We start from the raw sequence: 226,520 nt of genomic DNA on the forward strand, positions 1-226,520 counted from the left end.
AGGCGCGCGCCTTCAGCTCCGCATTCTCGGCGAAGGTATGGCCCGTTTCCTCCGGCTCCGGCAGGCCGAGCTCGCCCGCGGACTTAACGGTGGTGCCGAACGGTTCGAGCAGTTCGGCGATTTCGCGGACCTTGCCCGGGTTGTGACTGGCGATGACGAGGGTATCGGCGCCTAGTGGCATGGCGGTTGGAGTCCTCACGAAGGTCCCGGTCCATAACGACATAACGCCCCTCTCCCGCGAGGGGAGAGGGGTCGCCGACGCGCGGGTCGAAATCGGCGCGACGGGCGTTAGAGACCGACGCCCAGGGCCTGCAGCTGCTTGCGGCAGAGCTGGGACACACCGCCTTCGGCAAGGTCGAGCAGCTTGTTGAAGGTGGCGCGGTCGTAGGGCTCGCTCTCCGCGCTTGCCTGGATCTCGACGATTCCGCCGCGACCGGTCAGGACAAAGTTGGCATCGGCGTCAGCGCTGGAATCCTCGTCGTAGTCGAGGTCGAGCACCGGCTCTCCCTTGTAGATCCCAGCGGAGATCGCGGCGACCTGGTCGGTCAGCGGGATCTGTTTGATCGCCTTGGCCGTCTGCATGAACTGGAAGGCCTGATAGAGCGCGACATAGGCGCCGGTGATCGCGGCCGTCCGGGTGCCGCCATCGGCCTGCAGGACGTCGCAGTCGATCTGGATCGACCGCTCGCCGAAGGCGGTCAGGTCGGTCACCGCGCGCATCGACCGGCCGATCAGCCGCTGGATTTCCACCGTACGCCCGCCCTGCTTGCCGCGCGCGGCCTCGCGGCCGCCGCGGGTGTGGGTGGCGCGCGGCAGCATGCCGTACTCGGCCGTCACCCAGCCGCGTCCGCTGCCGCGCATGAAACCTGGCACCGAGTTGTCGACCGAGGCGGTGCAGAGCACGTGCGTGTCGCCGAACTTGGCCAGGCACGACCCTTCGGCGTGCTTGCTGAAGTCGGGCTCGAGAACGACGGTGCGCAGCTGGTCGGCGGCGCGTCCGGAGGGGCGCATGAGAACCGCGGGCTCCTGTGATTGTGGTGGGGACTATTCCGGCCATTGCCGGGCGTCGAGCGGCGCGCACGCTATCCGATCACCCCCGCAGCGTCCACCCGCGCCCCCTCGGCGGTATCGGGGCCGTCCGGTCGCGGCGGTCAAGTTGACCGCCTGCCCGGCGGTTCCTATCTTCAATGGGTGTAGACTGGTGGTGAGTTTCCCCATGACAGAGCAGCGACGCGGTCTGAGCGGACGCACGGATCTCAGCGCGCTGGATCAGCGTTCGCGCGAGATCTTCCGACATATCGTCGATGCCTATGTCGCGACCGGTGCCCCGATCGGCTCGCGCACGTTGGCGCGTCAACTGGGCATGGGCCTGTCGCCGGCCACGCTGCGCAACACGATGGCGGAGCTGGAGGAACTGGGCCTGCTGTATGCCCCGCACACCTCCGCCGGGCGACTGCCAACCGATCACGGCTTGCGGCTGTTCGTCGACGGCCTGCTGGAAAAGGGCAATCTCGACGCCCGGGAACGCGAGAGCATCGAGGCCCGCTGCGCCGCCAACGGGCGCAGCCTGCCGGACACCATGGCGGAAGCCAGCCGGATGCTCTCCGACCTGTCGAAGTGCGCCGGCCTGGTCGTCGCCCCGAAGTTCGAGGAACCGCTGAAGCACATCGAATTCGTCGCGCTCGGTCCCGGGCGAGCGCTGTGCGTGCTGGTCACCGATTCCGGCGCGGTCGAGAACCGGATCATCGACGTGCCGATGGGCCTGCCGCCCTCCTCCCTGGTCGAGGCATCGAACTACCTGTCGAGCAAGCTGGTCGGGCGCACGCTGAGCGAGGCGCAGCACGTCGTGCAGCAGGAACTGCAGCAGGAGCGCCAGGAGCTGAACGCGCTTACCCGCCGGCTGATCGAGCAGGGTGTGGCCGATTGGTCGGAAGCGAACGAGGGGGCGCTGATCGTGCGCGGTCAGGCACACCTCTTGGAGGACGTCAGCGCGCTGGAGGATCTGGAGCGCGTGCGCAATCTGTTCTCGGCGCTGGAAAAGAAGGAGTCGCTCAGCAAGCTGCTCGACCTCGCCGACGACGCGGACGGCGTCCAGATCTTCATCGGGGCGGAGAGTTCCCTGTTCGGCATGACCGACTGTTCCATGGTGATTGCGCCCTATGCCAACAGCCAGCAGCGCTTCGTGGGCGCGATCGGGGTGATCGGTCCGACCCGGATCGACTACGCCCGGATCATCCCGATGGTGGACTATACGGCGAAGGTGATGAGTCGGCTGGTCGGCTGACGCCGCGCCTGCTTTTCCAGGCAGCATGTCTTTTCATTCGCGCCTCTCATCCACAGATGAGGGGGCAGCGAACGGCACATACCCAACCAAGACATCGATCAGAGCAGACGGACCCGATACATGACGGCGAACAACAACCGCGCGAACGACGAGCATCAGGATCAGAACGCCCAGAGCGCGAACGCGCAGGGCCAGGACCAGGATGCCGGCCAGGGCGGCCAGGATCCCGAGCAGGCCAAGTCCGAGGCGAACGCCAAGGCCGCCGCGCAGGAGGCCGCGCGCCTGGCCGAGGAAGCCGCGCGCAATGCCAACGCGCAGGGCGAGGGCGATCCCGAGGCGGAGGCGCCCGAGGATCCGCAGGCCGCCCTGCAGGCGGAGATCGACGACCTGAAGAACCGTCTGCAGCGCGCCATGGCGGAGACCGAGAACGTTCGCCGGCGCGCCGACCGTGAGCGCCAGGAGGCGATGAAATACGCCGCCGCGCCGCTCGCCCGGGATCTGCTGGGCGTGGCCGACAACCTGCGCCGGGCGCTGGAGAGCGTGCCGCAGGACAAGGCGGAGCAGGACGAGACGCTGAAGAACCTGCTCTCCGGCGTGCAGATGACCGAGAAGGAACTCGCCGACGCCTTCGCCAAGCACAGCATCCAAAAGTTGGCGCCGGCGGCCGGTGAGAAGTTCGACCCGCACTATCACGAGGCGATGTACGAGGTGCCGACCGACGATCACAAGCCGGGCTCGGTCGTGCACGTCGTGCAGGAAGGCTATGTCCTGAACGACCGCCTGCTGCGCCCGGCGCGCGTCGGCGTCGCTAAGTCCGCCGGCGGTGGCCAGGGCGGTGGCAGCGGCGCCAACGGTCAGGGCGATAACATCGATACGAAGGCGTAACGACTACCGTTTTTCAGGTTTGGCGTAGAAACGCCCGCCGTGCAACCCACGGCGGGCGTTTTCTTGGGATCATCGCCGAGCGCGCGCACGGCGCGCGGGTTAGCGCCGCCTGGACCTACGACGTCCCCCGTCGCCTGGGTTCCCGGCTCAGCCCGCGCTGATCCAAGGCATCCAGGTAACGCTGCCAGATCTCCTGCTTGTTCTCGCCGAGCTGGCGCAGATAGGCCCAGGAGAAGATGCCGGTGTCGTGCAGATCGTCGAAGTGGATCTTGATGGCATAGTTGCCGACCGGCTCGATGGTCATGATGCCGACGTACTTACGCCCCGAGACGGTCTGCTTCTCCGCCGGGCTGTGCCCCTGCACCTCGGCCGAGGGGCTTTCCACGCGCAAAAGCTCGGCCGGATAGACGAACGTCTGGCCGTCGTCGAAGTCGATCTCCAGCTCCTTGCGCGCCTGGACGTAGCGGATTTCCAGCGGCCAGTGCTGGGTGCCATAGGGTTGGGCTTCGTCGGACTGGATGTCCTTCGCCATCGTCGGCGGTTCCAACAAGTTGGGTAAAAACGCGGCGGCATCCGACAGTCCCCATCTCCCTTGGGCAGAAGGGAGCCACGGAGGCTGTGAACCATCGCTTTGCCAGACGGCTTTCAGCTAACGCCTGCCGGCCTTCAAGCCAAGGACTACGCGTCGATCTGGCGGGCCTCGTCGGGCAGCATGATCGGGATGCCGTCCCGAATCGGGTAGGCGAGCTTGGCCTGCGGGCTGATCAGCTCCTGGGACTTGGCGTCGTACTCCAGCGGCCCCTTGGTCAGCGGGCAGACCAGGATTTCCAGCAGCTTGGGATCGACCGTGCTGCCGGCCCCGGCATCTTGCGTACCGGTGTCGGGCGTCTCGTTGCTCATTTTTGGTATGTCCTCGCAGATCCTGTCTGTCGTCGACCCGTCGGTATCCTGCCGCGCTGGTACAAGCCCGTCCAGCCGTCCCAGACCCACTAGTGGCGCGAGGCGGCGCGACCTTCCGGCGCGGGACGGTCCAACACCGCCATTTCCAGGATCGCGGTCATCGTCTCCGCGCGCCGAATGGCGTCTTCCGCTTCCAGCAGTGCCTGTTTCTCCGCGCTGGAGAAGGGGCAGACCATGGCGAGCGAGGTCACCAGCCGCTCGTTCGACGCTTCCCGAATGGCGTCCCAGTCCGCCTCGATGCCCTGCTGGCTGAAGTAATAGGTCAACGCCTCCAGCAGCCGCTCGCGGTCGAACGGCGCGCCCTGCTCGGGCTTCAGGTCGCCGGCGAAGCAACTGTAGTCCGGCACGACGCGGCGGTAGCCGTCATAGAGCGGCAGCTCCTGCTGGATACGAAACCGCAGTAGCCCCTTGAGCGTAACCAGGTAACGCCCGTCATCGGTCTCGGAGAAGGAGACGATCCGGCCGGCACACCCGGTCAGGTAGACCGGCGCGGCACCGGCATCGGAACGGGCGCCCTGAGGGTCCGGGGTGGTGTAGGCGGCTTCCTCGTCATCCTCGGCATCGAAACAGCCGAAACGGGCCGTCTGGTCGGCGTCATCCACGGCCGGCTGCACCATGCCGATCATGCGCTGATTACGCAGCGCATCGCGGACCATGTTCAGGTAGCGCGGCTCGAAGATGTTGAGCGGCAGCCGGCCGCCCGGCAGCAGCAGGACGCCCGAGAGCGGAAAGATCGGCAGTTCGCCCGGCAGCTCGTCATACTCGGGGTCGAAGGGGTGAGAGGAGGACATGGGCGCCCTTACTTAGGAGAACAGGATCGAGGACAGCCGGCGCCGGGCGCTCAGCGTGACCTCGTCCTTCGGCCCCCAGGCCTCGAAGAACTTGACCAGCTGCTGGCGCGCAGCGTCTTCGTTCCATTCCTTGTTGCGCTTGATGATCTCAAGCAGCTGGTCGCAGGCCTCCTCGCGCTTGTTGGCCGCGTTATAGGCCAGTGCCAGATCGTAGCGCGCCTGCAGATCGTCCGGGTTCTGCTGCACCGCCTGCTCCAGCTCGCCCAGGTCGCCGCGCGCCTTGGCGGTCTCCTCGGCTAGGTCGATCGCCGCCTTGGCGGCCGCCAGCTCGCCGGACTGCTGCAGCTCCTCGGTCAAGCTGTCGTAAATCTCGCGTGCGCCCTGGAAGTCGTCGTTCGCCAGATGGCAGCGGATCAGGCCAGCCAACGCGCCGGCGTTCTGCTCGTCGATCTGCAGGACCTGGCCATAGATCTGCTGGGCGGTCGAGACCTCGCCCGCGTCGAGCGCACCCTTGGCCTGCTGCAGGGCATGGTCGATCTGGGCCTGCTGATCCTGGCCGCCGCCGCCCTGCTGGGCGACCTGTTGGACGAACTGCTGGACCTGCTGCTGGCCGGCCTGCGCACCGGCGAATCCGTCGTAAGGCTGCCCCTGCACAAAGGCGTAGACGGTGGGCAGCGACTGCAGACGTAGCTGCTGGGCCAGTTGGCGGTTCTGGTCGACGTCCACCTTGACCAGCTTGACCGCGCCACCCTGCTGGCGGACCGCCTGCTCCAGCGCCTGTCCGACGGTTTCCGCCGAGCCGTCGCGCGGCGAGTGGAAGTAGCAGATCACCGGGGTCTGCTGGGACCCCTCGATTACTTTCTGGGTGAAGTCTTGCTGGCTGGCGGTCGTCACCGGGTCGCCGGCGCCGCTGCGCTGGCCACCGCCGCCGGTGTTTTGGCCGATGATCGTTTCCATCGCGTTTGCCCGTCCTATCTGCCGAAGTTGATCGGATATGCGCGTCAGCGCGTCCGAGGGTCGTCGGTTCTGTGTGGTCCGGCAGCTGCCGCCAAGGCGCGCCGGGTGGGCGGATGCGTCTCGTGAGGCGTTCAATTGCCCGCGCAGGGCATCCACCGAACGTCTAAATGGCGGCCGGGCGCGGATGTGACAAGTCCGCTGCGCCCGGGCAACACACGGTGGCGCCGGCTGGCACACGTGTGGATTGTGTCAGGTCAGATCCAGGTAGTCTGGCGCGTGGTCGACCGCGTTCAGGAAGCGCACCAGATCGTCCGGAGCGATGCCGGTGGTCATGGCATTGTCCAGCGGGTGAAAGTTCAGGCGCTCGTGGTCGCGCAGCATGCCGCGGTCGAGCATGACCTGAACCTTGCCCATGCTGTCGTTGAGCGCGGCAAACGGAGTCACCGCGCCTGGCACCACACCCAGATAGCTCATCAGCCGATCCGCGCTGCCGAACGACAAACGTCCGCTCTCCAGCTGCTCGCCCAGTGCCTTCAGGTCGATCTCCCGGTCTTCCAGGCAGACGACCAGCCACATCCGGCCTTTCTTGTTGCGCAGAAAGAGGTTCTTGGTGTGCCCGCCCGATAGCTCGCCGCGCAGCTGCTTGGCCTCTTCGACCGTGAAGACGGGATCGTGCCGCTTCGTCTCGGTCTGAATGCCAAGCGTGTCGAGCTTGGCGAACAAGGCGTCGGGACCGGCCGGCGTGCCGCCATCGGCCAAGCTGCCCGAACCGCCAACGCCGGCGTGACCATCGCCGGCCGGGGTCGGTTGGGTGGACGCGGAGTCGCCGGTCTGCTCGCTCATCGCGGTCTCGGTTCTCATTCTACGTGGGACCATGGACGTGACACGGCGGGATGGCCGCCGCACGCCCGCGCCAGCACGGCGGAGCGGGCGGAGCCTACGCGACCGGGCAGGGCGATGTCACCACCGCGTAAAAATCCCCTGTTGCAATGCGCGCACGACCGTATTATGTGCCGGGGTGTCGACGCGGCGGATGCCGCTGCGGACGGCACACACGACGGATGCGGGCGTAGCTCAGGGGCTAGAGCGTCTGCTTGCCATGCAGAAGGTCGTGGGTTCGAATCCCATCGCCCGCTCCATCCTGCCGGGGGCTCAGCCGAGAAGGCTGAGCCCCCGTTTTCGTTTCAGGGGTCAACGCAGTTCAAACGGGGGTCGCTGGACCATGCTCTCGGCGCTTGCGCTCGCTTTGCACGCCCTATCCGCCGTCGTCTGGGTCGGCGGGATGGCGTTCGCTTACCTGTTCGTCCGGCCAGCCCTCGGCGCGCTTGAGGGGCCGCAGCGCCAGACGCTGTGGCGCGGCACCTTCGCGCGTTTCTTTCCGGTTGTGTGGGGCACGGTCGGGCTGCTGCTCCTGACCGGCTATTACATGGTGTTCGGGACCTATGGCGGGTTCGCGAACGTCGGCGTGCACGTCCATATCATGCACCTGCTCGGGCTGGTGATGATGGCGATCTTCGCGCACGTCTTCTTCGCCCCCTGGCGCCGCTTCGCCAAGGCGGTCGACGCTGGCGATCGGGAGACGGCGGCGCAGAACATCGAGACCATCCGCAAGCTGGTCGCGCTCAACCTGACGTTGGGCGTCATCGTGGTGGTGGTCGCCTCCGGCGGGCGTTTCTGGGGATAAGCGGCCGGGTTGGATAAGGCGGAATAAGATTGGCCCCGGCGCCGTTGGGGTCGAGGCGGCGGCCGGGGCCAGGCACAACCGACGCGGAGCGGGCGGGACAGAAACCTCCGGGCCGGTACAACCGAGGCTGGCATCGGAATCGTAAAGTTGAAATTAAAACTTCGATGTCAAATTAGCCCTCGGTCGGAGTCACGGTTCCGCCACGCCTGCGCCATTTCATCGCTTGCCGGATCGCGCTAGCGTGCCCGTTGGCGGCCCGGCCGCGATTGCCGCGCGGGCGCCCAAAGAAAACCGATCACGCGGGGGAGCGTCAGCCGTCATGTCCATGGGCGCCGAACAGCTGAAGACCGATCTGATCGACCGCATCGTCGAACGGGCCCAGGCGCGCCTGAACCCCGAGCGCGCCGAGATAGCCGAACGTTTCGCCCGCCAGTTCTACGCCCACGTCCCGCCCGACGACCTGCTGGGCGAGGATGCCGATAATCTCTACGGCGCGGCGGTGGCGATGCTGAACTTCGCCACCAGTCGTCCGCCGGGCAAGGCCAAGGTCCGCGCCTACAACCCGCAGATCGAGGAACATGGCTACGGCTCGTCGCACACGATCGTCGAGGTCGTGAACGACGACATGCCCTTCCTGGTCGACAGCGTGACCCAACGCCTGGCCGACCTGGACGCGCAGGTGCATCTGGTGATCCACCCGATCCTGGAGGTCGCGCGCGACGCCGACGGGAAGCTGCTGGACATCCACAGCGCTGCCGGGACAGTGGACAGTCCCGAAGGGCAAGCCGCCGCGGCGCTTGGCAAGAAGGCCCCGGCGCCCAGCCGCGGCGCGGCGCGTAAAGCCGCGACCAATGGCGGCGACACTGCCACCAAGACCCGAGACAACACCAAGGCCGCCAACACCAAGGCCGATGACGCGGGGCAGACGCTGCGCGAATCGGTGATGCACGTCGAGATCAGCGAGCAGCCGGCGAGCCGTCTCAGCGAGCTGGAGCAGGAGCTGAGCCGGGTGCTCACCGACGTGCGCGCGGCGGTGCGCGACTGGCGGGCGATGCAGGATCAGGCGCGCCAAGTGATCGACGGGCTGAAGGCAAGCCCGCCGCCCTTGGCCAAGGCGGAGCTGGACGAGGGCGTCGCCTTCCTGGAGTGGGTCGCCGACGACAACTTCACCTTCCTTGGCTACCGCGAGTACAGCTTCGAGGGCACGGGCGCGGGCGCGGTGGCGCAGGTCAATCACGACAGCGGCAAGGGTATCCTATCCGACCCGGAATACCGCCTGTTCGATGGTCTGCGCGACCTGGGTAAGCTGCCGCAGGAGGTCCAGGCCTTCCTGCATCAGCCCGAACTGTTGCGGGTGACCAAGGCGAACCGACGGTCGACCGTGCACCGCGCGGTCCATCTGGACACGATCGCGGTCAAGACGTTCGATGGCGACGGCAACGTCACCGGCGAAAAGCTGATCGCCGGGCTATTCACCTCCACCGCCTATTCGCGCAGTCCGCGCGAGATTCCCCTGCTCCGCCGCAAGGTCGATCGGGTGTTGGAGCGCAGCGGGTTCCGCCCCGACAGCCACGACGGCAAGGCGCTGCTGCACATTCTGGAAAGCTACCCGCGCGACGAGCTGTTCCAGATTGGCGAGGACGACCTCTATCGCATCGCGATGGGCATCCTGCACCTGCAGGAACGCCAACGGATCGCCCTGTTTACCCGCCAGGACCCGTTCGAGCGGTTCGTCTCCTGCCTGGTGTTCGTCCCCCGCGACCGGCACGACACCCATCTGCGCCTGCGCTTCCAGGAGATCCTCGCGCAAGCGTTCAACGGCGAGGTTTCGGCTTTCTACACTCACCTGACCGAGGCCGTGCTGGCGCGCACCCACATCATCGTGCGCACCACCCCGGGCGAGATCCCGGACGTCGACAAGACCGCGGTCGAGACGCGCCTGGCGGAAGCCGCGCGCTCCTGGTCGGACCAACTGCAGGAAGCCCTGATCGAGGATCGCGGCGAGGAACCCGGCTTGGCGACCACTCGCCGGTTCGGTACGGCCTTCCCGGCTAGCTACGAGGAACACTTCCCCGCCAAGGCCGCCGTTTACGACATCGTTCGGATCGAACGCGCGATCGACACCAACGATCTGGCGATGAACCTCTACCGGCCGATCGAGGCGTCGGAGGACCAGGTCCGCTTCAAGATCTACCACGTCGACCAGCCGATTCCGCTGTCGGACATCCTGCCCATGCTGGAGAACATGGGCATCAAGGTGATCTCCGAGCATCCCTACGACGTGCATCCAACCGACCGGCGGCTGCCGGTCTGGCTGCACGATTTCGAGATGCGCACGGCTGGCGGCGAGCCGGTCGACCTCGGTCGGGTGCGCGACAAGTTCCACGAGGCGTTCGCCCGCATCTGGCGCGGCGAGATGGAGAACGACGGCTTCAACCGGCTGGTTCTGCTGGCCCGCCTGACGGCGCGCGACGTGATCGTGCTGCGCACCTACTGCAAGTACCTGCGTCAGGCCGGCATTCCCTTCTCACAGGCCTACATGGAAGACACGCTGGCGGAGAATCCCGCGCTGGCGCGTCTTCTGGTCGAGTTGTTTCGCTGCCGGTTCGATCCCGATATGCAAGCCGATCGGGCCGATCGGGAGGAGCAGGAAGGCCGGATCGTCCAGCACCTGACCGACGGTCTGGAACAGGTGGAAAGCCTGGATCAGGACCGGATCGTCCGGCGCTTCCTGAACGCCATTCAGGCGACCCAGCGCACCAACTATTACCAACCGATGCCCGACGGCGGCGAGCGGCCCTGGCTGTCGATCAAACTGGCCAGCGAACAGATCGACGAACTGCCGCTGCCCAAGCCGTTCCGGGAGATTTTCGTCTATTCCCCGCGGGTCGAGGGCGTGCACCTGCGCTTCGGCATGGTTGCGCGCGGCGGCCTGCGCTGGTCCGACCGGCGGGAAGACTTCCGCACCGAGGTGTTAGGGCTGGTCAAGGCGCAGCAGGTCAAGAACGCGGTGATCGTGCCGGTCGGCTCCAAGGGCGGCTTCGTGCCCAAGCAACCGCCGCCGCCCTCGGCCGGCCGGCCGGCGATGCAGGAGGAAGGCATCGCCTGCTACAAGACCTTCGTCCGCGGCCTGCTCGACATCACCGACAATTTCGTCGGCGGCGGCCAGGTCCGTCCGCCGGAAAAGGTCGTGCGCTGGGACGGCGACGATCCCTACCTCGTCGTCGCGCCCGACAAGGGCACGGCCGCCTTCTCCGACATCGCCAACGCGGTCAGCCAGGAGTACGGCTTCTGGCTGGACGACGCCTTCGCCTCCGGCGGGTCCAGCGGCTACGACCACAAGGTGATGGGCATCACCGCCAAGGGCGCCTGGGAGTCGGTCAAGCGCCACTTCCGCGAAATGGGGCACGATACCCAGCGCGAGGACTTCACCGTCGTCGGTTGCGGCGACATGTCGGGCGACGTGTTCGGCAACGGCATGATCTGTTCCGAGCACATCCGGCTGATCGGCGCGTTCAACCACCTGCATATCTTCGTCGATCCCAACCCCGACGCCGCCGAAAGCTATCAGGAGCGCAAGCGCCTGTTCGACGCCGCCAAGGGCTGGGACGCCTACGATACCTCCAAGATTTCCCAGGGCGGCGGGGTGTTCGAGCGCAAGGCGAAGTCGATCACGCTGACCCCCGAGATCCAGCAGCTGTTCGGATTGCAGAAGGAGCAGGTGGCGCCCAACGAGCTGGTCCACGCGATGCTGAAGGCAAACTGCGGCCTGCTCTGGTTCGGCGGTATCGGCACCTACATCAAGGCGTCCGACGAAAGCCACGCCGACGTCGGCGACCGCGGCAACGATGCCATCCGCGTCGACGCCGATGAGCTGGGCTGCAGCGTGATCGGCGAGGGCGCCAACCTGGGCGTCACCCAGCTTGCCCGGATCGAGTTCGCGCTGAACGGCGGGCGCTGCAACACCGACGCGATCGACAACTCCGGCGGCGTCGACTGCTCCGACCACGAGGTGAACATCAAGATCCTCCTCGGCATGGTCGAGGAGGCCGGCGACATCACCCGCAAGCAGCGCAACGAGCTGCTGCAGTCGATGACCGACGAGGTCGCGCACCTGGTATTGCGCGACAACTACCTGCAGACCCAGGCGATCTCGGTCACTGAGCGGCTGGGCGCGCACCTGCTCGACCGCTCGGCCCGTTTCATGCGCGCCCTCGAGCGCCAGGGCAAGCTCAACCGGATGATCGAGCACCTGCCCGACGACGAGACCATCCTGGAGCGGCGCAAGGCCGGCATCGGCCTGACCCGCCCGGAGATCGCGGTGCTGATGAGCTACGCCAAGATCGTCCTGTACGAGGAGCTGCTCGCATCCGACCTGCCGGACGATCCCTACATGGCGGCCGATCTGAAGACCTATTTCCCGGAGCAGCTGCGCCAGCGCTACCCCGGGCAGATCGAGGAACACCGCCTGAACCGCGAGATCGTGGCGACCTCGGTCACCAACTCGATCGTCAACCGCTGCGGCATGACCTTCGTGCACGAGACGCGCGAAAAGACCGGCATGCCGAGCCACGAGGTCGCGCGCGCCTACACGGCGGCCCGCGAGATATTCGGTCTGCGCGAGGTCTGGGCCGGGGTGGAGGCGCTGGACAACATCGCCCCGACCGAAACGCAGGCTGACATGCTGACCGAGGCGGGCCGCCTGATCGAGCGGGCGACCAGCTGGTTCCTGCGCAGCTGCAACCAGCCGATCGACATCTCCGAGGTGACGCAGACCTTCACCGACGGCGTGGCGACGGTTGCGGGCCAGCTGGATGAGCTGCTCGCCAAGAGCGACCTGCAGGACCGCGACCGTCGGGCCCGGTATTACCTGAAGCAGGGCGCGGGCGAGGAGCTTGCCCTGCGCGTGGCGTCACTGCGGCTGCTGCCCCCCGCGCTCGACATCTGCCGGATCGCCAGCACGCTGGAAATGGAGGTGGCGTCGGTCGCGCGCACCTTCTTCGCGGTCGGTCAGCGCTTCGGCTTTGATTGGCTGCGTCAGGCCGCCAATCAGCTGCCGACCGACGATGCCTGGGACAAGCTCGCCGTGGGTGCGATCATCGACGACTTCTACGGCCACCAATCGGACCTGACGACCCGCGTGCTGCAAACCTACGCGCCCGGCAGCAACGGCTCGGACGCGGTCGAGGCCTGGGCGCACAGCCGGCAGGCGCTGGTAACCCGCACCGAACAGCTGGTCACCGAACTCCGCTCGGCCGGCAGCCCGGACCTCGCCATGCTTGCGGTCGCCAACCGGCAGTTGAAGTCGATGGTGAGCGGCGGGTAACGCGTATGGTGCCCGTCAACATCTTCGCAGAGCCTGGCGGCGGGGTACCTAGGCCGTTGCCTCCCACGGGCCTGCCGCCAGCAGCTTCGCGAGTGCGTCCGGGTCGTCGTGCTTCTGTTTCGGGCACAGCCGGCGGAGTTGCAGGCGGTCGGGGCGGTCGCCGATGCGCTGGTCGGTCGAAAACGCGAGGTCGGTGTGCCGGCGGGCGGTTTCAACCACCCGCGTGCTGATCTTGCCCTGTGGATAGGCGAAGGCGAAGGGCCGGGCGCCCAGCAGGTCGGAGAGCCAGGTAAGCGCGCCGGCGATCTCGTCCTCCAGCTCCGGCTGTTGCAGCGAATAGAGCGAATCGTGGCTCAAGCTGTGCGCGCCCACCCGCCAGTGCGGCTCTTGAGCGAGATCGCGGAGGCCGCTTTCCGACAGGTGCGTGGCGCCGCCGCGCTGGATCTGATTGCGCGCGGCGAACAGGCCGGCGGCGATCCCGTGGCGTTGCAGGAGCGGTGTCGCCAGCTCCGCGACTTCCGCGTAGGCGTCGTCGAAGGTGATCGCGGCGACCGGCCGGTCGCGTCCGGCGAAGTCGTCGGTATCCCACAGCCGCACCGCCTGCTCGATCCCGACCAGCTCGAACGTCTCGCTGAGCACGTCCAGCTGACGGGCGAACGCCTCGGCACGGGTGCGGAAGGGATAGTCGTCCAACTTGTCCGACAGTGCGTGGTAGCACAGGAGCACGAGCCCACGCCGGTGTCCCAGGTCCGTCCAGATCGTCGCGTTCATGAGCCGGCCACCTTGGTGCCGGGCGCGATCAGAAACTCGGCTTCCGGATCGTGCAGCTGATAGCGGCGCTTGGCGAGCTCCGGGCGCTGCACCGCGTAGCAGTAGCAGCAACCGTGCGGGCAGGTGTCGTAGGCGCCGATGTCCTTCGCCTGCGCGCAGTAGCAGCCGGGCCGGTTGCCCTTGGTCGGCGCCGACACTTTTTGTCCGGCGACACGGCCCAGCCGCGCGGCGTCGATGCAGCGCGCGGCCTGCAAGCGGGTGAACAGGGGGTCGGGCAGCAGCTCCGGCTGGGCGCACAGCTTGGGCGTAAAGCCATGGGCCTGCGCGGTAGCCGCGAGGTCCTCCAGCAGCGCCGTCTTCTCGTCCGCTGGTGGGTCCCACCAGGTAAAGCCGTGACGTTCGGCCGCGCGGTCGGTGTTGCGCTTGGTCTTGGCGTAGATGGTGGCGAAAGAGAGCACGACCTCGTCGCCCGCGCCCGCCAAGGCCTCGGCCAGCTTGGCGAACGTTTCCCGGTGCCAGTCGGGTGGGGTGAGCGCGGTCAGGAACACCGGATCGTAGCGCCAGACAACCGTTTCGGGGCCGTAACGCTCTGCGATCGCATGCATTTGCGCGACCGCGCGGCGCCAGTCGATCACCGAGGTCTCCAGCGCGCGCGGATAGGCGGTGATGGTATACTGCACGACGAACGGGAATCCCCGGTCGGCGACCTCCGCTAGCGCGTCCGTGAACGGTCCGGCGTTCTTGGTCCAGAAGATGAAGCCGTCGCAGCCCTGCTGGCTCAGATCGACGGTGTAGACCTGCCCGCCATAGGGATTGACCATCTTGGCATAGCCGGCGCGCAGCCGAGTTTGGAACCATGTCGGGTAGAACGCCGGGATGTCGGTCTTGTAGCTGGCGGAGACGATCAACGGCCAGTTTCCCGACGTGCCTAGCTCTGCCCGTCGTCGTCCTGTGGGTCGCGGGCGAGTTCGCGCCGCGCCTGCTCCTTCTGGATCTTGGCGGCGCGGATTCGGCCCCAGGTGCGGAAGGCGAAGTAGCAGGCACCGGCGACCAGGGCGATGTAGAAGCCGCCCTGCTTCATCGCCTCCGAGTCGTACAGGTAGTCGCCCACGAGCGCCATGCCGGCGGCGGTGAACACCGTCGCCATCAGCGCGATCAGGATGCCGAGATAGATCTTGTCGTTACGCAGGTCGCCAGGCGGGAAGGGGCTGCGTGGTTGCGGGCTGTCGGGGGACTCGTCGTTACGCTCGGGGCCGGCCATGGCTGGGGTCGTGTCCTTGAAACAGGGGCGTCGTTTTGGCGCGCCGGCGTGTCGGCCATCTGTCCCGACGCGTTCGCTGGTATGCATATCGTGCATTCGCTGCGCGAATAAAACCGCTGCCCTGCGCAATTTGACGGCTTGATGGTGGTGTAAGGGTACTTACATAAGCGGTCGAACGCGAGATAGCGGCGCACTTTCGACGCACGCGAAAACACCAGGGACGCTCGTGCGGCGCTTCGGCGAAGAAGGCTGCGGGCGATCTGCTGAAAGGAGAGAGGATAAAATGAGCAGGACCATCGGCATCGATCTCGGCACCACGAACTCCTGTGTCGCGGTCATGGAAGGCAAGGAGGGGAAGGTCATCGCGAACTCCGAGGGGTCGCGGACGACACCCTCGATGGTGGCCTTCACCGAGGACGGCGAGCGCTTGGTCGGCCAGGCCGCGAAGCGCCAGGCGGTCACCAACCCGACCAACACGCTGCACGCGATCAAGCGCCTGATCGGCCGCCGGTTCGACGACCCGACGACCAAGAAGGACATCGATCAGGTCCCCTACAAGATCACCAAGGCGGACAACGGTGACGCCTGGGTCGAGGCGCAGGGCAAGCAGTACAGCCCCTCGCAGATTTCCGCCTTCATCCTGCAGAAGATGAAGGAAACGGCCGAGGAGTACCTGGGCGAGACGGTCGACAAGGCCGTGATCACCGTCCCGGCGTACTTCAACGACAGCCAGCGCCAGGCGACCAAGGATGCCGGCCGGATCGCGGGCCTCGAGGTCGAGCGTATCATCAACGAGCCGACAGCCGCTTCGCTCGCCTACGGCCTGGACAAGCAGAAGTCCGGAACCGTCGCGGTCTACGACCTGGGCGGCGGCACGTTCGACATCTCCGTCTTGGAGATGGGCGACGGCGTGTTCGAGGTGAAGGCGACCAACGGCGATACCTTCCTCGGCGGCGAGGACTTCGACCAGAAGATCATCGAGTACCTGGCCGACGAGTTTAAGAAGGAGCAGGGCATCGACCTGCGCCAGGACAAGCTGGCCCTCCAGCGCCTGAAGGAGGCCGCGGAGAAGGCCAAGATCGAGCTGTCCGGCTCGCAGCAGACCGAGGTCAACCTGCCGTTCATCACCGCCGACCAGAACGGCCCGAAGCACCTCAACATCAAGCTGACCCGGGCGAAGCTCGAGGCGCTGGTCGAGGATCTGGTGCAGCGCACCGTCGAGCCGTGCAAGGCGGCGCTCAAGGACGCCGGCATGAAGGCCAGCGAGGTCGACGAGGTGATCCTGGTCGGCGGCATGACCCGGATGCCGAAGATCGGCGAGACGGTGAAGACCTTCTTCGGCAAGGAGCCGCACAAGGGCGTCAACCCGGACGAGGTCGTGGCGATCGGCGCGGCGATCCAGGCCGGCGTGCTGCAGGGCGACGTCAAGGACGTGCTGCTGCTCGACGTGACGCCGCTGTCGCTCGGCATCGAGACGCTGGGCGGCGTCATGACCAAGCTGATCGAGCGGAACACGACCATTCCGACCCGGAAGTCGCAGACCTTCTCGACCGCCGAGGACAACCAGACCGCCGTCACCATCCGCGTCTTCCAGGGTGAGCGCGAGATGGCCGCGGACAACAAGCTGCTCGGCAACTTCGATCTGGTCGGCATCCCGCAGGCGCCGCGCGGCGTGCCGCAGATCGAGGTGACCTTCGACATCGACGCCAACGGCATCGTCAACGTCTCGGCCAAGGACAAGGCGACCGGCAAGGAGCAGTCGATCCGCATCCAGGCCTCTGGCGGCCTTTCCGAGGACGATATCGAGAATATGGTCAAGGAAGCCGAGGAGCACGCGGACGAGGACCGCAAGAAGCGCGAGCTGGTCGACGCCAAGAACCAGGCCGAGAGCTTGATCCACACCACCGAGAAAACGCTGAACGAGGTGGGCGATCAGGTCGAGGCCGACGACAAGAAGGCCGTCGAGGACGCCGTCAGCGAGCTGCGCACGGCAGTCGAGAACGAGGATCTCGACGACATCAAGCAGAAGACCGAGACGCTGTCGCAGGCGTCCAGCAAGCTGGGCGAGGCGATGTACCGCAACGCCCAAGAAGCTCAGGGCGCCGAGGGGGCGGCCGGCGATGGCCAGGACGCCTCGGACGGTCAGCAGTCCAGCGAGGACGTGGTCGACGCCGACTTCGAGGAGGTCGACGAGAACGACCAGAAGCGTGGCGGTCAGTCGCAGTAACTGACCGGCCGGCGGCAACGAAACGGGCGGGGGTCGAGCGGCTCCCGCCCGCTTCTCTTGTCCGCCCGCCGATCGACGCGCGCACGCATGTGCTCAAAAGCACGTCAAGAGTTGCCGGGAGCGAGCCGGCGGCGACAGAGGCGACACCAGAAACCGGGACCGTCGACGCGCCATGGCGAAACAGGACTATTACGAGCTGCTTGGGATTTCCCAAAGCGCTGGCAAGGACGAGATCAAGAAGGCCTACCGCAAGCTGGCCATGAAGTATCACCCGGACCGCAACCCGGGGGATGAGGAGGCCGAGGCCAAGTTCAAGGAGATCGGCGAGGCCTACGAGGTTCTCTCCGACGAACAGAAGCGCGCGGCCTACGACCGCTTCGGCCACGGCGCCTTCGAGCAAGGCGGCGGCATGGGCGGTGCTGGCGGTATGGGCGGCTTTGGCGGCTTCGGGGGCGGCGGCTTCGCCGACATCTTCGACGAGATGTTCGGCGACATGATGGGCGGCGGCCGGCGCCGTTCGTCGGGCCGTGGCGCCGACTTGCGCTACGACATGGAGATCACCCTGGAAGAGGCCTTCCAGGGCAAGCAGGCGACCATCAAGGTGCCCACCAGCGTCAAATGCGACAGCTGCGAGGGCACGGGCGCGGAGCCCGGCAGCAAGCCGGTCAATTGCCCCACCTGTAACGGCGACGGCCGGGTGCGCCAGCAGCAGGGCTTCTTCACGATCGAGCGCACCTGCCCCAGCTGCGGCGGCGCCGGACAGTCGATCGACAAGCCCTGCAAGGCTTGCGAGGGCGCCGGCCGGGTGCATCGCGAGCGCTCGCTGCAGGTCAACATCCCCGAGGGTGTCGAGGATGGCACGCGGATTCGTCTGGCCGGCGAAGGCGAGGCCGGCATGCGGGGCGCGCCCACGGGCGATCTGTACATCTTCCTGAGCGTCAAGCCGCACCGGATTTTCGAGCGCGAGGGCGCCAACATGGCGTGCCGCGTGCCGATCCCGATGACCACCGCCGCGCTCGGCGGGACCATCGAGGTGCCGGTGATCGACGGCACGCGCGCCAAGATCAACATCCCCGAGGGCACCCAGTCCGGCAAGCAGTTCCGCTTGAAGGGCAAGGGCATGACGGTCGTGCGCTCGAACAGCCGCGGCGACATGTACGTCCAGGTCGAGGTCGAGGTGCCCAAGAACCTCTCCAAGCGCCAAAGGGAACTGCTGCGCGAGTTCGAGGAGGAGAGCGAGGGCAAGCACACCTCGCCCGAAAGCCACGGCTTCCTCTCCAAGATCAAGGAGTTCTGGGAAGACCTGACTGACCAGAAGTAGCGCGGCGCTCCTCGTGCTTAGACGTCACAAGCCGGCGATGGCCAATGCCATCGCCGGCTTTTTTTAACCAGTTGGCATAAAAGATATCATCCGCTCTTGGCCCGCGTATGGCGACTTAGGCGCGCCGGCGTTCGCGCCCGGCCAGCCAGCGGCTGATCTTGTGCCGGCGCGGCGCGAACCAAGCGTAGCCGCGTTCCAGCACGCCGAGCGCAGGGCGGCTCCCGGCGATCGGCGCCACGGCCTTGAAGCCGGGCAACCGGCGCCACATCGCAACGAACGCCTCTGCGCCGGTGATGATCGACCCGTCGGCTTCGCGGGCGTGGATGCGGTCCAGCGCCTGCTTTTGCGTGACCGCGTCGCAGGCAAGGTCGCCGATACCCTGGCTGACGTCGTGCCAGCGGATCACGCCCTTGCGGTCGAGGCGTTGGTAGAAGGAGATTTCGCGCGTGCACAGCGGGCACTGCCCGTCGTAGTAGACGGTCAGTGGCTTGTTGGTCGGGTGTTTCATAGCCGGCGAATTAGGGCGCTTGGGCCGCAGGTCAAACGCGTGCTACAGGGCGGTCGGTTTTACCTTCAGGGAGGTGCGGGGGATGAGCGGACAGCTGCGCATCGGGGTTGCCGGCTGTAAGGGCCGGATGGGCCGAACCATCGTTGATGCGGTTGCGGCCGCCGAAGGCGCCCAGCTTGCCGGCGGCAGCGTGCGCCCGGACGATGCCTGGGTCGGTCAGGACCTCGGAAGCCTGACCGGTCATGGTCAGTTGGACGCGCCGGTCGTCGGTGATCCGATGGAGTTGGTCCAGCGGGCGGATGCGGTGATCGACTTCACCACGCCCGAGTTGACGGTCAAGCATGCCGAACTGGCCGCGCAGGCCGGGATCACGCTGGTGATCGGCACGACCGGGCTGAGCGATGAGCAGCAGGAAGCGATCCGCCGGGCCGCCCGCCACGTTCCGGTGGTGCAGGCGCCGAATATGAGCCTGGGCGTCAATCTACTGCTCAATCTGGTGCAGCAGGTCGCGGCGGCGCTGGACGACAGCTTCGACATCGAGATCACCGAGATGCACCATCGCCACAAGAAGGACGCGCCCTCGGGCACGGCGCTTGCCCTCGGCCGGGCGGCGGCGGAGGGGCGCAAGGTGGTGCTGGAGCAGGTTGCCGACCGGGGTCGCGACGGCGATACCGGCGAACGCACGCCGGGCAACATCGGGTTTGCCGCGCTGCGCGGCGGTGACGTGGCAGGCGAGCACACGGTGATTTTCGCCGGCGCGGGCGAGCGGATCGAGCTCAGCCACAAAGCGTCCAACCGCGGCATCTTCGGCCAGGGGGCGGTCAAGGCGGCGCTTTGGGCGCGCAGTCAGGACCCGGGCCTATACTCGATGCAGGATGTGTTGGGGATCGGCTGAGCAGCAGCACAGCGGCTGTCGGATCGATATGAAAAAAAGCCGCCGGCGCGATCAGGCGTCGGCGGCTTTTCCGTAGCTGCGGGGCGTGGGGACGTTAGAACATCGTCTCCAGCACGCGATCCGGCGGCGTATGGCCGTCGACGAAGGTCTTGCAGTTGATGATGACCTTCTCGCCCATGGCGATCCGGCCCTCGATCGTGGCCGATCCCATGTGCGGCAGCAGCACGACATTGTCCAGCTTGAGCAGCTTGGGACTGACCGCCGGCTCGTTCTCGAACACGTCCAGACCGGCGCCTGCGAGTTCGCCGCGCTCCAGCATCCGGGTCATGGCATTTTCGTCGATCACCTCGCCGCGCGAGGTGTTGACGATCGTGCAGTGCGGCTGCAGCAGCTTCAGCCGCCGGGCGTTCAAGAGATGGAAGGTTGCCGGCGTGTGCGGACAGTTGATCGAGACGATGTCCATCCGGGCCAGCATCTGATCCAGGCTGTCCCAGTAGGTCGCCTCCAACTCGTCCTCGATCTCCTCGGCGACCGTGCGACGGTTGTGGTAGTGCACCGACAGCCCGAAGCCACGCGCCCGGCGCGCGACCGCCTGGCCGATCCGGCCCATGCCGACGATCCCCAGGCGCTTGCCCCACAGCCGGTGGCCCAGCATGTGGGTTGGGCTCCAGCCGCCCCAGTCGCCGGCGCGCACCAGCCGCTCGCCCTCGACCAGCCGGCGCGAGGTCGCGAGGATCAACGCCAGCGTCATGTCGGCGGTATCCTCGGTCAGCACCCCCGGCGTGTTGGTCACCGTGATGCCGCGCTGGCGCGCCGTCTTCAGATCGATGTGGTCGACGCCGGTGCCGAACGAGGCGATCAGCCGCAGGTTGTCGCCCGCTTGCGCCAGCACCGCCGAATCCACCCGGTCGGTGACCGTGGGGACCAGGACGTCGGCCGTGCGTACCGCCTCGATCAGCTCGTTCTGGCTCATCGGGTGGTCGTCGGTGTTCAGACGCGCGTCGAACAGCTCCATCATGCGCGTCTCGATGACATCGGGCAGGCGGCGTGTGACGACGACGACCGGCTTCTTCTTCTGCGGCATGAACCTCTCCCGGCTGGCGGAGGTCTTAGGACTGCACCAGGCTTTTGCGTCGCTGCCATAGCAGCCCGCTCCGGGGTTGTCTAGCAGACCCCGCGCGCTTGACCGGTACGTCGCAGCCCGGCTAAAGCGCAGGCGCCGACGCCCGTTGTCTGCCGGAACGTTTCGATGCGCCGCTCCCGCCTCTTTGCCGTGCTCTTGATCGCTGTGCTGCTGGCCTTGGCCGGGCTGCCGGCGTCGCTGTCGCACGCGCCGCTCGGCTGGCTTGCGCCCGCGTCCGCCCAGGCCGAGGCGGGCACGCGGGGGCGCGTCACCGGCCTGCCGATTCCCCGTTTCGTCTCGCTGCGTCCGGATGAGGTCAATCTGCGCACCGGCCCGGGCCTGCGCTACCCGATCGAGTGGGTCTACAAGCGCGCCGGCATGCCGGTCGAAGTGATCGGCGAGTACGGGACCTGGCGTCAGATCCGCGACTGGGAGGGCGATACCGGCTGGGTCCACCAGGTGATGCTGCAGGCCGACCGCACCGCCCGGATCGTTGGCGAGCGTCCGCGGCCCCTGGTTGCCGAGCCGGATGCCGACGCGCCGCCGGTGGCCTTGCTGCAGCCGGGCGTGATCGCCGCGCTGGAGCGGTGCCGGGACCGCTGGTGCTATCTCACCGCCGGCGGCCACAGCGGCTGGATGCGCCGGGAAGCGTTTTACGGGGTCTATCCGGGCGAACGGGTAGCGGACTAGGAACCGAGAGCACTACTCGTCCAGCGTATCCAGCGTCCGTCGAAAGCGGTTGACGTGGCTTTTCTCCGCCTTGGCAAGCGCTTCGAACCAGCGGGCGACATCTTCGAAGCCTTCCGCGCGGGCGACCCGGGCCATTTCCGGATACATCGATTCCGATTCCCGCGCCTCGCCGGCGATCGCTGCCTTCAGATTGGATGCGGTGTCGCCGAATGGCTCGCCGCTCTCGGGGTCGCCCGCGTCCTCCAGGAATTGTAGCGTGCCATGGGCATGGCTGGTCTCGGATTCCGCCGTCGCCCGAAACACTTGGGCGACATCGTTATAGCCTTCCTTGTCGGCGTGCTGGGCGAAATACAGGTACCGCCGGTTGACCTGACTCTCGTGCGCAAAGGCAGCTTTCAGGTTGGCCTCGGTTTGCGAGCCCTTGAGCTTGCTCATGGGGAAGACGCCGGCGCGCTGTCTGGATCGGGCGAAGAGGAGGACGGTGTGGGCTAGCCGTTGCGCCTGACGCGCACGATCACATCGACCCGGTCGACGCGTGTACCATCCGGCGCCTGAGGCAGTTCCGCGAGGCGCACCTGCTCGCCGGGGATATCCTGCAGCGAGCCGTCGTCCTGGTAATAGAAGTGATGGTGATCGTGGATGTTGGTGTCGAAGTACGAGCGTCCCGGTTCGACCACCACCTCGCGCAGCAGGCCGACCTCGGTGAATTGGTTCAGGGTGTTGTACACCGTCGCCAACGACACCGGCAGATCGGCGTCCTTCGCTTCCTTGTGCAGCTGCTCGGCCGTGACGTGCTTGTCGTCGCCGTTGAACAGCAGCCGGGCGAGCGAAACACGTTGACGCGTCGGGCGCAGTCCCGCGCGCTTGACGCGTTCGGCCAGCTCGCGATCGGTGCCCCGGCGCGTGGCCTGCGTGCCGACAGGAGGTTGTGTGGTTGTCGTCACCGGATCCAGGTCCTTTGACCTAACTGCTGCGTGACGGCGTGAGCAGAACTCACCCCATTTATTCCTGACATCCTTTCCATATAATGCCAAGGAGATGCGTCAAAAAGGCCCGTGTCCGCAGGTTGTCCGGCAAAACCCAGCGGATGCGGCCGAATGTGCCGGAAATGCGCGCTCACGCGCGCTTGCCCGGCCGGACGCGATGGTGTAGGCGGATGTTGTCGCCGGGCGGTCACGTGTTAACGTGCCGTTCGGTCAGGCGTGGGCGGTCGGTCGACGGGCGGCGCGGGTCATCCGGTTGGCGGCCCTGGCGGAACGTGGTCCACGCGGCACACCGCTTGAGGGCAGGCGTCGGAGGTGTCCGGGCCGGAGACTGGATCGCGCGCACGCACGCTTTCATCGAAAACCCGATCTCGCGGCGCCGGCGCATGCGCCGACCGCCGCCAGCCTCCCGCGAGACGCGCGTGGCGAAGAACCCGACGCGCGGCCGCCGGCCGCCGCACCGCGGATCGCAAGGGGGCGCTGGGCCAACGCGGTCGGGACGTTCAAAGACAACACCCGGGGGCGGATAGCTACGTGAACGAGCGGAAGACCAGTTACGGGTACGAGGACCTGCTGAGCTGTGGCCATGGCGAGCTGTTCGGGCCCGGCAACGCCCGTCTGCCCCTGCCACCGATGCTGATGTTCGACCGGATCGACCGGATCACGGAAGAAGGCGGCAATCACGGCAAGGGCGAGGTTGTGGCCACCCTGGACGTCAAGCCGGACCTGTGGTTCTTCGGCTGCCATTTCGAGAGTGATCCGGTGATGCCGGGCGCCCTCGGCCTGGATGCGATGTGGCAACTGGTCGGCTTCTTCCTGGGCTGGATCGGCGCTCCGGGGCGCGGCCGCGCGCTGGGCGTCGGCGAAGTCAAGATGTCGGATCAGGTGCTGCCCACGGCCAAGCAGGTGGTCTACCGGCTCAACCTCAAGCGGGTGATCCGGCGCAAGCTGGTCCTCGGCATCGCCGACGGCACGATGGAGGTCGACGGCAAGACCGCCTACGAGGCCAAGGACCTGCGCGTGGGTCTGTTCACGCAGCCGGAGACCCAGGCACAGGGGGCGTAAATGCTGGGTCCGCCTTGGCGGTCGCAGCGACCTGACTTGCGCGGTACCGCGCTGAGGCACACGGTTCCGAGCAATCCGACCACGGAGCATCGATGCGACGCGTAGTAGTCACCGGTCTGGGCGTGGTTTCCAGCATCGGCAACAACAAGCACGAGGTCATGGAGTCGCTGAAGGCGGGTCAGCCCGGCATCACCTTTGCCGAGGAATACGCCGAACGTGGCTTCAAAAGTCAGATCCACGGCTCGATCAGTATCGACCTCGAGCAGCACGTCGACCGTAAGCTGCGCCGCTTCATGGGCGACGGCGCGGCCTACAACTATGTGGCGATGAACGAGGCGATCGCGGACGCCGGCCTGGAGAGTGGCGACGTCTCGAACCCGCGCACGGGTCTGATCATGGGCTCCGGCGGCCCGTCGACCTCGAATCAGGTGCAGGCCGCCGACATCGCGCGCGAGCGCGGCGTGCGCCGGATCGGCCCCTACATGGTGCCGCGCTGCATGTCGTCGACCAATTCCGCCAACCTGGCGACGGCGTTCAAGATCAAGGGGATGAGCTACTCGATCTCGTCCGCCTGCTCGACCTCCGCGCACTGCATCGGCTCGGCTTACGAGCAGATCCAGCTTGGCAAGCAGGACGTGATGTTCGCCGGTGGCGGCGAGGAACTGCATTGGACCCTGTCCATGCTGTTCGATGCCATGGGCGCCCTGTCGACGCACTACAACGACACGCCCGAGTCCGCCTCGCGCCCCTACGACAAGAACCGCGACGGCTTCGTGATCTCCGGCGGCGGCGGCGTGGTCGTGCTCGAAGAACTGGAGCATGCCCGGGCGCGCGGCGCCAAGATCTATGGCGAGCTGATCGGCTACGGCGCAACCTCCGACGGCGACGACATGGTCGCGCCCAGCGGCGAGGGTGGGGTGCGCTGCATGCGCCAAGCCCTGCACGGGCTGGGCAACAGCAGGGTCGACTACATCAATGCCCACGGCACCTCGACTCCGGTGGGCGACATCTCGGAGCTGCGGTCGATCCGCGAGGTGTTCGGCGAAGACCTGCCCGCGGTGACCTCGACCAAGTCCCTGACCGGACATGCTCAGGGGGCTGCCGGGGTGCAGGAAGCGATCTATTCGCTGTTGATGCTGGAGCACGATTTCATCGCGGCGTCGGCCAACATCGAAGAGCTCGATCCCGAGGCCGAAGGCATGCCGATCCTCACCGAGCGCAAGGACGCCGCAGGCTTGACGTGCGTGTTGTCGAACAGCTTCGGCTTCGGCGGCACCAACTGCTCGCTGGCGTTCCGCCGCTTCGAGGCGTAGCAGCCGACACCGCCTTGGCGGAACGCGGGACCTGCAGCGTTCTTACCGCGGGCGCCGGTCCCGGCGGTCGAGATGGGCGGCACGCCGTCGACAGGCGACCAAGATAACTCCCGCGCCGCCGGCGGCATCCGGACGGACGGGCGAAGGCATAGGAAGGACGAACCAGGATATGACGTCGCAAGGCGGAGTTCTGGCCGGCAAACGCGGCCTGATCATGGGGGTGGCGAACGAGAAGTCGATCGCCTGGGGCATCGCCAAGGCCGCCGCCGATCAGGGCGCGGAACTCGCCTTTACCTATCAAGCCGATTCGTTCGCCAAGCGCGTCCGCCCGCTGGCCGAATCGGTCGGCAGCGATCTCCTGGTGCGTTGCGACGTTTCGGATGATGCCGATCTGGATCGCGCCTTCCAGGAGATTGCCGAACACTGGGACGGGCTCGACTTCATCGTCCACGCGATCGCTTATTCCGATAAGACCCAGTTGAAGGGCCGCTACCTCGACACCACGCGGCAGAACTTCCGCCATACCCTGTCGATCTCGGCCTATTCCTTCACGGCCGTTGCCCAGCGCGCGCAGCCGCTGATGCGCGAGGGCGGAAGCCTGCTGACCCTGACCTACCTTGGCGCCGAACGGGTCGCGCCAAACTACAACGTCATGGGGGTCGCCAAGGCCGCGCTGGAGGCCAGCGTCCGCTACATGGCCGCCGACCTGGGGCCACGTGGCATTCGGGTTAATGCGCTCTCCGCCGGGCCGATGCGCACGCTGGCCGGCTCCGCGATCGCGGATGCGCGCTTCACCTTCCGCTGGTCGGCCGAACAGGCTCCCCTGCACCGCAACGTCGACCTGGAAGAGGTGGGCCAGTCTGCGCTCTACCTGTTGAGCGACCTGTCGGCTGGCGTGACCGGCGAGGTGCACCATGTCGACGGCGGTTACCACGCCATCGCCATGCCGCATCCCGATCGGGTGAACACCAAGAAAGAGTAGCGGCTTCCGCTGGGCGGTTGCGCCTGAGCAATCCGTCGGATTGTTGTATGTGGCGGGCGGCAATCGATGGCCTGTGCCACTGTCGCCACGAGTTCCCTCTACAGATCGTTTGGTATCAGGTCGGGGCGGTCGGTGATGATCGCGTCGACCCCCCAGCCGCGCAAGCGGGCTGCGGTGCCGCCGTCGTTCACGGTATAGGCCGCGACGGCCCAGCCAGCGTCCGTGACCTCCCGACTCTCCGCCGGTAAGAGATGATCGGCGGCCAGATGCAGGGAGACGCAGTCTAGCTCGCGCAGCACCTCGGACCAGCGCACCGGCCGGTTCTGCACGATCAGACCGCGCGGCAGCTCCGGTCCCTTGTCGCGGGCGGCTGCGAGACTGTCCCGCTGGAACGACGACAACAGCGGCTTGGGCCGGTCCTCGGGCCAGAGGTCGCGCACCGTGCGCACGGTTGCTTCCGCCGTTTCGCGTGCCGCGCCCGGGGCGGGCTTGATCTCCAGGTTCACCTGCAGATTCAGGCGGACCATCTCCGCCAGCGCCTCCGCCAGGGTCGGGATGCGCGTGCCGGCAAACGCCGGGTCGAAGGCCGCGCCGGCGTCCAATTCGGCTAGCTGCGTGGCGGTCCACTGATCCAGCCGTCCCGCGATCCCCTCGATCCGTTCCAGACTGACATCGTGGTGCAGCATCGGCGTGCCGCAGGCGGCCAGCATGACGTCCACTTCGACCCAGCGACAGCCGGCTTCAGCGGCCGCGCGCAGGCCAGGCAGGGTGTTTTCTGGCGCCAGCCCTGCGGCGCCACGGTGACCGATCACGGGCGGTAGGGCGATCCGCGGCGTCGGGGCATCCGGTACGGTGGCGAAACGGTCGGTCACCCGACTAGCCCTCGACGTCCTGGCGGATCATCTCGGCGATCCGTGGGGCCCCGGCGGACGCCGCGACGTGGTCCACGTGACCGCCGTCTGGACCCATCAGAAAAACGTAGGACTGGTGCTGCATCAGATACGCCCCGTGGTCCATCGCGGCATGGTCGGCGGCCGACATCTGCCCGTCGCCGTTTTGCGTGTCCTGTTGCGCGGCGGCGACCTCCTCCGGGTCCACCTTTTTATAGGACACGTGGTAGGCCTGCGCCGCTTGCTGGATGGCTTGCTTGTCGCCGGTCAGGCCGATCAGGCGGGGATGGAAATTGGCGACGTAGTCACGCATCCGCGCCACGTCATCGCGGGCAGGATCGATGGTGATGAACACCGGGGTTATCCGCTCCGCCTTGGCTGGGTGGTTGTCGGCGACGACGTCAAGGGCCTGGGACATCGCCTGCAGGGTCATCGGGCAGACGTCCGGGCAATGGGTGTAGCCGAAGAACACGAGCGTATAGCCGCCCTCTAGATCCTGGGCAGTGACGGTGTTGCCTTGCGTATTGGTCAGTTCGAACGGCCCGCCGATCGCCTGGTCGGCTTGCGGGCCCGAACCTGCCATCTGGGACCTGCCGTCGTCGTTCAACCAGACGTTCCAGGCCACCGCGGCGACCAGGGTCACACTGGCGAGGGTGCTGACGACGGCGGTGATCCGCGCGACTTTCGATTTCGGCAGGATGCCGCTCATAGCTGTGCGCCGCCTTTTTTTGCTTTATGTCGGTGTCGGGGACATAAGCCAGCGAACGGCGAAACGGAAGGGTCGTGCTGCGTTATCGTGCCGTATGCTGCCGGGCGATGGTCGGCAATCCGGGTGGGCCGCGTAAGTTTGAGTGTGTGCGCCGTTGACCGGGCTTGCGGGCCGGGGCACCGTCGCCCCCGTCATGACCCCATCCCCACCGCTCGGCGCGTATGGTGCCAACGATCCCCTGTTCCTGCTGCTGGCGGCGCTGGCCGTGGAAGCCTACGTCGGCGATGTGATCGCGCGTTTGCCGCGCGTGCCGCATCCGCGCGCCCTGCTGGCCCGGCTTGCCGGGCGGCTGGGTTTCCGATTGAACCGGCCGCAGCGCGGGCGCCGGGCACTGGTGCTGCGCGGGCTGTTTGTGGTGATCGCGCTCGCGCTGGGCGCGGCCGTGATCGGCTGGGCGTTGGCGGCCTTCACGCGGGTCTACCCGTTCGCCTGGATCATCGAGTTGTTCCTGCTGGTCGCGCTGATTGGTCAGAACGGCGTGTTGAGCGGACTCAAGTCGGTGGCCGACGGCCTCGCCACCGGCAGTGCCGAGCGCACGCGCGCGGCGTTGCGTCCGCTGGCGGGCGAACGGTTGGCGCCGGACCAACTGGAGCGCCTGGACTTGCGGGGGCTGTCGATTGCCGCCCTGGACGGCGGGGCGCGTCGGGCGGTCTCTGCCGCCTTCGCGCCGGTGCTGTTTTACATTCTGTTGGGTCTGCCAGGGCTGATGGCGCAGCAGACCGTCTGGACGCTCGCCTGCGTGGTTGCCAATAGCAACAAGCCGGGCGGTTCGGGTCTGGGTTTCGGGCGGGAAGGCGATTTCGCGCTTGCCGCTGTCAAGCTGGATGCAGCGCTCGCCTGGGTGCCGGACAAGGTCGCCGGGCTACTGTTCGCCGGGGCCGCTGCCTTCGTGCCGGGCGCACATCCTGTGACCGCGCTGCGGCGCTTGCCTCGGGCGACCTCGTGGGCGGTTGGGGCGATCGGCGGGGCCCTGCGCCTGACCGGTCGGAAGGATGGCACGTTGAGCCGCGTCGGCGCACCGGAGGCCACACAGCTGAAACGGGCGGCGATGCTGCTGGGGGTCGCTCTGTTGATCCAGGGCGGGCTGATCGCGGTATTGGTGCTGTTGCGTCAGACAGCTTAGTCCGACAGAGCGCGAGGCGCTGTGCGCAAGATTTGAGCGGATCGTCAGCGGGCTGGTCGTTTTAAGCGGCGTCGTCAATCGATCGCTCTTAGGGGCGGGGCATCGCTGGGCTGGAGCTTTCGTAGCTCGCCTCCGGTGTGGCGTGTAGGCGCGCCAGGAGGCACCGCAGGTCGCTCAAGACCTGTGGCTCGGCTTGGGCGCGCTTCCGGGCGATTTGGTGGATTGTCTGGCCGTATAGAAGCGCGCGCAGCAACGCGCGCTCGTCGGAGGTGATCGATGCCTGGGTGCGCTCGACCATAACCTGCTCAATCTCCGAAATAGACTGCGTCCTGCCGCTGGACCATGGCTTCCGGCTCGCGGAACGGTTTCCATCACGCGAGCTGGTCATAAAACAATACCACATGACGCCGTCGATATAAGCCTTCTTACATTCAATATAAACGGCGACTCAGTTTAGACCAACTCAAAATTGGCAAGATACCCCTTCGGGGGTATCGCTTCATTCAATCGAGTGGATTTAGAATCCCGGACTTGCTCCGACGAGGCGGGTGCGGAGGTGGGCTTCCGCCGGTCGGTGCTATGCGAACGGGATGGAGAGGTATGTCCGGAAATTTGATCGAGCTCGATGGGCGCTGCGCGGCCTGTGGTGACGAACAGGCGGAGGTTTGGGTAAAGGCTCGGTCGGTCGCGCCGTGCTACGCGATCATGGCCGTTTCGGGCGATTTCCAGGATCTGATCCGGGCGGAATGTCCGCGGTGCCAGACCGGTACCGGGAGCTGTCTCGTGGCGCGGTTGCGCGCGCTCGCCGCTGGCAGCGAGACCACTTAAAAGCTAGGGCTGGACCGTCTGGGTCCAGGGGCCATCCTGCTCACGCCCGCGGCACGTGATTGACCAGTGCCACCCGCCAGGCCGGCGGGGTATCCGGCGCGCTGTCCGCTGGCGGTGCGATGTGGTCGATGCGTGTGAGAGCGCAGTTATCGACGACGAACGACAAGGCCCGTTCCGGCTCCAGGTCGAGGGCGCGCGCCAGGGCGGCGCGAATCGTCCCGCCGTGGGTCACGGCGACGACGTCGCGGCCGGCATGCGTGCGCGACAGGCGATCCACGACGGTGCCGACTCGCTGGATCAGATCGGCGAAGCTCTCGCCGCCCGGCGGCGCCTCGTGCGCGGGCGCCAGCCAGAAGCGATTCCACTGCTCGCCGCGTTCGGCGATCAGCTCGTCGCGATGCCGGCCCTGCCAGTCGCCGAACGACTGCTCGGCCAGTTCCCGTTCGGGGTGCAGCTCGGGCGCCGGGTCCGCCCGGCGTGCCAGGATCGCTTCGGCGGTTTGAGTTGTGCGGATCAGGTTGGAGGTGACCCAGATGGCGTCCTGCGGCAGTAACGCGGCAAGGCCGTCGTAGATCGACGTATCCGAGGTGTCGCAGTCCATGTCCATCTGGCCGTAGATGCGCCCGTTGGCGCTGGTCACCGGCGCGTGGCGGATCCACCACCAGCGTGTGGTCGCCGACATCCGATCCCCTCTCTTATGGTCACGGGCCAGAGCGAAGTAGCGCGCGCTTCGCGCACTTAAATGAACGCGGGACCGGTTGCCGCCAGCAGGCTGGCGGCCGTTAGCAGTACGACTGTCTCGACCGTCTGCTCCACCGTTCCCAGCACGTCGCCGGTATAGCCGTGCACCTGCCGGGCTGCAAGGCGGGCGACCAGTCCAGTTGCCAGTGCGCTCATGCCGAGGGCGACCATCCCGGCGAGCGGTCCCAGCGTCAGCAGGATCGCGCCGGTGCCGAGCAGGAGTGCGGTGGCGACGACACCCCGCGAGGGGCGACCGGCTCCGTGACCGAGGCCGTCGGCGCGGGCTGGCTTCAAGCCGCGCATGACCGGCAGCATCGCCGCGCGGCCCAACGCGTGCGCGCCGATCAGTGCCAGCGCGCCGCCAGGCACGGCTGCCAGCGCTGCCAGCGCGCCGACGCGCAGCAGTAGCGAGAACACGATCGCCGCGACACCATAGCTGCCCACCCGGCTGTCGCGCATGATCGCGAGCTTGCGCGCGACATCCTCTCCGCCGCCGAAGCCGTCGGCGACATCGGCCAGGCCATCCTCGTGCAACCCGCCGGTGATCGCGAAGCTGACGGCGAGCGCCAGTCCAGCCGAGACGAGCGGTGGCAGGTGGAGGCCGGTCGTGAGGATCAGGGCAAGGGCGCCGGCGGCGCCCACCAGCACACCCACCAGCGGTGCGCAGCGCAGTGCACGGGCCAGTGCAGCCAAGCCGTCCGGCTCGCCGGCGGCAGCCTCAGGCCAGCGCACCGGCAGGCGGGTTAGAAAGACGATCGCGCGCGCCAGGTCCTGCCGCCAGACGCGCCAAGCGCCTGACTTGGACGGAGCAGCATCCGGGGCCAAGTCGCAACTCCATGGATTGCCGTCGCAGGGCGTCGGCGGTGCGGCCAAAACGCCCTTTGCCCGGGTGGGCAGGGCGCGGTTATAGGACAGCCAGACCCTCGCGCGAAAGCGCGCCCACTTGAACGCTGTGCGCAAGCGCGGCCCCTGTTCGCAACAGGGCGCGCACGCGTGCGCCGATGATCCCAGTGAAGGAGTGACCGTCCAGTCATGGCAGGCAGTAACGGCGACGACCGATCCTCGCACGCCGGTCCCAACAACGGTGCAGCGGCCGGCGCGCAAGAAGCCCCGGCGACCTTCGACGAAATCCGCCAGCTCCTTGGCGATCTGCCGGGGCCGGATCTGGAGAGTCGCTCGGCCGCGACGACCCGGCAGCAGCAGTTGACCAAACCGCGTGGCTCGCTTGGCCGGTTGGAGGAACTGGCGGAATGGCTGGCGGCCTGGCAGGGCGCGCATCCCCCGCGCATGGACCGCCCGCGCGTGGCGGTGTTCGCCGGCAACCACGGCGTGGCGGCGCGTGGCGTGTCGGCCTACCCCCCCGAGGTGACGCAGCAGATGGTCCAGAACTTCATCGACGGCGGGGCGGCGATCAACCAGCTGTGTGCCAACTGCGACGCCGACCTGCGGGTTTACGAGCTGGCGCTTGAGGAGCCCACGGCGGACTTCTCGCAAGCCCCCGCGATGAGCGAGGACGAGTGCGCGCGGGCCATGGCCTACGGCATGCTCGCCGTCGAAGAAGGCTTCGACGTGATGGCGCTGGGCGAGATGGGTATCGCCAACACTACCAGCGGCGCGGCGCTCTGCTGCGCCCTCTTCGGAGGCACGGCGTCGGATTGGATCGGTCCCGGCACGGGGATCGACCGGTCGGGGCTCGGCCGCAAGGCCGAAGTGGTCGACCAAGCGATGCAGTACCACCAGGGCCATCTGGACGACCCGCTGGAGGTTCTGCGCCGGGTCGGCGGGCTGGAGTTGGCGGCGATCGTCGGCGCCATCCTGGCCTGTCGGCTGGCGCGCACGCCGGTGCTGCTGGACGGCTTCACCTGCACCGCTGCTGCGGCGGTGCTGTACAAGCTGGATCCTCACCTGCTGGACCATTGCGTGGTCGCGCACGTCTCTGCCGAGCCGGGGCATCGGCGACTGCTGCAGGAGATCGGGAAGCGTGCGCTGGTCGATCTGGACATGCGCTTGGGGGAGGCCTCCGGCGCGGCGGTGGCAATCCCGCTGCTGCAAGCGGCGGTTAGCTGCCACGCCGGTATGGCGACCTTCGACGAGGCCGGGGTCTCGACCCCGGACTGACGGACATGGGACTGACGGACGTGGGATTGGTGGCGTAGCGAGGTTCAGGCGTTGCGTCGCGTCCGGGCGGGCTGCGAAACTGGAATGCAGTCAACGTCAGGAGCGTGCGAGATGCGAGCAGTCGTACACGCCGTGGTCCACCGCGGCGCGGTGCGCTCCGGCAACGAGGACACGCTCGCTGTCGGCGATTGGGTCGCCCCCGATGACATTGAGCGGCCCAAGCGCTTCACCCATGAGCTGACGACACCGCTGCCGGTGATCGTGGCCGACGGCATGGGCGGCCACGCGGCCGGTGACGTGGCAAGCCGTTACGTTACCGAAACGATTCTGCAGGGCGCGGCCGATGTGCAGGGTGCTGGCGACGCGGGCAACCTGCTGCTCCACGTCAACCGGCGCCTGTACGAGGCGATGGCGCAGGGCCTCGGTGCCTCCGGCATGGGGACCACCGTGGCCGGCGTGATCCTGCGCGAGATCGGCGCGGTGGTGTTTAACGTCGGCGACAGCCGAATCTACCGGATGGATCCGGGCGCGCGGGCGCTGACCCAGCTGTCGGTCGACGACACGCCCGGCCCGAAGATGGCGAACGGTCGAACAGCCCAGCAGATCACCCCGATGGTCAGCCAATCGCTGGGCGGGCAGCCGAGCTATACCGCGATCGAACCGCATGCCGAAGACGATGCGCCGCCGGTCGATGGGACCTGTTACCTGGTGTGCAGCGATGGCCTGAGCGATCTGCTGTCGGCGGGCGAGATCGAGGAGATCCTGGCGCGCGCGGACGATGACGAAGGTGATTTTTGCGCGGTCGACCGATTGTTTCAGGCCGCTCTCGACCGTGGTGGCAAGGACAACGTGACGATCGCCCTGGTGCGCTGCCTCGCCTAGGCGCTGGTGAGCGAACGCGTGTGGCCGCGGCTTGGCGGTAAGCGTTTCGAAACCATGCGTGTGCCATCTGTGGCACGGTGGCCGGTTTGACGTAAGTGGGGCTGTACGCCGTGACAGCGCGTCGGTCTTGTTTTGCCCTAAAGCGGGTCGCGGGCCTATCGTGCGCAACCGACCGGGGTATACCAGCCGTGCTCACTCTACCTAGCCCGGATCGCCAGCTGTAACAGCATTGGGAATGGCCCGCCGTGCCCGAGGGCGACAGCAAAGACATTCACCCGACCCCACGCCGTTTGGCGATCAAAGTGGCAGGGCAGTTTTTGGCCGGCGGTTTGGTCATGGTCGCCGCGCTTGCCGCTCTGGCGGAATTTGCCGGTGTGCCGTGGCACGGGCGTTTCCTGCCCGAGACGGCACGCAACGCGATCTTTGTTTCCGTCGGCGCGGTGGTCGTCGTGCTGCTGGTTTGGCGTCAGGCGCGCCGGGACTGGCCGATACCGGCCACCGTGATGCGGGCGCAAGCAGCCGATCCCTGCACCCGCGACGTGCTGACCGGCCTGCCTAACCGCGAGGGGCTGCGTGCGGCGATCGACGCGCGGCTTGCCGAGGGCTGCGATATCAGCCGCGGTGTGCTTGTGTTGGTGGAATTGCGTGGACTGGCGGTGGTCAACGACACGCGCGGGATCATGGTCGGTGATGCCTTGCTGGAGGAAGTTGCGGAGCGTTTGAACACGGCGTTCGGTCCGGACTCCCAGATGGCCGGTATGGTTGCGCGGTTGAGCGGCGACGAGTTTGCGCTGTTCTTTGACGCGCCGGAGGGTCTCGATGCGAGCGAAGCCGGTTTGCGCGTGGGCCAGCAGGCGGTGGCGCAAGTTGATCAGCCGGTGATCGTGCCCGGGCACACGCTGCACGTTGGGGGCCGCGCCGGTGTCGCCATTGGCGACAGCGAGATCGTCGGGGCGAGTCTCTGGCTGCAGCGGGCCGATCTGGCGCTGAGCCAGGCGTGTTCCGACAGTACCGATCCGATTTGCCTGTTCGAGCCGGTATTTGCCGAGAATGCGCGGGCGCAGGCGCAACTGGAGACGGAACTGCGCGCGGCGGTCGAGCAGAAGCAGTTCGAACTGCACTACCAACCGAAGGTCGACCTGTCCGACGGGCGGATCGTCGGGGCGGAAGCGCTTATCCGCTGGCGTCATCCAGCCTTCGGCTTGCAGATGCCCGGGCGGTTCATCGACGTTGCCGAGCGCAGCGGCCTGATGGTTCCGATCGGCGCCTGGGTGCTGCGTGCCGCCCTCAGGGAAGCCGCGGCATGGCCGCCCGTGGCCGGGCATCGGCCGCACATTGCGGTGAACGTCTCCGCCGTGCAGTTCGCCGACCCGTACTTCGAAAGCTACCTCGACTCCGCCCTGGCCGAGAGCGGCATCGACCCGCAGCGGGTCGTGCTGGAAATGACCGAAAGCATGCTGCAACTCGACGGCCAGGCGCTGGTCGATCGGCTGAAGGGGCTGCGGGCGCGTGGCTTGGGACTCTCGATCGATGACTTCGGCACCGGCTACTCCGCGCTTGCTTACCTGAAGCGCTATCCGGTGAACGAGATCAAGATCGATCGGGCGTTCGTCACCGCCTTGCAGGACGACCCTTATGACCGTGCCCTGGTCGACGCGATTCAGCGGCTTGCCGCCGCACTGGACATGCCGGTGACGGCGGAAGGCGTGGAGACGCTCGCCCAGGGAGACGTGCTGGTCCGACTGGGATGCACGCGGGCGCAGGGCTACTTCTATGCAATGCCGCTGGGATCGGCGGATTTCAGGTGGTTGCTGGGCAACCATTCCCATCTGCCGGTTCCCGAGCAGCCGCAAGCCTCGGCGATGGGGAGCCGTCTATGATGAGGCGTTTGCCGAGGGCGCTGGACAGCCAGGACGCGCGACATGTAGATCGCTCGACGATCAGCAGATCCTTCGGTCTAGGCAGGGGACAATGACCGATTGCACAGAGCCGCGAAGCGGTGGACCGACCGACAGGCCCATGGGCAAACGTCCTACCGGGATTGTCGGGTTCGATCAGTTGAGCCGCGGGGGGCTCCCCGCCAATGCTGCGACCCTTTTGCTGGGCGGACCTGGTGCCGGCAAGACGGTGTTTGCGCTCCAGACGGTGGTGAACGCCGCGCACCAAAGCGGCACCCGCGCCGTTTTCGTCGCGTTCGAGGAGACACCTGAAGAGGTCCGGTCGAACGCCGCCGCATTCGATTGGGCCCAGAACGGCGAACTGGAAAAGCTGCACTTCATCGACGCGCGCGGCCCGCTGGCCGCGTCGGCAACCGGCAGATTCGATCTCTCCGGCCTGCTGGCGCAGCTGGGCGAATTGGCGCGGCGTGAGGATATCGGCTGGATCGTGCTGGACGGGCTGGACAACGTGCTCGATCTGCTGCCGGACGAGGTGTCGCACCGGCGCGAGATCTTCCGGCTCTCCGATTTCCTGTCCGAGATCAGGGTGCCAGCGCTTGTGACCGGCAAGCTTAACGGCGAGGAGGCCGCGCTTAGCAGTTACGACGCCATGCAGTTCGCCGCGCGGATGGTGGTCAAGCTGAGTGGTGGCCTGAACAACGGCGTATTCGGGCGGTCGCTGCGCATCGTCAAATACCGCGGCAGTGACCACGATAACATCGAAGCGCCGTTCGTGATCGATGCCGGTGGGATCGCGGTGGCCTACCACGGGGCGAATGTGCCGCAGCACAAGCTGAGCAGCGACCGCTTGCCGACGGGTGTTTCGGGGCTGGATCAGGTGCTCGGCGGTGGCTATCAGCGGGGATACGCCGTTCTGCTCTCCGGTGCGCCGGGCACAGCCAAGACGACGCTGGGCGCCTGCTTCCTGTCGGCCGGTGTGGATGCCGGCGAGCGGGGGCTGCTGGTCGCCCTGGACGAGACGTACGAGCAGATCGCCACGAACGCGGCCGGCATCGGCCTTCATCTGCAAGAGCAGATCGCCGATGGTCGGGTGATGGCGCTCTCCATGCGCTCGGCTCCTTTGGTGCCAGAGGCCTTTTTCTTGAGGATCGAGCGGGCGATTCGCGAGCATTCTCCGACCATCGTCGTGATCGATCCGATTTCCGCGGTGATGGAGCGACGCCTGCAGCGCGCCCCGTTCGACGCGGCGGCGCGGTTGGTCGACCTTTGCAAGTCCCGCGGCATCACCTTGATGACCACAACCTTGGCCTCCGGTGTCGACGATCCGGAGGCGCGCAGCCGGATTTCCACCCTCGCCGATGCTTGGATCGCGCTCTCCTATCAGGTGCAGACGGGTGCGCGGAAACGCGCCCTGTCGGTAGTCAAGGCGCGCGGGATTCTCCACTCCAATCAGGTGAGCGAACTGGTGATTGGGGCGAACGGCGTGCATTTGGCAGAGATCCATCCCGATGAGGGCGCGGCGCGCATTACCCGATCACCACAAGACGACTCGAATGAAGCCGAGCGTCGGCGGCGGGGGGACGGCGAGACATGAGCGATGGCGGCTCCGAGCGTCAGCCCGCGGCGCAGGTTGACTCCCTGACGGTGTTCATTGCCGGGGACGCGCCCAGTTCGCGGCAGGCGATGACCAATCTAACCGGCGTGCTGGATTCCCTGGATATCCCGCCCGAACGCCTCGAGGTGGTTGATGTTTTGACCAACCCGGCCGCGGCGCTGAAGGCGGGTGCCCTGGTCACCCCGTCTCTGCAGGTCAAACGTGGCCAGCAGGTGTACTGGTTCCTGGGCGACCTGACAGAGCAACGCGACCTGCTGGCGTTCCTGGTCTAACCGTCTTGTTCCCGTCGTCATGCGCCCTGGCATCTGCATGGATCGCTGGTGCTGTAAGACGCGCCTTGTTGACGACGCCGTCCCGGACGCCATCGGACATATCCGAAGTGTGCTGCATCGCCGCATTGACCACGCGGGCGCCCTTGCCCGGGGGCGGCAAACGCGTTACCACCCAACCCACGATTTCGGGCACCGGGCCCGCACGATCCTGAGCCGGGCCTCCGCCGGATCAGCCAGGCGGAGAACAGGCGAATGCGTTCGGGCGTTCGGCCTGGGGCCGATCCGTTCCCATTCCTCTCGTCTCGGGGATCACTCATGGCACGCAATAAGATCGCCCTGATCGGCGCTGGACAGATCGGCGGCACGCTCGCGCTGCTGTCTGGGCTTAAGCAGCTGGGCGACGTCGTTCTGTTCGACATTCAGGAAGGCATTCCCCAGGGCAAGGCGCTGGACATCGCCGAAGCCGCGCCGGTCGAGGGCTTCGACTCGCGCCTTCAGGGGGCGAACTCCTACGCCGACATCAAGGATGCGGACGTCGTCATCGTCACCGCTGGGGTGCCGCGCAAGCCGGGCATGAGCCGCGACGACCTGGTGGAGACCAACTCCAAGGTCATGCACCAGGTGGGCGAGGGTATTAAGAACAACTGCCCGAACGCCTTCGTGATCTGCATCACCAACCCACTGGACGCCATGGTCTACGTCCTGCAGCAGGCCGCTGGCCTGCCGCCGGAGAAGGTCTGCGGCATGGCGGGCGTGCTGGACAGCGCGCGCTTCCGCCACTTCCTGGCAGAGGCGATGGATGTCTCGGTGGAAGACGTGAACGCCTTCGTCCTGGGCGGCCACGGCGACACCATGGTCCCGGTGACGCGCTATTCCACGGTCGCCGGCATTCCGCTGCCGGACTTGGTGGAGATGGGCTGGATCACTCAGGACAAGGTCGACCAGATCGTCGAGCGCACCCGCAAGGGCGGCGGCGAGATCGTCAATCTGCTGAAGAGTGGCAGCGCCTTCTACGCGCCCGCATCGAGCGCGATCCAGATGGCCGAGAGCTACCTCCTGGACAAGAAGCGCGTGCTGCCGGCCGCCGCCTACCTGACCGGTCAGTACGGCGTGAACGACATGTATGTCGGCGTGCCGGTGGTGATCGGCGACAAGGGCATCGAGCGGATCGTCGAGCTGAAGTTCACCGATCACGAACAGGAGATGTTCAACCATTCGGTGGAGTCGGTGCGCGAGCTGGTCGACGCCTGCAAGAAGCTGGGCGCGCTGTAAGGCGCGTCGGCAAGGACGGAAGATACGCACGGACGCAACGGTCGTTCGAATGCATCCGAGGCGTCCGGTTGAACCCAGGTCGGGGGCTGCTAAGGTGACCCACCCCAGTCCCCGGCGCGACCCGGCTTCAACCGGGCGATCGGGACCTGCGCCATATCCGATGAGCCACAGCGGGATCCCACTGCCATGAACATCCACGAATACCAGGCCAAGACCCTGCTGGCGAAGTACGGCGTGCCCGTGCCGCGGGGCGGGGTCGCCTATTCGCCCGACGAGGCGCGGGAGGTGGCGAACACGCTGCCCGGCCCGGTCTATGTCGTGAAATCGCAGATTCACGCCGGCGGTCGCGGCGCCGGGCGGTTCAAGAACGACCCCGACGGCAAGGGCGGCGTGCGCGTCGTCAAGTCGATCGATGAGGTCGGCGAGAACGCCAAGGCGATGCTGGGCCAGACGCTGGTCACCAAGCAGACCGGCGCGGTCGGCAAGGACGTCAAGCGCATCTACATCGAGGAAGGTGCGGACATCCAGCGCGAGCTCTACCTCGCGCTGTTGGTCGACCGGGCGACCAGCCGGGTGACCATCATGGCCTCCACCGAGGGCGGCATGGAGATCGAGGAGGTCGCCGCCGAAACGCCGGAGAAGATCCTGCAGCAGGCGATCGATCCGGTGTCCGGCGCGATGCCGTTCCATGCGCGCAAGATCGCCTTCGGCCTGGGGCTGGAAGGCAAGCAGATCGGCGCCTTCGTGAAGTTCCTGAACAGCCTGTACCAGGCCTACGTCGGGCTCGACGCCTCGCTGGTCGAGGTCAACCCGCTGATCGTCACCGGCGACGGCCAGGTGCTGGCGCTGGACGCCAAGATGACGTTCGACGACAACGCCCTGTTCCGCCAGTCCGAGGTCGTCGACATGCGCGACCTGGACGAGGAGGACCCGGCGGAGGTCGAGGCGTCCAAGCACGAGCTGAACTACATCAAGCTCGACGGCAACATCGGCTGCATGGTTAACGGCGCGGGCCTCGCGATGGCGACCATGGACATCATCAAGCTCTACGGCTCCGAGCCCGCCAACTTCCTGGACGTCGGCGGCGGAGCGAACAAGGAGCGGGTGATCGCGGCCTTCAAGATCATCCTGCAGGACGCCGCCGTCGAAGGCATTCTGGTCAACATCTTCGGCGGCATCGTGCGGTGTGACGTGATCGCGGAAGCGGTCGTCGCCGCCGCCCAGGAGGTCGAGCTTCACGTTCCGCTGGTGGTGCGCCTGGAAGGCACCAACGTCGAACGGGGCAAGGAGATCCTTCAGGACTCCGGGCTCAAGATCACCGCCGCCGACAATCTCGCCGACGGCGCCGAGAAGGTCGTCAAAGCCGTGCAGGAGAACGCGTAATGGCCGTCCTGATCGACAAGGACACCAAAGTCATCTGCCAGGGCTTCACCGGCGCCCAGGGGACGTTCCACTCCGAGCAGGCGATCGCCTACGGCACCAAGATGGTGGGCGGCGTCTCGCCTGGTAAGGGCGGTCAGACCCATCTGGACCTGCCGGTGTTCAACACCGTGGCCGAGGCCAAGCAGCAAACCGGCGCGACCGCCAGCGTCATCTTCGTGCCGCCGCCGTTCGCCGGCGACGCCATCCTGGAAGCGATCGACGCCGGGATTGAGTTGGCGGTCTGCATCACCGAGGGCATCCCGGTGATGGACATGGTCAAGGTGAAGCGCGCGCTGGCGCACTCCAACACCCGTCTGGTCGGCCCGAACTGCCCGGGCGTGATCACGCCGGACGCCTGCAAGATCGGCATCATGCCGGGGCACATCCACACCCGCGGCAAGATCGGCATCGTCTCGCGCTCCGGCACCCTGACTTACGAGGCGGTCTCGCAGACCACCGCGGCCGGTCTGGGCCAATCGACCTGCATCGGCATCGGCGGTGACCCGGTCAATGGCACCAACTTCGTCGACTGCATCGACATGTTCCTCAAGGACGACGAGACCGAGGGCATCGTGATGATCGGCGAGATCGGTGGCACCGCCGAGGAGGAGGCCGCCGAGTTCCTCAAGCAGTCGAGCGTGAAGAAGCCGACCGTCGGCTTCATCGCCGGCCTGACCGCGCCTCCGGGCCGCCGGATGGGCCACGCCGGCGCGATCATCTCCGGCGGCAAGGGCGGTGCCGAAGACAAGATCGCCGCGATGCGCGATGCCGGCATCCACGTTGCGGATTCGCCGGCGTCGATCGGCTCGACCATGGTCAAGGCGCTGGGCGGCTAGACCGCCCGGTTCCCGGCAGGTCACGGTCCCCGCGGGCCGGATTCGGCGCGCGGGGAAACCGGGGGGATAATGGCATCCGCGTGTCGGCCCGGGGCAGGGCCGGGATCGTCACGCGGACGTCAGCATCGGAAGGCCGCACGGCGTTAACGCAGGGGTGTTAACGTTTTGGCGGCAGGTGGCGTGTTTCGTGTAACGTGTCACGCCCGACACATCGGTGGCCAGAACCGGGCCACGGACCCCCGCCAGCCGGCGTGCGCGACGTCGGCGCAACCGCGAAAGACGTACCAAGGCCATGACGGCACAGACCCAGCAGACCAACGCCCTCGACGGCGCCAAGGCCGCCGCTGTCGCTAACCTGTACACCCGCTATCAGCAGGACCCCGACGCGATCGACCCGGCTTGGCGGGAGTTCTTCGATCAGCTCGACGCCGAGGCGCGGGAAGTCCTGGAGAGTTTGGGTCGGCAGTCCGCCGACCCGCATGCGAGCGGCCAGGCGATGGGCGAAGTCGCCCGCTCGGTCGGGGCGCCGCAGGCGGGGGCGGCCGGCGAGCTCACGCCAGAGCACATCCGCGCGGCCACGCTGGATTCGATTCGCGCGCTGATGATGATCCGCGCCTATCGCGTGCGCGGTCACCTGGAAGCCGACCTCGATCCGCTGCAGTTGAAGCCGCGCGAGCCGCACCCCGAGCTCGATCCCAAGTCCTACGGCTTCACCGACGCCGACATGGATCGGCCGATCTTCGTCAACTACGTGCTGGGCTTCGAGACGGCGACGCTGCGCCAGATCATGGAGCGGCTGCACGCGACCTACTGCGACAAGATCGGCGTCGAGTTCATGCACATCCAGGAGCCCGACCAGAAGGCCTGGATCCAGGAGCGCATCGAGAACATCGCCAACCGCACCGAGTTTACCGAGCGCGGGCGTAAGGCGATCCTGGAGCGCCTGACCGCCGCCGAGGCGTTCGAGCTGTTCCTCGACAAGAAGTACACCGGCACCAAGCGCTTCGGCATCGACGGCGGCGAGTCGATGATCCCGGCGCTGGAGCAGATCCTGAAGCGCGGCGGGCAGATGGGCCTCAAGGAGGTCGTGCTCGGCATGCCGCACCGCGGCCGACTGAACGTGCTCGCGAACTTCATGGGCAAGCCCTATCGGGCGATCTTCCACGAGTTCTCCGGCGGCGCCTCGCACCCGGAGGACATCGGCGGCTCCGGCGATGTGAAGTATCACCTGGGCACCTCCTCGGACCGCGAGTTCGACGGCAACATGGTGCACCTGTCGCTGACCGCGAACCCATCGCACCTGGAGGCGGTGAATCCGGTCTGTGTCGGCAAGGTGCGCGCCAAGCAGGCGCAGCGCGGCGACACCGACCGCAACGAGGTGGCCTGCCTGTTGCTGCACGGCGATGCCGCGTTCGCCGGCCAGGGTCTGGTGCCGGAGACGCTCGACCTGTCCGAGCTGAAGGGCTACCGGATCGGTGGCACGATCCACTTCATCGTCAACAACCAGATCGGCTTTACGACCAATCCGGTGAACGCCCGCTCCGGGCCGTATTGCACCGAGGTCGCGAAGTCGGTTCAGGCGCCGATCTTCCACGTCAACGGCGACGACCCCGAGGCCGTCGTCCACGTTGCCCGGATCGCCACAGAGTTCCGTCAGACGTTCAAGAAGGACGTCGTGATCGACATGTTCTGCTACCGGCGCTACGGGCACAACGAGGGCGACGAGCCGTCGTTCACCCAGCCGGTGATGTACGACGCGATCAAGGCGCATCCGCGCGTGCGCAAGATGTACGTGGAGCAGCTCGTCCGCGACAAGGTGCTGACCCAGGAAGAGGCCGACGGCTACGTCAATACCTGGTACGAGACCCTGCAGCAGGAGTTCGATCAGGCCGACAATTACCGGCCGAACAAGGCGGACTGGCTGGAAGGTGTCTGGTCGGGCCTGCACGTGCCCCAGGATTTCGGCGCCCGGCGCGGCAACACCGACGTGCCGATGGACCGCTTACAGGAGGTGGGCGGCGGGCTCAGCCGCGTTCCCGACGGCTTCAAGGTTCACCGCAAGATCAACCGCGTGCTGGACGCCCGGCACAAGATGATCGAGGGGCAACAGCCGGTCGACTGGGCGACCGCCGAAGCGTTGGCCTTTGGCACGTTGCTGGTCGACGGGCATCCCGTGCGCTTGAGCGGTCAGGATAGCGGCCGCGGCACCTTCTCCCAACGCCACGCTGTGCTGATCGATCAGGAGACGGAGGCGAAGCACGTTCCGCTGAACAACCTGCGCGCCGATCAAGCCGCCTTCGAGGTGATTGACAGCCCGCTGTCCGAAGCCGCCGTGGTTGGCTTCGAGTATGGCTACTCCCTGGCCGAGCCGCGCGCACTGACCCTGTGGGAAGCCCAGTTCGGCGACTTCGTCAATGGCGCCCAGGTGATTATCGACCAGTTTATCGCGTCCGGCGAGGCAAAGTGGCTGCGGATGTCGGGCCTGGTGATGCTGCTGCCGCACGGGTACGAGGGGCAGGGGCCGGAGCACTCCAGTGCCCGGCCGGAGCGCTTCCTGCAGCTGTGCGCCGAAGACAACATCCAGGTGGTCAATTGCTCGACCCCGGCGAACTTCTTCCACGTGCTGCGCCGGCAGCTGCACCGTGACTTCCGCAAGCCGCTGATCGTGATGACGCCGAAGTCGCTGCTGCGGCACAAGCGCTGCGTCTCCGACCTCAAGCATTTCGGCCCGGACAGCTCGTTCCACCGCGTGCTGTACGAGGACAATCTGCCGTCCAAGCCGTCGGAAGCGCGCCAGCTCGTGCTGTGCACCGGCAAGGTGTTCTACGACTTGATCGAGGAGCGCGAGCGCCGGGGCATCACCGACGTGCACATTCTGCGCATGGAGCAGCTCTACCCGATCCCGGAAGACGCCTTGCGCGCGGAGATGGAGCCGTACAAGCACTGCGATCTGGTGTGGTGCCAGGAAGAGCCGCGCAACATGGGCTACTGGTTCCACGTCGAGCAGTTCATCGAGGAAGTGGCCGAGGAGATCGGCTTCGAGAGCCCGCGTCCGCGCTACGCCGGCCGGCATGCCGCGGCGTCGCCCGCCACCGGTATCGGCGAGCGCCACCGCCGCGAGCAGGCCGCCCTGGTCGAGGATGCGCTGACCGTCGGTAAGCGCCGGGTTGGCCGGATCGAGAGCCGTCGCATCCAGGAGCGCGAGCGCGCCGGCGGCAACGGCGCTGGCCCGCAGAAAGCGGCGGCCGCGTCGAGTGGGACGGCCGGCACGCGGTCCAGCAAGACCGCAAGCAAGACGACCAGCAAGAGCAGCAGCAAGCAAGGTGGTGGCCGGACGGGCGCGAAGCAGAGCGCCCGCTCCAGCAAGAAGCCTGAGTAAGCGACGCGACCAAGACCGCCCGCCCGGCTGCGGCTCAGGGGAGGCGGCGAAACGGGGACGGATATGGCGACCGATATTACGGTTCCGAGCCTGGGCGAATCGGTGAGTGAGGCGACCGTCGCCAACTGGTTGAAAAACCAGGGCGACCCGGTTCAGGCGGACGAGGCGATCGTCGAGCTGGAAACCGACAAGGTGACCCTTGAGGTCAACGCGCCCAGTGCCGGCACGATCAGCGAGGTGCTGGTGCCCACCGGCGAAACGGTGGAGGTCGGCGCGGTCCTGGGCCGGATCGCCGAGGGGCAGGCCGCGGAAGCGCCGGCACAGCCGCAGCAAAGCAAAAGCGCCGAGCAGCCCGCGCCCGCAGCCAGTGGTGGCACCAACGGCAGCAGCCAGCCGGCCGCCTCTGGAAGCGCGGACAGTGGCGATACCGGCGGCGGCAATACCGGTAGCGGCGAGAGCGTCGATATCCCGGTGCCGACGCTCGGCGAATCGGTGAGCGAAGCGACGGTCGCCAGTTGGCTGAAGAATCCGGGCGATGCCGTGAAGGCCGATGAAGCCGTGGCCGAATTGGAGACCGACAAGGTCACGCTCGAGGTCAATGCCCCAGCCGACGGCGTGCTCAGCGAGCAGGCGGTCGCGCAGGGCGAGACGGTCGCGGTCGGCGCCATTCTGGGGCGGATGACCAAGGGCGCCGCGCCTGCGAGCGGTGGCCAGGCGGCGGCGTCCGCGCAATCGGCGCCGGCGGCATCCGAGGCGCCAGCGCAAGGCCAAGGCCAGCCAGCCGCCGCTGCCGGTCAGAGCGCGGAAGCCACGCTTGATCCGCGTCATGCCCCACGGACCGATGGCCGGGTGACGCGCAACGACCTGATGCAATTCCTCGGGGGCGGGGCCGGCAGCATTCGCCCCGAGGATCTGGCGCCCTCCGTGCGTACGGCGGTGGAGGAACATGGCATCGATCCCAGCCGGGTGCCTGGCACCGGCAAGGACGGTCGGATCACCAAACAGGATGTTATCGACGTCGCCGAAGGGCGCAAGCAGCCGCTCCCTCTGCCCGGGGCCAGCGCGGTCCAGGCCGCCGCGGCGACCGGCCCGGCCCCGTCGCCGGCCGCGCAGCAGCAGCACGCGGGCGCGCAAGGCGCGGGCACCGCACCTCAGTCGCAGCAGCCGGCCCAGCAGCAGGCCGCGCCCGCAACCGGCGCGGACGGCAAGCCACGCGAAGAGCGCGTGAAGATGTCCAAGCTGCGCCAGACGATCTCCAAGCGGCTGAAAGAGGCGCAGAACACCGCGGCCATGCTGACCACCTTCAACGAGGTGGACATGACGGCCGTCAATCAGATCCGGGCCGAATACAAGGACCACTTCGAGAAGGTCCACGGCATCCGCCTGGGCATGTCCTGCTTCTTCGGCAAGGCGGTCTGCCAGGCGTTGAAGGAATTGCCGGCGGTCAACGCCCGGATCGAAGACGACGAGATCGTCTACAACAACTACTACAACGTCGGCATGGCGGTCTCGACGCCGCAGGGCCTGATGGTCCCGGTGATCCGCGACATCGACCAGAAGTCGTTCGCCGACATCGAGAAGGAGCTGCGCGACCTCGCCAAGAAGGGCCGCGATGGCAAGCTGACGATGGACGAGATGTCCGGCGGCACCTTCACGATCACCAACGGCGGGGTGTTCGGCTCGCTCTTGTCAACGCCGATCCTGAACCGACCGCAATCCGGCATCCTGGGCATGCACAAGATCCAGGAGCGTCCGATGGCGATGAACGGTCAGGTCGAGGTGCGCCCGATGATGTACCTGGCGTTGTCCTACGACCACCGCATCGTCGATGGCCGCGAGGCCGTGACCTTTCTGGTGCGCATCAAGGAATGTCTGGAAGACCCGCACCGCATGCTGCTGCAGATGTAGCTGCGAAATTCGCGGGCGCGCGCAAGCTTCGGATAGGCGCGCGCCCGCGGCCGGGGATACGCTCCGGACCATGAGCGACCCAATACGCCAAAACGATCGCCCATCCGAAGGTCAGCTGGAGCTGGTCCGGCGGGCGTGCGCCTGCTTGGACGCGGCCGCCGCGAACGAGACGGGCATCCCGACCCTGGCCGAGCTTGCCTCCGAGCTTGGCGTCAGTCCCTGGCATCTGCAGCGGGTGTTCCGGCGCCATGTCGGCGTCAGCCCGCGCGACTACGCTGACGCCCGACGGGAAGCGCGGCTGCGCGACGGCTTGCGCGCGGGCGAATCGGTGGCGTCGGCGAGCTATGGGGCCGGCTACGGTTCGTCCAGTCGGGTTTACGAGGACGCCGCCCGGCGGCTCGGCATGACGCCGGCCAGCTACGCCAAAGGGGGAGCGGGCGCGCGGATCGCCTACGCGACCGCCGAGAGTCCGCTCGGTCGCCTGTTGGTCGCGGCGACCGAACGGGGGGTGTGCTTCGTGGCCGTGCGCGACGACGAGGCGACGCTGGTGGCCACGCTCGAGGCGGAATTCCCAAGCGCCGATCAAATCGTCCGCGACGAGGAGGCGATCCTGCCGGCCATCGAGGCGGTGCTGGACTACCTGCATGGCCACTCGCCGCATATCGACTTGCCGCTCGACGTGCGCGCCACCGCGTTCCAGCGCCGGGTCTGGCAGGGGCTGCTGGCGATCCCGCCGGGCGAGACCCGCAGCTACGGCGAACTGGCGGAAGATCTGGGCGTTCCCCGGGCCTCCCGCGCGGTCGGCGGGGCCTGCGCCAACAATCCCGTCGCCCTCGTCATCCCCTGCCACCGCGTCACCCGCGCCGATGGCGGCTTGGGCGGCTATCGCTGGGGCGTGGCGGCGAAGAAGGCGCTACTGAAGCGCGAAGCGACCGGTCAGGTCTCGGAGCCGTCCTGAAGTGTAGCGGTCAAGCGATCGACGGCGGCGTTGATATCGAAATTTTCGTCCAACAAATCGTCGAGATCGAACGGGCAGGAGACCGGCTTCGGTAGCGTGGGCTCGCCGTACGCCGCGAGTTTGTCGTCCGCGAGCAGCCAGGCTTCCCGCCATTCCCGTTCAGGATGCAGGTGTTGGCGCATGCCAGGCGTAAAGGTCCGCCGCGCCTCTCTGAGGTGGTTGCGGATCTCGGCGCGCCAATGCCCTGCGGGCGCGTTCGCACCCTGAAATCGTCATCGAGCATTCAGGCCTTCGAGGCTGTCGGCGAGCGACAGGATATCAGTTCCGAGCTTGGTGCTGTACTTCCGATCCAATTTGGCCTGTCGCGCCAGATTGACGAACTGCTTTTCGGCAATGACTTCGTCCGCGTATGGAACAGCCGCACAGAAGGATTGCATGTCCCGCAAATCGTTCTCCTCGATACACCTGCTCTGTGCTTCAAGCCTCAGCGCGATCTCGCGTTCGACATAGTAGGTCGGCACATCTTCGACGATCCGGCGTGCAACCTTGTCGCCGATATCACTGACTGTTTTCCAGGCAAATCCTGCCCTGTTCGCGAAGGTGAGGATGAGGTCGATCTCGTCGATCATAAGCAGGGCACTGTGGATTCGGCGGCGCATGGCGAAGCTTTCACCCGCATGCTGACGGCGCCGTTCTTCGATCCGCCGACACAAATCGTCCGAACTGCGCGAAAAGGTCTGTACGGCGGTAGTGCGGACCTCATTCGGCATTGTCATCAGATAGTCGTACAGCGTGCGGGCGGGCTCTCTATGGACTAAGCCCACGAGATCTTCCGAGATCATGGTGCCGAGACGACCATCGTTCCAGTCGGCGAAGGCCTCAAAGAACACGTCGGACAGGAACCAGCCGGGCGCGCGAGGCATCGGAGCGTTGCCGTGGATTGCTTGCAACAGGTCGATCAGCTCGGCCTCGAGCCGATGATGGCGGCCGCGAAATACCAATCCCTGACTTGCCGTCGCTAGCAATATTGCCAGGTTGTGACGTTGCGCTGGATCGTTCGTCTTCTGGGTTTCATATATATTTGCAGCGGTGAGCGGCAGAACCAGGCGACCAGTCTCCACATTACGCGACAATGCAGTCAGCAGCGCATGATGCGCCGGATGATCGGACGGGGATTTTACGGCCCGCGCCAAATCCACCCATTTGTTCTGATCGAGATAGACGACATATGGGCGGGCGCGCATTTTCTAGCTTACAAGCCTCGCGTTTTAAGAAAAGCTTCCCTGGTGCGGATTTGCAGCGCAATTCTCTGACTAAGTATCTGCGTGTCGGCATCGGGCACATCAAGAACCAATACAAAAATCTCAGAGACATCTAACGGATTTTGTCGACCGTGACGCATCTGCAATTCGACTGAAGTTGAGCCGCCGAACACAAGAACGCTTGCTCCGGCGTGGGATGTGGGACTATACAAAATCCATGTCGTTGCAGACGCTCGGGACCCAGATGTTGCGCGTCGACGCCCGTGAGGTGCCGGTCGAGTTGGCGCTGCATCCGCGTGCGCGGCGGATCACGCTGCGGGTCGACAAGGCGCGCGGGACCTTGCGTCTGACGCTGCCGCCGGGAGTGTCGGAATCCGAAGGGTTGCGTTTCGCCGGCCGGCAGCAGGCCTGGTTGCGCCGGCGTCTTGCGGAGCTGCCGCAGGCGGTGCCATTTGCCGACGGTGCGCAAGTGCCGGTCCTGGGCGAACTGCATACCATCCGGCACGTGCCGGACGCGCGGCGCGGCGTCTGGCGGACGGACGGCGAGATCCTTGTCTCCGGCGAGGCCGCGCATCTGCCCCGGCGGGTCCGCGATTTCCTGAAGCGCGAGGCCAGGCGCGAGATCACCGAGCGGGCGGCGCCGCTCGCCGAGGCGGTTGGACGCCGGCACGGGCGGATCACCATCCGCGATACGGCCAGCCGCTGGGGCAGTTGCTCGGCGCGCGGTGATCTGTCGTTTTCCTGGCGGCTGATCATGGCGCCGGAACGGGTGCTGCACTACGTGGTCGCCCACGAGGTCGCGCACCTGCGGCAGATGAACCATTCCCCGCGCTTCTGGGCGGTGGTCGATCAGTTGATGGACGATGTCGAGACGCCGAAGGCCTGGCTGCGCCACCACGGCGCGGGCCTGATGCGCTACGGCTGAGCCTGCGTTCCCGGTGTCACGCCCCTACTCCCCAGGGCGGCCACGGTTCAGGAAGCGGTTATCCGTATTGCCGGAGGCGTCCCGCTCGACCCGCGGGGCGTATTCGCCCGCGTTCTTCTTTTGGGCGGGCGCATTGCCGGATTGCTTCTGACCATTCGATGCCGAGCCGCCGCCCAGGGAGCGGATGATCCGCCCGATCAGGCCTTCGTCGCCTTCCGATTCCTGGAGTTCGTTGGGATCGCGCCGGTCGGCGATCTGGACCGTCAGGCCGGGCAGGGGTTTGGCCGGCACGCCTTCGAGCGCGCGGGCCATCGTCTCCCGCCAGATCACCGCCGGGAGGGAGCCGCCGGTGACGCGGTCCATCGGATGCCCGTCGTCGTTGCCGGTCCACACGCCGGTCACCAAATCCGCTGTGAAGCCGACGAACCAGGCATCCCGGAAACCCTGGCTGGTGCCGGTCTTGCCCGCGGCTGGCCGGTCCAGCGCGGCGGCCTTGCCGGTGCCCCATTCGACATTGGCGCGCATCAGGTCGGTGACCCGGTGCAGGTTGTCCTTGGAAATCACGCGCCCGGTGCCTTGGCCGCTGCGGCGGTAGAGTACCCGGCCTTCGGAATCGACGATCCGCTCGATGCCGTAGGGGAACACCCCCCGGCCGCCGTTGGCGAAGGCGGCGTAGGCGCCGGTCAGCTCAAGCAGCGTCACTTCCGAAGTGCCGAGCGCGAGCGAGGGCTGTGCCTTGAGATTGGAGGTGATGCCGAACCGCTGAGCGGTCTCGACCACGTCGCCGGCGCCTGCCGTGCGCAGCATCTTGACCGCGACCGAATTCAGCGAGCGGGCGAACGCCTCGCGCAACGTGACCTCGCCGTAGTAGCGCCCGGCGTAGTTGTCCGGCGACCAGCCGTCGACCGAGATGGGCTCGTCGACCACCCGGGTGTCCGGGGCGATCCGGCTGTTGCGCATCGCGGCCAGGTAGACGAACGGCTTGAATGCGGAGCCCGGTTGACGTTGGGCCTGGGTCGCGCGGTTGAACTGGCTTTGAACGTAGTCCTTGCCGCCCACCATCGCGCGCACCGCGCCGTTCGGGGTCATCGTGACCAGCGCGGCCTGACTGGCATCCTGCCGCTCCCCGCTGTGTTCCAGCGCGCGGCGTAGCTGGGTGTTGGCGATCCGCTGGACCCGGGGGTCGAGGGTGGTGTGCACCCGCAGGTCGCGGTCGTGGTAGCCGACGTAATCGCGGACCTCGCCCAGCACCCAGTCGGCGAAGTAGCGGCCGTGCCAGCCGTTGGACGGCGTGCCGCTGCTGCGTTCGCGGGCGGCCTGCTTCGCTTCGGCCTGGGTGACGAAGCCCGCTTCGACCATGTCCTGCAGCACGGTCAATGCGCGGGCGTGCGCGGCCCGCCGGTCGGCGGCGGGGTTGTAGCGTGACGGCGCTTTCAAAAGCCCCGCCAACATCGCGGATTCGTATAGGTTCACCGCCCGGGCCGGCTTGTTGAAGTAGCGCCGGGCGGCCGCATCGACGCCGTAGGTGCCGGCGCCCAGATAGACGCGGTTCAGATACAGGCTGAGAATCTCGTCCTTGGTGAACTTCCACTCCAGCCAGACGGCCAGGATCGCTTCCTGTACCTTGCGCTTGATCGTCTGCTTCGGCGTCAGGAACAGGTTCTTGGCGAGCTGCTGGGTGATCGTGGACCCACCCTGCACGATGTGACCCGCCTGCAGGTTAGCCACCATCGCGCGTGCCAGTCCGAGCGGGTCCAGGCCGGGGTGGTAATAGAACCGCCGGTCCTCCACCGCCATCACGGCTTGGGGGAGCGTTTTCGGCAGGTCGGCCAGGGAGACTTGGTCGCCGTAAAGGTCGCCATAGGTCGCCAGCGTCGCGCCGTTGGCCGCGAGCAGGGTCACGCTCGGCTTGCGGCTCGCTTCCGCGACCTGGTCGATCTCCGGGAGGTCGTGGGCGTAATAGACGATCACCCCGCCGGCGATTACGCCCAGCCAGATCGCCAGCACCAGCGACCAGATCGCCAACGGCCGGAGCCAGGAACGCCGGCGCGCCTTCCGCGCCGTCTTGCGGGCGCGCCGCGATGTGCTGCGCCGCCGGCCGCCACCATTGCCGCCTCCCTGTTTGCCATTCGCGGCTGTGCGCTCGTGCGGGGCCCGGGGAGCTTCCGGTTTGGGCTTCTGGCCGCCATTGGAAGCACGCGACCCGCCGCCGTCGCGGGCGCGGTTTGGGGCGCGCTGGCGTTTACGGTCGCTGGCGGGACGACGTGGCGGAGTCTTACGGCTCATACGCTATATCTAGCTTCGATAGTCTCAACAAACCATAAATCTTCTAATCATCCGACGCGAACTTGCCGAAAAGCCCGACCCTTCCATTTAGACAGGGAAAATGACCGATCGGTGGCACGTGCGGTGTTGTCTTATAATCGCCGCCCGAAGACATCGGCATCCTTTCGACAGCCCGACGGTCTGCGAGGTGTGTCATGACCGACGATCCCTACCGTCTCGTCCGGCGACGCGGCAACCGGCATCCTGGGAACTGCGGCCGGCGCCGTCTGCTGGCCCTGATGGCCTGGTTGCCGCTGGGGGCGGTGGTTCTGCCCGGTCGCGGTATGGCGCAGGACGGCCGGCGTCTGGTCGACGTGGAACTGGTTCTGGCGGCTGACGGGTCCGGGTCGATCGACGATGACGAGTTGGCGACCCAGCGTCGTGGCTATGCCGATGCGCTTGCACATCCCCGTGTCCTGCAGGCGATCCAGGGTGGGTATCACGGGCGCATCGCGCTGACCTACATCGAATGGGGCGGACCGCGTTCGCAGCATACGATCGTCGACTGGCAGGAGATCGCGAATGGCGATGATGCCAAGGCGTTCGGCGACGCGCTGGTGACGGCGCCCCGTGCCGCGCGTGGCTGGAATTCGATCTCGGGCGCGATCGCCTACGGCCACCAAAAGATCGACGAGAACCGCTTTGCCGGCCACCGCAAGGTGATCGACATCTCCGGCGACGGGCCGCAGCGCGGCGGTCCCTCGCTCGGTCTCACCCGCCAGCAAGCTGTCGAGGCGGGCATCACCATCAACGCCCTGGTGGTGCGTCGGCCCGGTGGCGGCTACCCGGGCCCCGGCGGAATGCCGCTGCATACACACTACGAGCGCGACGTGATCGGCGGGCGCGGCGCGTTCGTCATGACGGCGGATACCGAGATCGGCTTCACCGACGCGATCCTGAACAAGCTAATCCAGGAAATCGCGGAGGGCCGGCCGACGGGGGCGGCTCGGGGGTAGCGCAGACCCGAGGTTATCCCGCGATGGCCGTGCCCTCAGATGGGATGGGCGCTTCGAACCCGCTCAGTTCCCAAGCAGGTTCTTGAGCGCGTCCTTCGCCTTTTCCTCGGCGGACCCACCGTCGGAATCGCCGCTATCCGTGCCGGCGCTGGAGCTGCCCGAGCCGCCGCCGGTCAGGCCTTCCAGGACCTTGCGCGGATCGGTGCCGCCCTCGACGCCTTCCTTGACCTTCTCGAAGGTCTTCTTGATTTGCTCCGGGTTCTTCACCGCGTCCCGGATCACGCTCTGCAGGTCCGGGCGATAGCTGATGTTGTGCCAGGGGCCTTCGATGATCACCGGCACGGCGACCCCCTGCTCCTGCACCTGGCCGCCCTGGCCTTCGGTGGTTGCGACGGCCTTGGGCGTCAGGCGGTAGTTCACGGTGCGCGCGCCGATGTCGGCTTGGCCTTCGCCGCGCACCCGCAGCAGCGGATTGAGCAGCAGCAGGTCCTGGTTCTTCAGGACGCCGTCGGTGATGTCGAACGTACCCGACAGTTCGGCGAAGTCGGTCTTCTGCGTGCTGCCAGCGTTCTGGAAGGCGGATTTCACGTTACGCACCATCTGGGCCAAGTTGACCCCGCTGATGGCGCCGTCCTGGAAGTTGATCGCGCCGGTGCCGTTCAGGTTCTCGACCAGCGCCTTCTGCGACTTGCCGCTGGCTTGCACGTCGAACTGCATGGCGCCCGTGCCCTCCAGCCGCTCGAATCCGGCGACATCGGTCAGGAACGGTTGGGCGTTCAGGCCCTGCAACTGGAAGGTATTGGCGAGCGACGGCGTGTCCTGCCGGGCGTTCACCACGACGCGGCCCTTGCCGGTGCCGTCGTAGAGGTTGAGCTCGCTAAGGTCGGCCTGCAGCCGGCCGTCCTGCAGCTGCATCTGCATGGCGGTGCGGCCGACCGTGACCTCGCGCGCCTGGATGCCCTCGACCGACAGGTCGAAGTCGACATTGACGGCGTGCAGGGCCGACAGATCGATCGGATCGTCGTTCCACTGCGCCGGGTCTTGCGCACCGCCGCTCCCAGAGCTGTCGCCCGAGTCCTCCTCGGAGCCGCCGCCTTCGGCTTTCTCCGTCGGCGCGGGCAGGTAGGGCGTCAGATTCATCTCCGCCAACGCCAGCTTGCCCGACAGCCATGGCTTGTCGCCGGTCAGGTCGGCGGCGAACTGGCCTTCGCCGGTGATCTCGTCGAACACGATCTCGTTGGCGGAAAAGCCGTAGGTCTGGCCCTTGGCGTCAACCGTGCCGGCGAGCCTGAAGGTTTCCAACGTGCCTTCCGGCGAGCTGATCGGGCTGCCGGCCCAGTCGGCGAGCTGCTTGATCGACGGCACGTCGAGTTCGACCTCGCCCTGGATGCGCCGCGGCGGCGCGTTCACCAGATCGCCGTCGAAGCTCAGATTGACCGGGTTCGAGGAGATGTTGGCGACGATGTCTGCCTGGTTGCCCGCCATCAGCTGGCGGGGTGTGGTCACCTCGGCTTCCAGGTCGATCGTCTCACCGTTCCAGGTCAGGGCGCCGTCCGCCGTCATCGGCGAATCCAGCGAGCTGAGCGAGACGGTCATGTTGACGTCGGTGATTTCGGTCGTCTGGCCGGTTTGCGCATCGCGGTAAGTGACCGTGCCGTCGACCAGGCGAACGTCGTTCAGCGTGATGTCCTGCAACGGGCCGGTACCGCTGCCACCGCCACCGGTCCCCGTGTCGCGGGCCGGTTGGTCGCCACCTGTCGGCTCGCCACTGGCCTGGCCGCTGCCCTCGAACTGCCAGTTGACCTCGCCCTGCGCGTTCTTCGCCAGGTGGATCACCGGCTGCTGCAGCACGAAGCTCTCGATCTCCAGCTGACTGGACAGGAGGGCGAAGGGGTTCACGCGCACCTGCAGCTGCTCGAGCTCCGCCATCTGCGGCGCGTCGGCCCAGGCCGCGTTGGCGAACTGGACCTGATTCGCGGTCACCTGCGTGCGCGGCAGGATCGACAGTGACAGGTCGCCTTCGATGGTGATCTGCCGGCCGGTGGCGGCTTCCACCTGCCTGGCGATCTGCTGCTTATAGGTGTCCATCGGGATCAGCATCGGCGCGATCAAGGCGACCGCCACCAACAGGACGACAACGGCGGCAACGATCAGCAGGAGCTTCTTCATAGCCTTGGCAACCCTTCGGAATGCCAGCACCGCCCAGGCCTGACGCGCGTTGCCCGCGGCCGGCGTTGCGGCAGATTCACATAGTTGAACGTAGGCAACGCCGGAACAGCGATGCCGTCAAGCGGCAAAGTCGTGGTCCGCACAGCCGTCACACGTGTGACTCGGCCCCGGGCGGGTACGCCGACTCACACGTCCAGGTTCGAGACCTCGAGGGCGTGCGACTGGATGAACTCGCGCCGGGGGTCGACGACGTCGCCCATCAGGGTGGAGAACAGGCTCTGCGCCTCGTCCTGGTGCTCCACGCCGACCTGCAGCAGGGACCGGTTGGACGGGTCCAGCGTGGTCTCCCACAGCTGATCCGGGTTCATTTCGCCCAGACCCTTGTAGCGGGAGATCGTCAGGCCCTTCTTGCCGTGTTCCATGACCTGGACAGCGAGGTCGAGCGGGCCCCACAGCGCGATCTGCCGATCCTTGGTCTGCAGCTCGGCCGGCTCGCCGAACAGCGTATGCAACTCACCGCGCATCTCCGCCAGCCGCCGCGTTTCGGCGGTGCGCAGAAGGGCCTGGTCGATCCGGTAGCTTTCGTCGACCCCGCGCACCGTGCGGTAGATGCGCAGGCTGCCGTCCCCCTCGACCGAGCCGTGCCAGCGGCTCTCGTCATCCGGCGCGACGCGGTTGAGGCGCCAGGCCAGCGTGTCCACGGCTTGTTGCGCGGCCGCCGCATCGTCCAGCAGCTCCGGCGTCAGCGCGCCGCAGATCGCTGCCTGCTCGACCACCTGCGGGGCACCGATCCGGCGGATCGGCGTCTGCATCAACTGGCGCGCCTTGAGCGCGAAGCGGACCCGGTCTCGGAAGTCGTCCTTGGCGATGTACTGCCCGTCGGCGGTCTTGAGCACGCTGTCGGTGACCGACTGCTCGATCAGGTACTCCTCCATCTCCCGGTCACCCTTGATGTAGGTGAGCGACTGGCCGCGCTTGACGCGGAACAGCGGCGGCTGGGCGATGTAGAGGTGGCCGTTGGTGATCAGCTCCGGCATCTGCCGGTAGAAGAAGGTCAGGAGCAGGGTGCGGATGTGGCTGCCGTCCACGTCCGCGTCGGTCATGATGATGATCTTGTGGTAGCGCAGCTTGTCGATATTGAACTCGTCGCGCCCGATGCCGGTGCCGAGCGCGGTGATCAGCGTGCCGATCTCCTGGCTGGAGAGCATCTTGTCGAAGCGGGCGCGCTCGACGTTCAGAATCTTGCCCTTGAGCGGAAGGATCGCCTGAGTCCGGCGGTCGCGGCCCTGCTTGGCGGAGCCGCCGGCGCTGTCGCCCTCGACGATGAACAGTTCGGACTTGGCCGGATCGCGCTCCTGGCAGTCGGCCAGCTTGCCCGGCAGGTTGGCGACGTCGAGCGCGCCCTTGCGCCGGGTCAGCTCGCGGGCCTTGCGCGCCGCCTCGCGCGCGGCCGCGGCTTCGGCGACCTTGGTGACGATCTTCTTGGCCTCGTTCGGGTGCTCGTCGAACCACTGCGCGAGCGCCTCGTTGACCACGCCCTCGACCGCCGGGCGGACCTCACTGCTGACCAGCTTGTCCTTGGTCTGGCTGGAGAACTTGGGGTCCGGCACCTTGACCGACAGCACGCAGGTCAGCCCCTCGCGCGCGTCGTCGCCGGTCAGCGAGACCTTTTCCTTCTTCAGGACGCCGCTTTCCTGGGCGTAGTTGTTGATCTGCCGGGTCAGCGCCCCGCGCAGGCCGGCCAGGTGGGTGCCGCCGTCCTGCTGGGGGATGTTGTTGGTGAAGCACAGCACGGATTCGTGGTAGGCGTCGGTCCACTCCATCGCCGCCTCGACCACGATGCCGTTGCGCTCGTCCTTCATCTCGATCGGATGGTCGAGCAGCGACTGCTTGGAGCGGTCCAGGTACTGCACGAAGGCACGCACGCCGCCGTCGTAGTGCAGTTCGACCTCGCGCGGCTCCGCGCCCCGGTCGTCGACCAGTTTCAGCGTCACCCCGGAGTTCAGGAAGGCGAGCTCGCGCAGACGGTGTTCCAGCCGGTCGAAGTCGTATTCGCGCTCGGCGAAGATGTCGGGGGACGGCCAGAACACGATCGCCGTGCCACTGCCGGCGGCCTCGCCGATGTCGTACAGGTGCTCGGTCGGTTCGCCGTCGGTAAAGGCGGCCTTGTAGCGCCGGCCGCCGCGGTGAATGTCCAGCTCCAGGCGCTGCGATAGGGCGTTCACCACCGAGACGCCGACGCCGTGCAGGCCGCCGGAGACCTTGTAGGAGTTCTGGTCGAACTTCCCGCCGGCGTGCAGCTGGGTCATGATCACCTCGGCGGCGGAGATGCCCTCTTCCGGGTGCATGTCGACCGGGATGCCGCGGCCGTTGTCGGCCACGCGCACGCTGCCGTTCGCCTGTAGGCGGACCTCGATCCAGTTGCAGTAGCCGCCCAGCGCCTCGTCGATCGAGTTGTCGACGACCTCCCAGACCATGTGGTGCAGACCGGAGCCGTCATCGGTGTCGCCGATGTACATACCCGGGCGCATGCGCACGGCTTCCAGGCCGCGCAGCACGCGGATCGACTCCGCGCCATAGGCCTCGGAGGCCGCGGAACGGCGGGCCTCCTCCTCGGCACTGCTGTCGGCGGGGATCTCGCTGGTCTGGCGTTCGGGATTCTGGGTCATCGGCTTCTATATGGTGATTGCCTGTGGGTCTTTCGCCGGTCGGTGTCGGGCAGCGCGCCGGCGTCGTCAGGTCGCGGGCGCAATCGTGGCCGCACGGACCTCGAAGAACTGGGCACGGCCGTGCAAGCCCGCGAACAGTTCCGGATCGGTGCCGGTCAGCCAGGGCTGCGCGCCCAGGGCGACCAGTTCGTCGAACAGCGCCGCCCGGCGTTCGGCGTCGAGATGGGCGGCAACCTCGTCCAGCAGGACCAGGGGCGCGAAGCCCCGTTCGGCGGCAAGCAGACGGGCGTGCGCCAGCACGATCGAGATCAACAGCGCCTTCTGCTCGCCCGTCGAGCAGAGCTCCGCCGGCAGGTCGCGGGCGACGTGCCGGGCCATTAGATCGGCGCGGTGCGGGCCGTAGGCCGCGCCGCCGGTTTCGGCGTCGCGCCCGCGCGCCTGGGCAAGCGCGCTGGCCATCTTCTCCTCCGCGTCGAGCGCGGAAAGTTCGTCGAACCAAGTCTCCAGATCGCCTGACAGACCGAGCCCCGCCTTCGGAAACGGTCCGTCCCCGCTGGCCGAGGCGCTGGCCAGCCGGTCAACCAGTTGGCGGCGTGCGGCCGCAATCGCCACGCCGCGCTCGGCCATCCGCTGTTCCAGCACGCCCAGCCAGTCCGGGTCGGGCGTACGGTCGCCGCGCAGCAGCCGGGCGCGTTCGCGCATGGCGTGCTCGTAGGCGTTGACGCGGCCGGCGTGCGCGGGATCGATGCCGTAGACCAGCCGGTCGATGAACCGCCGCCGGCCGCCGGGGCTGTCCTGGAACAGCCGATCCATCTGCGGGGTCAGCCAGGTCACCGCGACGAGCTCGCCCAGCATCTGCTGGTTGCCGGCGAAGTCGCCGTCGATCTTGACCACCCGACGCTCGCGTCCTTCGGCGCTCGGATCGCGCCCGGTGCCGAGGTCGCGCGATCCCTCCGGCGTCATCACGCGCGCCGCGACGGCCCAGGCCGGCCCGGTCGGTGACGGGCTGGCCGCATCGTCACGGGAGCCCGCGCTTCCGCGGGTCGCTTGCGCGCCCGGGTGGCGCTCCACCTCGCTCAAGCCGGCCCGGCGCAAACCCCGGCCGGGGGCGAGGAAGGAGACCGCCTCCAGCAGGTTGGTCTTGCCCGCGCCGTTCGGGCCGGTGAGGACGACCGGGCGACCGTCGGTTTCGAGCGCGGCGTGCGCGTAGTTTCGGAACGCGGTCAGGTGCAGGCGCTGGACGTACAACCCCGGTGTTGGGGCGGTCCCGGCAAACCGGTCGGAAGCGTCCGCATGCAGGGCGGCGTGTCCTGTCCGTTCCATCGACACCTGGGGTTGGGGCGGCGTGTGGTGGGCCGCGTGGCTCACACGCGCATCGGCATCAGCACGTACAGTGCGCTGGTATCGCCGGCGTCCTGCACGATCGTGGGCGAGGCGGAATCGGACAGGCTGAACTGCGCGCCGTCGCCGCCCAGCCGCTCGGCGATGTCGAGCAGATAGCGCGAGTTGAAACCGATCTCGATGTTGTCGCCCTGATAGGAAATCTCCAGCTCCTCGGTCGCGCTGCCGTTTTCCGGGCTGGTCGCGGAGAGGGTGAGCGTGTTGTCGGCCAGCGACAGCTTGACCGCCCGGCTCTTCTCGGTGGAGATCGTCGAAACGCGGTCGACGGCGGAGGCGAAGGCCTTGCGGTCGACCTCCATCATCTTGTCGTTGCCCGACGGGATCACACGCTCGTAGTCCGGGAAGGTGCCGTCGATCAGCTTTGAGGTCAGCACCGTGCTGTCGAAGGTGAAGCGGATCTTGGTGTCCGACAGCGCCACCTCGATGCCGCCATCGGTCTCGTCGATCAGCTTGCGCAGCTCGTTGACTGTCTTGCGCGGCACGATCACCCCCGGCATGCCATCCGCGCCATCGGGCACGGGCATCTCGAAGCGCGCCAGGCGGTGGCCATCGGTCGCCACCCCGCGCAGCTGCTTGGCGCTGCCCTCCTCGCCACTGGTGGCGTGGACGTAGATGCCGTTCAGGTAGTAGCGCGTTTCCTCGGTGGAGATGGCGAAGCGAGTTCGGTCGATCAGCTCGCGCAGTTCCTTGCCCTGCAGGCTGAACGCCTGCGGCAGGTCGTTCGCCTGCGTCGCCGGGAAGTCTTCCTTGGGCAGGGTCGCCAACTGGAAGGTCGAGCGGCCGCTCTTCAGACTCATCTGTCCCTGGTCGCCCTGGACGTCGAGTTCGACCTGCGCGCCGTCGGGCAGCTTGCGCACGATGTCGTACAGCGTGTGCGCAGGCGCGGTGGTGGCGCCGGCTTCTGCGACCTGGCAGCCGACCTCCTCGACGATCGTCAGGTCCATATCGGTCGCGGTCAGCTTCGCCGCCCCGGACCCGGCCTCGATCAGCACGTTGGAGAGGATCGGAATGGTGTTGCGGCGTTCGACCACGCTCTGGACGTGTCCCAGCGATTTCAAGAGCGCCGCGCGCTCGATCGTCAGCTTCATCTGCTCCCCGTTTCGATCCTCGAGAAAGTCTGTCTTGGAGTGTTGTGTACGGCGTGCCCGACAGCGGCCGCACAAGGGCGCGAATCGGCCGGCAACGATAGCACGCTCGCTCTTTTGCGCCTAATAAAGATCACGCGCGCACGTGCGCGCGTGTGGGCGCTGCTGCATGTGCAGCGCCCACGCCGACTGTCTGTCGGGAAGGGAAGTGGCCGCCTGCGGCGACCGGGCGCCTAGCCCTGCAGCATGCGCTTGAGCAGGTCGACGTCCTCGGCGAAGGCGGCGTCCCCGCCACGCAGCTCTTCGACCTTCTTGACTGCGTGCATGACGGTCGTGTGGTCGCGGCCGCCGAACTTGCGGCCGATCTCGGGCAGGGAGCGGGCGGTCAGGGTCTTGGCGAGGTACATCGCCACCTGCCGCGGCCGGGCGACCGCGCGGGCGCGTCGGGCGGAGGCCATGTCGGAGATTCGCACGTTGTAGTGCTCGGCGACCTTCTTCTGGATCTCGTCGATCGTCACCCGCCGGTCGGAGGCGCGCAGGATGTCGTGCAGCACCTCCTGGCAGGTCTCCAGGGTGATCTGCCGGCCGACCAGCGTGGCGTGCGCCACGATCCGGTTCAGCGCGCCTTCCAGCTCGCGCACGCTGGAGGTGATCTTGTGCGCCAGGAACTCCATCACCTTGGTCGGGATCGCGACACCCATCTGGTCGGCCTTGGCCTGCAGGATCGACAGGCGCAGCTCGTAGGTCGTCGGGTGGATGTCCGCGACCAGGCCCCAGCCCAGGCGCGAGCGCATCCGCTCCTCGACGCCTTCCAGGTCGGACGGGCTCTTGTCGGCGGAGATCACCACCTGCCGGTTCTGGTCGACCAGCGCGTTGAAGGTGTGGAAGAACTCCTCCTGGGTCGCCTCGCGCCCGCCGATGAACTGCACGTCGTCGATCATCAGCACGTCGACGGAGCGGAACTGCTCCTTGAAGGCCATGGTGTTCTTCGTACGCAGGGAGCGCACGAACTGGTACATGAACTTCTCCGCCGACAGGTAGATGATCTTCTTGTGCGGCTGCCGGTTGTGGATGTGCCAGGCGATCGCATGCATCAGGTGGGTCTTGCCGAGCCCAACCCCGCCGTAGAGGAACAGCGGGTTGAACGGTACGACGTTGGCGTCGCCCACCCGGCGGGCGGCGGCATAGGCCAGCTCGTTCGGCTTGCCGACGACGAAGTTGTCGAAGGTGAAGCGGGGGTCCAGCGGCGCGGAGATGTCGCCAAAGCCGCCCTCGCGGCTCTCGTAAAGACCGGCATCGCCGGAGTCGCGGACGTTGGAGGCATCGCGCATCTCGGCGGGATCGCGTGGTTCGGCCGGTGCCGTCGGACCGTCCGATGCGCCTGCAACAGCCGAGTTGCCGCCGGTCGATGGCGCGGAGTCCGAGCCCGGCATGCCGGCTGCCTGGCTGTTGGCCGGGGCGTCACTGCGCGGCGTGCCCGGCTGGTTGGCGCCGATCGCCTGGGCGCGGCTGGAACGCTCGGGCGCCTGGACGACGATTTCGACGGCGCTCACCTGGACGTTCTCACTGGCCCACAGCGCGCGCAGCCGGTCGGCGTAGTTGGACGAAACCCAGTCGCGCATGAAGCGCGTCGGGACGGCCATGCGCACCGTTTCGCCGCGTCGTCCGCTCAGCGTCAGCGGCTTCAGCCAGGATCGGAAGGCGGCCTCGCCGACCTCCTGGCGCAACCGGCCGCGGACGCGCGCCCACTGCTCGGTCAGTGACTGATCGTCTGCCGAGGCGTCGCCGCCAAGGGCGCTTGCCGTCTGTCCGTTCGTGGATCCGTTCGCGCCCGTCTGACGGTCGCCAGGGAACTCTGTATGTGTCGCATGCATGCGACCGGCGTTCTGCTGCGCCGAACCGGACGAGTGTGTCATGCCGTCTCGCGTCCCCAATAACCGTGGCGCGGGGAATCCGATTGGTTCTCTCGGCCCCGTCTCTAGCCAGCCAAACGCCGTGTCCCGCGGCGTTCGTCGGCCCGGTGTTTCCTGCGGTGGGCGGTTGGCGTTGCTGGCCAAACCGCTATTCTCCGCCCTCGCGCCCGTAAGCAGTAGAAAATGACAAAACGGACGTAAGAGTCGAGTCCAAAAAGCGTGCGGGTCTGCACTAAAGGCCGGTCTAATATTTAGACAAACGAGCCTGTCACCCAAAGAAATTGGGCGGCGATTAGTAAATATCAGTATCCGAAAGTCTTCAGCGAGGGTGTGTAACTTACCCGTCACGGGCCGGTAAGGCAACGGGACTGAATGTAGAACGCGTGACCCGGTTAGGCATAAGCCCCGGAGTGTCGCCGTAGATGACTGGAATCACAGGCAGAAAATTTTTAGGGGCGCTACCGTGCGCCGACCGCCACGTTGGTGCCACTGTCGTACCGCATGCGGAACGTTTGCGTGCTCGGCTAAAGTTAACAAGCCTGCAACACAAATAGCCGGCGACGCTTAGGCTTTAGGAGCCCGGCGTTCACCGGCTGGATTGTGCACCGTTGGATCAACAGGTGAGGGGGCGTCTGCGCGCCCCGACAAAGGCGCTACGCCAGCGCCTTCACCCGCTGCGACAGGCGGCTGACCTTGCGCGCCTTGGTATTGCGGTGGATCACGCCCTTGTTCACGCCGCGGGCGAGCTCGGGCTCGGCCTGCTTGAGCGCTTCCTGGGCGGCCGCTTTGTCGCCGCGCTGGATCGCTGCCTCGACCTTCTTGACGAAGGTGCGCATGCGGCTCTTGCGCGCATGGTTGATCTGATAGCGCCGCGCGTTGCGACGGATGCGCTTCTCGGCGGACTTATGGTGCGCCATGGCTGATCTGTCTTGCTCTTATCTCTAGGGTGTTGCGCTGTGGCGGCGGGTTATATCGGCGGCACGCGCCGGCGTCAAGCCGGCGCGCCATCCGCCCGATGCCCCTTCCGGTGCGGGCGATCGGACGACCGCTTAGCGGTGCTGCCAGTCCGGTTTGCGCTTGTTGACGAAGGCGTCCATGCCCTCCGACCGATCGTGGGTTGCGAAGGTGCTGTGGAAGGTGCGCCGCTCGAACCGCACGCCCTCGTTCAACGTGGTCTCGAAGGCGATGTTGACCGCCTCCTTGCAGCGCTGGGCGATCGGCAGCGACATACCGGCGATCGCGCCGGCGGTCTTCATCGCTTCGGTCTGCAGATCGGCGGCCGGGACGACCTTGGCCACCAGCCCGGCGCGCTCGGCCTCCTCGGCGTCCATCATGCGCCCGGTCAGGCAAAGCTCCATCGCCTTCGCCTTGCCGACCGCGCGGGTCAGGCGTTGCGTGCCGCCGGCCCCGGGGATGGTGCCCAGCTTGATTTCCGGCTGGCCGAATTTCGCGGAGTCGCCGGCGATGATGAGGTCGCACATCATGGCGACTTCACATCCGCCGCCGAGCGCGAAGCCGGAGACGGCTGCGACCACCGGGGTGCGCAGCTTGGCCAGCACCTCCCAGTCGTCGGTGATGAAGTCCTCGGCGAAGACCTGCTCGTAGGTCTTGTCCTTCATCTCCTTGATGTCGGCGCCGGCGGCGAACGCCTTTTCCATCCCGGTCACCAGGATGCAGCCGATCTCCGGATCCTGGTCGAACGCCTGCGCGGCTTCGCCCAGTTCGCGGACCAGCTGGGCGTTCAAGGCGTTCAGCGCATCGGGTCGGTTGAGCGTGAGAACGCCCACCCGGTCCTGCGTTTCCACCTGGATCAACTCGTAGGTCATCGGCGCGGTCCTCCGCGTGGTTCGGGTCGCTGTCGGGTCGATACGCTGGATGGGCGCGGGCTTGGCGCGGCTGCCGTTTAGCGTGGCTGCAGGGTGTAGCGCACGGTCAGGTCGCCGTCCGCGCCCAGGTAGTCGATCTGCAGGCGCTCGCCCTCCCGGGTGAACTGGTCTTGACCGAGGCGCTGCCAACCCAGCTGGGGCAGTGTCTGGCGGTAGAAACGCCGGACCGCCGCGGTGTCGACCGTTCCGTGGGCGTAGGCCTCGACGATCCGGCCCGAGGGTTTGTCGAACGCCATGCCGGCGTCCGCGACTTCCCGCAGCCCTTCCATCAGCGGCAGATCGACGATGTCGGCGACATAGTCGCTGTCCCCGCCTTGGGCCGCGGCTGGCGCCGGCGGCGCGGCCCACAGCAGCCCGGCCAGTGCCAGGGCAAGGCACGCCTTCATGACGACGGTCGGTCGGCGTGTTGGGCGGGCAGCGGCGGGTCGCACGGTCATACTCCTGCGATAGCCTATCGCTGCCGGCGCGGACAATAAAAAGTCGAGCGGTTAGCCTGAACGAGCCGCTGGATGCCGCCGGTGGCTGCCACGGTGCAGTCGCAGTCCGGGCAGGGCTGACCTTCCTTGTCGTAGACCGCCCAGTCGTGCTGGAAGTAGCCCAGCTCGCCCGAGGCTTGGCGGTAGTCCCGCAGGGAGGAGCCGCCGGCCGCGATCGCCCGGGTCAGCACGCTGCGCGTGGCCGCCGCCAGCCGCTCGGCGCGCTTGCCCTGCACCGTGTGGGCCTGGCGTTTTGGCGACAATCCGGCGACATAGAGCGCTTCGCAGACGTAGATGTTGCCCAGCCCCGCCACCGTCTTCTGGTCCAACAGCGCCGCCTTGATCGGCGTGCGCCGGCCGGCCAGGCGGGCGGCCAGTTCCGGGCCGTTGAATGCGTTGCCGAGCGGCTCCGGCCCCAGGCCGCGGAAGTGCGCGCTCGTCTCGATGCCCTCGGCCGGCAGCAGGTCCATGAAGCCGAACCGTCGGGGATCGTTGAACCGGACCTGACAGCCCTCATCGGTCAGGAAGACGACGTGGTCGTGCGGTTCGAACGGCGCGTCGGGATCGGCGGCGACGGCCATCCGACCGCTCATGCCGAGGTGCATCAGCAGCACCCAGCCGTCGTCCAGATGCGCCAGCATGTACTTTGCCCGCCGGTCGATGCGCACGATCATGCGGCCCTCCAGCCGCTGGGCGAAGTTCTCCGGCAGCGGCCAGCGCAGATCCGGCCGGCGCTGGATCACGGAGGCCAGCCGCCGGCCTTCCAGCCAGGGCCGCAGACCACGGCAGACGGTTTCCACCTCGGGCAGTTCGGGCATCGGGTCTATCGGATCGCGGATCGTCGAAGGGCGGTCTTTAGAGCGGCGCATACGCGGTTGGCCAAAATCTAGGCCCCTGCGGCGCGCGCGCACAGTAGCGTGCGGGCAGGCAGCGCGCTATGGTCCGCGCCATGATGCGCGACAATCCTTCCCCCAGCGATTTCACCGCAGACTCCGAGGCCGACCCGGAAACCGGCGGGCGCCGGCGGTTTTCCGAGGGCGACCGGGCTTCCTTCGGCTACCGCGACGTGGGCGCGGCGGAGAAGCAGGGACTGGTGCGCGGCGTGTTCTCCAACGTCGCCCGCTCCTACGACCTGATGAACGACTTGATGAGCATGGGCGTCCACCGGCTCTGGAAGGACTCCTTCGTCGATCAGCTGAACCCGCGGCCCGGCTGGACCGTGCTGGACGTCGCGGGCGGCACTGGCGACATCGCCTTCCGCCTGCGCAAGCGAACCGGCGACGCGGGGCAGGTGGTCGTCTGCGACCTGACCCCGGACATGCTGGAGGTTGGCCGCGACCGCGCAGTCGACAAAGGCTATCTGTCGGGCATCGACTGGGTCGCGGGCGACGCCATGAAGCTGCCGGTCAAGAGCCGGGTGGCGGATGCCTACACGATCGCCTTTGGTCTGCGGAACGTCACCCACATCGAGGACGTGCTGGCGGAGGCCTACCGCGCGCTCAAGCCCGGCGGCCGGTTCATGTGCCTGGAATTCAGCCAGGTGGTTTTGCCGGTGCTCTCGGACCTCTACGACGTCTACTCCTTCAACGTATTGCCGCGGATCGGCCAGCTGGTCGCCCGCGACCGGGAGAGCTACCAGTATCTCGTGGAATCGATCCGCCGATTCCCGCCGCAGGAGGAGCTTGCCGGGATGATGCGCGACGCCGGTTTCGCGCGCGTCAGCTACCGCAATCTCTCCGGCGGCATCGCGGCGATCCACTCCGGCTGGCGGCTGTAACCGGGCTTCATGCTGCGCGCCATCCGCTCCCTCTTCCGTTTGCTCACGATCGCCCGGACGCTGGCCCGCCACGATGCGCTGGCGGTGCTGGAGATCGCCGGCGTCGCCAAGCCGATTGTCTGGCTCGCGCGGCAGGTGTCGCGCCGGCATGTCGCCGGGCGGCCGGGGCAGAAGCTGGCGCGTGCGCTGTCCGACCTGGGCCCGTCTTTCATCAAGCTGGGCCAGTTCATCTCCACCCGCTCCGACCTGATCGGGGAGCAGGTGTCCGACGATCTGGCGGAGTTGCAGGATCATCTGCCGCCGTTCGACAGCGACACCTCACAGAAGATCGTGGAGGACGAGCTCGGCGGCCCGGTGGAGACCTTCTTCCAGGAGTTCGAGCCGCCCAAGACCGCCGCGTCGATCGCGCAGGTCCACCTGGCCGTCACCACCGACGGCCGGGAGGTTGCGGTCAAGGTATTGCGTCCGGGCATCGAGCGGGCGTTCGAGCGCGATCTGGCGCTGTTCTACTGGCTGGCCGGGCTGGTCGAGCAGGCGCAACCGAGGCTGCGCCGCTATAAGCCGGTCGCGATGGTGCGCCTGTTCGAGGAGCAGGTCCGCTTCGAGATGAACCTGTCGATGGAAGCCGCCGCCGCGGACGAGCTGGCGGCGAACTTCAAGGGCGATCCGAGCTACAACGTGCCGCCGATCGACTGGGCGCGCACCTCGCGCCGGGTGATGACCCAGGGCCGGATCGAGGGCATCCCGATGGACGACCGGGAAGCCCTGCTGGCCGCCGGTCACGACCTGGATTCGGTGCTGGAAAAGGCGGCGGAGATCTTCTTCCGGCAGGTGTTCCGCGACGGCTATTTCCACGGCGACCAGCACCCGGGCAACATGTTCGTTGACGCCGACGGCAACATCGTCGCGGTCGACTTCGGCATCATGGGCCGGTTGAGCCGGCACATGCGCTACCTGCTGGCCGACATGCTGCTTGCCTTGCTGCAGCGTGATTACATGCGCCTGGCCGAGGTGCAGATCGAGGCCGGCTATCTGCCGGAGCCGAACGCCGAAAGCCCGTCGGTGGAATCCTTCGCCCAGGCACTGCGCAGCGTCTGCGAGCCGGTGTTCGGCAAGCCGCTGAACGAGATTTCGTTCGCCCGCGTATTGGGCCAGCTGTTCACCCTGTCGAAATCCTTCCACCTGCAGATGCAACCGCAGTTCCTGCTGTTGCAGAAGAACATGATGATGGCCGAAGGGGTCAGTCGCGCGCTTCGGCCCGAGATCAACACCTGGACCCTGGCGCAGCCACTGATCGAGGAGTGGATGCGCCAGAACCGCGGGCCGCAGGCGCGCCTGGAACAGGGGGCGCGCGAATGGGCCCGGATCGCCGGCCGCCTGCCCGAGACGATCGCGCGGGCCGAGCGGATCGTGCAGGAAATCGAAAGCGGCGGCGGCCTCAAGGTGCACCCCGACACCGCCCGCGCCCTGACCCAAGGGCGTGGTAACGGCTGGATGAAACTGGCGCTGGCGATGTCTGCCGGCGCCTTGGCACTCGCCGCGTTTGCCCTGGGCGCTGTGCTGGCGGGATAGCGAGCTCCCTTATCCGCTGCGCGGCCTTTGCGTACCCTCTGTGGCTCTGCGGTGGGCGCCGAAAAACCGCATGAAGCGGTGGACATTAACGCGGCCCTGAGCTATTTACGGCGGCACGTGGTGAAATAGGGTCGTTATGCCGCAGGTACCGTTGAAAATCGAGGCTGTGCGCGGTAAGCGCGTGCTGCTGGTCGTCACCGGCGGCATCGCGGCCTACAAGGCGCTTGAGCTGATCCGGCTGCTGCGCAAGTCGGGCGCCGAGGTGCGGTGCGTGCTGACTCGCGGCGGGGCGGAGTTCGTGACGCCGCTATCGTTGCAGGCGCTGTCCGGCGACAAGCTCTATGACGACCTGTTCTCGCTCACCGACGAAAGCGAGATGGGCCATATCGAGCTGTCGCGCGCCGCCGATCTCGTTGTGGTTGCCCCGGCGACCGCCGACTTCCTGGCCAAGATGACCCATGGGCGGGCCGACGATCTGGCGTCGACCGTGCTGCTGGCCACCGACAAGGACACGCTGGTCGCGCCCGCGATGAACGTGCGGATGTGGCAGCATCCGGCGACCCAGGCGAACGTCGCCACGCTTGGCCAGCGCGGCGTGCGGTTCGTCGGGCCCGACGAGGGCGACATGGCCTGCGGCGAATACGGCCCCGGCCGGATGGCGGAGCCGGACGCGATCCTGGCGGCGATCGCCGGCTATTTCGGGCAGGCTCGGCCGCTCGCCGGGCGTCGCGCGCTGGTCACCAGCGGGCCGACGCACGAGCCGATCGATCCCGTGCGCTACCTCGCCAACCGCTCGTCCGGCAAGCAGGGCCATGCGATCGCCGGCGCGCTGGCGCGGCTGGGGGCGGCGACCACCCTGGTCACCGGGCCGACGGTGCAGGTCGATCCGCCCGGCGTGCGCGTCCAGCACGTCGAGAGCGCCCGCGACATGCTGGCGGCCTGTCAGGACGCGCTGCCGGTGGATATTGCCGTCTGTGCCGCAGCGGTGGCCGACTGGCGCCCCTCGGACTGCGCCCCGCAGAAGATGAAGCGCGGCGACGCGGCCGAGCTTGGCCTGCGCTTGCAGCCGAATCCGGACATCCTGGCCGCTTTGTCGGCGGCCGGGAACCAGCGTCCCGCGCTGGTCGTCGGGTTCGCCGCGGAGACCGAGCGCGTGGTCGAGCACGCCCGGGAGAAGCGCGCGCGCAAGGGCTGTGACTGGATCGTCGCCAACGACGTCTCCGTGGGGACCGGAACGTTCGGTGGCGATGACAACACCGTTCACCTGATCACCGATGATGCCACGACGCCGGAGACCTGGCCGCGCATGACCAAGCAGGCGGTCGCCGACACGCTTGCCGAGCGGATCGCCGAGCGTCTGGGGACGGCCAAGGGGGCCGGCTAGCAAGCCGCTGGCGGCACGTTCTGCGCCGGCGCCTATGAACACATCTGAGACGCACCGGCGGCTGCCCAACGGTCGGCGGTGCGTCGCGAAGAAAGCGGAAAGACGAGATACGATGCTGCGCCTGTCCAAGAAGCTGCTGTTCGCCATCGAGGCGGTGGTCGACATCGCCTACAACGCCGGGCCCGAGCCGGTGCGCTCCAGCGAGATCTCGGAGCGTCAGGGGATTCCGCGGCGCTACCTGGAGCAGGTGCTGCAGCAACTGGTCCACCACAACATCCTGGCCGGTCAGCGCGGCCCGCGCGGCGGGTATCGTCTGGCGCGCGAACGCCGTCGGATCACGGTGGGCGAAATCATCCGTGTCGTCCGTCAGCTCGAGGGCACGCCCGACCCGACCAGCGAAGCCGGTGGCAGCGAGATCGGCCGGCGGGTCGTGCGTCCGATCTGGCAGGGCATGCAGGACGAGATGATGTCCCGCTTCGACCACATGACCATCGAGGAACTGTGCGATAAGGCCCGCAACGAAGGCATCCAGTCCGAAGCCCAGCAGGTTCCGGATTTTTCGATCTAGCGCCAGCTTGGCGCCTGCCATTTTCAGGCTCACTTTGAAGGTGCGCAGGGCGCCTTGAAGGACGCCCGAGGGGGAAGCCCCGCTGATTGCCGGCGTTCACAGCTTTTTTCTTTGCAAGGCGTGGGGGCGCGTTCCTATATCCCTTAAAGTGCCGTGAAACGGTTTATAACCACACGCTTGAGGGAGGAATCGCCAGATGGCCGACCATCAGGCCGACCCCAACCCATCCGCCAACACCCAAGACACCACAGCGCCGGCCACGCCCGGCCCGCGTCCGCACGGACGAATCTACGATTCCGTCCTGGACACGATCGGGGCCACGCCGCTGGTCCGCCTGCCGCGCCTGAGTGAGCGCTACCAGGTGGGCGCGGAGGTCCTGGGCAAGTGCGAGTTCCATAACCCCCTGTCCAGCGTGAAGGACCGGATCGGCCGCGCCATGATCGAGGCGCTGGAGGCCGAGGGCCGGCTGGAGTCGGACACCGTCCTGGTGGAACCGACCAGCGGCAACACCGGTATCGCGCTCGCCTTCGTTTGCGCCGCCAAGGGCTATCGGCTGATCCTGACCATGCCGGAAACGATGTCGGTCGAGCGGCGCAAGATGCTGCGTCTCTTGGGCGCGGAACTGGTGCTGACCGACGGCAGCAAGGGCATGCGCGGGGCCGTTCAGCGCGCCGAGCAGCTGCTGGAGGAGCTGCCCAAGGCGGTGATGCCCCAGCAGTTCCGCAATCCCGCCAACCCGGAAGTGCACCGCCGCACCACCGCCGAGGAGATCTGGACGGATACCGGCGGCGCGGTCGATGCCGTCATCAGCGGCGTTGGGACCGGCGGGACGCTGACCGGCATCGGTTCGGTCCTGAAGCAGCGCAATCCCGATGTGCAGATGATCGCGGTGGAACCGGAGGACAGTCCGATTCTTTCCGGCGGCACGCCGGGGCCGCACAAGATCCAGGGCATCGGCGCCGGCTTCGTGCCGGAGACGCTGGATCGCGAGATGATCGACGAGGTGATCCGGATCGGCAACGACACCGCCTTCGCGATGGCGCGCGAGGCTGCGAGCTGCGAGGGCTTGGCGGTCGGCATCTCCTCGGGCGCGGCCTTGGCGGCCGCCATGGAGATCGGGCAGCGCGAAGCGATGAAGGGCAAGCGCGTGGTCACCATCCTGCCCTCGGCGGCCGAGCGTTACCTGTCCACGCCGCTGTTCGAGGGCATGTAGCCCGCGCCAGGGTGTGGCCGAGGCGGCCGCTCGGGGCTAAGTTCGGGGCATGGAGTTCACCGACCCGCAGATCGACCGTTACGCCCGTCACCTTGTGCTGCCGGAGATCGGCGAGCAGGGGCAGCAGCGCCTGCTCGAGTCGCGGGTCCTGGTGGTGGGCGCGGGCGGTCTGGGCGCGCCGCTCCTGACCTACCTGGCCGCCGCCGGTGTTGGCCGGCTGGGCGTGATCGACGACGATCGCGTCGAGTTGTCCAACCTGCAGCGCCAGGTCATCCATACCACCGGCGACATCGGCCGGCCGAAGGTGGCGAGCGCGGCCGATCGACTGCGGGCCCTGAACCCCGAGGTCGCGGTCGACGCCCACGACCGGCGGGTGACCCGCGCGGGCCTGGTCGAGTTGATCGGCCAGTACGATCTGGTGGCCGACGGTTCCGACAACTTCGTCACCCGTTATCTCTTGAACGACGCCTGCTATCTGGCCGGCCGGACGCTGGTGTCCGCGGCGATCATGCGCTTCGACGGGCAACTGTCGACCTTCAAGGCGCACCTGGCCGAGGATCACGGCGGCGGCCCTTGTTACCGCTGCGTCTTCGGCGCCCAGCCGGCCGATCCCAAGCAGTCCTGCGCCGACGTTGGCGTGCTGGCGATGCTGCCCGGCGTGATGGGGGCGCTGCAGGCGACCGAGGTGGGGAAGGAACTGCTCGACATCGGCGACAGCCTGTCCGGCCGGCTTGTGCTGTACGACGCGCTCGCCACCGGCTTTCGCAGCATCAAGACCCGGCGCGATCCGGCCTGTCCGCTGTGCGGCGAGCAGCCCAGCATCCGCGATCTCACCGACGTCAGCTACGGCGACACCGATCCGCTGTGCGTGGCCTGAGGCGCGCGGCTGCCGGCCCTATTCTTCAGTGGCGCTGGTGACCTCGACCGCGACGTCCATGTCCAGATAGTCGTCCGGGTAGCCGGTGAAGGTGCCCTTGAGCGGGATCGCCTGGTTTGGGTCGCGGGCGACGCCGACGCGGATCAGGTTGCCGCCGCCGACCAGACCGTTGGTCGGGTCGTATTCCACCCAGCCGGCGCCGGGCAGGTAGACCTGCACCCAGGCGTGGGTCGCGCCGGCCCCGGAGAGTGCGTGTTGCTCCGTGTCCTGCCGGGCGGGGTCGCGGGCGGGATCGTACAGGTAGCCGGAGACGAACCTGGTCGCCAGGCCCAGTGCGCGCAACGCTTCCATCATCAACAGCGCCAGGTCGCGGCAGGAGCCGGTGCCGAGATCCAGCGTCTCGACCGGCGGACGGGTGCCGATCGCATGCCGGCGCTCGTAGCCGAAGTCGCGCGCGATCGCCCGGGTGATCTCGCCCAGCAGCAGGTTGGTATCGACCGGGCCGCCGCGGTCCTCGAGAAACCGTTTCGCCCACGTATCGATCTTGTGTTCGGGATCCGGGTAGTGCCGCTCGGTCAGGCGCTGCAGATCCGGGCTCTCCTCCGCGGGGTAGGAGAAGGGATAGGTCCGGGCATGCGGGGCGAGCGGGAAGGTGGCACTGTCGCTGCCATAATGCTCGATATCGATCGTGCTCTCGAAGGTGAGCGTATCGCTCGGCTCCTGCGGGATGGCGATCGCGATCGAGTTGGAAAACACATCGTGCAGCCAGCGCACGTCCGCCTTCGGCGAGATGCGCAGCTTGGTTGCGGTCAGCCGCAGGTCGTGGCTGTCCCGCGGGCGGAACATCAGCCGATGTTCGCCGAAGGTGACCGGCCGCTTGTAGCGGTAGGTCGTGGTATGCCGGACGCGCAGGCGTTTCATGAACGACCGGCCCTATCCGGCTGTGGTGAGGCTGTCAAATACCTGGCTTGGGTCGCGGTCACTCGGTGCGAGCTAATACTCATCCCCTTTGAGGGAGAGTAGATGGACCCCCCGGCCTATGCCGGGGAGTCCCATCCTTTACGGGCATGACCAGCGTGGCCGCGTATGCCCTTACGCGCTGGCGCGGCCGGCGATCTGGCGCAGGACGTAGTGCAGGATGCCGCCGTGGCGGTAGTACTCCACCTCGTCCGCGGTATCGATCCGGCACAACAGGTTGACCTGCTCCTGGCTGCCGTCCGGGCGGTGCAGGGTCGCCTGCACGGTCATGCGTGGCGTGATGCCGTCCTTCACGCCGGTCAGGTCCCAGCGTTCCTCGCCGGTCAGCTTCAGGGTCTCGCGGCTGCTGCCGTCGGGGAACTGCAGCGGCAGCACGCCCATGCCGACCAGGTTGGAGCGGTGGATGCGCTCGTAGCTCTCCGCGATCACCGCCTTGACGCCGAGCAGCCGCGTGCCCTTGGCCGCCCAGTCGCGCGAGGAGCCGGTGCCGTACTCCTTGCCGGCGACCACGACCAGCGGGGTGCCCTCGTCCTGGTACTTCATGGCGGCGTCGTAGATCGCCATCTGCGCGCCCGACGGCACGTGCTTGGTCACGCCGCCCTCGACACCCGGCACCATCTCGTTGCGTATGCGGATGTTGGCGAAGGTGCCGCGCATCATCACCTCGTGATTGCCGCGCCGCGAGCCGTAGGAGTTGAAGTCGCGCGGCTCGACGCCCCGGTCCATCAGATAGCGCCCGGCCGGGCTGTCCTTCTTGATCGCGCCGGCGGGGGAGATGTGGTCGGTGGTGACGGAATCGCCCAGGATCGCCAGGGTGTAGGCGCCGTGGACGTCCTCCAGCCCCGACGGCTCGCCGCCCATGTCCTCGAAGAAGGGGGGACGGCGGACGTAGGTGCTGTCGCCTTGCCACTGGTAGGTCTGGCCCTCGCCGACCTGGATGTCCTGCCACTCCGGCGGACCCTGGAAGACGTTGGCATAGCGGTCCTTGAACATGTCGGAGGTGAGCGAGGACGTCAGCATCGACTGGATGTCGCTCGCCGACGGCCAGATGTCCTTCATGTAGACCTTCTGGCCCTTGCGGTCTTCGCCGAGCGGGTCGTTCAATAGGTCGATGCGCATGTTGCCCGCCAGCGCGTAGGCGACCACCAGCGGCGGCGAGGCCAGGTAGTTGGCCTTGCAGTGCGGGTTGATCCGGCCCTCGAAGTTGCGGTTACCGGACAGCACCGAGCAGACCATCAGGTCGCCCTTCTCCACCGCGCCCGCGATGTTGTCGGCGAGCGGGCCGGAGTTGCCGATGCAGGTCGTGCAGCCGTAGCCGACCAGGTTGAAGCCGAGCGCGTCCAGGTCGTCCTGCAGGCCGGCGGCCTCCAGGTAGTCGGTCACGACCTGCGAGCCCGGGGCGAGCGAGGTCTTCACCCACGGTTTGACCTCCAGCCCCTTCTCCAAGGCGTTGCGCGCCAGCATGCCGGCACCCAGCATGACGGACGGGTTGGAGGTGTTGGTGCAGGAGGTGATCGCCGCGATCACCACGTCGCCGTGGTTCAGGCGGTAGTTCTCGCCCTCGACCTGCACGCCGGAGTCGTCGAACGCCTGCTTGGCGCTGTCGCCGATCGCCGCCGGGCCTTCCTCGGCCATGTCGGCGGCTGCGCCGTCGGGATCCAGGCCCAGTTCCTTCTGCAGGTGACTGCGGAACTCGCCAGCGGCAGCCTTCACTGCGACGCGGTCTTGCGGGCGCTTCGGCCCGGCGATCGACGGCTCGACCTCCGACAGGTCCAGGGTCAGGTTATCGGTGAACACCGGGTCCGGCGTATCGTCCTCGCGCCACAGGCCCTGAGCCTTGCAGTACTCCTCGACCAGCTTGATCCGATGCGGGTCGCGGCCGGTGAAGTTCAGATAGCGCACTGTCTCGGCGTCGACCGGGAAGAAGCCGCAGGTGGCGCCGTACTCGGGCGCCATGTTGCCGATCGTCGCGCGGTCGGCCAGCGTCAGGGCCGACAGGCCGGGACCGTAGAACTCGACGAACTTGCCGACCACACCGTGCTTGCGCAGCATCTCGGTGACGGTCAGCACCAGGTCGGTCGCGGTCGCGCCCTCGTCCAGCTCGCCGGTCAGCTTGAAGCCGACCACTTGCGGGATCACCATCGACACCGGCTGGCCCAGCATCGCGGCCTCCGCCTCGATGCCGCCGACACCCCAGCCGAGCACGCCCAGGCCGTTGATCATGGTGGTATGGCTGTCGGTACCCACCAGCGTGTCCGGCATCGCGACGTTGCGGCCCTGGCCGTCGTCCTTCACCCAGACCGATTGGCCCAGGTACTCTAGGTTGACCTGGTGGCAGATGCCGGTGCCCGGCGGCACGACGCGGAAGTTGTCGAACGCCTGCTGGCCCCAGCGCAGGAATTCGTAGCGCTCGCGGTTGCGCTCGAACTCGCGCTTGACGTTCTGTTTGAACGACGTCGGATTGCCGAAGGAGTCGACCATCACCGAGTGGTCGATCACCAGGTCGACCGGCGACAGCGGATTGATCTGATCCGGGCTGCCACCCAGGTTCGCCACCGCGTCGCGCATCGCCGCCAGGTCGACCACGGCGGGCACGCCGGTGAAGTCCTGCATCAGCACGCGCGCCGGGCGGTAGGCGATCTCCCGGTCGGATTTGCGGTCCTTCACCCACTGGCTCATCGCCTTGGCGTCGTCGGTCACCACCGTGCCGCCGTCCTCGTAGCGCAGCAGGTTCTCCAGCAGCACCTTGAGCGAGAACGGCAGGCGGGAGACGTCGCCCAGGCCATTGGCTTCGGCTTCGGGGATGGAGAAGTAATCGTACTCCTGACCGTCGACGGTCAGGGTGCGGCGGGTTTTGAGACTATCCTGTCCAGCCAAGGTCTCGTCCTTCTCGTCATCGCGTGCGGGTGCGCTGGGCATCTGACGGCCGTCGCGCGCCGTGCGGCCGGCGCGTGGAAACGGTTGCGGCCGCTCGGGATCAAACGGGGGTCGAGCGCGCACCTCTGTTGAGGAGTGGCCGGCGACCTGCCTACTGAAGCAAGTGGCCCGCGTCGCGCCCCACCTTAGCTATATGCGCCCGCCTGTCCAGCGTGGACACCCCTCGCGGTCGGCTTTCTGGACCCTCCATCGGGCGATGGACGTGTCTGCGCGGCTGCGGCACCCTGGGCTTCGGCCGGCGCCCGGCCGGTGCCCGGATCGTGATAGAAAGGCCGCGCCCCATGTCCGCGCATGCGAGCGACAGCTCCCACTACGACGCGCTGGAAACCCGCGACGCCGAGAGCCGGGCACGCGACCTGGCAGAGGTCCTGCCCAAGCAGATCGCGCATGCGCAGCAAAATTCCCGCGCCTACGCCGAGATGCTGGCGGAAGTCGATCCGCGCAGCGTCACCGATCTCCAGGCGCTGGCGAAGCTGCCGGTGACGCGCAAGCAAGACATCATGGACCGGCAGAGCCCTCAGGCCCCGCTGGGCGGCTTCAACGCCAGCGAGATCGAAGCGATGGCCCGCCTGTTCGCGTCCCCCGGGCCGGTCTACGAGCCGCAGGGCATTCGGCCGGACCACTGGCGCATGGCGCGCGGCCTGTATGCCGCCGGCTTCCATTGCGGCATGGTCGTGCACAATAGCTTTGCCTACCACCTGACGCCCGGCGGCTGGATCATGGATAGCGGCGCGCGCGCGCTCGGCTGCCCGGTGATCCCGGCCGGCACCGGCAACAGCGCGCAGCAGGCCGCCGCGATCCATCAGTTGCGCCCGGCCGCCTTCACCGGCACGCCGGACTATCTCAAGGTCCTGCTGGACAAGGCGGACGAACTCGGTCTCGACGCCAGCTCGATCGAGCGCGCGATGGTCTCCGGCGGCCCGCTGTTCCCCTCCCTGCGTCAGGAATACAGCGACCGCGGCGTGCTGGTGCGGCAGTGCTACGCCACCGCCGACCTTGGGCTGGTCGCCTACGAGACGACCGCTCCCGACGGTGGACCCAATCCCGGCATGGTGGTGGATGAGGGCGTGCTCGTGGAGATCGTTCGCCCCGGCACCGGCGATCCGGTGGCCGATGGCGAGGTCGGCGAGCTCGTGGTCACGACCTTCAACCCCGATTACCCGCTGATCCGCTTCGCCACCGGCGACATGTCCGCGGTGCTGTCCGGGTCCAGTCCGTGCGGGCGCACCAACACCCGGATCAAGGGCTGGATGGGCCGGGCCGACCAGACGGCGAAGGTCAAGGGCATGTTCGTCCATCCCCAGCAGATCGCCCGGGTGAGCGAGCGCCATCCGGAGATCCAGAAGGCCCGCGCCCAGGTTACCCGGGAGAACGCGCAGGACGTGCTCACCCTGGTGTGCGAGGTCGCTGGCGGCGATCAGCGCCTGGCCGAGGCCATCGCCGGCAGCCTGCACGAGGCCACCCAGCTCAAGGGCGCGGTCGCGTTCGTCGAGCCCGGCGAGCTGCCGAACGACGGCATCGTGATCGACGATCAGCGCGAGAGCGCGGCGGGGTAGGGCGGCGCGCGGCGCCGGTGCGCGCTCACCCAACAGTGAACGGCGTTGAGTGGCGTGCTGTCGGCCGCTCGGCTAGCGTGCGTCTATGGCCCGTCGCTTTTTGCTGCTTGCCTTTATCCTCCTGCTGCTGCCGCCGGCTCGGTTGCTCGCGGCCGAGGACGCTCGCTCCGTGGTGGTCGAGCTGTTTACCAGCCAGGGCTGCAGTTCGTGCCCGCCGGCTGACCGGCTGCTGGGCGAGTTGAAGGGCCGGCCGGGTGTGATCGCGTTGTCGCTGCACGTCGACTACTGGGACTACATCGGTTGGCAGGACCCGTACGGCCTTGCCCGCCACACCAACCGGCAACAGGCGTACCGACACCGGTTGGGTCTGGATTACGTCTATACCCCGCAGATCGTGGTCGACGGTGCGCTGCAGGCCGTCGGCTCGCGGCGGCAGGCGGTGCTGGACCAACTTGCCCGGGCCCGGCAGCGCCCATCCGCCGTGCGTCCCCAGCTGGCGGAGGACCGAGCGGTGATTCCGGCGGCAACGGTCGACAGGGAGGCGCGTGTCTGGCTGGTCACCTTCGACGCCCGCCACGCCACCGACGTTGCGGACGGGGAGAATGCCGGCGACCGGCTGGTCAACCACAACGTGGTGCGTAGTTGGCAGGACCTGGGTGCCTACACCGGCGCCCGGCGGGATATCTCGCTGGATTTGGCCGAGGCCCGCGCAGCCGGACGCAGCGGGTGTGCGCTGTTGGTGCAACAGGACGGCACCGGCGCGATCCTGGGCGCGGCGATGCGGCGGTTCGACGAAGGCTAGGCGCGGCGGTCGGGCCGCGGTCCCTCACTCTTTCACGTACGCCACCGTCAGGTTGTTTGCCGGCATCTCGACCACCTCCTGGCGGGCGAAGCCGTTTGCGGCCGCCAGCGCGTCGACGTCCTCCAGGTCGCGCACGCCCCAGCTGGGGTCGCTGGCGCGCAGGCTGGCGTCGAACCGGGCGTTGCTGTCGGAGGTATGTGCGCCATTGCGTTTGAAGGGGCCGTAAAGCACCAGCGGGGCGCCCTGCGGCAAAATGCCCGCGGCGCCGGCGAACAGACCCGCGGCGGCGGCCCAGGGGGCGATGTGGATTAGGTTGATGCACACGACCGCGCGCGCCTGGCGCACCGGCCAGGGGGTGTGTCGGACGTCCAGCGCGATCGCCGGCTGAATGGTCCGCACGCCCTGCGCCTGGGCGTGGGCGTCGATCGAGCTGCGCATCTCGGGGTCCGCGTCGGACGGTTGCCAGACCAGCGGGCGCAGGTTCTGGGCGAACCAGACGGCGTGCTCGCCGGTGCCGCTGGCGATCTCCAGCACTGTCCCCTCGGCCGGCAGCAGGCGCATCAGCACCTCCAGGATCGGGCCCCGGTTGCGTTGTGTCGCCGGGGCGTGCAGGCGGCCATCGGCGCCGCTCGGGGCTTCGTCGGCATGTGTGCTGGCCGGGCCGAGGGCATCGTGATAGCGCGGGTCGGTCATGGCGGCGAGAGGGTCCGAAAAGTGGCAGGATAGGAATCCGAAGGGGGTGGACTTCGGGGTGTGAAAGCGCGATCTACCGGGACGCAAGACAGCGGCGCAATGCCGCGCAAACCCGCAATCTGCCTAGGGTTGCCCGGGCAAATAACCGCGTGATACGGAGCTTACATGCTCGAGCGGATCAAGGCCATTCTGCGCGACCGGCCGGTCGCTGCGGACACCGGCGGTTTCGATCAACTGCAGGTCGCTGTGGCGGTGCTGTTGGTGGAAGCCGCACGCATGGACAACGACTTCGATGCCGACGAACGCACGGCGATCGCCAATCTGCTGCAGCGCCGCTTCGACCTCGACGCGGACGCGGCGGAGAAGCTGCTCGCCCAGGCGGAGCAAAGGGCCCAGGGGTCGGTGGAGTTCTACACCCTGACGCGCACGGTGAAGGACGCCTTCGAGCACGAGGATCGGGTGGAGTTCATGCAGATGCTGTGGGAGGTGGCCTACGCCGACGGCGAACTGCACGACCACGAGGCGAATCTGATGCGCCGCGTGACCGGACTGATGTACGTCACCGACCTGGAGAGCGGCGAGGCGCGCAAACGCGCATTGCGCCAGCTGGGCTACGAAGCCTGAACCGATCGGCTATTGGATTATGCCGTCGGGCCCGCGCGCCCCGCACAGTGGCTGCGCCGGCCCGCCAGGCTTGGCTGAGATGAGGAAGCGAGCACCGGCGGCGGCCAGCTATGGCACCGGCCGGTCCACGAAGAGGAAGACGCGATGACCTACGTCGTCACCGAAGACTGCATCAAATGCAAGTACACCGACTGCGTCGAGGTGTGCCCGGTCGACTGCTTCTATGAAGGCGAGAATATGCTCGTCATCCACCCCGACGAGTGCATCGACTGCGGCGTGTGCGAGCCGGAGTGCCCGCCGGAGGCGATCATCCCGGACACCGATCCGGAAGCCGAGCAGTGGATCGAGCTCAATACCAAGTACGCCGAATTGTGGCCGAATATCACCCGGAAGAAGGACGCGATGCCCGAGGCCGACTCGTGGGACGGGGTGGAGAATAAGTACGAGGAGCATTTCTCCGCCGAGCCTGGCACCGGCGATCAGTAGGCCGACGGCTCTTCTCTATCGAACGGTGTTCTCTCCGGCCCGTGCTGCGGCATGGGCCGGAAGTGCTTTGTGAACGGGCTTGGGCGTGTCGGGTTCCGGGACTGGCGGGCATAGCAAAGGTGCGCCCGCCGTCTTGAGTGTCCCATTCAGCGCATGGCTGTGTTGTGAGGTCCGCCGGTCCGTATGCTGCGGCGCCACAAGACGCCCGGCAGTCGTGGGCTTTGCGCCCTCTTTCCTGGGGCGTGAAACCCGCCCGAAACGGGCGTTCTTCGCTGCGCGAACGTTGTCTGCCACAAAAAGGTAATGTATAACAGTGGACTGTTCGGCGATGGCGCGCGGAGTCTTATCCGCCTCGGCCTGCGCCACTGTCCGAACCGGGTTCCGCAACGCATCTTGCGTTCGCGGAATCGGCCAGATGCCATCCGCAGGTCGACCCGGTCGAGTTTGCCCGGTCGGCGTCTTTGCGGGTGTTGCATCGAAGCGGGGCTTGGCTCCCCTCACGCCGACCGACGCGACCGCGCCCAAGGGGGCGCACCCTTAAGGATCGCACGCGCCATCGCTGAAAGTCTTGAGGCCACGGCCGTTTCGAGCGGTTCCGTGACCCCGGCTTAGTATCGCGTTTTAGCGTCCCTCCAAGGGACGGCTGGCATGGCGTAGGCGTTAGCGGGGCTTGTGCGCACCGGCAACGGCGGGGGTGATGAGACCGGCCCCGGTGACCGGGGGCAGACGATACGGGCGGATACAGGCGCCGCATGGCGCGGAGATCAAACGGGCGCAGTGAAACACGCTTAAGGAATGGGATCGGACATGGCGACGGCCAACGCGAAGAAGAAAGATGTCCCCTTCAATACCGGCGATTACGTCGTTTACCCGACGCATGGCGTCGGCAAGGTGATGGGCCTGGAGACGACGGAAATCTCGGGCAGCGAGCTGGAGCTGATCGTCATCAAGTTCGACAAGGACCGCATGACCCTGCGTGTACCGGTGTCGAAGGCGAACAACGCCGGGCTGCGCAAGCTCTCGACCAAGAAGGTCATGGAGAACGCCCTGACCACGCTGAAGGGGCGCGCGCGTGCCAAGAAGACGATGTGGAGCCGTCGCGCCCAGGAGTACGAGGCCAAGATCAACTCCGGCGATCCGGTGTCGATCGCTGAGGTCGTGCGCGACCTGTACCGCGGTGAGGATCAGGGCGAGCAGTCCTACAGCGAGCGGCAGATGTACCAGGCCGCGCTTGAGCGCCTGGCCCGCGAGTTCGCGGCGATGGAGCACATCGACGAGCGCGCCGCGGCGGAGAAGCTTGAAGGCGTGCTGAAGGCGGCGTAACGCCGCTAGCGCGCAGCCTTCTGCGTGCGTGGTTTGGCTGCGCACGCGGGCTGCGCCTTATACCGCTTCCGCGACCTTTCGTGACGGGCCTGCGCGGGCTACAACGCCGGCGCGGGCCCGTTCGTTTCTGGCGGGGTCGCCTTTTGCCGCCGGCCCCGCGAGGGGCCGCCGTCCACCGCCGGAGTCCACAGCTGCTCCATGAGCCAACGGCGATTCGCCAGTCTGGAACGCGCGGAGCGTATCTGGGCCATTCCCGCCATCCACGGGGAGGCCGAACGCCTCGCGCGTGTTCACGACCAGATCTGGCCTGACCTCGCCCCCGGCGACAGGGTGGTCTACCTGGGGAACCTGATTGGTGGCGGTCTGGACCGGCAAGGCCACGGTGCGACCGCGATCTGCGCCACGCTGGACGAGCTGCTCGACTTCCGTCGGGCGGTGATCGCCATGCCGGGCGCGTTTGCCTGCCACGTTGTCTACCTGCGCGGGAGCCAGGAGGTGATGTGGCAGCAGCTGCTGCAGTTGCAGTTCACGCCGGACCCCGTGGCGGCGCTTAACTGGATGGCCCCGCGTGGCGTGCGCGCGACGTTGGAAGCCTATGGCGGCGACGTCGACGCCGGCCTGCGCGCGGCGCGGGCGGGCACGGTCGCGCTGACCCGCTGGACCGGGCAGGTTCGCCGGGCGATGCAGGCCCATCACGGCCATTCGGAACTCCTAGGGCGTCTGCACAACGCTGCCGAGACTGGGCCGGGGGGCGCGCTGTTCGTGCACACCGGCCTGTCACCCGACCGGCCGCTGGACCGCCAGGGCGATCTGTTCTGGTGGCATGGCGGCGGGTTTTCACGCCTGACCGGCGGTTACGGTGATTATGCCCGCGTCGTGCGCGGCTACGACCCCGGTGGTGGCACGCCCACGGACGAAACCCACAAATTGAGCCTCGATATCGGCTGCGGGCGCGGCGGGCCGCTCCAGGCCGCCTGCCTGGACCGTTACGGCCACGTGTTGGGCACGGTCGAGGGCTAGACGCGATCCGGTGCAGCCGGACGCTTTGTCTCAGCCAGCCCGGCTTGACCTTCCTGTTACGGGAAGCTCGATACCCGTTATTGATTGGACACGGGGGTCGGAGGAGACGTGTGATGCGGCGCACGGTCTGGGCGTTTTGTGCGCTTGTGCTCGCCGGTGTGGCGGCGCTCGGGGGCATGCGGTTGATCGGCGAGGGTGTGTCGGGCGGCACTCGCATGACGGCCGAGGACATTGCCGCGGGCCAACGACTGTATCAGGCGAATTGTGCCGCCTGCCACGGCGCCAACGGCCAGGGGCAGGCGAACTGGCGCCAGCGCCGGCCCGACGGCAAGCTGCCCGCCCCACCGCTCAACGGTGATGGTCATGCGTGGCATCACCCTGACGGCCAGCTGTTTGCCATGGTTGAGTTGGGCATCGAGGCGCTGGTGCCGGAGGGTTACCAGTCCGACATGCAAGGCTTCGGCGACCGGCTGAGTGATCGCGAGATCCGTCAGCTGCTGGCCTACGTGAAGTCGATGTGGTCTACCGAGAAGCAGGCCCGGCAGCAAAAGATCACCGCGCGGGCCCGCCAGGACTAACGCTGCTAACCCAGGGGTAGTCCGTGCGTGTACGCTGGCGGGGTAGGCACGTGCGAGTCCGGGTCGGTGACCGGGGCACCGTCAACCAGGCCGACCGGGACGTACCCGGCCCAGACCGGGGCGTCCATGTCCTCCGCGTCGTCTTTCGGGCCGCCCTGGCGCACCTTCGCAGCCACTTCCGTCAGCGGCATCGACAACACCGCCGTGGCCTTCAGTTCCTGGTCGGTTGGCGGGCGTAGCTCGTCCCAGCGCCCCGGTGCCAGGCGCTCCGTGAAGGCCTTGAGCGCCGCGAGCTTCTCGTCCCTGTCCGTAACCGCGTGCGCGGTGCCGTAGGCGACGACCGAGCGGTAGTTGAAGGTGTGGTGGAAGCCCGAGCGCGCGAACACAACCCCGTCCAACAAGCCGACGGAAACGCACACCGGCACCCCGCCCTGGGTCCGCTTGATCATCCGGCTGGCCGAGGAGCCGTGCCAATAAAGCCGCTCTCCGTGGCGCCAGTAGGCGGTCCAGGTCACATACGGTGCGCTGTCGAAAACGTAGCCGACCGCGCACTGCAGGCCCGCGTCGAGCACCGCGTGCACCGTCTCCCGGTCGTAGTGCGCGCGGGTGTTTGCCCGGCGCACCCGGGTGCGCTCGGTGGCTGGATAGTCGGTCGGTTCGGCGTTGGGCGTCTCTAGCGGGCTCATCGGCCTGATATCCTCTGACGGTCGGTGTGGGCACGGATCGTCAGGAGACCGGCAAAGTGGTTGTATCGGAAGGTCCATTCAGACTTTATTGATAGGACCAATTCTTGAAACCGGGAGACCGCCCGCGATGGCCCGCAGCGCCGACCGCGCGCCCCTGCTGGGGATCGCGCTCGATCCCGAGTCCGATACCCCGCGCCATCGCCAGCTCTACCGTGCGCTTCGGGCGGCGGTGCTGGCTGGGCGCCTTGCGCCCGGCGCGCGGCTGCCGTCCACCCGGGCGCTGGCCGACGAGCTGGGCTGTGCCCGCAACACGGTGGTGAGCGCGTTCGAACAGCTGTTCGCCGAGGGCTATCTGGAAGGCAAGGTCGGCTCCGGCACCTACGTCAGCCGGCAGTTGCCGGAGACGCTGCTGACGGCGGAGTCGAAGCCGGCGGCATGGGAACCGGCGCCGAACGACACCGCGCGGTCGCGTCGCCTGTCGGCGCGCGGGCAGCGCCTGGCCGCGCTCGGGCTGCCACGGCACCGCCGGCCGCGCGCGTTCAACCCCGGAGAGCCGGAGCTGGCGCAGTTCCCGTTCGACACCTGGGCGCGGCTGCTGCAACGAAGCTGGCGGGCGCCCGGGCGGGATCGGCTGATGCACAACCCGCCGGGCGGCGATCCGGCCCTGCGTCGGGCGGTGGCGGGCCATCTGAACCGGGTGCGCGGGCTCGACTGCACGCCGGAGCAGGTGCTGATCACGGGGGGCGCGCAGCAGGCCCTCGACATCGTCGCACGGCTCTTGTGCGATCCCGGCGACCGGGTGTGGATGGAGGAGCCGGGCTACCCCGGTCTGCGTGGCGCGCTCGCCGCTGCGGGAGCGGTGCCGGTCCCGGTGGCGATGGACGGCGAGGGGCTGTCGGTCGCGGCGGGCCGGGCCCTGGCGCCCGAGGCGCGCCTCGCGGTGGTGGCGCCCAGCCACGCCTACCCGCTGGGCACGGTGATGAGTCTCGCACGTCGCCTGACGTTGCTCGATTGGGCGTCCGAGATTGGTGGCTGGATCGTCGAGGACGACTACGACAGCGAATACCGCTACGCCGGCCAACCGCTCGCCGCATTGGCCGGTCTCGATCGTGGGCGGCGGACGATCTATATCGGCACCTTCTCCAAGGTGCTGTTCCCCTCCTTGCGCGTCGGCTACCTGGTGGTGCCGGAAGATCTGGCCGACCCGATGGCCCGTGCGCGCCGGGGGTTGGACGATCATCCCGGCAGCACCGTCCAGCCGGCGCTGGCGGCCTTCATCGAGGAAGGCCACTTCGCCCAGCACCTGCGCCGGATGCGCCGGCTCTACGCGGCCCGTCAGGAAGCGCTGCTGGAGGCCGGCCGCCGTCACTTGTCGGGGCTGCTCGCGTTGCAGCCCGACGTTGCCGGCATGCACCTGGTGGCGGGCCTCGACCCTGCGCTCGCCGCCCACGCCGACGATCGCCGGTGTGCTCACGCCGCCGACGCTCACGGCGTCGCCGCTCCGGCGCTCAGCGGCTATTATCAGGGGGCGCCCGACCGCCAGGGCCTGTTGCTCGGTTATGCCGCCGTCACCGAAACGGAAATCGCCCGCGCCGCCCACCGGCTGGCGCGGGCGCTGGAGACGCTGGTGTAGAGCGGCGTGCCGCGTCGCCTCGGCCCGCCGTGTCGCGGATAGCCTAGCGCGCGCCCGTCATTTTCACCGACAGGGCGTCATAGGCATCCTGCACCGGATCGCCGGCGAACAGATCCTGCGCATCGATCCCCATCTCCGCGACCAGCCGACGCTCGAACGTCCGGTGGTCCTCCAGCGAGCCATCGGCGCGGATGTGCCAGATCGCAAGGTCGCGCGCGTCCGGCCGGGCGGCGAGGTGGCGGCAGACCAGCGCGGTGCGGTGGCAGGCCATCGGCTCCTTTTCCGCGCACATCAGCGCCGGCACCTGCGCGCGGGCCAGCGTGACCAGCTCCCCCAGCGCCTCGACGAATCCGGGCCGCCCTGCGGCCTCGTCGAACGTGCGGCAGGCGCTATCCCGCTTGATCCCGCCCAGCTGCTCCCCGCGCCAGCGGTAGTCGATCCCGGCCTCCCGGCACGCACTTTCCAGCGCGTGCTTGCGGAACTGCGGATGCCGTTTGGAATAGGGCACCGTGCGCACGTCCACCAGCAGGTCCACGCCGTGCTGCCGCAGCAGGCCGAGGACGGTCGCGCTCTCGTGGTTGGAGTGGCCGAGGGTATAAAGGGTGGGCATAAGTGCTATTCTCCCGCGTGCAGATCGCCGCCGAGTCGCTTCCTGGAGTTGTTGTCGCCGTGCTGGAGAATGTCGTCTGGCCGCTTATCGTCACCGCCATCGCCGCACTCGGAGGACTTGTTTGGCGAAGCTGGCCGACCGTGCGCGGCTGGCTCAAGCGCCATGAGATTGTTGCCCGCGATCCGCACCGTTTCAACGTGCTGGTTGCCCGTTTGAATGGCGACGACGGGCGTAACAGCAATCGCCGACATATCGTCCGGTCCTTGCGGAAACAGCCTGGAATCGAGGTCGTGACCGACATACGGAGCTTTGCGGAGGTGGAGGCCGGAAGCGACACCGACCGGCTTGCCGAGGTCCGAGACTCCGTGAAGCGGCGTCTGCGTCACACTGGCTGCGACATTGCAATCTTCGGCGACGTCGTGGCCGCCAATCAGGCGCTTTATCTACACGTCGTGCCATCAAGCGAATCCAGCGCAACCGCCGACACCTATGCGCTCGAGAGCCAGAAGCTCGAACTGCCGCAGTATTTCGGCCCCGCTTTTTCAGAGGCCCTCTTAGGAACGGCGCTCGCCGCCACGGCTCCAGCCGTCGACACCGAAAGCCGTGCAAGTTACCTCGTAGAAACACTGCGCCCAGCACGCGATAAGCTTCAAACGCTAATGCGGTCGCCACCGGACGGTATGGCCGACACGATGCAGGCGTCTTTGCATGAAGCTTACGCGAATACGTGCCTCATATTGGGCGAGCAGTCTGGACGGTTAGAGGACATCGAGGAAGCTGTTCAAGCCTACCTCGCGGCGCTGGAGGTGCACACCTGCGAGCGCCTGCCATTAGGTTGGGCAGCGACGCAGAACAACTTGGGCAATGCGCTCAGGACACTAGGGCAGCGAGAAGAGGGGACGGCACGGTTGGAAGAGGCCGTAGCGGCCTACCGCGCGGCGCTGGAGGTGCACACTCGCGAGCGCCTGCCGTTGGGTTGGGCAGCGACGCAGAACAACCTGGGCAACGCGCTCAGCACGCTAGGAGAGCGGGAAGAGGGGACTGCACGGTTGGAAGAGGCCGTAGCGGCTTATCGCGCGGCGCTGGAGGTGCACACCCGCGAGCGCCTGCCGCTGGATTGGGGTATGACGCAGAACAACCTGGGCAACGCGCTTAGGGTGCTAGGGGAGCGGGAAGAGGGGATGGCACGGCTGGAAGAGGCCGTAGCGGCCTTTCGCGCGGCGCTGGAATTGTACGCCCGCGAGCGCCTGCCGCTGTGCTGGGCGATGACACAGAACAACCTGGGTAATGCGCTCAAGACGCTAGGTGAGCGGGAAAAGGGGACTGCACGGCTGGAAGATGCCGTGGCGGCTTATCGCGCGGCGCTGGAGGTGCGTACCCGCGAGCGCCTGCCGCTGGATTGGGGGATGACGCAGAACAACCTGGGCAATGCGCTTAGGGCGCTAGGTGAGCGAGAAGAGGGGATGACGCGACTGGAAGAAGCTTTAAGTGCGTATGACGATGCATTGAAGGTTTTAAGGTCCGATAGCGCTCCTGCTTATCACCAGGTCACCACCTGCAACAGGCAAGCTGTGGCCGAACTCATTCAGAGCCGATGCGGAGCCAACGTCTTAGGGGACAGTCTCTAGGCTAACTTCCTGGCCGGATCTTCCGACACGAAAAAAAAGAGCCGGGCACCCCGAAGGCGCCCGGCTCATCCGTAGCGTGTTCCAGCTTCGCAGGGTGGGCGGCGGTTACTCCGCTGCCTCGCTGCGGTTCTGGCGGTTCTCGATCAGGTCGTCGACCACGCCCGGGTCGGCCAGCGTCGAGGTATCGCCCAGGCTGGAGTAGTCGTCCTCGGCGATCTTGCGCAGGATGCGGCGCATGATCTTGCCCGAGCGGGTCTTGGGCAGGCCGCTGGCGAACTGCACCAGATCGGGCTTGGCGATCGGCCCGATCTCCTTCTTGCAGATGTCGACCAGCTCCTTGCGCAGCGCCTCGGTCTCTTCCTCGCCGGCGTTCAGGATCACGTAGGCGTAGATGCCCTGGCCCTTGAGGTCGTGCGGGTAGCCGACCACGGCCGCCTCGGCGACCTTGTCGTGCAGCACCAGCGCGCTCTCGATCTCGGCCGTGCCCATGCGGTGGCCGGAGACGTTGAGCACGTCGTCGACGCGGCCGGTGATCCAGAAGTAGCCGTCCTCGTCGCGCCGGGCGCCGTCGCCGGTGAAGTAGCGGCCCGGATACATCGAGAAGTAGGTCTGCACGAACCGCTCGTGGTCGCCGTGGATCGTGCGCATCTGGCCGGGCCAGCTGTCGGCGATGCAGAGGTTGCCATGGGTGGCGCCCTCAAGGTGGTTGCCTTCGTTGTCCACCAGCACCGGTTTGACGCCGAAGAAGGGCAGGGTGGCCGACCCCGGCTTGGCCGGCGTGGCGCCCGGCAGCGGGGTGATCAGGATGCCGCCGGTTTCGGTCTGCCACCAGGTGTCGACGATCGGGCATTTACCCTTGCCGATCACCTCGTGGTACCAGCGCCAGGCCTCCGGGTTGATCGGCTCGCCGACCGTGCCGAGGATACGCAGGCTGTCGCGGCTGGTCTTTTCCACCGGGCCATTGCCCTCGCGCATTAGCGCGCGGATCGCGGTCGGCGCGGTGTAGTAGATGTTGACCTTGTGCTTGTCGATGACCTCCCAGTGCCGGCTGGCATTGGGATAATTCGGCACGCCCTCGAAGATCACCGTGGTCGCGCCGTTCGCTAGCGGCCCGTAGACGATGTAGCTGTGCCCGGTGATCCAGCCGACGTCGGCGGTGCACCAGAAGACCTCGCCGTCGTGGTAGTCGAATACGTACTGATGGGTCATCGAGGTGTGCACCAGATAGCCGCCGGTGGTGTGCAGCACCCCCTTCGGCTTCCCGGTGGAGCCCGAGGTGTAGAGGATGAACAGCGGGTCCTCCGCGCTCATCTCCTCCGCCGGGCAGTCGCTGGAGGCTTTCTCCAGCACCTCGTGGTACCAGTGGTCGCGGCCGTCGTGCCACTGGATGCCGCCGCCGGTACGCTTGACCGTCACCACGGCCTGAACGGACGGGCAGTTCGCCACCGCCTCGTCGGTGTTCTGCTTCAGCGGAATCTTGCGGCCGCCACGCAGGCCCTCGTCGGCGGTGATCACCACCTTGGCCTCGGCGTCCTGGATGCGGCTGGCCAGGCTGTCGGGCGAGAAGCCGCCGAACACCACGGAGTGGACCGCGCCGATGCGTGCGCAGGCGAGCATGGCGGTCGCGGCCTCGGGGATCATCGGCATATAGATCGACACGCGGTCGCCCTTGCCGACGCCCAGGGCCTTCAGGCCGTTCGCCAGCCGGCTGACCTCTTCGTGCAGTTCGCCGAACGAGATGTGCCGGGCGTTTTCGCGCGGATCATCCGGCTCCCAGATGATCGCGGTGTCGTCCTTCTTGTGCGGCAGGTGCTGGTCGATGCAGTTGTACGCGGCGTTGGTGGTGCCGTCGTAGAACCAGCGGATGTGTACGTCGTCCGCGCCGAAGTGGACGTCCTTCACCTGGGTGAAGGGCTTGAACCAGTGAATGCGCTTGCCGTGTTCCGCCCAGAAGCCTTCGGGATCGTCGATCGACTGCTGGTACATCTTGTTGTACTTGGGCTCGTCGACCCACGCATTGTCCGCGATCTGCTGCGGCACGGGATAGGTCTCGACTTGACTCATGATTTCGGGCCTCCCTCCCCGTTTCGGGTTGTCGTTCGCCCATGGGACGGCGCCCTGGCCCGTGCCAAGGCCCGCATCTGGGCCTAACCGTCGGCGCGCCGGGACTGGGCGGCGCGCAGGCCATTGGCGGGTGTCACCGTCCGGCGTGGCTACCGGCGCTGAGCGCCGCTTTGTTGCTACGTTGGACGCGTAACGCGTTATTCAACCAGGTTCGATGGACGCGCCGCCTCTCGTGCAGGGTATTAACCCTGCTGTGCGACAAGTATGGCGCGGGCATACGGCGGTGCACAAGTGTGGGATGTGGCGGTGCCCTAAAGCCCGCCCATACGGCAGATTTTTTGCCAGCTCGCCGCGTCGATCGGCATGACCGACAGGCGCGACTGCTTGATCAGCGGCAGTTCCTGCAGCTCCGGCGTGGCCTTGATGCTCTTCAGGCTGACCGGATTGGGCAAAGGCTCGATCGCCTTGACGTCGACCATGCCGAACTTGCCGGCGGGGTCGGTCGGGTCGGGGTAATACTCCTTAACCACCTCGACGATGCCCACGATCCGCTTCTCGTTGACCGAGTGGTAGAAAAAGGCGCGGTCGCCCACCTGCATCGCCTTCAGGTTGTTCGAAGCCTGGTAGTTGCGCACGCCGTCCCACTCGGCCACCCCGTCGCGGACCTGATCATCCCAGGACCAAGTGCCGGGCTCGCTCTTCATCAGCCAGTAAGCCATTTATATCGTTCGCCGCCTGTCGTTCGCTCGGTTGACTCCGTGACCACCGCAGCGCGGGGGTTACGGGAAGACTTCCTTCCAGGGCTTGATCTCGACCTCCTGGAACAGGCCCGCGTGGTTGTAGGGATCCCCCTCGGCGAAGGCCTCCGCGTAGGCGCGGGTCGGGAAGTCCATCAGCAAAAGGCTGCCCACCGGCGTCTGCCCGTCCTCGCCCAGCAATGGGCCGGCGCAATAGACGTCCTGCAGGTGCTCGCGGATGTAGGCGAGGTGCGCCTCGCGCGTGGTCTGACGCAGCTCGCCGCTGTCCGGCTTGTCGACGCAGCGGATCATGAAGATCATCGCGTGTCGTACTCCCCTGAAAGTGTTCTTGGCCTCAAGCCCCCGGATAACCGGTAGGCGCGGGGCAGGCTAGCCGAACGAACGGGGCGGGGGAATGGGCGGCACGCCCCCCCCCCGTTAGCGATGTTCGCTCTTCAGCGGCCGGGCGAGCAGCGCGTCGATCGTGGCAGCGATCTCGGCCTCCTGGTTGACCACCGCGTCGACCGCCTGGGCGATCGGCATTTCCACGTTTAGGTGCTCGGCGAGCGTGACGGTGGCGCGGGCGGAGAAAACGCCCTCGGCGACCGACCGGCGGCTGCCGAGGATCTCCTGGATCGAGCGGCCCTTGCCGAGTTCCACGCCCAGCGAATGGTTGCGCGAGCCCGCGCCCACGCAGGTCAGCGTCAGGTCGCCCAGCCCCGACAGGCCGGTCACGGTCTCCGCCCGCGCACCCTTGGCAAACGCCAGGCGTGAGACCTCGGCCAGGCCGCGGGTGATCAGCGCGGCACGCGCGTTCTCCCCCAAGGCGCGGCCGTCGACGATGCCGCAGGCGATCGCGATCACGTTCTTGACCGCCCCACCGATTTCCGCGCCGACGACGTCGTCCGACAGATAGGGGCGGAAGGTCCGGCTGCCGATCGCGGCCGTCAGCGCGTCGCCCAGCACGGGATCGCGCGTGGCCAGCGTGACGGCGGCCGGCTGCCCCCGCGCGACCTCGACCGCGAAGGTCGGGCCGGACAGCACGGCCAGCGGCCAGCCGGGCAGTTCGGCTTCCAGCACCTCGCTCATCAGGGCGAGTGTGCCGTCCTCGATTCCCTTGGCGCAGATCACCAGCGGCACCTCGGGCCCGAGATTTGGGCGCAGTGCGCGCGCCATTGCGCGCAGGTGCTGCGCAGGCACGGCGAGCAGCAGGGCCTGCGCCCCGTCGACCGCTTCCTCCAGATCGGGTGTGGCCCAGATCTCCGAGCTCAGCGGGATGTCCGGGAGGAAGGTACGGTTCTCGCCCGTTTCGGCGATCTCCTCGGCGACCTCGCGTTCGCGCACCCAAAGCGTCACCTCGCGCCCGGCACGCACCAGCGCCTGCGCCAACCCTGTGCCCCAGGCACCGCCTCCGATCACCGCAAAGCGCTGCATGATGCGATCTTCCTACCGCGTTTGTTTGGGATGCCAGATGGAGAGGATATGGACACGCCCGGCCGTCGCGTCGTCGGAGAACACGTCATAGCGCACTATGTAGCGATAGCGCGGTTCAATGATTTCCCGGAAACCGCCGTCTTGGAGATGGCCAAGGCGCGGGTAGGAGGCTAGGCGGCGGGTTATTTCCACGACAGCGTTTTCGACTCTGTCCGCAGCTTCCGGATTATCGGCGCCGATGAAGCTTTGGATCGCCTCAAGATCGCGACGCGCCTTCCGTGACCAGATGACCCGCATGACAGAATGCCACTCAACATCTGGGTAGCAGCAGGGGGGCTAGTCGTTGTGCCGATGGCGGGCAGCTTGGCGCTCGCGGATCCAGGCTTCGATCTCTTCCTGCGTATAATGCCGTCCGGCGGCGAGGTCCGCGCGCGCTTCCTGGATCGCTGCCCATTCCTCCTGGGACAGGTCGTGGGGCCGTTCGTCATTGGGGACGATCGCGGGGTCTCGAGTCTTCTGCGGGTCGTTTGCCATACCGGCAATCCTATCATGGACTTCAAGCGCCCGTCAGCGACTCCAGGGGCCAGCGGGGGCGGGGGGCGAAGTCGAGTGGGTCGCTCAGGCCGAGCGCCAGACGTTCCAGGCCCGCCCAGCCGATCATCGCGGCGTTGTCGGTGCACAGCGCGAGCGGCGGGGCGACCAGGCGGGTGCCGCGCTCGGCTGCGAGGTTGTGCAGGCGGGCGCGCAGTACTTGGTTGGCGGCGACTCCGCCAGCGACCACCAGCGGCCCTGGCTGGCCGGTGTCGGCCTCGAACTGCGTCAGCGCGTGCCGGCAGCGGTCGGCGAGCACGTCCGCGACTGCGGCCTGGAAGCTGGCGGCGAGGTCGGCGGCGGCTTGGGCGTCGAACGCGGCCATCTGCTGGCGCGCCTGGCGCACGGCTGTCTTCAGACCGGAGAAGGAGAAGTCGCAGCCGGGTTTACCCGCCATTGGTCGCGGCAGTTTGATGGCCTGTGGATCGCCGGCGCGGGCCGCCTGTTCCACCGCCGGCCCACCGGGGTAGCCGAGGTCGAGCAGCTTGGCCGTCTTGTCGAACGCTTCCCCCACGGCGTCGTCGACCGTGCCGCCCAGCCGGCGGTAGCGGCCGACCCCCGCCACCTCGACCAGTTGGCAGTGCCCGCCGGATACCAGCAGCAGCAGATAGGGGAACGCCAAACCTTCGGTCAGGCGGGCGGTCAGGGCGTGGCCTTCCAGATGGTTGACCGCCAGGAACGGCAGGCCGCGTGCTGCCGCGATCGCCTTGGCGGTCATCGTGCCGACGAACACCCCCCCGATCAGCCCCGGCCCGCCGGTGGCAGCGATGCCGTCCAGCGAGTCAAGGCCGACCTCCGCGTCGTCGAGCGCGCGCTGCACCAGGCTGTCCAGATGGTCCAGATGGCTGCGCGCGGCGATCTCCGGCACCACGCCGCCGAACGGGCGGTGTTCCTCAAGTTGGGACAGCACGACGTTGCTCAGCACACGCCCCCGGCCCTCGCCGTCACGGACGACGACGGCGGCGGCTGTTTCGTCGCAGGAGGTTTCCACGGCCAGTACGATCATACCGTCGATTCTAGGCACCTGGGCCCGGCTGTGCCAGAGGACGGATACGCGGTGGACACAGGGTCGCGGCAGCAAGCGCTTGAACCCGATGCGTGCAGGTCATAGACAGTTTCCCATGGCACACGCGCACCGACCCCTGCGCCTGGGCACCCGCGGCAGTAAGCTCGCGCTCGCCCAGGCTTATGAAACCAAAGCGAAACTGGAAGCCGCGCACCCGGAGCTGGCCGCGGAAGGACGCATCGAGGTCGTCGAGGTCAAGACCACCGGCGACATCGAGCAGAAGCGTCGCTTGGCCGAGATCGGCGGCAAGGGGCTGTTCACCAAGGAGTTGGAGGACGCCCTGCATGACGGCCGGGTCGACGTCGCGGTGCATTCGATGAAGGACGTGCCGACCTGGCTGCCGGAGGGGTTGGAGATCACCACCATTCTGCCGCGCGAGGACCCGCGCGATGCTTGGTTCTGCGACAAGGCGGCGAGTATTGCCGAGCTGCCGAAGGGCGCCACGGTCGGCACCTCCAGTTTGCGCCGGCAGGCTCAGGTGATGGCACTGCGCCCGGATCTCTCGGTGGTCAATTTCCGCGGCAACCTGCAGACCCGCTTGCAGAAGCTGCGCGAGGGCCAGGTTGACGCGACCATGCTGGCATTGGCCGGTCTGCGCCGTATGGGCATCGCGGAAGACGCCACCGCCGTGCTGTCCACCGACGAATTGTTGCCGGCGGTGGCGCAAGGCGCAATCGGCCTGGAGATCCGCGCGGACGATGACTGGGCGCGCACGCTGATCTCAGCGATCGATCATGCGCCATCGCGCTTGCGTGTGGTGACCGAGCGGGCCTGCCTGGAGGAACTGGAGGGCTCCTGCCGGACGCCGATCGGCGTGCTGTGCGACTACACCGACGACGCCCAGCAGCAGATTCGTCTGCGTGCGCTTCTGGCGGAGCCGGATGGTTCCAAAGCCTGGCGGGCCGAGCGCGCTGGCCCGGTGTCGGAGGCCGACGCCCTAGCGCGCGATGCCGGTCGAGAGCTGCGCGCCACGGCCGGCGAGGAGTTCTTCCAGCGCCACGCGGACCTGTTCTAAGCCATGCGGGTGCTGGTCACGCGCCCGCGGGCGGACTCGGAAGAGCTGGTGACCGAGCTGGAAGCCCGCGGCCACCACGCGTTGATCGAGCCGCTTCTGGACATACGCGTACGCGACGTCGAGCTTGATGTCTCGGACGTACAGGCGCTCCTGGTCACTTCGGCGAACGGCGTACGTGCCTTTGCCGAGCTGTCTGGGGACCGCGACGTGCGTGTTCTTGCGGTCGGGGAAGCCAGTGCGGAGGCCGCGCGAAAGGCCGGGTTCGTCGGGGTTGAGAGCGCCGCCGGCGATGCCGAGGCGCTGGCTGACTTGGCGATCGACCGGCTCGATCCGGCTGACGGGCCGGTGCTGCACGCTGCGGGGACGGTTACGGCCGGCCGTTTGCAGGAACGGCTGAGCGCGGCGGGTTTCGAAGTCAGACGTACACCGCTTTACGAGGCCGTACCTGCCGAACGTCTCTCCCAAGAGACGCGGACGGCCTTGCAGAGTGGCACTGTTGACGCAGCCCTTTTTTTCTCTCCCCGAACTGCGAAAGTGTTTGTTACGCTTCTCGACGCAGAGGGGATCGTACACACCAGCGAGCGGGTTCGGGCAATTTGCCTGTCCGAAGCGGTCGCCTCGGCACTGCGGGACGGCGTGCGGCAGGGGCGTGCGTCCCGATCCGACGGGCAAGGACTGGACTCGACCGCCACCGCACAGGGGTTGCATTGGGCGGATGTACGGGTCGCCGAGCGGCCAGACCGGCAGGCATTGCTGGCGGCGCTGGACGCAATTGATACCGGGGATTCCGTCCAACCTTCAGATCACCCCGACGGCCGTTCGCCGTCGATATCGGGACCATCGCCCGCGCCATCCACGACGGCCCAAGCCGCGACGAAGGATGCCATGACCCAGCAAGACAAAGACGACAAGACCCCGTCCGAGCCGGAAAAGCAGGACAGCACCGTAGAGCAGGGCGGCCCTGAAGGCACGGACACGGACGCTGTCCAGGGCGTTGCTGCCAACACGGCCGAGACGAGCGAGCCCCAGGACGGCGAGACGGCCGACCCGTCCAACAACCGGGCACTCGCTGTCATCCAGCGCTTCGGGGGCATCCGCCCGATGGCGACCAAGCTGGGCGTGGCGGTGTCGACCGTACAGGGCTGGAAGAACCGGGGCGCGATCCCGGAATCCCGGCACGACGAGATCCTGGCGGCCGCGCATGCCAACAATATCAATCTTGATCGGGCGGTGCTGAGTGCCTCGGGCGAGGAGAGCTTGCGTGCCTCCCCGGCCGTCGGCAGCCCGTGGGGCGAGTCGGGCGACACGCCGGAAACGATCGAGGCCGAGGAGGTCGACCGCGACGATATGTCCGAGGAGGCGCCCGAGGACGCCGAGGTTTCCGAACCCGACACCCACGCTGCCGGGGCGGAAGCGGAAGCTTCCAGCACGGCCGAAGATCGCGTCGGCGCCGCGCCTGCAGCCGCTGCGACGCAGGCACCGCGTCGGTCGCGGGGCTGGTTGCCCGGCATGTTCCTCGGCGCGGCGATCGTGGTGGTCGGTGCCGGGGTCGCGATCTACACCCGCGACCTCTGGCAGCCCTATCTGCCGGGCGCGCAGGACCAGCAGGTGCAGCCGGCGAGTCAGCAAGCGCTGAGCGATCTGGAAGCGACGGTGTCCGACCTCTCGGGCCAGCTGGCGGATGTGCAGGATCGCCTCGAAGATGTGGGGCAGACCGCGCAGCAGGCTGCCGATACCGCGGAGAGCGCGGCGCAGCAAACCCAGAGCGCGACCGGCGGAGCTACGGCCGGTACTGGGTCCGAAGGGGCCGAGGGCGGCGGCCAGCAGGTCGCGCAGCTGCGCGAGCAGGTGGATCAACTGTCCAGTCGGCTGGATCAGGCGACCACCCGTCTGGAGACGCTCGCCAGCCGCGTTGAGGGAGGTGGTGCCTCTACCAGTGCGGCGACTGGCAGTGCCGAGAGCGGTGGTGGCGGCGAGTCCGCCCAGCGCCTGGACACACTGGCCAGCCGCGTCGATGAGCTTTCCAGCCAGGTCGAGCAGGTGAGCCAGACCGCTGCCACGCGCGAGACGGCGCAGTCGCTGACCGACCGGCTGAACGCCCTGGAATCCGAAACCCAGCAGCTGGCGCAACAACAGCAGGCGGCCCGCGCCTCCGCCGATGGCGGTGCCGGGTCCGCGGCGAAGGCGCTGGCGGTGGCGGAGTTGCGTGACGCGCTGCGTTTCTCCTCGCCGTTCGCTCAGCAACTGCAAGCCGCCCGGCAGGTGGTCGCCGGCGACAGCGCGCTGTCCGAGGCTCTGGACCAGTTGCAGCCAATGGCTGCCGAGGGGGTCCCGACCCGCGCCGAGCTCTCGTCCGCGTTCGACCGCGCGGCGGCCGAGGCGGTGGCCGCCGACATGGGGGCCTCGCAGGATGGCATGCTGGGCGGTGTGCTGCGCCGGCTGAACGACGTCATCACCGTGCGCCGGGTCGACGCGTCGGCCGAAGGCGACAGCGTCGACGCACGCCTTGCCCGGGCGCAGAACAAGCTGGCCGCGGGCAATCTGCAGGAGGCGGTCGCGATCGTCGAGCAGTTGCCCGACCCGGCCCTTGGGGAGATGCAGAGCTGGCTGGACCAGGCCAACAGCCGCCTGGCAGCCGAGACGGCGCTGTCGGAGCTGAGCAGCCAGCTGATGAGCGAGATCGCCGGATCGGCCACGGGCAACGGCGGCGATCAGGATGGGAGCGCGAACTAACCCATGACCCGCGCACTGATCTTTTTCGCCAAGGTTGCGATCCTCGTCTTCATCGCCGTCTGGCTCGCCAATCGGCCAGGAGACGTGCTGATCCAGTGGTACGGCTGGCAGGTACAGACGTCTGTTGCCATCCTGATCCTGTTCATCGTCCTGATCGCGGCGCTGTCGGCGATCAGCTGGCGGATGTGGGGCCGGGTCCTGGGGCTGCCGCGCGGCTTCAAGCGCGGCCGCAGCGATCGACGCATGCGCAAGGGCTACCAGGCTCTGACCCAGGGCATGGTGGCGGTTGCCGCGGGCGAGCCGGACGAGGCCCGGCGCCACGCCCGTCGCGCCGATACCCTGCTGTCCGAGCCGCCCCTCACGATGCTGCTGAGCGCCCAGGCCGCGCAGCTGAACGGCGACGAGCAGGCGGCCAAGCGCTACTTCTCGCGGATGCTGGAGGATGATGATACCCGCTTCCTCGGTCTGCGCGGCCTGTTACGCCAGGCCGAGCGGGAGGGCGATCTGCAAGGCGCGTTGGAGTACGCCCGCCAGGCTTACGACATCCGCCCGCAGACGCCTTGGGTGCTGAACAGCCTGTTCGATCTGTCGCTCAAGGCGGGCGAACTGGAGCGGGCGCTGGAGGCCGTTGAAGAATCGCGCAAGCGCAACCTGATCGACCGCGAGACCGCGCGCCGACGCCGTGCGGTGATCCTGACCGAGCTGGCCCGCAAGGCGCAGGCGGAAGGTAAGGCGGCGTTCGCCCGCGACTACGCCAAGGAAGCGCTTGATCTGGCGCCGAGCCTGGTGCCGGCGGCCAAGGTCCGCGCCCAGCTGATGATCGACGAGGACCGTGGTCGCGCCGCTGCCAAGGCGATCGAGAAGGCCTGGACGCACCAACCGCACCCGGATCTGGTTGCGCTCTACCTCAAGGCCCGCCCGGCCAAGACGGAGAAGGAGCGCTACGCCCGCGTCAAGCGCCTGACCGACAAGGCGCCGACCCACCGGGAAAGCGCGTTGGCATTGGGCCGTGCGGCGTTGCGGGCCGAGCAGTGGGCCGATGCCCGCCGTCATCTGGAGGCCGCGGGCGGCGAGCAGCCGAGCGAGGAGGTTTGCCGCGAACTGGCCGAACTGGCCGAGCGGCAGAACGACGACCGCGAGGCGGCGCGCGACTGGCTGCGCAAGGCGACCGAGGCGCCGGCCGATCCGGCGTGGCTGTGCACCACCTGCGGCGCCATGGCGGACGATTGGCAGGCGGTGTGTGGCCATTGCGGCACGTTCGACAGCTTCGCCTGGCAGACCCCGCCACGAGCCGGTGCCGGTCTCGCCGCCGACGAAACCCTGGCCCGCCTGGAAACCGCTGGCGAGGGGCAGCCGGATGTCGAGGATGCCGAGGCGACCGACGTGACCGGCAAGTCAGACGGGCCGCGCCAGGCGGCAAGCTAAGCGGGCAGCGCGATCGGCGACGACGGCGCAGACGTATTGGGCCGGCCTTGGCCGCAGGGCGCTTCTTCAATTGCATCGGACGAAGTGGAAGTCTGCCGTCGCGCTGGACGAACCGGTCCAAGACGACATTGGATATCGCCAACAAGGCCCCGCGCGATGGCGTTGACGCGCGCGCGGGGCTTGACTAGGTTCCGAACCGCCGAGTGACGATACGCTTGGCTATTTGTACCGGTGCACGCCGTGCACCGCGTGATCCGGGGCCGCGGTAGCTCAGCTGGCAGAGCAATGCATTCGTAATGCATGGGTCGGGGGTTCAAGTCCCTCCCGCGGCACCAGACCGCCCAAGGGCGGTTGGTTGAATGATCCCGTCAGCGTTGGATCGTCCGCGTGCTGCGCTCGCTGAGGCGGCTGCCTCGCGCCGACAGTACGGCTAATCGCGCCCGACCCACAGTGCACGCCAAAAGTGTAACGTAGTTAAAATTCGCGCCGTTGGTTGTATGTTAGGACTCTCCCTCAAGCAGCTTCGTTGCTGAGCGGAGCCGGCTGTGTGGAAAGGAGGCCTGGCATGCTCCCAGAATTCCTACCTAGCTGGGCCAGTTTGTTGCCGTTCCTGGCGGCGACCCTGGCCCTCAACCTCACCCCGGGCGCCGACATGACCTATACGATCGCCCGCAGCGCAGCCCAGGGTCCTGCGGCCGGCTACGCCAGTGCGTGGGGAATCGCCGTTGGATCGCTCGTCCACACGCTGGCGGCGGCTGCCGGATTGGCCGCCTTGATCCAGGCGAGTCCGTTGGCGTTCATCGCGGTCAAGTGGCTGGGCGCGGCCTATCTGGTTTACTTGGCAATCAACCTGATGCTGGCCAAGCCCGAAGCCGATGCCAAAGAGGTCGGCCGATCCGATAACTGGCGGGTGTTTCGGCAGGCGGTCATCGTCAACCTTCTCAATCCGAAGGTCGCCTTGTTCATGATCGCGTTCCTGCCGCAATTCGTCGAACCGGAGCGTAGTCCGGTCTGGCTGCAGATGATTGTGCTCGGCAGCCTGCTCAACATCGGCGGGATCATCGTGAATTCGACACTGGCCACGATCGTCGGGCTCGGTGCGAAGCGCCTGCACCATTCCCCGCGCGTCCAGCGCGTGATGAACGTGGTGTCCGGGACGCTGTTGGGCGGGTTGGCCATCCGGTTGGCGCTGGTCCAGCGGTGACGCCGTCGGTGCCCGTGCGGCAAGCCGTTTGCCGGACGGGCACCGCTGCGGCCTATGCGCTGCCGCCCGGGATGAACTCGGGCCGCCGCCGGAGATCGCGATACCAATCCAGCGCTTCCCGGACGTGCGACCGTATACCGTCGGCTTCGGGAAACCGGGCCAAACTTGGGGGGGCGCCTTGCTCGCGGCCGATCCCGCGGCTCCCCAGGACGTCCTGGTACCAATCGTCCTGATCTCCGTCGAGACGCCCGAGCCGCATCCGGCGCGCCGGCGTCCATTCCAGCACCGATGCCCGCCAGATCAGGCCCAGCCTTTCGAACAGCCGGGGCAGCAACACCCGCGGCCATTCCCTCAGGTCGCCGGCATCCACAAGGACGAAAGGCCGATCCACGCGCTCACAGAACGCGATCTGATCGATCAGGTCCGTCCAGCCAGTTTCCAGCAGCGGACCGCAAATGCAATTAAAAAGTGTTAATATTAATCAAAAATCTCGCTAAAATATACTGATCAAAGTTGCGTCCGTAACGGGCCCCGGTGCGTCGGCACCGGCCGAAACAAAAGTGTCATCTCGTTGTAGTAAAAGGTTTCGCAGCGGCGCTTAGGACTCCTGCCTGCAAAGCGGCGGCATCCAAGATCGCCGCGCGCCCGGCACCGGAGAGGGGGTGTCCGGGCCTTGCGAGCGCTCACTCCAGGGAAACGGAGTCATAACACCATGATGAAGAAGACCATCGCACTCGCCGCGGCCGTGGCGGCGGTGACCGCTCTGCCGAGCGGCGACGCTGCGGCCCAGGCGCGCGATCAGATCCGCATCGTGGGTTCCTCGACCGTCTATCCGTTCGCGACCTCGGTCGTGGAGCAGTTCGGTAAGGAAACCCAGTATCCGACCCCAGTCATCGAATCGACCGGCTCCGGCGGCGGCCTGAAGCTGTTCTGCGCCGGTGTCGGTGCCCAGCACCCGGACATCACGAACGCCAGCCGCCGCATCAAGCCGTCCGAGGTGAAGCGCTGCCAGGAGAACGGCGTTCAGAAGGTCACCGAGGTCAAGATCGGCTCCGACGGCATCGTCTTCGCCAACTCGGTTGAAGGCCCGAAGGTCGAGCTGACCACCAAGCAGGTCTGGCAGGCGCTGGCGGCCGAGGTCCCGCAGGACGGTGAACTGGTCGAGAACCCGTACGAGACCTGGTCCGACATCGACAGCTCCCTGCCGGACGCGAAGATCGAGATCTACGGCCCGCCGCCAACATCCGGCACCCGTGACGCCTTCAACGAGATGGCGATGCTCGACGGCTGCAGCGAGTTCGACATGCTCTCCTCGATGGACGAGTCCAAGATGGAGGAGATCTGCCTGACCTACCGTTCCGACGGTGCCTGGATCGAGGCGGGCGAGAACGACACGCTGATCGTTCAGAAGCTGACCTCGAACAGCAATGCCTTCGGCATCTTCGGCTTCAGCTTCCTGGACTCCAACCGCGACAAGATCCAGGCGGCCGAGATCAACGGCTATGCTCCGACGGTCGCGAACATCTCCGAGGACCGTTATCCGCTGAGCCGGAGCCTGTGGTTCTACGTCAAGAACGCCCACGTCGGCGTCATCCCGGGCATCGAGGCGTACGTGAAGGAGTTCACGAGCGACGCCACCTGGGGTCCGAACGGCTATCTGGTCGGGAAGGGCCTGATCCCGCTGCCGGATGAGCAGCGTGAGGAGTGGGCCAACAAGGCGCGCAACTTCGAGCCGCTGAACCCGGACGACATCGCGGGCTAAGCGGTCTCACGCGGCCCGCGTGACGATCGGACTGACGTGGCGGCGGCCGGACTGGCTCCGGCCGCCGCTTCCGCCTCGCTATTTCCTCATGCGATTTGTTTAGCCCCTTTCGCACCGACCCGAATTTCGATACCGACGCAGTTGACCTCAGGGCTCTCCGCGCTGCCGTCCCACGGGCGGGCACGAACGGCGGCGCACAGACCGGCTAATGTCCGGTGGGCCGACGATGAGGCAGCCCAACGCGATACAGCTGACCGCCAGCGCCAGGCCCCTTCCGGAAGCGGCGCGCGCGGCCGGCGCACAGCACCAGCGGGACCGAACGGTCGATGAACATCTCCGTCTTCCTCCTTACCCTGGTGGCCCTCCTGGCGTTCAGCTACTGGGTTGGCCGCCGGCGTGCTTACACCGTCTCGGGCGGGCACCCGGTCCACTTGCACTCCCTGCCGAGCTACTACGGTGGCTATCTGGCGCTGTGGTGCGGCCTGCCGGGGGTACTGCTCGCCGCCGGCTGGTTCCTGGTCGAGCCGCAGGTCGCCCAATGGGCGATGCTGCAGACGCTCGATCCTGCGACCAAGGACCTGCCGCCGCAGCGCCTGCAGCTGTTGATGACCGACATCCAGAACCTTGCCGCCGGCTACGGCATCTTCCGCGAGGTGACGCCGGAGATCGAGCGCGCGGCCGCCGCCTACAACGACGTGTTCGCGTTCGGGCGGTCGATCGCGTTGGTCGCCGCCCTGTCGCTCTCGGTGATCGGGCTTGGCGTCGGCCGGCGGTTCATCCGCACCGATCTGCGCGCTCGGAACAAGGTGGAGCGGGTGATCACGATCGTGATGATCGTGGCGTCGACGATCGCGATCATGACCACGATCGGCATCGTGCTGTCGCTCCTGTTTGAGGCGGTGCGCTTTTTCGGCCGGATCCCGATCGACAACTTCCTGTTCGGCCTGACCTGGGACCCGCAAACCGCGATCCGCGAGGACCAGGTTGCCGCGGAAGGCGCGTTTGGTGCGGTGCCGTTGTTCACCGGCACCTTGCTGATCACCGCGATCGCGATGGCGGTGGCGGTACCGGTCGGACTGTTTTCGGCGATCTACCTGTCGGACTACGCGCCCAAGCGGATCCGCGGCAGCGTCAAGCCGTTGCTGGAGATTCTGGCCGGTGTCCCGACGGTGGTGTACGGCTTCTTCGCCGCTCTGACGGTGGCGCCGTTCATCCGCGATACCTTCGGCGGGCTCGGTCTCTCGGTCTCCAGCGAATCCGCGCTCGCCGCCGGGGCGGTGATGGGCATCATGATCATTCCGTTCGTCTCTTCGCTGTCGGATGACGTCATGAACGCCGTGCCGCAGACGCTGCGCGACGGCGCCTATGCGATGGGCGCCACACAGTCGGAAACGATCAAGCAGGTGGTCTTCCCGGCCGCACTGCCGGGCATCGTCGGGGCCATCCTGCTGGCCATTTCGCGCGCCATCGGCGAGACCATGATCGTGGTGATGGCCGCGGGCTTGGCGGCTAACCTGACCGCCAACCCATTTGAGGCGGTCACCACCGTGACCGTGCAGATCGTCACATTGCTGACCGGCGACCAGGAGTTTGACAGCGCCAAGACCCTGGCGGCCTTTGCGCTCGGCATCACGCTGTTCGCGGTGACGCTGGCGCTCAACGTCGTGGCCCTCCACATCGTTCGGAAGTACCGCGAAAAATATGAGTAGCACCTCGAACACCGCCGACCTGTCCGTGCGCCGGCCGGATCTGTCGGCAGCGCGCCTGCGCAAGCGCTACGCCGCCGAACGCCGTTTCCGTCTCTACGGGGTGATCGCCGTGGTGACGGCGGTCGGCATGCTGGCCGTGCTGCTGGCCAGTATCGTGCTCAACGGCTACACGGCCTTCTGGCAGACCCAGATGCAGCTGACCGTGACGCCGACGGCCGAGCAGATCGGCCTGGAAGGCGAGCCGACGCCGGAGAACCTGCAGGAAACCAACTTCAGGCCTGTCGTCTACGATGCGTTGTTCGCCCTTTTCCCGGATGTAACCGACGAACAGGCGCGGCGCGAGCTGCGCGGCTTCGTCTCCGGCGCGGCGGCGCGCACCGTGCGTCAGCAGGTGATCGACAATCCCAGCCTGCTCGGCACCTCGTTCGATGTCTGGGTCAAGACCGACGACAAGATCGACATGCTGCAGAAAGGTTATGTCGATCGCGATCTGCCGCCCGACCGCCGTCTGCTCGACCCCAACTTCATCGCTTGGCACGACCAATTGGCCGAACAGGGCCGGGTGGATGCCTTCTTTAACACCAGTTTCTTCACCGGCTCCGACAGCCGCGAGCCGGAACAGGCGGGCATCCTGTCCTCGACCGTGGGCTCGTTCCTGACGCTGTTCGTCACCCTGCTGCTGTCCTTCCCGATCGCGGTGCTGGCGGCGGTCTACCTCGAGGAGTTCGCGCCGAAGAACAAGCTGACCGACCTGATCGAGGTGAACATCAACAACCTCGCGGCGGTGCCTTCGATCGTGTTCGGTCTGCTTGGCTTGGCGGTGATCATCAACTTCTTCGGCTTCCCGCGCTCCAGCCCGCTGGTCGGCGGTATCGTGCTGTCGCTGATGACGCTCCCGACGATCATCATTTCCGCGCGCTCGGCGCTGCGCGCGGTCCCGCCCTCGATCCGGGAGGCGGCGCTCGGCGTCGGCGCCTCGCGCATTCAGACGGTGACCCACCATGTGCTGCCGCTGTCGCTGCCGGGCATCCTGACCGGGACGATCATCGGCATGGCCCAGGCGCTGGGCGAGACCGCCCCCTTGCTGATGGTCGGCATGGTCGCCTTCATCGTCGAGGTGCCCACGGGCATCACCGACGCGTCGACCGTGCTGCCGGTGCAGGTCTTCCTCTGGTCGACCAGCCCGGAGCGCGCCTTCATCGAAAAGACCTCCGCGGCGATCATGGTGCTGCTCGCCTTCCTGATCGCGATGAACGCCACCGCCGTGCTGCTGCGCAAGAAGTTCGAGCGCCGCTGGTAGGCTCCAACGCCAAGGAACGTACGACGCGATGACCGAAGTCCAGACTCCGATGGCGGCGGAAGCCGCCAAACACAAAAATCAGCCGGGCAAGGGCGAGACCGGATCGAGCCCGTCCGCCGGTACCAGCAAGACGGCGAAGATGGCCGCGCAGGACGTGCACGTCTACTACGGACAGGCGCATGCACTGCATGGCATCTCGCTCGATGTCGGGGTAAACGAAGTCACCGCCCTGATCGGGCCCTCGGGCTGTGGCAAGTCGACCTTCCTGCGGTGCCTGAACCGCATGAACGACGTGATCGAGGGCTGCCGGATCAGCGGTCAGGTTACGCTCGACAACGCCGACATCTACGATCCGGCGCTGGATGTCGTGCAGCTGCGCGCCCGGGTGGGGATGGTGTTCCAGAAGCCCAACCCCTTCCCGAAGTCGATTTACGATAACGTGGCCTATGGTCCGCGCATCCACGGTGTGGCGAACACCAAGGACGAGCTGGAGGAGGTCGTCGTCAACTCGCTGCAGCGCGCCGGCCTGTGGGATGAGGTGAAGGATCGCTTGGACCTGCCCGGAACCGGCCTCTCCGGCGGTCAGCAGCAGCGGCTGTGCATTGCCCGCGCGATCGCGGTCAGCCCCGAGGTGATCCTGATGGACGAGCCATGCTCCGCGCTCGACCCGATCGCCACGGCCAAGATCGAGGAGCTGATCGACGAACTGCGCGCGAACTACACGATCGTCATCGTCACCCACAACATGCAGCAGGCCGCGCGCGTATCGCAGCGCACCGCCTTCTTCCACCTGGGCGAGATGGTCGAGGCGGGCGAGACCGAGGCGCTCTTCACCAATCCGAAGGATCAGCGCACGCTGGGCTACATTACGGGCCGGTACGGCTGAGCCGGGCCGGCACATCTATGTGAAGATACGCGCCGGAGGGCCGGCGCCAAGGGAGGTCGCCTTGCAAGGGCAGCAGGAACACATCGTCAAGTCGTTCGACGATCAACTGAAGAACGTCGCCCATCAGATCGCGCGCATGGGCGGCATGGCGGAAAGCCAGTTCTCCAGCGCCGTCGACGCGCTGGCCCGCCGGGACAGCGACCTCGCCGGCCGCGTGGTCAACGCGGACACCGGCCTGGACGGCCTGGAACACCAGATCGAGGAGGAAACGGTCCGCATCCTGGCGTTGCGCCAGCCGGTGGCGACCGACCTGCGGGAGATCATCGCCGCGTTCAAGATCGCCTCCGACACCGAGCGGATCGGCGACTATGCGGTCAACGTCGCCAAGCGCACGCTGGCGCTCAATCAGCTACCGCCGGCGCAGCCGGCCTCCGCCGTGCCGCGGATGGCCAAGCTGGTGCAGTCGATCGTCAAGGATACCTTCGACGCCTATGTCGAACGCGACGCGGAGAAGGCGCTCGACGTCTGGCACCGCGATGCCGAGGTGGACGAGATGTACACCTCGCTGTTTCGCGAACTGCTGACCTACATGATGGAGGATCCGCGGGCGATCACGCCGTGCACGCACCTGCTGTTCATCGCCAAGAACATCGAGCGGATCGGCGACCACGCCACCAACATCGCCGAGACGATCCACTACCTTGTCACCGGGGACTACATCGAGGGCGGCCGGCCGAAGGGCGATACCTCCAGCTACGCCGTCGTCGAGGCGCCGGAGACCGCCGAGGATATCGGGACCGAAAACACGCCGAATTCCGGCGATGGGTCCTCGAACGCCTGAAGGAGGGGCGACTGCAATGAAGCCGCTAATCCTGGTTGTCGAGGACGAGACCGCCCTGGTCACGCTGCTGCGCTACAACCTGGAGCGCGAGGGCTTTCGCGTGATGGCTGCTCAGGACGGTGACGAAGCGCTGATCAGCGCTTCGGAAGAGCGGCCGGACTTGGTGCTGCTGGACTGGATGCTGCCGATCACCAGCGGCCTGGAAGTCTGCCGCCGGCTGCGCCGCCAGCCGGATACGCGCGATGTGCCGATCCTGATGCTGACCGCCCGTGGCGAGGAAGCGGACAAGGTCCGGGGGCTGGATTCGGGAGCGGACGACTACATCACCAAGCCGTTCTCCCCGGCTGAACTGATCGCGCGCATCCGCGCCGTGCTGCGCCGGGCGCAGCCGCAGCTGACCAGCGAGACGCTGCAGTTCGAGGACCTGGCGATGGACCTCGCAGCCCACCGGGTGCGCCGGCAGGGCCGCGACGTGCACCTAGGCCCCACCGAGTTCCGCCTGCTGCGCCATCTCTTGCAGCACCCGGGCCGCGTGTTCACCCGGGAGCAGTTGCTGGACGCGGTTTGGGGGCACGATGTTTATGTCGAACCGCGAACGGTCGACGTCCATATCCGCCGGCTGCGCAAGGCGCTCAACACCGGCGACGAGGCGGACCTGATCCGTACCGTCCGCGCCGCCGGTTACGCCCTCGACCATCCCGCCAATCAGCCCGACAGCGTCGGCAGCGAAAGCGCCGAGGCGGAGCAGGGGTAGACTGAAGGTCGCGCACACTGGTCCTTTCCGCCACGGACGGGAAGGGCCGTTCTTGCACGTCCAGCTACCCCATCCCCATCAGTCGGGTGGCGATCACCGCGGCGGTGATGGCAATTGGGCTCAGCACGGTGGAGGCAACCACAACCGCGCTCGAGAGTTCGACGTTGCCGCGGAACTCGCTGGCGAAGATGGTCACCAACACGCCCACCGGGCCGGCGCTGCCGACCAGCAGAATCGCCTCGACCGACGCCGGCATCTCCAGCAGTAGTAAGGCGGCGGCCGTCAGCAGTGGCGCGATCAGAAGCCGGAGCGCGACCGACACTCCGGCCGTGCCGAGTTGCACGCTCAGCCGGTTTTCCGCCAACTGGGCGCCGAGCGCGAACAGCGCCACGCCGACGTAGGCATCGCCCATCGTCGCCAGCGGTTTGCGGATTGGCTCGATCAACTCGATCCCGGCCAGGTTCAGGCCGATGCCGATCGCCAGTGCGGGAATCAGCGGGGTCTGGAACACGCCCTTCAGGTGCTGGCCGACCGTGCCGCCGCCGCCGAACAGGATCGGGGCCAGCAGCAGGATCATCACCGTGTGGGTCGAGGTGATCACCGCTTGGTGCACGACATAGTCGCTGCCGAAAGCGAGTTCGATCACCGGGATGCCGAAGTTGCCGCTGTTCGGGAAGGCGCAGGCGACCGCCACCACCGCGCGCGCCTTGGGGTCGAGGCCGAGCGCGCGGCCGACCGACCAGCCAAGAGCGAGCAGCAGGGCGAACTGCGCCATCGTGAAGATCACCACGCCCTGAAGCTGGCCCAGCGGCAGTTTCGCTTCCGCCAGCGTCACCACCAGGAAGCAGGGCAGCGTGGCGTAGAGCAGCAGCCGGTTCAGCGAGCGGACGTCGAAGCCCGCGCGGGTCTGCATCACGAAGCCGAGCGCCGCGATCGCGACGATCGGCAAGGTGATCCGGGTGACGACGTCGAACAGCAGGGCCATGCGATGGGGCGTTCACGAAGGGGTGGGGCACGCCCGCGCATCCTGCACACCCCTTGCCAGGGAACAAGGGTGGCCGGTGGGCCGCCGGGTGCTGACACGCCCCGCCCCGAATACGCCGCGACGCGCGGTCTGTCGTCCCGTCAGTCGTCCAGATAGCGGCGCTGGATGTGCCGTTGGAACACCGTTTCGTCGAGCTTCGCGCCGGTGGCCCGTTCCAGGATTTCGTCTGTGGTGAGCGAGCTGCCCAGGCTGTGCACGTTGGTCCGCAGCCAGGCGAGCAGGGTCGAGAAATCGCCCTGGCGCAGGTGCTGCGGGATTTCAGGGTGCGCGGTGGTCGCGGCCTCGAACAGCTGCGCGGCGGCGAGCGCGCCCAGCGTGTAGGTGGGGAAGTAGCCGAACGCGCCGTCGAACCAGTGGATGTCCTGCAGACAGCCCAGACGGTCCTCCGGCGGGGTGATGCCGAGCAGGTCCCGCATGCCGTCGTTCCACGCGCCCGGCAGGTCGTCCAGGCTCATGTCGCCGGCGATCAGCGCGGTTTCCAGCCGATAGCGCAGGATCACGTGGGCGGGGTAGGTCACCTCGTCGGCGTCGACCCGGATGAAGTCGGGTTCGACCTGGGTGGCCAGCCGGTAGAGGTTGTGCGGCTCCCAGGCCGGACCGCTGCCGGCGAAGGTTTCCTGGGCGATCGGCGCCATGAACTGGATGAAGTCGGCCGAGCGGCAGGCCTGCATCTCGATCAGCAGGCTCTGGCTTTCGTGCAGCGCCATGCCGCGCGCCTCGCCGACCGGCTGCCGGCGCCAGTCGGCGGGCAGGTTGCGTTCGTACATCGCGTGCCCGGTCTCGTGTAGCACGCCCAGGATGGCGCTGGTGAAGTCGCTCTCGTCGTAGCGGGTGGTGATCCGCAGATCGTCCGGCACACCGCCGCAGAAGGGGTGTAGCGAGACGTCCAGCCGGCCGTGGCTGAAATTGAAGCCGACCGCCTGCATCAGCCGCTTGCCCAGTTGTTCCTGCTTGGCCTGCGGGAACGGGCCTTCGGGGCGCTGCGGCGGGGTCTGACTGCGCTGCTTCTCCAGCACCCGGGGCAGCGTCTCCGGCAGCCATTGGGCCAGCCGGCCGAATATCTCGTCGATCCGCTGCGAAGAGAAGCCGGGCTCGAACTGGTCGAGCAGCGCGTCGTAAACGCCGAGGCCGAGCGCGTCCGCCTTGGCCTGGCCGGCCTCGCGCGTCAGGTCCAGGACTTCCTGTAGATGGGGCTTCACCTTCTGGAAGTCGTTCTCCGGCCGTGCCTCCCGCCAGGCAAGTTCGCAGCGGTTGGTGGCGCGGCTGATCTGCTCGACCAGGCGCTCCGGCACGGCGGTGGCGTGCAGCCACTGCCGGCGCATCTCCTTCAGGTTGGCGGCCTGCCAGGAGGACAGCTGGTCGCCCTTCGCCTGCGCGTTTTCGAACAGCTCGGCCATCTTGGGGTCGGTCATCATCTGATGGCAGGTGACCTGAAGGGCCGCCAATTGCTCGCTGCGCGCCTCGGCCCCGCCGGCCGGCATCAGGGTGGCCATGTCCCAGTTCAGGACGCCGCCGGCCTCCGACAGCGCGTTCATCCGGCCAAAGCGCGTTTCCAACTCGGCGTAGGCATCGGTCATACCGGGGATGTCTCCTCGCGTTCGCAACGTGTCGGTGGCATAGGGGTCGGCCTAGCCCCCCTCGAAGCCCTGCAGAACGCCGACCGCGTTCACGCCGATCTCCTCGACGGCGTAGCCGCCTTCCATGACGAAGGTGGTCGGCAGGGCGAGCTTGGCCAAGCGCGCGCCGATCGGCGGGAAGTCGGACGTATCCAGGGCGAAGCGGGAGATCGGATCGCCCTTGTAGGTGTCGACACCGAGCGACACGACCAGGGCGTCGGGCGCGTAAGACTCGATCCGCTGGCAGAGCCGCTCCAGCGCGGCCATCCAGGCCTCCGCCGTGGTGCCCCAGGGCAACGGCGCGTTGACGGTGTACCCTTCGCCCGCGCCCGTGCCGGTTTCGTCCGCATGGCCCAGGAAGTAGGGGAACTCCTGCTTCGGATCGGCGTGCAGCGAGCAGAACAGCACGTCCGCGCGGTCCTCGAAGATCGCCTGGGTGCCGTTGCCGTGATGGTAGTCGACGTCCAGCACCGCCACCCGTTCGGCGCCGCGGTCCAATAGGCGTTGCGCGGCGAGCGCGGCGTTGTTCAGGAAGCAGTAGCCGCCCAGCTGGTCGGCCGTCGCGTGGTGCCCGGGCGGCCGGCCGAGCGCGAAGGCGGCACGCGTGCCGTCGGCGACCAGGTCGGCCGCCGTCATCGCAACGTTCGCGCTGGCCCGCGCGGCCGTCCAGGTGCCGGGCGTGATCGGTGTACCGGCGTCGAGCGCGTAGTAGGAGACCTTGCCGTCGATGTGCGTGGGGCAAACGGCGCGCAGGTTGCGCACCGGCCAGATCAGCGGCAGGCAGTCGGTTTCCCCGCCGCGCTCGGCTTCCCACTCGGCCCAGGCGCCTTCGAGGAAGGCGAGGTAGTCCGGTCGATGGATGCGCACCAGCGCCTCGCGGCCGAAGTCCCGCGGCGGCATGATGTCGCCCAGGCCGACCTCTTGGGCGCGCTTGAGCACCATCTCGGCGCGCGCGGGCTTTTCCACCACCGGCATCAGGCGGCCATCGGTCAGTTCACCGCGGCCATGCTGACGGGCGTGGTCGGCGGAATAGACGATCTGCAACGGGACTTACTCCGGAATGTGGCCGCTCGCGTTGACGCGGCTTTCGATGGCGTCCCAGACCTGCGTCTCCAGCGACACACCGTCCAGCCGGTTGATCTCCTGGATGCCGGTGGGGGAGGTCACGTTAATCTCGGTCAGGTAGTCGCCGATCATGTCGATGCCGACGAAGATCTGCCCGCGCTCGCGCAGCGCCGGACCGATCGCGCGGCAGACCTGGCGGTCGCGCTCGGTCAGTTCCGCCCGCTCGGCATAGCCGCCGACGTGCAGGTTGGCGCGCGCGTCGCCCGGCGGGGGAACGCGGTTGACCGCGCCGACCGGCTCGCCGTCGATCAGGATGATCCGTTTGTCGCCCTTGCGGATTTCCGGCAGGTAGGCCTGCACCATAATCGGCTCGCGGTAGAGCCGGGTGAACATATCCAGCAGCGCGCCCAGGTTTTCGTCCTGCTCGGTAATTCGGAAGACGTCCGCGCCGCCGTTTCCGAACAGGGGTTTGAGGATGATGTCCTTTTGCTCGCGGCGGAACTGCCGGATCTGCTCGCGGTCGCTGGTGATCAGCGTCGGCGGCATGAACTCGGCGAAGTGGGTGACGTAGAGCTTTTCCGGTGCGTTGCGCACGTGCGCGGGGTCGTTCACCACCAGCGTATGCGGATGCACCTTTTCCAGCAGGTGCGTGGCGGTGATGTAGGCCATGTCGAACGGCGGGTCCTGGCGCATCATCACCACGTCCATCGCCGCCAGGTCGAGCGTTTCCCAGTCGCCCAGCTGGTAGTGGTTGCCGTGCTCCCGCTTTAGGCGCATCGGCCGGCCGCGGGCGTAGACCCGGCCGTCCCGCAGCGTCAGGGCTTCCGGGGCATAGTGGTACAGGCCGTGGCCGCGGCGCTGCGCCTCCAGCGCCAGCGCGAAGGAGCTGTCGGCGTCGATGTCGATGCCCGACAGGGCGTCCATCTGGAAGGCGACGGCTAGCGAAGACGGCCGGTCCAGCGCGGGGGCCAACGGCTCCTGCAGAGTCGTGCTTTCGCGCCGACCGGAACTGACGCCGGGGGTCTCCTGCGTATGCTTCGGGTCCTCGGCCATAGCGATGGTCCTGCTGACTGGGTGAGATGAGGTTCCGCGTTTTACCTAATGCGGCCGAGGCCCGCCTGGCAACGGGGGCGCGATGATATCCCGCTGTTGCCAGGTGCAAGAAAGAGACCTCTGCGCTTCCCCTGCATGTCCCCGGGGCGCTAGCTGATGCGCCCGCGCAATTGCTGCAGCAGGTTGGCGACGTCGCGCTGTTCGTTCGGGGCCTCGGACAGATGCATCACCTGCTCCAACGCCAAAATCGCGGCGCGTAGGTTGCCCAGGTGGGCGTGCAGCAAGCCGGCCTCGTGCCATAGACTGGGCTCGCCCGGGGCGATCATCAGCATCGCCTCGAGCGCTTGCACCGCTAGGTCGCGGTGCTCGTCATGCAGCAGGCGAACCTTACGGTTGTTCTGCAGGCGCAACAGCATCGCCCGGTTGCCGAGCGGCGCGTAGTGCTCCGGGGACAGGTCGGCCCCCGGCCCCTCGATCGCGGTCAACAGCTCGCGCAGGTCCCGGGCGCCCAGGGGGCGCAGGCCGTCGAACGGGTCGAGCACGGCGCGCTCGGCCCCCAGGTTCATGGACAGCAGGAAATGGCCGGGGAAGTTCAGGCCGTCGATGTGCCAGCCCTGCGCCCGCCCGGCATGGATGAACAGGATGGCGAGCGCGACCGGCAGGCCCTTCCGCCGATCGATCACCCGCAGCATGTTGGCGTTCTGCAGATCGTCGTAGGTGTCGCGGTCGCCCTGATAGCCGTAGCGCTCGACCAGCACCTCGGCGAGCGCCCGCGCCCGGGCGGCGAGGTCGTCGGTCCCGGCCGCCTGGGCCGCCTCGGCGACGTCGCGGGTCAGCAGGCTGAGGTGATGGCGGTAGCGGTTGAGGCGCGGCTCCGGCACGTCCAACGCACCCAGCGCAAGCGCGGTCTCGGCCAGGTCGATGTCGGTGTCCGGCCGGCCGCCTGCGCGGCGAAGGATGCCTTGCGCTTCCGCCAGATCATTCATGCGTCGAGGTCGGTCTCCGTCACCGGCTCGGTAGCGGTGGGGGGCTCATTGGAGGTGGACGGTGTGTCGGAGCGGGAGGGGGCGTTGGTTCCGGGCGTCTGATCATCCTGCGTCGTGGGCTGCTGGCGGCGGTCGTTCGGCTGCTCGGCCGTGTCGCCGCCACCCTGCAGCTTGGGTTCGCGCGGTTCGGTCTTGACCTGCACGTAGCTGACCACCTTGCGGACGTTGGCCAGGCCGCGGGCGTGGTTCAACACGCGCTGCAGTTCCTGGTCGGTCTGCGCGATGCCGATGATGTAGATGACACCGCGTACCGTCTGGATCGAATAGTTGATCGAGCTGACCTCGGCGTCCAGCAGGAGGTCGGCCTTCAGCTGGGTGGAGATCCAGGTATCCTCGGTATAGTCGCCGACCGAGCTGTCGCCGATCTGCACCTCGTTGATCACTTCCTTCACACCGTCGGCTTTCCAGGCCAGCTCGATCGCCTTGGCGCGCATTTCCTCGGTCGGCATCACGCCGGTGACCAGCACCCGGCCGTTCTGCACCTGCAGGCCGGCCTTGCGGTACAGGACCTCGTCCTCCTTCAGCCACAGGTCGTTGATCTGGATGCGGATGCGGCTGTCCTCGACCGCTCCGCCAAGGCCGCGGTCCTGGAAGCCGGCGACGCCGGCGGTGGCTCCGGCGCCAACCGCCACGCCGGCAGGGGTACAGGCCGCAAGGCCGAGCGGTGCGGCCAGGCAGAGCGCCGCGGCGATTTGGGCGGTCCGGCGGGAACGCAGGCGCATCCGGGGGCAGGTCATGGCGGTCGGAGTCTCCGGGGATTTCAGGGGGTTTGACGCAACTTTTTACCCATACGTCCAGGCCCAGGCCAAGCGGCGAAGCTGTGATGACTGGTGCTGCCAGACCGCGCCACCGGTCATTCCCGGGTCACACGCTCAAGCGCTCGTCCGCATCCGGGCGCCAGGCGTCCGTAATGTGCTGTGGCCATTGGCCGGGCGCGAGCAGTACGGCGTCGAAGCGCAGGTTCAGCGTCGCCAGGTCGGGCCGGCGTGCCAGGAAGACCTGGCCGGCGCGGGCGATTCGCTGGCGCTGGCGCGGAGTGATCGCCATGGCGGCCTGATCCCGGGTCGCGCGGGTCTTGACTTCGATCAGGGCCAGCACCCGGCCGCGCCGGGCGATCAGATCGACCTCCCCGACCGGGGTGCGCAGGCCACGCGCGAGGATTCGGTAGCCCTTCAAGCGCAGCATCCAGGCCGCCGTGGCTTCGGCCCCGCGGCCGCGCTGTTCGGCGGCCCGGCGCGCCTGGGTCGGGCGCGTCATCGCCGGCCCCCCGGTTTGAGGTGCAGGGCGCGGTCATAGACCTGTTTCTTCTTCCAGCCCGTCTCGGCGGCAACCGCCGCGGCGGCGTCACGCACGCTCATGGTTTCCAGGGCGGTGCGCAGGCGTGCGTCGACCGTCTCGGCGTCGGCGATCAGTGCCTCGGCCGATGGCGGCGCGACCACGATCACGATTTCGCCCTTCGGCGTCTCGCGGAACCGCGTTGCCAGCTCCGGCAGGGGCGCGCGGATCAGCTCCTCGAAGCGTTTGGTGAGCTCGCGTCCGACGGCCGCGTCGCGGGGGCCGAGCAGGTCCGCCATGTCGGCCAGGCTGCGTTCGAGGCGCTGAGGCGATTCGTAGAATACCAGGCTCGCCTTCAGGCCGCGCAGTTCCTCCAGAACGGCCCGGCGCTGTCCCTGTTTCGACGGCAGGAAACCCTGGAAAAAAAAGCGGTCGGTCGGCAGCCCGGCGATCGCCAGCGCCGCCAGCGCCGCGCTCGCGCCGGGCAGGGCGCGTACCGGGTGCCCGGCGTCCTGGACATCGCGCACCAGCTTGTAGCCAGGATCGGAGATCAGCGGGGTCCCCGCGTCGGAGACCAGGGCCAAGGCCTGCCCTTGCGACAGGCGTTGCAGCACCTCCGGCCGGCGTTGCTCGGCATTGTGCTCGTGATAGGAGATCAGCGGTGGGCGCAGGCCGTAGACGTCCATCAGGCGCCGGGTCACCCGCGTGTCCTCGCACAGCACGGCGTCGACCCGCGCGAGGTGATCGGCGGCACGAAAGGTCAGGTCGCCCAGGTTGCCGATCGGCGTGGCGACGACATACAGCCCGGCGCTCAGGGGCGGGCGTGCCGCCGTGCGCGCGTCGGCGTGTTGGGGCGCGGTCTGTGGGGGTGTTGTGTCCGCTGCGCTGTCCGCTTGCGAGCCCTCGGGCCCCCCGGTAGGCTCACCGCCGGAAGCGGCGGCAGAGGCGCCACCGCCATCTCGGACCGGTCCGTCCCCGACCGGCGAAGGATTATGTGGAGCAGCGAACCGTGCTTGACGCGACATGCCGTGACGACGGGCCTTTGCGGATGCTGCGCGGTGCTTTGACCGCGGCGGGCGTGGCGACGCTCGTGCTGCTGGGTGCCTGCGCGCCGACGACGGAACAGGGTGCACCGCCCGGCGCTGCGTCGCAAGACGAGACCACCGGGGCGGAGCAGCCACCGGCTGAGCCGCGGATCAGCGTCGAGCAGGTGCTGGAAGACGCGCTCACCGCGCCGCAGGAGTTCCAGCTGACTCCGCCGGAGGCCGAGGGGCTGCCGCCGCATCGCGTGGGTCTGCTGCTGCCGCTTTCGGGACCGCGCGCCGACCTGGGCCAGGCGATGCTGCGCGCGGCGGAACTGGCGATGTTCGACATTGCGGACGATCAGTTCGCGCTGGTCGTGCGCGATACCAAGGGCACCCCCGAAGGGGCCCGCCGCGCCGCGGAGGAGGCCATCGCCGCCGGTGCCAACCTGCTGCTCGGGCCTGTTTTCTCCAGTTCGGTGGATGCCGTCGCGCCGGTTGCCGAGGGCGGTCGGGTGCCGGTGGTGGCCTTTTCCAACAACCGGGAGGTCGCGCGCCCCGGCGTGTGGGTGACCGGCCTGCTGCCAAGCGAGCAGGTCGACCGGATCGTCGGGTACGCCGCGTCACAGGGCAACCGGAGCTTCGCCTTGCTGGCGCCGGACAACCGCTACGGCGAACTGATCCGGCAGGCGATGCGCGAGGCGACTGACAAGCACGACGTTGCGCTGGTCGACAGCCGACTGTTCGATCCCGATGCCCGCGATATTTCCGAGCCGGTCAAGGAGCTTTCAGACTATAGCCGGCGGCAGCGGGAGTTGAAAAACCGGATTGCGGAGCTTGAGCGACAGAGCGGGTCACAGGCAGCGCGTGAGCTGCGCCGTCTGAAGAATTTGGATGCGCTGGGCAAGGCGCCGTTCGATGCCGTGCTGTTCCCAATTGGCGGCAGCAAACTGCGCCAATTGGCCCCGACGCTCCCGTATTACGACATCGACCCGGATGAGGTGCAGTTCCTGGGAACGGCGCAGTGGTCGGGCTTGTCGCTGGCCGGGGACCCCACGCTGCAGAGTGGCTGGTACCCCGCGCCCCCGCCGGAGAGCCAGGCGCGTTTCGAGCAGCGGTATCGCACCGTCCAGGGCACGCCGCCGCCGGATGTGGCCGCGCTTGCCTACGACGCGACGGCGCTCGCCGCGCTGATGGCCCGTCGGGCGGTGCGTGAAGGCACGCCGCCGTTCCGCGTCTACACCGAGGAAACGCTGACCCAGCGTAACGGCTTTGCCGGCGTAAACGGGCTGTTCCGCCTGAACACGGACGGCCTGGTCGAACGGGGCTATGCGGTGATGCGTGTCACCTCGGATGGTCCTGAGGTGCTAGATCCCGCCCCGTCCAGCTTCGTGGGGCCGACCAACTAGGCCGTGACCCAACTCCTGCGCATGAAAGCGTAAAAAAAGGACCGTCGGTCGTGACACGACCGCGGTCCTTTATTTTTGTCCGTTGACGCGAGCCTACCCTGTCAACTTGCCCTGTGTGATGGAACGGTACGGCGCGTGAGCTATGCAGTCAAGTCAAAGCTGTCCGGGTCAAAAGGAGTAGCGCTCACGGGGCTGTCATACAGGCGGCAGGGGACGCAGAGATAACCGCAGCACATAAAAATACCGCCGGTGCGGTACACGCACCGGCGGCAAGGACAGGGAGGCTACTCTCAAGGCGCGCGCCGCCGGTCCGTAGCGGGGAGGGGAGGCTGTTGGACCGGCGGCCTCGGGGTCGAGGGGAGGGATAACCCCGTGCGCACTTTCGGTTCTAAACTCTCCGACCTAACGAATGGTTAACAGCGCGCAGAAAAATCGCAGGGCGTTAACACATGCCCGATCGCAGGGAGAGATGAGCGGGGTGGTCGCTGGCGTGGATGGCTGCCGGGGTGGTTGGCTTGCCGTGCGCCTCGACCTCGCTGACGCTCGGGTGACGAGTGCGCTCTACCCGGACTGGCCAGCACTGGCGCAGGCCCTGAGCGGCATGGCGCGGATCTGCGTCGACATGCCGATCGGGCTGGCCGAAATCGGTGCACGTCCTTGCGACCAGGCAGCCCGGGCGCTGCTGCCCCGGTGGCGCAAGCCAAGCGTCTTCGCCCCGCCGCGACGCTACATGCTGAGGCTGGACTTCGAGGCCGTGCGCGCGGCGGCACGCACGCGCGGCGATGCCGGGCTGTCGATCCAGGCGTTCAACATCATGCCCAAGATCGCGGACCTCGACGCGGCTCTGTCTCCGAGCGACCAGGAGCAGGTGCTGGAGGCGCATCCGGAACTCGCGTTCCAGCGCCTCAACGGGGGTGCCGCGTTGCCGCGCAAGGCGGACCGCGCGGGCCGGACTGTTCGCCGTGATCTCCTGGTTTCCGCAGGGCTGAGCGAGATCGACGGGTTGCTCAGCGCACACCCGCGCAGCCAGGCCAAGATGGATGACGTGCTGGATGCCGGCGTCTGTGCCCTGGTCGCCCGCGATCAGCTCGCGGGCCGGGCCCGACGCGTGCCGGAGACCACGCCGGACCGCGATGCCCGCGGGCTGCGCATGGAGATCTGGTACTGAAGACCGCCGAGCGCGGAGCGTTACTGCGCGGTCCAGCCGCCATCGATCTTGACCTCAGCACCCGTGATCGTGCGCGCTTCCTCCGAGCACAGGAAGATGCAGTACGCCCCGATCTGCTCCGGGGTGACGAACTCCAGCGCCGGCTGCTTTTCCGCCAGCAGGTCGTGTTCGGCCTGCTGAACCGAACAGTTCTGCTCCTGCGCCTTCTTCTCGATCTGCTGCTCGACCAGCGGGGTCTTCACCCAGCCGGGGCAGATGGCGTTACAGGTGATGCCGCTCTGCGTGGTGTCGAGCGCGGTCACCTTGGTCAAGCCGACCACGCCGTGCTTGGCGGCGACGTAGGCGGCCTTGCCCTTGGAGGCGACCAGGCCATGGGCGCTGGCGATGTTGATTACCCGGCCCCAGCCTTTTTCGCGCATCTTCGGCAGAGCGGCGTGGGTGGTATGGAAGCAGTGGTTCAGGTTGATCTGCACCACCTGTTCGAACTTCTGCGGGTCGAACTCGTCGATTGGGGCGACGTGCTGGATGCCAGCGTTGTTGACCAGCACGTCGACGCTGCCGAACTGCTGGATCGCGTTTTCGACCATCTGCTGGATCTGATCCGGCTTGGACATGTCGGCGTCGGAATAGGTCACCGTGACGCCGTTTTTCTCCGCCATGTCCTTGCGGATGCGCTCGATCTCGTCGGCATCGCCGAAGCCGTTGAGCACGATGTTGGCGCCCTGGGCGGCCAGCGTGTGGGCGATGCCGAGCCCGATCCCGCTGGTCGAACCAGTGACCAGCGCCGTCTTGCCGTTCAGCATGGAAAGTCTCCTTGAGAGCGTAGCCTTGAACAAAGAATGGCTTGGGGCCTCGAGCCTCCGGTCCGTTGGACCCTATGGCTGCGCGGCCAAGTCCCTCTGGTCCGGAGATGGGAACTGCCGCAGGGCTCGGCAATCGGGGGCGAGGCCAGACAATGCGCAGGCTTGGCGCCAGGCCGTTGGTGCGCCAGGATCGGACCCACCATGAGCAACGATCAGATCCTGGCCTGGGCGATTCTTCTGTTCGGATTCGTGCTGCCGCTGGCGCATGTGGCGCTCGCGCGCGCGAGCGGTCCCTGGAGCCCGCCGCCGGGCAGCAAATGCCCGTTCGGCCCGCGCATCGGCTGGCTGGTGATCGTGCTGATCCTGGGCCCGCTCGGCTGGCTGCTCTACATGCGCCGGCGCGGCGGGTAATCAGAAACCAGGGTCACCACCAAGACACAAAGACACAAAGACACAAAGACACTAAGGTTGGCCTTTCTGTGGTGCCTCCCTCTTTCTTAGAGTCTTCGTGTCTTGGTGGTGAGAAAAACTTACTTATACTGCTTGAGCGCCTCGCGGGCGAGTTCGTCGGCGCGTTCGTTTTCGGGATGGCCGGCGTGGCCCTTGGTCCAGGCCCATTCGACCTCGTGGGTCTTGCGCGCGGCTTCCAGGCGTTGCCAGAGGTCCTTGTTCTTGACCGGCTTGTTGTCGGACGTCTTCCAGCCCTTGCGCCGCCAGTTGTGGATCCACTGGGTGATGCCCTGGCGCAGGTAGTTGCTGTCGGTGACGATCTTCACCCGGCGGTTCTCGCCCTTGATCGTCTCCAGCACCTGGATCGCGGCCATCAGCTCCATGCGGTTGTTGGTGGTCTCGCTCTCGCCGCCGGACAGTTCTTTCTCGTGTCCGCGCCAGCGCAGGATCGCGCCCCATCCACCGGGTCCGGGGTTGCCGGAGCAGGCGCCATCGGTAAAGGCCTCGATCAGGGTGGACTCGTCGTCGTTGGTTGCCGTCATGCGGTCCGTGTCGTCTCGCGCAGTGGATGGAAGAAGGCCGTGAAGGCGGCGTTGGTCGCTTAGGTCAGGCCATACGCGCCCGGCCCGCGGACCGCGCGGTGGAAACGCAGCTTGCGCAGGTACTCGCGCGGGTCCTTGGGCGCGACGTAGGCGCCTTCCGGATGATTCAGCCAATCGAACAGGCGGGTCAGAAGGAAGCGCATCGCCGCGCCCTGGGCGAGGATAGGGAGCGCCTGCAACTCCGCTTCCGAGAAGGGGCGGACTTCCTGGTAGGCTTGCAGCAGCGCGCGCGCCTTGGTGGCGTTGAACTCGCTGTTGGTCTCGAAGCACCAGGCGTTGAGACAGACCGCGAGGTCGTAGGCCAGCTGGTCGTTGCAGGCGAAGTAGAAATCGATGAAGCCGGACAGCTCGCCCTGGTGGAAGAAGACGTTGTCCGGAAACAGGTCGGCGTGGATCACGCCCTCCGGCAGCTGAGCCGGCCAAGCCTGTTCCAGCCCCTCCAGCTCGGTCTGCAACTCGTTCGACAGGCCGCTTTCGATTTCGTCCGCGCGCGCGCCGCAGGCATCCAAGAGCGGCCGCCAGCCCTGCACGCTCAGGTCGTTGGTCCGGGTCAGCGGAAAATCGCGCCCGGCCGCATGCATCTGCGCGATCGCCCGACCCAGCTTGCGGCAGTGGTGGACATCGATGCGCTTGGGCCACATGCCCTGCAGGAAGGTGACGATCGCCGCCGGCCGGCCGCACAGTTCGCGCAGCGCCTCCCCGTCGCGTCCATGGATCGGCGTGGGGCAGCGGATGCCACGGGCGGCCAAATGATCCATCAGGCCCAGGAAAAACGGCAGATCGTCGCGCTTCACCCGCTTTTCGTAGAGGGTGAGGATGTAGGTGCCGGTGGTCGTGGAGAGCAGGAAGTTCGAGTTCTCCACGCCCTCGGCGATCCCCTTCATGGAGACCACCTCGCCCAGGTCGTACTCCTGAAGGAAGGCCGCGACGTCGTCGTCGGTGACCTCGGTATAGACGGCCATGCGTGCCTGGACGATCAACTACTCGCCGGACCGCGCAGGGGCCGGCCGAAGGGGTGGATGGGATGGAGTCGTGCGGAGGCGCCAGTTGCCTCTAGCGCGCCGGCGAGGCCGTAACCGGTTCGGTGTCGGTCAGCGCGCGCGGCAGCTTGAACTGGATGTTCTCGTCCGTCACCCGGACTTCCTCCACCGTGACCTCGAAGCGCTCCCGGCAGGCGGCGATCACTTCCTCGACCAGAATCTCCGGGGCGCTGGCGCCTGCGGTGATGCCCAGGCTTTCGACACCGTCCAGCTTCGACCAATCGATGTCGCGGGCGCGCTGGACCATGAATGATGGGACGCAGCCACGCCGCTCGCCGACCTCGACCAGACGCTGGGAGTTCGACGAGTTGGGCGCCCCCACCACCAAGAGCGCCTGGGCGGAATTGGCGATCGTCTTGACCGCTTCTTGCCGGTTGGTGGTGGCGTAGCAGATGTCTTCCTGCTTGGGCGTCGAGATGTTCGGGAAACGGCGCTGCAGCACCTGAACGATATCGGCCGTGTCGTCGACCGACAGCGTCGTCTGGGTGACGAAGGCGAGGTTGTCGGGGTCCGTCACCTCGAGCCGTTCGGCATCCTGCGTGTCCTGCACCAGCTTGATCGCGTGTTCGGGCAGCTGGCCCATGGTGCCTTCGACCTCCGGATGGCCGGCGTGGCCGATCAGGATCACCACCTTGCCCTTGGTATGCTGACGTTCCGCCTCGCGGTGGACCTTGGAGACCAGCGGGCAGGTTGCGTCCAGGTAGAACATCCGGCGCCGTTCGGCCTCCTGCGGCACGGCCTTGGGCACACCGTGGGCGGAGAATACCACCGGCTTGTCGACCGGCACTTCGTCCAGCTCGTCGACGAAGATCGCGCCCTTCTTCTCCAGCTGTTCCACCACGTAGCGGTTGTGCACGATCTCATGCCGGACGTAGACCGGCGCGCCGTACTTCTGCAGCGCCCGTTCGACGATGTCGATGGCGCGCTCGACGCCGGCACAGAAGCCGCGCGGTCCGGCAAGGTAGATGGTCAGCGGCGGTTTGCTCATGACGTGGCTGCGGTCCTCAGTTACCGCGGGATCGAAAGATGGCGGGCGGCCGGTTCAGAAGCGGATGCGCGAACCGTCGCCAGCCTTGTGCGCGCCGGTGCCCTTTCATAAAGTCCGCCCGGCCGCGTGAATTCGCATTCGGCGTGGACAGTAACCCAAGATCGCCGCCAGAAGGAACCCCGCATGGCCGACCGCATTCCCGCTCAGAAGGCGCCTTATTCGCTCCAGCTGGAAGCCGGCAAGACCTATGCTTGGTATGCCTGCGGCAGGTCCAAGAATCAGCCTTTCTGCGATGGAACGCATTCCGGAACGGGGCTGGCGCCGAAGGTGTTCAAGGCCGAAGAAACGCGTACGGTTGCGCTGTGCGGGTGCAAGCAGACCGGCGACGCACCGTTTTGCGACGGCACGCACGCTCAGCTATAAACCGCCCGTTCGATCCGAGTATTCCCTTTGTCCAATGAGGTGATTGCGCGTGCCGTCCCTGTTTTTCTGCCGCGCCGCTATTCGTCCTGTGAGCCTGTCCCTGGCCGCGTTGCTGGCCCTGGCAGGCTGTGCCAGCGATGGCCCGACCACACCGCTGGTCTGCCCGTCGGCCGTGAAGCCCGAGGAGAGTGCGCAACTGGTCGCTTTCGACGGCCCCGGGCGCGACCTGACCGATGTGCGCTTCGACCTACAGGTGACCGACGTCGCACTGACCTGCGAATTGGAGCGGGACGAAGATCAGCGCACGCTGGAAACCGAGCTCGGGATCCGGCTGATGGCCGAGAAGGGGCCGGCGAACCGCGAGGGGCGGGCCGTGGGGCAATACTATGTCGCCGTGACGGATCCGGACGGCGCGCTGCTGTCGCGCCAGACCTTCGACATCGAGATCGAACTGCCCGGCAACCAGACACGGGGCGTTGAGTCGCAGTATCTCTCGCCCACCATTCCCGTCGCTGAAGGCGCGGCGACCGACGGCTACACGATCTATGTTGGCCTCGTCCTGACGCCGGAACAGCTGCGCTACAACCGTGCGAACCTTCGCGACTAAACGCTCGGCTTTTGCGTGACCCGCGTTGTGTCAATCACGCGACGCGTGATTGTCGGTCTTTATTTAACCAAGCTTCTATGGTGGCCTTTCGACCGTGCTTAACTGCCGCGCGGGTATTTCTGGACGAGACCACGCGCGGCGGCTTAGATATCGCACCGTCAGCTGCACACATCTGCCTTGAACCAAGGGGGTTAAAAACATGACTTTCCGTATCGCCAAGACGCTCGGCATCGTGGCCGTCCCGGCGCTGCTCGTGGCCGGCTGCGCCCAGACCAGCGAGGATCTGCAGTCCCAGGTCGAGAGCAACACCCAGACCGCGCAGAGCGCGCAGCAGACCGCCCAGCAGGCGCTGGAAGAGGCCCGCGCTGCGCGTGAGGCCGCCGAGGAGGCGCAGCGCAACGCCGAGCAGGCTCAGCGCGCCGCCGAATCCGCGAACGAGAAGAGCCAGCGGATGATGCAGAAGTCGATGCAGAAGTAAGCATCGGCCGCTGCACGCGGTTCTCCGTCTTGCCGATCCGGCATGACGGAGGCTTATGAAAAGGCCGCACCGGTTTGTCCGGTGCGGCCTTTTTGATTCCGGTCAGCGGTCCGGAGGCTATGGTCACCGTGGTCGCGGAAACCCGGTTTATCCGGGCGCTGGTCGCGGTCCGATCGGGTACCGGGGTCACCCGCCGATCAGTGCGACCTGGACAGAATCGACTTCGGAGTCCGGGATCACGCGTTGAGCGATCGCTTGCCGACGCAGGCGTGCGCCGTCGAACGCCCGCAGACCGTTGTGTTGCATCAGGGCGTGCAGCTTGCGCACATAGGCTTGGCCTTCCTCGGAATAGCGCGTCAGCGCCTCGGCCAACTGGTAGCCGTCGATCCGGCGGCCCCGCGCGCGCATCTGGGCGCGTTTCTGGCGCAATTCGGCGTAGGCGCCTGTGGTGTTCAGGTTGCGCACGTAGGCCTGCACCGACTCGAGCAGACTGTCGAACGCCCGTACCTTGAACCCATCGGCCTTTTTCGGATCGATCCCCGGGGTGTCGGCGCTCCAGGTGCGTTGGCCGAACAGGGCGTTGCCCACTCGGGCGAAGCGGGATGTTCCCCAGCCGCTTTCCAGAATCGATTGCGTGATCGCGAGCGATGGCGGCACGGCGTCAACGCGCGTCAGCAGTTTGTCGAAGTCGATCTCTTGCGGGGTTTCCGCTTCCAGGCGGTAATGCGCGGCCGTTTGCATCAGCCAAGACCGGTCCGCCCCGCTCAGGTGGTCGAGGCGTGCGTGCAGACTCTGAATCCGTGCCCGGTCGGTCAGCACCCGCTCGTTCGCCTTAAGCACGAGCGGCAGCATCAGGCGCACGAACAGCTTCTTCTTCGCTTCGACCGGTGCAAAGTCCTTGAGGCCGTCCGGGAGGTCCTCGACGAAGACACGCGGCACCTCGCGCCCGCCTTCACGCAGGCTGTCCAGCTCGTAGCTCAACGTTTTGAAGTAGTTGGCGAGCGGACGCGGGCCGTTCGGCAGGCGGACCATTGCCCAGGTCTGCCCCTCCGCCGTCATGGGGCGCTGGACCAGACCTTCCGCATCCAGCAGTTCGGCGATCTCCGGGCTGTATTCGACGCTGGCATGGCGCGTTACCGGCCCGCCCAAGATGACCGTAAGCGCCATCGTCCCGGCTGCCAGAACGGCGAGGCCCAGAGCGACTCGCTCGCGCTTGGGGCCAATCAATTTGTGCACCAAGCCTTTGGAGGTGTCGGCTTGTGTTGAGGTCTCGTCGGACAATCGGGGGTCGGACAGCCGTGCGGACTGACTCATCGACGGGTCGCCTCCTTGTTATTGTCGGGCGGCGGACATGCCACTTTGATGTCAAACGACCATGTCGTCTGTGTGGCTTTCTTGCAACCTTCTGGATTCGCCGGGTTTTCGTAACAAATCCCGGTCGAGGCCAAAAAATCGGTAGGTGGTAGGAGGTTACCATGGCGCGCGGCAGATCGGCGCGCGGCCTCGTTACGCAGGCGAAATGGACTGAATCTGAGGAATCGCTGTCAGACGATGCTGGCGATGTCGGATTCGCCAAGGTTGCCGGGGACCACGGTCATCGGGATCCGCAGCTTGCCCACCAGCTTGCCGGTCAGGGCCGAAATCAGCGGACCCGGGCCGCCCTGGCCGGTAGAGGCCCCCAGGACCAGGATGGAGATCGCTGGTTCCTCCTCGATCAGGCGGATCAGCTCGTCGTGGCGCTGCCCCTCGCGCAGAAACAGGATCGGCGTGCTCCCCGACCATTGCTGCGCCTTGGCGGCGTAGCGTTGCAGCAGTTTCTCCGCCTCCGCGCGCGATTCGTGACGCATCAGATCGCCCACGGCCATCCAGTTCTGGAAGTCGTTCGGCTCCAGCACGTGCAGGAGCGCGACGCGTCCGCCGGTGTGCGCCGCCCGGCCGCAGGCGAAGCGCAGGGCGACCTCCATCTCCTCGGTTTCGTCGACGACGACCAGGAAGACGCGGCGCTCGCTTCCGCTGGCGCCGCTGGGATAGTCGGCGAAGGGTTTTTCGAAACTGTCGGCGCTCATGGGGCGGCGCTCACGACTTGAGACAGACAAGGGCGGACGGGATCAGGCTTTCCGGAACAGGGCATAGCCGCCCCATCCTGCCAGCAGCGCGACGAGAATCGCAACGAGCCCGTACACCGCACCGTAATTGTAGGCGAATCGGGTCAGGGTGGCTTCCATCCCGACTTTCGAGACGATCAGCGGCGTCGTCTGGGCGCTCACGACCTGACCGTCGCGCAGCAGATAGGTCTCCACCTGGTAGCTGCCGGTGGGCACGTTGGCCGGGAAGTAGACCTCGGTGCGGAACAGGCGGGCGCCGAGAAAGACCACCCGGCGCACGTCAGCGGAAAACAGGCCCTTGCGTTGCTTGGCGCGGATCATGGCATCGCGCCATTCCTCGGCGACATTGGGACTGGCCTTGGCTGGTGGCAGCGGGAGATCGAGCGCGTCCAGTCCGATGCCGTTGCGCTGGCGGACCTGCGGTGAGGCGATTTCGGCGAGCGGTCCGCTGGCGGCCACCGCGTAGAAGCTGGGAACGCGGTCGAAGGTCATCGACGCGGTGTTCATCCAGATCCCGGCGACGCGCGATTTGCGTCGCATCGTTACGGGCGTTGCGGGGCCGCGCACCACCACGGCCACCTCGCCGCGCGGGCCGCCGCCCCGTGGCTCCTCAACCGCACCGAACAGCAAGACCTCCGTGCCGGTGAAACCGGTGGTGATCGCCACCAGATGCTTCGACAGGTCGGCGACCATATCCTGCGTTTCGGCGCGCTGGCTGGGCACGCCGGCCAGGACGATCGCGGCCAGCAGCAAGGTGACGATCGGCTGCAGCCGCTGGCTCAGCCGGCGTGTGGGGTGGGGCGCGCTCATGCCCCGATCCCGATCGAATAGATGTCGACCGGCACGCTGACCAGTTCGTAGAGCAGGCGCAGCGCCACTCCGATGACCAGCACGCCCAACAGGATGCGCAGCGCTTCCCCGGGCAGGCGGCTGCCCAGACGGCTGCCGTATTGCGCGCCGACCACCCCGCCCAGGAGCAGCATCAGCGCCAGCACGATATCGACCGTCTGGTTCTGCATCGCCTGCAGGAAGGTGACGTTGGCGGCGACGAAGATGATCTGAAACAGCGAGGTGCCGATGACGATGGAGGTCGGCATGCCGAGCAGATAGATCATCGCCGGCACCAGCACGAAGCCGCCGCCCACGCCCATGATCGCGGAGAGCACGCCCACGCCGAAGCCGATGCCGAGCGGCAGCAGCGCCGACATGTAAAGACGCGAACGGTGGAAGCGCATCTTGAACGGCAGACCGTGCGCCCAGTTGTGCTGGTGCAGCTTGCGCGCGGGCATCTTCCGGCTGGTCCGCCGGAACGCGCGTATCCCCTCCCAGGTCATCAGCACGCCCACCGTGCCGAGCACGAAGACGTAGGAGAGGTTAATCACCAGGTCGATCTGGCCGATGTCGCTCAGCAATTTGAATACGCTGACACCGGAGGTCGAGCCCGCCAGTCCGCCGACCAGCAGCACCGTGCCCATCTTGACGTCGACGTTGCCCCGGCGGAAATGCGCGAGTACGCCCGAAATCGACGAGGCGACGACGTTATTTGCCTGGGTTGCCACCGCAACCGGCGGTGGCACGCCGATAAAGATCAAGAGCGGTGTCATTAAGAAGCCGCCGCCCACGCCGAACAGCCCCGACAGGAAGCCGATCACCCCGCCCAGGCCGAGCAGCAGGAACACATCCAGCGAAAGCTCGGCGATCGGCAGGTAGATTTGCATCGCGTGATCGGCGCAACCGAGGCTGGGGAGAGCGATGTCGGGTCGGGGCGCAACACCGGATCGGCTGCGCGCACCCGCAGACGGATGGGTGTGCCTACCCTACTGCCGCACCGGCTACGGCGCAAACGCTGGACGCGTGCGGATTGCTACGCGTGCGAAGAGGCCGCCCGCTGTGCCGGACGGCCTTGGTCCCTGGGGCGGCGTGCCTAATCCTGAAGGAAGCCGACGGCCTGCTTGGCTTCCTTCAGCACCGGCTGGGCGATCTCGGCGGCGCGGTCGGCGCCGTTGGCCAGGATCCGGTCGATTTCCGCCGGGTCATTGCGCAGGCGGGTCATCTCCTGACCCATCGGGCCCAGCTTCTCCACTGCAAGCTCGGCCAGCTGCGGCTTGAAGGCGCCGAAGCCCTGGCCCTCGAACCGCGCCAGCACGTCCTGCCAGCTTTCATTCGCCAGCGCGGCGTAGATGCCCAGCAGGTTGAAGCATTCCGGCCGGTCCTTGCGCGTCTCCTCCGGCAGGTTGCCGGAGGCGTCTAGGACATCCGGGCCCGGCAGCATGTCGGCGTCAGTGCGCGCGCGCTTGATCTTGTCGGCGATCGTGTCGCGGTCGTCCGACAGGTTGATACGCGTCATGTCCGAGGGCTCGGACTTGGACATCTTCTTCGACCCGTCGCGCAGGCTCATCACCCGCGCAGCTGCGCCCAGGATAATCGGCTCGGGCAGCGGGAACACGCCGGTCTCGTCGCCGCCGCAATAGTCGTAGTTGAACTTCTGCGCGACGTTCCGGGCGAATTCCAGGTGCTGCTTCTGGTCGTCGCCGACCGGCACGTGGGTGGCCTTGTAAGTCAGGATGTCCGCGGCCATCAGGGCGGGATAGATGTACAGCCCGGCGGAGGCCTGCTCGCGGTGCTTGCCGGCCTTTTCCTTGAACTGGGTCATGCGGTTCAGCCAGCCGATCCGCGCCACGCAGTTGAAGATCCAGGACAGCTCGGTGTGGGCGGATACGCGCGACTGGTTGAAGATGATGCTCTTCTTCGGATCGATCCCGGCGGCGAGGTAGGCCGCGGCGACCTCGCGCGTGTTCGGGCCCAGCTCGCCCGGCTCCTGCCAGACGGTGATCGCGTGCAGATCGACGATGCAGTAGATCGCCTCCGCCTCGTGCTGCAGATCGACGAAGTTCCGGATCGCGCCGAGATAGTTGCCGAGGTGCAGCGCGCCGGTGGGCTGCACGCCGGAGAAGATGCGCTTCATCGCTTGAAATGCCTGTTCGTGTCGCCGGGGGTTGGCCGAGTCCGCGTTATGGCGGCGCGCACCCACCCGGTCAAGCCACCGGGCGCAACCGCCGCACAGCTGCTATCAGGTCACCACCAAGACACGAAGGGACTCAGATGCTGTTCTCAACGAAGGGCCAACACAAAGGGCACGGAGAAGGCCGAAACGCGCACTCAGCCCGCAGGCAAAGGTGAGGTCTCCAAGGCACTGTCGCCTGACGGTATGACCGTGATCCCTCGCCGGGCTTTCTTAATACGCCCTTTGGTGGAGCCCACTTCCTTGGTGCCTTTGTGTCTTGGTGGTGAGCCCGCTCGAGTCACTCCGCCACGCGTCGGCGGCGGAAGGTTCGGACGATCTCGCGTAGATCGGCCGCACGGGTCAGCACCGCGCAGCCGAAGTAGACGGCCATGCCGCCCAGGACGAGCACGGCCAGGGCGGCCACACGCTCGGCGAGGTTGCCGGTCAGCCAGGGCATCGCGAAGGCCTCCCCCGCGACCAGCGCCCCGCCCATCAGCAAGCTCGCCAGCGCGATGCGCGGTAGGCGGCTTTTCAGCCGGGCATCGGCGACCAGGAAGCGCGCCCGGTGCAGCCACAAGGCCAGCAGGCCGGTGTTTACCCAGGCGGCGATGGCGGTGGCGAGTGCGATGCCGACGAAGCCGATCCAATAGAACAGCCCAACGGTAAGCACGATGTTCACCCCGACCATCCAGGCGGCGGCGACGAACGGGCTCCAGGTATCCTCGCGGGCGAAGAAGCCGGGCTGCAGGATCTTGATCAGCACATAGGCCGGCAGGCCGAGCGCGAAGGCGCCCAGCGCCCAGGCGGTGGCCGTGGCAGCCTCGGCGTCGAAGGCGCCGCGTTCGAACAGCACGGTCACGATCGGCCAGGGGATCGCGACCAGCGCGACTGTCGCCGGCAAGGTCAGCAGCAGCGCCAGTTCGATGCCGCGGTTCAGGCTGTCGACGGCGGCCTGGTCCTGGCCCGCGCGCAGCTTGCGCGACAGGTCCGGCAGCAGGACGATGCCGAACGCGATGCCGATCAGGCCCAGCGGCAACTGATACACCCGGTCGGCGTAGTAGAGGTAGCTGACCGCGCCCGGCTGCAGCGAGGCGATGATCGTCCCGACCACAAGGTTCAACTGCAGCGCCCCCGCGGAAGCGACGCCCGGGCCCATCAGCCGCAACGTGCGCCGCACGCCGGGGGTCAGGCGCGGCAGCGGGAAGTCCAGCGTGATGCCCGCGCGCCGGGCTGCCCAGATCAGCGCCAGGAACTGCGCGAGGCCCGCCGCCGTCACCGTCCAGGCGAGCGCCGGCCCGGCTGGCGGGTCGGCAAGCGGGATCACCGCCAGCAGCGTGGCGATGAAGAACACGTTGAGCAGGATCGGTGCAGCCGCCATCGCCGCGAACTTGTAGAGCGAGTTCAGCACCCCGCCATATAGCGCGACCAGCGAGACGAACAGCAGATAGGGGAAGGTCAGGCGGGTCAGCAGCACCGCCTGGTCGAACTTTTCGTGATCGTCCGCGAATCCGGGGGCCAGCAGATGCATCAACTGCGGCATCGCTGCCATCGCCGCCAGCGTGAGCGCCAGCAAGACGGCGGTCAGCACGCTCAGCGTTTCCTCCGCCAGGCGCACGGCCGCATCCCGGCCGTCTTCCTCTAGCCGGCGGGAGAACAGCGGCACGAAGGCGGCGGAGAACGCCCCTTCCGCGAACAGCCGGCGGAAGAAGTTCGGAAAGCGGAAGGCGACGAAGAAGGCGTCCGCGACCGGCCCGGTGCCGATCACCGCGGCCATCAGGATGTCGCGCACGAAGCCCAGGATCCGGCTGATCCCGGTATAACCGCCGACGGTGGCGAGCGAGCGCAGCAGGGACATGAGGTACAGCGTCTCCGGCGTGGGCCGCCCTGATAGCCCACGCGGCCGGCCTGGCGAAAGCGGTTTGCGCGTTGCCGCCTAGACGGGCGCGCGCCTTCCCATAAGCAGGCCCGCGCCTGGCGTGCCGTGTTTCTTAGCCCTTGGCGCGCCCGCTGCCCGCCTTCTGGCTGCCTTTGCCCGCGGTGCCGCTGCCGGGCTGGTTTTCCAGGACCTCGCCCAGCTTCTGGCGCAGACGGCGCAGTTTCGCTTCGCTGTCCACCTTATCGCGCAGGGCTGTCTGGACGTAGAAAACGTCGACCACCCGCTCGCCGTAGGTCGAGATCTTGGCGGCGTGGATCATCAGGTCGGCTTTGGTGATCACCTGGGTCAGCTCGTACAGCAGACCGGGGCGGTCGCGGCCGTTGACCTCGATCACCGTGTGTTTGGCGGAGATTGTGTTGTCGATCAGCACGCGCGGGGCGACCTTAAAGGCTTCGTAGCGGCTGGGCAGGCTGGAACGCTGCTTCTCCAATTCCTGCATCGGCCGAATCCGTCCGGCCAGCGTGCGCTCGATCACGCTGGCGACGCGCGCCAGCTTGTCCGCGCGGTCGAACCGGCCGCCCTGGGTGTCGCGCACCCAGAAGGTGTCCAGCGCCATGCCGTTCTTCAGGGTGAAGATGCGCGCGGCGGTGATGCTGGCGCCCGCCACCGCGAGCGCGCCCGAAATGCGCGAGAACAGCCCCGGGTGGTCGGCGGTGTAGACGGTGATCTCGGTGACCCCGCGGTAGTCGTCGATCCGCGTGTCGACGGTGAGCGCGCGCGCTTCCCGCTCGGCGGTGCGGATCATGCGCGCGTGGCGCTCGTGCGTGTCGCTGTCGCAGGACAGCCAGTACGACGGGTAGCCGCGGTCCAGGTGCGTCTGAACCTCCGCCTGGGTCCAATCGGGCAGGCGCTGGACCAGCTCATCCTTCGCCTTGGCGACGCGCCGGTCGCGCGCTTCCGCGTGAAAGCCGCCGGTGAGTTCGTCCTGGGTGTTCCAGTAGAGGTCGCGCAGCAGCGCCGCCTTCCAGCTGTTCCATACCCCCGGACCGACCGAGCGGATGTCGGCCACCGTCAGGCACAGGAGCAGGCGCAGCCGCTCGACCGATTGCACGGTCGCGGCGAAATCGCGGATCGTGCGCGGCTCCTCCAGATCCCGGCGGAAGGCGACCTTGGGCATGTCCAAATGGTGCAGCACCAGCCACTGCACCGTCTCGCTCTCCTCGGCGCTGAGGCCCAGGCGCGGGCACAGCTTGCGGGCGATCTCCGCGCCCTTCTGGCTGTGGTCCTCGGGCCGGCCCTTGGCGATGTCGTGCAGCAGCACCGCGACGTAGAGCGCCCGGCGGGAGAGCACCTTGTGCACCACCTCGCTGGCGATCGGCGTCTCCTCGGCCAGATCGCCGCGTTCGATTCGGGCCAGCACGCCGATCGCGAAGATGGTGTGTTCGTCCACCGTATAGTGGTGGTACATGTTGTATTGCATCTGCGCGACGATCCGGCCGAAGTCGGGCAGGAAGCGGCCCAGCACGCCCGCCTCGTTCAGCCGCCGCAGCGTCGTCTCCGGATCGTGTTCGCTGGTCAGCATCTGCAGGAACAGGCGGTTCGCCTCCGCGTCCTCGCGCAGCTTGCGGTCGATGAACTTCAGGTTCTGGGTGATCCAGCGCAGGGCACGGGGATGGATGTCCAGGCCGCGGCGCTGCGCGACCTCGAAGATCTTCAGAATACGGATCGGCTTGCGCTGGAACGATCCCGGCTCGGCGACCGACAGGCGCGTGCCCTCGACCTTGAAGCCCTCCAGCGTCTTGTTCCGGCCCAGGCCCGGCAGGCGCAGCAGGCGAGGGCGTTTGTGCTCCGCCTCCAGCTGCGCGCAGACGATCCGGGTCAGGTCGCCGACGTCCTTGGCGACCAGGTAATAGTGCTTCATGAACCGCTCGACCGCCGCCTGGCCGGCGTGGTCGTGATAGCCCATCAGGGGCGCGATATCCTTCTGCAGGTCGAAGGTCAGGCGTTCTTCCGGCCGGGCGGTCTGGAAGTGCAGGTGGCAGCGCAGAGTCCAGAGGAACGCCTGCGCCTTGTCGAATCGCTTGGCCTCCGCGCGGGTGAACACGTTGCGGTCGACCAGTTGGGCGGCATTGGACACCTGGTAGACGTACTTGGTGATCCAGAACACGGTCGAGAGGTCGCGCAGGCCGCCCTTACCCTCCTTGATGTTGGGCTCCAGATGGTAGCGGCTGTCGCCCAGGCGCTTGTGCCGCTCGTCGCGCTCGGCGAGCTTGGCCTCGATGAACTCGGCGGCCGTCTTGGCCTGGATGTCGTCGGCGTAACGTTGGGTTAGCTCGTCGAACAGCGTGCGGTCGCCCCACAGCAGCCGGCTTTCCAGCAGGTTGGTGCGCACCGTGATGTCGCTCTTCGCCATGCGCAGGCAGTCGTCGACGCTGCGCGTGGCGTGGCCGACCTTGAAGCCGAGGTCCCAGAGGAAATACAGCACCTCCTCGACGACCTGCTCGGTGTGCGGCGTCATCTTCCAGGGCAGCAGGAACAGCAGGTCGATGTCGCTGTGCGGCGCGAGCTCGCCGCGGCCGTAGCCGCCCACCGCGGCCAGGCAGATCTTCTCCCCGGCCGAGGGGTTGGCGAGCGGGTGCAGGCGCTGGGTGACGTGTCCCAGGATCGCGCCGATCAGCTCGTCCGCCAGGTAGCAGGTCGCCCGCATGACCGCCCGGCCGGTCGCGTTGTCTTCGTAAAAGCGGCGATGGATTTCGGTGCGTCCGGCCTGCAGGTGCGCCTTGAGCGTCTGCAGCACCTGCGCGCGGGTTGCGGGATCGTTCGACCCCTCGGCGGCGTTCTGGGCTTCTTCCGGCGGGACCGGCGACCCGGCGATTTCGGTCAGGGCCGCTTCCAGCGCCGCGCGGTCGAGCACCTCGGCGCGCTCGGGGATGTCGTGGGCGGTCGGCGGTTCCAGCAGGTGCCGGGCTGATTCCGCGCCGCTGGGGGCGGGGTCGACCCCCGGCACCGGGCGCGTTGATGCCAGCCCGGCCGGGGTCTCGATGTCCGGTTCGGGCGTACGGTGGGGCGCGGAGCTGTTCGCCAAGGCGGGTCCTCGTCGGCTGTCTTGTGGGGGCAGTATCGCACGCCGTGCGGGTGCGGTCGAACCGGACCGCGGCGCGACAGCTTGTACCGCGTTTCGTTGTATCGGTTCCCGGTTCACGACCCGTTGACGCACCGCAGCATGGATGAAATATATAGACCGGTCAGTCTAATTTGAGAGGGCGAGATGGCGACGGCGAAACGCGACCTGCTGCTGGAGACGGCCGAGCGGCTGTTCTACGCCGAGGGCTTCCACGCCACCGGCATCGACCGGATCGTGCAGGCCGCCGGCGTGGTGCGGATGACGCTGTACAACCACTTCCCGTCCAAGCAGGCGCTGGTGGCGGCCGTGCTGGCGCGCCGCCACGCCCGCTTCATGGCGGCGGTCGACACCGCCGTGGAGAACGCCTCGGCCGGGCAGGCGACCTGGGCGCTGGTCGATGCGCACGGCGACTGGCTGCGCACGGTCGGTCAGCACGGCTGCATCCTGATGAAGGCGCTGGGCGAGTTCACTGAGCACGCCCCGGAGATCCGGGAGCAGGCGGTCGCGGCCAAGCAGGACCTGCACCGGCGCTTGCGCGACGCGCTCGCCCGCGACGGCTACCTGGACAACGGGGACGCAGATGACGGGGACGCAGATGACGGGGCCCCAGAGGACGGGGACCTGACCACGCGCCTGTTCCTGGTGCTCGAAGGCGCGAACGCCGGCGTGCCGGTGTTCGGCGCCGAGGCGACGATACGGCACGCCCGCGCGAGCATTCACGCGCTGTTGAGCGCTGCGTCCACTCAAGATCAAACGGAGGTCCGATGATCCGGCATCCCGCGCTTGCGATGGGGCTGCTCGGCAGCGGCCTGATCGCGGTGACTTACGGCCTGGCCCGGTTTGCGTTCGGGCTGTTCCTGCCGTCGATGCGTGAGGACATGGCGATCGCTCCCGAGCTTGCGGGCGTGATCGGCGCGATCCCGTTCGCCAGCTTCGTGATCGCAATCCTGCTGGGCCCGCCGCTGGTCCGGCAGGTCGGCGCGAAGCTGGGCGGCGTCACGGCGATCACGCTTGCCACGCTTGGCTTGGGCGCGATCGCGACCGCGCCTGACCCGTGGATGCTGGCGCTCGGCGTGGCGGTCTGCGGTGTCGCCACCGGGCTGTCGACGCCCGCGATGGCGGCGGCGGTGCACCGCGTGGTGCCCAAGATGCAGCGCGGCCGGGTCAACGCCGCCGTCAACGCCGGCACCAGCATCGGCGTCGCGCTCGCGGCCCCGGCGGTGGTGCTGTTCGCCGACGCCTGGCGGCCGGCCTATTTCGGCTTCGCCGGCGTGGCTGCGCTTGGCGTGCTGGCGGCGGCGCTGTTCCTGCCCGCCCATGCCAAGCCGGCACAGGGCGCGGCCGACACCCCGGGCCCGACCCGCCGGCAATGGGCCGACATGACCCGCCTGTCGAGCCTGGCCGCCGCGACCGGCTTCGTCAGTGCGCTCTACTGGGTGTTCGCGCCCGATTTCGCGGTGCAGGCAGGCGGGCTCGCCGCGCGCGACAGTGCCTGGATGTGGCTCGCCGTCGGCATCGGCGGGCTCGCCGGCGGCGCGGCGGGCGACCTGATCGCCAAGCATGGGCCGGCCAGCAGCCACGCCTTCGTCACCGCCGTGATGGCCGCGTCGCTGACGCTGCTCGCCGCCGATCCCGGGCAGCTCGCGCTCGCGCTGTTCTCCGCGGCGGCGTTCGGCGCGGCCTACATGACGCTGACCGGGATTTACCTGGTCGGCGGCACCGAGATCATGCCCGACCACCCGGCGCTCGGCTCGGTGATGCCGTTCCTGGCGGTCGCCGCCGGGCAGGTGCTGGGCTCCTCCGCCAGCGGCTGGATGATCGCCCAGGCCGGCCACGGCACCGCCTTCGGCAGCTTCGCCGCTCTCGGCCTCGGCGTGTCGCTGGTCTCCCTCTGGCTCACCCGCACGGGTCAGGCGGCGACGGAAGAAGGCTAGCCGCCGCGCGGCCGTTAGATTTCCTCGCGCACCTGCGCGTAGGTCAGCGCGGTGAAGATGCCCGTGCCGCCAAGCACGTTGCCCGCGAAAGCCGGAACAATCCCGCCGAAGACCGCGGGCGCGATCCCGAGCTCGCCCTTCACGACGAGCAAGAACAGCTCGGTCGACCCGGCGACGACGTGCGACATGCCGCCAAGCCCGATGATGTAGGTGATGATCACGATCATCAGAACCTCGCCGGCGCTTTCCATGCGCGGCAAGATCCAGACCAGGGCGGCGATCAGGAAGCCCGCTGGAATGCCCCAGGCGAAATGCTCAAACGCGGTCGACTCGGCATAGTGGCGCGAGATCGACAAGATGCCCTCGAAACGCGCCTCCGGCAGGATGTGCCCATGCACGAGCACCAGCGCCGCGGCGAGGCAGCCGACGAGGTTGGCGGCGAAGACGATGCCCCAGAGCTGCAGGGTATGCACGAAGTTGGCGCGCGTCGGGGCAAAGAACAGCGGCAGGATCGGCGTGATCGTGTTCTCGGTGAACAGCTGCATCCGACCGAGGATGACGATCAGGAACCCCACCGTGTAGCCGAGGTTTGTGAGGCCTGGGGCCCAGTCGGCGTGGGGCAGGATCGATGCCAGAAAGCCCTTGGAGAGCACCGAGGTGCTGATCGCCAGTCCAGCCGCGACGCCAGACCACCAGAGCGCGCTCTTGGGCCGTGAAAGCTCATGCTCCCCCTCGCGGCGGATTGCCTCGAATATGACCGACGTGGGAACGCTCGCATATTCGTCGGCCTGCTTCTGCTCATCGCGGTCGAGACCGGCTTGTTTAGACATATTTCGTCTTCCACGGCGCTCCGGACTCGACATCCTGGGAAAGCAGATTTCCGGTCGATAGCCGGGCTAAGGTGATGCACTCATGCCACTGTGCTGCCCGCTGTCTCGATCTGCAGCTGCTCTCCGCAATGCTTGCAGTGGATCGCATCCGGTTCGTGCCGGTTAAGGCCGCATTCCGAACACTTATACCGGATTTTGGATGGCTGAAACATGGCGCGCGCGAGTTGTACGAAGAGCGCCACACCCACGACCATGATGAATACGGACAAGAGCTTGCCGCCCGCCGTCGTCATTGTGATGTCGCCAAAGCCCGTGGTCGTCAGGGTCGCCACGGTGAAATACAGCGCGTCGATATAGCCTGCAAAGCCGGCCTGTTCATCGAAGGCCAGTACGAAGACAAACGATGTGGTCACGAAGATGAAGACGAACAGGTTGATCGCGGCGAGGATCGCATCCTCGTGTCGACGGAAGAACACGCTTTCGCGGCGAAGATCGCGGAGCAGATGATAGGCGTGAATCAGCCGCAGGCCCCGCAGCACGCGCAAGAAGGCTAGGTTTTCGGTGAGAAGCGGCGCAAGCAGCAAGGATCCCACAACGAGCAAATCTGCCAGCGTGTGGATACGCGCAAGCTCCCTCCGAAGGTTATCGGAGATCCAGAACCGTGCCACGAGATCGAACAGGATCAGGATGCCCAGCACGGTGTTCGTTACGGCCGTGACCTGCGTCGTGGGCAGCGCCGCGGTAGCAATGAAATACACAATGGTCAGCGCGTCGAAGACCACCAGTCCATAGCGGAACCGCCGGGCGCGCTGGCTTTGCCCGGTGTAAAGCAGTCTGATCGTTCGTTTCAGTTCTTTCATCAGGGGGCTCGATCAATCCGGCTGGACGGCCTGTTCTCGTGGTGTATCCGGTTAGCTGCGCGCCAAACCCAATCTCTTTTAACTGGGCCACTCATGGCCCAACCCTGCCAGCAACTCTTGCGGCCGAAGCGTCCGGCATAGCCTCCCCAAGCTACCAACCAGGCGGTGCGCTTATCGCCGCCTCGCTACGACCCGTCCGCCAGCCCCCGCAACTCATACAGCAGTTCCAACGCCTGCTTCGGCGTCAGCTCGTCCGGGTTCACCGCCGCCAGCCGCGTCTCCATCGCGCTCGGTCCCTGCGCCTCGGCCTTCTCCGGCTGCGGCTTCTCCGCCATCGCGGCGAACAGGGGCAGGTCGTCGGCGAGGCGTTGCAGAGTGCCGGCCTGTTCGCCCTTTTCCAGCGTCTCCAGCACTTCTTCCGCGCGCCGGATCGCGGCGTCGGGCAGGCCGGCCAGGCGGGCGACGTGGATGCCGTAGGAGCGGTCGGCCGCGCCGGGGGCGACCGCGTGCAGGAACACCACCTCGCCCTGCCATTCCTTGACCCGCATGGTGTGGCAGGCGAGCGCGCTCAGACGGCCCTGCAGGCTGGTCAGCTCATGGTAGTGGGTGGCGAATAGGCCCCGGCAGCGGTTCATGTCGTGCAGATGCTCGACGCAGGCCCAGGCGAGGGAGAGTCCGTCGAAGGTGGCGGTGCCGCGGCCGATCTCGTCCAGGATCACGAGCGCGCGCGGGCCGGCCTGGTTCAGGATCGCCGCCGCCTCGACCATCTCGACCATGAAGGTGGAACGCCCGCGCGCAAGGTCGTCCGCCGCGCCGACGCGCGAGAACAGCCGGTCGACCACGCCCAGTTCCGCCCGCTCGGCGGGGACGAAGCTGCCCATCTGCGCCAAGACCGCGATCAACGCGTTCTGCCGCAGGAAGGTCGACTTGCCGGCCATGTTCGGCCCGGTCACCAGCCACAGTCGGCTGTCGTCCGAGAGGTCGCAGTCGTTGGCGACGAACGGACCCTCGTCCTCCTTCTTGAGCGCCGCCTCGACGACCGGGTGGCGGCCCTGCGCGACCGCGAAGCGGGTGTCGTCGGTTACCTTCGGCCGGGTCCAGCGTTGCTCGGCGGCGAGTTCGGCGAGCGCGCTGGCGACGTCGATCTCCGCCAGGGCGCGGGCGGCGCGGTCGATCTCGCGCGCCTGCGCGGTCGCGCTTGCGACCAGCTCCTGGAATAGCTGCTGCTCGATCGCGAGCGCCCGGTCGCCGGCCTTGGCGATCCGCTGTTCCAGGTCAGCCAGCTCGGTCGTGGTGTAGCGCACCGCGCTCGCCAGCGTCTGGCGGTGGATGAGTGGGCCGTCGGCCGGCAACTGCTCCGCCTGCCTGGGCGTCACCTCGACGTAGTAGCCGAGCACCTGATTGTGCCGGATCTTGAGCGCATGGACGCCGGTTTGTTGCTGATAGGTCGCCTGCAGGTTGGCGATCAGCCGGCGGCTCTCGTCGCGCAGCCGGCGTTGCTCGTCCAGCTCCGGGGCGAAGCCTTCGGCGATCACGCCGCCGTCGCGCGCCAGGGTGGGCAGGTCGGGGGCGAGCGCCTGGCTCAAGCGGTCGGTCAGCGCGCCGTGGTCGCCCAGCTCCTCGGCCGCGCGGGTCAGCAGTTCGGGGGCGGCGGCGACGCCGTCCGCCGCGCGCTCGAACGCCTGGGCAAGCACGCCGCGCAGGCCGGCCGCCTGGCCCAGGCCGTCGCGCAGGGCGGCGAGGTCGCGCGGACCGCCGCGCCCGACCGTGAGGCGGGAGAGCGCGCGCTCCACGTCCGGCGTGTGCTTCAGGCGCTGGCGCAGCTCGTCGCGCGTCGTCTCGTCGGTGCTGAGCGCCTGCACGCCGTCCAGCCGGCGGGCGATCTCCGCCGTGTCGGTCAGGGGCGCGGACAGGCGCTGGGCCAGCAGGCGCGCGCCCGGGCCGGTCACTGTGCGGTCGATCGTCGCCAGCAGCGTGCCCTGCCGCCCGCCGGAGAGCGCGTGGGTCAGCTCCAGGTTGCGCCGGGTCGCCTGGTCGATCTCCATCACCGCGCCCTGGGCGAGGCGCCGGGGCGGGCGCAGGTAGGGCAGGGCGCCCTTCTGGGTCAGGGCGACATAGTCGACCAGCGCGCCGGCGGCCGCCGTCTCCGCCCGGGTGAAGGCGCCGAAGGCTTCCAGCGCCTGCACCTCGAACGCTTCTTCCAGGCGCTTGCGGGCGTTCTGGCTGTCGAACCGGCTGCCCGGCAGTGGGGTCAGCAGTGCCTGCCAGGGCTTCAGCGCGTCCTTGATCTCCGCGCGTGCCAGCAGCCGTTCGGAAACCAGCAGCTCGCCGGGGTTCAGGCGCGCCAGCGCCGCCGGCAGGCCGTCCGCGTCGGCCGGCTGGGCCTGCAGGTCGCCGGTCGAGACGTCGACCCAGGCGAGGCCGAGCGTGCCGCCGACCTCCGCCACCGCCGTCAGGTAGTTGTGCCGGCGGGCGTCGAGCAGTTCGTCCTCGGTCAGGGTGCCGGGGGTGACCAGGCGGACCACCTCCCGCTTGACCAGCGCCTTGTGACCGCCGCGTTTCTTGGCGGTTGCCGGGTCCTCCATCTGCTCGCAGATCGCGACCTTGAAGCCCTCCCGGATCAGGCGGGACAGGTAAGCCTCGGCGGCGTGCACCGGCACGCCCGCCATCGGAATTTCCTCGCCCTTGTGCTGGCCGCGGCGGGTCAGGGTGATGTCGAGCGCCGCGGCGGCCTGCCGGGCGTCGTCGAAGAACAGCTCGTAGAAGTCGCCCATCCGGTAGAACAGCAGACAGTCCGGATGCTGGTGCTTGACCTCCAGGTACTGCGCCATCATCGGCGTGGCCGAGGACGGGCTGCTGGTGGCCTGCGACGTTTCGGCCGGGGCGACCGGCTGGGTCTCGGGAGCGGCGCTGCGGTCGGACAAGGCGATTCCGGGGCGGGGTTTCGGATGGCGGGTGGTGGGCGCGCAATCTAGCACGCGGCGAAACGCCGGCGCCAAGGCCGCGCGCAGGTATCACCTGTGCGCACGGCCCCTGGTCAAGGCGCGGCGTAGCCGCTAAACACAAACCAGGACACCCCTGCAAGCCAGCCCGTTTCAGACAAGCAGCGGAAAGCGCGACCCGTGGCCGACGAACAGACTCCCAATCCGCAAGCGCCCAGCGCCTACGGCAAGCATCCCCAGAGCGCGGCCCACACGATCGAGGTGGTGGGCTGGTTCGAGACCCGCGAGACCTTCAAGGCGGCGGTCAAGGACCTGCGCAAGGCCGGTTTCCAGCACGCCGACCTGTCGGTGCTGGATAGCCACGAATCGATCTCCGCCGCTGACAGCCCCGGCGAGGTGTTCCAGGAGACGATGAGCGGCCTGATCGACGAGGCGCAGTACATCGGCCCGATCGCGGCGGCCGGCTTCATCGCGGTCGCGGCGGGGCCGGTCGGCGCGCTGGTCTCGGGCGCGATCGGGGCCGGCCTGACCGGCTATGCGGTCGGCGACGTGCTGCGCGATATCCGCGCCACCCCGCACACCGAGGAGTTCGCGCGCGCGGCCGAGAACGGCGCGATCCTGCTGTGGGTGCGCGCCGAGGACCCGGACAGTCAGGCCAAGGCGGTCGAGCTGCTGCAAAAGCACGGCGCCGCCTCCGTGCACACCCACGAGCGCCCGAAGCAGGACGGCGAAGGCGACTACTCCTAGGCTCGGGGCTGCGCGGGCATCGGTACCATCCTGAACGGGGATTGTGGCGCGCCCGTGCGCCCGGCCTGTCGGAAGGCCTCCGCTCCTTCTTGACCGAAACAATGGGCTCGCGCTGAGCCGGGGTCCCGATCCGGCCGACGGGGCGGCGCGCTGACGCGTGCCCAACGTCTTCTTCGACCGCGCGTGCCGCTGTCATGCTTGGGCCCAGTTCCGCGACGCCCCGCCCTTGCCGGGGCGTTCCGGGGGCGTCTAACATCGCCCGTCCAACCGTTTGCGAGAAGGCCCGCGTACGCCGCAGCTTCGGCTGTTCTTAAAGCGGCGTGCGCGCGAAAACGGCCCACGCGATTCCTGGGGAGTATCGAACAGCGCTCATGAGTAAGAACAAGGCGCGCATCACCGAAGAAGAGGCGCTTGCGCTGCACGCGCGCGAGCGCCGCGGTAAGCTGGAAATCCGCGCGACCAAGCCGCTGACCACCCAGCGCGACCTGTCACTCGCCTATTCGCCCGGCGTCGCCTATCCCTGCCTGAAGATCCAGCAGGACCCGCAGGCGGCCTACGACTACACCGCCAAGGGCAACGAGGTGGCGATTGTCTCCAACGGCACGGCGGTGCTCGGCCTCGGCAACCTGGGCGCGGCCGCCAGCAAGCCGGTGATGGAAGGCAAGGCGGTCCTGTTCAAGCGCTTCGCCGACATCGACGGCATCGATCTGCAGGTCGACACCGAGGACGTCGACGAGTTCGTCAACTGTGTGCGTTTCCTGGGCGCCAGCTTCGGCGGCATCAATCTGGAAGATATCAAGGCGCCGGAATGCTTCATGATCGAGCAGCGCCTGAAGGAGCTGCTCGACGTCCCCGTGTTCCACGACGACCAGCACGGCACCGCGATCATCGCCGGGGCCGGGATCATCAACGGCTGCCACCTGACCGGCCGGCGGATGGCGGACCTGACCGTCGTGATCAACGGCGCCGGGGCCGCGGGGATCGCCTGCGCCGAGCTGATGAAGGCGATGGGCGTCCAACACCAGAACGTCCTGCTGTGCGACACCCGGGGCGTGGTCTACCAGGGCCGCGAGCAGGGCATGAACCAGTGGAAGTCGGCCCACGCGGTGCCGACCGAGCGGCGCACGTTGGCCGACGCACTGGAGGGCGCGGACGTCTTCTTGGGATTGTCGGTGAAGGGCGCGGTCGACCAGGCGATGGTGGGTCGGATGGCGGCGAAGCCGCTGATCTTCGCCATGGCCAACCCGGACCCGGAGATCACCCCGGAAGAGGTCCGCGAGGTCTTGCCCGAGGCGATCATCGCCACCGGGCGCAGCGACTACCCCAACCAGGTCAACAATGTCCTGGGCTTCCCGTACATCTTCCGCGGGGCGCTCGACGTCCGGGCGACCACCATCAACATGGAGATGAAGATCGCCGCCGCGCAGGCGCTGGCCGATCTGGCGCGCGAGGACGTGCCGGACGAGGTCGACGCCGCCTATGCCGGCAAGCGGCTGCGCTACGGGCCGGAGTACATCATCCCCGCACCCTTCGACCCGCGGCTGATCGAGGCGATCCCCAAGGCGGTCGCGCAGGCGGCGGTCGACAGCGGCGTGGCGCGCGTGCCGATCGGCGACATCGCGGAGTACGAGAAGCAACTGTCCGCCCGGCTGGACCCGACGACCGCCAGCCTGCAGCAGATCTTCGACACGGTGCGGGCCTATCCGCAGCGGATCGTATTCGCCGAGGGCGAGGAGGAGAAGGTGATCCGCGCGGCGATCGCCTTCTACAACGGCGGCTACGGCCAGCCGGTGCTGGTCGGGCGCGAGGAGCGGATCAACGCCACCATGCGCCAAATCGGCGTCGAGGTGGATTTCCTGGAGATCCACAACGCCCGGATCAGCGACTTCAACACGCCCTACACCGACTTCCTGTACGCCCGGCACCAGCGCCAGGGTCTGCTGTACCGCGACTGCCAGCGGCTGGTGAACCAGGACCGCAACGTCTTCGCGTCCTGCATGGTCGAGCACGCCAACGCCGATGGCATGGTAACCGGCCTGACGCGTTCGTTCGTGGTGGCGTTCAAGGACATCATGAAGGTCCTGGACCCCAAGCCGGGCCATCGGGTGTTCGGCCTCAACATGGTGCTGCAGGGCGGCCGCACGGTGTTCATCTCCGATACCAGCGTGCACGAGCTGCCCACGGCCGAGCAGCTGGCCGACATTGCCGAGCAGTCGGCCGCGCAGGCACGCGCGATGGGGCACGAGCCGCGGGTGGCGTTGCTGTCCTTCTCCAACTTCGGCAACCCCAAGCGGGAGAAGGCCGAGCGCATCCGCCAGGCGATCAACGTGCTCGACCAGCGCACGGTCGATTTCGAATACGACGGCGAGATGCAGGCCAACGTCGCGCTCGACTATACGTTGATGCAGGAGCTCTACCCCTTCTGCCGCCTGTCGGGCCCGGCCAACGTGCTGATCATGCCGGCGCTGCATTCCGCCAACATCTCGGCCAAGCTGCTGCAGCAGATCGGCGGTGGAACGGTGATCGGGCCGCTCCTGATCGGGCTCGACAAGCCGGCGCAAGTTGTCTCGATGGGCTCGACGGTGAACGACACCGTGACCGCCGCCGCGCTCACGGCCTACGATGCGATCCGCGGCAAGGGCTTGATCTGATTGCCGGCCCCGGCCGGGGGTGGACACCTTGCGGTAGAGCTTGTGGCCCCGCATACGCGGGGTTGCATAAAATCGTAATCGGGGCGTGCTAACCTCTCCGCCTAAGTAATTGATCGGACTTGGCGCTTTGGACCCGTCCGTGGGCAGGAGAAAGGGGGCACCCCGCATGGCGACCCGGATCGAGCAGATGAGCGAGACCTCCCGGCCTGCACGGATTGTCCGCGCCACCTTGTGGCTGAGTGCGCCGGCGCTGGGCGTGCTGGCCGTCTTCCTGGTCACGGGATCGATCGCGCCGCTGCCGGCCCTGCTGGGCGCGCTGGTGGTGCTGGCGGGGACCGGGGGGCTGCTCGCGCGCCACTTCCGGGCGGTCGCGGCCCTGCGCAGCTATATCGACCAGTTGCGCCAGTCGTGGAGCGAGGACGACGAACTGCCGAACCCGCCCGTCGTCGATAGCCCGGGTCTGGACCTGGCGCTGGGGCAGGCGATCGCCGACACCGCCCGGGAACGCCGGGCGCGGCGGCGGGAGTTGCGCGCGGTGGTCGCCGGTAACGAAGCGGTGCTGTCCGGCTTGCCCGATCCGCTGCTGCTGATCGACAGCAGCGGCCGCACGGTTGGCGCCAATCCCGCGGCCAAGCGGCTGTTCTCCGAACGGGTGGTCGGCCGCGACCTCGCCACCGTGCTGCGCCATCCCGACCTGCTGCAGACGGTCGACACCGTGCTCGCCGGCGGCGCCGACCAGGAGATCGATTTCGCCGCCACCAGTGGCGAGATCGAACAGCACTTCTCCGCCCGGGTCGCTGCCTTGCCGTCGCGCGGGCCGGACGGGGCAGTCGCGGTCTGCTCGCTGCACGACGTCACCACCATCAAGCGCGCCGAGCAGATGCGCGCTGACTTCGTCGCCAATGCCAGCCACGAGCTGCGCACGCCGCTGTCCAGCCTGACCGGCTTCATCGAGACGCTGCAGGGCGCGGCGAAGGAGGACACGGAGGCGCGCGAGCGGTTCCTGGAGATCATGCAGCGCGAGGCGCAGCGGATGTCCCATCTGGTGGAGGATCTGCTGTCGCTGTCGCGCATCGAGCTGGACGAGCACACCCCGCCGACCGGCCGCACGGACGTGCGCGGCGTCTTGGAGCGGGTGCAGAGCGCGACCGAGATCCGGGCGCAGAAGAAGGACATGACGGTCGAGCTGGACGTCGCCGGCGCGCCCGCGGTGATCGGCGACATGGACCAGCTGACCCAGGTGTTCCAGAACCTGGTCGACAACGCGGTCAAGTACGGCCGGCAGGGCACGCCGATCCGGATCGAGGCGGGCCCGGCGGACCGCGCCACCGGCCGGCCGTCGCGCCGGGCGCGGCGCGGTGTGGCGGTCTCGGTGATCGACCAGGGCGATGGCATCCCGCGCAAGCACATCCCGCGCCTGACCGAGCGCTTCTACCGGGTCGACACGGCGCGCTCGCGTGAACTGGGCGGCACCGGCCTGGGGTTGGCGATCGTCAAGCACATCGTCAACCGCCACCGCGGCCAGCTGGAGATCGACAGCGCGCCCGGCGAGGGCTCGCGCTTCACCGTCTACCTGCCGGCGGCCGACGGCGGGGCCGATCAGCGTACCGAGGTACCGGCCGAGCACGCGGCGCAGTAGCTGCGCGCGGCTTGCCGGGAACGCAGTGGACGGGGAGGTGACGGCAGCGCACCGGGTCGGCTAGACTCCCTGAAGTACAGCCAACAGGTGCCGGGCTTAACCGGCGCCGGCCCACGACTTGGGGATGTGAAGCCATGTCCAGCGCCCTGATCGGCCGCCTGATCGCCGCCGTGATCTTCCTCGCCCTGGTGGGCGTGTTCTACACGCAGTTCACCCAGGAGCACGCGCGCACCTGGGAAAAGGTGATGGACGCCGTCGGCCTGGGCGATGGCTACAGCGAACTCAACGCCGTCAACCAGCCGCCCGCCTACGGCAAGGATGCCGAGACGGAAACGCCCGCACAGCCGGGCGCGGGTGAAGGGTAGGCGCCTTCACCGGAGCTCCGCTGCTGCGTCTTGGAGAGCTTTGTCGCTCGGGGCGGAAACGGATGCTAAGCCGCCCGCTCCCCCTCGCGGTCAACGATTTCCACGATATCGGCCATAATCGCGGTCAGGTCGTAGTCCTTGGGCGTATAGATCGCGGCGACGCCGGCCGCGCGTAGCGTTTCGGCGTCGCTTTCCGGGATGATGCCGCCGACCACGACCGGCACGTCGGACAGGCCCTGCTCGTGCATCCGGCGCATCACTTCCTGCACCAGCTCGACGTGGGAGCCGGAGAGGATCGACAGGCCGACCACGTGCACGCCTTCTTCCAGCGCGGCGCCGACGATCTGCTTCGGTGTCAGGCGGATGCCCTCGTAGACCACCTCGAAGCCGGAATCGCGGGCGCGCACGGCGATCTGCTCGGCGCCGTTGGAGTGGCCATCCAGGCCCGGCTTGCCGACCAGCATCTTGAGCCGCCGGCCGATCCGTTCGGAGACCTCCTCGACCCGCGCCTGCACGTCGGCCAGGCGCTTGGGGCCCTGTTCGCCGGCCGGCTGGCCGCCCTGCTTGCCGACCCCGGTGGGCGCGCGGTACTCGCCGTAGATCGCGCGCAGGGCGTCGCCCCATTCGCCGGTGGTGACGCCGGCGTGGGCGCATTGAATCGATGGCTCCATGACGTTGCGGCCTGCGCGCGCGGCCTCTTTCAGCGCGTCCAACGCGGCTTGCGCCTTGGTGTCGTCGCGCGCCTCCCGCCATTGGTTCAGGCTCTCGATCTGGGCGGCCTCCTCCTTCGGGTCGACCGCCAGGAAGGAGCCGTCGGTGCCGCTCGTCAGCGGGCTCGGCTCGCTCGTCGTGTAGGCGTTGACGCCGACCACCGTCTGCGCGCCGTCCTCGATCGCGGCGACCCGGCGGGCGTTGGACTCGACCAGCCGCTCCTTCATGTAGCCCTGCTCGATCGCGGCCACGGCGCCGCCCATCCGGTCGATCTTCTCGATCTCCGCGCGGGCCGCCGCGCAGAGCTGGTCGACCTTGGATTCAACCGCAGGGTTGTCGCGGAAGATGTCGTCGTACTCCAGCAGGTCGGTCTCGTAGGCCATGATCTGCTGCATGCGGATCGACCACTGCTGGTCCCAGGGGCGTGGCAGGCCCAGCGCCTCGTTCCAGGCAGGCAGCTGCACCGCGCGGGCGCGCGCGTCCTTGGACAGGACGACCGACAGCATCTCGATCAGGATGCGGTAGACGTTGTTCTCCGGCTGCTGCTCGGTCAGACCCAGCGAATTGACCTGCATGCCGTAGCGGAATCGCCGGTATTTCGGGTCCTCGACGCCGAACTCTTGATGCGTGATCTCGTCCCACAGACGCACGAAGGCGCGCATCTTGCACATCTCGGTGATGAAGCGCATGCCCGCGTTGACGAAGAAGGCGATCCGCCCGATCACCCGCGGCAGATCGCTGTCGGGTACCTGGCCGGTGTCCTTGACCGCGTGGATCACCGCCTTCGCGGTCGATAGCGCGAAGGCCAACTCCTGTTCCGGCGTCGCGCCCGCCTCCTGCAGGTGGTAGGAGCAGACGTTGGTCGGGTTCCAGCGCGGGATCTCGTCGTAGGTGAAGGCGATCACGTCGGCCGTCAGCTTCATCGACGGCTTCGGCGGGAAGACGTAGGTGCCGCGCGACAGATACTCCTTCATGATGTCGTTCTGCACCGTGCCGGACAGCTGGTCGCGCGCGATCCCCTTACGCTCGGCGGTCGCGACGTAGAGCGCCAGCAGCCAGGGCGCGGTCGCGTTGATCGTCATCGAGGTGTTCATCTGGTCGAGGGGAATCTCCTCGAACAGCGTCTCCATGTCGCCGATGTGGCGCACCGGCACGCCGACCTTACCGACCTCGCCGCGGGCGAGGGGGTGGTCGCTGTCGTAGCCGGTCTGGGTCGGCAGGTCGAAGGCGACCGACAGTCCGGTCTGTCCGGCGGCCAGGTTCTTGCGGTACAGCTCGTTCGATGCCTTGGCGCTGGAGTGGCCGCCATAGGTGCGGATCATCCAGGGTTTATCGCGCGCCGGTTTCTCCGACCCGGTGGGGCCGCGCTCTGCGGCGCGTGCTGCACTGCGGCGTTGCTCGGCCATGCTGCCTCTCCCGATCCGCCAAAACCTTACGTGCCGACCATACTCAGCGACATTTTATTTCGTTTCAAGCGGTCGCCAAGTTAAAAAATATGTTCTTGTGCATTGCAAAAGACCGAAGCCGCCGGTATGAGTCAAGTCGTATCGGGTTGCGGAGGCGGCCCAATGCGCACGCACGCCGCGCGCAAGCGACGCGGCACACACGTGTAAAGGTCACGTGCGAGGGTTGGAATGCCGCGGCCTGCTCAGGGTCCATACCTGTACGACAGGGCGCCGTAACAAAGGACCTCTTGAGCGCGTTGCGGGACCGGAGCGCCCGAGGATCAAAGGCCGCGCCCGCGGCCCTGCGAGACGAGGCATTGCCAGAACAGGCTTTGAAGGAGCGAGACATGAGCCAGGCGGCCGAAGCCGATGTGGTCAACCTGCGTGGGGGCCAGGAGAAGAAGGACCTCTACGAGGTTGGCGAGATCCCGCCGCTCGGTCACGTGCCGAGCCAGATGTATGCCTGGGCGATCCGCCGCGAGCGTCACGGCGAGCCAGAGCAGGCCATGCAGGAAGAAGTCGTGGCCGTGCCGGAGCTGGACAGCCACGACGTGCTGATCCTCGTGATGGCCGCCGGGGTGAACTACAACGGCGTCTGGGCGGGCCTCGGCAAGCCGATGTCGGTGTTCGACGTCCACAAGGCCGACTATCACATCGCGGGCTCCGACGCCTCCGGCATCGTCTGGGCGGTCGGCAACAAGGTGAAGCGCTGGAAGGTCGGCGACGAGGTCGTGGTTCACTGCAACCAGGACGACGGCGACGACGAGGAATGTAACGGCGGCGACCCGATGTTCTCGCCCAGCCAGCGGATCTGGGGCTACGAGACGCCGGACGGCTCGTTCGCCCAGTTCGCCCGGGTGCAGGACCGCCAGCTGATGCCGCGTCCCAAGCACCTGACCTGGGAAGAGAGCGCCTGCTACACCCTGACCCACGCGACCGCCTACCGCATGCTGTTCGGCCACCGTCCGCACATCCTGCGCCCGGGGCACAACGTGCTGGTCTGGGGTGCCTCCGGCGGTCTCGGCTCGATGGCGATCCAGATCATCGCGGCGGCCGGTGCCAACGCGATCGGCGTGATCTCCGAAGAGGACAAGCGCGACTTCGTCATGCAGTTGGGCGCCCGCGGCGTCATCAACCGCAAGAACTTCAACTGCTTCGGCCGGCTGCCGGACGTCGGCAGTGACGAGTTCAACAGCTGGATGCAGGAGACCAAGAAGTTCGGCAAGGCGATCTGGGAGATCACCGGCAAGGGCAACGACGTTGACTTCGTGTTCGAGCACCCGGGCGAGGCGACCTTCCCGGTCTCCACCTTCGTCGTGAAGCGCGGCGGCATGGTGGTCTTCTGCGCCGGCACCACCGGCTACAACCTGACCTTCGACGCCCGCTTCGTGTGGATGCGCCAGAAGCGCATCCAGGGCAGCCACTTCGCCAACCTGGCCCAGGCCAGCCAGGCGAACCGGCTGGTGATCGACCGGCAGGTCGATCCCTGCATGTCCGAGGTGTTCCCCTGGGCCGACATCCCGCGCGCGCACACCAAGATGCTCCGCAACCAGCACAAGCCGGGCAACATGGCGGTGCTGGTCTCCGCCAAGCGTCCGGGCCTGCGCACGCTCGAGGACGCAGTCGAGGAGTAACCGCGCGCCGGCGACCGCCCGCACTGGCTTGCCCCGGTGTGGGCGGCTGCTGGATAGGCCGTGCCCCTGTCCGCTGATGGGGTCTCGGATACACGCGCCAGGGGCCTTTGATGACAATGCGAAGGATGAGTGAGCGATGAGCCAAGCCGCCGAAGCGCAGCGCCAGGACGCCCAAGGCCTGGAGGTCGGCGATCTGCTGGAGACCTGCCGCGGCGCGCTCGAAGCCGCCCAGCGCCTGGAGCAGGCGGCCGAGGCGGCGGTGGCGCGCCTGATCGCCCCCGAGGGCAAGGTCGAGGGCAAGGCGGTGATGCGCGAGCAGTTCGCTGCGCATGGCTATGCGTGGCTTACCACCTATGTCGCCACCCTCAAGGAGACGCTGGCCTGGGCGGACAAGCTGGAAGCGCGGGGCCAGCTGCGCGCGCAGGAGCGCCTGATCCTGCAGATCGGCTTTGGTGAGTATCTGGCCCAGCTCGCCGGTGGCATCCCGATGAGTCAGGGCGAAATCGTCCGGCCGGAGGACATGGACGTCGCCGTCGACGCGATCGACGCGTTCCAGAACGATGGATCCGTCAAGACGCTGGTGCGCGAGGGCAACAGCAACGCCGCCCGGATGCAGTTGTGCGCGTTGCTGGTGGAGCGGTTCGACCAGCGCGACTTCGGGGAAGCCGGCTTCGACGACGATACGCTGGAGATGGTGCGCGACCAATTCCGCAAGGTCGCGGACAGCCATGCCGCCGATGCGCACGACTGGCATCTGAAAGACGACCTGATCCCGATCGAGGTGGTCGACCAGCTGGCCGAGCTGGGCGTGTTCGGGCTCACCGTTCCGGAAGAGTACGGCGGGCTTGCCATGGGCAAGACAGCGATGTGCGTCGTCACCGAGGAGCTGAGCCGTGGCTGGATCGGGCTGGGCTCGCTCGGCACCCGCTCGGAGATCGCCGCGGAGTTGATCCGTCTGGGCAGTACGCAGGCGCAGAAGGAACACTACCTGCCCAAGATCGCCAGCGGCGAGATCCTGCCCACGGCGGTGTTCACCGAACCCAACACCGGCTCCGACCTGGGATCGCTGAAGACGCGTGCGGTGCGTGAGGGCGACAGCTACAAGGTGATCGGCAACAAGACCTGGATCACCCACGGCGCGCGCAGCGACCTGATGACGCTGCTGGCGCGCACCGATCCGAACGAGTCCGGCTGGCGCGGCCTGTCGATGTTCCTGGCGGAGAAGCCGCGCGGCGACGACGCGACCCCCTTCCCGGCCGAAGGCATGACCGGTGGCGAGATCGAGGTGCTCGGCTATCGCGGCATGAAGGAGTACGAGATCTCCTTCGACGCGTTCGAGGTGCCGGCCAGCCAGCTCCTGGGCGGGGTCGAGGGCACCGGCTTCAAGCAGTTGATGGCGACCTTCGAGAGTGCGCGCGTGCAGACGGCCGCGCGTGCCGTCGGCGTGGCGCAGAATGCCCTTGAACTCGCGATGGGCTACGCCATCGACCGCCAGCAGTTCGGCCGCTCGATCGTCGATTTCCCGCGGGTCGGCGGCAAGCTCGCGATGATGGCGGTCGAGATCATGATGGCCCGCCAGCTCACCCTGGCCGCCGCGCGCGAGAAGGACGAGGACCGCCGCTGCGACATCGAGGCCGGCATGGCCAAGCTCTTGGGCGCCCGCGTCGCCTGGTCGGCGGCGGACAACGGCGTGCAGGTGCACGGCGGCAACGGCTACGCGGTGGAGTATCCGATCTCCCGCGTGCTGTGCGACGCGCGCATCCTCAACGTGTTCGAGGGCGCGGCGGAAATCCAGGCCCAGGTGATCGCGCGCGGTCTGATCGCGAACCGCTTGAGCGGGACCGGCGGCAATGCGGCCGGGTGACCGCGAAAAGCGCCTCCGCCCCCTGGTGGACACCCACCGCTGAGCGCCATATAACCCGCGCCATGGAGCGCGCGTTCACCAAGATGCATGGGCTGGGCAACGACTTCGTCGTCGTCGACGCCCGGACTCTGCCGTTCGCGCTGGACGACGCCACCGCTCGGCGGATCGCCGATCGGCGTACCGGCGTCGGGTGCGATCAGTTGATCGTGCTCGAGCCCGCAACCGATCCGCGCGCCCATCTGTTGATGCGCATCCGCAACAGCGATGGCGGCGAGGTCAAGGCCTGCGGCAATGCCACCCGCTGTGTCGCCGCGCGCGTGCTGGACGAGCAGGGCGGCGGGGAAGTCGTGGTGCAGACCGCCGCCGGCCTGCTGACCGCTTGGGACGTCGGCACCGACGCCGATGGAACCCGGCGGATCATGGTCGACATGGGGCTGGCGCGCACCGCCTGGCAGGACATCCCGCTTTCCAGAGAGGTCGATACCGCCCATCTCCCGCTTCAAAGCGGGCCGTTGCGGGACGCGGTCGGGGTGTCGATGGGCAACCCGCATGCCGTCTTCTTCGTCGACGATGCGGAGGCGGTCGCGCTCGCCACCTACGGCCCGGAGCTGGAGCACGATCCGCTGTTTCCCGAGCGGGCCAACATCTCGGCCGCGCAGTTGCTGGATGCCGATACGATCCGCCTGCGCGTCTGGGAACGCGGGGCGGGGATCACCCAGGCCTGCGGCACCGGCGCCTGCGCGACCTTGGTCGCCGCGGTGCGCCGTGGCCTGACCGGGCGGCGGGCGACCGTACGCCTCGACGGCGGCGACCTCGAGGTCCAGTGGCAGGACGACGGCCACGTGCTGATGACCGGGCCGGTTGCCGAGAGCTTCACCGGCACGCTCAACGAACGGATGCTGGCGGCATGACCACGGCCACCCGACACAAGCCCGAGACGGCGACGACGGACGCGACGCCCGAGGCGCCGGCGGCCGACCCGCAGGTGATGACTTTCGGCTGCCGGCTCAACGCCTACGAGTCCGAGGTGATGTTGCGCCAGGCGCGGCTCGCCGGCCTGGGCGAGGCGGTGATCGTCAATACCTGTGCCGTGACCGGCGAGGCGGAGCGCCAGGCGCGCCAGGCGATCCGCCGGGCCAAGCGCGAGCGCCCGGACGCCAAGATCGTGGTCGCCGGCTGCGCGGCACAACTGCATCCCGACAGCTTCGCCGAGATGCCCGAGGTCGACCGCGTGCTGGGCAACGAGGCGAAGCTGCGCCTCGACAGTTACACGCCCGAGCGGCCGGCCCGGATCGTCGTCGAGGATATCATGGAGGCGCGCGAGACCGCCTCCCACCTGGTGCAGTCGTTCGAGGCGCGCACCCGCGCCTTCGTGCAGATTCAGCAGGGCTGCGACCACCGCTGCACCTTCTGCATCATCCCCTTTGCGCGCGGCAACAACCGCTCGGTCCCGATCGGGCAGATCGTGCAGGAGGTTCGCCAACTGGTCGCCGGCGGCGTGCGCGAGGTCGTCCTCACCGGCGTCGACATCACCGGCTACGGGCCGGACCTGCCGGGCCGACCGACCCTGGGGCAGTTGTGCCGGCGTCTGTTGCAACTGGTGCCGGAGCTGCCGCGCCTGCGCCTGACTTCCGTCGACCCGGTCGAGCTGGACGACGACGTCTTTCGTCTGCTGGAGAGCGAGCCGCGGCTGATGGGCCACCTGCACCTGAGCCTGCAGGCGGGCGACGATCTGATCCTGAAGCGCATGAAGCGCCGGCACTCGCTGGCCGACGCGCTTGCCTGCGTCGAACGCGCCCGTGCCGCCCGTGCGGACGTGGTGTTCGGCGCGGACATCATCGCCGGCTTCCCGACCGAGGACGCGGCACGCTTCCAGACCACGCTGGACGCCGTGGACACGCTCGACCTTACCTGGCTGCACGTCTTCCCCTATTCCGAGCGGCCGGGCACCCCGGCGGCGAAGATGCCGGCCGTCTCCAAGGCCGAGCGCAAGGACCGGGCGCGGCGCCTGCGCGAGGCCGGGGAGCGGCGCGCGCAGGCGTTCCTGGAAAGCCGCGTTGGCCGCGTCGAGACGGTACTCCTCGAGGAAGCCGACGAGCACGGCCGGATGAAAGGTCGCAGCGAACAGTTCGCGCCGATGCGCGTGATTGCCGGTCCTGATGGGGGGGAAGGTCAAGCCGGCCAGATCGTGCAGGCGCGCGTGACACACCTCGAAGGAGGTTGCCTTGTGGCTGAGACGCAAGCGTAAGAAGCAGGACGAGCAGGCCGCTGGCGCGCCCAAGGACAGCGACGCCGGGGCCGAGCCGACCGCCGCCAAGGCTGAGCCGACCAAGGAAAAGCCGCCGAAGCGTCGTTATGGCTGGTTCCCGCCGCCGGCGAAGCCTACCCCTGGCCAGGAAACCGATCCGGGGACTGGCGCGGCGGAGCGTGGGCAGGCGTCGGATTCACCTTACGCGGCCCCGTCCGCGCCCGAGTCCGCACCGGCAAGGCCAGAGCCGCAGCCCTCGGCGCCCGAACAGCCCGCGCCCCAACCTTCCGGCGCTGCCCCCACCGAGCCTGTTGCACGGCAGCCGGAGGCACCAACGCAGCCCGAAACGCCGGCCCCAGAATCGCAGCCGGCTCCAGAACCGCAGCCGGCTCCGGAACCACAACCGGCTTCGACGGCGCCAGCGCAGCCGGCCGCGCCATCGACCCAGCCGACGGCCGAGGCCCCGACGGGCAAGGACAGCCAGAGCGCGGCGCAGGACGCGCAAGCGCGCAAGAGTTGGGTCTCGCGCCTGCGTGATGGGCTGGGGCGCTCGTCCAACAAGCTCGGCGGCGGCATCGGCTCGATCTTCACCAAGCGCAAGCTGGACGACGAAGCGCTGGAGGAGCTGGAAGAACTGCTGATCGCCTCCGACCTGGGCGTCAGCACCTCGGCCAAGCTGGCCAGTGGCCTGCGCAAGGAGCGCTTCACCAAGGAAGCCGGACCGGAAGAGGTGCGCGGCGCGCTCGCCGAGGATGTCGCGGAAATCCTGAGCCCGGTCGCCCATCCGCTGGAGGTCAAAGCGGCGGCCAAGCCGCACATCGTGCTCGTGGTCGGCGTCAATGGCTCCGGCAAGACCACGACCATCGGCAAGCTCGGCAAGCAGTATGCCGATCAGGGATACAAGGTGCAGTTCGCCGCCGGCGATACCTTCCGCGCGGCGGCGGTCGAGCAGCTGCAGGTCTGGGGCGAGCGCACCGGCTGTCCGGTGACTGCCAAGGAAACCGGCGCCGACGCGGCGGGCTTGGCCTACGACGCGGTGGCGAAAGCGCAGAAGGACGGTGCCGACCTGCTGCTGATCGATACCGCCGGCCGGCTGCACAACAAGTCCAACCTGATGGCCGAGCTGCAGAAGGTCGTTCGGGTGATCCAGAAGCTGGCCCCGGACGCCCCGCAGGATGTCGTCCTGGTGCTCGATGCTACTACCGGGCAGAACGCGCTCAGCCAGGTGGAGACGTTCAAGCAGCTGGTCAACGTGACCGGCCTGGTGGTGACCAAGCTGGACGGCTCCGCGCGCGGCGGCGTGTTGGTGGCACTGGCGGAGAAGTACGGCCTACCGGTGCATGCGATCGGCGTCGGCGAAACCGCCGAGGACCTCCGCCCCTTCTCCGCCCGCGCCTTCGGTCGCTCGCTGATGGGGCTCGACCCGGAGGGATAAGCGCGGCGCCAATTGGCGTGGCGGCTTCACCGCAGCCGGGATAATCAGAACCGGTTCAGCAGACGATCGATGTAGTTGCGCTCGAACTCCGGGCGACTGCGGTCGCCGGAGCGTTGGCGAAGTTCGTCCAGGATCTCGCGGGAGCGCTGCAACTGCGTCTCCTCGGGAATCTGGACGTCCTCGTTACTCGATGCGCGGCCGCCGTCCTCGCGGTTGCGGCCCAGTGGGTCCTGCTGCTGGCCCGGGGCGAGGCCGCGCTGGCCCATCGCCGGTGCGGTGCCCTGGCCAGGCTGGTTGCCCTGTTGCTGCTGCATGGCTTGCTGCATCGCCTGCATGCCCTGCTGCAGCTGGTCCAGGGCGTTCTGCTGCGGGCCGGTCGCCTGACCGGGTTGCCCCTGTTGCAGGGCGCGGGCTGCGTCGCGCATCTCCTGTTCCGCGCGGCCGAGCGGGCCTGGAATCTCGCCAAGCTGGTTGGCCAGGTCGCGCATCATCCGGCCCAAACTGCGGCGTAGCGCTTCCTGGCGGGCCGCGGCGCCGGGACCGTCCTGCCGGCCCTGTCCCAGCTGCCCCTGATTCATTTGGCCCTGGTGGCCCTGCTGTCCCTGTGGACCCTGCATCCCTTGTTGGCCGGGGTCGCCCGGCATGCGCATGCCTTGTTGGCCCTGGCCTTGTTGCTGGCCGGGTTGGCCCTGTTGCTGCTGCATGCGGAACGACTGGTCGAGCAGTTCGCGCTGCCGCTCGGCAAGCGCGCGCATGTTCTCCATCATCTCCTGCGCTTGCTGGGCCTGTTGGCTCTGCTGTCCGGTCATCGGCTGGGCGTTGCGCAGATTCTCCAGCATGTTCTGCAATTGCGAGAGCATCTGCTTGGCCGCATCGCGGGCCCCGGTTTCGGTCATCTCGCGCATCCGCTCGACCATGTTGCGCAGATCCTGGGAGTTCAGAATCTGCGCGTTTTCCGGGATCTGCTGCGGCTGTACGCCCTGTTCCAACTGGCGCTGCATCTTCTCGGTCATGGCTTGCAGGAAGCGGTCCATCGCCTGTTGCAGCTCATCCATCAGGCGATTCAGCTCTTCCTGCGTCGCCTCGGGGTCGTTCAGCGCCTCTTCCAGCGCCTGCTGCGCCCGGCGCAGGTCGCGTTCGGCGATCGACAGGTCGCCTTCCTCCAGGCGCAGGGCCGTCTCCCAGAGAACCTCCTGCACCTCGGCAACGGCCCGATCCGTATCGTCGTAGATCAGCCGCCGCTCCGCCGTGCGGATCGCAAGCGAAACCACGACGTCGCCATTGAACAGCCGGGGCCGTTGGCCGATCCCATTCAATTCCCGGATCACCGGATAGCGCTTGTCGGGGTTAAGGGTCAGCTGCCGGCGCAGCTCGACCAGGCGTCTGGCCACGGGATGGGTGAAGGTCCGCTGCGGCAGCGTGACCTGGACGGCTTCACTGCTTGCCTGCTGCCCGCGCGCATCTTCGGCGAGCAAGGTCGCTTGGACCTGGGTTCCGGCCCAGGGGTGCGCGGTCAGATCGTGGTAGCTGGTGTTCTCCACCGTGCCCGGTTCGCCACCGGCGAGCGGCAGGTCGATGGCGATCGCTTCCGGGGTCTGTTCGCTTCCGGGGTCATCGGCGGTGTCCGCCGAAGTCTCCGCGTCCCCGCTGCTGTCCGCCGGATCGTCTGCCGGACGGGTCAGGCGCAGGCGCACACGCTCGACGCCGTAATCGTCCGTAGCGCGGTAGGCCACCTTCAGCGCGTTGCGGTCGCTGCCCTGCGGCGGTTCCTTGAAGCGAACGCGGGGGGCGGCGTCGGGGGTCATCGACAGCTGCCAGCTGGCCAGCGTTTCCTCGTCCTGGCGGATCGCCAGCGCCGGTCCGGCGGCGGTCGACAGCTCGATCTCCGTCTTCCAGGCGCCCGCGGCCGCGCGTTCGAGTGGGACCGTGCGGTCGCCCAGTTCGAGCACGGGCTCCCCGGTGCCGCCGGAGACCTGCGCCAGCAGACGGCTGCCGTCGGGCAGGTTGACGCGCGCGGCCTTGTCCTCGCCCGCAGGTGCGAGATAACGCGGCGCTTGCCCGGTGTAGGCGGGCGGGTCGATCCAGACGTCGACCTGCGGAGCCGGCACGTCGGCGGTCGGATAGGCGGGCAGGGTCGCGCGCGCCAAGCGCTCCGGCGCGTTCGCGCCGGCGACGACCAGCCCGACCACGAGCAGCAGCACCGGCACGGCGCGCAGCCCGACGGGATCGACCTTGGCGAGCGAGCCGTGTGGCGGCTTCACCCGCAGCCGGCGGATGGTCGCGCGCAGGCGGTGTAGGTGTGCCTGCCATAGGGCAGCGGTGGCCGGATCTTCCCCACCGGTGGCGAGCTGGTCGTCCAGCCCGGCGAGCGGGCGATGCGTGAAGCCGCTGTCGCGCTCCAGCCGGCGGCGGGCCTCGTCCGTGTTCGGTAACCGGATGCGCCGGAGGCCGCGCAGCAGCAGCCAGACAAACCCGACGGCAAAGGCGAGCAGCGCGAGGGAATGCAGCCAGAAGCCGAGCGCGGGCAGCGCACCGGTCAGCCCGGCGGCCAGGAACAGGGCGAGCAGTGCGGTGGCTGGCCAGACCTGCGGCCAGATCCGTTCCCAGGCGACCGCCAGGCGTGCAACAGAGAGCCGCCAGCCCAGGCCGGGCAGCAGATCGCTCACGCGATCGTGATCGCTGTTTTGCGAGGTGCGCGCGCTGCCACGGCGGCGGCGTGCGTTGCTGTCGGGCCGGTTCGTCGCCATCGCGGCCTCCCTATCGCCCGGGTCCGGGCCTGTCGCCATCGTACGCGATCGCGCCCGCGATGGCGATGTGCATCGCCTTTGGACCAGAAACGTTCGGCTGGGCCCGCGGGGTCCGCGGCGCGTGCCGCGGGCTCAGCCGGTCTTACGGGTGTCTTCGGTGGCGTCGGCGGCCTCGACATCCGCCGGGCGGCCCAACCAGCCGGGCACCTGCTCTGTACTCAGCACTTCCTGGAAGGTAGGGCGACGCCGCACGATGGCAAACTGATCGCCCTGGACCATCACCTCGGGGACCGGGAGCCTGCTATTGTAGCCGGAGGCCATGACCGCGCCATAGGCGCCGGCGGAGAAAAACGCCACCAGATCGCCGGCCTTGAGCGGCGGTAACGGACGCGCTCGGGCGAAGGTGTCGGCGGATTCGCAGACCGGGCCGACCACGTCCATCTGCACGAGTTCGTCCTCGCGCCCTTCCCGGGCGACCGGCTTGAGGTCGTGCCAGGCTTCGTACAGCGCCGGACGGATCAAGTCGTTCATTGCCGCGTCGACCACCAGGATCGGACGCACCCGGCCCTGTTTCAGATAGAGCGTGCGGGTGACGAGCACGCCTGCGTTGCCGACCAGATGCCGGCCCGGCTCGAACGTGAGTTGCGCATCGGTCGTCTCCGCCACCGTTTCGCGGACCAGACGGGCATAGCCCTCGACGTCCGGGGCCGGCTCGTTGCGGTAGACGATGCCGAGCCCGCCGCCGAGGTCGATCCGCGACACCGGCCAGCCCTCGTCCTGCAGCCAGCGGTACAACTCCGCCATACGGGTGTAGGCTTGGCGGAACGGTTCCTCCTCGGTGACCTGGGAACCGATGTGGACGGCCAGACCCGTGAGTTGGATCGCGTCCAGCTGGCGCAGGCGTTCGGTTACCTCCGGCAACGCGTCGGCGTCGATGCCGAACTTGTCCTCCGCCCGGCCGGTCGTGATCTTATGGTGGGTGCGGGCGTCGACGTTGGGGTTGATGCGCAACGCGACCGGCGCGCGCACGCCCATCTCCCGCGCGACCGCATCGATCTGCTCCAACTCCGGCAGGGATTCGGCGTTGAACTGGTGGATGCCGGCTTGCAGTGCTGTGGCGATCTCCTGGCGTGTCTTGCCCACACCGGGGTAGACGATCCGGCTGGCGGGAATGCCGGCGGCCAGCGCGCGCAGCAACTCGCCCTCGCTGACGATGTCCGCCCCCGCGCCCCGCGCGGCGAGCGCGGCCAGCACGCCGACGTTGGAATTCGCCTTCATGGCGTAGCACACCAGCGTGCGCTCAGCCCCCAGTTCGGCCGTCAGCGCATTCGCGAAGCGGTCGTAGGCCGCCTCGATTGCGCTTTGGGAGTAAACGTAGACCGGCGTGCCGACCTGCTCGGCGATCTCGGCCAGCGGGACGCTCTCGGCGCACAGCCCCTGGTCGTTGTAGGTGAAGGGGGTCATGGGCTGTCCTGCTCGGCCGGCTCGCCTTCTTGAGGCTCGGGCGGGTTGGGTGCGCGCCGGTTTTCCGGGACCACGCTTTCGGTGGGTGGGTAGCGTCGCGGATAGGCCGGATCGGCGTTTTCGGGCGCTTTGTTCGGTCCGCGGATGCCGCAGGCGGCGAGCGGCGCGGCGGCCAGCGTCGTCAGCAGCGCGCGGCGGGTCAGGGGGGCGCGGTCTGCGGTCATGCGGTTGCGGGCGGTGCGGTCACTCACAGGAAGCGCTCCTTGGCGGCCTGGGCGGCGGCGCGCACGTTGTCTGGCGCGGTGCCGCCGTGGGAGGTGCGGCTGGCGGCGGCCTTGTCGACCGTGAGCACGCCGAAGACGTCGTCGGTGATCCGGCTGTCGACGGCCTGCATCTCGTCCAACGACAGGTCGGGCAGGTCGCAGCCCCGGTCCTCGGCGATCTTCACCAGCCGGCCGACCACGTGGTGGGCATCTCGGAACGGCATGCCGGGCACGCGCACCAGCCAGTCGGCCAGGTCGGTCGCGGTGAGGAAGCCCTTCTGGGTCGCCGCGCGCAGGTTCTCCGCGTTCGGCTGCATGTCCTGGATCATGCCGGCGGTGCAGGCCAGGCACAGCTCCAGCGTGTCGCAGGCGTCGAACAGCGGCTCCTTGTCCTCCTGCATGTCCTTGCCGTAGGTCAGCGGCAGGCCCTTCATCACGGTGAACAGCGTGATCAGGGACCCGATCACCCGGCCGGACTTGGCGCGCACCAGCTCCGCCCCGTCGGGGTTCTTCTTCTGCGGCATGATCGAGCTGCCGGTGGTGAAGGCGTCCGACAGCTCGACGAACGCGAAGCCCTCGTTGCACCAGAGGATCAGTTCCTCGCACAGACGCGACAGGTGCATCGCCAGCGTCGCGCCGGCGGACAGCACCTCCAGCGCGAAGTCGCGGTCGGCGACCGAATCCATCGAATTCGCGGTCGGCCGGTCGAAGCCGAGTTCGCGCGCGGTCATGTGACGGTCGATCGGGAATGACGTGCCGGCGAGCGCGGCCGCGCCCAGCGGGCATTCGTTGAGCCGCTTGCGCGCGTCCGCCAGGCGTCCGCGGTCGCGCCCGAACATCTCGACGTAGGCCAGCATGTGATGGCCGAAGGTCACCGGCTGGGCGGCCTGCAGGTGGGTGTAGCCGGGCATCACCAGGTCCGCGCCGGCGTCCGCCTGATCGATCAGCGCCGCTTGAACGGTGCGCAACTGCCCGTCCAGCCGGTCAACGGCCGCACGGGTCCACAGGCGCAGGTCGGTGGCCACCTGGTCGTTGCGCGACCGGGCGGTGTGAAGGCGGCCGGCGGGCTCCCCGATCAACTCCTTCAGACGGGACTCCACGTTCATGTGAATGTCTTCGAGCGCCGACTTGAACGTGAAGCTGCCCTGCTCGATCTCCCGCTGCACGGCCTCTAGACCGTCGAGGATCGCCTGCCCATCTGTTGACGAGACGATGCCGTGGTCGATCAGCATGCGGCAGTGGGCGCGCGAGGCCTGGATGTCCTCGGCATACAGGCGGCGGTCGAAGTCGATCGACGGGTTGATCGCCGCCATCGCCTCCGACGGGCCGCCGGCGAAGCGACCGCCCCACATGCTGTTGGCGGCGCTGGACGCGCCCGGTTGCGTCGCCGCGTCGCCTGTTTGGCGCGCGTTGTCGTTGCCGTTGCCGGCGTTATGCTGATCGGCCTGGGTCATGATGGGTGCAAGGGATAGCGAAAGCGATGCATCAAGGAAAGACCGCTGCCGCGCGCAGGTCCAGTTGGAGCGCGCGTTTACTCGCCCTGGCGGTCCTGCTCGCCGGTGCGGCCCTGTGGAGCGCGCCGGCGTTGGGCGCGGACGGGCCACCGCTTAAGGGGCAGTTCGCCGACCGCTTCGAGATGCCGGACCAGCCGCGCCCGGCCCCGGAGGTGACCTTCAAGACGCGCGACGGCGAAACGGTGCGTCTGGCTGATTTCAAGGGTCAGGTCGTGCTGCTGAATTTCTGGGCGACTTGGTGCGCGCCCTGCGTGGAGGAGATGCCCACCCTGGACGGGCTGCAGCATGCTTTGGGCGGCGAGGCGTTTCAGGTGCTGGCGGTCAGTCAGGAACGTGGCGGGCTCAGCACCGTCGAGCCGTTTCTGCGCGAGGAACTGAACCTCCGGGACCTGGATATCTACCTCGACAGCGATGGCGCCTTGGCGCAGGCGTTCGGCCTGCGCGGGCTGCCCACCACCTATCTGCTGAACGCCCGGGGGCAGGTGGTCGGCGGCCTGGAAGGTGCTGCCGACTGGAACTCCGACGCCGCCCGCGCGCTGATGCAGCACTACATCGACCAGGGCCGTGAGGCCGGGGTGATCGAGACCGGCGGGTGAAGGCGCCGCGTGGTCTGTCCGTCATCCCTGGATAAGAGGTGCGGCGGCAGGTCCTCTCCCGTTTCGTAGCCGGGGCGGGATAGGCTGACCCAATCGCACGGATGTGCTTGGCATGTCCTTGCCGGGTGCCGGTGGTTCGTCTGTCGTGCCGCGCTCCTCAGATCCTTTCGCTCGGATGCGGAGGGATGGGGCATGCCGTGTCGAGGACCATGCGGGCCAATTCGTTTCATTATCGTAATGACGCAACTATGCCTGTCTTGGTTCTGACCCTCGTTCTGGTGATCGCTGTATCTGCCGGGCTTATCGTATATGGACGCCGCCGTGGGCCCTCGCTGGACGGCGAGACCGCTTGGCGTTGGGCGCGGCGGCTGCGGGTCATGCGCGGTCCGGGTGGGACGGCGCCGGCGGGACCGACGCGGGATACCGTGCTCGTCATGCCGGACATCAGTGGCTATACCCGCTTTCTGCACTTGAGCCGCTTTGCGGAAGCGCACGCCCAGCACATCGTGACCGAGCTTTTGCAGGCGATGATCGCCGGTGCGGCGCCGACCCTGACGGCGGCGAAGGTCGAAGGCGATGCAGTGCTCCTGTACGCCCCGCTGGACGGGCCGAGCGCCCGGACACCGGCTGAGGTGGCGCAGGCCGTCGACGCGCTGATCCGGGCGTTCTACGCCCGCCTGGAAGCACTTGAGCGGTCGAACCTCTGTCGGTGCGACTGCTGCCGTCATATCGGCGACCTGGACATCAAGGCGGTCGTTCACCGCGGGCCGGTCACTGCCTATCGGTTGGGGCGGTTCACGGAACTGTCAGGCATGCCGGTGATCGTGACCCACCGGCTGCTCAAGAACTCCGCCCGGACGCCACGCTACGTGCTGGTCACCCACGCGGCCCGGGCGCTGGCACCTGGCATCGGCGGGGAGCAGCAGGAGACGGTGGAACGGTGTGCCGACGTGGGCGAGGTCGCCTGTACACGCTACCCGTTCGAGCGTGCGGAGGTCCTACCGCAGACGGCTGACGGGGCGCGTCGGCTGCGGGATACCTTGAGCAAGCTGGCGACCAATCTGCGCGCGCTCTGGTCTTCGGGAGGCTGATCCGCATCGTTTGCAAGGCGGATATGCAAGGCGGATGCCGAAAAGAGCTGTGGCAAATTAGCACCAGTCACGGCGATTCAGTACTACATTCATCTGGGTTTAACGCCTGACGCATTACATGAGGGTCGTGTCGCTTTCGAAGTCGACTCTCCCGTAACCGAAAACCTGATTTCTGCCTGTCCGGGCTGGCCTGCGAGATCTGCATGCCCGTCGGTTCGCGCTGTTGGAGTGCGCCGCCCATGTTCATCGCGATCCGTTCGTCCTGGCCGCTGTTCCTGGGCGTTGCGCTGATGATGCTGGGCAGCGGTTTGCAGACCTCGCTGCTTGGCGTGCGCGCGGGGCTGGAGGCGTTCGACACCAGCGCGACCGGTCTCATCATGTCGATGTATTTCGTTGGTTTCCTGGCCGGGAGCCTGCTGGTTCCGAGGATGATCGGGCAGGTCGGCCATGTCCGTGTATTTGCCGCGCTGGCGTCGATCGCGTCCACCGCGACACTGGTTCACGTCGTATTCGTCGAGCCGGTGACCTGGGCGGTCGTGCGCATGCTGACCGGCTTCGCTTTCGCCGGCCTGTTCATCGTCGCGGAAAGCTGGCTGAACGACCGGGCGACCAACCAGACGCGCGGCAGCCTGCTGGCCGTCTACATGGTGGTGATGCTGGGCGGCACGGCGGCCGGCCAACTGCTCCTGAACCTGGACGATCCGACCCGTTTCCAGTTGTTCGCGTTGGTCAGCGTGCTGATCTCCCTGTCCTTGGTGCCGCTGTTGTTGAGCGCGACGCCGGCGCCGGCCATCCAGGTTCCGGAGAAGGTTGGGGTCAGACAGCTCTATCGGGCGTCCCCGCTGGGGGTGGTCGGGTGTTTCGGCACCGGGATCGCGCACGGGGCGGCGCTTGGCATGGGCGCGGTCTACGCCGGCGCGGCCGGGTTCACGCTCGCCGAGATTTCCGCCTTCATGGGGGCGATCTACCTGGGCGGCATGCTGGCGCAGGCGCCGATCGGCGTGTTGTCGGACCGGTTCGATCGGCGTTTGGTGCTGACCGTCACGACGCTCGCGGCGGCAGCGGCGGCGGTTGCCGCGGGCTGGGGAATGGGCGTCTCCAACGCGGCCACGATCGGGCTGGCGGCGGTGCTCGGAGGTTTGACCCTGCCGCTCTACGCGCTCTGCGTGAGCCACACCAACGATTACCTGACGCCGACCCAGATGCCGGCGGCAAGCGGGCGCTTGTATCTGGTGACCGGCGTTGGCGCCACGCTGGGCCCGCTGGCGGTGGCCTTGCTGATGGATCTGCAGGGGCCGGTCGCCTACTTCGGCTTCCTGGCGGCGGTGCATCTGGCGATTGGGGTTTTCGCGTTGTGGCGTATGACCCGCCGCGCCGCCAAGCCGCTGGAGGAGCAGGGCCACTACGCCAGCCTGTCGTCGACCGCCACGCAGGTCGCCGCCGTGATGGTCGCTGAGGAGGCTGTCGAGCATCAGCCCGAGGAAGCGGAGACGGATTGGGTCACGGCCGGTGATGTGCTGAGTGCGGAGACGGCGGCCATGGACGCGGCAAACGACGACGAGACGCCAGCGGTGCGGGAAGCCTGACGCGTCTCGGGGTGCCGCAACGCTCAACGGGCAGCCACCCCCCCGGTACGAAAAAGGTGGATTGCCGCGGGCGCAGCAATCCACCTTAACGAAAGAAAACGGCAGTTAGGATCGCCGTGCGCTTAACGCGTCGGCACCGGCTTTTCGCTGGAGTAGTCGTAGAAGCCGCGGCCGGCCTTGCGCCCGACCCAGCCGGCCTCGACGTACTTCACCAGCAGCGGGCAGGGACGGTACTTGCTGTCCGCCAGGCCGTCGTAGAGCACGTGCATGACGGCAAGACAGGTGTCCAGGCCGATGAAGTCCGCCAGTTCCAACGGGCCCATCGGATGGTTGGCGCCCAGGCGCATCGCCGTGTCGATCGACTCGACGCCGCCCACGCCCTCGTACAGGACGTAGACCGCCTCGTTGATCATCGGCAGCAGGATGCGGTTGACGATGAACGCCGGGAAATCCTCGGCCACCGCCGGTGTCTTGTTCAGCGCCAGCGTGACGTCGCGCACTGCCTGGAAGGTGTCTTCGTCGGTGGCGATGCCGCGGATCAGCTCGACCAGCTTCATCACCGGCACCGGGTTCATGAAGTGCATGCCCATGAACCGGCCCGGGCGATCGGTGATCGACGCCAAGCGCGTGATCGAGATCGACGAGGTGTTGGTCGCGATGATCGCGCCCGGCTTCATGTGCGGGACCAGCGCCTTGAGGATCTTGCGCTTGATCTCCTCGTTCTCGGTCGCGGCCTCGATCACCAGTTCGCAGTTGTCGAAGATCTCGTAGTCGACGCCGATGGTGATCTTGTCCAGGGCGGCCTGCTTGGCATTTTCGTCCAGCTTGCCCCGCTGCACCGCGCGGTCGAGGTTCTTCTTGACCTTGTCCAGTCCCTTCTGCGCGGCCGCCTCGTCCACGTCGCTCAGAAACACGTCATAGCCAGCCTGGGCCATCGCCTGCACGATGCCGCTGCCCATCTGGCCTGCGCCGATCACGCCGACGCGTTCAATCGTGGGGATGGGCGTGTCCGCGCCCGAGGTCAGAGGGTTCTGCGCCATGAATGAGATTGCCTTCGGTCGTGACTGCGAGGAGTGAACGCCGCACGCCAAGCGCGTTTCGGTTGGGCGCGTGCGGCTACTTCACCCGGTCGATTTCCTTCTCCAGCTCCGGCACCGCCTCGAACAGGTCTGCCACCAAGCCGTAGTCGGCGACCTGGAAGATCGGTGCCTCCTCGTCCTTGTTGATCGCGGCGATCACCTTGGAATCCTTCATGCCGGCCAGGTGCTGGATCGCGCCGGAAATGCCGACCGCGACATACAGGTCCGGGGCGACCACCTTGCCGGTCTGGCCGACCTGATAGTCGTTCGGCACGAAGCCGGCGTCCACTGCCGCGCGGCTGGCGCCCACTGCAGCGCCCAGCTTGTCGGCGACCCGCTCCAGCAGTTGGAAGTTCTCGCCGCTTCCCAGGCCCCGGCCGCCGGAAATGACGATCTTGGCAGAGGCCAGCTCCGGCCGGTCGGAGTGCGTCAGTTCCTGGTCGACAAAGCTGCTCAGCCCCTTGTCGCCGGTGCCGGACAGTTCCTCGACACTGGCGCTGCCGCCGGTCTGCTCGGCATCCTCGAAAGCGGTCGGACGGACCGTGACGATCTTGATCGAGTCGCTGGTCTGCACCGTGGCGAAGGCGTTGCCGGCGTAGATCGGCCGGCGGAAGGTGTCCGGCCCTTCGACCCCGACGATGTCGGACACCGGCTGCACGTCCAGGAGCGCCGCCACCCGGGGCAGCACGTTCTTGCCGAAGGTCGAGGCAGCGCAGAACACGTGGCTGTAGTTCTTCGCCAGGTCGACCAGCAGCGGGGTCACGTTCTCGGCGATCCGGTGATCGTATTCCGGCGCGTCGGCCAGCAGGACCTTGGTCACGCCGGGCAGCTTGGCTGCCGCGTCCGCGGCCTGCTTGCAGCCGTGGCCGACGACCAGGGCATGAATCTCGTCGTCGCCTAGCTGCTTCGCCGCGGTCAGCGTGCTCAGCGCGCCGGTGGTAAGCTCGGCGTTGTCGTGTTCGGTGATCACCAGGACGCTCATGGACGCCACCTTTGAAGGCCAGAGGGAGGGATCGGGTGAGCGAAGCCGTGCCGGGCGTACCGATGGATCGAACCTGCCGCGTCGGCGGGTCGGATGCGCCGGGGAGCACGGGCGCTTTTGCGCGACGCACAATAGAAAGGGGGCACCCCCCTGTCAATCGCGCGACAGCGGCGGGAAATCGCCGAATTCCGCCGTATTTAGCGGTTTTCGCCCGGCTTCCAGAGAACGTCGCCGTCGCCCTTGTCGTTGGCGTAGCGCGCCAGCACAAACAATAGATCGGATAGGCGGTTCAGGTAGCGCAGCGCTTCCTTGTTAACCGGCTCCGTCTCCATCAGCAGCGTGATCTCGCGCTCCGCCCGGCGGGCCACCGTGCGCGCCATGTGCAGGTAGGCGGAACTCGGGCTACCGCCCGGCAGGATGAACGACTTGAGCGGTTTGAGCTGCTGGTTCAGCTCGTCGATCCGCGCTTCCAGCCAGTCGACCTGTGGGGCGGTTACGCGCAACGGCGGGTAGGGCGGGTCTTCCTGCTCCGGCGTGCACAGGTCGGCGCCGACGTCGAACAGATCGTTCTGCACCCGCTCCAGCAGCGGGTCGATCTCGTCGCTGACGTGCAGCCGGGCCACGCCCAGGACCGCGTTTGCCTCGTCGACCGTGCCGTAGGCGGCGACGCGCGGGTCGTGCTTGAGCACGCGCTTGCCGGTGCCAAGCGAGGTTTGTCCCTTGTCGCCGCCACGGGTGTAGATGCGGGTAAGCTGAACCATCCGGGATGCCGTCTCCGCGTTAAAAGGTCGTGTGCCGTCCTCAAGACGGGGCGCTTCGGTGCGCGACCGCACGCGCACGTTCCCCGTGTCGGCCGGCCGATCCTTGGGTCGCTACGCGGCCGTCCGTCGGGTCAAGCGCCGGAAGCGGCGACGCGAAGGCTAGTCGGCGCCGGCGTTCAGCAGCATCGCCAGCGCGATCAGCGCCAGCGCGATGCCCTGGAACACGATGCGCCAGCGCATCAGCAGGTTGCCGTACTTCCGGTTGGTCTCGCCGCCGCGCGCCATGACGATCAGCCCGGAGAAGAGCACGCCGAGCGTCATCAGCATCGCGACGACGATCAGGATTGCGGTCAAGGTCGCCATGGCCGCGATATAGCCTTCCCGAGCGGCCATGGCCATAGCGAAGGTTAAGGTGGCCCTGCGCGCGCGGGTCTGCCAGACAGCGGTCACGGCGTCCGCGTGTTGAAGCCAGGCCGCGCTCATTGCAGGTGGTGACGCGAGCGACGATGAACACGGAGGTCGTCATGACCCGATCTTCCCAGATCGCCCAAAATCCCCAGAGCCGCGTGTTGGGCACCGAGCGCCGCGGCCTGTTCTGGCTATGGGGCATCCTCGCCGGCATCGGCGTGGCGGTCGCTTTCCTGGGCGCGCCGCTGGCGGATTTCGCCGGCCTGCCGCCGGCGGCTATGGCCATCACCGTGGTCGGGGTCGAGATCCTGCTGCTCGTCGCCGGCCTGGGCTGGCTGGTGCGCGTGGTGATGCGGGCGCGCTCGCGCGCCTGACCTCGCGCGACTGACAATGGCTGGCAGCGCTGCGCCGTGATCGTCAGGCGGTCGCGCGCCTGCGCAAAGGTGTTGACGCGCGGTGGCTCCTGTCCGTAATTTCCGCGCGCACAATCCGGCAAAGCTGCCTTCAGGCACCAGCTACCCATGGCCGTCCGTGAGAAGGACGGGGGAGCTCCGCCAGTCCGCGAGGTTTCGCGCACTGGCGCGAACGTGTTTGGGCGCTTGACGGAAGCGGCCGTCGGAGACGGCGACCCGGTCACCCGCGAGCGGAAAGACACGCGCGATGTTCGACAATCTTCAGGAACGCCTGGGCAAGGTCTTCGAGGGCCTGACCAAGCGCGGCGCGCTGACGGAAGAGGACGTCGACGCCGCCCTGCGCGAGGTCCGGGTCGCGCTCCTGGAGGCCGACGTCGCGCTGCCCGTCGTCAAGCAGTTCATTGCCGACGTGCGCGAGCGTGCGGTTGGCCAGGAAGTGCTGCGCTCCGTCACGCCGGGCCAGCAGGTCGTCAAGGTGGTCAACGACCGCTTGGTCGAGATGCTGGGCGGCGAGCAGTCCGAGATCACGCTCAAGACCGAGCCGCCGACCCCGATCATGCTGGTCGGTTTGCAGGGCTCGGGTAAGACGACGACCACCGGCAAGCTCGCCAAGCGGCTGAAGGAAAAGCAGAAGAAGCGCGTGCTGATGGCCTCGCTGGACGTCCAGCGCCCGGCCGCGCAGGACCAGTTGAAGCAGCTCGGCTGGCAGGTCGGCGTCGACACGCTGGACAACGTGCCCGGCGAGCCGCCCAAGGCGATCGCCAAGCGCGCGCTGCAACAGGCCACGCTTGGTGGCTATGACGTCGTGCTGCTGGATACCGCCGGGCGGCTGGCGATCGACGACGAACTGATGCGCGAGGTCGCCGAGATCCGCGACGCGGCGCAGCCGACCGAGTCGCTCCTGGTTTGCGACGCCATGACCGGCCAGGACGCGGTGACGACGGCCGAGCGCTTCCGTGACGAGGTCGGTCTGACCGGCGTGGTGCTGACCCGTGTTGACGGCGATGCGCGCGGCGGTGCCGCGCTGTCGATGCGCCAGGTCACCGGCAAGCCGATCAAGCTGATCGGTACCGGCGAGAAGCTGGAGGAACTGGAGCCCTTCTACCCGGATCGGATCGCCAACCGGATTCTGGGCATGGGCGACGTCGTCTCGCTGGTCGAGAAGGCGCAGGAATCGATCGAGGAAGAAGACGCCCAGAAGCTCGAGAAGAAGCTTCAGAAGGGCCGCTTCGACCTCGATGACATGGCCCAGCAGTACAAGCAGCTGCAGAAGATGGGCGGCATGTCGCAGCTGATGAACATGATGCCCGGCATGGGCAAGATGGGTAAGCAGCTGCAGAACGCGAAGTTCGACGAAAAGGCGCTGAACCGGCAGCTCGCGATCATCTCCTCGATGACCAAGGATGAGCGCAAGCGCCCCGAGTTGATCAAGGCGTCGCGCAAGCAGCGCATCGCCAAGGGCTCCGGCATGACCGTCCAGGACGTCAACAAGCTGCTGAAGCAGCATGCTGAAGCCCAGAAGATGATGAAGCGCGTCAAGAAGATGGGGAAGAAAGGCCTGCAGCGCCACGGCATGCCCGGCATGGACCAGCTGGGTGGCGGTGGTGGCGGCATGCCGCCCGGCGGCTTCCCCGGCGGCCGGCGGTAAGAACGGCCGGCGCCAAGCCATGCCTCTTTGATTACACGGCCGCCGCGGCGGCCGCCAACGCCCGAGACACCCGTTTAAGAGAGACGAAAAGGACTTCGACCATGGCTCTTGCGATCCGACTGCAGCGCGGCGGCGCCAAGAAGCGCCCGCACTTCCGCATCGTGGTGGCGGACAACCGCTCCCCGCGCGACGGCCGGTTCATCGAGACGCTTGGCTACTACAACCCGATGGTGGCGCCGGATCATCCGGACCGTCAGAAGGTGAAGACCGAGCGTGCCAAGTACTGGATCGACCAGGGCGCCAAGCCGTCGGACCGGGTGCACCGCATCCTCTCCCAGGCGCAGGTGGTGCCGGCGTTCGAGGTGCCGAAGAACCAGACCAAGAAGAACAAGCCGAAGGCCAAGGCGCAAGAGCGCATGGAAGAGGAGCGCAAGCGCCAGGAAGAGGCCGCCAAGCAGGCCGCGGAACCGGCCGACGAGGGCGAGAGCGCTAGCTAAGGCCGGCGGTCTTCAGGCGGGAGCCGCGTCATGGCCAAGCGCGCGCAGGACGACCAGCGGCTGTGCTTGGGCGTGGTCGTGGGCACCCACGGTGTCCGCGGGGTGGTGAAGATCAAGCCCTTCACCGAAAACCCGCTGGATGTCGGCGCCTATGGCCCGCTGAGCGACGAGAGCGGCCAGCGCAGCTACCAGCTGACCGTCCACGGCGTGCACAAGGGCAGCCTTCTGGCCGGCCTGTCCGGGGTCGACAACCGGGAGGCCGCGCAGGCGCTCAAGGGCTTGCGTCTGCACGTCGACCGCAGCGCCCTGCCGGCGATCGATGAGGAGGATGCCTTCTACTACGCCGACCTGCTGGGCCTGCGGGTAGAGGGCGCCGACGGCACCGCTTACGGCACCGTCACCCACGTCGACGACCACGGCGCGGGTGACGTGATCGAGGTGACCGACGCCCGTGGCAAGATCCGCGTCTGGCCGTTCACCAAGGAGGTCGTGCCGACGGTCGATCTGGCGAACGGGCGTTTGCTGGTCGACCCGCCGTCCGAAGTCGGCGAGCCCGAGCAGGGCGAGGCCGCCGAGATCGGGCCGGACGACCTGGAGACGGGCGGCAATACGGGCTAGAGCGCTGCTGGCGCGCCGCCGGGCGCACCCCGGCGCGGGGGCTGGACAAAGCGGTTTGGAGCGGGCATACACCACGGCTTTGGAGCGCCGATGAGCGCGCCGCAGCAAAACGGCGAAGCCGCGCAAGAGGCTGGCGCCCCCTGGACCGCGACGGTGCTGACGCTGTTTCCGGAGGTCTTTCCGGGGCCGCTCGGCGTTTCGCTGGCCGGCAAGGCGCTGCAGCGGGACCTCTGGCGGCTGGACGCCCGGAACATCCGGGACCATGCGCTCGACAAGCACCGCTCGGTCGACGACACGCCGTTCGGCGGCGGGGCTGGCATGGTGATGCGCCCGGACGTGGTCGACCGCGCCCTGGCAGACGTCGCCGACCGGCCGGGCCCGGTGGTCAACCTGTCGCCGCGCGGACGGCCGCTGGATCAGGCGGTGGTCCGCGATCTGGCGTCCGAGCCGGGGATCACGCTGCTGTGCGGGCGCTATGAAGGGATCGACGAGCGGGTCCTTGAGGCGCGCGGCGTGCAGGAGGTAAGCGTCGGTGACTTCGTGCTCTCGGGCGGCGAGGTGGCCGCGCTGGTCGTGCTGGATGCGGTCGTCCGTCTGCTGCCGGGCGTGATGGGCAACGTCGAGAGCGGCGGCGACGAAAGCTTCGAGCGGGACCTGCTGGAGTACCCGCAGTACACCCGCCCCGCCGACTGGAATGGGCGCGAGGTGCCGGCGGTGCTGCAATCCGGCGATCACGCGCGCATCGCGCGCTGGCGTCGGGAGCAGGCGGAAGAGATTACCCGGGCGCGTCGCCCGGACCTCTGGGCGCGCTACCAGGCGGCGCAGGAGGTGCCGGCGGCGCCCCGGCGTCAGCGTCGGAGCCCCCGGCGCGGCGACGAGACGGACTGATCCGGCGGCGCAGGCCGTCATCCACGGGCGGGCTTGTCCCGTCATTACAGACATGCCCTCGGGGGCGCGGCCCCCGAACGGCCGACAACAGCGGACGAGATCAAGAAGGACCGAGAGCCATGAGCGCGATCATCAAGGAACTCGAGCGGGAAGAAGTCGCGCGCCTGACCGAGGGCAAGAAGATCCCCGAGTTCGGCGCCGGCGACACGGTGCGCGTCAACGTCAAGGTCGTTGAGGGCAACCGCGAGCGCGTGCAGGCGTTCGACGGCATCTGCATCTCGCGCAAGGAAGGCGGCGTGAACAGCTCGTTCACGGTGCGCAAGGTTTCCTACGGCGAGGGTGTCGAACGGATTTTCCCGCTGTACTGCCCGCGCATCGACTCGATCGAGCTGCTGCGCCGCGGTGACGTCCGCCGGGCCAAGCTGTACTACCTGCGCGGCCTGCGCGGTAAGGCGGCCCGGATCCCGGAGAAGACCACCGGCGAGGCCGCGAAGAAGGCCGCTCAGGAGCGCGCCGAGGCCCAGGCCGCCAAGGGCGAGGGCAAGGCCAAGCGCAGCAACAAGAAGAACAAGCCGCAGGCCAGCAAGCAGCAGTAGGGGATTCCCGAAGCGCTTGCTGCACCTCCAGCTGCGCCCGTCTTCCAACACGAGAAGGGCGGGCTGTCCTCCAGGGCCAGCCAGGGCCTGGGAGTGCGTGAAGCTGTACGGCGTTCTGCCTGCGAACCTCGGCCCGGCCGCCGTGCGACGGTGTGCCGGGCCGGTTTGCGTCGGGCCGACAGGAAGATGATGCCGGTCGCCTGCATGCCGGCATGCGTGTGCTGGCGTTGTGAGCGCCGCTTGCGCGTCCTATCTTCTTGCAGGACCGGCCGTAGCAGACGACGCGACCGACGACGCAACGACGAGCAGACAAGAGCGAGACGACGATGAGCCAGCAGCAGCCCCGTACGCTGTTCGATAAACTGTGGGAAAGTCACGTCGTGGAGCGGCAGGACGATGGAACCTGCCTGCTCTATATCGACCGGCACCTCGTTCACGAGGTGACCAGCCCGCAGGCGTTCGAGGGGCTCCGTCTTGCTGGCCGTCCGGTGCGTCGGCCGGAGGCGACGCTCGCGGTCTGCGACCACAACGTGCCGACCAGCGACCGCGCCAAGGGCATCGCGGAAGAGGACAGCCGCATCCAGGTCGAGACGCTGGCGCAGAATTGCCGCGACTTCGGGGTCGAGATGTACGGCATGGACGACCCCCGTCAGGGGATCGTGCACATCATCGGGCCAGAGCAGGGCCTAACCCAGCCCGGCATGACGATCGTCTGCGGTGACAGCCACACCGCCACGCACGGGGCGTTCGGCGCGCTGGCGTTCGGCATCGGCACGTCCGAGGTTGAGCACGTTCTGGCGACCCAGACGCTGCTGATGAAGCCGGCCAAAAACATGCGGATCACGGTCGACGGCCCACGCCCGGCCGGCACCACGGCGAAGGACCTGATCCTCGCCATCATCGCCAAGATCGGCACGGCGGGCGGCACCGGCCACGTCATCGAGTACGCGGGCGAAGCGATCCGCGAGCTGTCGATGGAAGGCCGGATGACCATCTGCAACATGTCGATTGAGGCGGGCGCGCGCGCTGGCCTCATCGCCCCGGACGAGACCACCTTCGAGTACATCAAGGGCCGCACCTACGCCCCCAAAGGCGGGCAGTGGGAGCAGGCCGTTGAATACTGGAAGTCGCTACCCTCCGATGCGGGTGCGCAGTACGACACCGAGGTCGTGCTGGATGCCCGCGAGATCGCGCCGCAAGTCTCCTGGGGCACCAGTCCGCAGGACGTCGTGCCGATCGATGGCCGCGTGCCCGATCCGGCGCAGATCGCCGATGCGAGTCGCAAGCGCTCGATCGAGCGGGCGTTGGAGTACATGGACCTGAAACCGGGCACGCCGCTGATCGGCTTGCCGCTCGACAAGGTGTTCATCGGTTCCTGCACCAACGCCCGGATCGAGGACCTGCGCGAGGTCGCCAAGGTTGCCCAGGGCCGCAAGGTCGCCGACGGTCTGTATGCGATGATCGTGCCCGGCTCCGGGTTGGTGAAGGAGCAGGCCGAGGAAGAGGGCCTGGACGCCATCTTCAGGGAAGCCGGCTTCGACTGGCGCGAGCCCGGCTGCTCGATGTGCCTGGCGATGAACAGCGACCGGCTTTCGCCGGGCGAGCGTTGCGCCTCCACCTCGAACCGCAACTTCGAGGGCCGCCAGGGCCGCGGCGGCCGCACCCACCTGATGAGCCCCGCGATGGCCGCCGCCGCCGCGATCGAGGGCCGGATCACCGACATTCGGGATTACGCCTAGGGAGCCGCGCTGAGATGGATAAGTTTACGAGCCTCACGGGCGTTGCCGCGCCGGTCGACAGGGACAACGTCGACACGGACATGATCATCCCCAAGCAGTTCCTGAAGACGATCAAGCGCACGGGGCTGCGCGAGGGACTGTTCTACGAGTTGCGCTTCGACGCCGACGGCAACCCGACCGACTTCGTCCTCGACAGGCCGGCTTACAAGGACGCGAAGATCCTGATCGCGGGCGATAACTTCGGCTGCGGCTCCTCGCGCGAGCACGCGCCCTGGGCGATCCTGGACAGCGGCATCCGCTGCGTGATCGCCGAAAGCTTTGCCGACATCTTCTACAACAACTGCTTCAAGAACGGCATCCTGCCGGTCGCCTTGCCGAAGGATCAGGTGCGCGCCCTGATGGAGCAGGCCCACAACGGCGCCAACGCGACCTTCACGATTGACCTGGAGAACCAGCAGGTGAGCGCGCCTGATGGGTCGGTGTACGCCTTCGAGATCGAGCCGTTCCGTAAGCACTGCCTTTTGAACGGTTTGGACGATGTCGCGCTGACGCTGAAGAAGGCCGACGACATCGGCGATTACGAACGCCAGAAGGCTCAGCAGGCCCCGTGGATGTTCAAGGACGTCGCGGGGTAGGGCCACGCTTCGGACGCCTGGCGCGCTTGCCAAATGATCTGGCCGGCTTGAACCTCTCTGGGCTAGGGCGACAGGTAGGAGGCAGGCATGGCGAACACCAAGCTGAAGGGGCTTGCCAAGCAGGTGGTGGGCGATATTCAGCAGGCGTTGGGCAAGCTGACCGGCCGCAAGACCGCGGTTGCCAAGGGCAAGGCCAAGACTGCTGCCGGCACGACCCAGCAGACCGCTGGCAAGATTAAGAGCAAGGCGAAGAAGCTGGGGAAGTAGTGACCCTGCGAGGTTAACGTAAGATGGGGGGCCTCGCGATCGGTTTCCCCGTTACGGGTGTGCGGGCGCGTCCGCTTTAAAAGTCTCGTGCGCGGCCCGATCATGTGCAGGTCGAGTGGCCGCAGGCGGTGCAGATCTCGCAGCCTTCCTGCTGTACCACAGCCGCTTGGCCGCAGCGTGGACACTGCCGGGGCGGGGCGGCGCCGACGGCCTGACGCAATGCCTGCTGAGCCTTTTCGCCGGTGATGTTTTGCCGGTCCGGCAGGAAGCCGATGTCGATCATGTGCTGTTCGATCACCTCGCCGATCGCCGCGAGCAGCGAGGGCTTGTAGCTGCCGTGCAGCCAGGCGCCGCCGCGCGGGTCGAACACCGCCTTCAGTTCCTCGACCACGAACGAGACGTCGCCGCCGCGCCGGAATACCGCCGAGATCATCCGCGTCAGCGCCACCGTCCAGGCGTAGTGCTCCATGTTCTTGGAGTTGATGAAGATCTCGAAGGGACGCCGGCGGCCGTCCTGCACCACGTCGTTCAGCGTGATGTAGAGTGCGTGGTCGCTTTCCGGCCATTTCAGCTTGTAGGTGCGCCCCGGCAGGACCTCCGGCCGGTCGAGCGGCTGGGTCATGTAGACGATTGACGGGTCGCCGCCGTCCGCCGCCGCCGGCTGACGCGCCGGTGCGGGCTCGTCGGCCGCTGGCGCCGCACCGTGGTGCCCGTCCGCCGGGGTCTGCTGGGGGGCGGACGTTTCCAGTACCGCGCCGGTCACCGGATTCGGGCGGTAGGTGGTGCAGCCCTTGCAGCCCATGTCGTAGGCCTGCAGGTAGACGTCCTTGAACGCCTCGAAGGCGATTTCCTCGGGCAGGTTGATCGTCTTGGACACCGAGCTGTCGACGTATTTCTGCACCGCCGCCTGCATCACCAAGTGCGCCGAGGGCGACAGCGTCTGCGCGTCGACGAAGCTGGCCGGCAGGTCGGCGTCTTCGCCATGCATCTGCCGGTAGAGGCGCACGGCGTAGTCCTGGACCGTCTCGCGCGTCCGGCTGCCGTCCGGCGCCAGGAGGTTGCGGGTGTAGGCGAAGGAGAAGATCGGCTCCAGCCCGCTGGAGACGTTGTCGGCGAACAGCGAGATCGTGCCCGTGGGCGCGACCGAGGTGACCAGGGCGTTGCGCATGCCCTGGTCCGCGATCGCCCGGCGCACGTCGGCGTCCAGCCCGCGGATCGTTTCGCCGGCCAGGTAGCGGTCGGCATCGAACAGTGGAAAGGCGCCCTTCTCCTGTGCGAGCTCGGTGGAAGCAAGGTAGGCGTGGCGCTGCAGCGTCGCCATCCAGCTCTCGGTCGCACTGACGGCGTCCTGCGCGCCGTAGGTCAGGCCGACCATTGCCAGCGCATCCGCCAATCCGGTCACGCCCAGGCCGATGCGGCGCTTGTCCTGGGCCTCCCGGCGCTGCGTCTCCAGCGGAAAGCGGGAGATGTCGATCGCGTTGTCCAGCATCCGCACGGCCGTGTGCGTCAGGTCTGCCAGCGCGTCCGTGTCCAGCCGCGCCTGCGCGGTGAACGGTCGTTCCACCAGCCGGGCCAGGTTGATCGACCCCAGCAGGCACGCGCCGTAGGGCGGCAACGGTTGTTCGCCGCAGGGATTGGTAGAAGATATCGTTTCCGCATACCACATATTGTTTTTTTGGTTGATGCGGTCGATGAAGATCACGCCCGGTTCGGCGGCTTGGTAGGTCGCGCGCATGATCCGGTCCCACAGCCGGCGTGCCTTGAGCGTGCGGTAGGTCTCGCCCTGGAAGACCAGCGGCCAGTCGGCGTCCTCCCGGACCGCCTGCATGAAGGCGTCGGTCGCCAGCACCGAGACGTTGAACATGCGCAGGCGCCCGGGCTCCTGCTTGGCGTCGACGAACTCCTCGATGTCCGGGTGGTCGCAGCGCAGGCAGCCCATCATCGCGCCGCGCCGGGAGCCCGCGGACATGATCGTCCGGCACATGGCGTCCCAAACGTCCATGAACGAGACGGGGCCGCTGGCGTCGGAGCCGACGCCGCGCACCGGGGCCCCGCGCGGACGGATGGTGGAAAAGTCGTAGCCGATGCCGCCGCCCTGCTGCATCGTCAGCGCCGCTTCGCGCAGGTGGGAAAAGATGCCGTCCATCGTGTCCGGCACCGTCCCCATGACGAAGCAGTTGAACAGCGTGACGTCCCGCGCCGACCCGGCACCGGCGACGATCCGGCCGGCGGGCATGACCCGGAAGTCCTGCAGCGCGGCGTAGAAAGCGCGTGCCCAGTCGTCCTGCACGTCCGCCTGTTCGGCCTCGGCGAGCGCCTTGGCGACGCGCATCCAGCTATCTTCCACCGATTCATCCACAGGCGTGCCGTCAGCCTGCTTCAGGCGGTACTTCATGTCCCAGATACGCTGGGAAATCGGCGCCAGGTCGACCATCCAGCTCGCCTCCACGCCTGCGTGGGATCGGTGGCATTGCCGTCAAACACGCAGTTTCGTGCGGGTCTCGAAACTTTGAGCAGAGTTACCCGACGGCCAGGACGAGTCAAGTTGTGTTCTATAAACGTTCACGCAATGGCGTACTTCAAGAGCACGCTTCAAGGCGCTGAGTCGAACAAACTTTTCCCTGATTCCACAAAGTTATCCACAGGGCGCCATCGCCCGCGTGGATAAGGGGGCAAACCGTGTCGGCTGTCAGTGCACCCGGGGCGTGCGGTCGTCCTCCGCGCGCAAACGCTCGCTCGCCGCTTCCAGATCGTCGCCCAGGCGCTGCATGAACGCCTTGCGGTCCATTCCAGGTGGGATCGGCGGCTGGAATTCCAGGCGGATCGTACCGGGCACCTTACGGAAGGCCCGGCGTCCCCAATGCCGGCCGCTGGTCAGCGCCACCGGGACGACTGGCAGCTTGAGCTCGCGGTACAGGGCGGCCACGCCGGGGTGGTAGGGCTTGCTGTCGCCGGGCGCCACACGCGTGCCTTCGGGGAAGATGATCAGCCGGCGCCCGGTCGCCGTGATCTGCTTGCTTTCGGCGACCATCTTGCGCAGCGTTTTGGCACCGCCGGCACGATCGATCGCCACGATCCCGTAACGCTGCAGGTACCAGCCGAAGAAGGGCAGGAACAGCAACTCCCGTTTCAGGACGAAACTGGGGTCGTCCAGGATCAGGTTGAAGATCAGGGTGTCCCATGCCGATTGGTGCTTGGAGGCGATCAGGCATGGGCCATCCGGCAAGTTTTCCCGCCCGCGGATCTGGTAATCGATGCCGGCGACCCAGCGCAGCAGCAGCATCACCCCGCGGATCCAGAAGCGCCCGGCCACGATGATCCACCGCCGTGGGACGCCTGGGATCAGCAACACCAGCCCGGGCACATGGATGCTCACCGTCCAGACCCAGAAGGCGACGTTGAACGCGAGCGAGCGCAGCAGGATCATATAGCGGGGTCCGGGCAATCGGGGCGGGGATCGACGTTCAGCCAGGCCCCACCTAGCCGTTGACGCCTGCGGCCTGCAAGGGTCCGACGATCAAGGCGCGGACCCGGGCGACCAGATACTTGCCGTATTCGTCGATCAGCAGGTGCGCGCTGCCGGGCCAGCGCCACCATTCGTCCTGTTTGACGTGTTCCGGGAAGACCGGATGCGGCACAATCTCGACCTGCGGCATGCGCCGGCGGAATTCCAGCAAACTGCGCGGCATGTGGTAGGCGGCCGTGACCAGCCGGACGGATTGGAAGTTCTGACTCTGCACCCAATGCGCGCTTTCCACCGCGTTGCCGGCCGTCGTCTCCGCCTCATAGCCCAGCGTCACGCAGCAGGTGAGCCAGCGCGGCGCCTGTTGCGAGACGCGCAGCAGTTCGCTCACGTCGACGCCCTTGTAGACACCGGAGACGAACAGCTTGCTCGCCCGGCCGCGTTCCAGCAGGCGCAGCCCGGTACTGACCCGGTCGCTGCCGCCGGTCAGCACGACGATCGCATCCGTTCGGCGCATCGGCTCGGCAACCTTGTCGGGTAGGTTGGTGACGAACCCGAGGAACCCGAGGACCAACGCGCCCAGAAGGACGCTCGCGCTCAGGGCGACGGTCAGCAGGAGACGCCGCCGGCCCCGCGGCATGCGGCGGGGCAGCGATTCTGGCCCTTCCTGATGCTGTTCGTCGTCCAGCGTGCCCGCCATCGTCCTGTGCCTGCTGTCGGGAGTCGCCACAGTCTTGTCCCGACACCCTAACCCTGGAAACGCTTAACTAAGTTTAGCGAGTGTACGCAGCACCGTAACCCGGGCCGTGATCATCGCCACCCCGGTGGTCGCCAGCGGCACGCCGGCGAGTGCGAACCATTGCAGTTGGCTCAGCGTCAACTCGGGCACGATCGCGCCGGTTTCCTGCCCGACCCATTGGGCGAGCGCCCCCAGCGTCGCCGCCGCCAGGCCGAGGCCAACCAGCCCCCCGGTCAGCCCGAGGCGCAGCGCATGGCGCTGGAACTGTCGGGCGACGTAGGCATCGTGCGCGCCGATCAGGTGCAACAGCTCGATCACATTGCGGTGAATCGACAGGCCGGTGCGGGTAACGAACACGACCGTCACCACTGCCGCCGCGCCGACCAACGCCACTACCAGCACCGCCAATAGCTGCAAGGTCCGCGCAACCTCCAGCAGCCGGCCCAGGGTGCGCTGGTGATCGTCGACCCGCGTGCCGCTGGCGGCTTCCGCCAGGCGGCGTTGCAGCGTGGCAAGTTCGGGCGTCCGGTCGGGGGCCACCTCGACCGCGATCAGCGCGGGCAGAGGCAGATCGGTGCTGCTCGCCGCCTCACCCAGCCAGGGGGCGAGCAGTTCGGTCATCTCCGCGCGTCCCAGCTGCTCTGCGCTGCGCACGCCTGGCGTCTGGCGCAGAACGTCCAGCACGGCGTCGACCCGCGCGGTCTGGCCGCTAGCCGCCGAATCCGCAGGTGGCGGGGGGATCTGCACCGTCAGTTTGCCGGCGAGCGCGGTATCCCAGGCCTGGCTGACGTTGGATACGGCGATCGCCGCGGCCAAGGCCAGGGTCGCCAGATACACCATGAAGGCGATCAGCCAGGGCAGGAAACGGGCGCTGGCATCCTTATTCAGTGGGACGTCGCGTTGGCGGGCGAGGATCACGGGGTGGGCCGGGCCTTTTCTGCGGAAGCGGGGTGACTGGGTTATGCGCCGACGCCCTGCGGCGTTTCGACGGGGGGGTGGGCGACCGCCGGATGGCGCGAGTCGCCGCCGGCCAGCCGGATCATCGGATGGCCGAAGCGCTCGATCAGGTTCTCGTTGTGGGTCGCGATCACCACCGTGGTGCCCATCTTGTTCAACTCCTCGAACAGATAGAGCAGGCGCAGCGCGATTCGGTCGTCGACGTTGCCGGTCGGCTCGTCGGCGAGCAGCAAACTGGGCCGCGCGATCACCGCGCGGGCGATCGCCACGCGTTGCTGCTGGCCGCCCGACAGGGTCGGGGGGAGTGCGTCCAGATAGTCGCCCAACCCGACCCAGGCGAGCAGCTCGCGCACGTGCTCGTCCAGGCCGCTGGTGTAGCGTCCGGCGACTCTAAGGGGCAGTGCCACGTTCTCGCGCGCGCTCAGGTGGTCGAGCAGACGAAAGTCCTGGAAGACCACGCCGATACGCCGGCGCATCAGGGCCTTGTCGCTTCGGCCAAGCTCCGAGATGTCACGGCCGAACAGGCTGATCCGTCCGCTGGTGGGCTTCTGCCACAGGTACATGAGCTGCAGCAGCGACGACTTGCCAGCTCCGGAGGCGCCGAGCACGAAATGGAAGGAGCCGGGCGGTAAGTTAAAGGTCGCGTCGCGTAGGACGGGCGCGTTCGGCCCGTAGCTGAAGCTGACCTGTTCGAAGCGGACCAACGCTTTCTACTCCCCGCGCGGCATGACGGCACCTTTGCTTGGGCGCGAGCATGCACGAGGGCTGGAACCGGCGTAAAGCGCGCCCGGCTGTTAGGAGGCTGTTCACCATGGCGGGGTTAGCCTCGTCTAGACGGGGGGCATCCGCCCGGGCGCGAGACGGCTCCGTACCCTAGGCGGTCGCTTGCGCTCATCCGTATCGCGGGCCTATAACACGAGACCTCCACGGATACGCAGTTGTTGTCCACGATGATCCTTGCCTGCCCTTCCTGCGGCGCCAGCTTTCGAATCGATGCGGACAAACTGGGTGCGCGCGGCCGCACGGTGCGCTGCTCGAAGTGCAAGCACACCTGGCACGCCACGCCAGACGACGACCGCACGGAAGACACCGCGGCCTCCGAGCAGGCGGCGGACCGGCAACCGGAAGCGCCGAACCCGGCGCCCGATGGCGGGCCGGCGCCGATCGGCGGTGAAGGCCCTGAGCCGGGTGATGAGCGTGTGTTGCGTACCCATGCCGCCTACGACGACGGGCGCGCGGACTCAGGCGCGGAAGCCAGTTTCGACAGCACCCTGCGGGCAAGTCGCTACCGCCCCTACGAGGACCCGCCGGAACCGGTCAGTCAGGGGCAGGGGGGGCGTGGAGGCCTTCTGCTTGGCTGGCTGCTGCTGGCGCTGGTGGTTGTTGGCGTGATCGCCGGTGGGTGGGCGTTCCGCGAACAGGTTGTGGCCCAGGTGCCGCAAGCCGCTCAGATCTATCGCCTGGCTGGCGTGGAGGTGCCCGCCCTGGGGGCCGGTCTGGAGTTGCGTGACGTCACCCGTACGCGCCGACTGGTCGATGGCCGCAGCCTGCTGGTGATCGAAGGCCGCGTGGTCAACACGACGGATCGGGCCAAGCAACTGCCGCCCATGGAGGTCGTACTGTTCGATGCGGCGGGGGATGAGGTGGCGCGCTGGCGTGTGCGTGCCGACGTGGACCGGTTGGAGGGGCGAGAATCGACCCCGTTCGAAACGCGTCGGGAAGACCCGCCACAGACGGCGCGGGAATTCGCATTATCTTTTACCGCGCCGGAGAGGGCTGTCGACTGATTGGGGGCAGCCTGCGTGGTGCGTGGTGCATGCACTTGCACGGCCGCCCGGAGGGAAGGTTTATCCACTTAATGCAGGTTGCGCGCGCCACTTATTAAGTGAACGTTAAACCGCGCGGCTGCTTCATGGCCTATGTTGGGTTACGCAGACGCGGTGGCGGAGTCGTGGGAGCCTTCGGGGTGACCAGGCGTACGCGGTTCCGAGGGTAGTGGCGGCGAATGGCACGGATTCTGGTAGCCGAGGACGATGAAGCCGTGCGGACCTTCGTGGTGCGCGCGCTGGAGCATCGCGGCCATTCCGTGGAGCAGGTTGAGGACGGGCTCGAGGCGCTCGAGTTGTTGGACGCTGGCGCGCGGTACGACCTGCTGATCACCGACATCGTAATGCCGGGGCTGGATGGCATCGCGCTCGCGCTCAAGGTGGCGCGCGACGTGCCGGATCTGCCTGTGCTGTTGATGACCGGCTACTCCGCCGAACGCCAGCGGGCCCACAACCTGGATGAACTGATCTGTGAGGTGATCACCAAGCCGTTCACGCTGAAGGCGATCTGCAAGACAGCGGAAGAAGTGATGCAGGGTCCGCCCGCCTCCGCAGGTCTGAAGAAAAGCTAGGGCGATTCCTTGCTTTGTCAGTCTTTTAAACTTTTTTCGGCCCTAATTCGCGTATCTCTTGCGCGGGGTGTGACTGCCGTCACGCCGATTCGATGCACGGCGGGCGCATATAGCCGTGCGACGGCTCCCATTTAATTGTACGAAGTGAAGGTCGACTCCGATGCGCGCCCCTTCTCCAAAGCGCGATTCCAACGAGGCATCAAGCACACCCGCTTTGCCCTGGCCCGCGGTCGTTTTGGCGCTTGTGATCGGCGTCGGCGGTCTGGCCTTGTTGTCCTGGGTCGGCTCGAACCTCGTGGGGTGAGCCGGGTGGGGCGGCCTGCGGTTCCGGTCTGCGGTTAATGCCTGATCTTGCGCAATGGCGTGTGCCGCGTTCAGGCGTGCAGTTGCTGGACGATCGGCAGGTAGTCCGGCTCCACATCGGGGTCGAGCAGGCCGTGGCGCAGGAAGAAGTCGATCAGCACCGGTGCAACGTTGAACTTGAAGTCGTCGGTGTCGCGCACCCGGGCGATCACCTCCTCGACCGGCCATAGCTCGAAGCCGGTCAGCTCGCCGTCGGTGTTGCGCGGGACGAAGTCCGCTGGCAGCTCCAGGTCGAAGGCGAACAGCGTATCGTCGCGCAGGCCCTGTCCCAACTCGGTGACGTAGGTGAGCGCCCCGACCGGGCGTGCCTGTTCGGCCAGCGCGGCCGGCACATCCGCCTCTTCGGCGGCTTCTTTGACCACTGTCTGACGGGCCGAGTAGCCGTGAGCGAGGCCGCCGGCCACCATGTTGTCCAGCTTGTTCGGGGCGACACGCTTGTCCGGCGCCCGGCGGCCGACCCAAATCTTCAACCCGTCGTCGCTGCGCACGAAGCCGTTGACGTGCACGCCGTAAGACTTGGCGCCGAACATCGGCACCAGGCCGCGGTCCAGGCGCAGGCGGGTCGGTGCCGTCCAGCTTTCCGAAATACCGTAGGTCTCCCCGCGCGGCTTGCGGACATCGCCCCGGTCGGCAAGCTGGACGAGCACCGCATGCACCGCCTCAGACCGCGTGTCTACGTCTGCAAGCTCGGGATGCAGATCCACAGCCGTCTCGGTGACCTGAAAAACGGACGGAAATTCCGCCAGCAGCCGGGCGCTTGCCGTCGTCACACGGCCGAGTTGGATGCCGTCGATCCGAAACGATCGGTAGGCGTCGGGGGTCCAGGCGTGCAGAACCGCGATCCGGTCGAGAAAACTCACAGCGCCTTCTCGGACATCAGCACCGTTTGCACGCCGACGATCTGGCGCATGCAGGCGGCGATGAAACCGCCGGTGTGCGCGTCCAGACCGGCGACCTGCAGGTCGATTGATAGCTCGTCGCCGCCCATGCCGACCCGGTCGGCGTGTAGGCGTTCGGCGACCAAGTCGCGTTTGGCCAGCAGATGCAGAACGCGCGGCATCAGGCCGGCATCCGCTTCCGCGCGGATGGAATAGCACACCACCCGTTCGGTCGTGCTGGCATCGGGCGTATCGGGATCGGTGTTTGTGAACGTTTTAGCGAGTTGATCGACGGACATCGGTCAGTCCCTGCAAAGCTTGCCATTCGAAGGAGCAACGACGGTCTCCCGGCGCCCCGGCGGGCACCGGGCCAGTAATTCGAATGGCCGTAGCTTGCAGGCGGAACGTCCACATGATGGCGGAACAATAGGAAGCTGCCGACTTTTGGTCAAGCGACGCCGCGCCGCGGGTGGGCGAGAGGCGGGTCATATGATCGCTTGGGTCGAAGCAGAAAGAAGGCTTTTCGGAGATCGTCGGAGTATGATCTTCGACGGGCAGATGCGTACGAAGATCATGTAAGGGTGCGCTCCCGGTTGTCGGGCTTCCCGGTCGGTTGATGAGGCAGCCTCTAAGCCTTCGCTTGCGCAAGGAGGCCAATGGCGTGGCGTAGTTCGTTTTCGTTCAGGCTGGCGTAGCCGATTCGCAGCCCTTGCTGCGCCCGGTTTGGCGTGAGCGAAAACCGTCCACCTGGCATGATGGACAGTCCCTTCTGCGCGGCGTTTTCGACCCAAGCGCCGGTGTCCACTTCATCCTTCGCCTGAAACCAAGCGGCAAGGCCGCCTGCTGGCGCTGTGCACGTACCTGCATTGCCCAGTTTGTCCGTGATTGCCGCGATCAGGAGGTCGCGTCGTGCGCGATAGATGCGCCGGGCTTTTCTGGCGTGGCGGCCCAAGGTTCCATCGTCGATCAGTTGGGCGATCGCCTGTTCAAGCGGCTGATTGCCTTGTCGGTCGATCGCTTCCCGGCGCCTTGCCATCTCCTGCAGAAGAGGGGGCGGGGCAACGGCGTAGCCGACCCGCAGGCCCGGTGACAGCAATTTGGACAAGGACCCTATGTAGACGGTCGAGACGTCGACTTCGGCACGGGCTGCAAGAGGCAGGACGGGTCGGCTTTCAAATCGGTATTCGTGGTCGTAATCGTCTTCGATGAGTGTCAGACCGTAACGGGCCGCGAGGTCGAGCAGTTTCAGACGACGTCCGGCACCAAGCGTGACCGTCGTCGGATATTGGTGGTGGGGGGTGACGTAGATCGCTTTCAAACGCGGCTCTGTTTCGGCCACCGCGGCGAGTCGGGTGACGTCGAGGCCGTTCGCATCGACGGGGATTCCCACGATTTTGGCGCCAGCTTCGCGGAAGGCCGACCAGGCGAGTGGGTATCCTGGATCTTCAACGGCGATGACCTGTCCTGGGGAGAGGACCGTTCTGGCCGCTACAAAAAGCGCCATTTGGCTGCCGTTGGTGACGAGGATGTCGTCTTCTGTCGTGGTCAGCCCACGCTCCGCCGTCAGATAGCGTCCGAGCGCCGAGCGGACCGCATGGCTTCCTCTCGGATCGCCATACCCCGGTGCCAGGGAGAGAGGCGTCGAGAGCGCGCGGCGAAAGGCACGGGACAGCTCGAGTCCGGGAAGTAGCCGCGGATCGGGCGTGCCGTCGGAGAATTGAAGGCGTGGCTCACGTGCAACGGGGGTGTCGGCTACCGGTTGGGAGATCTGGGGGGATCGTTGCGGATCCGCCTTTGGAGGGGAATCGGGCAGATCACGCGCGACGAACGTTCCCCGGGACGGGACGGACGCCAGCCATCCCTGCATGATGAGTTCCTGATAGGCGGCGTCGACCGTGTTGCGGTTGATCTGCAGCGTTTCCGCAAGGCCCCGGGTGCCCGGCAGGCGGTCACCGGGTTTCAGCCGTCCCCGTTCGATCTCCAGGAGAATGGACTCGGCGAGAGTCAGAAATACGGGCTTGCCCTTAGTTTCGGGCAATTCAAGCGTGATGCGCGCCATACCGGCCCACCCAATTTTTCAAAACCGGACCTTTTGAAGGAGCCGGCTGTCTTATACCGGATGTGGCGGAGGTGCGGCGACCCTTGGCCGCGGCTGGTGTGGAGGTTGCGACGATGGATAAGGCCGTCATGGCCATCCGCCATGTCCATTTCGAGGATCTTGGAACTTTCGAGCCTGTCCTGTGCGACGCGGGCTATCGGATCGACTACTGCGACGTCGGGCGGTGCGATTTGAGCGCGCTCGATCCGCTTGAGCCGGATCTGCTTGTCGTGCTCGGGGGGCCGGTGGGCGTCCGCGACACACAAGCCTATCCCTTCCTGGCTGTTGAACAGGAGATGTTGAAGGCGCGGCTGGCCGCCAACCGTTCGACCTTCGGCGTTTGCCTTGGGGCGCAACAGATTGCCGCCACGTTGGGGGCGGAGGTGGCGGCAATGCCCGTCAAGGAGATCGGTTTCAGCCCTCTGACCGTCTCTGATGCCGGCCTGCGAACCCCGTTGCGCCATCTCGAAGACGTCGCGGTTCTCCACTGGCATGGTGATGCGTGCGTGCTGTCCGAACGCGTGCCGGCTCTCGCCTCGACGCCTATGTGCAGCTCCCAGGCGTTTGCGTTGGGGGCCAATGTCATGGGCGTTCAGTTCCATCCGGAGGCGCGGGTGGAGGACCGCCTCGAGCATTGGTTGATCGGCCATGCCGCCGAGTTGGCAGCCAACGGGGTCGATCCGGCCGTGCTCCGGCAGCAGGCCGCGCGCCATGGGAAGGCTCTGCGGTGTGCGGGGCAGGCAATGTTTTCGGAGTGGCTCGCGGAGTTGCAGCTATGACGGCAACGCTTGATCATCTTTTGATTGGCGCTGTTGCGCCGATTGGTTCTCGGGGCGTGCCAAGCGGCATCGACAAGCGATCGGTCGACGCGCGCATTTGGCTTGGCCGGGAAGGGTGCGAGGGCGATGCCCAGGGGGACCGCAAGCGCCATGGCGGGCCCGAGAAAGCGGTTCACCAGTATCCGGTTGATCATTATGGGCTTTGGCAGGCCGATCTCGGGTCACTGGAATGCCTGTCTCGACCGGGGGCGTTCGGCGAGAACCTGTCGGTTGCCGGGCTGAGCGAAAGCGATGTCGCGGTTGGGGATGTCTATCGCCTGGGCCAAGCCCTGATCGAGGTGTCGCAGGGACGTCAGCCGTGTTGGAAACTCAACGTGCGGTTCGGGGTCCCCGACATGGCGCTGCGTGTCCAGCGGTCGGGGCGGACAGGTTGGTACTACCGCGTGCTGGAAGCGGGGTATGTGCAGGCCGGCGACAGTCTGCAACTCGTCGACCGTCGCGCGCCGGAATGGACGCTGCACCGTCTTTGGCGCGCCTTCTATGTCGACAAGCTGAATGGAGACGAACTGGCCGGGATTGCGGCGCTTGGAAGACTGAGCGAGAGCTGGCGACACCTTGCCGAACGCCGTTTGGTGAACCGCAGCGTCGAGGATTGGTCCACGCGACTTTACGGCCCCGACCAAGATCGGGCCGGAGAGTCTGCTGATCGGACGCCTAGGGAAAATCAGGTCACCGGGCGCGCAGGCTCCGAGGACCGGTAAGCCGCGGCCGCATCTGGGGCTGTGTAAGTGGGGCAAGCCATTCAAGAAGAAGCACCCCTGTCCTGCTTGCCAGCACGCTTGAAAGGGGAGCGTTATGCGACCGAAAATTTGGGGATTTGTCGCCGCTGCTACATTTGTTTCGTGTTGGCTGTTGTCCACTTCGGCGGCGGATGCAGACAGTGAAGCTCTCTTGAAGCTGTCGGAAGAGCAACTCAATCGAGAGGTTTGGGGCGGTGACGCATGTGCTGAGTGGGTGTTGCAGGCGGACGCTATCCACGGCGAGGTTCAGACCGCAAAGGCAGGGACACGCGACGATCAGCAGATTCGGGCGGAACTCCGCGAGGTCAGCCTTCAAGGGGAGGCGCCGAGCAGCGCAGGGTACAAGATGACGGAATTTCTGATCGACAACGCCGTGAAGGGCATGACCCGAGCGGAGTTGCGCGCGGGGGTCTTAGGCATTTGCCGCCGGTACGCGCCAGGGAGTGTCCGGTTCGACGGCGTGTGGCAGCCCAATCCGGCTCAACGGGAATAGATGGTGCGGAAGTGGCCTCGCGCGTCCAGGCGCTCGGGGCGATGACAGTCTGATGACATATTAGGCAGAGAGCGGACTCGCGCCCGGTTCTTTGCATCACAAGATTCATCCCCAGGGTTGTCCCCCGATTTTGTGAGTCCTTCCGGGGAAGAACGGCTTGGCCGCTTGGGGCGGTTCTATCCTGGTCCAACCTAGAAAGGTTGTTTTAAAACAGGTAGTTAACCGGCGCTTGCGAGGTGTGCGTTGCTACAGGTCGTTTTTGGTGTGGAATTCCCGCGGAGCTGAACCGACGCGCGAGGCGGGAAATGGTCCACAAGCGTGCGGACGCGCACAACTCCTGGGGTATCCCCTTGGTGCAGGCGGTCTTAACGAAATTATCGCTGGCCTGACGCCCAAGACAAGCGTATCACCGGACTCGTCCGCCTGACGTGTCGTAGCGTGCCTGCCGGTCGGTTCCGTACCGTCCGTCCGGAGTTCCGGAGACCATGAGGGCCGACGTCGTGCAATCGATTGTCCCGCACTGGCTGCCGGCCAGGGACATCGACCCTAGAGATGAGAGATTGGAAAGCATCATGGCGACCGGAACTGTTAAGTTCTTCAACACCACCAAGGGCTACGGCTTCATCCAGCCGGATGATGGTGGCAAGGACGTGTTCGTGCACATCACTGCCGTTCAGGCGGCCGGCATGGACGGCCTGCGCGAAGGCCAGAAGGTTTCCTTCGAGATGGTGACCGAGCGCGGCAAAACCGCTGCCGGCAACCTCAAGGAGGTGTAAGCGCGCGGCTTTCCAGCCAAACGCAATCACTGAAAGCGCCCGCCGGTTCCGGCGGGCGCTTTTTCTTTGGGGTGACGCGTGGTTTACGGCGTTGCCGAGGCGTTGAGCGGCGGTAGCTCGACGGCGTACTGCGTGACCGGCGGCACCTCGTCGATCGTGTCGTGCTGCGCCAGGAACGTGGCGAACTGCTGGTAGCGGGCGGTGTCGAGAGCGGCCGGTCGGAGGGCGAAGCGTGGGATGGTGTCCGGAAAGGCCCGTTCGTTGAGCGCGTTCTGCACGTCCGGGCGGTCTTCGCGGAAGATATCCCAGCTCTTTTCGGGGTGGTTGATCAGGTACTGCGTCCCCCGCTCGATGGCGTTCAGGAAGCGGCGGAGCCGGGCGTCGTCCACCCGGTCGCGATGGGCGATGAAGATCAGTTCGTCATAGGCCGGCACGCCGTGCGCCTCGGGGTAGAAGACGCGGGCTTCGGCGCCCTCCAAAGCCAGTTGGTTGACTTCGAAGTTCCGGAAGCCGCCGACGATCGCGTCGACCCGGCCGCTCAGAAGCGACTGCGACAACGCGAAGTTGACGTTGACCATCTCGACCGAATTCGGGTCGATGCCCGCTTCTGTCAGCATCACCTGCAGCATGGTCTCCTCGAAACCGCCGACCGAGTAGCCGACCGTTTTGCCTTCCAGGTCGGCAAGGCTGTCGATCTGGCTGTCTTGCAGCGTGATCACGGTGTTGAGCGGCGTCGCCACCAGCGTGCCGACGCGCACCAGCGGCAGGCCCTGGTCGATCTGCATGTGCAGGTTGGGCTGGTAGGAGACGGCGAGATCCGCCTTGCCGGTGGCGACCAGTTTGGGCGGATTGCTCGGGTCCGCCGGCTCCTGCAGGGTCACCTCGAGTCCGGCATCGGCGAAGAAGCCGCGCTCCTGGGCGATCACGATCGGGGCGTGATCGGGGTTCAGGAACCAGTCGAGCACGAGGGTCAGTTCCTCGCGCTCCGCTGCACGCGCCGGCAGGGCCAGCAGGGTCAGCGCAAGCACCGCTGTAAGACAGCGGATCGTCGATTGCATCAATGGCATGGCACGGACCTCCGTTCGGGCGCGCCGCCGGAGCCTTGCCGGACGGCGCGGAAGTGGACGGAAGATCCGGGATGAGACGCATGGCGCAACGCCGACCGGGGAGACAGGCGGGGTGTCAGACACGCCAAAACCCGCATACACGCCAGCCCCGGTCCGCATTCCGTTCCCTAACGCCGGCATGACCCGGATCAGGTTCGAACGGTCACCGCCGTAACGAGGGTCGCCAGAATCGCTGGCGGCGCCCGCCCGGCCGGTTTCTCAGCCCCTTGTCACCGGGGCTCCCGTCGGAACGCTTCGTGACGCGCACGTTGGCCCGGTTGGGGCAGGCGGTCAAGCATCCCGCGCGAATTGCGGAGGCGGTGCGCAAACAGGACGTTCGGACTGGTTGTCGCCGCGCGACGCGCCCGCTAGGTTGCGCGCCATCCCGCCCGCGTCGGCGCGGCGCGGTACGGTCCCCGCTTCACGTGTCAACCACGGCGTCTGCGACATGCACTTCCTGGATTTCGAAAAACCGATCGCGGAACTCGAGGGTAAGATCGAGGAACTGCGTCACCTGACCGACGATTCCGAGGTCAACATCCAGGAGGAGGTGCAGAAGCTGCAGGCCAAGGCCGAGCGGTTGCTGCGCCAGACCTACGCCCGTCTGACGCCCTGGCAGAAGACGCAGGTCGCCCGGCATCCCGAACGTCCGCACTTCGGCGATTACATCAGCCGGCTGGTCGACGATTTCCAGCCCTTGGCCGGTGATCGCGTATATGGCGAGGATTCGGCGATCCAGGGTGGTCTGGCGCGGTTCCGCGGCTATTCCAGCGTCTGGATCGGCCAGGAGAAGGGCCACGATACCGCCACCCGCGTGCGTCACAACTTCGGTATGGCCCGGCCCGAGGGCTATCGCAAGGCGCAGCGGCTGATGCGGTTGGCCGAACGCTTCCAGGTGCCGGTCTTCACCCTGGTCGACACGCCGGGCGCCTATCCCGGCGTCGGCGCGGAGGAGCGCGGCCAGGCGGAGGCGATCGCTCGGTCGATCGAGACCTGCCTGGACGTCAAGGTCCCGCTGATCTCGGTGATCATTGGCGAGGGCGGTTCCGGCGGCGCGATCGCGCTGGCCAGTGCCAACAGCGTCTACATGCTGGAGCACTCGGTCTATTCGGTGATCTCGCCCGAGGGGTGCGCGTCGATCCTGTGGCGCAGCGGCGAGCACACCAAGGATGCCGCCGAGCAGCTGAAGCTGACCGCGCAGGACCTGCACAAGCTGCAGGTGATCGACCAGGTGATCGAGGAACCGCTGGGCGGCGCGCACCGCGACAAGGTGGCGACGATCGATTCCGTCGGCGATGTGCTGGAAGGTGAACTGCACCGCTTGCGCGGTTTCACCGGTGGCGCGTTGCAGCGCAAGCGCCGCGACAAGTACCTGGAGATGGGCCAGGTCGGCCTAAGTTAACGTCGTCGGTTGGTGCCTTTGCTGCATCAACTGGCCATGGAGGCCGGCGCCGCCTGCGCGTCATCCGGCACGTAGGCGTCGATCTCGGCGAATGCGGTGGCGGCTTCGGTGTTGAGCGCGTCGATCAAGGGCCCGTGCTGGTCGCTATTCGGGGTGTTGCGCAACTGTTCGGCAACGCTCGCAAGCCGGTCGAACCCGTAGTTCGCCGCCGCGCCACGCAAGGCGTGGGCTTGCTGTCGGATCGACTCTTTGCGCACCGTTTCATCGGCGATTTCGTCCACCGCGTTCAAGGCGTTCAGACAGGCTTGGGTGCCCTCAGGCCAGGCCCGCAACAGATCGCGAACCGCGACGCGCCGAGCGTGGTCTCCAGATCGGTACGGAAGCGGGCGTTCCAGACGGGCAGTTGCGGACCAGGGTCAACCGGTTCGGATGTTGGGGGCGCCGCCGCTGTGTTCGGGGCGCGGACGGGGCTCAGCGCCTGTGCGAGGGAAACCAGCCGTGACCAATCGACCGGCTTGGTCAGGAAACCGTCCAGGCCGCTGCTTTCGTACCCGGCCTGATTCTCCGGCGTGGCGTCGGCGGTTAGGGCGACGATCGGGGTGCGAGCCGGGGCGCCCGGCAAGGCCCGGATCGCACGCACCGCGCTCATGCCGTCCATCACGGGCATGTGCATGTCCATCAGCACCAGGGCGAATGTCTGCTCGCCGGCGGCCTGTACCGCGTCGACCGCGGCCTGACCGTCGGCCACGGGCGTCACCTCCGCGCCCAGCGCGTGCAGCATGCCGGTCAGGATCGTCCGGTTGGCATCGACATCCTCCGCCAGCAGGATGCAGCGGCCCGCCAACGGCTGCTCGGTGACCAGTTCCTTGAGTGTGCCGTCTCCCGGCTGCGCCGGGACGTTCTCTGGGTCCGCGGCGACCAGGGGCAGGCTGACAGCGAAGCAGGAGCCGACTCCATATGTGCTAGCCAGTGTGATGCCGCCACCCATCGCACGGGCCAGTTTGCGGCTGATTGCCAATCCCAGTCCGGAGCCGCCGAATCGGCGCGCGGTCCCGGCCTCCGCCTGCTCGAACACGTCGAAGACCGCCTCCTGGCGGTCGGCCGGGATGCCGGGTCCGGTGTCGCGCACCTGGACGATGAGGTTCGGGCCATCCGCTGTGTCTGGGCCCAGGTCGACCGAAATCTCGATGAACCCGCGTTCGGTGAACTTGACTGCGTTGCCCATCAGGTTGTGCACGATCTGGCGCAGGCGCTTGGGGTCCGCCATCACCGCGGCCGGAACGTCCGGATCCCGGCGGCAGGTCACCTCCACGTTCGATTGCGCGCGGCCTGTGAACAGGGAAACCGTATCGCCTAAAAGCGCGTCGAGATCGACCGGCTGGGGGTCGAGTGTGATCCGTCCCGATTCCACCCGGGAAAGGTCGAGCAGGTCGTTCAGCAGCTCGATCATGTTGTTCGCCGCACGGCGCGTCACGGTCACCAGACTGCGTTGGCCTTCCGGGATATTTTGGCTCGACAGCAGCTCCAGCGAGCCTGTGATCGCCGCCATGGGGGTGCGCAGTTCGTGGCTGATCTGGGCCAGGAAGTTTGATTTTGCGGCATTCGCCTGCTCCGCGGCCTGGCGGGCGGCGACGAGTTGCGTTTCGATGTTGCGCCGCTGATCCTCGACCAGCAGCAGGAAGCCCAGGCCCACGCAACCGATCGTGTGGGTCAGCATCAGTTCCAGGCCGATCGACTGGAAAAGCATGATCCCTCGGTCCAAGCCCAAAACCAACAGGCCCAGGAAGATCGGCACCATCGAGAGTACACCGGCGGCCCCCAGCGCCAGCATCTGCCAATGCTGCATACGTTGGCGCACATGCCAGAGCCCGATCGATAGAATCGTCGTGCCGATCAGGCTCAGGAGCGCCGGCTCAACGCCGGTACCACCGATCAGGATGCGCACAGGCGCGATCACCGACGCGGCTATAATCGCGGCCCAGGGACCGCCGAAAGCGCCCGCCAGGATCAACGGCACGCTGCGGACATCGATGATGATCCCAGGCGCCAAGGGGATTGCGATCATCATCGCAAGCGCGCCGGCCCCGCCGAACACCAGCCCGATTAGGATTCCCCTGACGAAGGGGGGCGTCCGGGCGATGGGCCGGCTGCCCATCGAATAAGCCAGCGCCACCACGGCCATCAGACCAAGGTTCTGGAACAGGGCGAGGTGATGGGGCAGCAGGTTGGTCATGCGCGGGCCGAATCCCGGAGGCCAGAGAGACTACGGGCCGGCGATCCGGACACTGCGTTTGCCGCCCGGTCGGACAGCCTCCGTCAGGCTTAACGCGCAAACATTACTTTCGAGTAAAACCGGGTTGCGGAGCGTCCTACTGCATCTTGCCGTGACAATGCTTGTACTTCTGTCCGCTGCCGCACGGGCAAGGCTGGTTGCGGCCAACCTTGCCCCAGGTGCTGGGATCGTTGGGGTCGACCTGGGCGCCGCTGGCGTGCCGTACGGTCTGCGGTGCCGCCCCGCCGCTTGCGGGAGCGGCCGGTTGGGCGCCGCCGCTGACCCCGGCCAGGGCCATCTCCGGTTCGCTGGCGTCGGCCGCGGCTTCGGCCATTGCGGCATCGCCGCGGCTTTCAGTCATAGCCGGCTGCTCGTGCTGGATCGTCGCCTGTTCCGGGTCCTGGGCGCGCAGCTCGACGTGGGACAGCAGGAAGGTGACTTCCTCGCGCACCGCCGCGAGCATGGTCTGGAACATCTCGAAGGCTTCCTGCTTGTACTCGTGCAGCGGATTGCGCTGCGCGAACGCGCGCAGGCCGATGCCGTGGCGCAGGTGGTCGAGGTTGAGCAGGTGCTCCTTCCACTTCTTGTCGACCACGTGCAGGACGATCTGCTTCTCGACATGGCGCATCAACTCGGGGCCGTAGTTGGCCGCCTTCTCGGCCATGTGCTCGTCCGACTTGCGCACGATCCGGTCCTGGATCTCCTGATCTGCGATCCCCTCCTCGTGCGCCCAGTCCTGGATCGGCAGATCGAGCGCGAGCACGCGCCGGCATTCCTCGCCGAGCGTTCCCAGTTCCCACTGCTCGGGATAAGCCTTCTCGGGCACATACTTGCCGACCAGGTCCTCGATCGTCTGGTGGCGCATCTCGGTGACGGTTTCCGAGACGTCCTCCGTCTGCATCAGCTCGCGACGCTGCTCGTAGATGACCTTGCGCTGGTCGTTCATCACGTCGTCGAACTTGAGCAGGTTCTTACGGATCTCGAAGTTCCGCCCCTCGACCTTCGACTGCGCCTTCTCCAGGGCCTTGTTCACCCACCTGTGGGTGATCGCTTCGCCCTCTTCCAGCCCGAGCTTGCCCAGCATGCTGTCCATGCGCTCGGAGCCGAAGATGCGCATCAGGTCGTCTTCCAGCGACAGGAAGAACTGCGAGGCGCCGGGATCGCCCTGCCGGCCGGAGCGGCCGCGGAGCTGGTTGTCGATCCGCCGGCTTTCGTGCCGTTCGGTGCCGAGCACGAACAACCCGCCGGCCTGACGTACAACCTCCGCGTTGTCGGCGCAGTCCTTGCGGATTTCTTCGGCCTTTTTGGCCGCTTCGGCCTCGCTCAGGCCCTGGGTCTCCTGCTCGACCCGCATTTCCGGATTGCCGCCCAGCTGGATATCGGTGCCGCGGCCGGCCATGTTGGTGGCGATCGTGACGGCGCCGGGCGCGCCCGCCTGGCCGATGATGTAGGCTTCCTGCTCGTGGTAGCGCGCGTTCAGCACCTTGTGCGGAATGTTCGCCTTCTTGAGCAGATCGGAGACCTGCTCCGACTTGTCGATCGACACGGTGCCGACTAGGACGGGCTGCTGGCGCTCGTGGCAATCGCGGATACGCTCGACGATCGCGTCGTACTTTTCCTTGGCCGTGCGGTAGACGACGTCGTCGAGGTCCTTGCGCACCATCGGCTTGTTGGTCGGAACCTCGGCGCACTCCAGGCCGTAGATTTCGGCGAACTCGCCGGCTTCTGTCATCGCCGTGCCGGTCATGCCGGACAGTTTGGGATAGAGACGGAAGTAGTTCTGGAAGGTGATCGAGGCGAGCGTCTGGTTCTCGTTCTGGATCGCCACGCCTTCCTTGGCTTCCAGCGCCTGGTGCAGCCCCTCGGAGAAGCGCCGGCCTTCCATCATGCGGCCGGTGAACTCGTCGATGATGACGACCTTGCCGTCCTTGACGATGTAGTCGCGGTCACGCTGGAACAGCTTGTGTGCACGCAAAGCCTGGTTGACGTGGTGCAGCAGGCCGACGTTGTCGATGTCGAACAGCGATCCCTCGCCCATCAGGTCGCGCTGGCGGGCGAGCTCCTCGACCTTCGACACGCCGTCTTCGGTCAGGTTGACCGCGCGCGCCTTCTCGTCGGTCTCGTAGTCGTCCGCGCCCAGATGCGGGATCAGCTCGTTCGCGGAGATGTAGAGCGAGGAGGTGTTCTCCGTCGGGCCGGAGATGATCAGCGGCGTGCGCGCCTCGTCGATCAGGATCGAGTCGACCTCGTCAACGATGGCGAAGAAGAAGTCCCGCTGGACCATCTCTTCCAGCTGGAACTTCATGTTGTCGCGCAGGTAGTCAAAGCCGAATTCGTTATTGGTGCCGTAGGTGACGTCGCACGCATAGGCGTTGCGCCGCTCGGCATCCGGCAAGCCGTTCTTGATGCAATCGACGCTCAGGCCGAGGAAGCGGTAGATCGAGCCCATCCACTCGGCGTCGCGCTCGGCCAGGTAGTCGTTGACAGTGACCACGTGGGCCCCGTGGCCGGCCAGCGCGTTCAGGTAGACCGCCAGGGTGGAGACCAGCGTCTTGCCTTCGCCGGTCTTCATCTCCGAGATCATGCCCTTGTGCAGGACGATGCCGCCCAGGAGCTGCACGTCGAAGTGGCGCTGGCCCAGCGTGCGCTTGGCGGCCTCGCGGACGGTGGCGAACGCCTCGACCAGCAGGTCGTCCAGCGTCTCGCCCTTGCTCAGGCGCTCCTTGAACCAGTCGGTGCGCGCACGCAGGTCTGTGTCGGACAGCTTCTCAAGTTCGGGCTCGAGTTTATTGATCTGCTCGACCTGCTTGCGCAGCCCTTTGAGGAAGCGATCGTTCGCCGTGCCGAACAGCTTAGAGGCGAGCGCGCCGATCATGCGTGAGTCCTTGAAAGAGATGGCTTCAAATAGGGCCGCTCACGGCCCATTCGCCGGGGTCGCGCGGCGTCGCCTGACACTTAGGGAAGGCGCCATACAGTGTCAACGCTGCCCAGGGTCGCGGCTCCGGTGCCAAGCGCCTGTCGTGCGCAGCGGATTTGGCCTTTGTCGCCGGGCCGAACCTGTTGGCTGGGAACGCGGGTTGTGCCGGTGTGGGCGGGCGTGCATCAATGCCCACGGTGCCGCCGCATCCCGCGCTGCCAGGGCAGCCGCGGGTGGGTGCGGGTGGTCTAACGTCCCATCTTGCGTCCCATCCATGTGGCGGGCCGGTGCCGATGGGGATGGTCGTGCAGGCCGCCTGGGCGTCCGCGCGTCGGCGCGTACGAAAAATGAAGATTTCTTAACGGTGCGCACGCCGGTGCCTGGATCGGCTAGGCTCTTGCGCGAGCGCTTGCCCGCGCCGGCGTTGCCAGCCCCGAAGCCGGTTGAAAGACCGGCGTCCGACAGAGCAGACACTTGGAGACACGGTTAAAAGGAGGACCGATCCTGTGATGAGCCCGCTGCGCACCCGCCTGACCGCGCTTGCGTGCGCCGCCGCCCTGGCCCTGCCGGGCATGGCCGCGGCGCAGGATTCCGACAACGACAGTGCCGCCGGCGATGGCCAGGACGCCAACCCCGTCGTCGCGATCGTGAACGGCGAGGAGATTCATTACGACCAGGTCGTGGAGTCCGCCAAGCAGCTGCCGCCGCAGTACCAGCAGCAGTTCGCCCGGATCTTCCCCGCGCTGCTCGACCGGATGGTCGACATGGAGCTGTTGGGTGCGGCCGCGCTCGATAGCGACGTCGAGCAGACGGAGGCGTTCCAGGAGCGCATGGCCGACGTGCGCGAGCAGGTCGCCCGCGAGGTTTGGCTGAATCAGAAGATCGACGCGTACATCACCGAGGAGCGCCTGCAGGCGGCCTACGAGGAGTACAAGCAGAACAACCCGCCGCAGCAGCAGATCAAGGCCAGCCACATCCTGGTCGAAGACAAGGCGCTTGCGGAGAAGCTGATCAAGCAGTTGGACGAGGGCGCGGACTTCGCCGAGCTGGCGGCCGAGCACTCCACCGGGCCGTCCGGCAAGCAAGGCGGCGACCTGGGCTTCTTCGGCAAGGGCGAGATGGTCGAGCCGTTCTCCGAGGCGGCCTTCGCGTTGGATAGCGGCGAGGTCGTCGACGCGCCGGTCAAGACGCAGTTCGGCTGGCACGTCATCAAGGTGACGGACAAGCGCACCAAGGACCCCAAGAGCTTCGAGGAGATGCAGGACCAGCTACGCCAGCAGGTTCGCCAGCAGGCGGTGCAGTCGCTGCTTTCCGATTTGCGCGAGGATGCGGAGGTCGAGACCTTCCCCGAGCGCCGGAAGCAGGTTGAGGACAAGCCCGAGCTTGGTGGCGGCGCCCAGGGCGGCGGCGCGGTCATGCCGGGCGCGCAGTAAGCGCCCACCGTCTCTGTCCTGGCCGTGTCGCCTCTGCGTGATACGGCCAGGACGCTGGCTCGTCCGTTGGCCTCTCTGCGAGACGGCCCTTCGGATCTCAGGGTAAGATCGTTGGTTTTGAATCCGTAGCTTAGTTTCATGGTCGGGCGCGGCCGGCAGGCTGTGCCTCGGTTCCCTTTCTCCGGACGTCAGACACAAAAGCCATGCCTCCCATTTCCCCGCTCGCGCCTGATGCGTTTCCCGATTTGCCGGCGGTCGCCGGCGTGCGTGCCGCTGCCAAGGCCTGCGGCGTGCGCTATGCCACCGGCCGGTTGGACGTCACGTTGATCGAGCTGGCGCCGCATTCCAGCGTCGCCGGCGTGTTTACCCGCTCGTTGACGGCGAGCGCGCCGGTGGAATGGTGCCGGGAGGCCCTGGCGATGACCGGCGGGCGCGGCCGGGCGATCCTGGTCAACGCCGGCAATGCCAATGCCTTCACCGGCAAGCGCGGCCAGGAAACGGCGAGCGCGGAAGTGCGGGCGACCGCCAAGGCCCTGGGGTGCGGTAACCATGACGTGCTGCTCGCCTCCACCGGCGTGATCGGCGAACCGATGCCGGCCGAGCGGATCACCCGGCACCTGGAGGGTCTGGCAGACGAGCTGGCCGCCGGCGGTTGGGAGGCGGCAGCCCAGGCGATCATGACCACCGACACCTTTCCCAAGGGCGCGTGGGCCACGGCGGAGATCGACGGCACCACCGTCACGCTCGCCGGGATCGCCAAGGGGTCCGGCATGATCCAGCCGGACATGGCGACCATGCTCGCGTTCGCCTTCACCGACGCCGATATCGCGCCGGAGGCGCTGCAGACCCTGCTGCGGGAGGTCAATGAGCAGACCTTCAACTGCATCACCGTCGATGGCGATACCTCGACCAGCGACACGTTGCTCCTGGCCGCGACCGGCAAGGCCGGCAACGCCGCGATCATCGAGGCCGACGATCCGCGTCTGGCGGACTTCCGCCGGGCGCTCACCGAGGTGATGACCGACCTGGCCCAGCAGGTCGTGCGCGACGGCGAGGGAGCACAGAAGTTCGTCACGATCCGCGTACGCGGCGCGGCGAGCGATCCGGCGGCCAAGCGGATCGGTCTGGCGATCGGCAACTCGCCGCTGGTCAAGACCGCGATTGCGGGCGAGGACGCGAACTGGGGCCGGATCGTCATGGCGGTGGGCAAGGCTGGCGAGCGTGCTGACCGCGACCGCCTGTCGATCGCCATCGGCGGCATCGAGATCGCCCGCAACGGGGAAGCGGTGGCGGCCTACGACGAGACGCCGGTTGCCCAGCACATGCAGGGACGGGAGATCGAGATCGATGTCGACGTCGGGGTAGGTGGGGGGCAGGCCACGGTCTGGACCTGCGACCTGACCCACGGCTACATCGATATCAACGCGGACTACCGCAGCTAGGTCCAAGGACGGATACCGTGAGCGATAGCTTGAGTGGCTGCTGGCAGGCGGACACGCGATCGTCTGCGCCGGAGCGGATCGTGCTGGTGGCGGCGGCCGCGCTGATCGACCATGACGGCCGCGTCCTGATCGCCAAGCGGCCGGAAGGCAAGGCGATGGCGGGGCTGTGGGAATTTCCCGGCGGCAAGGTGAAGGACGGTGAAACGCCGGAGGCTGCGCTGATCCGCGAATTGTCGGAGGAACTCGGGATCGATACGCGGGTCAGCTGCCTGGCTCCGATCGCCTTCGCCTCGCACAGCTACGATGATTTCCACCTGTTGATGCCGCTCTACGTTTGTCGGGTTTGGCAGGGCACCCCGCAGGCGCTGGAGCATGCGGAGTTGAAGTGGGTCGCGCCGGTTCGGCTGCGCGACTACCCGATGCCCGAAGCGGATATCCCCCTGACCGCCCTGCTCCGCGACTTGTTGTAGCCGGCCGCGGGTATGAATTTTTTGATATTAACACGAATTTTACGTTTGTTTCATCGAGGCGCTTTTATACCCTAAAGGTGTACAACCATTCTCATGGTTGTGCTGCGACTTACGGTTGTCTTAAATCGGCTCACGCAATCGTATGTCTGGTGTCGGGGTGTAAGGGGGATTTAGCGAAGGTGGATGCCAAAGGGGCGATGTGGCCGGCGGGGCGGCGGGGCCCTTCAAGGTCGCAGCGAGAGGGAATGGGTCCGGCGTGGAGTGGCGGCCAGCCGGCCATTATTGTGCAGAGCAAAACGGATGATGGCGCGCAATGGGCGTTTCGGAGTCCAGTGCTATGAGTACGCTGGTCTCGCGCAATGTGACGCTGGAAGGCCGGCGGACCAGCTTGCGCCTGGAGCGCGCGATGTGGGACGCGCTCGAGGAAATCTGTCTGCGTGAGCATCAGTCGATGCACGACCTGTGTGCGCACGTCGATCGGATCCGGGCGGAGCGGACGCTGACGGCCGGCATTCGTGTGTTCATCCTGGAATACTACCGCCGCGCGGCCACCGAGGACGGGCATATCGGTGCCGGCCACGGCACGCTACCCGGCTGACCGGCCCGCGCCGTGGCGAGGGGCACGGGGTCCGGGTAAACCGCCCGGGACCCGCATGCCGGTCGGGCTAGCGTGGGCGCGCCTTGATTCCCGTTTCGACCTCTTCGGTGTCCAGGGCCTGTGCCAGACTGTTGTGCGCCTGCCCTGGGCGCAGGGGCAGCGGCTGGCTGGCTTCCGGCCGCCAGGCCGTCAGGTAGACCACCTCGAAGGTTGCGGGGATCGTGCCGTCGCCGTTGCCGAACTGCTCCTCGTACAGCTGTGCGGCGTGGACCAGTGTTTCCCGCCGCGTCCAGGACTTGCGCCGCTCGCGCACGGCGTTGCTTTCCCCCATGCCGCGCAGATCGTCCATCAGCTTCAGCGCGTCGGGATAGGTGACGGTGAGCGTGTCCACGTCGGTCACCGGGAGGGCGAAGCCGGCGCGCTGCAACAGCTCGGCCCCGTCTTGGTTCTGGGCGAACGGGCTGACCCGCGGGCCGGCACCGCCCTCGACCTCCTCCTCCGCCTGCATCAGGCACTGGCGCAGTTCGTACAGGGTCGCCCCGCCGAACATGGCTGCCAGGAACAGCCCATCGGGTTTGAGTGCGTGGTTGATCTGCAGCAGCGCCCCCGGCAGGTCGTTGGTCCAGTGCAGCGTCAGGTTCGAGAGCACCAGATCGAAGCTTTTCTCGGCGAACGGCAGAACCTCTTCGTCGGCGACCACGCGCGGACGCTGCAGTCCGGGGACCGGTCCCTCGGCCGCGTCACGCTCGGCGGCCGCCATGGCCATCGCGCCCGACAGCTCGCTTTCCACCAGCGTCTCGATTCCGCCGCGCCCCTGCAGGGTGCGCGCCAGCGTGCCGTCGCGCGCCCCCAGGTCGAGGGCGCACGGAAAGGCGCGGCGGACGTCGTCCAGACGGTCGGCCAGGCGGTCTGCCACCTCGCGTGTTATAAAGTCGTAGTGGGCGAAGCTGCGCGCCGCCCGATCACGGTGGCGGCGCACGTTCGTACGGTCGAATACGCTAAGCGACTGATCGGTCATGGCCGGCAATATGGGGACGTGATAGCGCCGGGGCAAAGGGCGACTCGCGCCGCGTGTTTCGACCCGGCCGGTCGTAGTGGCGGGTGGGGTTGGCGGTGACCGGGCCACGGGCGGCATCCGCCTGGTTCGTCGCGGCCGGGCGGTCGGTGCTGGACGCGCTGCTGCCGCCGCGCTGTCTGGCCTGCGGCGGTCCTGTCGGCGCGGCCGGAACGCTGTGTCCCGCCTGCTGGGAGGCGGTCACTTTCCTCGGCCCACCGATGTGCCGTTGCTGCGGCTTCCCGTTCGAACTGGCGCCGGAGGTCGATGCGGGGGAAAGCCTGTGCGCCGCCTGCCATGCGTCGCCGCCGCCCTATGCCCATGCACGGGCGGTGATGGCGTATGACGACGGGAGCCGCGGGCTGGTCCTGGGGTTTAAGCATGCCGACCGGAGTGAAGCCGCGCCCGCTTTCGCGCAGTGGATGGCGCGCGCCGGCCACGAGTTGCTGACGGAGGCGCAGGTGATCGTCCCGGTGCCGCTGCACCGTTGGCGCCTGTTTGCGCGGCGCTACAATCAATCGGCCCTGCTCGCTAACCAACTGGGGCGGCTATCGGGCGTGCCGGTGGTGCCGGACCTGCTCCGACGCCGGCGCAATACGCCCAGCCAAGGGCATCTGTCGCCGGCTGGACGCAGCCGGAACGTTGCCGGGGCCTTCGCGGTTCACCGCCGCTACGCGGAACGGGTGCGCGGGCGGAGTGTGTTGCTGGTCGACGACGTCCTGACCACCGGGGCGACTGTGGCGGCTTGCACCCGCGTGCTGAAGCGCGCCGGGGCGCGGCAGGTCGACGTGCTGACGCTGGCGCGCGTGGTTCGGCCGACCGCTCCGGACTAGTCTTGCCCGCCCCCATGATTTTTCGAGCTGCGGGCGCTAGAGTCTGGCGCCACACGAAACGAAGATGCGATGCCCGACGACGAACCGATACGCATCTGTAACGATTTTACGAACAAGCGAGGACGGGATGGCGAACGTCACGATGTACACCAAGATGCTCTGCCCCTTCTGCAGTCGGGCGAAGAAGCTGTTGAACGAGAAGGGTGTGGAACAACTGAACGAGATCGACATCACCATGAGTTCCAAGCGCCGCTCGGAGATGATGGAACGCGCCGGCGGCGCCCACACCGTGCCGCAGATCTTCATCGGCGACACCCACGTCGGCGGCTGTGACGAGCTCTACGAGATGGAGCGCCAGGGCAAGCTGGACGGCCTGCTGGCGGGCCAGACCTGAGCCATGGCAGAGGGGCACGCGATCGACCCGTCCGGCGGTGGCGGTCAGGCGTTCCGCGCGGGGCTGGTGCAGATGACCAGCGGCCCGGCGTTCGACGCCAACCTGGCGACGGCGGATCGGCTCGTCCGCCAAGCGGTCGCGGCTGGGGCGTCGTTCGTCGCCACGCCGGAAAACACGCCGATCCTGCAGCCCGACCACGCCAAGCTGCGGGAGGTCGTGCCCGGCGAGGGCGATCATCCGGCGGTGCGGGCCTTCGCCGATCTGGCGCGCGAACTGGGGGTGTGGCTGCTGCTCGGGTCGACGGCCGTGCGGGTGGCGGACGACGGCGCGGACGGTCGGCTGGCCAACCGCTCGATCCTGTTCGACGACCAGGGCCGGATTGCCGCCCGCTATGACAAGATTCACATGTTCGACGTTGCCGTGCCGGACGGGCAAACCTACCGCGAATCCAAGGCCTTCCGGCCTGGCGGGCAGGCGGTCGTGGCCGACACGCCTTGGGCGCGGCTCGGGCTTACGGTGTGTTACGACGTGCGCTTCCCAGCGCTCTATCGTGCGCTGGCGCACGCCGGCGCTAGTGTGCTGACGGTTCCGGCGGCGTTCACGCAGGTCACCGGCCGGGCCCACTGGCATACGCTGCTGCGTGCCCGCGCGATTGAAACCGGTTGCTACGTGCTCGCCCCCGCCCAGGTTGGCGAGCATGCGGGCGGCCGGCGTACCTACGGCCATACACTCGCCGTCGCGCCTTGGGGTGAGGTGGTCGCCGACGCTGGCGACGAGGCCCCCGGCGTGGTCACCGTCGACATTGACCCCGCGTCCGTGCAGCAGGCTCGCAGTTGGGTCCCCGCGCTGCAGCACGACCGGGAGTTCGAGGTGGTGGTGCTGGGACCGCGATAACGAGGCTGCCGCGCCGCTGGCCGCCTTACAGGAGGCTGTTCAGTCTGTCGGCCGCACGGCGCACATCCGCTGCACGCGCGTTGGCTCGGGGCGATGAAGCGTGCGGTCTTCGTAGGCGACGACGGTGAGCGTGTCGCGCACTGCGTCCAGCAGTTCGCCGGGTTTCAACAGGAAGTCGGGATTGGTCGGCCGGCCCAGGCGTTCCTGGCCCTGGGCGAAGGTCTCATACAGCAGCACGCCGCCTGGCCGGACGGCGGTGATCAGCGCGGGCAGCAGCGGGCGATAGAGATAGTTGGTGACGACCACGCCCGCGAAGCCGCGTTCGGCCAGCGGGAAGGGGCGGCCGTCTTCCAGATCCGCCTCGATCGTCTCCACGCCGTCCTGACCGGCCAGGTCAGCGATCCCGGACAGGTCGCGGTCGACCAGCGTGATCGGATGGCCGCGGGCACGAAAAAGCCGCCCATGACGCCCCCGGCCGCAGGCAAGGTCGAGCACCGGTCCCGCCGGCACGTGACCGGCGAAGCGGCTGACCCAATCCGACGGCAGGGACGGCACGGGCGGCCTGCGCGAGTCTGACTCGGCGAAACGACGTTGACGACGTTACGACGACAACGCGTTGTAGGCGTCGGTGAAGCCAAGCAGGCTGGCCGGGACGGTGCGTGTGTTGCCGCGTTGACCGGTCAGGGTGACCTGCAAGCGCCGGCCCTGCTTCATCGCGCTCAACATGCCGTCGGAAATTTGCATGCGGGCGACGCAGCCGCGCTGAACGCAGGAGACGTAGGCCGCTTGGCCCAGCTGGTTGCCGTCGACCGCGACGGTCAGGGGCGCCTGCAGGTTGACGCCGAGCGGCACGATGAAGTTGACGATCGGCCCCTGCTGCGGCGTGCGGGCGACGATGACCTGCATGATCTCCTGCTGGTTCTCGCTGTTACGCACGCCCTGGCCCATTCGGCACGGCCCGGTCTGGCCGTTCTGTTGGCGGCACTGGACGACCCAGTCGTCGTAGCTCGTGCTTTCGATGTTGGGCTGCTGACCCTGTTGGCCCTGGGTTTGCCCTTGGTTCTGCTGGGTTTGCAGACCGCCGCCCTGCTGCTGGTCCAGCTGGGTTTCCAGTCCGCCATCCTGGGCGCTGGCGGTCGGGATGCCCATCGGCGTGGCGAGGGCGATGGCAAGCGCCGCCGCACAGCTTGCGAGCGTCTTGGTCAGCGACATGGTGTCCCTTCTCGGCTGTCTCTTCGCGGTTAGGTGTGTTGGTCCGTCGTGCCGACGCGGCCGGCTGATGAGCAGTCGCGGGCGTACGCGGCTTCGCGCCGTCGCCACACACTTTGTGTTGGCAGGCGCGGGAATCCAAGGGGCACGGGGCTGCCGCGTCAACCGCCGGCCGGTTTTTCGGCCAGGATCATGTAGTTGACATCGCTATCCCGGGCCGTGTGCCAGCCTGTCAGCGGATCGAACGCGACGCCAGCCACCTCGGCCATCCGCAGGCCGCCGGCGCGCAGACCGCGGGCGGCTTCCGACGGTTTGACGAACCGCCGCCAATCGTGGGTGCCGCGCGGCAGCCAGCCCAGCAGGTATTCCGCGCCGACCTTGGCCAACAGGAAGGACTTCGCCGTGCGGTTGACGCTGGAGACGACGGCCAGTCCGCCAGGGCGTACCAACCGGCCGCAGGTCGCCAGGAAGGTGTCGACATCGGGCACATGCTCGATCACTTCCATGATCGTCACCGCGTCGAACTGCTGGCCGGTTTCGGCCAGGGCTTCCACCGTGCCGATCCGGTAGTCGATCGCCAGGCCCTGCATTTCCGCGTGCGCCTTGCCGGTCTTGACCGCTTCGGCCGATGCGTCGATGCCGGTGACCCGCGCGCCCAGGCGGGCCAGCGGCTCCGCCAGAAGCCCGGCGCCGCAGCCGACGTCCAGGATAGAGATGCCTGCCAATGGCTGCAGCGATTCGCCCGGGGCTTGTGTCTGGGTCAACCGGGTGGCCAGTCGGTCGCGAATGTAGCCGACCCGCACAGGGTTGAGGGCGTGCAGCGGTTTCATATCGCCCTCGGGGTCCCACCAGCTTTCCGCCATGCGGGCGAACTTGCCGATTTCTTGAGGGTCGACGCTGACGCCTTCGACGCGCGCTGGCGGCGGTGTGGCGGGGTCGGCGGCCGCGGTAGGCGGCTGGTCCATGGACGCTTGGCTCCTTAGCGACGCGGGGAGAGATTTCGCGCAATGTGCGCGGACTGCGGCGCGATTTCTTGCGCTGCGAAGCGCGTGTAGAGTATGGGTGGCCGCTGTGCGAGGGGCAACCTCGGCGCGGCACCTGGCCGCTGCCATGCTCCTTGACCGCCCCGCCTTGAGCCATGGCGGCGCGCCTTTCGGCCGTCCGCCATCGCCCCACCGCCTCTAGATTCACCCCACGGCCAGGAGCGCCCATGGCCCGCATCGTGATGAAGTTCGGCGGCACCTCCGTCGCCAATGTCGAGCGCATCAAGAAGGTCGCCGAGCGGGTCAAGGCGGAGGTCGACGCGGGCAACGAGGTCGGTCTGGTCGTCTCCGCCATGTCCGGGGTCACCAACGAGCTGGTCGGCTACGTCCGCGACACCTCGAAGCTGTACGATGCCCGGGAGTACGATACGGTCGTCTCCGCGGGCGAGCAGATCACCTGCGGCTTGGCGGCGATCGCGCTGCAGGAAATCGGCGTTTCCGCGCGCTCCTGGCTGGGCTGGCAGGTGCCGATCCTGACCGACGATGCCCACGGCAGCGCGCGCATCCAACGCATCGAGGGCGAGGAGATCGTCCGCCGCATGGGCGAGGGTCAGGTGGCGGTCTTCGCCGGCTTCCAGGGCGTGGACGAGACCAACCGGATCGCGACCCTGGGGCGCGGCGGCTCCGACACGTCGGCCGTGGCGATCGCCGCTGCGCTGGGCGCGGAGCGCTGCGACATCTATACCGACGTCGACGGGATCTACACCACCGATCCGCGCATCGTGACCAAGGCGCGGAAGCTGGATAGGATCACCTACGAGGAGATGCTGGAACTGGCCAGCCAGGGCGCGAAGGTGCTGCAGACCCGCGCCGTGGAAATGGCGATGAAGCACCATGTGCGCGTGCAGGTGCTCTCCAGCTTCGAAGACAAGCCGGGCTCTCTCATCGTGGACGAGGACGAGATCGTGGAACAGGAAGTCGTCAGCGGGATCGCCTACAGCCGGGACGAATCCAAGATCACCCTGACCCGCGTTCCCGACGAGCCGGGCTCGGCGGCGCAGGTGTTCGGTTCGCTCGCCAAGCAGCACATCAACGTCGACATGATTGTCCAGAACGTGTCGCCCGAGGGCGGCTACACCGACCTCACCTTCACGGTGGGCAAGGACGATTATGATCGGACCATCAAGCTGCTGCAGGATAAGGATTCCGGGTTCGCCTACGACGAGCTGGTGCCCGACACCAACGTGGTGAAGATTTCGGTGATCGGCGTGGGCATGCGTTCGCACGCCGGTGTCGCCAGCACCATGTTCGAGACGCTGTCGGAAAAGGGCATTAATATCCAAGTGATCTCGACATCCGAGATCAAGGTGTCCGTCTTGATCGCCGAGGAATACACCGAGCTCGCGTTGCGCGCGCTGCACACGGCCTATGGTCTGGACACCGAGTAACCGCGAAGGCCTGGTGCAATGATCGGCTTTCCCTGCCACCCCGTTCCCACAGGCTAGTCTGGGATGACGCAACAGGTCCTCGGCTGGGCCGGCTCCCGTCGGCTGCTGCGGGTCCTGCGCGACATCATGAAGGGCGGCGGCACGGCCCAGGAGCGCCTGGACCAAGTCGTCCGCTTGATCGCGCAGGACATGGTGGCCGAGGTGTGTTCGGTCTACGTCATGCGCGCGGGCGAGGTGTTGGAGCTATTCGGCACCGAAGGCCTGAAGCCGGAAGCGGTGCATACCACCCGCCTGCGCAACGGCGAGGGCCTGGTCGGCAACATCGCCTTGCACGCCCGGCCGTTACGCCTGGCCGACGCGCAGAACCATCCCGACTTCGCCTATCGCCCGGAAACCGGCGAGGACCCGTTCCAGTCCCTGATGGGCGTGCCCATCCTACGGGATGGCCGCGTGCTCGGCGTACTGGTGATCCAGAACGTCACCCAGCGCAACTACGCCGAAGAAGAACTGGAGACCCTCGAGACGGTCGCCATGGTGCTGGCCGAGCTGGTCGCCTCCGGCGAGCTGGTGTCGACCGAGGAATCGCACTCGGACACCGCCGCGCTGCTGCCGGTGCGGTTGCCTGCGATCGTGCTCAACGAAGGGCTCGGGCTGGGGCGTGTGGTGCTGCACGAGCGTGGCATCGTGATCCGCCAGACGGTCGCCGAGGACCCAGAGGCCGAGCACATCCGTCTGCGCGCGGCCGTGGCGGAGATGCACAGCGCGCTCGACGAGCTGATGCGCCAGGCGAGCTTTGCCTCGACAGGCGGCGAGCACGAGGAGGTGCTCGCCAGCTACCGCATGTTTGCCGAGGACCGCGGCTGGCTGAACCGAATCCGGGAGGCCGTCAACGGCGGCCTGACCGCCGAGGCCGCGGTGCAGAAGGTGCAGAACGACACCCGCGCCCGCATGGCGGAGGTCCGCGATCCCTATATCCGTGAACGGCTGAGCGACCTGGACGACCTTGCCAACCGGTTGCTGCATCACCTGACCGGCGGCAATGACAGCGGCCCGCTGGGTGACCAGCTGCCGGACGATATCGTGCTGCTCGCGCGCACACTGGGCCCGGCGGAGCTGCTGGATTACGACCGCGAGCGGCTGCGGGCGGTGGTGCTGGAGGAGGGCTCGCCGACCGCGCACGTGGCGGTTGTCGCGCGGGCGCTGGACATTCCGGTGCTGGGCCGTTGCCGGGGGGCGCTTGCGGAGGCCCGGGCGGGCGACGAGGCGCTGGTCGACGGCGATACCGGGCAGCTCCTGCTGCGTCCGGCGGAAAGCGTACGCGACACCTTCGCGGAGAGTATGGCTGCGCGCGCCCGGCGCAGCGCGCTCTACGCCGAGACGCGTGATCTGCCGCCGGTGACCCGGGACGGCACGCGGATCAACCTGTTCATGAACGCCGGCTTGCTGGTCGACCTGCCGCAACTCGCGGAATCGGGGGCCGATGGTATCGGCCTGTACCGCACCGAGGTCCCCTTCATGGTCCGCCGGGAGTTCCCGGACGTTGCCGCGCAGACCCGTCTGTATGGCCGGGTGCTGGAGCAGACCGGGGATAAGCCGGTGGTGTTCCGCACCCTTGATGTCGGCGGCGACAAGGCGCTGCCCTACTGGCGCGGCAACGACGAGGAAAATCCCGCCATGGGGTGGCGGGCGCTCCGCATCGGCTTGGATCGGCCCGTCATCCTGCGCCAGCAGCTGCGCGCGTTGATTCGCGCGGCCGCTGGCCGGGAGTTGCGCGTCATGTTCCCGATGGTGACCGCGGTCGCCGAGTTGGAGCGGGCGCGCGACCTGGTCGAGTTGGAGCGGGCGCGCGCCCAGAGCCTCGGCGAGGATTTGCCGAGCACGATCCGGGTCGGTGCGATGATGGAGGTGCCGGCCCTGCTCTGGCAGCTGCCACAGTTGTTGGCGGTGACGGACTTCATCGCGGTCGGCAGCAACGACCTGTTCCAGTACGTGTTTGCCAGCGATCGCGGCAACCCGAGGCTGGCGCGGCGATACGATCCGCTGTCGCCGCCGGGCTTGCGTTTGCTGTTGTCCCTGGCGGACGAAGCGCGCAAGGCTGGCGTCGACGTCTCTGTGTGCGGCGAAATGGCGGGGCAACCGCTGGACGCGTTGGCATTGATCGGCTGTGGGCTGCGCAACCTGTCGATGGCGCCGCGGGCGGTGCCGGCGGTGCGCGCGACCGTGCGCAGTGTCGATCTGCCGCCGCTTGCCCGGCTGATGCGGGAGTTGGCGGAGGCGCGCGATCACAGTGTGCGCGAGCGTCTGCGTGGTTACGCCCGCGACCGGGGGATTGCGATCTAACGCTCTTGCACGCACCGCTGTCGCGACCGACAACTAACTCTCGGCAGCAACCTCCCCGAAGGGGCACACCCCGTCGCTACGAGTGTAGGGAGCACAAGGGACTCGCGTTGAGCCGCTTAGAGGATTAGCTTTTGTGATGGTGGATCGAATGGATGAGCGTCGCGGTTCGGTCGTGCGTCCTGAGCTATGGTTACTTCTTTTTGTCGGTGTTAACGATTTTGCAGATAATCAGGCTTCATCGTGACAGTTGTGCATACTGTCTTGTGCATCTTGCGCGTAATCCGTATGTGCCTTGGAGGGCCGCCAAACGGCGGTGATATGCCGTGATACGTGCCGAGGTCCAGTCTGTGCGGACGATCCCCGATTTGAAGATGGATGGCCTCGCGTTTTTCGAGCGCTGGTGGCAGCGCGCACGGGGGCGCCGCCGTCTTCCACCGGTTTCCGCGATCGATCCGAGCAGCTTTCCCAAGGCCTTGCCGACGATCTTTCTGCTGGATGGCGAGACGGTGGAGACGCTCCGGGTTCGGCTTGCCGGAACCTTTTACCGAGAGCTGTACGACCGCGAGGTCACGGGCGAATATCTTGCCAGCCTGATTCCGTTCGCCGAGCGCCCCGATATCTACGATGAGTTCGATGCCTGTCTCCGCAAAGGCCGGCCAGCGTATCACGATGGGACGGTGACTTGGCGTGGTCACGGCGCCAAACTCGCCTATCGGCGGATTCTGCTGCCTTTCGGCGAGTCTGGGAAAGTCCGTCGGATCATGGGCTTCGCCGAATTCAAGATGGATACCTGAGCGGCCGCGCCCAACGTCCCTAGCCTGAAATTTCTCTCGCTAAAACAGGCCAATAGCGACCTGCCGGCGCGGTCGTCGGTGTGTTGTGGCGAAGCCGTCGACAGCAATCCGAGCGGTGAGATCATGCAATTTAATGCACCCGCGTGGGTGTCTGATTCAGAACTGTAAGCGGCGACACGTATTATACTATCAAAAAGGTACTTTTATTAGATTCGCGAGGACAACAAAGCGACAATCACGCCCTCAACCAACCTGTGAGGTGTGTGATGTCGCAAGAATTGTCTACACGGCCGATCGAAGACCTGTGGTTCGACGTTGGCGGATATACGGTCCGCCGGATGACGGCCGGTGAAGCCGGTGAATTGCCCGATGGCTTCCGGGCCGTCTACGGCGACGATTACCTGTCCGAAAAAGTTTACGACGCCGCGACCCTAGCCGAGACGGTCGCCTCCGGCGATCAGGTGTCGTACCTGGCCCGCGACCCTAAGGGACGGTTGGCCGGCCACATCGCGCTTGCGCGTTCGGCGCCCAACCGCGCGCTGTGGGAGATGGGGCAGGCGATCGTGCTGCCCGACCATCGCAAGGCCGGCATCTTCCGCTGGTTGTTCCAGGCGGCTTTGAGCCATGCCACGCGGGATCCGGGGTGTGTCGGTGTGTTCGCCACCTCCCTGACGAACCATGTCGTCTCGCAGAAGGTCTGTTCGGAAGCGGGCTTTGCCGATGTCGGGCTGGAGATCGATTACGTGCCCCGGCGCATGTTGTTGAAGGAAGGCGCGCGCGGGGCCATCGCCACCATCGTGCAGTACTTGCCGGTGCAGGAGGCCGCGCCGCAGGCCGCCCATGTGCCCATGGGCTATCGTGACTGGGCTGCCCGGCTGCTGACGGCGGTCGGGGAACGTGGGGCCGTGCAGGTGTCGCCTGGCGACGGCCGCTTCACCCGCGGAGCTTCGGGCCTGGAGACGATCGACCTGCCGCGTTTCGACATGAGCCGCCTGACCCTCGCGCACGCGGGCGGCGACTTCGCCGAGCGGATCCGGGCGGAGGAAGAGGTGGCCGAGGCCGCCGGACGACGCACGGTGCAGGTATTGCTGCCGCTGGGTCGGCCCGACGGTGCGGCGGCGTTCGCTTATCTGCGCCGACGCGGCTACGGCTTCAGCGGTGTGTTGCCCCATTTCCTGGCCGATGGCGGGCATGCCGGTATGCTGTACCGGAGCTTCGACCAGCCGAACCTGGGCGAGATCCAGGTGTATAGCCCGCGCGCGCAGGTCCTGTTGTCGGATGTGCGGGCGGATTGGGCCGCTCGGGTGGAGCCGGCGATGGCGGCGGCCTGACGGCTACTTGTTGCGCGATCCAAGGGCCGGTTCGATCCCGATTGTGGTCGGCCCCATCCAGCGATGGGTGGGGCCGCGCCGCACCGTCGAGAGCGCGCGGATCGCCGGCTGCCGGAGTAGGCGATAACATTTGGCGCGCTGTTCGGCCATTTGCTACAAGATGGCGGGCACGCGAGAGTGTGCGCAACGGGGTGGCAAGCGGACGTGGCGCGACGCCGGGGTCCCCTCCCGGCACGGCGGCTCGCAACACCCGCGAGATCACGCGCGATCGCTAATAAGCGGGCGCGTTCATCGTTTGCAAATCTACGCCGCTGCAGGCTTGAGAAAACCGGGGCAGCATCGGGCGAACGTACATCCGCATGGCCGACGATACGAAACGAGCATACGCACAATCCGCCCAGGGCGAACCGCACCCCGGATGGGGTGAGCCTAGCCTAGGCGGCGGCGGGCAGCGCGAGAGCGTGGGCGAGCGCTTGCGCCGCGAACGCGAGACCTACGGTCTGCACCTGCGCGAGGTGTCCGAGAGTCTACGCATCCGTTATGCCTATCTGGATGCGATCGAGCGATCCGCATTCGACGAGTTGCCGGGGCCGACCTACGCCGTCGGCTTCGTGCGCGGCTACGCTCAATTCCTGGGGCTGGACGACGACCGGATCGTTCAGCGCTTCAAGGAAGAAAGCCAGGGCCTGAAACGCGATCAGGAGCTGCACTTCCCGGAGCCTGTGAACGAGGGCAAGATCCCCGGCGGCACCATCCTGGTGCTGTCGATCGTGCTGGTCGCGGTTGCGTACGGCGCCTGGGCCTATCTGTCCGACGGCGAGCGCTCGGTCGCCGACCTCGTTCCCGAGGTGCCCGAGAGCCTGCAGCGCATGGTGGGGGCCACCGAGCAGCCGCCGGTGCCCGAGGCGACCGACCTTGGCAGCGATAGCGCCGACACGCCCGCCGCCGGGACCGAGGATCGTGGCCAGGATGGCCTGGAGACCGAGCAGGTGGCGGATCTGCCGGAGACCGCCCCCGAGCCGGACGTATCGGGCGAGCGGGCCAACGCCACGGCGGATGAGGCGCCGCTAGAGTCGCCTGATAGCGGTGGCGGTCGTTCCGAGGGCCGCGGGGCCAACGCGGCGGCCCCGTCGGAGGCGCCCGAGACGACGGGGGACGCCGCCGACGCGGCGGATGGCGGTAGCAGCCAGACGGCCTCCGAGACCGGTGAGGGCAGGACGATCCCACAGGCGCCGGACCAGACCGCATCGGCGGCGGGGGACTCCGGGGAGTCCGCGCCTGCTCTTGGAGGTGACGGCGAGATCGATCTGCCTGACGCGCCATCGACGAATGGCGACACCGCGCAAGCCGCAGCCGATACGGCCAGCAGCAACCCGGCGCCGCCGGAGGTGCCGGAGATGCAGCAGGACGACAGCGGCATCCCGACCGCCCCGCAACAGACCCAGAGCGCCAGCGCGGACACCCAAGGCGACGACGGCCGCACGTTCGGCGCCAGCACCGCCAACTCCCGCGTCACGTTGATCGCGACCGCCCGGTCCTGGGTCCAGGTGCGTGGTCCCGACGACAGCCTTGTGTTGACCCGTCTGCTGCGTCCGGGCGACCGCTACAATGTCCCGGACCGTCCGGGGCTGACGCTGCACACGGGCAACGCGGGCGGTCTGCAGGTCATGGTCGACGGGCAGGAGATCGGCACGCTGGGCGTCGATGGCGAGGTCCGTCGCGGCATCTTGCTGGAACCGCAGGCGCTGGGGACGACTGGCGGCTAAGCGTCGCGCGTCGGTCGATCCTCTGGTCTGTGCCGGCACGCGGGGCCATCTTCTTTGCTGGTAACGGTCAGGTCCGGCCTTCACCGAACTGTCATGGCCGTGCCCCTGCTGGCGTGGTTGCCGGCGATGGGCAGTCGCGTGTATCCCTGAGTCATAGAAGTCGCCTTTGCTAGGCGTCGTGACCGGGTTGGCGCGGTTCCGCCGTCAGCAGACCCGGACAAGGTCGAAAGACAAGAGCGAGTACCATGAGCGTCCGCCCCTACCGCGACATTCACCGCCGTCAAAGTCGGCAAATCCACGTCGGCAACGTCCCCGTCGGCGGCGACGCGCCGATCACCGTGCAGTCGATGACCAATACCGACTGCGAGGACGTCCAGGGCACGGTGGAACAGATCAAGCGGCTGGAAGACGCCGGTTGCGACATCGTCCGCGTCTCCTGTCCGTCGGAAGAGAGCACGCAGGCGCTGGCGCAGATCGTGCCGCAGGTCGATATCCCGATCGTCGCGGACATCCACTTCCACTACAAGCGCGCGATCGAGGCGGCCCAGGCGGGCGCATCCTGCCTGCGCATCAACCCGGGCAACATCGGCTCCCGGGCGCGGGTGCAGGAAGTCGTCAAGGCCGCCAAGGACTACGGCTGCTCGATGCGCATCGGCGTCAACGCCGGCTCGCTGGAGCGCGATATCCTGGAGAAGTATGGCGAGCCCTGCCCGGACGCGATGGTGGAGAGCGCGCTGACCCACGCGCGCATCCTGGAGGAGGAGGACTTCTACGAGTTCAAGATCTCGTGCAAGGCCTCCGACGTGTTCTTGGCCGTTGCGGCCTACATGCAGCTTGCTGACGCCTGCGACTATCCGCTGCACATCGGCATCACCGAGGCCGGCGGTCAGCGCTCCGGCACGATCAAGTCGTCGATCGGCCTGGGCAACCTGCTGTGGGCCGGGATTGGCGACACGGTGCGCGTGTCGCTGTCTTGCGACCCGGTGGAGGAAATCAAGGTCGGCTACGAGATCCTGAAGTCGCTCGGCCTGCGGCACCGCGGCGTCAACGTGGTCTCCTGTCCCTCCTGTGCACGCCAGCAGTTCGACGTGATCGAGACGGTGCGCACGTTGGAAGAGCGCCTGGAGCACATCTCCACGCCGCTGACCGTTTCGGTAATCGGCTGCGTCGTGAACGGCCCCGGCGAAGCGACCTTGACCGACGTCGGCTTCACCGGCGGTGGCCGCGGCACCCATCAGGTGTACGTCAACGGTCTGCCCAGCCACCGGCTGAAGGATGAGGACATCGTCGACCACCTGGTTAAGCAGGTCGAAGCCAAGGCGGCCGAGATCGAGGCCCAGAAGGACACGCAGCGTAAGGCCGAAGCCGAGGATACGGCGAGCGCCGGCCCGGCCGCGGCGGAGTAGACCGTCCAGGGCTGTCCACGAGCGTTCTGTCAGGTCCGGCGCCGGGACGGTGATCGATGGCGGTCGTGCGGACGTCACCGCCTGACCGTCCAACGCGCGGCAAGGCGTCCTCCTTCCACCCGGTTGCTTTTGCTAGGGCGCGCGCGGTAAGTGTCCGCGGCGCACCTGTGCCCCTTTTCCCAGTTATTGGGCGGAGATCCGACTTGGCGAAACTGCAGCCGGTCCGCGGGACCCGCGATATCCTGCCGGAGGACATGCGTCGTCACCGCACGGTGATCGATGCCTGCCGCCGCTTGGCCGAGCGTTACGGCTATCACGAGATGGCCACGCCGGTGTTCGAGTTTACCGATGTCTTCAAGCGCACGCTGGGCGAAACCTCCGACATCGTGACCAAGGAAATGTACACCTTCCCGGTCTCGGAGGAGGGCGACAGCGTCACCTTGCGTCCGGAGGCGACGGCCGGCGTGGCGCGGGCGTTCATCACCAACGGGCTGCAGCAGGACCTGCCGGCGAAGCTCTTCTACACCGGCCCGATGTTCCGCCACGAACGTCCGCAGAAGGGCCGGCTGCGGCAGTTCCATCAGGTCGATGTCGAGTTGCTCGGGGTCGCCCAGCCGGTTGGCGACGTCGAGATGATCGCGCTTGCCCGGCACTTCCTGCAGGAGATCGGCCTCGACAGCGACCGGATCACGCTGGAGATCAACACGCTGGGCGATCTGGAAAGCCGGAAGGTCTACCGTCAGGCGCTGGTCGACTACTTCCAGCAGTACGAAGATCAGCTGTCCGACGACAGCCGCGCGCGGCTGCACCGCAACCCGCTGCGCATCCTGGATTCCAAGGACGCCGGCGACCGCAAGCTGGTGGCCGATGCCCCGCAGTTCGACGACTACCTGAACCGCGAATCCAAGGACTTCTTCCGGCAGGTGCTGGACGGTCTGCGCACGCTCGGCATCTCTTATGAGATCAACCCGCGGCTGGTGCGCGGAATGGACTACTACACCCACACCTGCTTCGAGTTCACGACCGACCAGTTGGGGGCGCAGGGCACCGTGCTGGCGGGGGGGCGTTACGACGGCCTGATCGGGCAGATGGGGGGGGCGTCGACACCTGGCATCGGCTGGGCTGCAGGTGTCGAACGGCTGTCGATGCTCTTGGACCAAGAGCCGCAACCGCCGCGCCCGATCGCGGTGGTGCCCGCCGGTGAAGCGCAGGAAGCGATGGCTCTGGAGTTGACGCAGAAGCTGCGCCACCAGGGCTTCGCCGTCGAGCTCGGCTATAGCGGCAACCTGCGCAAACGTCTCAAGCGCGCCGACCGGGTCAACGCCCGCGCCGCCGTCATCCTGGGCGAGGAGGAAGCCGCCAAGGGCAGCGCCACCGTTCGCGACCTGGACAGTGGCACACAGGAAACGGTGAGCCTGAACGCCCTGGGCGAGCGTCTCGCCCAGCTGAGCTAGCGAAGCGGACGGCCCGCGTTTCCCGCGCGCGGAGTGTAGCGTATGTCCGGCGATCCGGCCGCCCATCTCGTCATCGTGGGCCTGTCCCACCGCAACGTCCCGGCGGGCGTGCGCGAAACCCTGTTCGTCGAGGACGTCGACCGTGCGCGCCTGTTGGCCGATTTGCGTGCGGCTGGGTTCGAGCAGGGCGTGGTGCTCGCGACGTGCGAGCGGGTCGAGGTTGCGACCTTGTCCGAAACGCCGAACAAGGTGGAGCTGACTGCCGCGCGTCTGCTTGCGGACTGGTCTGGCATGGATGGCGAGGAGGTTGGTCGGCTGCTGTCGATCCATCGGGGCCATGCCGCCTTGCGCCACCTGTTCGCCGTTGCCGCGGCGCTGGACAGTCAGATGCTGGGCGAGCCGCAGGTACTGGGCCAGTTAAAGGACAGCCATCGGGTGGCGCAGGAGGCGGGGCTGGTCGCCGGCCGGCTGGAGGCGATGCTGCAAAGCGCCTACACGGTCGCCAAGCGCGTGCGCTCGGAGACGGAGTTGGCCAGCCAGCCGGTGTCGATCGCCGCCGCGGCGATCAAGGTCGCCCGACAGATTCACGGCGATCTTCGGCGCTGTAACGCCCTGATGCTGGGGCTGGGGGAGATGGGCGAGTTGATGGCCGCCCAGCTGAGAGACAGTGCGGTCGCGCGCCTGGTGCTGGCGCACCCGACCCAGCGCCGGGCGGAAACCGCGGCGCGCCGGCTCGCCTGCGATGTGCGCCCGTGGGAGGATCTCGACGCCGCGCTGGTCGATGCGGATATCGTCGTCGCGGGGTTGGGGCGGGGCGATTACGTGCTGGGGCGCCAGACGGTGCGCCGGGCGCTGAAACGCCGCCGGCAGCGTCCTATTTTCATCATGGATGCGGCTGTGCCGGCGGACGTCGAGCCGAAGGTGCACGACCTCGATTCGGCGTTCGTCTACGATCTGGGCGACCTGGAACGCGTCGCACAGGAAGGCCGCGTGCAGCGCGAGCACGCCGCGCTCGACGCCTGGGCGATCGTGGACGCCGAACTGGACGCCTTCGCCAAGCGCGCGGCGGGCCGCGAGGCGGTGCCCTCCGTAACCGGGCTGCGCCAGCATTTCGAGACGGTCCGCGCGGAGGTGCTGGCGACCGGCAAGCTGGACGCGGAGGCCGCCACGCGCCTATTGGTCAACCGTCTGCTGCACGGTCCCACGCAGGCGCTGCGCGAGGCCGCTGGCGATGTCGAAACGCGCGCCGAGTTGGAACGCAGCCTGGCGCGGCTTTACGGTATCGATCCCCGTGAGGGGGGGCAGAGCGAGGACGATGCCGACGACGCGCAACGCTGAGCTGCGCGGCGGCCCGTGATGGGCGCGGGGACCGTGACCCTGCTCGGAGGAACACAAGGAAGGACGTGCCGTGTCGCTGGAAGAGAATCTGGACGGGGTGGTGGCGCGTTACGAGGAGCTGCAGGCCCTGGTCGCGCGCCACGAAAGCCCCGGCTCCTCCGACTACACTGATAAGCTGAAGGAGATTTCCGATCTCCAGCCGGTCGTCGACTCCATTCAGGCGCTGCGGGCCGCGCGCCAGGAGCGTGACGAGGCCAAGGCGATGATGGACGACCCCGACAGTGACGCGGAGATGCGCGAGCTGGCGGAGGAGGAATATTACCGCCTGCGCGATCGTTGCGACGCGCTGGAGCACGACGTGAAGATGCGCCTCGTCCCGCGCGACAAGGACGACGAGAAGAACGCCATCCTGGAGGTCCGCGCGGGAACCGGCGGGCAGGAGGCGGCCCTGTTCGCCGCCGAGCTGTTCCGCATGTATCAGCGCTATGCCTCCGAGCAGGGCTGGAGCGTGGAGGTCCTGTCCTGGCAGGAAGCCGACCAGGGCGGCGCCAAGGAGGTCAGCGCCCTGGTTAAGGGTCGGGGCGTGTTCGCCAAGCTGAAGTACGAATCCGGCGTGCACCGCGTGCAGCGCGTGCCGCAGACCGAAAGCCAGGGCCGGATTCACACCTCCGCCGCCACCGTCGCGGTGCTGCCGGAGGCGGAGGACGTCGACGTCGAGGTCGAGGACAAGGATCTGCGGATCGATACCTTCCGCTCCCAGGGCGCTGGCGGGCAGCACGTCAACACCACCGACTCGGCCGTGCGGATTACCCACCTTCCGACCGGGGTGGTGGTGAGCTGCCAGGACAACAAGTCCCAGCACAAGAACCGCGCCCGGGCGATGCAGGTGCTGCGCGCCCGTTTGTACGACATGGAGCGGCAAAAGGTGGAGCAGGCGCGCGCCGACGACCGCAAGTCGCAGATCGGGAGTGGCGACCGCTCGGAGCGGATTCGCACCTATAACTTCCCGCAGGGCCGTGTGACCGACCACCGGATCGGCCTGACCCTCTATCAGCTGGAGAAGGTGATGAGCGGCGAGGGCCTGGATCAGGTGATCGATCCGCTGATCAACGAGGATCAGGCCGCCAAGCTGGCCGAGTTGCAGTGAGCACATCCGTGCCCGTCGATCCGGCCGCAGCAGTCTCCGCCGGCGCGTTGCTGGACATCGCGCAGCTTCGCCTGGCGGCGGCGGGCGTGGACGCGCCGCGGCGCGATGCGCGCCTGTTGCTGGCGGCGGCTATGGAGGTCGAGGAAGCGGCACTGCTTGCCGATCCGGGGCGCTGTGTCGCGGTTGAGGCGGCACAGCGGTTCGCGGACTATCTTGAGCAGCGCGTGACGCGCCGACCGGTGTCCCGCATTCTGGGCGTGCGCGAATTCTGGAGCTTGACGTTCGAAATCGGCCCCGGCGTGCTCGACCCCCGGCCGGATACCGAAACATTGGTCGAAGCGGCGTTGGCCCACGTCGATGCGAGCGGCCATGGCCGGGAAGCGGCATGGCGCGTGCTGGACCTTGGTACCGGCAGCGGCTGTCTCCTGCTCGCACTGCTGTCCGAATTGCCGAACGCGACCGGCCTGGGGCTCGAACGTGACCCCGAGGCTGCGGCGATCGCCCGCGCCAACGCCGCGCGCCACGGTCTGGACACTCGGGCGCAGGTGCGCGCGGAGGCCTGGGAAGAGGTCGAGGGCGCGCAGGTCGACCTGATCGTCAGTAATCCGCCTTATGTGCGTCGTGGGGAGATTCAGGACCTGGCGCCGGAAGTGACCCGGTATGACCCTTGGAGCGCACTCGACGGTGGGCCGGACGGGCTGGACGCCTACCGCGATCTGGTGCCCCGGCTGGCCGGCTGGTTGGCGCCCGGCGGACAGGTGTTCCTGGAGGTCGGGCACGACCAGGGCGGCGAGGTACAGGCCCTGCTCCAGGGCGCGGGGTTGCGTACACCCGCCGGCGTGTGCGATTTGGCAGGCAATCTGCGTTGCGTGCGCGCGGCGGCGGCTTGATTCCCGCTGTCGCGGCGCACGCGGGCGAACCGCCCGGCACGGGTTCGAAAAACGGTTGGACGTGGCGCGGTTCGCCACTAGGGTAGATGCGTGGCGGTCGGGGGGCCGGCGGCAAACAGGCTTTTGCAAGGAAAGATGCGAAGGCCAGGGCCCCGACAGACGCAACGCGATCCCGATTAGCGAGCAGCTTCCGTGACGGCTGGCCCGGACCACGGGCGGGCAGCACGTGCGAAAGCGCGAGGATCGACCTTTTCCTGGGTGATACGGATACGATGAAACAGGGTTCAAGCGGTGGTGGACGGCGGCCTCGTGGTCGCTCCGGCGGTGGCGGCGGCGGTGGCCGCAAGAACGTTCCGCTGAAAAATCAGAACTTCGACAGTAACGGCCCCGACGTGCGCGTACGCGGTAACGCCACGCAGGTCTACGAAAAGTATCTGGCACTGGCACGGGACGCGAGTTCGGCTGGCGATCGGGTGATCGCCGAGAGCTACTATCAGCACGCCGAGCATTACTACCGGATCATCAACGAAAATACCGATCCTTCGTACGAGGATCTCTATGGCCGCGAGCCGAACGGCTATGACGGCCAAGACGAGGAGGATTACGAGGACGACGGCGCGCGCCAGCAGGCCCGCGGGACCCGCCAGGAACGCCGCGAACGTTATGAGCAGGACGAGCGCCGTCGCCAGCAGCCCCAGAGCAACGGGCAGGGCTACCACGTCAACGGCGGTGGCGACGCCGGCGAGGCGAACGGGGCGCCGCAGCCGGCCGCCGATGGCGCCGATGCGCAGGGCAGTGCTGAGGCTGATGGCGGTAGCCGTGCCAAGCGCGGTCGTGGCCGTCCGCGCCGCAACAAGAATGCCCAGGGTGGTGACGGCAACGGCGAGTCCAACGGCGAAGACACCGCCGTCAGCGATGCCCCGGACACGGGCAGCGGCCAGCCCGCCGACAACGCCTCTTCCGAAGACAGTGCGTAAGCGGAGCCAGCAGGGGCTTTTCTAGGCCCGATCTCGACTGATTCGACGGCTGATTTTGCGCGGCCCCGGCCCCGTCTACTGGGGGCGGGGCTGCGCTCTTGCTCTTGTGTGCGTCCGGGTTTTGGTGGGTATGCGCCGCCTGGGCGGGCGTGTTCGATCCCATCCGTGTGCTGAGGGTCGTTCGCTCGCCGTGAGTCTCTGGCTAGTGCGCCCAAACCGTCCTGTCCGCGCAGCGATACGCGACGCGCCCCAGCGCCCGAAGGAGACAAGGCCCGATGACACAGCCGCTGTTGGGGCAACTCGTCGGTCTTGTCGCCCTGGGGCTTTGTATCGCGGGCTTCGCGCACAAGCGCGACGACCGTTTGCTGCTGATCCTGATCTTCGCGAACGTGGCGTTTGCGGCGCAGTTTTTCCTGTTGGGCGGCTGGGTCGCCGGCGCGATCAGCGCCTTGATCGTCCTGCGGATCGTGCTGGTGCGGCGGTATAAGAAAAGCTGGCCGGTGATGGTGGCCATGCTGGCGGCGACCCTCGGCGTCGCCGGGCTAACCTGGCAGGGGCCGCTCGACATGGTGCCGTTGCTCGCGGGCCTGATCGGCACCTATGCCATGTTCATGCTGGACGGTATTCCGATGCGGCTTATGCTCGCGGTCGGCGCGGGCTGTTGGGTGCTGGCCAACTATCTTTCGGGCTCGGTCGGTGCGTTGCTCGCCGAGAGCTTGGTCCTGGCCACCAATGCGGTCACGATCGTTCGGATCTATCGCGACAGACCGCTCCCACAGTCCTGGCAAGGGGGGCCGGGCACTCCGCCGTAAACCCGCCCGTGTTTACCCGCGCCGGGGCATCAGAACCGCCGGGGCATCAGGACGGTGTAGTCCAGGTCCAGCAGGACCGAGGGGTCGTACTTGCCATCGTCGCCGGTCAGGGGATGGTCGGCGCACGTCCGATCCTTGGTCGCGACCGTACGCAGACGCAGCGCGCCGACGTCCGACCGGCCCGGGATCTCGATCGTGTCCAGCACCTCGGACCAAGCGTAGATGGTGTCGCCGGCGAAGCAGGGATTGGTGTGCCGGCCGGCGTTGATCGCAGCGACCTTGAGCGCATTGCCCAGGCCGTTGAACGTCAGCGCGCGGGCAATCGAGATGACGTGCCCGCCGTAGATGATCCGCCGGGCGAAGCGCCCTTGCGCCTGCTGGTGCTGGTTGAAGTGCACCCGCGCGGTGTTCTGATAGAGACGGGTAGCCATCTGGTGCTCGGCCTCTTCCACCGTCATGCCGTCGACGTGGTCGATCTGCTCGCCCGCTTGGTAGTCCTCGAACAGGTGTGGCTGGCCGGTCAGGCCGGTATCGAACTGGGCAAAATCGGTGTCGGCCGGCAGCTCCAATTGCGACGCCGGCACCGCCTCGGCGAGTTCGGGAATGTGCGGTTCCGGCGCCGGGCTCTCGGGATCGCGCTTGTGCACCATGACCCAGCGCACGTAGTCCAACACCGGCGTGCCGTCGGCCTTGGTCCCGCGGGAGCGGACATAGACCGTGCCGGTCTTGCCGTTGGAGTTCTCCTTCAGGCCGATCACCTCGGAGACGGTGGCGATCGTGTCCCCTGGATAGACCGGCTGACGGAACACCCCCTCCGCGTAGCCGAGATTGGCGACCGCGTTCAGCGAGATGTCGGGCACCGACTTGCCAAACACCAGGTGGAAGGCAAGCCAGTCGTCCAGCGGCAGTCCCTTGTAGCCAACCTCGCGCGCGGCGGTCCCGGAGCTGTTGAGCGCGAAGCGTGCGCCGGTCAGCGACAGGTAAAGCGCCTGGTCGCCTTCCGTGACGGTGCGCGGAGTCGCGTGCCGAAGCTGCTGGCCGAGCTTGAAGTCCTCGAAGTAGTTGCCCTGGATCTGCTTGCTCATCGCGGGGTCCGTTTCGTCGCCTGTGTGTGCTGTCTGTCCCGGCTGTCGGAGGTTTACGCGGCCGTGCGCTGTGCGATCGCCTCGGCGAGCGCGACCAGGCGCTGTGCATTCTCCACGTGCAGGTTCTCGATCAGTTGGCCATCCAGCACCGCCACGCCTTCGCCCCGGCGCTGGGCTTCCGCGTGCGCCTCGATGATCCGACGGGCGTAGGCGATCTGCTCTTCCGATGGTGCGAACACCCGGTTGGCGGTCTCGACCGTCTTGGGATGGATCAGCGTCTTGCCGTCCATGCCCAGCGCGCGGCCCTGCCGGCAGTGCGCTTCCAGTCCCTCGTCGTCGTTCAGGTCCAGATGGACGCCGTCGACGATCGCCCGGCCGTAGGCACGGGCGGCCAGGACGCACCACGACAGCGCGCTCAGTACCGGCTGCCGGTCATTCGTGTGCTCGGCGTGCAAATCCTTGACCAGGTCACTCGTGCCCATGACGAACACCGCCAGCCGGTCACTCGCCGCGGCGATCTCCTGGGCGTTGAGCACGCCCTTGGGCGTCTCGATCATGGTCCAGATCGCCATGTCCGAAGGAGCGCCGGCCGCCTCCATGCGTTTTTCCAGGTCCTGGACCATGGCCGCGCTTTCGACCTTGGGCAGCAGCAGCGCGTCGGCGCCGCAGGTCGCGGCGGCCACGACGTCCGCAGGGCCCCAGGCGCCGTTCAGCGGATTGACCCGCACGGCAACCTCGCGCGGGGCGTAGCCGCCGGCCCGGACCGCCTGCACCACCTGGTCGCGCGCGTTCGCCTTGGCGTCCGGCGTCACCGCGTCTTCCAGGTCCAGGATCAATGCGTCGGCGGGGAGGCTCTTGCCCTTCTCGAGCGCCCGGGCGTTAGAGCCGGGCATGTAGAGCACGCTGCGCCGCGGGCGCGCGGCCGGTTGATCGGTCATCGTTCGCCCTCCCGTATAGCTCTGGTCTTGGGACCCGCATGCAGCCGCCGAGCCATCGGGGTCGCCGGTTGTATTGCACTGCGGTATCCGCACGCGACTATAAACAACGTGACCCACGTGGCAAGGTGGACGCCCTGGCGCCCGCCATTCCGCCGGTTTAATCGGTGGGGCCCGTAAGAAGCCAGAAGCACGCAATCAGAAGAAAGCCGCGACCGCCGTCATGCCTGTTCTCTGTCTGAATTCACACGTCGTCTATGGTTATGTCGGCAACGACGCCGGCAGCTTTTGTCTCCGCCGGTTGGGGGTGGAAACCTGGCAGGTCGACACGGTGGCCTTGTCCAATCATCCGGGCTACGGCGACTTGACCGGGCGGGTGGTGCCGGCGGCCGAGCTGCGTGCGCTGGTCGACGGGGTGGCCGCGCGCGGGGTGTTGGAACAGACCGATGCCCTGCTGAGCGGCTATCTCGGTGCGGCGGAGCAGGCGGCGGTCGTCGCGCATGCCGGGCGTACGCTGCGCGCGGCCAACCCGCAGGCGCTGGTCATCGCCGATCCGGTGATGGGCGATGCCGAGCCCGGTCTCTACGTTGGCCAGGATATTGCCGAAGCGCTGGCGCGCGAGGTCGTGCCGAACGCCGATGTAGTGACGCCGAACGCCTTCGAACTCGGGTGGCTGACCGGGCGTGCGGTCGCCGGGTGGGAGGACGCGCTGTCTGCGGCGCGCGCGCTGATCCAGACAGGACCCGGACTGGTCATCGTCACCTCGATCCCCACGAGCGACGATAGCCTGGGCCTGCTGGCGGTGACGGCCGAGCGGGCCTGGGCGCTTGGCGTGCCGCGGCTCGATTTTCCGGTCGCACCGAACGGAGCCGGGGACGCCCTCGCCGGGCTGATCACCGCGCACCTGGTGCGTGGGAGCAGCTATGCGCAGGCGTTGGGCGCTGCTGGCAATGCCATCCACCGCGTGCTTGAGGCCACCCGGGATGCCGGTCGGCGTGAGCTGGCCCTGCCTTTGGCCCAGGATATGTTGGTCGCGCCGGGGACGCGTTTCGCCGTGCGGGAGCTTGAGCCCCGCGCGGAGGTTTAAACTGGACGCGGAGATGCCAACCTCGCCGCCAGGGCTGGAGAGACGCGATGGATTTCCGGGAATTCGCCGGCTATGCCGCTGGCACGGCATTCGTGCTTGGCGCAACGGCGTTGGTGCTGGGCGTGGTCGTACTGGTGTTGAGCTCCGTGCCCGTGTTGCTGCTGGTCTTCCCGCTCAGCCTGGGCGCGCTCGCTCTGTTCCTTTTGGTCGGCTATCTCCGTCACCGCCAGATTCGCCGTCCCCGGCGACGGTCGTAGCTTGGAGCTGGACCGGCGTTTCACAACCGCGTTATGGCGCCGCAGCATAGGTCTTGTAGGCTTGCTGTCGAACGCGCGCGCCCTTACGTTGTGCGCCGCAGCAAGATCGTTGGGAGACACGGTCGGTTGTGCGGGTCAGGATCGCGGAAGCCAGCATCGCTGTGCGCGTGCGCCTTACCCGTTGTTTAACGGAGTCGCAGCGATATTCGCGTCGAAGGTCTAGCCGACCTTCAACCACGTTGCCTTTTGGGAAGCGAGATCGGGAGGCCCGCGGTGAGCATCCGGAACCTGGACAAAGCCTTCAAGCCGCAGTCGGTCGCCTTGATCGGGGCCAGCACCAAGGACCATTCGGTGGGTCAGGTCGTGGCCAGGAACCTGTTCCACAGCGGGTTCAAGGGTCCGATCATGCCGGTGAATCCGAAACACCGCTCGATCGAGGGCGTGCTTGCCTATAACTCGGTCGACGAGCTGCCGATCGTTCCCGACCTGGGCGTGATCGCGACGCCGCCGGATGCGGTCGCGGAGACGGTGCGGGCGCTGGGCGAAAAGGGCACGCGCGCGGTGGTCGTGCTGACCGCCGGCTTCGGCGAGGGCGGCAGCGAGCAGGGGCAGCAGCGCCGCCAGCAGTTGCTGGATGCCGCGCGGCCATACACGCTGCGCATCGTCGGGCCGAACTGCGTCGGTGTGATGCTGCCCGAGCTGGGCTTGAACGCGAGCTTCGCGCACATCGCCCCGAACAAGGGCAATCTGGCGTTCGTGACCCAGTCCGGGGCGATGGTGACCGCCATGCTGGACTGGGCGACACCGCGGGGGATCGGCTTCAGCCACGTGATCTCGCTGGGCGACATGACCGATGTCGACTTCGGCGACGCGCTGGACTACCTGGGCAACGATCCGAATACCCGCGCGATCCTGCTGTACGTCGAGGCGATCAGCGACGCGCGCAAGTTCATGTCCGCCGCGCGGGCGGCCAGCCGGACCAAGCCGGTGATCGTCATTAAGGGCGGCCGGTTCGCCGAGGGGGCGAAGGCCGCCAGTTCTCATACCGGCGCGTTGGCCGGGTCGGATGCGGTCTATGACGCCGCGTTCCGGCGCGCTGGCATGCTGCGGGTCTATGACCTGCATGAGCTGTTCGACGCCGCCGAGACGCTGGCGAGCGCCCCGCAGATCAAGGGCGACCGCATGACCATCCTGACCAACGGCGGCGGTCTGGGCGTGCTCGCGACCGACGCGCTGATCGGCGGCGGCGGCAAGATGGCGGAGCTGAGCGACGAGACGATCCAGAAGCTGGACAAGGTTCTGCCGGCGACCTGGTCGCGCGGCAATCCGGTCGACATCATCGGCGACGCGCCGGGCAAGCGTTATGCGGATGCCCTGCAGATCCTGCTGGAGGAAAAGAATTCCGACGCCGTTCTGGTGATGAACTGCCCGGTCGCGGTGGCCGACCCGAAGGATGCGGCGGACGCGGTGGTGCGCACGATCGGCGGACGTCGGCGTCCGGTCTTCACCGCCTGGCTGGGCGAGGGAGCGGCGCGCGAGGCGCGTGCCCTGTTCGCCGAGCGCGGTATCCCGACATATGGCACCCCGGAAGAAGGCGTACGCGGCTTCCTGCACCTGGTGCGCTATCGGCGCAGCCAGGAGGAACTGATGGAGACGCCGCCGTCGGTCCCCGATCAGCGCCCGGCGGATACCGAGGCCGCGCGGATCGCGCTGAAGAAAGTGCTGGACGAGGGCCGCGAGTGGACCAGCGAGCCGGAAGCCAAGCAGATCCTGAAGGCCTACGGCGTGCCGATCGTCGACACCCGGATCGCCGACGATATCGAAAGCGCCGTCCAGGCGGCGGAGGAACTGGGGTATCCGGTCGCGATCAAGGTGATCTCCGGCGATATCACCCACAAGTCCGACGTCGGCGGCGTCGAGCTGGGCCTGGAGAGTGCCGAGGAGGTGCGCCACGCCGCCGAGCGGATGCAGCACACCATCTATGAACTGCGCCCGGATGCCCGGATCGACGGTTTCTCCGTGCAGCAGATGGTCAACCGTCCGGATAGTCACGAGTTGATCGTCGGGGCGACGGAGGATTCGCAATTCGGCCCGATCATGATGTTCGGCCACGGCGGTACGGCGGTGGAAGTGCGCCGCGACCAGACGCTGGCGCTGCCGCCGCTGAACATGAACCTGGCCCGCAGCATGATCGAAAGTACCCGCGTGCACGGCCTGCTCGAAGGCTATCGTGGTCACCCGAAGGCTGACATCGATGCGATTGCCCGGGCGCTCAACATGGTGAGCCAGTTGGTGATCGACTGCCCCGAGGTGGCCGAGCTGGACATCAACCCCCTGCTCGCCGACGCGCACGGCGTGGTCGCGCTGGATGCCCGGATCAAGGTGCAGCAGCCCAAGGCTACGGGCGCTGAACGCCTGTCGATCAGCCCCTACCCGAAGGAGCTGGAGCGCACGCAGGCGCTGAGCGATGGCACGCCGGAGTTCCTGCGCCCGATCACCCCGGAGGACGAACCGGCTCTGCGCGCCTTCTTCCGGCGGATGACGCCGGAAGACATGCGTCTGCGCTTCTTCTCGCCGATGAAGGAGCTCAGCCACGCCTTCGCCGCGCGCCTGACCCAGATCGACTATGACCGGGAAATGGCTTTGGTCGCGGTCAATCCGGACGACCCGGAGGAGATCCACGGTGCGGTGCGGATCACCTGCGATCCGGACAACATCGAGGCGGAGTATGCGGTCGCCGTGCGCTCCGATCTGAAGGGGCGCGGGCTTGGCTATCTCTTGATGCAGGAGATCATCGGCTACGCCAAGAACCGCGGCGTGCGTCGGATCACCGGCGACGTGCTGGCGGAAAACCGGGCGATGCTGCAGATGTGCAAGGACCTGGGCTTCCAGTCCAAGCACGCGCCGGACGATCCGCAGCTGATCCGGGTGCAGCT

The 226,520-nt window shown here is 67.4% G+C and carries 201 protein-coding genes, 2 tRNA genes, 2 pseudogenes and 1 riboswitch (2 of these 206 running past the window's edge); of the genes and pseudogenes, 112 read left to right on the top strand and 93 right to left on the bottom strand.

The genetic code is table 11. The features are described from left to right. Both rdgB and rph read right to left on the bottom strand, forming a co-directional pair. Window positions 1–181, bottom strand: partial view of an RdgB/HAM1 family non-canonical purine NTP pyrophosphatase gene (gene rdgB, locus RHOSA_RS0102055; RefSeq protein ID WP_027287384.1) — the start only. Its footprint begins 428 nt before the window's first position; only the first 181 of its 609 coding nucleotides appear in the window; it begins with the start codon at window positions 179–181; the stop codon falls past the left edge of the window. Between the two features lie 107 nt (window positions 182–288). Further along, window positions 289–1,011 (bottom strand): ribonuclease PH, encoded by a 723-nt coding sequence (gene rph / locus RHOSA_RS0102060; protein WP_027287385.1) that lies wholly within the window; start codon window positions 1,009–1,011, stop codon window positions 289–291. 205 nt (window positions 1,012–1,216) lie between these two features. Between rph and hrcA the strand changes: the two genes are divergently transcribed. Both hrcA and RHOSA_RS19815 read left to right on the top strand, forming a co-directional pair. Next, a complete protein-coding gene (hrcA, locus tag RHOSA_RS0102065) occupies window positions 1,217–2,284 on the top strand; it encodes a heat-inducible transcriptional repressor HrcA (RefSeq protein WP_037255534.1) in 1,068 nt (355 codons plus the stop codon). A gap of 120 nt (window positions 2,285–2,404) precedes the next feature. Further along, window positions 2,405–3,169 carry a nucleotide exchange factor GrpE gene (locus tag RHOSA_RS19815; RefSeq protein ID WP_081728382.1) on the top strand — a complete coding sequence of 255 codons (765 nt, stop codon included), beginning with the start codon at window positions 2,405–2,407 and terminating at the stop codon, window positions 3,167–3,169. Between the two features lie 115 nt (window positions 3,170–3,284). On the opposite strand, the gene RHOSA_RS0102075 is transcribed toward RHOSA_RS19815, so the two are convergent. The 5 genes from RHOSA_RS0102075 to RHOSA_RS0102095 form a co-directional block, all read right to left on the bottom strand. After that, complete coding sequence (locus tag RHOSA_RS0102075) at window positions 3,285–3,701, bottom strand: gamma-butyrobetaine hydroxylase family protein (RefSeq protein ID WP_051431705.1); 417 nt, start codon at window positions 3,699–3,701, stop codon at window positions 3,285–3,287. A gap of 146 nt (window positions 3,702–3,847) precedes the next feature. Beyond that, window positions 3,848–4,069 (bottom strand): Trm112 family protein, encoded by a 222-nt coding sequence (locus tag RHOSA_RS19820; RefSeq protein ID WP_037255536.1) that lies wholly within the window; start codon window positions 4,067–4,069, stop codon window positions 3,848–3,850. A gap of 89 nt (window positions 4,070–4,158) precedes the next feature. Beyond that, window positions 4,159–4,920 carry an LON peptidase substrate-binding domain-containing protein gene (locus RHOSA_RS0102085; RefSeq protein WP_027287388.1) on the bottom strand — a complete coding sequence of 254 codons (762 nt, stop codon included), beginning with the start codon at window positions 4,918–4,920 and terminating at the stop codon, window positions 4,159–4,161. Window positions 4,921–4,932: 12 nt separating this feature from the next. Beyond that, complete coding sequence (locus RHOSA_RS0102090) at window positions 4,933–5,877, bottom strand: tetratricopeptide repeat protein (protein ID WP_037255539.1); 945 nt, start codon at window positions 5,875–5,877, stop codon at window positions 4,933–4,935. Window positions 5,878–6,126: 249 nt separating this feature from the next. After that, window positions 6,127–6,720 carry a prolyl-tRNA synthetase associated domain-containing protein gene (locus RHOSA_RS0102095; RefSeq protein WP_081728383.1) on the bottom strand — a complete coding sequence of 198 codons (594 nt, stop codon included), beginning with the start codon at window positions 6,718–6,720 and terminating at the stop codon, window positions 6,127–6,129. A gap of 220 nt (window positions 6,721–6,940) precedes the next feature. Between RHOSA_RS0102095 and RHOSA_RS0102100 the strand changes: the two genes are divergently transcribed. From RHOSA_RS0102100 to RHOSA_RS0102110, 3 genes are all read left to right on the top strand, one after another. Beyond that, a tRNA-Gly gene (locus RHOSA_RS0102100) sits at window positions 6,941–7,016 on the top strand. Between the two features lie 83 nt (window positions 7,017–7,099). Beyond that, window positions 7,100–7,561: a CopD family protein gene (locus RHOSA_RS0102105; protein WP_027287391.1), complete on the top strand. Its 462-nt coding sequence runs from the start codon at window positions 7,100–7,102 to the stop codon at window positions 7,559–7,561. Window positions 7,562–7,880: 319 nt separating this feature from the next. Beyond that, the gene (locus RHOSA_RS0102110; RefSeq protein ID WP_027287392.1) at window positions 7,881–12,887 is read left to right on the top strand and encodes an NAD-glutamate dehydrogenase; all 5,007 of its coding nucleotides are present in this window, start codon (window positions 7,881–7,883) and stop codon (window positions 12,885–12,887) included. Between the two features lie 48 nt (window positions 12,888–12,935). On the opposite strand, the gene RHOSA_RS0102115 is transcribed toward RHOSA_RS0102110, so the two are convergent. The 3 genes from RHOSA_RS0102115 to RHOSA_RS0102125 are packed head-to-tail and all read right to left on the bottom strand — an operon-like array spanning window position 12,936 to window position 14,919. Next, a complete protein-coding gene (locus RHOSA_RS0102115) occupies window positions 12,936–13,658 on the bottom strand; it encodes a polysaccharide deacetylase family protein (protein ID WP_027287393.1) in 723 nt (240 codons plus the stop codon). After that, window positions 13,655–14,566 carry a DUF1848 domain-containing protein gene (locus RHOSA_RS0102120; RefSeq protein WP_027287394.1) on the bottom strand — a complete coding sequence of 304 codons (912 nt, stop codon included), beginning with the start codon at window positions 14,564–14,566 and terminating at the stop codon, window positions 13,655–13,657. The genes RHOSA_RS0102115 and RHOSA_RS0102120 overlap by 4 nt, the downstream gene beginning before the upstream one ends. 20 nt (window positions 14,567–14,586) lie before the next feature. Next, window positions 14,587–14,919 carry a hypothetical protein gene (locus RHOSA_RS0102125; RefSeq protein WP_027287395.1) on the bottom strand — a complete coding sequence of 111 codons (333 nt, stop codon included), beginning with the start codon at window positions 14,917–14,919 and terminating at the stop codon, window positions 14,587–14,589. Between the two features lie 283 nt (window positions 14,920–15,202). Between RHOSA_RS0102125 and dnaK the strand changes: the two genes are divergently transcribed. Beyond that, window positions 15,203–17,146, top strand: a complete 1,944-nt coding sequence (gene dnaK, locus RHOSA_RS0102130) for a molecular chaperone DnaK (RefSeq protein WP_027287396.1) — start codon at window positions 15,203–15,205, stop codon at window positions 17,144–17,146. Between the two features lie 172 nt (window positions 17,147–17,318). Continuing rightward, the gene (gene dnaJ / locus RHOSA_RS0102135) at window positions 17,319–18,467 is read left to right on the top strand and encodes a molecular chaperone DnaJ (protein WP_027287397.1); all 1,149 of its coding nucleotides are present in this window, start codon (window positions 17,319–17,321) and stop codon (window positions 18,465–18,467) included. Between the two features lie 115 nt (window positions 18,468–18,582). Here dnaJ and RHOSA_RS0102140 read toward each other — a convergent pair whose 3' ends face one another. After that, window positions 18,583–18,975 carry a thiol-disulfide oxidoreductase DCC family protein gene (locus tag RHOSA_RS0102140; RefSeq protein WP_027287398.1) on the bottom strand — a complete coding sequence of 131 codons (393 nt, stop codon included), beginning with the start codon at window positions 18,973–18,975 and terminating at the stop codon, window positions 18,583–18,585. Window positions 18,976–19,069: 94 nt separating this feature from the next. Here RHOSA_RS0102140 and dapB point away from each other — a divergent pair, with 94 nt between their 5' ends. Next, window positions 19,070–19,870: a 4-hydroxy-tetrahydrodipicolinate reductase gene (gene dapB, locus RHOSA_RS0102145; RefSeq protein WP_027287399.1), complete on the top strand. Its 801-nt coding sequence runs from the start codon at window positions 19,070–19,072 to the stop codon at window positions 19,868–19,870. A 94-nt stretch (window positions 19,871–19,964) separates the two neighbouring features. On the opposite strand, the gene RHOSA_RS0102150 is transcribed toward dapB, so the two are convergent. Next, window positions 19,965–20,954 carry a 2-hydroxyacid dehydrogenase gene (locus RHOSA_RS0102150; protein ID WP_027287400.1) on the bottom strand — a complete coding sequence of 330 codons (990 nt, stop codon included), beginning with the start codon at window positions 20,952–20,954 and terminating at the stop codon, window positions 19,965–19,967. A 165-nt stretch (window positions 20,955–21,119) separates the two neighbouring features. On the opposite strand from RHOSA_RS0102150, the gene RHOSA_RS0102155 reads away from it, so the two are divergent. Continuing rightward, entirely contained in the window at window positions 21,120–21,683 is a 564-nt protein-coding gene (locus RHOSA_RS0102155) for an SH3 domain-containing protein (RefSeq protein WP_027287401.1), read from the top strand. A 12-nt stretch (window positions 21,684–21,695) separates the two neighbouring features. Here the strand turns inward: RHOSA_RS0102155 and RHOSA_RS0102160 are convergent, their stop codons facing one another. Next, window positions 21,696–22,118 (bottom strand): rubrerythrin family protein, encoded by a 423-nt coding sequence (locus RHOSA_RS0102160; protein WP_027287402.1) that lies wholly within the window; start codon window positions 22,116–22,118, stop codon window positions 21,696–21,698. A 53-nt stretch (window positions 22,119–22,171) separates the two neighbouring features. After that, window positions 22,172–22,564 (bottom strand): iron response transcriptional regulator IrrA, encoded by a 393-nt coding sequence (gene irrA / locus RHOSA_RS0102165; protein WP_027287403.1) that lies wholly within the window; start codon window positions 22,562–22,564, stop codon window positions 22,172–22,174. Window positions 22,565–23,200: 636 nt separating this feature from the next. Here irrA and fabA point away from each other — a divergent pair. From fabA to RHOSA_RS19825, 3 genes are all read left to right on the top strand, one after another. Beyond that, window positions 23,201–23,731 (top strand): 3-hydroxyacyl-[acyl-carrier-protein] dehydratase FabA, encoded by a 531-nt coding sequence (gene fabA, locus RHOSA_RS0102170; RefSeq protein ID WP_027287404.1) that lies wholly within the window; start codon window positions 23,201–23,203, stop codon window positions 23,729–23,731. A gap of 92 nt (window positions 23,732–23,823) precedes the next feature. Further along, window positions 23,824–25,044 (top strand): beta-ketoacyl-ACP synthase I, encoded by a 1,221-nt coding sequence (gene fabB, locus RHOSA_RS0102175; protein WP_027287405.1) that lies wholly within the window; start codon window positions 23,824–23,826, stop codon window positions 25,042–25,044. A gap of 169 nt (window positions 25,045–25,213) precedes the next feature. After that, window positions 25,214–26,026 (top strand): enoyl-ACP reductase FabI, encoded by an 813-nt coding sequence (locus RHOSA_RS19825; RefSeq protein ID WP_037255545.1) that lies wholly within the window; start codon window positions 25,214–25,216, stop codon window positions 26,024–26,026. Window positions 26,027–26,124: 98 nt separating this feature from the next. Here the strand turns inward: RHOSA_RS19825 and RHOSA_RS0102185 are convergent, their stop codons facing one another. Further along, the gene (locus tag RHOSA_RS0102185; RefSeq protein WP_027287406.1) at window positions 26,125–26,898 is read right to left on the bottom strand and encodes a glycerophosphodiester phosphodiesterase family protein; all 774 of its coding nucleotides are present in this window, start codon (window positions 26,896–26,898) and stop codon (window positions 26,125–26,127) included. A 4-nt stretch (window positions 26,899–26,902) separates the two neighbouring features. Further along, window positions 26,903–27,625, bottom strand: a complete 723-nt coding sequence (locus RHOSA_RS0102190; protein ID WP_037255547.1) for an SCO family protein — start codon at window positions 27,623–27,625, stop codon at window positions 26,903–26,905. 193 nt (window positions 27,626–27,818) lie between these two features. Between RHOSA_RS0102190 and RHOSA_RS0102195 the strand changes: the two genes are divergently transcribed. Further along, the gene (locus tag RHOSA_RS0102195) at window positions 27,819–28,808 is read left to right on the top strand and encodes a cobalamin biosynthesis protein (protein ID WP_027287408.1); all 990 of its coding nucleotides are present in this window, start codon (window positions 27,819–27,821) and stop codon (window positions 28,806–28,808) included. 88 nt (window positions 28,809–28,896) lie between these two features. Here the strand turns inward: RHOSA_RS0102195 and RHOSA_RS0102200 are convergent, their stop codons facing one another. Next, window positions 28,897–29,106: a hypothetical protein gene (locus tag RHOSA_RS0102200; RefSeq protein WP_156092465.1), complete on the bottom strand. Its 210-nt coding sequence runs from the start codon at window positions 29,104–29,106 to the stop codon at window positions 28,897–28,899. Window positions 29,107–29,408: 302 nt separating this feature from the next. On the opposite strand from RHOSA_RS0102200, the gene RHOSA_RS0102205 reads away from it, so the two are divergent. Next, window positions 29,409–29,636, top strand: coding sequence for a hypothetical protein (locus tag RHOSA_RS0102205; RefSeq protein WP_027287410.1), 228 nt, complete (start codon window positions 29,409–29,411; stop codon window positions 29,634–29,636). 40 nt (window positions 29,637–29,676) lie between these two features. Here RHOSA_RS0102205 and RHOSA_RS19830 read toward each other — a convergent pair whose 3' ends face one another. Further along, entirely contained in the window at window positions 29,677–30,318 is a 642-nt protein-coding gene (locus RHOSA_RS19830; RefSeq protein WP_051431706.1) for a histidine phosphatase family protein, read from the bottom strand. A 56-nt stretch (window positions 30,319–30,374) separates the two neighbouring features. Next, a complete protein-coding gene (gene cobS, locus RHOSA_RS0102215) occupies window positions 30,375–31,202 on the bottom strand; it encodes an adenosylcobinamide-GDP ribazoletransferase (RefSeq protein ID WP_027287411.1) in 828 nt (275 codons plus the stop codon). Between the two features lie 207 nt (window positions 31,203–31,409). Here cobS and cobT point away from each other — a divergent pair, with 207 nt between their 5' ends. From cobT to RHOSA_RS19860, 12 genes and pseudogenes are all read left to right on the top strand, one after another. After that, window positions 31,410–32,495 (top strand): nicotinate-nucleotide--dimethylbenzimidazole phosphoribosyltransferase, encoded by a 1,086-nt coding sequence (gene cobT / locus RHOSA_RS19835; protein ID WP_081728386.1) that lies wholly within the window; start codon window positions 31,410–31,412, stop codon window positions 32,493–32,495. 111 nt (window positions 32,496–32,606) lie between these two features. Further along, window positions 32,607–33,377 carry a PP2C family protein-serine/threonine phosphatase gene (locus RHOSA_RS0102225; protein ID WP_027287412.1) on the top strand — a complete coding sequence of 257 codons (771 nt, stop codon included), beginning with the start codon at window positions 32,607–32,609 and terminating at the stop codon, window positions 33,375–33,377. 245 nt (window positions 33,378–33,622) lie between these two features. Continuing rightward, window positions 33,623–35,257, top strand: coding sequence for a putative bifunctional diguanylate cyclase/phosphodiesterase (locus RHOSA_RS19840; RefSeq protein ID WP_051431707.1), 1,635 nt, complete (start codon window positions 33,623–33,625; stop codon window positions 35,255–35,257). Between the two features lie 139 nt (window positions 35,258–35,396). Continuing rightward, complete coding sequence (locus RHOSA_RS19845) at window positions 35,397–36,869, top strand: ATPase domain-containing protein (protein ID WP_051431708.1); 1,473 nt, start codon at window positions 35,397–35,399, stop codon at window positions 36,867–36,869. Next, window positions 36,866–37,162, top strand: a complete 297-nt coding sequence (locus RHOSA_RS19850; RefSeq protein WP_037255551.1) for a circadian clock KaiB family protein — start codon at window positions 36,866–36,868, stop codon at window positions 37,160–37,162. The genes RHOSA_RS19845 and RHOSA_RS19850 overlap by 4 nt, the downstream gene beginning before the upstream one ends. Window positions 37,163–37,477: 315 nt before the next feature. Continuing rightward, window positions 37,478–38,434 (top strand): malate dehydrogenase, encoded by a 957-nt coding sequence (gene mdh / locus RHOSA_RS0102245; RefSeq protein WP_027287413.1) that lies wholly within the window; start codon window positions 37,478–37,480, stop codon window positions 38,432–38,434. Window positions 38,435–38,620: 186 nt separating this feature from the next. Then, on the top strand, window positions 38,621–39,817 hold the full coding sequence (sucC, locus tag RHOSA_RS0102250) for an ADP-forming succinate--CoA ligase subunit beta (RefSeq protein WP_027287414.1): 1,197 nt from the start codon (window positions 38,621–38,623) through the stop codon (window positions 39,815–39,817). Continuing rightward, window positions 39,817–40,692, top strand: a complete 876-nt coding sequence (sucD, locus tag RHOSA_RS0102255) for a succinate--CoA ligase subunit alpha (protein ID WP_027287415.1) — start codon at window positions 39,817–39,819, stop codon at window positions 40,690–40,692. Before sucC ends, sucD begins: the two co-directional genes overlap by 1 nt. Before the next feature lie 292 nt (window positions 40,693–40,984). Further along, a complete protein-coding gene (locus tag RHOSA_RS19855) occupies window positions 40,985–44,071 on the top strand; it encodes a 2-oxoglutarate dehydrogenase E1 component (protein ID WP_081728389.1) in 3,087 nt (1,028 codons plus the stop codon). Between the two features lie 63 nt (window positions 44,072–44,134). Beyond that, a pseudogene (locus RHOSA_RS26020) lies at window positions 44,135–44,350 on the top strand (biotin/lipoyl-containing protein); the annotation flags it as partial. Continuing rightward, window positions 44,333–45,979, top strand: coding sequence for a 2-oxoglutarate dehydrogenase complex dihydrolipoyllysine-residue succinyltransferase (odhB, locus tag RHOSA_RS0102265; protein ID WP_437123683.1), 1,647 nt, complete (start codon window positions 44,333–44,335; stop codon window positions 45,977–45,979). The pseudogene RHOSA_RS26020 and the gene odhB, both read left to right, overlap by 18 nt. A gap of 70 nt (window positions 45,980–46,049) precedes the next feature. Beyond that, complete coding sequence (locus RHOSA_RS19860) at window positions 46,050–46,937, top strand: methylated-DNA--[protein]-cysteine S-methyltransferase (RefSeq protein WP_051431709.1); 888 nt, start codon at window positions 46,050–46,052, stop codon at window positions 46,935–46,937. Here the strand turns inward: RHOSA_RS19860 and RHOSA_RS0102275 are convergent. Both RHOSA_RS0102275 and RHOSA_RS0102280 read right to left on the bottom strand, forming a co-directional pair. Continuing rightward, window positions 46,916–47,173, bottom strand: a pseudogene (locus RHOSA_RS0102275) (hypothetical protein); the annotation flags it as partial. The gene RHOSA_RS19860 and the pseudogene RHOSA_RS0102275 overlap by 22 nt on opposite strands. Window positions 47,174–47,209: 36 nt before the next feature. Continuing rightward, window positions 47,210–48,181, bottom strand: a complete 972-nt coding sequence (locus tag RHOSA_RS0102280; RefSeq protein WP_027287418.1) for a hypothetical protein — start codon at window positions 48,179–48,181, stop codon at window positions 47,210–47,212. A gap of 235 nt (window positions 48,182–48,416) precedes the next feature. Here RHOSA_RS0102280 and RHOSA_RS0102285 point away from each other — a divergent pair, with 235 nt between their 5' ends. After that, a complete protein-coding gene (locus tag RHOSA_RS0102285) occupies window positions 48,417–49,124 on the top strand; it encodes a M48 family metallopeptidase (RefSeq protein ID WP_027287419.1) in 708 nt (235 codons plus the stop codon). A gap of 24 nt (window positions 49,125–49,148) precedes the next feature. Here the strand turns inward: RHOSA_RS0102285 and RHOSA_RS19865 are convergent, their stop codons facing one another. Next, complete coding sequence (locus RHOSA_RS19865) at window positions 49,149–51,410, bottom strand: transglycosylase domain-containing protein (RefSeq protein ID WP_081728391.1); 2,262 nt, start codon at window positions 51,408–51,410, stop codon at window positions 49,149–49,151. A 194-nt stretch (window positions 51,411–51,604) separates the two neighbouring features. Here RHOSA_RS19865 and RHOSA_RS0102295 point away from each other — a divergent pair, with 194 nt between their 5' ends. Beyond that, window positions 51,605–52,405: a DUF1194 domain-containing protein gene (locus tag RHOSA_RS0102295; protein ID WP_200371990.1), complete on the top strand. Its 801-nt coding sequence runs from the start codon at window positions 51,605–51,607 to the stop codon at window positions 52,403–52,405. Between the two features lie 63 nt (window positions 52,406–52,468). On the opposite strand, the gene RHOSA_RS19870 is transcribed toward RHOSA_RS0102295, so the two are convergent. From RHOSA_RS19870 to mutM, 9 genes are all read right to left on the bottom strand, one after another. Next, window positions 52,469–54,604: an AsmA family protein gene (locus RHOSA_RS19870; protein ID WP_437123661.1), complete on the bottom strand. Its 2,136-nt coding sequence runs from the start codon at window positions 54,602–54,604 to the stop codon at window positions 52,469–52,471. 155 nt (window positions 54,605–54,759) lie between these two features. Next, window positions 54,760–57,243, bottom strand: a complete 2,484-nt coding sequence (gyrB, locus tag RHOSA_RS0102305; protein ID WP_037255557.1) for a DNA topoisomerase (ATP-hydrolyzing) subunit B — start codon at window positions 57,241–57,243, stop codon at window positions 54,760–54,762. 66 nt (window positions 57,244–57,309) lie between these two features. Continuing rightward, complete coding sequence (gene recF / locus RHOSA_RS0102310; protein ID WP_081728392.1) at window positions 57,310–58,566, bottom strand: DNA replication/repair protein RecF; 1,257 nt, start codon at window positions 58,564–58,566, stop codon at window positions 57,310–57,312. A gap of 41 nt (window positions 58,567–58,607) precedes the next feature. After that, window positions 58,608–59,732 (bottom strand): DNA polymerase III subunit beta, encoded by a 1,125-nt coding sequence (gene dnaN / locus RHOSA_RS0102315; protein ID WP_027287423.1) that lies wholly within the window; start codon window positions 59,730–59,732, stop codon window positions 58,608–58,610. A 230-nt stretch (window positions 59,733–59,962) separates the two neighbouring features. Further along, entirely contained in the window at window positions 59,963–61,645 is a 1,683-nt protein-coding gene (gene dnaA / locus RHOSA_RS0102320) for a chromosomal replication initiator protein DnaA (RefSeq protein WP_215904974.1), read from the bottom strand. A gap of 650 nt (window positions 61,646–62,295) precedes the next feature. After that, window positions 62,296–62,559 carry a 30S ribosomal protein S20 gene (gene rpsT / locus RHOSA_RS0102325; RefSeq protein ID WP_027287425.1) on the bottom strand — a complete coding sequence of 88 codons (264 nt, stop codon included), beginning with the start codon at window positions 62,557–62,559 and terminating at the stop codon, window positions 62,296–62,298. Between the two features lie 132 nt (window positions 62,560–62,691). Beyond that, complete coding sequence (locus RHOSA_RS0102330) at window positions 62,692–63,468, bottom strand: enoyl-CoA hydratase (RefSeq protein ID WP_027287426.1); 777 nt, start codon at window positions 63,466–63,468, stop codon at window positions 62,692–62,694. A gap of 77 nt (window positions 63,469–63,545) precedes the next feature. Further along, on the bottom strand, window positions 63,546–63,965 hold the full coding sequence (locus RHOSA_RS0102335) for a hypothetical protein (RefSeq protein WP_156092467.1): 420 nt from the start codon (window positions 63,963–63,965) through the stop codon (window positions 63,546–63,548). Between the two features lie 14 nt (window positions 63,966–63,979). Beyond that, window positions 63,980–64,822, bottom strand: coding sequence for a bifunctional DNA-formamidopyrimidine glycosylase/DNA-(apurinic or apyrimidinic site) lyase (mutM, locus tag RHOSA_RS0102340; protein ID WP_027287428.1), 843 nt, complete (start codon window positions 64,820–64,822; stop codon window positions 63,980–63,982). Between the two features lie 119 nt (window positions 64,823–64,941). On the opposite strand from mutM, the gene ubiE reads away from it, so the two are divergent. The 6 genes from ubiE (at window position 64,942) to RHOSA_RS0102370 (ending at window position 71,395) form a co-directional block, all read left to right on the top strand. Then, window positions 64,942–65,781, top strand: coding sequence for a bifunctional demethylmenaquinone methyltransferase/2-methoxy-6-polyprenyl-1,4-benzoquinol methylase UbiE (gene ubiE / locus RHOSA_RS0102345; RefSeq protein WP_027287429.1), 840 nt, complete (start codon window positions 64,942–64,944; stop codon window positions 65,779–65,781). Window positions 65,782–65,790: 9 nt separating this feature from the next. Then, the gene (gene ubiB, locus RHOSA_RS0102350) at window positions 65,791–67,353 is read left to right on the top strand and encodes a 2-polyprenylphenol 6-hydroxylase (RefSeq protein ID WP_027287430.1); all 1,563 of its coding nucleotides are present in this window, start codon (window positions 65,791–65,793) and stop codon (window positions 67,351–67,353) included. A gap of 136 nt (window positions 67,354–67,489) precedes the next feature. After that, entirely contained in the window at window positions 67,490–68,737 is a 1,248-nt protein-coding gene (gene coaBC, locus RHOSA_RS0102355) for a bifunctional phosphopantothenoylcysteine decarboxylase/phosphopantothenate--cysteine ligase CoaBC (RefSeq protein ID WP_037255560.1), read from the top strand. A gap of 112 nt (window positions 68,738–68,849) precedes the next feature. Further along, on the top strand, window positions 68,850–69,305 hold the full coding sequence (locus RHOSA_RS0102360; RefSeq protein ID WP_027287432.1) for an RrF2 family transcriptional regulator: 456 nt from the start codon (window positions 68,850–68,852) through the stop codon (window positions 69,303–69,305). A gap of 196 nt (window positions 69,306–69,501) precedes the next feature. Then, a complete protein-coding gene (gene cysK / locus RHOSA_RS0102365) occupies window positions 69,502–70,518 on the top strand; it encodes a cysteine synthase A (RefSeq protein WP_081728393.1) in 1,017 nt (338 codons plus the stop codon). Between the two features lie 49 nt (window positions 70,519–70,567). Further along, window positions 70,568–71,395 carry a HesA/MoeB/ThiF family protein gene (locus RHOSA_RS0102370; protein WP_027287434.1) on the top strand — a complete coding sequence of 276 codons (828 nt, stop codon included), beginning with the start codon at window positions 70,568–70,570 and terminating at the stop codon, window positions 71,393–71,395. Window positions 71,396–71,413: 18 nt separating this feature from the next. Here the strand turns inward: RHOSA_RS0102370 and RHOSA_RS0102375 are convergent, their stop codons facing one another. Both RHOSA_RS0102375 and acnA read right to left on the bottom strand, forming a co-directional pair. Next, a complete protein-coding gene (locus tag RHOSA_RS0102375) occupies window positions 71,414–72,316 on the bottom strand; it encodes a transglutaminase family protein (protein ID WP_027287435.1) in 903 nt (300 codons plus the stop codon). Between the two features lie 171 nt (window positions 72,317–72,487). Beyond that, complete coding sequence (acnA, locus tag RHOSA_RS0102380) at window positions 72,488–75,292, bottom strand: aconitate hydratase AcnA (RefSeq protein WP_051431712.1); 2,805 nt, start codon at window positions 75,290–75,292, stop codon at window positions 72,488–72,490. Between the two features lie 299 nt (window positions 75,293–75,591). Between acnA and RHOSA_RS0102385 the strand changes: the two genes are divergently transcribed. Both RHOSA_RS0102385 and RHOSA_RS0102390 read left to right on the top strand, forming a co-directional pair. Beyond that, on the top strand, window positions 75,592–76,866 hold the full coding sequence (locus RHOSA_RS0102385; protein WP_027287437.1) for a phenylacetate--CoA ligase family protein: 1,275 nt from the start codon (window positions 75,592–75,594) through the stop codon (window positions 76,864–76,866). 85 nt (window positions 76,867–76,951) lie between these two features. Then, the gene (locus RHOSA_RS0102390) at window positions 76,952–77,668 is read left to right on the top strand and encodes a DUF1223 domain-containing protein (protein ID WP_027287438.1); all 717 of its coding nucleotides are present in this window, start codon (window positions 76,952–76,954) and stop codon (window positions 77,666–77,668) included. Window positions 77,669–77,692: 24 nt separating this feature from the next. Here RHOSA_RS0102390 and RHOSA_RS0102395 read toward each other — a convergent pair whose 3' ends face one another. Next, window positions 77,693–78,361, bottom strand: a complete 669-nt coding sequence (locus RHOSA_RS0102395; protein ID WP_081728394.1) for a DUF938 domain-containing protein — start codon at window positions 78,359–78,361, stop codon at window positions 77,693–77,695. Window positions 78,362–78,526: 165 nt separating this feature from the next. Between RHOSA_RS0102395 and RHOSA_RS0102400 the strand changes: the two genes are divergently transcribed. From RHOSA_RS0102400 to RHOSA_RS0102420, 5 genes are all read left to right on the top strand, one after another. After that, on the top strand, window positions 78,527–78,985 hold the full coding sequence (locus RHOSA_RS0102400; protein WP_027287440.1) for a tellurite resistance TerB family protein: 459 nt from the start codon (window positions 78,527–78,529) through the stop codon (window positions 78,983–78,985). Window positions 78,986–79,129: 144 nt separating this feature from the next. Beyond that, window positions 79,130–79,471: a ferredoxin FdxA gene (fdxA, locus tag RHOSA_RS0102405; RefSeq protein ID WP_027287441.1), complete on the top strand. Its 342-nt coding sequence runs from the start codon at window positions 79,130–79,132 to the stop codon at window positions 79,469–79,471. Window positions 79,472–80,278: 807 nt separating this feature from the next. Further along, window positions 80,279–80,794: a CarD family transcriptional regulator gene (locus RHOSA_RS0102410; RefSeq protein WP_027287442.1), complete on the top strand. Its 516-nt coding sequence runs from the start codon at window positions 80,279–80,281 to the stop codon at window positions 80,792–80,794. A gap of 198 nt (window positions 80,795–80,992) precedes the next feature. Then, window positions 80,993–81,814 (top strand): hypothetical protein, encoded by an 822-nt coding sequence (locus RHOSA_RS0102415; RefSeq protein WP_027287443.1) that lies wholly within the window; start codon window positions 80,993–80,995, stop codon window positions 81,812–81,814. A gap of 113 nt (window positions 81,815–81,927) precedes the next feature. Then, window positions 81,928–82,392, top strand: coding sequence for a c-type cytochrome (locus RHOSA_RS0102420; protein ID WP_027287444.1), 465 nt, complete (start codon window positions 81,928–81,930; stop codon window positions 82,390–82,392). 5 nt (window positions 82,393–82,397) lie between these two features. Here the strand turns inward: RHOSA_RS0102420 and RHOSA_RS19875 are convergent, their stop codons facing one another. Then, the gene (locus RHOSA_RS19875) at window positions 82,398–83,078 is read right to left on the bottom strand and encodes a pyridoxamine 5'-phosphate oxidase family protein (RefSeq protein WP_051431713.1); all 681 of its coding nucleotides are present in this window, start codon (window positions 83,076–83,078) and stop codon (window positions 82,398–82,400) included. 127 nt (window positions 83,079–83,205) lie between these two features. On the opposite strand from RHOSA_RS19875, the gene pdxR (RHOSA_RS19880) reads away from it, so the two are divergent. Beyond that, on the top strand, window positions 83,206–84,711 hold the full coding sequence (pdxR, locus tag RHOSA_RS19880; protein WP_037255565.1) for a MocR-like pyridoxine biosynthesis transcription factor PdxR: 1,506 nt from the start codon (window positions 83,206–83,208) through the stop codon (window positions 84,709–84,711). Window positions 84,712–84,754: 43 nt separating this feature from the next. On the opposite strand, the gene RHOSA_RS19885 is transcribed toward pdxR (RHOSA_RS19880), so the two are convergent. After that, window positions 84,755–85,321, bottom strand: coding sequence for a DUF488 domain-containing protein (locus RHOSA_RS19885; RefSeq protein WP_037255568.1), 567 nt, complete (start codon window positions 85,319–85,321; stop codon window positions 84,755–84,757). A gap of 17 nt (window positions 85,322–85,338) precedes the next feature. On the opposite strand from RHOSA_RS19885, the gene RHOSA_RS23915 reads away from it, so the two are divergent. Further along, a complete protein-coding gene (locus RHOSA_RS23915; protein ID WP_156092471.1) occupies window positions 85,339–86,949 on the top strand; it encodes a tetratricopeptide repeat protein in 1,611 nt (536 codons plus the stop codon). A 105-nt stretch (window positions 86,950–87,054) separates the two neighbouring features. Here RHOSA_RS23915 and acs read toward each other — a convergent pair whose 3' ends face one another. From acs to tsaD, 7 genes are all read right to left on the bottom strand, one after another. Beyond that, window positions 87,055–89,013, bottom strand: a complete 1,959-nt coding sequence (acs, locus tag RHOSA_RS0102450) for an acetate--CoA ligase (protein ID WP_027287446.1) — start codon at window positions 89,011–89,013, stop codon at window positions 87,055–87,057. Window positions 89,014–89,324: 311 nt separating this feature from the next. Next, a complete protein-coding gene (locus tag RHOSA_RS0102455) occupies window positions 89,325–89,732 on the bottom strand; it encodes an EVE domain-containing protein (protein WP_027287447.1) in 408 nt (135 codons plus the stop codon). A 60-nt stretch (window positions 89,733–89,792) separates the two neighbouring features. Next, entirely contained in the window at window positions 89,793–90,071 is a 279-nt protein-coding gene (locus tag RHOSA_RS0102460; RefSeq protein WP_027287448.1) for a YciI family protein, read from the bottom strand. A gap of 117 nt (window positions 90,072–90,188) precedes the next feature. After that, on the bottom strand, window positions 90,189–91,184 hold the full coding sequence (locus RHOSA_RS0102465; RefSeq protein WP_027287449.1) for an NAD(P)H-dependent glycerol-3-phosphate dehydrogenase: 996 nt from the start codon (window positions 91,182–91,184) through the stop codon (window positions 90,189–90,191). Between the two features lie 12 nt (window positions 91,185–91,196). After that, the gene (locus RHOSA_RS0102470) at window positions 91,197–91,481 is read right to left on the bottom strand and encodes a type II toxin-antitoxin system RelE/ParE family toxin (RefSeq protein WP_027287450.1); all 285 of its coding nucleotides are present in this window, start codon (window positions 91,479–91,481) and stop codon (window positions 91,197–91,199) included. Window positions 91,482–91,520: 39 nt separating this feature from the next. Beyond that, window positions 91,521–91,718 (bottom strand): hypothetical protein, encoded by a 198-nt coding sequence (locus RHOSA_RS0102475; RefSeq protein ID WP_027287451.1) that lies wholly within the window; start codon window positions 91,716–91,718, stop codon window positions 91,521–91,523. A gap of 22 nt (window positions 91,719–91,740) precedes the next feature. Next, on the bottom strand, window positions 91,741–92,781 hold the full coding sequence (gene tsaD, locus RHOSA_RS0102480) for a tRNA (adenosine(37)-N6)-threonylcarbamoyltransferase complex transferase subunit TsaD (protein WP_027287452.1): 1,041 nt from the start codon (window positions 92,779–92,781) through the stop codon (window positions 91,741–91,743). Window positions 92,782–92,896: 115 nt separating this feature from the next. Between tsaD and hemC the strand changes: the two genes are divergently transcribed. From hemC to RHOSA_RS0102505, 5 genes are all read left to right on the top strand, one after another. Beyond that, entirely contained in the window at window positions 92,897–93,856 is a 960-nt protein-coding gene (gene hemC, locus RHOSA_RS0102485) for a hydroxymethylbilane synthase (RefSeq protein ID WP_027287453.1), read from the top strand. A gap of 3 nt (window positions 93,857–93,859) precedes the next feature. Then, window positions 93,860–96,589 (top strand): uroporphyrinogen-III synthase, encoded by a 2,730-nt coding sequence (locus RHOSA_RS24980; RefSeq protein ID WP_051431715.1) that lies wholly within the window; start codon window positions 93,860–93,862, stop codon window positions 96,587–96,589. Window positions 96,590–96,592: 3 nt separating this feature from the next. Continuing rightward, complete coding sequence (locus RHOSA_RS19900; RefSeq protein ID WP_051431716.1) at window positions 96,593–98,014, top strand: heme biosynthesis protein HemY; 1,422 nt, start codon at window positions 96,593–96,595, stop codon at window positions 98,012–98,014. A gap of 259 nt (window positions 98,015–98,273) precedes the next feature. Continuing rightward, a tRNA-Thr gene (locus RHOSA_RS0102500) sits at window positions 98,274–98,349 on the top strand. Between the two features lie 230 nt (window positions 98,350–98,579). Next, entirely contained in the window at window positions 98,580–99,218 is a 639-nt protein-coding gene (locus RHOSA_RS0102505) for a LysE family translocator (protein WP_037255571.1), read from the top strand. A gap of 52 nt (window positions 99,219–99,270) precedes the next feature. Here the strand turns inward: RHOSA_RS0102505 and RHOSA_RS0102510 are convergent, their stop codons facing one another. Continuing rightward, window positions 99,271–99,555: a hypothetical protein gene (locus RHOSA_RS0102510; RefSeq protein ID WP_156092473.1), complete on the bottom strand. Its 285-nt coding sequence runs from the start codon at window positions 99,553–99,555 to the stop codon at window positions 99,271–99,273. A 375-nt stretch (window positions 99,556–99,930) separates the two neighbouring features. Here RHOSA_RS0102510 and RHOSA_RS0102515 point away from each other — a divergent pair, with 375 nt between their 5' ends. The 6 genes from RHOSA_RS0102515 (at window position 99,931) to phoB (ending at window position 106,470) form a co-directional block, all read left to right on the top strand. Continuing rightward, window positions 99,931–100,980, top strand: coding sequence for a PstS family phosphate ABC transporter substrate-binding protein (locus tag RHOSA_RS0102515; protein WP_027287456.1), 1,050 nt, complete (start codon window positions 99,931–99,933; stop codon window positions 100,978–100,980). Between the two features lie 326 nt (window positions 100,981–101,306). After that, window positions 101,307–102,689, top strand: coding sequence for a phosphate ABC transporter permease subunit PstC (pstC, locus tag RHOSA_RS0102525; RefSeq protein ID WP_027287457.1), 1,383 nt, complete (start codon window positions 101,307–101,309; stop codon window positions 102,687–102,689). Next, window positions 102,682–103,989 (top strand): phosphate ABC transporter permease PstA, encoded by a 1,308-nt coding sequence (gene pstA, locus RHOSA_RS0102530; protein WP_037255575.1) that lies wholly within the window; start codon window positions 102,682–102,684, stop codon window positions 103,987–103,989. The genes pstC and pstA overlap by 8 nt, the downstream gene beginning before the upstream one ends. 139 nt (window positions 103,990–104,128) lie before the next feature. Then, a complete protein-coding gene (pstB, locus tag RHOSA_RS0102535) occupies window positions 104,129–104,875 on the top strand; it encodes a phosphate ABC transporter ATP-binding protein PstB (RefSeq protein WP_242468752.1) in 747 nt (248 codons plus the stop codon). A 61-nt stretch (window positions 104,876–104,936) separates the two neighbouring features. Then, window positions 104,937–105,716 carry a phosphate signaling complex protein PhoU gene (gene phoU, locus RHOSA_RS19905; RefSeq protein ID WP_037255578.1) on the top strand — a complete coding sequence of 260 codons (780 nt, stop codon included), beginning with the start codon at window positions 104,937–104,939 and terminating at the stop codon, window positions 105,714–105,716. A gap of 16 nt (window positions 105,717–105,732) precedes the next feature. Beyond that, on the top strand, window positions 105,733–106,470 hold the full coding sequence (gene phoB / locus RHOSA_RS19910; RefSeq protein WP_051431717.1) for a phosphate regulon transcriptional regulator PhoB: 738 nt from the start codon (window positions 105,733–105,735) through the stop codon (window positions 106,468–106,470). Window positions 106,471–106,534: 64 nt separating this feature from the next. Here phoB and RHOSA_RS0102550 read toward each other — a convergent pair whose 3' ends face one another. From RHOSA_RS0102550 to rsmI, 8 genes are all read right to left on the bottom strand, one after another. Continuing rightward, window positions 106,535–107,455, bottom strand: a complete 921-nt coding sequence (locus tag RHOSA_RS0102550; RefSeq protein WP_027287460.1) for an AEC family transporter — start codon at window positions 107,453–107,455, stop codon at window positions 106,535–106,537. A gap of 140 nt (window positions 107,456–107,595) precedes the next feature. Further along, window positions 107,596–109,092, bottom strand: coding sequence for a carboxypeptidase M32 (locus RHOSA_RS0102555; RefSeq protein ID WP_027287461.1), 1,497 nt, complete (start codon window positions 109,090–109,092; stop codon window positions 107,596–107,598). Window positions 109,093–109,143: 51 nt separating this feature from the next. Beyond that, a complete protein-coding gene (locus RHOSA_RS0102560) occupies window positions 109,144–110,175 on the bottom strand; it encodes a histone deacetylase family protein (RefSeq protein WP_027287462.1) in 1,032 nt (343 codons plus the stop codon). 6 nt (window positions 110,176–110,181) lie between these two features. Next, window positions 110,182–111,249 carry a glutathione synthase gene (gene gshB / locus RHOSA_RS0102565; RefSeq protein WP_081728395.1) on the bottom strand — a complete coding sequence of 356 codons (1,068 nt, stop codon included), beginning with the start codon at window positions 111,247–111,249 and terminating at the stop codon, window positions 110,182–110,184. Window positions 111,250–111,398: 149 nt separating this feature from the next. Continuing rightward, window positions 111,399–112,235 carry a SirB1 family protein gene (locus RHOSA_RS0102570; protein ID WP_027287464.1) on the bottom strand — a complete coding sequence of 279 codons (837 nt, stop codon included), beginning with the start codon at window positions 112,233–112,235 and terminating at the stop codon, window positions 111,399–111,401. After that, the gene (locus tag RHOSA_RS19915) at window positions 112,232–113,032 is read right to left on the bottom strand and encodes a BON domain-containing protein (RefSeq protein WP_081728396.1); all 801 of its coding nucleotides are present in this window, start codon (window positions 113,030–113,032) and stop codon (window positions 112,232–112,234) included. The genes RHOSA_RS0102570 and RHOSA_RS19915 overlap by 4 nt, the downstream gene beginning before the upstream one ends. A gap of 127 nt (window positions 113,033–113,159) precedes the next feature. Continuing rightward, window positions 113,160–113,552: a YraN family protein gene (locus tag RHOSA_RS0102580; protein ID WP_027287465.1), complete on the bottom strand. Its 393-nt coding sequence runs from the start codon at window positions 113,550–113,552 to the stop codon at window positions 113,160–113,162. Next, on the bottom strand, window positions 113,549–114,595 hold the full coding sequence (rsmI, locus tag RHOSA_RS0102585) for a 16S rRNA (cytidine(1402)-2'-O)-methyltransferase (protein WP_081728397.1): 1,047 nt from the start codon (window positions 114,593–114,595) through the stop codon (window positions 113,549–113,551). The genes RHOSA_RS0102580 and rsmI overlap by 4 nt, the downstream gene beginning before the upstream one ends. A 23-nt stretch (window positions 114,596–114,618) precedes the next feature. On the opposite strand from rsmI, the gene RHOSA_RS19920 reads away from it, so the two are divergent. Both RHOSA_RS19920 and RHOSA_RS0102595 read left to right on the top strand, forming a co-directional pair. After that, window positions 114,619–116,001, top strand: coding sequence for a penicillin-binding protein activator (locus RHOSA_RS19920; RefSeq protein ID WP_051431719.1), 1,383 nt, complete (start codon window positions 114,619–114,621; stop codon window positions 115,999–116,001). 469 nt (window positions 116,002–116,470) lie between these two features. Further along, on the top strand, window positions 116,471–117,169 hold the full coding sequence (locus RHOSA_RS0102595) for a DUF429 domain-containing protein (RefSeq protein ID WP_027287467.1): 699 nt from the start codon (window positions 116,471–116,473) through the stop codon (window positions 117,167–117,169). 20 nt (window positions 117,170–117,189) lie between these two features. Here RHOSA_RS0102595 and RHOSA_RS0102600 read toward each other — a convergent pair whose 3' ends face one another. Beyond that, entirely contained in the window at window positions 117,190–117,972 is a 783-nt protein-coding gene (locus RHOSA_RS0102600; RefSeq protein ID WP_027287468.1) for a 3-hydroxybutyrate dehydrogenase, read from the bottom strand. A gap of 201 nt (window positions 117,973–118,173) precedes the next feature. Here RHOSA_RS0102600 and RHOSA_RS0102605 point away from each other — a divergent pair, with 201 nt between their 5' ends. Then, complete coding sequence (locus RHOSA_RS0102605; protein WP_027287469.1) at window positions 118,174–118,383, top strand: hypothetical protein; 210 nt, start codon at window positions 118,174–118,176, stop codon at window positions 118,381–118,383. Between the two features lie 119 nt (window positions 118,384–118,502). On the opposite strand, the gene rnhA is transcribed toward RHOSA_RS0102605, so the two are convergent. The 3 genes from rnhA to ispH form a co-directional block, all read right to left on the bottom strand. Then, entirely contained in the window at window positions 118,503–118,964 is a 462-nt protein-coding gene (gene rnhA, locus RHOSA_RS0102610; protein WP_051431720.1) for a ribonuclease HI, read from the bottom strand. A 59-nt stretch (window positions 118,965–119,023) separates the two neighbouring features. Then, window positions 119,024–119,986, bottom strand: a complete 963-nt coding sequence (locus RHOSA_RS0102615) for a homoserine kinase (protein ID WP_027287471.1) — start codon at window positions 119,984–119,986, stop codon at window positions 119,024–119,026. Between the two features lie 91 nt (window positions 119,987–120,077). Continuing rightward, window positions 120,078–121,052: a 4-hydroxy-3-methylbut-2-enyl diphosphate reductase gene (gene ispH / locus RHOSA_RS0102620; protein ID WP_027287472.1), complete on the bottom strand. Its 975-nt coding sequence runs from the start codon at window positions 121,050–121,052 to the stop codon at window positions 120,078–120,080. 183 nt (window positions 121,053–121,235) lie between these two features. On the opposite strand from ispH, the gene RHOSA_RS0102625 reads away from it, so the two are divergent. From RHOSA_RS0102625 to RHOSA_RS0102635, 3 genes are all read left to right on the top strand, one after another. Then, entirely contained in the window at window positions 121,236–121,475 is a 240-nt protein-coding gene (locus RHOSA_RS0102625; RefSeq protein ID WP_027287473.1) for a CDGSH iron-sulfur domain-containing protein, read from the top strand. Between the two features lie 88 nt (window positions 121,476–121,563). Then, on the top strand, window positions 121,564–122,082 hold the full coding sequence (locus RHOSA_RS0102630) for a hypothetical protein (RefSeq protein ID WP_027287474.1): 519 nt from the start codon (window positions 121,564–121,566) through the stop codon (window positions 122,080–122,082). A gap of 199 nt (window positions 122,083–122,281) precedes the next feature. Next, window positions 122,282–122,560, top strand: a complete 279-nt coding sequence (locus tag RHOSA_RS0102635; protein ID WP_051431721.1) for an Lpp/OprI family alanine-zipper lipoprotein — start codon at window positions 122,282–122,284, stop codon at window positions 122,558–122,560. Window positions 122,561–122,746: 186 nt separating this feature from the next. On the opposite strand, the gene RHOSA_RS23925 is transcribed toward RHOSA_RS0102635, so the two are convergent. The 7 genes from RHOSA_RS23925 to RHOSA_RS0102670 form a co-directional block, all read right to left on the bottom strand. After that, complete coding sequence (locus RHOSA_RS23925; RefSeq protein ID WP_051431722.1) at window positions 122,747–123,874, bottom strand: glucosaminidase domain-containing protein; 1,128 nt, start codon at window positions 123,872–123,874, stop codon at window positions 122,747–122,749. Window positions 123,875–124,104: 230 nt separating this feature from the next. Next, window positions 124,105–124,626, bottom strand: a complete 522-nt coding sequence (locus tag RHOSA_RS0102645) for a universal stress protein (RefSeq protein ID WP_027287476.1) — start codon at window positions 124,624–124,626, stop codon at window positions 124,105–124,107. 42 nt (window positions 124,627–124,668) lie between these two features. Next, window positions 124,669–125,475: a TIGR02186 family protein gene (locus tag RHOSA_RS0102650; RefSeq protein WP_037255583.1), complete on the bottom strand. Its 807-nt coding sequence runs from the start codon at window positions 125,473–125,475 to the stop codon at window positions 124,669–124,671. After that, complete coding sequence (locus RHOSA_RS0102655; RefSeq protein ID WP_027287478.1) at window positions 125,472–126,383, bottom strand: sulfite exporter TauE/SafE family protein; 912 nt, start codon at window positions 126,381–126,383, stop codon at window positions 125,472–125,474. The genes RHOSA_RS0102650 and RHOSA_RS0102655 overlap by 4 nt, the downstream gene beginning before the upstream one ends. 206 nt (window positions 126,384–126,589) lie before the next feature. Continuing rightward, window positions 126,590–127,630, bottom strand: a complete 1,041-nt coding sequence (gene trpS, locus RHOSA_RS0102660; RefSeq protein ID WP_027287479.1) for a tryptophan--tRNA ligase — start codon at window positions 127,628–127,630, stop codon at window positions 126,590–126,592. A gap of 337 nt (window positions 127,631–127,967) precedes the next feature. Next, the gene (gene murJ, locus RHOSA_RS0102665; RefSeq protein WP_027287480.1) at window positions 127,968–129,524 is read right to left on the bottom strand and encodes a murein biosynthesis integral membrane protein MurJ; all 1,557 of its coding nucleotides are present in this window, start codon (window positions 129,522–129,524) and stop codon (window positions 127,968–127,970) included. Window positions 129,525–129,657: 133 nt separating this feature from the next. Continuing rightward, window positions 129,658–132,630 carry a [protein-PII] uridylyltransferase gene (locus tag RHOSA_RS0102670; RefSeq protein WP_242468728.1) on the bottom strand — a complete coding sequence of 991 codons (2,973 nt, stop codon included), beginning with the start codon at window positions 132,628–132,630 and terminating at the stop codon, window positions 129,658–129,660. A 183-nt stretch (window positions 132,631–132,813) separates the two neighbouring features. On the opposite strand from RHOSA_RS0102670, the gene RHOSA_RS0102675 reads away from it, so the two are divergent. Together RHOSA_RS0102675 and RHOSA_RS19930 are read left to right on the top strand one after the other, a co-directional pair. Further along, entirely contained in the window at window positions 132,814–133,437 is a 624-nt protein-coding gene (locus RHOSA_RS0102675) for a TetR/AcrR family transcriptional regulator (RefSeq protein WP_027287482.1), read from the top strand. After that, the gene (locus RHOSA_RS19930) at window positions 133,434–134,603 is read left to right on the top strand and encodes an MFS transporter (protein WP_051431723.1); all 1,170 of its coding nucleotides are present in this window, start codon (window positions 133,434–133,436) and stop codon (window positions 134,601–134,603) included. The genes RHOSA_RS0102675 and RHOSA_RS19930 overlap by 4 nt, the downstream gene beginning before the upstream one ends. Window positions 134,604–134,617: 14 nt before the next feature. On the opposite strand, the gene RHOSA_RS0102685 is transcribed toward RHOSA_RS19930, so the two are convergent. From RHOSA_RS0102685 to mutS, 3 genes are all read right to left on the bottom strand, one after another. Further along, on the bottom strand, window positions 134,618–135,433 hold the full coding sequence (locus tag RHOSA_RS0102685; RefSeq protein ID WP_027287483.1) for a formate/nitrite transporter family protein: 816 nt from the start codon (window positions 135,431–135,433) through the stop codon (window positions 134,618–134,620). 80 nt (window positions 135,434–135,513) lie between these two features. Further along, window positions 135,514–136,293, bottom strand: coding sequence for an ion channel (locus tag RHOSA_RS0102690; protein WP_037255587.1), 780 nt, complete (start codon window positions 136,291–136,293; stop codon window positions 135,514–135,516). Window positions 136,294–136,478: 185 nt separating this feature from the next. Next, window positions 136,479–139,127, bottom strand: a complete 2,649-nt coding sequence (gene mutS / locus RHOSA_RS0102695; protein WP_027287485.1) for a DNA mismatch repair protein MutS — start codon at window positions 139,125–139,127, stop codon at window positions 136,479–136,481. A 288-nt stretch (window positions 139,128–139,415) separates the two neighbouring features. On the opposite strand from mutS, the gene RHOSA_RS19935 reads away from it, so the two are divergent. The 4 genes from RHOSA_RS19935 to RHOSA_RS0102720 all read left to right on the top strand — a co-directional run bounded on the left by RHOSA_RS19935 (window position 139,416) and on the right by RHOSA_RS0102720 (window position 144,637). Next, window positions 139,416–139,982 carry a hypothetical protein gene (locus tag RHOSA_RS19935; RefSeq protein WP_051431724.1) on the top strand — a complete coding sequence of 189 codons (567 nt, stop codon included), beginning with the start codon at window positions 139,416–139,418 and terminating at the stop codon, window positions 139,980–139,982. 371 nt (window positions 139,983–140,353) lie between these two features. Beyond that, window positions 140,354–142,633, top strand: coding sequence for an NADP-dependent malic enzyme (locus tag RHOSA_RS0102710; protein WP_027287486.1), 2,280 nt, complete (start codon window positions 140,354–140,356; stop codon window positions 142,631–142,633). Window positions 142,634–142,799: 166 nt separating this feature from the next. After that, window positions 142,800–144,272 (top strand): ATP-binding protein, encoded by a 1,473-nt coding sequence (locus RHOSA_RS19945; RefSeq protein WP_051431725.1) that lies wholly within the window; start codon window positions 142,800–142,802, stop codon window positions 144,270–144,272. Between the two features lie 134 nt (window positions 144,273–144,406). Then, window positions 144,407–144,637 (top strand): hypothetical protein, encoded by a 231-nt coding sequence (locus RHOSA_RS0102720; RefSeq protein ID WP_027287487.1) that lies wholly within the window; start codon window positions 144,407–144,409, stop codon window positions 144,635–144,637. 65 nt (window positions 144,638–144,702) lie between these two features. Here RHOSA_RS0102720 and RHOSA_RS19950 read toward each other — a convergent pair whose 3' ends face one another. After that, complete coding sequence (locus RHOSA_RS19950) at window positions 144,703–146,754, bottom strand: protein meaA (protein ID WP_037255591.1); 2,052 nt, start codon at window positions 146,752–146,754, stop codon at window positions 144,703–144,705. 386 nt (window positions 146,755–147,140) lie between these two features. Between RHOSA_RS19950 and ccrA the strand changes: the two genes are divergently transcribed. The 5 genes from ccrA (at window position 147,141) to ftsY (ending at window position 153,974) form a co-directional block, all read left to right on the top strand. Then, window positions 147,141–148,427, top strand: a complete 1,287-nt coding sequence (gene ccrA, locus RHOSA_RS0102730) for a crotonyl-CoA carboxylase/reductase (protein ID WP_027287488.1) — start codon at window positions 147,141–147,143, stop codon at window positions 148,425–148,427. A 136-nt stretch (window positions 148,428–148,563) separates the two neighbouring features. Continuing rightward, window positions 148,564–150,291 carry an acyl-CoA dehydrogenase family protein gene (locus RHOSA_RS0102735; RefSeq protein ID WP_027287489.1) on the top strand — a complete coding sequence of 576 codons (1,728 nt, stop codon included), beginning with the start codon at window positions 148,564–148,566 and terminating at the stop codon, window positions 150,289–150,291. A 62-nt stretch (window positions 150,292–150,353) separates the two neighbouring features. After that, a complete protein-coding gene (dapF, locus tag RHOSA_RS0102740) occupies window positions 150,354–151,202 on the top strand; it encodes a diaminopimelate epimerase (protein WP_037255595.1) in 849 nt (282 codons plus the stop codon). After that, the gene (gene mtaB / locus RHOSA_RS0102745) at window positions 151,199–152,539 is read left to right on the top strand and encodes a tRNA (N(6)-L-threonylcarbamoyladenosine(37)-C(2))-methylthiotransferase MtaB (RefSeq protein ID WP_081728399.1); all 1,341 of its coding nucleotides are present in this window, start codon (window positions 151,199–151,201) and stop codon (window positions 152,537–152,539) included. Before dapF ends, mtaB begins: the two co-directional genes overlap by 4 nt. Continuing rightward, a complete protein-coding gene (gene ftsY, locus RHOSA_RS25670) occupies window positions 152,517–153,974 on the top strand; it encodes a signal recognition particle-docking protein FtsY (protein WP_242468729.1) in 1,458 nt (485 codons plus the stop codon). Before mtaB ends, ftsY begins: the two co-directional genes overlap by 23 nt. Before the next feature lie 44 nt (window positions 153,975–154,018). Here ftsY and RHOSA_RS19960 read toward each other — a convergent pair whose 3' ends face one another. The 4 genes from RHOSA_RS19960 to argH form a co-directional block, all read right to left on the bottom strand. After that, window positions 154,019–156,721 carry a TIGR02302 family protein gene (locus RHOSA_RS19960; RefSeq protein ID WP_051431726.1) on the bottom strand — a complete coding sequence of 901 codons (2,703 nt, stop codon included), beginning with the start codon at window positions 156,719–156,721 and terminating at the stop codon, window positions 154,019–154,021. Window positions 156,722–156,853: 132 nt separating this feature from the next. Further along, on the bottom strand, window positions 156,854–158,185 hold the full coding sequence (gene lysA, locus RHOSA_RS19965; protein WP_051431727.1) for a diaminopimelate decarboxylase: 1,332 nt from the start codon (window positions 158,183–158,185) through the stop codon (window positions 156,854–156,856). Next, complete coding sequence (locus RHOSA_RS19970; RefSeq protein WP_037255597.1) at window positions 158,182–158,436, bottom strand: hypothetical protein; 255 nt, start codon at window positions 158,434–158,436, stop codon at window positions 158,182–158,184. Before RHOSA_RS19970 ends, lysA begins: the two co-directional genes overlap by 4 nt. Continuing rightward, window positions 158,433–159,800, bottom strand: a complete 1,368-nt coding sequence (gene argH, locus RHOSA_RS19975; RefSeq protein ID WP_051432405.1) for an argininosuccinate lyase — start codon at window positions 159,798–159,800, stop codon at window positions 158,433–158,435. The genes RHOSA_RS19970 and argH overlap by 4 nt, the downstream gene beginning before the upstream one ends. A gap of 128 nt (window positions 159,801–159,928) precedes the next feature. Between argH and RHOSA_RS0102775 the strand changes: the two genes are divergently transcribed. The 3 genes from RHOSA_RS0102775 (at window position 159,929) to RHOSA_RS19985 (ending at window position 163,235) form a co-directional block, all read left to right on the top strand. Further along, window positions 159,929–160,558 (top strand): TlpA family protein disulfide reductase, encoded by a 630-nt coding sequence (locus RHOSA_RS0102775; RefSeq protein ID WP_051431728.1) that lies wholly within the window; start codon window positions 159,929–159,931, stop codon window positions 160,556–160,558. A 434-nt stretch (window positions 160,559–160,992) separates the two neighbouring features. Beyond that, window positions 160,993–161,649, top strand: a complete 657-nt coding sequence (locus tag RHOSA_RS23930) for a DUF2652 domain-containing protein (RefSeq protein WP_169816584.1) — start codon at window positions 160,993–160,995, stop codon at window positions 161,647–161,649. Window positions 161,650–161,888: 239 nt separating this feature from the next. Then, window positions 161,889–163,235, top strand: coding sequence for an MFS transporter (locus RHOSA_RS19985; RefSeq protein ID WP_051431730.1), 1,347 nt, complete (start codon window positions 161,889–161,891; stop codon window positions 163,233–163,235). Between the two features lie 122 nt (window positions 163,236–163,357). Here the strand turns inward: RHOSA_RS19985 and RHOSA_RS0102790 are convergent, their stop codons facing one another. From RHOSA_RS0102790 to RHOSA_RS0102805, 4 genes are all read right to left on the bottom strand, one after another. Further along, window positions 163,358–164,275, bottom strand: coding sequence for a 3-hydroxybutyryl-CoA dehydrogenase (locus RHOSA_RS0102790; RefSeq protein ID WP_051431731.1), 918 nt, complete (start codon window positions 164,273–164,275; stop codon window positions 163,358–163,360). Window positions 164,276–164,351: 76 nt separating this feature from the next. After that, on the bottom strand, window positions 164,352–165,296 hold the full coding sequence (locus tag RHOSA_RS0102795) for an electron transfer flavoprotein subunit alpha/FixB family protein (RefSeq protein ID WP_027287494.1): 945 nt from the start codon (window positions 165,294–165,296) through the stop codon (window positions 164,352–164,354). Window positions 165,297–165,493: 197 nt separating this feature from the next. Then, window positions 165,494–166,057, bottom strand: a complete 564-nt coding sequence (locus tag RHOSA_RS0102800) for a cob(I)yrinic acid a,c-diamide adenosyltransferase (RefSeq protein ID WP_027287495.1) — start codon at window positions 166,055–166,057, stop codon at window positions 165,494–165,496. Between the two features lie 159 nt (window positions 166,058–166,216). Continuing rightward, window positions 166,217–166,420: a twin transmembrane helix small protein gene (locus RHOSA_RS0102805; RefSeq protein ID WP_027287496.1), complete on the bottom strand. Its 204-nt coding sequence runs from the start codon at window positions 166,418–166,420 to the stop codon at window positions 166,217–166,219. A 161-nt stretch (window positions 166,421–166,581) separates the two neighbouring features. On the opposite strand from RHOSA_RS0102805, the gene RHOSA_RS0102810 reads away from it, so the two are divergent. The 9 genes from RHOSA_RS0102810 to RHOSA_RS0102850 all read left to right on the top strand — a co-directional run bounded on the left by RHOSA_RS0102810 (window position 166,582) and on the right by RHOSA_RS0102850 (window position 173,766). Beyond that, window positions 166,582–166,839 (top strand): DUF1266 domain-containing protein, encoded by a 258-nt coding sequence (locus RHOSA_RS0102810; RefSeq protein WP_156092476.1) that lies wholly within the window; start codon window positions 166,582–166,584, stop codon window positions 166,837–166,839. Window positions 166,840–167,125: 286 nt separating this feature from the next. Further along, window positions 167,126–168,526 carry a signal recognition particle protein gene (gene ffh / locus RHOSA_RS0102815; protein ID WP_027287498.1) on the top strand — a complete coding sequence of 467 codons (1,401 nt, stop codon included), beginning with the start codon at window positions 167,126–167,128 and terminating at the stop codon, window positions 168,524–168,526. A gap of 101 nt (window positions 168,527–168,627) precedes the next feature. Next, a complete protein-coding gene (gene rpsP, locus RHOSA_RS0102820) occupies window positions 168,628–169,023 on the top strand; it encodes a 30S ribosomal protein S16 (protein WP_027287499.1) in 396 nt (131 codons plus the stop codon). Between the two features lie 30 nt (window positions 169,024–169,053). After that, a complete protein-coding gene (rimM, locus tag RHOSA_RS19990) occupies window positions 169,054–169,641 on the top strand; it encodes a ribosome maturation factor RimM (RefSeq protein ID WP_037255599.1) in 588 nt (195 codons plus the stop codon). 90 nt (window positions 169,642–169,731) lie between these two features. Next, on the top strand, window positions 169,732–170,529 hold the full coding sequence (gene trmD / locus RHOSA_RS0102830; RefSeq protein WP_051431732.1) for a tRNA (guanosine(37)-N1)-methyltransferase TrmD: 798 nt from the start codon (window positions 169,732–169,734) through the stop codon (window positions 170,527–170,529). Window positions 170,530–170,648: 119 nt separating this feature from the next. Then, entirely contained in the window at window positions 170,649–171,125 is a 477-nt protein-coding gene (rplS, locus tag RHOSA_RS19995) for a 50S ribosomal protein L19 (RefSeq protein WP_051431733.1), read from the top strand. 326 nt (window positions 171,126–171,451) lie between these two features. Further along, the gene (gene leuC / locus RHOSA_RS0102840; protein ID WP_027287501.1) at window positions 171,452–172,864 is read left to right on the top strand and encodes a 3-isopropylmalate dehydratase large subunit; all 1,413 of its coding nucleotides are present in this window, start codon (window positions 171,452–171,454) and stop codon (window positions 172,862–172,864) included. A 14-nt stretch (window positions 172,865–172,878) separates the two neighbouring features. Beyond that, complete coding sequence (leuD, locus tag RHOSA_RS0102845; protein WP_027287502.1) at window positions 172,879–173,499, top strand: 3-isopropylmalate dehydratase small subunit; 621 nt, start codon at window positions 172,879–172,881, stop codon at window positions 173,497–173,499. A gap of 87 nt (window positions 173,500–173,586) precedes the next feature. Beyond that, the gene (locus tag RHOSA_RS0102850; protein WP_027287503.1) at window positions 173,587–173,766 is read left to right on the top strand and encodes a CsbD family protein; all 180 of its coding nucleotides are present in this window, start codon (window positions 173,587–173,589) and stop codon (window positions 173,764–173,766) included. Between the two features lie 100 nt (window positions 173,767–173,866). Here the strand turns inward: RHOSA_RS0102850 and RHOSA_RS0102855 are convergent, their stop codons facing one another. From RHOSA_RS0102855 to RHOSA_RS20000, 5 genes are all read right to left on the bottom strand, one after another. Next, complete coding sequence (locus tag RHOSA_RS0102855) at window positions 173,867–176,200, bottom strand: adenosylcobalamin-dependent ribonucleoside-diphosphate reductase (protein WP_027287504.1); 2,334 nt, start codon at window positions 176,198–176,200, stop codon at window positions 173,867–173,869. Window positions 176,201–176,455: 255 nt separating this feature from the next. Further along, window positions 176,456–177,193 (bottom strand): lysophospholipid acyltransferase family protein, encoded by a 738-nt coding sequence (locus RHOSA_RS0102860; RefSeq protein WP_027287505.1) that lies wholly within the window; start codon window positions 177,191–177,193, stop codon window positions 176,456–176,458. Window positions 177,194–177,245: 52 nt separating this feature from the next. After that, complete coding sequence (locus RHOSA_RS0102865) at window positions 177,246–177,929, bottom strand: YdcF family protein (protein ID WP_215904976.1); 684 nt, start codon at window positions 177,927–177,929, stop codon at window positions 177,246–177,248. A gap of 63 nt (window positions 177,930–177,992) precedes the next feature. Continuing rightward, window positions 177,993–178,886, bottom strand: a complete 894-nt coding sequence (locus tag RHOSA_RS0102870) for a cell division protein FtsX (protein WP_051431734.1) — start codon at window positions 178,884–178,886, stop codon at window positions 177,993–177,995. A gap of 41 nt (window positions 178,887–178,927) precedes the next feature. Beyond that, a complete protein-coding gene (locus tag RHOSA_RS20000; RefSeq protein ID WP_081728404.1) occupies window positions 178,928–179,629 on the bottom strand; it encodes a cell division ATP-binding protein FtsE in 702 nt (233 codons plus the stop codon). A gap of 246 nt (window positions 179,630–179,875) precedes the next feature. Between RHOSA_RS20000 and RHOSA_RS0102880 the strand changes: the two genes are divergently transcribed. Next, window positions 179,876–180,712 carry an MJ0042-type zinc finger domain-containing protein gene (locus tag RHOSA_RS0102880; RefSeq protein ID WP_242468754.1) on the top strand — a complete coding sequence of 279 codons (837 nt, stop codon included), beginning with the start codon at window positions 179,876–179,878 and terminating at the stop codon, window positions 180,710–180,712. Window positions 180,713–180,930: 218 nt separating this feature from the next. Beyond that, on the top strand, window positions 180,931–181,323 hold the full coding sequence (locus RHOSA_RS0102885) for a response regulator (RefSeq protein WP_027287509.1): 393 nt from the start codon (window positions 180,931–180,933) through the stop codon (window positions 181,321–181,323). Window positions 181,324–181,697: 374 nt separating this feature from the next. Here RHOSA_RS0102885 and RHOSA_RS0102895 read toward each other — a convergent pair whose 3' ends face one another. The 3 genes from RHOSA_RS0102895 to pdxR (RHOSA_RS0102910) all read right to left on the bottom strand — a co-directional run bounded on the left by RHOSA_RS0102895 (window position 181,698) and on the right by pdxR (RHOSA_RS0102910) (window position 184,623). Beyond that, a complete protein-coding gene (locus RHOSA_RS0102895) occupies window positions 181,698–182,546 on the bottom strand; it encodes an NUDIX hydrolase (protein WP_051431735.1) in 849 nt (282 codons plus the stop codon). Continuing rightward, window positions 182,543–182,863: an ACT-like domain-containing protein gene (locus RHOSA_RS20005; protein ID WP_051431736.1), complete on the bottom strand. Its 321-nt coding sequence runs from the start codon at window positions 182,861–182,863 to the stop codon at window positions 182,543–182,545. The genes RHOSA_RS0102895 and RHOSA_RS20005 overlap by 4 nt, the downstream gene beginning before the upstream one ends. Before the next feature lie 329 nt (window positions 182,864–183,192). Next, window positions 183,193–184,623 carry a MocR-like pyridoxine biosynthesis transcription factor PdxR gene (gene pdxR, locus RHOSA_RS0102910; protein WP_027287511.1) on the bottom strand — a complete coding sequence of 477 codons (1,431 nt, stop codon included), beginning with the start codon at window positions 184,621–184,623 and terminating at the stop codon, window positions 183,193–183,195. A gap of 113 nt (window positions 184,624–184,736) precedes the next feature. On the opposite strand from pdxR (RHOSA_RS0102910), the gene RHOSA_RS0102915 reads away from it, so the two are divergent. The 4 genes from RHOSA_RS0102915 to RHOSA_RS0102930 all read left to right on the top strand — a co-directional run bounded on the left by RHOSA_RS0102915 (window position 184,737) and on the right by RHOSA_RS0102930 (window position 187,510). Then, on the top strand, window positions 184,737–185,441 hold the full coding sequence (locus RHOSA_RS0102915) for a glutamine amidotransferase (protein ID WP_027287512.1): 705 nt from the start codon (window positions 184,737–184,739) through the stop codon (window positions 185,439–185,441). After that, window positions 185,438–186,202, top strand: coding sequence for an MOSC domain-containing protein (locus RHOSA_RS20010; RefSeq protein WP_081728405.1), 765 nt, complete (start codon window positions 185,438–185,440; stop codon window positions 186,200–186,202). Before RHOSA_RS0102915 ends, RHOSA_RS20010 begins: the two co-directional genes overlap by 4 nt. A gap of 94 nt (window positions 186,203–186,296) precedes the next feature. Further along, window positions 186,297–186,734 (top strand): hypothetical protein, encoded by a 438-nt coding sequence (locus RHOSA_RS0102925; RefSeq protein WP_027287513.1) that lies wholly within the window; start codon window positions 186,297–186,299, stop codon window positions 186,732–186,734. Window positions 186,735–187,306: 572 nt separating this feature from the next. Then, on the top strand, window positions 187,307–187,510 hold the full coding sequence (locus tag RHOSA_RS0102930) for a cold-shock protein (RefSeq protein ID WP_027287514.1): 204 nt from the start codon (window positions 187,307–187,309) through the stop codon (window positions 187,508–187,510). 83 nt (window positions 187,511–187,593) lie between these two features. On the opposite strand, the gene RHOSA_RS0102935 is transcribed toward RHOSA_RS0102930, so the two are convergent. Continuing rightward, window positions 187,594–188,577 (bottom strand): ABC transporter substrate-binding protein, encoded by a 984-nt coding sequence (locus RHOSA_RS0102935; protein ID WP_200371991.1) that lies wholly within the window; start codon window positions 188,575–188,577, stop codon window positions 187,594–187,596. 146 nt (window positions 188,578–188,723) lie between these two features. Next, window positions 188,724–188,872: riboswitch (TPP riboswitch) on the bottom strand. Between the two features lie 192 nt (window positions 188,873–189,064). Between RHOSA_RS0102935 and RHOSA_RS0102940 the strand changes: the two genes are divergently transcribed. Beyond that, window positions 189,065–190,018 carry an acetyl-CoA carboxylase carboxyltransferase subunit alpha gene (locus tag RHOSA_RS0102940; RefSeq protein ID WP_027287516.1) on the top strand — a complete coding sequence of 318 codons (954 nt, stop codon included), beginning with the start codon at window positions 189,065–189,067 and terminating at the stop codon, window positions 190,016–190,018. 26 nt (window positions 190,019–190,044) lie between these two features. Here the strand turns inward: RHOSA_RS0102940 and RHOSA_RS0102945 are convergent, their stop codons facing one another. The 3 genes from RHOSA_RS0102945 to secA form a co-directional block, all read right to left on the bottom strand. Next, complete coding sequence (locus RHOSA_RS0102945) at window positions 190,045–190,299, bottom strand: Hpt domain-containing protein (protein WP_169816585.1); 255 nt, start codon at window positions 190,297–190,299, stop codon at window positions 190,045–190,047. Between the two features lie 14 nt (window positions 190,300–190,313). Further along, a complete protein-coding gene (locus RHOSA_RS23935) occupies window positions 190,314–192,251 on the bottom strand; it encodes an ATP-binding protein (protein WP_051431737.1) in 1,938 nt (645 codons plus the stop codon). 136 nt (window positions 192,252–192,387) lie between these two features. Then, window positions 192,388–195,165, bottom strand: a complete 2,778-nt coding sequence (gene secA, locus RHOSA_RS0102955; protein ID WP_027287518.1) for a preprotein translocase subunit SecA — start codon at window positions 195,163–195,165, stop codon at window positions 192,388–192,390. Between the two features lie 551 nt (window positions 195,166–195,716). Between secA and RHOSA_RS20020 the strand changes: the two genes are divergently transcribed. The 4 genes from RHOSA_RS20020 (at window position 195,717) to RHOSA_RS20025 (ending at window position 199,150) form a co-directional block, all read left to right on the top strand. Next, the gene (locus RHOSA_RS20020; protein ID WP_051431738.1) at window positions 195,717–196,640 is read left to right on the top strand and encodes a peptidylprolyl isomerase; all 924 of its coding nucleotides are present in this window, start codon (window positions 195,717–195,719) and stop codon (window positions 196,638–196,640) included. A 203-nt stretch (window positions 196,641–196,843) separates the two neighbouring features. Further along, window positions 196,844–198,082: a bifunctional glutamate N-acetyltransferase/amino-acid acetyltransferase ArgJ gene (argJ, locus tag RHOSA_RS0102965; RefSeq protein ID WP_027287519.1), complete on the top strand. Its 1,239-nt coding sequence runs from the start codon at window positions 196,844–196,846 to the stop codon at window positions 198,080–198,082. 17 nt (window positions 198,083–198,099) lie between these two features. After that, window positions 198,100–198,552 carry a (deoxy)nucleoside triphosphate pyrophosphohydrolase gene (locus RHOSA_RS0102970; RefSeq protein ID WP_280513697.1) on the top strand — a complete coding sequence of 151 codons (453 nt, stop codon included), beginning with the start codon at window positions 198,100–198,102 and terminating at the stop codon, window positions 198,550–198,552. A gap of 337 nt (window positions 198,553–198,889) precedes the next feature. After that, the gene (locus RHOSA_RS20025; protein WP_051431739.1) at window positions 198,890–199,150 is read left to right on the top strand and encodes a ribbon-helix-helix domain-containing protein; all 261 of its coding nucleotides are present in this window, start codon (window positions 198,890–198,892) and stop codon (window positions 199,148–199,150) included. A gap of 67 nt (window positions 199,151–199,217) precedes the next feature. On the opposite strand, the gene RHOSA_RS20030 is transcribed toward RHOSA_RS20025, so the two are convergent. Then, window positions 199,218–200,168: a methyltransferase domain-containing protein gene (locus RHOSA_RS20030; protein ID WP_037255605.1), complete on the bottom strand. Its 951-nt coding sequence runs from the start codon at window positions 200,166–200,168 to the stop codon at window positions 199,218–199,220. Between the two features lie 95 nt (window positions 200,169–200,263). On the opposite strand from RHOSA_RS20030, the gene RHOSA_RS0102985 reads away from it, so the two are divergent. The 3 genes from RHOSA_RS0102985 to RHOSA_RS0102995 all read left to right on the top strand — a co-directional run bounded on the left by RHOSA_RS0102985 (window position 200,264) and on the right by RHOSA_RS0102995 (window position 202,325). Then, window positions 200,264–201,037, top strand: a complete 774-nt coding sequence (locus RHOSA_RS0102985) for a ComF family protein (RefSeq protein ID WP_051432407.1) — start codon at window positions 200,264–200,266, stop codon at window positions 201,035–201,037. Between the two features lie 127 nt (window positions 201,038–201,164). Beyond that, window positions 201,165–201,431: a glutaredoxin 3 gene (grxC, locus tag RHOSA_RS0102990; protein WP_027287522.1), complete on the top strand. Its 267-nt coding sequence runs from the start codon at window positions 201,165–201,167 to the stop codon at window positions 201,429–201,431. 3 nt (window positions 201,432–201,434) lie between these two features. Further along, a complete protein-coding gene (locus tag RHOSA_RS0102995; protein ID WP_051431740.1) occupies window positions 201,435–202,325 on the top strand; it encodes a carbon-nitrogen hydrolase family protein in 891 nt (296 codons plus the stop codon). A gap of 39 nt (window positions 202,326–202,364) precedes the next feature. Here the strand turns inward: RHOSA_RS0102995 and RHOSA_RS0103000 are convergent, their stop codons facing one another. The 3 genes from RHOSA_RS0103000 to ubiG form a co-directional block, all read right to left on the bottom strand. Continuing rightward, complete coding sequence (locus RHOSA_RS0103000) at window positions 202,365–202,880, bottom strand: class I SAM-dependent methyltransferase (protein WP_027287524.1); 516 nt, start codon at window positions 202,878–202,880, stop codon at window positions 202,365–202,367. Window positions 202,881–202,925: 45 nt separating this feature from the next. Further along, window positions 202,926–203,537 (bottom strand): invasion associated locus B family protein, encoded by a 612-nt coding sequence (locus RHOSA_RS20035; protein ID WP_051431741.1) that lies wholly within the window; start codon window positions 203,535–203,537, stop codon window positions 202,926–202,928. Between the two features lie 158 nt (window positions 203,538–203,695). After that, on the bottom strand, window positions 203,696–204,499 hold the full coding sequence (ubiG, locus tag RHOSA_RS0103010) for a bifunctional 2-polyprenyl-6-hydroxyphenol methylase/3-demethylubiquinol 3-O-methyltransferase UbiG (RefSeq protein ID WP_027287525.1): 804 nt from the start codon (window positions 204,497–204,499) through the stop codon (window positions 203,696–203,698). Window positions 204,500–204,744: 245 nt separating this feature from the next. Between ubiG and RHOSA_RS0103015 the strand changes: the two genes are divergently transcribed. The 12 genes from RHOSA_RS0103015 (at window position 204,745) to RHOSA_RS20050 (ending at window position 220,220) form a co-directional block, all read left to right on the top strand. Beyond that, a complete protein-coding gene (locus RHOSA_RS0103015; protein WP_027287526.1) occupies window positions 204,745–205,965 on the top strand; it encodes an aspartate kinase in 1,221 nt (406 codons plus the stop codon). Window positions 205,966–206,028: 63 nt separating this feature from the next. After that, window positions 206,029–208,305 (top strand): phosphoenolpyruvate--protein phosphotransferase, encoded by a 2,277-nt coding sequence (ptsP, locus tag RHOSA_RS0103020; RefSeq protein ID WP_027287527.1) that lies wholly within the window; start codon window positions 206,029–206,031, stop codon window positions 208,303–208,305. 347 nt (window positions 208,306–208,652) lie between these two features. After that, a complete protein-coding gene (locus RHOSA_RS0103025) occupies window positions 208,653–209,099 on the top strand; it encodes a PAS domain-containing protein (protein WP_156092484.1) in 447 nt (148 codons plus the stop codon). 266 nt (window positions 209,100–209,365) lie between these two features. After that, window positions 209,366–210,430 (top strand): GNAT family N-acetyltransferase, encoded by a 1,065-nt coding sequence (locus tag RHOSA_RS0103030; protein WP_027287529.1) that lies wholly within the window; start codon window positions 209,366–209,368, stop codon window positions 210,428–210,430. A gap of 359 nt (window positions 210,431–210,789) precedes the next feature. After that, window positions 210,790–212,196 (top strand): RodZ domain-containing protein, encoded by a 1,407-nt coding sequence (locus RHOSA_RS0103035; RefSeq protein ID WP_081728407.1) that lies wholly within the window; start codon window positions 210,790–210,792, stop codon window positions 212,194–212,196. Window positions 212,197–212,441: 245 nt separating this feature from the next. Continuing rightward, complete coding sequence (gene ispG, locus RHOSA_RS0103040) at window positions 212,442–213,602, top strand: flavodoxin-dependent (E)-4-hydroxy-3-methylbut-2-enyl-diphosphate synthase (protein ID WP_027287531.1); 1,161 nt, start codon at window positions 212,442–212,444, stop codon at window positions 213,600–213,602. Window positions 213,603–213,805: 203 nt separating this feature from the next. Then, window positions 213,806–215,056 carry a histidine--tRNA ligase gene (hisS, locus tag RHOSA_RS0103045; protein WP_027287532.1) on the top strand — a complete coding sequence of 417 codons (1,251 nt, stop codon included), beginning with the start codon at window positions 213,806–213,808 and terminating at the stop codon, window positions 215,054–215,056. Window positions 215,057–215,098: 42 nt separating this feature from the next. After that, window positions 215,099–216,394, top strand: coding sequence for a glutamyl-tRNA reductase (gene hemA / locus RHOSA_RS20040; RefSeq protein WP_037255609.1), 1,296 nt, complete (start codon window positions 215,099–215,101; stop codon window positions 216,392–216,394). Between the two features lie 70 nt (window positions 216,395–216,464). Continuing rightward, entirely contained in the window at window positions 216,465–217,541 is a 1,077-nt protein-coding gene (gene prfA, locus RHOSA_RS0103055; RefSeq protein ID WP_027287533.1) for a peptide chain release factor 1, read from the top strand. Further along, complete coding sequence (gene prmC / locus RHOSA_RS0103060) at window positions 217,538–218,431, top strand: peptide chain release factor N(5)-glutamine methyltransferase (RefSeq protein WP_215904977.1); 894 nt, start codon at window positions 217,538–217,540, stop codon at window positions 218,429–218,431. The genes prfA and prmC overlap by 4 nt, the downstream gene beginning before the upstream one ends. A 272-nt stretch (window positions 218,432–218,703) precedes the next feature. Next, window positions 218,704–219,408, top strand: a complete 705-nt coding sequence (locus tag RHOSA_RS24570; protein WP_081728408.1) for a DUF4167 domain-containing protein — start codon at window positions 218,704–218,706, stop codon at window positions 219,406–219,408. A gap of 275 nt (window positions 219,409–219,683) precedes the next feature. After that, window positions 219,684–220,220 carry a YgjV family protein gene (locus RHOSA_RS20050; protein WP_037255612.1) on the top strand — a complete coding sequence of 179 codons (537 nt, stop codon included), beginning with the start codon at window positions 219,684–219,686 and terminating at the stop codon, window positions 220,218–220,220. 29 nt (window positions 220,221–220,249) lie between these two features. On the opposite strand, the gene RHOSA_RS0103075 is transcribed toward RHOSA_RS20050, so the two are convergent. Both RHOSA_RS0103075 and RHOSA_RS0103080 read right to left on the bottom strand, forming a co-directional pair. Continuing rightward, entirely contained in the window at window positions 220,250–221,305 is a 1,056-nt protein-coding gene (locus RHOSA_RS0103075) for a MaoC family dehydratase (protein ID WP_027287535.1), read from the bottom strand. 53 nt (window positions 221,306–221,358) lie between these two features. Next, window positions 221,359–222,243, bottom strand: a complete 885-nt coding sequence (locus RHOSA_RS0103080; RefSeq protein ID WP_027287536.1) for an HpcH/HpaI aldolase/citrate lyase family protein — start codon at window positions 222,241–222,243, stop codon at window positions 221,359–221,361. 220 nt (window positions 222,244–222,463) lie between these two features. On the opposite strand from RHOSA_RS0103080, the gene pdxY reads away from it, so the two are divergent. From pdxY to RHOSA_RS0103095, 3 genes are all read left to right on the top strand, one after another. Then, window positions 222,464–223,327 (top strand): pyridoxal kinase PdxY, encoded by an 864-nt coding sequence (gene pdxY / locus RHOSA_RS20055; protein ID WP_037255616.1) that lies wholly within the window; start codon window positions 222,464–222,466, stop codon window positions 223,325–223,327. Window positions 223,328–223,374: 47 nt separating this feature from the next. Continuing rightward, window positions 223,375–223,584, top strand: a complete 210-nt coding sequence (locus RHOSA_RS0103090; protein ID WP_027287537.1) for a hypothetical protein — start codon at window positions 223,375–223,377, stop codon at window positions 223,582–223,584. A gap of 273 nt (window positions 223,585–223,857) precedes the next feature. Further along, window positions 223,858–226,520, top strand: partial view of a bifunctional acetate--CoA ligase family protein/GNAT family N-acetyltransferase gene (locus RHOSA_RS0103095; RefSeq protein WP_027287538.1) — the 5' portion only. The gene runs 25 nt beyond the window's last position; only the first 2,663 of its 2,688 coding nucleotides appear in the window; its start codon is at window positions 223,858–223,860; its stop codon lies off the right edge, out of view.

The sequence above is a fragment of the Rhodovibrio salinarum DSM 9154 genome, assembly GCF_000515255.1.
Lineage (GTDB): Bacteria > Pseudomonadota > Alphaproteobacteria > Kiloniellales > Rhodovibrionaceae > Rhodovibrio > Rhodovibrio salinarum.

Bases quoted from the DNA above. Each gene is read 5' to 3' on its own strand.
- rph (WP_027287385.1), bottom strand. From the start codon at position 1,011: ATGCGCCCCTCCGGACGCGCCGCCGACCAGCTGCGCACCGTCGTTCTC.
- hrcA (WP_037255534.1), top strand. From the start codon at position 1,217: ATGACAGAGCAGCGACGCGGTCTGAGCGGACGCACGGATCTCAGCGCG.
- RHOSA_RS19815 (WP_081728382.1), top strand. From the start codon at position 2,405: ATGACGGCGAACAACAACCGCGCGAACGACGAGCATCAGGATCAGAAC.
- RHOSA_RS0102075 (WP_051431705.1), bottom strand. From the start codon at position 3,701: ATGGCGAAGGACATCCAGTCCGACGAAGCCCAACCCTATGGCACCCAG.
- RHOSA_RS19820 (WP_037255536.1), bottom strand. From the start codon at position 4,069: ATGAGCAACGAGACGCCCGACACCGGTACGCAAGATGCCGGGGCCGGC.
- RHOSA_RS0102085 (WP_027287388.1), bottom strand. From the start codon at position 4,920: ATGTCCTCCTCTCACCCCTTCGACCCCGAGTATGACGAGCTGCCGGGC.
- RHOSA_RS0102090 (WP_037255539.1), bottom strand. From the start codon at position 5,877: ATGGAAACGATCATCGGCCAAAACACCGGCGGCGGTGGCCAGCGCAGC.
- RHOSA_RS0102095 (WP_081728383.1), bottom strand. From the start codon at position 6,720: ATGAGCGAGCAGACCGGCGACTCCGCGTCCACCCAACCGACCCCGGCC.
- RHOSA_RS0102105 (WP_027287391.1), top strand. From the start codon at position 7,100: ATGCTCTCGGCGCTTGCGCTCGCTTTGCACGCCCTATCCGCCGTCGTC.
- RHOSA_RS0102110 (WP_027287392.1), top strand. From the start codon at position 7,881: ATGTCCATGGGCGCCGAACAGCTGAAGACCGATCTGATCGACCGCATC.
- RHOSA_RS0102115 (WP_027287393.1), bottom strand. From the start codon at position 13,658: ATGAACGCGACGATCTGGACGGACCTGGGACACCGGCGTGGGCTCGTG.
- RHOSA_RS0102125 (WP_027287395.1), bottom strand. From the start codon at position 14,919: ATGGCCGGCCCCGAGCGTAACGACGAGTCCCCCGACAGCCCGCAACCA.
- dnaK (WP_027287396.1), top strand. From the start codon at position 15,203: ATGAGCAGGACCATCGGCATCGATCTCGGCACCACGAACTCCTGTGTC.
- dnaJ (WP_027287397.1), top strand. From the start codon at position 17,319: ATGGCGAAACAGGACTATTACGAGCTGCTTGGGATTTCCCAAAGCGCT.
- RHOSA_RS0102140 (WP_027287398.1), bottom strand. From the start codon at position 18,975: ATGAAACACCCGACCAACAAGCCACTGACCGTCTACTACGACGGGCAG.
- RHOSA_RS0102150 (WP_027287400.1), bottom strand. From the start codon at position 20,954: ATGCCGCAGAAGAAGAAGCCGGTCGTCGTCGTCACACGCCGCCTGCCC.
- RHOSA_RS0102155 (WP_027287401.1), top strand. From the start codon at position 21,120: ATGCGCCGCTCCCGCCTCTTTGCCGTGCTCTTGATCGCTGTGCTGCTG.
- RHOSA_RS0102160 (WP_027287402.1), bottom strand. From the start codon at position 22,118: ATGAGCAAGCTCAAGGGCTCGCAAACCGAGGCCAACCTGAAAGCTGCC.
- fabB (WP_027287405.1), top strand. From the start codon at position 23,824: ATGCGACGCGTAGTAGTCACCGGTCTGGGCGTGGTTTCCAGCATCGGC.
- RHOSA_RS19825 (WP_037255545.1), top strand. From the start codon at position 25,214: ATGACGTCGCAAGGCGGAGTTCTGGCCGGCAAACGCGGCCTGATCATG.
- RHOSA_RS0102190 (WP_037255547.1), bottom strand. From the start codon at position 27,625: ATGAGCGGCATCCTGCCGAAATCGAAAGTCGCGCGGATCACCGCCGTC.
- RHOSA_RS0102195 (WP_027287408.1), top strand. From the start codon at position 27,819: ATGACCCCATCCCCACCGCTCGGCGCGTATGGTGCCAACGATCCCCTG.
- RHOSA_RS0102200 (WP_156092465.1), bottom strand. From the start codon at position 29,106: ATGGTCGAGCGCACCCAGGCATCGATCACCTCCGACGAGCGCGCGTTG.
- RHOSA_RS0102205 (WP_027287410.1), top strand. From the start codon at position 29,409: ATGTCCGGAAATTTGATCGAGCTCGATGGGCGCTGCGCGGCCTGTGGT.
- RHOSA_RS19830 (WP_051431706.1), bottom strand. From the start codon at position 30,318: ATGTCGGCGACCACACGCTGGTGGTGGATCCGCCACGCGCCGGTGACC.
- cobT (WP_081728386.1), top strand. From the start codon at position 31,410: ATGGCAGGCAGTAACGGCGACGACCGATCCTCGCACGCCGGTCCCAAC.
- RHOSA_RS0102225 (WP_027287412.1), top strand. From the start codon at position 32,607: ATGCGAGCAGTCGTACACGCCGTGGTCCACCGCGGCGCGGTGCGCTCC.
- RHOSA_RS19845 (WP_051431708.1), top strand. From the start codon at position 35,397: ATGGGCAAACGTCCTACCGGGATTGTCGGGTTCGATCAGTTGAGCCGC.
- RHOSA_RS19850 (WP_037255551.1), top strand. From the start codon at position 36,866: ATGAGCGATGGCGGCTCCGAGCGTCAGCCCGCGGCGCAGGTTGACTCC.
- mdh (WP_027287413.1), top strand. From the start codon at position 37,478: ATGGCACGCAATAAGATCGCCCTGATCGGCGCTGGACAGATCGGCGGC.
- sucC (WP_027287414.1), top strand. From the start codon at position 38,621: ATGAACATCCACGAATACCAGGCCAAGACCCTGCTGGCGAAGTACGGC.
- sucD (WP_027287415.1), top strand. From the start codon at position 39,817: ATGGCCGTCCTGATCGACAAGGACACCAAAGTCATCTGCCAGGGCTTC.
- RHOSA_RS19855 (WP_081728389.1), top strand. From the start codon at position 40,985: ATGACGGCACAGACCCAGCAGACCAACGCCCTCGACGGCGCCAAGGCC.
- RHOSA_RS19860 (WP_051431709.1), top strand. From the start codon at position 46,050: ATGAGCGACCCAATACGCCAAAACGATCGCCCATCCGAAGGTCAGCTG.
- RHOSA_RS0102280 (WP_027287418.1), bottom strand. From the start codon at position 48,181: ATGCGCGCCCGCCCATATGTCGTCTATCTCGATCAGAACAAATGGGTG.
- RHOSA_RS0102285 (WP_027287419.1), top strand. From the start codon at position 48,417: ATGTCGTTGCAGACGCTCGGGACCCAGATGTTGCGCGTCGACGCCCGT.
- RHOSA_RS19865 (WP_081728391.1), bottom strand. From the start codon at position 51,410: ATGAGCCGTAAGACTCCGCCACGTCGTCCCGCCAGCGACCGTAAACGC.
- RHOSA_RS0102295 (WP_200371990.1), top strand. From the start codon at position 51,605: ATGACCGACGATCCCTACCGTCTCGTCCGGCGACGCGGCAACCGGCAT.
- gyrB (WP_037255557.1), bottom strand. From the start codon at position 57,243: ATGACCCAGAATCCCGAACGCCAGACCAGCGAGATCCCCGCCGACAGC.
- recF (WP_081728392.1), bottom strand. From the start codon at position 58,566: ATGGAACGGACAGGACACGCCGCCCTGCATGCGGACGCTTCCGACCGG.
- dnaN (WP_027287423.1), bottom strand. From the start codon at position 59,732: ATGAAGCTGACGATCGAGCGCGCGGCGCTCTTGAAATCGCTGGGACAC.
- dnaA (WP_215904974.1), bottom strand. From the start codon at position 61,645: ATGACACACTCGTCCGGTTCGGCGCAGCAGAACGCCGGTCGCATGCAT.
- rpsT (WP_027287425.1), bottom strand. From the start codon at position 62,559: ATGGCGCACCATAAGTCCGCCGAGAAGCGCATCCGTCGCAACGCGCGG.
- RHOSA_RS0102330 (WP_027287426.1), bottom strand. From the start codon at position 63,468: ATGACCTACGAGTTGATCCAGGTGGAAACGCAGGACCGGGTGGGCGTT.
- RHOSA_RS0102335 (WP_156092467.1), bottom strand. From the start codon at position 63,965: ATGACCGTGCGACCCGCCGCTGCCCGCCCAACACGCCGACCGACCGTC.
- mutM (WP_027287428.1), bottom strand. From the start codon at position 64,822: ATGCCCGAACTGCCCGAGGTGGAAACCGTCTGCCGTGGTCTGCGGCCC.
- ubiE (WP_027287429.1), top strand. From the start codon at position 64,942: ATGGTCCGCGCCATGATGCGCGACAATCCTTCCCCCAGCGATTTCACC.
- ubiB (WP_027287430.1), top strand. From the start codon at position 65,791: ATGCTGCGCGCCATCCGCTCCCTCTTCCGTTTGCTCACGATCGCCCGG.
- coaBC (WP_037255560.1), top strand. From the start codon at position 67,490: ATGCCGCAGGTACCGTTGAAAATCGAGGCTGTGCGCGGTAAGCGCGTG.
- RHOSA_RS0102360 (WP_027287432.1), top strand. From the start codon at position 68,850: ATGCTGCGCCTGTCCAAGAAGCTGCTGTTCGCCATCGAGGCGGTGGTC.
- cysK (WP_081728393.1), top strand. From the start codon at position 69,502: ATGGCCGACCATCAGGCCGACCCCAACCCATCCGCCAACACCCAAGAC.
- RHOSA_RS0102370 (WP_027287434.1), top strand. From the start codon at position 70,568: ATGGAGTTCACCGACCCGCAGATCGACCGTTACGCCCGTCACCTTGTG.
- RHOSA_RS0102375 (WP_027287435.1), bottom strand. From the start codon at position 72,316: ATGAAACGCCTGCGCGTCCGGCATACCACGACCTACCGCTACAAGCGG.
- acnA (WP_051431712.1), bottom strand. From the start codon at position 75,292: ATGCCCAGCGCACCCGCACGCGATGACGAGAAGGACGAGACCTTGGCT.
- RHOSA_RS0102385 (WP_027287437.1), top strand. From the start codon at position 75,592: ATGTCCGCGCATGCGAGCGACAGCTCCCACTACGACGCGCTGGAAACC.
- RHOSA_RS0102390 (WP_027287438.1), top strand. From the start codon at position 76,952: ATGGCCCGTCGCTTTTTGCTGCTTGCCTTTATCCTCCTGCTGCTGCCG.
- RHOSA_RS0102395 (WP_081728394.1), bottom strand. From the start codon at position 78,361: ATGACCGACCCGCGCTATCACGATGCCCTCGGCCCGGCCAGCACACAT.
- RHOSA_RS0102400 (WP_027287440.1), top strand. From the start codon at position 78,527: ATGCTCGAGCGGATCAAGGCCATTCTGCGCGACCGGCCGGTCGCTGCG.
- fdxA (WP_027287441.1), top strand. From the start codon at position 79,130: ATGACCTACGTCGTCACCGAAGACTGCATCAAATGCAAGTACACCGAC.
- RHOSA_RS0102410 (WP_027287442.1), top strand. From the start codon at position 80,279: ATGGCGACGGCCAACGCGAAGAAGAAAGATGTCCCCTTCAATACCGGC.
- RHOSA_RS0102415 (WP_027287443.1), top strand. From the start codon at position 80,993: ATGAGCCAACGGCGATTCGCCAGTCTGGAACGCGCGGAGCGTATCTGG.
- RHOSA_RS0102420 (WP_027287444.1), top strand. From the start codon at position 81,928: ATGCGGCGCACGGTCTGGGCGTTTTGTGCGCTTGTGCTCGCCGGTGTG.
- RHOSA_RS19875 (WP_051431713.1), bottom strand. From the start codon at position 83,078: ATGAGCCCGCTAGAGACGCCCAACGCCGAACCGACCGACTATCCAGCC.
- pdxR (WP_037255565.1), top strand. From the start codon at position 83,206: ATGGCCCGCAGCGCCGACCGCGCGCCCCTGCTGGGGATCGCGCTCGAT.
- RHOSA_RS19885 (WP_037255568.1), bottom strand. From the start codon at position 85,321: ATGCCCACCCTTTATACCCTCGGCCACTCCAACCACGAGAGCGCGACC.
- acs (WP_027287446.1), bottom strand. From the start codon at position 89,013: ATGAGTCAAGTCGAGACCTATCCCGTGCCGCAGCAGATCGCGGACAAT.
- RHOSA_RS0102455 (WP_027287447.1), bottom strand. From the start codon at position 89,732: ATGGCTTACTGGCTGATGAAGAGCGAGCCCGGCACTTGGTCCTGGGAT.
- RHOSA_RS0102460 (WP_027287448.1), bottom strand. From the start codon at position 90,071: ATGATCTTCATGATCCGCTGCGTCGACAAGCCGGACAGCGGCGAGCTG.
- RHOSA_RS0102465 (WP_027287449.1), bottom strand. From the start codon at position 91,184: ATGCAGCGCTTTGCGGTGATCGGAGGCGGTGCCTGGGGCACAGGGTTG.
- RHOSA_RS0102470 (WP_027287450.1), bottom strand. From the start codon at position 91,481: ATGCGGGTCATCTGGTCACGGAAGGCGCGTCGCGATCTTGAGGCGATC.
- RHOSA_RS0102475 (WP_027287451.1), bottom strand. From the start codon at position 91,718: ATGGCAAACGACCCGCAGAAGACTCGAGACCCCGCGATCGTCCCCAAT.
- tsaD (WP_027287452.1), bottom strand. From the start codon at position 92,781: ATGATCGTACTGGCCGTGGAAACCTCCTGCGACGAAACAGCCGCCGCC.
- hemC (WP_027287453.1), top strand. From the start codon at position 92,897: ATGGCACACGCGCACCGACCCCTGCGCCTGGGCACCCGCGGCAGTAAG.
- RHOSA_RS24980 (WP_051431715.1), top strand. From the start codon at position 93,860: ATGCGGGTGCTGGTCACGCGCCCGCGGGCGGACTCGGAAGAGCTGGTG.
- RHOSA_RS19900 (WP_051431716.1), top strand. From the start codon at position 96,593: ATGACCCGCGCACTGATCTTTTTCGCCAAGGTTGCGATCCTCGTCTTC.
- RHOSA_RS0102505 (WP_037255571.1), top strand. From the start codon at position 98,580: ATGCTCCCAGAATTCCTACCTAGCTGGGCCAGTTTGTTGCCGTTCCTG.
- RHOSA_RS0102515 (WP_027287456.1), top strand. From the start codon at position 99,931: ATGATGAAGAAGACCATCGCACTCGCCGCGGCCGTGGCGGCGGTGACC.
- pstC (WP_027287457.1), top strand. From the start codon at position 101,307: ATGAACATCTCCGTCTTCCTCCTTACCCTGGTGGCCCTCCTGGCGTTC.
- pstA (WP_037255575.1), top strand. From the start codon at position 102,682: ATGAGTAGCACCTCGAACACCGCCGACCTGTCCGTGCGCCGGCCGGAT.
- pstB (WP_242468752.1), top strand. From the start codon at position 104,129: ATGGCCGCGCAGGACGTGCACGTCTACTACGGACAGGCGCATGCACTG.
- phoB (WP_051431717.1), top strand. From the start codon at position 105,733: ATGAAGCCGCTAATCCTGGTTGTCGAGGACGAGACCGCCCTGGTCACG.
- RHOSA_RS0102550 (WP_027287460.1), bottom strand. From the start codon at position 107,455: ATGGCCCTGCTGTTCGACGTCGTCACCCGGATCACCTTGCCGATCGTC.
- RHOSA_RS0102555 (WP_027287461.1), bottom strand. From the start codon at position 109,092: ATGACCGATGCCTACGCCGAGTTGGAAACGCGCTTTGGCCGGATGAAC.
- gshB (WP_081728395.1), bottom strand. From the start codon at position 111,249: ATGGCCGAGGACCCGAAGCATACGCAGGAGACCCCCGGCGTCAGTTCC.
- RHOSA_RS0102570 (WP_027287464.1), bottom strand. From the start codon at position 112,235: ATGAATGATCTGGCGGAAGCGCAAGGCATCCTTCGCCGCGCAGGCGGC.
- RHOSA_RS19915 (WP_081728396.1), bottom strand. From the start codon at position 113,032: ATGACCTGCCCCCGGATGCGCCTGCGTTCCCGCCGGACCGCCCAAATC.
- RHOSA_RS0102580 (WP_027287465.1), bottom strand. From the start codon at position 113,552: ATGACGCGCCCGACCCAGGCGCGCCGGGCCGCCGAACAGCGCGGCCGC.
- rsmI (WP_081728397.1), bottom strand. From the start codon at position 114,595: ATGTCGCGTCAAGCACGGTTCGCTGCTCCACATAATCCTTCGCCGGTC.
- RHOSA_RS19920 (WP_051431719.1), top strand. From the start codon at position 114,619: ATGCTGCGCGGTGCTTTGACCGCGGCGGGCGTGGCGACGCTCGTGCTG.
- RHOSA_RS0102595 (WP_027287467.1), top strand. From the start codon at position 116,471: ATGAGCGGGGTGGTCGCTGGCGTGGATGGCTGCCGGGGTGGTTGGCTT.
- RHOSA_RS0102600 (WP_027287468.1), bottom strand. From the start codon at position 117,972: ATGCTGAACGGCAAGACGGCGCTGGTCACTGGTTCGACCAGCGGGATC.
- RHOSA_RS0102605 (WP_027287469.1), top strand. From the start codon at position 118,174: ATGAGCAACGATCAGATCCTGGCCTGGGCGATTCTTCTGTTCGGATTC.
- rnhA (WP_051431720.1), bottom strand. From the start codon at position 118,964: ATGACGGCAACCAACGACGACGAGTCCACCCTGATCGAGGCCTTTACC.
- RHOSA_RS0102615 (WP_027287471.1), bottom strand. From the start codon at position 119,986: ATGGCCGTCTATACCGAGGTCACCGACGACGACGTCGCGGCCTTCCTT.
- ispH (WP_027287472.1), bottom strand. From the start codon at position 121,052: ATGAGCAAACCGCCGCTGACCATCTACCTTGCCGGACCGCGCGGCTTC.
- RHOSA_RS0102625 (WP_027287473.1), top strand. From the start codon at position 121,236: ATGGCCGACCGCATTCCCGCTCAGAAGGCGCCTTATTCGCTCCAGCTG.
- RHOSA_RS0102635 (WP_051431721.1), top strand. From the start codon at position 122,282: ATGACTTTCCGTATCGCCAAGACGCTCGGCATCGTGGCCGTCCCGGCG.
- RHOSA_RS23925 (WP_051431722.1), bottom strand. From the start codon at position 123,874: ATGAGTCAGTCCGCACGGCTGTCCGACCCCCGATTGTCCGACGAGACC.
- RHOSA_RS0102645 (WP_027287476.1), bottom strand. From the start codon at position 124,626: ATGAGCGCCGACAGTTTCGAAAAACCCTTCGCCGACTATCCCAGCGGC.
- RHOSA_RS0102650 (WP_037255583.1), bottom strand. From the start codon at position 125,475: ATGAGCGCGCCCCACCCCACACGCCGGCTGAGCCAGCGGCTGCAGCCG.
- RHOSA_RS0102655 (WP_027287478.1), bottom strand. From the start codon at position 126,383: ATGCAAATCTACCTGCCGATCGCCGAGCTTTCGCTGGATGTGTTCCTG.
- trpS (WP_027287479.1), bottom strand. From the start codon at position 127,630: ATGAAGCGCATCTTCTCCGGCGTGCAGCCCACCGGCGCGCTGCACCTC.
- murJ (WP_027287480.1), bottom strand. From the start codon at position 129,524: ATGTCCCTGCTGCGCTCGCTCGCCACCGTCGGCGGTTATACCGGGATC.
- RHOSA_RS0102675 (WP_027287482.1), top strand. From the start codon at position 132,814: ATGGCGACGGCGAAACGCGACCTGCTGCTGGAGACGGCCGAGCGGCTG.
- RHOSA_RS19930 (WP_051431723.1), top strand. From the start codon at position 133,434: ATGATCCGGCATCCCGCGCTTGCGATGGGGCTGCTCGGCAGCGGCCTG.
- RHOSA_RS0102685 (WP_027287483.1), bottom strand. From the start codon at position 135,433: ATGTCTAAACAAGCCGGTCTCGACCGCGATGAGCAGAAGCAGGCCGAC.
- RHOSA_RS0102690 (WP_037255587.1), bottom strand. From the start codon at position 136,293: ATGAAAGAACTGAAACGAACGATCAGACTGCTTTACACCGGGCAAAGC.
- mutS (WP_027287485.1), bottom strand. From the start codon at position 139,127: ATGATGGCGCAGTACCTGGAGGTCAAGCACCAGCATCCGGACTGTCTG.
- RHOSA_RS0102710 (WP_027287486.1), top strand. From the start codon at position 140,354: ATGAGTAAGAACAAGGCGCGCATCACCGAAGAAGAGGCGCTTGCGCTG.
- RHOSA_RS19945 (WP_051431725.1), top strand. From the start codon at position 142,800: ATGGCGACCCGGATCGAGCAGATGAGCGAGACCTCCCGGCCTGCACGG.
- RHOSA_RS0102720 (WP_027287487.1), top strand. From the start codon at position 144,407: ATGTCCAGCGCCCTGATCGGCCGCCTGATCGCCGCCGTGATCTTCCTC.
- RHOSA_RS19950 (WP_037255591.1), bottom strand. From the start codon at position 146,754: ATGGCCGAGCAACGCCGCAGTGCAGCACGCGCCGCAGAGCGCGGCCCC.
- ccrA (WP_027287488.1), top strand. From the start codon at position 147,141: ATGAGCCAGGCGGCCGAAGCCGATGTGGTCAACCTGCGTGGGGGCCAG.
- RHOSA_RS0102735 (WP_027287489.1), top strand. From the start codon at position 148,564: ATGAGCCAAGCCGCCGAAGCGCAGCGCCAGGACGCCCAAGGCCTGGAG.
- dapF (WP_037255595.1), top strand. From the start codon at position 150,354: ATGGAGCGCGCGTTCACCAAGATGCATGGGCTGGGCAACGACTTCGTC.
- mtaB (WP_081728399.1), top strand. From the start codon at position 151,199: ATGACCACGGCCACCCGACACAAGCCCGAGACGGCGACGACGGACGCG.
- RHOSA_RS19960 (WP_051431726.1), bottom strand. From the start codon at position 156,721: ATGGCGACGAACCGGCCCGACAGCAACGCACGCCGCCGCCGTGGCAGC.
- lysA (WP_051431727.1), bottom strand. From the start codon at position 158,185: ATGACCCCCTTCACCTACAACGACCAGGGGCTGTGCGCCGAGAGCGTC.
- argH (WP_051432405.1), bottom strand. From the start codon at position 159,800: ATGTGGGGCGGTCGCTTCGCCGGCGGCCCGTCGGAGGCGATGGCGGCG.
- RHOSA_RS0102775 (WP_051431728.1), top strand. From the start codon at position 159,929: ATGCATCAAGGAAAGACCGCTGCCGCGCGCAGGTCCAGTTGGAGCGCG.
- RHOSA_RS23930 (WP_169816584.1), top strand. From the start codon at position 160,993: ATGCCGGACATCAGTGGCTATACCCGCTTTCTGCACTTGAGCCGCTTT.
- RHOSA_RS19985 (WP_051431730.1), top strand. From the start codon at position 161,889: ATGTTCATCGCGATCCGTTCGTCCTGGCCGCTGTTCCTGGGCGTTGCG.
- RHOSA_RS0102790 (WP_051431731.1), bottom strand. From the start codon at position 164,275: ATGGCGCAGAACCCTCTGACCTCGGGCGCGGACACGCCCATCCCCACG.
- RHOSA_RS0102795 (WP_027287494.1), bottom strand. From the start codon at position 165,296: ATGAGCGTCCTGGTGATCACCGAACACGACAACGCCGAGCTTACCACC.
- RHOSA_RS0102800 (WP_027287495.1), bottom strand. From the start codon at position 166,057: ATGGTTCAGCTTACCCGCATCTACACCCGTGGCGGCGACAAGGGACAA.
- RHOSA_RS0102805 (WP_027287496.1), bottom strand. From the start codon at position 166,420: ATGGCGACCTTGACCGCAATCCTGATCGTCGTCGCGATGCTGATGACG.
- RHOSA_RS0102810 (WP_156092476.1), top strand. From the start codon at position 166,582: ATGACCCGATCTTCCCAGATCGCCCAAAATCCCCAGAGCCGCGTGTTG.
- ffh (WP_027287498.1), top strand. From the start codon at position 167,126: ATGTTCGACAATCTTCAGGAACGCCTGGGCAAGGTCTTCGAGGGCCTG.
- rpsP (WP_027287499.1), top strand. From the start codon at position 168,628: ATGGCTCTTGCGATCCGACTGCAGCGCGGCGGCGCCAAGAAGCGCCCG.
- rimM (WP_037255599.1), top strand. From the start codon at position 169,054: ATGGCCAAGCGCGCGCAGGACGACCAGCGGCTGTGCTTGGGCGTGGTC.
- trmD (WP_051431732.1), top strand. From the start codon at position 169,732: ATGAGCGCGCCGCAGCAAAACGGCGAAGCCGCGCAAGAGGCTGGCGCC.
- rplS (WP_051431733.1), top strand. From the start codon at position 170,649: ATGAGCGCGATCATCAAGGAACTCGAGCGGGAAGAAGTCGCGCGCCTG.
- leuC (WP_027287501.1), top strand. From the start codon at position 171,452: ATGAGCCAGCAGCAGCCCCGTACGCTGTTCGATAAACTGTGGGAAAGT.
- leuD (WP_027287502.1), top strand. From the start codon at position 172,879: ATGGATAAGTTTACGAGCCTCACGGGCGTTGCCGCGCCGGTCGACAGG.
- RHOSA_RS0102850 (WP_027287503.1), top strand. From the start codon at position 173,587: ATGGCGAACACCAAGCTGAAGGGGCTTGCCAAGCAGGTGGTGGGCGAT.
- RHOSA_RS0102855 (WP_027287504.1), bottom strand. From the start codon at position 176,200: ATGGTCGACCTGGCGCCGATTTCCCAGCGTATCTGGGACATGAAGTAC.
- RHOSA_RS0102860 (WP_027287505.1), bottom strand. From the start codon at position 177,193: ATGATCCTGCTGCGCTCGCTCGCGTTCAACGTCGCCTTCTGGGTCTGG.
- RHOSA_RS0102865 (WP_215904976.1), bottom strand. From the start codon at position 177,929: ATGGCGGGCACGCTGGACGACGAACAGCATCAGGAAGGGCCAGAATCG.
- RHOSA_RS0102880 (WP_242468754.1), top strand. From the start codon at position 179,876: ATGATCCTTGCCTGCCCTTCCTGCGGCGCCAGCTTTCGAATCGATGCG.
- RHOSA_RS0102885 (WP_027287509.1), top strand. From the start codon at position 180,931: ATGGCACGGATTCTGGTAGCCGAGGACGATGAAGCCGTGCGGACCTTC.
- RHOSA_RS20005 (WP_051431736.1), bottom strand. From the start codon at position 182,863: ATGTCCGTCGATCAACTCGCTAAAACGTTCACAAACACCGATCCCGAT.
- pdxR (WP_027287511.1), bottom strand. From the start codon at position 184,623: ATGGCGCGCATCACGCTTGAATTGCCCGAAACTAAGGGCAAGCCCGTA.
- RHOSA_RS0102915 (WP_027287512.1), top strand. From the start codon at position 184,737: ATGGATAAGGCCGTCATGGCCATCCGCCATGTCCATTTCGAGGATCTT.
- RHOSA_RS20010 (WP_081728405.1), top strand. From the start codon at position 185,438: ATGACGGCAACGCTTGATCATCTTTTGATTGGCGCTGTTGCGCCGATT.
- RHOSA_RS0102925 (WP_027287513.1), top strand. From the start codon at position 186,297: ATGCGACCGAAAATTTGGGGATTTGTCGCCGCTGCTACATTTGTTTCG.
- RHOSA_RS0102930 (WP_027287514.1), top strand. From the start codon at position 187,307: ATGGCGACCGGAACTGTTAAGTTCTTCAACACCACCAAGGGCTACGGC.
- RHOSA_RS0102935 (WP_200371991.1), bottom strand. From the start codon at position 188,577: ATGCCATTGATGCAATCGACGATCCGCTGTCTTACAGCGGTGCTTGCG.
- RHOSA_RS0102940 (WP_027287516.1), top strand. From the start codon at position 189,065: ATGCACTTCCTGGATTTCGAAAAACCGATCGCGGAACTCGAGGGTAAG.
- RHOSA_RS23935 (WP_051431737.1), bottom strand. From the start codon at position 192,251: ATGACCAACCTGCTGCCCCATCACCTCGCCCTGTTCCAGAACCTTGGT.
- secA (WP_027287518.1), bottom strand. From the start codon at position 195,165: ATGATCGGCGCGCTCGCCTCTAAGCTGTTCGGCACGGCGAACGATCGC.
- RHOSA_RS20020 (WP_051431738.1), top strand. From the start codon at position 195,717: ATGAGCCCGCTGCGCACCCGCCTGACCGCGCTTGCGTGCGCCGCCGCC.
- argJ (WP_027287519.1), top strand. From the start codon at position 196,844: ATGCCTCCCATTTCCCCGCTCGCGCCTGATGCGTTTCCCGATTTGCCG.
- RHOSA_RS20025 (WP_051431739.1), top strand. From the start codon at position 198,890: ATGAGTACGCTGGTCTCGCGCAATGTGACGCTGGAAGGCCGGCGGACC.
- RHOSA_RS20030 (WP_037255605.1), bottom strand. From the start codon at position 200,168: ATGACCGATCAGTCGCTTAGCGTATTCGACCGTACGAACGTGCGCCGC.
- grxC (WP_027287522.1), top strand. From the start codon at position 201,165: ATGGCGAACGTCACGATGTACACCAAGATGCTCTGCCCCTTCTGCAGT.
- RHOSA_RS0102995 (WP_051431740.1), top strand. From the start codon at position 201,435: ATGGCAGAGGGGCACGCGATCGACCCGTCCGGCGGTGGCGGTCAGGCG.
- RHOSA_RS20035 (WP_051431741.1), bottom strand. From the start codon at position 203,537: ATGTCGCTGACCAAGACGCTCGCAAGCTGTGCGGCGGCGCTTGCCATC.
- ubiG (WP_027287525.1), bottom strand. From the start codon at position 204,499: ATGGACCAGCCGCCTACCGCGGCCGCCGACCCCGCCACACCGCCGCCA.
- RHOSA_RS0103015 (WP_027287526.1), top strand. From the start codon at position 204,745: ATGGCCCGCATCGTGATGAAGTTCGGCGGCACCTCCGTCGCCAATGTC.
- ptsP (WP_027287527.1), top strand. From the start codon at position 206,029: ATGACGCAACAGGTCCTCGGCTGGGCCGGCTCCCGTCGGCTGCTGCGG.
- RHOSA_RS0103030 (WP_027287529.1), top strand. From the start codon at position 209,366: ATGTCGCAAGAATTGTCTACACGGCCGATCGAAGACCTGTGGTTCGAC.
- RHOSA_RS0103035 (WP_081728407.1), top strand. From the start codon at position 210,790: ATGGCCGACGATACGAAACGAGCATACGCACAATCCGCCCAGGGCGAA.
- ispG (WP_027287531.1), top strand. From the start codon at position 212,442: ATGAGCGTCCGCCCCTACCGCGACATTCACCGCCGTCAAAGTCGGCAA.
- hemA (WP_037255609.1), top strand. From the start codon at position 215,099: ATGTCCGGCGATCCGGCCGCCCATCTCGTCATCGTGGGCCTGTCCCAC.
- RHOSA_RS24570 (WP_081728408.1), top strand. From the start codon at position 218,704: ATGAAACAGGGTTCAAGCGGTGGTGGACGGCGGCCTCGTGGTCGCTCC.
- RHOSA_RS20050 (WP_037255612.1), top strand. From the start codon at position 219,684: ATGACACAGCCGCTGTTGGGGCAACTCGTCGGTCTTGTCGCCCTGGGG.
- RHOSA_RS0103075 (WP_027287535.1), bottom strand. From the start codon at position 221,305: ATGAGCAAGCAGATCCAGGGCAACTACTTCGAGGACTTCAAGCTCGGC.
- RHOSA_RS0103080 (WP_027287536.1), bottom strand. From the start codon at position 222,243: ATGACCGATCAACCGGCCGCGCGCCCGCGGCGCAGCGTGCTCTACATG.
- pdxY (WP_037255616.1), top strand. From the start codon at position 222,464: ATGCCTGTTCTCTGTCTGAATTCACACGTCGTCTATGGTTATGTCGGC.
- RHOSA_RS0103090 (WP_027287537.1), top strand. From the start codon at position 223,375: ATGGATTTCCGGGAATTCGCCGGCTATGCCGCTGGCACGGCATTCGTG.